The sequence below is a fragment of the Amycolatopsis japonica genome, assembly GCF_000732925.1.
Taxonomy (GTDB): Bacteria; Actinomycetota; Actinomycetes; order Mycobacteriales; family Pseudonocardiaceae; genus Amycolatopsis; species Amycolatopsis japonica.
This window is the reverse complement of record NZ_CP008953.1, coordinates 1,918,785-2,148,835: the sequence shown is the minus strand read 5'-3', so window position 1 is coordinate 2,148,835 and position 230,051 is coordinate 1,918,785. Positions and strand designations below refer to the sequence as shown.

At 69.0% G+C, this 230,051-nt stretch carries 216 protein-coding genes, 1 tRNA gene and 2 pseudogenes (1 of these 219 only partly in view); 101 read left to right on the top strand and 118 right to left on the bottom strand.

Going from position 1 to position 230,051, the window contains the following annotated elements; translation table 11 throughout:
* Window positions 1–102: 102 nt before the first annotated feature.
* From AJAP_RS10465 to AJAP_RS10450, 4 genes are all read right to left on the bottom strand, one after another.
* On the bottom strand, window positions 103–1,347 hold the full coding sequence (locus AJAP_RS10465) for a low temperature requirement protein A (RefSeq protein WP_038510098.1): 1,245 nt from the start codon (window positions 1,345–1,347) through the stop codon (window positions 103–105).
* Window positions 1,348–1,801: 454 nt separating this feature from the next.
* On the bottom strand, window positions 1,802–3,274 hold the full coding sequence (locus tag AJAP_RS10460) for an MFS transporter (RefSeq protein ID WP_038510095.1): 1,473 nt from the start codon (window positions 3,272–3,274) through the stop codon (window positions 1,802–1,804).
* Entirely contained in the window at window positions 3,274–6,858 is a 3,585-nt protein-coding gene (gene dnaE, locus AJAP_RS10455; protein ID WP_038510093.1) for a DNA polymerase III subunit alpha, read from the bottom strand. Before dnaE ends, AJAP_RS10460 begins: the two co-directional genes overlap by 1 nt.
* A gap of 204 nt (window positions 6,859–7,062) precedes the next feature.
* Entirely contained in the window at window positions 7,063–8,148 is a 1,086-nt protein-coding gene (locus AJAP_RS10450; RefSeq protein WP_228694905.1) for a plasmid pRiA4b ORF-3 family protein, read from the bottom strand.
* A gap of 131 nt (window positions 8,149–8,279) precedes the next feature.
* On the opposite strand from AJAP_RS10450, the gene AJAP_RS10445 reads away from it, so the two are divergent.
* The 7 genes from AJAP_RS10445 to AJAP_RS10420 all read left to right on the top strand — a co-directional run bounded on the left by AJAP_RS10445 (window position 8,280) and on the right by AJAP_RS10420 (window position 15,223).
* Entirely contained in the window at window positions 8,280–8,681 is a 402-nt protein-coding gene (locus tag AJAP_RS10445) for a nitroreductase/quinone reductase family protein (protein WP_038510089.1), read from the top strand.
* Between the two features lie 69 nt (window positions 8,682–8,750).
* Window positions 8,751–8,891, top strand: a complete 141-nt coding sequence (locus AJAP_RS44340; RefSeq protein WP_167551709.1) for a hypothetical protein — start codon at window positions 8,751–8,753, stop codon at window positions 8,889–8,891.
* Window positions 8,892–8,989: 98 nt separating this feature from the next.
* A complete protein-coding gene (locus AJAP_RS10440) occupies window positions 8,990–9,661 on the top strand; it encodes a FadR/GntR family transcriptional regulator (RefSeq protein ID WP_038510086.1) in 672 nt (223 codons plus the stop codon).
* A 4-nt stretch (window positions 9,662–9,665) separates the two neighbouring features.
* The gene (locus AJAP_RS10435; protein ID WP_038510083.1) at window positions 9,666–11,105 is read left to right on the top strand and encodes an amino acid permease; all 1,440 of its coding nucleotides are present in this window, start codon (window positions 9,666–9,668) and stop codon (window positions 11,103–11,105) included.
* Window positions 11,102–12,055, top strand: coding sequence for an asparaginase (locus tag AJAP_RS10430; protein WP_038510080.1), 954 nt, complete (start codon window positions 11,102–11,104; stop codon window positions 12,053–12,055). The genes AJAP_RS10435 and AJAP_RS10430 overlap by 4 nt, the downstream gene beginning before the upstream one ends.
* A gap of 10 nt (window positions 12,056–12,065) precedes the next feature.
* Window positions 12,066–13,454 carry an aspartate ammonia-lyase gene (aspA, locus tag AJAP_RS10425; RefSeq protein WP_038510077.1) on the top strand — a complete coding sequence of 463 codons (1,389 nt, stop codon included), beginning with the start codon at window positions 12,066–12,068 and terminating at the stop codon, window positions 13,452–13,454.
* A 146-nt stretch (window positions 13,455–13,600) separates the two neighbouring features.
* The gene (locus AJAP_RS10420; RefSeq protein ID WP_038510074.1) at window positions 13,601–15,223 is read left to right on the top strand and encodes a CocE/NonD family hydrolase; all 1,623 of its coding nucleotides are present in this window, start codon (window positions 13,601–13,603) and stop codon (window positions 15,221–15,223) included.
* An 11-nt stretch (window positions 15,224–15,234) separates the two neighbouring features.
* On the opposite strand, the gene AJAP_RS10415 is transcribed toward AJAP_RS10420, so the two are convergent.
* From AJAP_RS10415 to AJAP_RS10405, 3 genes are read right to left on the bottom strand one after another with little or no spacing between them, the layout of a single operon-like run.
* Entirely contained in the window at window positions 15,235–15,693 is a 459-nt protein-coding gene (locus AJAP_RS10415) for a hypothetical protein (protein WP_038510071.1), read from the bottom strand.
* Window positions 15,690–16,448 (bottom strand): metallophosphoesterase, encoded by a 759-nt coding sequence (locus tag AJAP_RS10410; protein WP_038510068.1) that lies wholly within the window; start codon window positions 16,446–16,448, stop codon window positions 15,690–15,692. Before AJAP_RS10410 ends, AJAP_RS10415 begins: the two co-directional genes overlap by 4 nt.
* A gap of 4 nt (window positions 16,449–16,452) precedes the next feature.
* Complete coding sequence (locus tag AJAP_RS10405) at window positions 16,453–17,082, bottom strand: GntR family transcriptional regulator (RefSeq protein WP_038510065.1); 630 nt, start codon at window positions 17,080–17,082, stop codon at window positions 16,453–16,455.
* A gap of 46 nt (window positions 17,083–17,128) precedes the next feature.
* On the opposite strand from AJAP_RS10405, the gene AJAP_RS10400 reads away from it, so the two are divergent.
* The gene (locus tag AJAP_RS10400) at window positions 17,129–18,307 is read left to right on the top strand and encodes an aminotransferase class V-fold PLP-dependent enzyme (RefSeq protein ID WP_038510063.1); all 1,179 of its coding nucleotides are present in this window, start codon (window positions 17,129–17,131) and stop codon (window positions 18,305–18,307) included.
* Here the strand turns inward: AJAP_RS10400 and AJAP_RS10395 are convergent.
* Window positions 18,304–18,795, bottom strand: coding sequence for a hypothetical protein (locus tag AJAP_RS10395; RefSeq protein ID WP_038510061.1), 492 nt, complete (start codon window positions 18,793–18,795; stop codon window positions 18,304–18,306). The two genes, AJAP_RS10400 and AJAP_RS10395, sit on opposite strands and share 4 nt — an antisense overlap.
* Window positions 18,796–18,858: 63 nt before the next feature.
* Here AJAP_RS10395 and AJAP_RS10390 point away from each other — a divergent pair, with 63 nt between their 5' ends.
* Genes AJAP_RS10390 through AJAP_RS10380 form a run of 3 tightly spaced genes read left to right on the top strand, consistent with a single transcriptional unit; the run spans window position 18,859 to window position 21,421 of the window.
* Window positions 18,859–19,467 carry a TetR/AcrR family transcriptional regulator gene (locus AJAP_RS10390; protein WP_038510059.1) on the top strand — a complete coding sequence of 203 codons (609 nt, stop codon included), beginning with the start codon at window positions 18,859–18,861 and terminating at the stop codon, window positions 19,465–19,467.
* A complete protein-coding gene (locus AJAP_RS10385; RefSeq protein ID WP_038510057.1) occupies window positions 19,464–20,960 on the top strand; it encodes an AMP-binding protein in 1,497 nt (498 codons plus the stop codon). Before AJAP_RS10390 ends, AJAP_RS10385 begins: the two co-directional genes overlap by 4 nt.
* Before the next feature lie 41 nt (window positions 20,961–21,001).
* Window positions 21,002–21,421, top strand: a complete 420-nt coding sequence (locus AJAP_RS10380; RefSeq protein ID WP_038522780.1) for a cupin domain-containing protein — start codon at window positions 21,002–21,004, stop codon at window positions 21,419–21,421.
* Here the strand turns inward: AJAP_RS10380 and AJAP_RS10375 are convergent.
* A complete protein-coding gene (locus AJAP_RS10375; protein ID WP_038510054.1) occupies window positions 21,418–21,936 on the bottom strand; it encodes a MarR family winged helix-turn-helix transcriptional regulator in 519 nt (172 codons plus the stop codon). The genes AJAP_RS10380 and AJAP_RS10375 overlap by 4 nt on opposite strands.
* A gap of 13 nt (window positions 21,937–21,949) precedes the next feature.
* On the opposite strand from AJAP_RS10375, the gene AJAP_RS10370 reads away from it, so the two are divergent.
* A complete protein-coding gene (locus AJAP_RS10370; protein ID WP_038510051.1) occupies window positions 21,950–22,453 on the top strand; it encodes a carboxymuconolactone decarboxylase family protein in 504 nt (167 codons plus the stop codon).
* A gap of 401 nt (window positions 22,454–22,854) precedes the next feature.
* Here the strand turns inward: AJAP_RS10370 and AJAP_RS10365 are convergent, their stop codons facing one another.
* The 4 genes from AJAP_RS10365 to AJAP_RS10350 all read right to left on the bottom strand — a co-directional run bounded on the left by AJAP_RS10365 (window position 22,855) and on the right by AJAP_RS10350 (window position 24,935).
* A complete protein-coding gene (locus AJAP_RS10365) occupies window positions 22,855–23,808 on the bottom strand; it encodes a GNAT family N-acetyltransferase (protein ID WP_038510050.1) in 954 nt (317 codons plus the stop codon).
* 47 nt (window positions 23,809–23,855) lie between these two features.
* A tRNA-Val gene (locus AJAP_RS10360) sits at window positions 23,856–23,927 on the bottom strand.
* A 38-nt stretch (window positions 23,928–23,965) separates the two neighbouring features.
* Entirely contained in the window at window positions 23,966–24,427 is a 462-nt protein-coding gene (locus AJAP_RS10355) for a peroxiredoxin (protein WP_016336116.1), read from the bottom strand.
* Between the two features lie 76 nt (window positions 24,428–24,503).
* The gene (locus AJAP_RS10350; protein WP_016336117.1) at window positions 24,504–24,935 is read right to left on the bottom strand and encodes a DUF3052 domain-containing protein; all 432 of its coding nucleotides are present in this window, start codon (window positions 24,933–24,935) and stop codon (window positions 24,504–24,506) included.
* Window positions 24,936–25,337: 402 nt separating this feature from the next.
* Between AJAP_RS10350 and aceE the strand changes: the two genes are divergently transcribed.
* Both aceE and AJAP_RS10340 read left to right on the top strand, forming a co-directional pair.
* Window positions 25,338–28,133 carry a pyruvate dehydrogenase (acetyl-transferring), homodimeric type gene (gene aceE, locus AJAP_RS10345; protein ID WP_038510048.1) on the top strand — a complete coding sequence of 932 codons (2,796 nt, stop codon included), beginning with the start codon at window positions 25,338–25,340 and terminating at the stop codon, window positions 28,131–28,133.
* Window positions 28,134–28,249: 116 nt separating this feature from the next.
* Window positions 28,250–29,461, top strand: coding sequence for an alpha-hydroxy acid oxidase (locus AJAP_RS10340; RefSeq protein ID WP_038510046.1), 1,212 nt, complete (start codon window positions 28,250–28,252; stop codon window positions 29,459–29,461).
* Here AJAP_RS10340 and AJAP_RS10335 read toward each other — a convergent pair.
* Window positions 29,458–30,096, bottom strand: coding sequence for a nicotinamide mononucleotide transporter family protein (locus AJAP_RS10335; RefSeq protein WP_038510044.1), 639 nt, complete (start codon window positions 30,094–30,096; stop codon window positions 29,458–29,460). The two genes, AJAP_RS10340 and AJAP_RS10335, sit on opposite strands and share 4 nt — an antisense overlap.
* A gap of 202 nt (window positions 30,097–30,298) precedes the next feature.
* Window positions 30,299–31,036 (bottom strand): mechanosensitive ion channel family protein, encoded by a 738-nt coding sequence (locus AJAP_RS10330; RefSeq protein ID WP_038522777.1) that lies wholly within the window; start codon window positions 31,034–31,036, stop codon window positions 30,299–30,301.
* A gap of 332 nt (window positions 31,037–31,368) precedes the next feature.
* Between AJAP_RS10330 and AJAP_RS10325 the strand changes: the two genes are divergently transcribed.
* The 5 genes from AJAP_RS10325 (at window position 31,369) to AJAP_RS10305 (ending at window position 36,628) form a co-directional block, all read left to right on the top strand.
* Window positions 31,369–32,583, top strand: a complete 1,215-nt coding sequence (locus AJAP_RS10325; protein ID WP_038510041.1) for a PucR family transcriptional regulator — start codon at window positions 31,369–31,371, stop codon at window positions 32,581–32,583.
* Between the two features lie 533 nt (window positions 32,584–33,116).
* Window positions 33,117–34,043 (top strand): ACP S-malonyltransferase, encoded by a 927-nt coding sequence (locus AJAP_RS10320; protein ID WP_267284145.1) that lies wholly within the window; start codon window positions 33,117–33,119, stop codon window positions 34,041–34,043.
* Entirely contained in the window at window positions 34,040–35,023 is a 984-nt protein-coding gene (locus tag AJAP_RS10315; protein WP_038510037.1) for a beta-ketoacyl-ACP synthase III, read from the top strand. Before AJAP_RS10320 ends, AJAP_RS10315 begins: the two co-directional genes overlap by 4 nt.
* Before the next feature lie 68 nt (window positions 35,024–35,091).
* Window positions 35,092–35,337: an acyl carrier protein gene (locus AJAP_RS10310; RefSeq protein WP_004559006.1), complete on the top strand. Its 246-nt coding sequence runs from the start codon at window positions 35,092–35,094 to the stop codon at window positions 35,335–35,337.
* A 40-nt stretch (window positions 35,338–35,377) separates the two neighbouring features.
* A complete protein-coding gene (locus tag AJAP_RS10305) occupies window positions 35,378–36,628 on the top strand; it encodes a beta-ketoacyl-[acyl-carrier-protein] synthase family protein (protein ID WP_038510035.1) in 1,251 nt (416 codons plus the stop codon).
* A gap of 69 nt (window positions 36,629–36,697) precedes the next feature.
* On the opposite strand, the gene AJAP_RS10300 is transcribed toward AJAP_RS10305, so the two are convergent.
* The 4 genes from AJAP_RS10300 to AJAP_RS10285 form a co-directional block, all read right to left on the bottom strand.
* A complete protein-coding gene (locus AJAP_RS10300; RefSeq protein WP_174492014.1) occupies window positions 36,698–39,058 on the bottom strand; it encodes a cation-translocating P-type ATPase in 2,361 nt (786 codons plus the stop codon).
* Window positions 39,059–39,122: 64 nt separating this feature from the next.
* Complete coding sequence (locus AJAP_RS10295; RefSeq protein WP_038510033.1) at window positions 39,123–39,716, bottom strand: hypothetical protein; 594 nt, start codon at window positions 39,714–39,716, stop codon at window positions 39,123–39,125.
* A gap of 42 nt (window positions 39,717–39,758) precedes the next feature.
* Entirely contained in the window at window positions 39,759–40,262 is a 504-nt protein-coding gene (locus AJAP_RS10290; RefSeq protein WP_016336127.1) for a DUF3145 domain-containing protein, read from the bottom strand.
* Window positions 40,263–40,574: 312 nt separating this feature from the next.
* Complete coding sequence (locus tag AJAP_RS10285; RefSeq protein WP_038510031.1) at window positions 40,575–42,047, bottom strand: S8 family peptidase; 1,473 nt, start codon at window positions 42,045–42,047, stop codon at window positions 40,575–40,577.
* A 193-nt stretch (window positions 42,048–42,240) separates the two neighbouring features.
* On the opposite strand from AJAP_RS10285, the gene AJAP_RS10280 reads away from it, so the two are divergent.
* A complete protein-coding gene (locus AJAP_RS10280; RefSeq protein WP_038522771.1) occupies window positions 42,241–43,692 on the top strand; it encodes a hypothetical protein in 1,452 nt (483 codons plus the stop codon).
* Here AJAP_RS10280 and AJAP_RS10275 read toward each other — a convergent pair.
* Complete coding sequence (locus tag AJAP_RS10275) at window positions 43,689–45,062, bottom strand: dihydrolipoyl dehydrogenase family protein (RefSeq protein WP_038510028.1); 1,374 nt, start codon at window positions 45,060–45,062, stop codon at window positions 43,689–43,691. The genes AJAP_RS10280 and AJAP_RS10275 overlap by 4 nt on opposite strands.
* 156 nt (window positions 45,063–45,218) lie before the next feature.
* On the opposite strand from AJAP_RS10275, the gene AJAP_RS10270 reads away from it, so the two are divergent.
* Window positions 45,219–45,923 carry an Lsr2 dimerization domain-containing protein gene (locus AJAP_RS10270; RefSeq protein WP_084098094.1) on the top strand — a complete coding sequence of 235 codons (705 nt, stop codon included), beginning with the start codon at window positions 45,219–45,221 and terminating at the stop codon, window positions 45,921–45,923.
* 55 nt (window positions 45,924–45,978) lie between these two features.
* Here the strand turns inward: AJAP_RS10270 and AJAP_RS10265 are convergent, their stop codons facing one another.
* From AJAP_RS10265 to AJAP_RS10245, 5 genes are all read right to left on the bottom strand, one after another.
* Entirely contained in the window at window positions 45,979–46,707 is a 729-nt protein-coding gene (locus AJAP_RS10265; protein ID WP_038510023.1) for a lipoate--protein ligase family protein, read from the bottom strand.
* On the bottom strand, window positions 46,704–48,089 hold the full coding sequence (locus AJAP_RS10260; protein ID WP_038510021.1) for an NAD(P)(+) transhydrogenase (Re/Si-specific) subunit beta: 1,386 nt from the start codon (window positions 48,087–48,089) through the stop codon (window positions 46,704–46,706). Before AJAP_RS10260 ends, AJAP_RS10265 begins: the two co-directional genes overlap by 4 nt.
* On the bottom strand, window positions 48,086–48,385 hold the full coding sequence (locus tag AJAP_RS10255; RefSeq protein ID WP_016336134.1) for an NAD(P) transhydrogenase subunit alpha: 300 nt from the start codon (window positions 48,383–48,385) through the stop codon (window positions 48,086–48,088). The genes AJAP_RS10260 and AJAP_RS10255 overlap by 4 nt, the downstream gene beginning before the upstream one ends.
* Window positions 48,385–49,491: a Re/Si-specific NAD(P)(+) transhydrogenase subunit alpha gene (locus tag AJAP_RS10250; RefSeq protein WP_038510018.1), complete on the bottom strand. Its 1,107-nt coding sequence runs from the start codon at window positions 49,489–49,491 to the stop codon at window positions 48,385–48,387. Before AJAP_RS10250 ends, AJAP_RS10255 begins: the two co-directional genes overlap by 1 nt.
* A gap of 180 nt (window positions 49,492–49,671) precedes the next feature.
* Window positions 49,672–50,328, bottom strand: a complete 657-nt coding sequence (locus AJAP_RS10245; protein WP_016336136.1) for a TetR family transcriptional regulator — start codon at window positions 50,326–50,328, stop codon at window positions 49,672–49,674.
* 89 nt (window positions 50,329–50,417) lie between these two features.
* On the opposite strand from AJAP_RS10245, the gene AJAP_RS10240 reads away from it, so the two are divergent.
* From AJAP_RS10240 to AJAP_RS10220, 5 genes are all read left to right on the top strand, one after another.
* Entirely contained in the window at window positions 50,418–51,509 is a 1,092-nt protein-coding gene (locus AJAP_RS10240) for a ferredoxin reductase (RefSeq protein WP_038510016.1), read from the top strand.
* A 13-nt stretch (window positions 51,510–51,522) separates the two neighbouring features.
* Entirely contained in the window at window positions 51,523–52,638 is a 1,116-nt protein-coding gene (locus AJAP_RS10235; protein WP_038510013.1) for a fatty acid desaturase family protein, read from the top strand.
* Between the two features lie 10 nt (window positions 52,639–52,648).
* Window positions 52,649–52,852, top strand: coding sequence for a hypothetical protein (locus tag AJAP_RS10230; RefSeq protein WP_038510010.1), 204 nt, complete (start codon window positions 52,649–52,651; stop codon window positions 52,850–52,852).
* A gap of 627 nt (window positions 52,853–53,479) precedes the next feature.
* On the top strand, window positions 53,480–54,742 hold the full coding sequence (locus tag AJAP_RS10225) for a sensor histidine kinase (protein ID WP_038510008.1): 1,263 nt from the start codon (window positions 53,480–53,482) through the stop codon (window positions 54,740–54,742).
* Between the two features lie 8 nt (window positions 54,743–54,750).
* On the top strand, window positions 54,751–55,395 hold the full coding sequence (locus AJAP_RS10220) for a response regulator transcription factor (protein ID WP_037342386.1): 645 nt from the start codon (window positions 54,751–54,753) through the stop codon (window positions 55,393–55,395).
* Here AJAP_RS10220 and AJAP_RS10215 read toward each other — a convergent pair.
* Complete coding sequence (locus tag AJAP_RS10215) at window positions 55,392–55,922, bottom strand: GNAT family N-acetyltransferase (protein WP_038510006.1); 531 nt, start codon at window positions 55,920–55,922, stop codon at window positions 55,392–55,394. The genes AJAP_RS10220 and AJAP_RS10215 overlap by 4 nt on opposite strands.
* 31 nt (window positions 55,923–55,953) lie before the next feature.
* Here AJAP_RS10215 and AJAP_RS10210 point away from each other — a divergent pair, with 31 nt between their 5' ends.
* The 3 genes from AJAP_RS10210 to AJAP_RS10200 are packed head-to-tail and all read left to right on the top strand — an operon-like array spanning window position 55,954 to window position 57,753.
* Window positions 55,954–56,517 carry a helix-turn-helix domain-containing protein gene (locus AJAP_RS10210; protein WP_037342384.1) on the top strand — a complete coding sequence of 188 codons (564 nt, stop codon included), beginning with the start codon at window positions 55,954–55,956 and terminating at the stop codon, window positions 56,515–56,517.
* 10 nt (window positions 56,518–56,527) lie between these two features.
* The gene (locus tag AJAP_RS10205) at window positions 56,528–57,337 is read left to right on the top strand and encodes a DUF3626 domain-containing protein (protein WP_174492012.1); all 810 of its coding nucleotides are present in this window, start codon (window positions 56,528–56,530) and stop codon (window positions 57,335–57,337) included.
* 5 nt (window positions 57,338–57,342) lie between these two features.
* Complete coding sequence (locus AJAP_RS10200) at window positions 57,343–57,753, top strand: secondary thiamine-phosphate synthase enzyme YjbQ (RefSeq protein ID WP_037342383.1); 411 nt, start codon at window positions 57,343–57,345, stop codon at window positions 57,751–57,753.
* Here the strand turns inward: AJAP_RS10200 and AJAP_RS10195 are convergent.
* Complete coding sequence (locus AJAP_RS10195; RefSeq protein ID WP_038510003.1) at window positions 57,691–58,689, bottom strand: YhgE/Pip domain-containing protein; 999 nt, start codon at window positions 58,687–58,689, stop codon at window positions 57,691–57,693. The two genes, AJAP_RS10200 and AJAP_RS10195, sit on opposite strands and share 63 nt — an antisense overlap.
* 127 nt (window positions 58,690–58,816) lie before the next feature.
* Here AJAP_RS10195 and AJAP_RS10190 point away from each other — a divergent pair, with 127 nt between their 5' ends.
* The 4 genes from AJAP_RS10190 to AJAP_RS10175 all read left to right on the top strand — a co-directional run bounded on the left by AJAP_RS10190 (window position 58,817) and on the right by AJAP_RS10175 (window position 63,536).
* Entirely contained in the window at window positions 58,817–59,503 is a 687-nt protein-coding gene (locus tag AJAP_RS10190; protein ID WP_083650143.1) for an HAD hydrolase-like protein, read from the top strand.
* A 9-nt stretch (window positions 59,504–59,512) separates the two neighbouring features.
* Window positions 59,513–60,442 (top strand): hypothetical protein, encoded by a 930-nt coding sequence (locus AJAP_RS10185; RefSeq protein WP_038510002.1) that lies wholly within the window; start codon window positions 59,513–59,515, stop codon window positions 60,440–60,442.
* A complete protein-coding gene (locus AJAP_RS10180) occupies window positions 60,439–61,290 on the top strand; it encodes a hypothetical protein (protein ID WP_038510000.1) in 852 nt (283 codons plus the stop codon). Before AJAP_RS10185 ends, AJAP_RS10180 begins: the two co-directional genes overlap by 4 nt.
* A gap of 71 nt (window positions 61,291–61,361) precedes the next feature.
* A complete protein-coding gene (locus AJAP_RS10175) occupies window positions 61,362–63,536 on the top strand; it encodes a bifunctional lysylphosphatidylglycerol flippase/synthetase MprF (protein WP_148311488.1) in 2,175 nt (724 codons plus the stop codon).
* On the opposite strand, the gene AJAP_RS10170 is transcribed toward AJAP_RS10175, so the two are convergent.
* Together AJAP_RS10170 and AJAP_RS10165 are read right to left on the bottom strand one after the other, a co-directional pair.
* On the bottom strand, window positions 63,473–64,399 hold the full coding sequence (locus AJAP_RS10170) for a hypothetical protein (RefSeq protein WP_038509998.1): 927 nt from the start codon (window positions 64,397–64,399) through the stop codon (window positions 63,473–63,475). The genes AJAP_RS10175 and AJAP_RS10170 overlap by 64 nt on opposite strands.
* Entirely contained in the window at window positions 64,399–66,147 is a 1,749-nt protein-coding gene (locus tag AJAP_RS10165) for a proline--tRNA ligase (protein ID WP_038509996.1), read from the bottom strand. Before AJAP_RS10165 ends, AJAP_RS10170 begins: the two co-directional genes overlap by 1 nt.
* A gap of 126 nt (window positions 66,148–66,273) precedes the next feature.
* Between AJAP_RS10165 and AJAP_RS10160 the strand changes: the two genes are divergently transcribed.
* The 3 genes from AJAP_RS10160 (at window position 66,274) to AJAP_RS10150 (ending at window position 68,938) form a co-directional block, all read left to right on the top strand.
* A complete protein-coding gene (locus AJAP_RS10160; RefSeq protein ID WP_038509994.1) occupies window positions 66,274–66,630 on the top strand; it encodes a VOC family protein in 357 nt (118 codons plus the stop codon).
* A gap of 28 nt (window positions 66,631–66,658) precedes the next feature.
* Window positions 66,659–67,564: a 2-hydroxyacid dehydrogenase gene (locus AJAP_RS10155; protein ID WP_038509992.1), complete on the top strand. Its 906-nt coding sequence runs from the start codon at window positions 66,659–66,661 to the stop codon at window positions 67,562–67,564.
* Between the two features lie 285 nt (window positions 67,565–67,849).
* Window positions 67,850–68,938: an IS110 family RNA-guided transposase gene (locus AJAP_RS10150; protein ID WP_228694559.1), complete on the top strand. Its 1,089-nt coding sequence runs from the start codon at window positions 67,850–67,852 to the stop codon at window positions 68,936–68,938.
* A 511-nt stretch (window positions 68,939–69,449) separates the two neighbouring features.
* Here AJAP_RS10150 and AJAP_RS10145 read toward each other — a convergent pair.
* A complete protein-coding gene (locus AJAP_RS10145) occupies window positions 69,450–70,385 on the bottom strand; it encodes a phosphotransferase family protein (RefSeq protein ID WP_038509987.1) in 936 nt (311 codons plus the stop codon).
* Window positions 70,386–70,458: 73 nt separating this feature from the next.
* A complete protein-coding gene (locus AJAP_RS10140; RefSeq protein WP_038509985.1) occupies window positions 70,459–71,427 on the bottom strand; it encodes a GNAT family N-acetyltransferase in 969 nt (322 codons plus the stop codon).
* Window positions 71,428–71,486: 59 nt separating this feature from the next.
* On the opposite strand from AJAP_RS10140, the gene yaaA reads away from it, so the two are divergent.
* Window positions 71,487–72,242: a peroxide stress protein YaaA gene (yaaA, locus tag AJAP_RS10135; protein ID WP_038522760.1), complete on the top strand. Its 756-nt coding sequence runs from the start codon at window positions 71,487–71,489 to the stop codon at window positions 72,240–72,242.
* 87 nt (window positions 72,243–72,329) lie between these two features.
* Entirely contained in the window at window positions 72,330–73,781 is a 1,452-nt protein-coding gene (locus AJAP_RS10130) for a trypsin-like serine protease (RefSeq protein WP_038509983.1), read from the top strand.
* A 60-nt stretch (window positions 73,782–73,841) separates the two neighbouring features.
* Here AJAP_RS10130 and AJAP_RS10125 read toward each other — a convergent pair whose 3' ends face one another.
* The 3 genes from AJAP_RS10125 to AJAP_RS10115 all read right to left on the bottom strand — a co-directional run bounded on the left by AJAP_RS10125 (window position 73,842) and on the right by AJAP_RS10115 (window position 78,148).
* Window positions 73,842–75,365, bottom strand: a complete 1,524-nt coding sequence (locus tag AJAP_RS10125; RefSeq protein ID WP_038509982.1) for a phytoene desaturase family protein — start codon at window positions 75,363–75,365, stop codon at window positions 73,842–73,844.
* A gap of 72 nt (window positions 75,366–75,437) precedes the next feature.
* Window positions 75,438–76,985 (bottom strand): S8 family serine peptidase, encoded by a 1,548-nt coding sequence (locus AJAP_RS10120; protein ID WP_038509980.1) that lies wholly within the window; start codon window positions 76,983–76,985, stop codon window positions 75,438–75,440.
* Window positions 76,985–78,148 (bottom strand): S8 family peptidase, encoded by a 1,164-nt coding sequence (locus AJAP_RS10115; protein ID WP_038509979.1) that lies wholly within the window; start codon window positions 78,146–78,148, stop codon window positions 76,985–76,987. The genes AJAP_RS10120 and AJAP_RS10115 overlap by 1 nt, the downstream gene beginning before the upstream one ends.
* Window positions 78,149–78,418: 270 nt before the next feature.
* Between AJAP_RS10115 and AJAP_RS10110 the strand changes: the two genes are divergently transcribed.
* The 4 genes from AJAP_RS10110 to AJAP_RS10095 all read left to right on the top strand — a co-directional run bounded on the left by AJAP_RS10110 (window position 78,419) and on the right by AJAP_RS10095 (window position 85,682).
* Entirely contained in the window at window positions 78,419–81,283 is a 2,865-nt protein-coding gene (locus AJAP_RS10110) for an ATP-binding protein (RefSeq protein ID WP_051972399.1), read from the top strand.
* 282 nt (window positions 81,284–81,565) lie between these two features.
* Entirely contained in the window at window positions 81,566–82,507 is a 942-nt protein-coding gene (locus AJAP_RS10105; protein WP_037342368.1) for a serine protein kinase RIO, read from the top strand.
* A gap of 345 nt (window positions 82,508–82,852) precedes the next feature.
* On the top strand, window positions 82,853–84,352 hold the full coding sequence (locus AJAP_RS10100; protein ID WP_038509977.1) for a DEAD/DEAH box helicase: 1,500 nt from the start codon (window positions 82,853–82,855) through the stop codon (window positions 84,350–84,352).
* A 142-nt stretch (window positions 84,353–84,494) separates the two neighbouring features.
* A complete protein-coding gene (locus AJAP_RS10095) occupies window positions 84,495–85,682 on the top strand; it encodes an 8-amino-7-oxononanoate synthase (RefSeq protein WP_038509975.1) in 1,188 nt (395 codons plus the stop codon).
* Here the strand turns inward: AJAP_RS10095 and AJAP_RS10090 are convergent.
* A complete protein-coding gene (locus AJAP_RS10090; RefSeq protein WP_038509972.1) occupies window positions 85,648–86,130 on the bottom strand; it encodes a GNAT family N-acetyltransferase in 483 nt (160 codons plus the stop codon). The genes AJAP_RS10095 and AJAP_RS10090 overlap by 35 nt on opposite strands.
* A gap of 33 nt (window positions 86,131–86,163) precedes the next feature.
* Entirely contained in the window at window positions 86,164–86,997 is an 834-nt protein-coding gene (locus tag AJAP_RS10085; protein WP_038522754.1) for a S1 family peptidase, read from the bottom strand.
* A 346-nt stretch (window positions 86,998–87,343) separates the two neighbouring features.
* Between AJAP_RS10085 and AJAP_RS10080 the strand changes: the two genes are divergently transcribed.
* On the top strand, window positions 87,344–88,006 hold the full coding sequence (locus AJAP_RS10080; RefSeq protein ID WP_038509970.1) for a M15 family metallopeptidase: 663 nt from the start codon (window positions 87,344–87,346) through the stop codon (window positions 88,004–88,006).
* A gap of 76 nt (window positions 88,007–88,082) precedes the next feature.
* On the top strand, window positions 88,083–89,477 hold the full coding sequence (locus AJAP_RS10075; protein ID WP_038509968.1) for a mycothione reductase: 1,395 nt from the start codon (window positions 88,083–88,085) through the stop codon (window positions 89,475–89,477).
* 77 nt (window positions 89,478–89,554) lie between these two features.
* Here AJAP_RS10075 and AJAP_RS10070 read toward each other — a convergent pair whose 3' ends face one another.
* Window positions 89,555–90,067 (bottom strand): hypothetical protein, encoded by a 513-nt coding sequence (locus tag AJAP_RS10070; protein WP_228694903.1) that lies wholly within the window; start codon window positions 90,065–90,067, stop codon window positions 89,555–89,557.
* Window positions 90,068–90,122: 55 nt separating this feature from the next.
* On the bottom strand, window positions 90,123–91,370 hold the full coding sequence (locus tag AJAP_RS10065) for a CynX/NimT family MFS transporter (protein ID WP_051972398.1): 1,248 nt from the start codon (window positions 91,368–91,370) through the stop codon (window positions 90,123–90,125).
* A 48-nt stretch (window positions 91,371–91,418) separates the two neighbouring features.
* Between AJAP_RS10065 and AJAP_RS10060 the strand changes: the two genes are divergently transcribed.
* A complete protein-coding gene (locus AJAP_RS10060; RefSeq protein ID WP_038509965.1) occupies window positions 91,419–92,108 on the top strand; it encodes a FadR/GntR family transcriptional regulator in 690 nt (229 codons plus the stop codon).
* A gap of 78 nt (window positions 92,109–92,186) precedes the next feature.
* Here the strand turns inward: AJAP_RS10060 and map are convergent, their stop codons facing one another.
* The 6 genes from map to dxr form a co-directional block, all read right to left on the bottom strand.
* Window positions 92,187–93,044 (bottom strand): type I methionyl aminopeptidase, encoded by an 858-nt coding sequence (gene map / locus AJAP_RS10055; RefSeq protein ID WP_038509962.1) that lies wholly within the window; start codon window positions 93,042–93,044, stop codon window positions 92,187–92,189.
* A gap of 23 nt (window positions 93,045–93,067) precedes the next feature.
* The gene (locus AJAP_RS10050) at window positions 93,068–94,873 is read right to left on the bottom strand and encodes a penicillin-binding transpeptidase domain-containing protein (RefSeq protein ID WP_038509960.1); all 1,806 of its coding nucleotides are present in this window, start codon (window positions 94,871–94,873) and stop codon (window positions 93,068–93,070) included.
* Between the two features lie 49 nt (window positions 94,874–94,922).
* A complete protein-coding gene (locus AJAP_RS10045) occupies window positions 94,923–95,777 on the bottom strand; it encodes a GNAT family N-acetyltransferase (RefSeq protein WP_038509958.1) in 855 nt (284 codons plus the stop codon).
* Between the two features lie 154 nt (window positions 95,778–95,931).
* On the bottom strand, window positions 95,932–97,083 hold the full coding sequence (ispG, locus tag AJAP_RS10040; protein ID WP_073849032.1) for a flavodoxin-dependent (E)-4-hydroxy-3-methylbut-2-enyl-diphosphate synthase: 1,152 nt from the start codon (window positions 97,081–97,083) through the stop codon (window positions 95,932–95,934).
* 118 nt (window positions 97,084–97,201) lie between these two features.
* Window positions 97,202–98,428: a M50 family metallopeptidase gene (locus AJAP_RS10035; protein WP_038509956.1), complete on the bottom strand. Its 1,227-nt coding sequence runs from the start codon at window positions 98,426–98,428 to the stop codon at window positions 97,202–97,204.
* Between the two features lie 3 nt (window positions 98,429–98,431).
* Window positions 98,432–99,637 carry a 1-deoxy-D-xylulose-5-phosphate reductoisomerase gene (dxr, locus tag AJAP_RS10030; RefSeq protein WP_038509954.1) on the bottom strand — a complete coding sequence of 402 codons (1,206 nt, stop codon included), beginning with the start codon at window positions 99,635–99,637 and terminating at the stop codon, window positions 98,432–98,434.
* Between the two features lie 95 nt (window positions 99,638–99,732).
* Between dxr and AJAP_RS10025 the strand changes: the two genes are divergently transcribed.
* Window positions 99,733–100,002, top strand: a complete 270-nt coding sequence (locus AJAP_RS10025) for a DUF2631 domain-containing protein (RefSeq protein ID WP_037342353.1) — start codon at window positions 99,733–99,735, stop codon at window positions 100,000–100,002.
* A 12-nt stretch (window positions 100,003–100,014) separates the two neighbouring features.
* On the opposite strand, the gene AJAP_RS10020 is transcribed toward AJAP_RS10025, so the two are convergent.
* The gene (locus tag AJAP_RS10020; protein WP_038509951.1) at window positions 100,015–100,617 is read right to left on the bottom strand and encodes a hypothetical protein; all 603 of its coding nucleotides are present in this window, start codon (window positions 100,615–100,617) and stop codon (window positions 100,015–100,017) included.
* Window positions 100,618–100,741: 124 nt separating this feature from the next.
* On the opposite strand from AJAP_RS10020, the gene AJAP_RS10015 reads away from it, so the two are divergent.
* Window positions 100,742–101,419, top strand: coding sequence for a peptidylprolyl isomerase (locus AJAP_RS10015; RefSeq protein WP_038509949.1), 678 nt, complete (start codon window positions 100,742–100,744; stop codon window positions 101,417–101,419).
* A gap of 42 nt (window positions 101,420–101,461) precedes the next feature.
* Here the strand turns inward: AJAP_RS10015 and AJAP_RS10010 are convergent, their stop codons facing one another.
* Both AJAP_RS10010 and AJAP_RS10005 read right to left on the bottom strand, forming a co-directional pair.
* Window positions 101,462–101,755 (bottom strand): hypothetical protein, encoded by a 294-nt coding sequence (locus tag AJAP_RS10010; RefSeq protein ID WP_051972397.1) that lies wholly within the window; start codon window positions 101,753–101,755, stop codon window positions 101,462–101,464.
* Window positions 101,752–102,036 (bottom strand): hypothetical protein, encoded by a 285-nt coding sequence (locus tag AJAP_RS10005; RefSeq protein WP_148311487.1) that lies wholly within the window; start codon window positions 102,034–102,036, stop codon window positions 101,752–101,754. The genes AJAP_RS10010 and AJAP_RS10005 overlap by 4 nt, the downstream gene beginning before the upstream one ends.
* Window positions 102,037–102,598: 562 nt before the next feature.
* Here AJAP_RS10005 and AJAP_RS10000 point away from each other — a divergent pair.
* From AJAP_RS10000 to pdxR, 3 genes are all read left to right on the top strand, one after another.
* On the top strand, window positions 102,599–103,687 hold the full coding sequence (locus AJAP_RS10000) for an acyltransferase family protein (protein WP_038509945.1): 1,089 nt from the start codon (window positions 102,599–102,601) through the stop codon (window positions 103,685–103,687).
* 143 nt (window positions 103,688–103,830) lie between these two features.
* Entirely contained in the window at window positions 103,831–107,439 is a 3,609-nt protein-coding gene (metH, locus tag AJAP_RS09995; RefSeq protein WP_038509943.1) for a methionine synthase, read from the top strand.
* Window positions 107,440–107,451: 12 nt separating this feature from the next.
* A complete protein-coding gene (gene pdxR / locus AJAP_RS09990; RefSeq protein WP_038509940.1) occupies window positions 107,452–108,888 on the top strand; it encodes a MocR-like pyridoxine biosynthesis transcription factor PdxR in 1,437 nt (478 codons plus the stop codon).
* 54 nt (window positions 108,889–108,942) lie between these two features.
* Here pdxR and AJAP_RS09985 read toward each other — a convergent pair whose 3' ends face one another.
* Entirely contained in the window at window positions 108,943–109,671 is a 729-nt protein-coding gene (locus tag AJAP_RS09985) for an alpha/beta fold hydrolase (protein WP_038509937.1), read from the bottom strand.
* Between the two features lie 48 nt (window positions 109,672–109,719).
* Between AJAP_RS09985 and AJAP_RS09980 the strand changes: the two are divergent.
* Window positions 109,720–110,969: pseudogene (locus AJAP_RS09980) on the top strand (cytochrome P450).
* A 52-nt stretch (window positions 110,970–111,021) separates the two neighbouring features.
* Here AJAP_RS09980 and AJAP_RS09975 read toward each other — a convergent pair.
* The gene (locus AJAP_RS09975) at window positions 111,022–112,479 is read right to left on the bottom strand and encodes an MFS transporter (protein ID WP_037342345.1); all 1,458 of its coding nucleotides are present in this window, start codon (window positions 112,477–112,479) and stop codon (window positions 111,022–111,024) included.
* An 86-nt stretch (window positions 112,480–112,565) separates the two neighbouring features.
* Between AJAP_RS09975 and AJAP_RS09970 the strand changes: the two genes are divergently transcribed.
* A complete protein-coding gene (locus tag AJAP_RS09970; RefSeq protein WP_038522747.1) occupies window positions 112,566–112,952 on the top strand; it encodes a MarR family winged helix-turn-helix transcriptional regulator in 387 nt (128 codons plus the stop codon).
* Between the two features lie 50 nt (window positions 112,953–113,002).
* Here the strand turns inward: AJAP_RS09970 and AJAP_RS09965 are convergent, their stop codons facing one another.
* Entirely contained in the window at window positions 113,003–113,899 is an 897-nt protein-coding gene (locus AJAP_RS09965; RefSeq protein WP_038509935.1) for an LLM class flavin-dependent oxidoreductase, read from the bottom strand.
* Between the two features lie 108 nt (window positions 113,900–114,007).
* Between AJAP_RS09965 and AJAP_RS09960 the strand changes: the two genes are divergently transcribed.
* From AJAP_RS09960 to AJAP_RS09940, 5 genes are all read left to right on the top strand, one after another.
* Window positions 114,008–114,436, top strand: coding sequence for a hypothetical protein (locus tag AJAP_RS09960; RefSeq protein WP_038522744.1), 429 nt, complete (start codon window positions 114,008–114,010; stop codon window positions 114,434–114,436).
* Entirely contained in the window at window positions 114,430–114,645 is a 216-nt protein-coding gene (locus AJAP_RS09955) for a helix-turn-helix transcriptional regulator (protein WP_037342341.1), read from the top strand. The genes AJAP_RS09960 and AJAP_RS09955 overlap by 7 nt, the downstream gene beginning before the upstream one ends.
* Before the next feature lie 14 nt (window positions 114,646–114,659).
* The gene (locus AJAP_RS09950) at window positions 114,660–115,622 is read left to right on the top strand and encodes an NAD(P)-dependent alcohol dehydrogenase (protein ID WP_038509933.1); all 963 of its coding nucleotides are present in this window, start codon (window positions 114,660–114,662) and stop codon (window positions 115,620–115,622) included.
* A gap of 83 nt (window positions 115,623–115,705) precedes the next feature.
* Window positions 115,706–117,241 carry an alkaline phosphatase D family protein gene (locus AJAP_RS09945; RefSeq protein WP_038509932.1) on the top strand — a complete coding sequence of 512 codons (1,536 nt, stop codon included), beginning with the start codon at window positions 115,706–115,708 and terminating at the stop codon, window positions 117,239–117,241.
* Window positions 117,242–117,403: 162 nt separating this feature from the next.
* On the top strand, window positions 117,404–117,745 hold the full coding sequence (locus AJAP_RS09940; RefSeq protein WP_038509931.1) for a hypothetical protein: 342 nt from the start codon (window positions 117,404–117,406) through the stop codon (window positions 117,743–117,745).
* A gap of 37 nt (window positions 117,746–117,782) precedes the next feature.
* On the opposite strand, the gene AJAP_RS09935 is transcribed toward AJAP_RS09940, so the two are convergent.
* The gene (locus AJAP_RS09935) at window positions 117,783–118,646 is read right to left on the bottom strand and encodes an alpha/beta fold hydrolase (RefSeq protein ID WP_038509929.1); all 864 of its coding nucleotides are present in this window, start codon (window positions 118,644–118,646) and stop codon (window positions 117,783–117,785) included.
* A gap of 29 nt (window positions 118,647–118,675) precedes the next feature.
* Window positions 118,676–119,500, bottom strand: a complete 825-nt coding sequence (locus AJAP_RS09930) for a GAF and ANTAR domain-containing protein (protein ID WP_063777627.1) — start codon at window positions 119,498–119,500, stop codon at window positions 118,676–118,678.
* 339 nt (window positions 119,501–119,839) lie between these two features.
* Between AJAP_RS09930 and AJAP_RS09925 the strand changes: the two genes are divergently transcribed.
* Complete coding sequence (locus tag AJAP_RS09925; RefSeq protein WP_038509927.1) at window positions 119,840–121,273, top strand: PP2C family protein-serine/threonine phosphatase; 1,434 nt, start codon at window positions 119,840–119,842, stop codon at window positions 121,271–121,273.
* A 6-nt stretch (window positions 121,274–121,279) separates the two neighbouring features.
* Here AJAP_RS09925 and AJAP_RS09920 read toward each other — a convergent pair whose 3' ends face one another.
* From AJAP_RS09920 to AJAP_RS09895, 6 genes are all read right to left on the bottom strand, one after another.
* Entirely contained in the window at window positions 121,280–121,834 is a 555-nt protein-coding gene (locus AJAP_RS09920) for an isochorismatase family protein (protein WP_038509924.1), read from the bottom strand.
* Window positions 121,835–121,901: 67 nt separating this feature from the next.
* Window positions 121,902–122,729: a poly(ethylene terephthalate) hydrolase family protein gene (locus AJAP_RS09915; protein WP_038522741.1), complete on the bottom strand. Its 828-nt coding sequence runs from the start codon at window positions 122,727–122,729 to the stop codon at window positions 121,902–121,904.
* A gap of 138 nt (window positions 122,730–122,867) precedes the next feature.
* Window positions 122,868–123,419, bottom strand: coding sequence for a hypothetical protein (locus tag AJAP_RS09910; RefSeq protein ID WP_051972395.1), 552 nt, complete (start codon window positions 123,417–123,419; stop codon window positions 122,868–122,870).
* 80 nt (window positions 123,420–123,499) lie between these two features.
* Entirely contained in the window at window positions 123,500–124,681 is a 1,182-nt protein-coding gene (locus AJAP_RS09905; RefSeq protein WP_038509923.1) for a cysteine desulfurase-like protein, read from the bottom strand.
* Between the two features lie 80 nt (window positions 124,682–124,761).
* Window positions 124,762–126,747, bottom strand: coding sequence for a WD40/YVTN/BNR-like repeat-containing protein (locus tag AJAP_RS09900; protein WP_038509920.1), 1,986 nt, complete (start codon window positions 126,745–126,747; stop codon window positions 124,762–124,764).
* A 116-nt stretch (window positions 126,748–126,863) separates the two neighbouring features.
* Complete coding sequence (locus AJAP_RS09895; protein WP_038509918.1) at window positions 126,864–127,667, bottom strand: sulfite exporter TauE/SafE family protein; 804 nt, start codon at window positions 127,665–127,667, stop codon at window positions 126,864–126,866.
* Between the two features lie 91 nt (window positions 127,668–127,758).
* Between AJAP_RS09895 and AJAP_RS09890 the strand changes: the two genes are divergently transcribed.
* Window positions 127,759–128,532, top strand: a complete 774-nt coding sequence (locus AJAP_RS09890; RefSeq protein ID WP_038509915.1) for an AraC family transcriptional regulator — start codon at window positions 127,759–127,761, stop codon at window positions 128,530–128,532.
* Between the two features lie 142 nt (window positions 128,533–128,674).
* On the opposite strand, the gene AJAP_RS09885 is transcribed toward AJAP_RS09890, so the two are convergent.
* Both AJAP_RS09885 and AJAP_RS09880 read right to left on the bottom strand, forming a co-directional pair.
* Entirely contained in the window at window positions 128,675–129,490 is an 816-nt protein-coding gene (locus tag AJAP_RS09885) for a DUF1206 domain-containing protein (protein ID WP_084098600.1), read from the bottom strand.
* A 92-nt stretch (window positions 129,491–129,582) separates the two neighbouring features.
* The gene (locus tag AJAP_RS09880) at window positions 129,583–129,993 is read right to left on the bottom strand and encodes a hypothetical protein (RefSeq protein ID WP_038509911.1); all 411 of its coding nucleotides are present in this window, start codon (window positions 129,991–129,993) and stop codon (window positions 129,583–129,585) included.
* Between the two features lie 112 nt (window positions 129,994–130,105).
* On the opposite strand from AJAP_RS09880, the gene AJAP_RS09875 reads away from it, so the two are divergent.
* Window positions 130,106–130,681 carry a dihydrofolate reductase family protein gene (locus tag AJAP_RS09875; protein ID WP_038509910.1) on the top strand — a complete coding sequence of 192 codons (576 nt, stop codon included), beginning with the start codon at window positions 130,106–130,108 and terminating at the stop codon, window positions 130,679–130,681.
* Between the two features lie 32 nt (window positions 130,682–130,713).
* Here AJAP_RS09875 and AJAP_RS09870 read toward each other — a convergent pair whose 3' ends face one another.
* Both AJAP_RS09870 and rlmN read right to left on the bottom strand, forming a co-directional pair.
* Window positions 130,714–131,007, bottom strand: coding sequence for a hypothetical protein (locus tag AJAP_RS09870; protein WP_051972394.1), 294 nt, complete (start codon window positions 131,005–131,007; stop codon window positions 130,714–130,716).
* Between the two features lie 32 nt (window positions 131,008–131,039).
* Window positions 131,040–132,146 carry a 23S rRNA (adenine(2503)-C(2))-methyltransferase RlmN gene (gene rlmN, locus AJAP_RS09865; RefSeq protein ID WP_038509905.1) on the bottom strand — a complete coding sequence of 369 codons (1,107 nt, stop codon included), beginning with the start codon at window positions 132,144–132,146 and terminating at the stop codon, window positions 131,040–131,042.
* A 219-nt stretch (window positions 132,147–132,365) separates the two neighbouring features.
* On the opposite strand from rlmN, the gene AJAP_RS45050 reads away from it, so the two are divergent.
* The 5 genes from AJAP_RS45050 (at window position 132,366) to AJAP_RS09845 (ending at window position 137,121) form a co-directional block, all read left to right on the top strand.
* Window positions 132,366–132,500, top strand: a complete 135-nt coding sequence (locus AJAP_RS45050) for a hypothetical protein (protein ID WP_257485210.1) — start codon at window positions 132,366–132,368, stop codon at window positions 132,498–132,500.
* An 87-nt stretch (window positions 132,501–132,587) separates the two neighbouring features.
* Entirely contained in the window at window positions 132,588–134,756 is a 2,169-nt protein-coding gene (locus AJAP_RS09860) for a YcaO-like family protein (protein ID WP_038509903.1), read from the top strand.
* The gene (locus AJAP_RS09855; protein ID WP_038509901.1) at window positions 134,756–135,964 is read left to right on the top strand and encodes an MDR family MFS transporter; all 1,209 of its coding nucleotides are present in this window, start codon (window positions 134,756–134,758) and stop codon (window positions 135,962–135,964) included. Before AJAP_RS09860 ends, AJAP_RS09855 begins: the two co-directional genes overlap by 1 nt.
* The gene (locus tag AJAP_RS09850; RefSeq protein ID WP_038509899.1) at window positions 135,954–136,421 is read left to right on the top strand and encodes a GNAT family N-acetyltransferase; all 468 of its coding nucleotides are present in this window, start codon (window positions 135,954–135,956) and stop codon (window positions 136,419–136,421) included. The genes AJAP_RS09855 and AJAP_RS09850 overlap by 11 nt, the downstream gene beginning before the upstream one ends.
* An 88-nt stretch (window positions 136,422–136,509) precedes the next feature.
* Window positions 136,510–137,121 (top strand): PadR family transcriptional regulator, encoded by a 612-nt coding sequence (locus AJAP_RS09845; RefSeq protein ID WP_038522736.1) that lies wholly within the window; start codon window positions 136,510–136,512, stop codon window positions 137,119–137,121.
* Here the strand turns inward: AJAP_RS09845 and AJAP_RS09840 are convergent.
* Window positions 137,067–137,906 carry a class I SAM-dependent methyltransferase gene (locus AJAP_RS09840; protein WP_038509897.1) on the bottom strand — a complete coding sequence of 280 codons (840 nt, stop codon included), beginning with the start codon at window positions 137,904–137,906 and terminating at the stop codon, window positions 137,067–137,069. The genes AJAP_RS09845 and AJAP_RS09840 overlap by 55 nt on opposite strands.
* Window positions 137,907–138,021: 115 nt before the next feature.
* On the opposite strand from AJAP_RS09840, the gene AJAP_RS09835 reads away from it, so the two are divergent.
* Window positions 138,022–138,867, top strand: a complete 846-nt coding sequence (locus AJAP_RS09835) for a VOC family protein (protein ID WP_038509894.1) — start codon at window positions 138,022–138,024, stop codon at window positions 138,865–138,867.
* A 12-nt stretch (window positions 138,868–138,879) separates the two neighbouring features.
* Here AJAP_RS09835 and AJAP_RS09830 read toward each other — a convergent pair whose 3' ends face one another.
* From AJAP_RS09830 to rpsB, 5 genes are all read right to left on the bottom strand, one after another.
* Window positions 138,880–139,776, bottom strand: coding sequence for a phosphatidate cytidylyltransferase (locus AJAP_RS09830; protein ID WP_037342324.1), 897 nt, complete (start codon window positions 139,774–139,776; stop codon window positions 138,880–138,882).
* Complete coding sequence (frr, locus tag AJAP_RS09825; protein ID WP_038509892.1) at window positions 139,776–140,333, bottom strand: ribosome recycling factor; 558 nt, start codon at window positions 140,331–140,333, stop codon at window positions 139,776–139,778. Before frr ends, AJAP_RS09830 begins: the two co-directional genes overlap by 1 nt.
* Before the next feature lie 51 nt (window positions 140,334–140,384).
* Entirely contained in the window at window positions 140,385–141,128 is a 744-nt protein-coding gene (gene pyrH, locus AJAP_RS09820) for a UMP kinase (protein ID WP_005154669.1), read from the bottom strand.
* 93 nt (window positions 141,129–141,221) lie between these two features.
* A complete protein-coding gene (gene tsf, locus AJAP_RS09815; RefSeq protein ID WP_038509890.1) occupies window positions 141,222–142,046 on the bottom strand; it encodes a translation elongation factor Ts in 825 nt (274 codons plus the stop codon).
* A 92-nt stretch (window positions 142,047–142,138) separates the two neighbouring features.
* Window positions 142,139–142,999, bottom strand: coding sequence for a 30S ribosomal protein S2 (rpsB, locus tag AJAP_RS09810; protein WP_038509888.1), 861 nt, complete (start codon window positions 142,997–142,999; stop codon window positions 142,139–142,141).
* A 382-nt stretch (window positions 143,000–143,381) separates the two neighbouring features.
* Here rpsB and AJAP_RS09805 point away from each other — a divergent pair, with 382 nt between their 5' ends.
* Window positions 143,382–143,987 (top strand): murein hydrolase activator EnvC family protein, encoded by a 606-nt coding sequence (locus AJAP_RS09805; RefSeq protein WP_038509886.1) that lies wholly within the window; start codon window positions 143,382–143,384, stop codon window positions 143,985–143,987.
* Between the two features lie 180 nt (window positions 143,988–144,167).
* On the opposite strand, the gene AJAP_RS09800 is transcribed toward AJAP_RS09805, so the two are convergent.
* From AJAP_RS09800 to AJAP_RS09715, 18 genes are all read right to left on the bottom strand, one after another.
* Window positions 144,168–145,103 (bottom strand): FliA/WhiG family RNA polymerase sigma factor, encoded by a 936-nt coding sequence (locus AJAP_RS09800; RefSeq protein WP_038509885.1) that lies wholly within the window; start codon window positions 145,101–145,103, stop codon window positions 144,168–144,170.
* 20 nt (window positions 145,104–145,123) lie between these two features.
* Window positions 145,124–146,119, bottom strand: a complete 996-nt coding sequence (locus AJAP_RS09795) for a tyrosine recombinase XerC (RefSeq protein ID WP_051972787.1) — start codon at window positions 146,117–146,119, stop codon at window positions 145,124–145,126.
* A 105-nt stretch (window positions 146,120–146,224) separates the two neighbouring features.
* Window positions 146,225–147,364 (bottom strand): DNA-processing protein DprA, encoded by a 1,140-nt coding sequence (dprA, locus tag AJAP_RS09790; protein ID WP_038509881.1) that lies wholly within the window; start codon window positions 147,362–147,364, stop codon window positions 146,225–146,227.
* Complete coding sequence (locus tag AJAP_RS09785; RefSeq protein ID WP_038509879.1) at window positions 147,361–148,872, bottom strand: YifB family Mg chelatase-like AAA ATPase; 1,512 nt, start codon at window positions 148,870–148,872, stop codon at window positions 147,361–147,363. The genes dprA and AJAP_RS09785 overlap by 4 nt, the downstream gene beginning before the upstream one ends.
* Window positions 148,873–149,259, bottom strand: a complete 387-nt coding sequence (locus AJAP_RS09780) for a YraN family protein (protein WP_038509877.1) — start codon at window positions 149,257–149,259, stop codon at window positions 148,873–148,875.
* A 243-nt stretch (window positions 149,260–149,502) separates the two neighbouring features.
* A complete protein-coding gene (locus AJAP_RS09775) occupies window positions 149,503–149,826 on the bottom strand; it encodes a DUF2469 domain-containing protein (protein ID WP_003096226.1) in 324 nt (107 codons plus the stop codon).
* Window positions 149,823–150,602: a ribonuclease HII gene (locus AJAP_RS09770; protein WP_038509873.1), complete on the bottom strand. Its 780-nt coding sequence runs from the start codon at window positions 150,600–150,602 to the stop codon at window positions 149,823–149,825. Before AJAP_RS09770 ends, AJAP_RS09775 begins: the two co-directional genes overlap by 4 nt.
* A 58-nt stretch (window positions 150,603–150,660) precedes the next feature.
* Window positions 150,661–151,590, bottom strand: coding sequence for a signal peptidase I (lepB, locus tag AJAP_RS09765; protein ID WP_038509871.1), 930 nt, complete (start codon window positions 151,588–151,590; stop codon window positions 150,661–150,663).
* A 31-nt stretch (window positions 151,591–151,621) separates the two neighbouring features.
* On the bottom strand, window positions 151,622–151,990 hold the full coding sequence (gene rplS, locus AJAP_RS09760) for a 50S ribosomal protein L19 (RefSeq protein ID WP_005154717.1): 369 nt from the start codon (window positions 151,988–151,990) through the stop codon (window positions 151,622–151,624).
* Between the two features lie 160 nt (window positions 151,991–152,150).
* Window positions 152,151–152,915, bottom strand: a complete 765-nt coding sequence (gene trmD / locus AJAP_RS09755; RefSeq protein WP_038509867.1) for a tRNA (guanosine(37)-N1)-methyltransferase TrmD — start codon at window positions 152,913–152,915, stop codon at window positions 152,151–152,153.
* Window positions 152,915–153,427 carry a ribosome maturation factor RimM gene (rimM, locus tag AJAP_RS09750; RefSeq protein WP_037342315.1) on the bottom strand — a complete coding sequence of 171 codons (513 nt, stop codon included), beginning with the start codon at window positions 153,425–153,427 and terminating at the stop codon, window positions 152,915–152,917. Before rimM ends, trmD begins: the two co-directional genes overlap by 1 nt.
* A gap of 16 nt (window positions 153,428–153,443) precedes the next feature.
* Complete coding sequence (locus AJAP_RS09745) at window positions 153,444–153,683, bottom strand: RNA-binding protein (protein ID WP_003103110.1); 240 nt, start codon at window positions 153,681–153,683, stop codon at window positions 153,444–153,446.
* A complete protein-coding gene (rpsP, locus tag AJAP_RS09740; RefSeq protein ID WP_037342314.1) occupies window positions 153,680–154,126 on the bottom strand; it encodes a 30S ribosomal protein S16 in 447 nt (148 codons plus the stop codon). The genes AJAP_RS09745 and rpsP overlap by 4 nt, the downstream gene beginning before the upstream one ends.
* A gap of 195 nt (window positions 154,127–154,321) precedes the next feature.
* The gene (locus tag AJAP_RS09735) at window positions 154,322–155,140 is read right to left on the bottom strand and encodes a CPBP family intramembrane glutamic endopeptidase (RefSeq protein ID WP_038509862.1); all 819 of its coding nucleotides are present in this window, start codon (window positions 155,138–155,140) and stop codon (window positions 154,322–154,324) included.
* A 57-nt stretch (window positions 155,141–155,197) separates the two neighbouring features.
* Complete coding sequence (locus AJAP_RS09730; RefSeq protein WP_084098597.1) at window positions 155,198–155,947, bottom strand: CPBP family intramembrane glutamic endopeptidase; 750 nt, start codon at window positions 155,945–155,947, stop codon at window positions 155,198–155,200.
* A 45-nt stretch (window positions 155,948–155,992) separates the two neighbouring features.
* Window positions 155,993–157,066 carry an amidohydrolase family protein gene (locus AJAP_RS09725; RefSeq protein WP_038509856.1) on the bottom strand — a complete coding sequence of 358 codons (1,074 nt, stop codon included), beginning with the start codon at window positions 157,064–157,066 and terminating at the stop codon, window positions 155,993–155,995.
* A gap of 3 nt (window positions 157,067–157,069) precedes the next feature.
* A complete protein-coding gene (gene ffh / locus AJAP_RS09720; RefSeq protein ID WP_038509855.1) occupies window positions 157,070–158,608 on the bottom strand; it encodes a signal recognition particle protein in 1,539 nt (512 codons plus the stop codon).
* Between the two features lie 107 nt (window positions 158,609–158,715).
* Entirely contained in the window at window positions 158,716–159,597 is an 882-nt protein-coding gene (locus AJAP_RS09715) for a hypothetical protein (protein ID WP_228694902.1), read from the bottom strand.
* Between the two features lie 211 nt (window positions 159,598–159,808).
* Here AJAP_RS09715 and AJAP_RS09710 point away from each other — a divergent pair, with 211 nt between their 5' ends.
* Genes AJAP_RS09710 through AJAP_RS09695 form a run of 4 tightly spaced genes read left to right on the top strand, consistent with a single transcriptional unit; the run spans window position 159,809 to window position 164,806 of the window.
* Window positions 159,809–162,133, top strand: a complete 2,325-nt coding sequence (locus tag AJAP_RS09710) for a HAMP domain-containing protein (protein WP_038509853.1) — start codon at window positions 159,809–159,811, stop codon at window positions 162,131–162,133.
* Window positions 162,130–163,311, top strand: coding sequence for a poly-gamma-glutamate synthase PgsB (gene pgsB / locus AJAP_RS09705; RefSeq protein ID WP_038509851.1), 1,182 nt, complete (start codon window positions 162,130–162,132; stop codon window positions 163,309–163,311). Before AJAP_RS09710 ends, pgsB begins: the two co-directional genes overlap by 4 nt.
* Window positions 163,311–163,793: a poly-gamma-glutamate biosynthesis protein PgsC/CapC gene (locus tag AJAP_RS09700; RefSeq protein ID WP_038509849.1), complete on the top strand. Its 483-nt coding sequence runs from the start codon at window positions 163,311–163,313 to the stop codon at window positions 163,791–163,793. Before pgsB ends, AJAP_RS09700 begins: the two co-directional genes overlap by 1 nt.
* Before the next feature lie 8 nt (window positions 163,794–163,801).
* On the top strand, window positions 163,802–164,806 hold the full coding sequence (locus AJAP_RS09695; RefSeq protein ID WP_038509848.1) for an NlpC/P60 family protein: 1,005 nt from the start codon (window positions 163,802–163,804) through the stop codon (window positions 164,804–164,806).
* A 246-nt stretch (window positions 164,807–165,052) separates the two neighbouring features.
* Here AJAP_RS09695 and ku read toward each other — a convergent pair whose 3' ends face one another.
* The 5 genes from ku to AJAP_RS09670 all read right to left on the bottom strand — a co-directional run bounded on the left by ku (window position 165,053) and on the right by AJAP_RS09670 (window position 170,455).
* Entirely contained in the window at window positions 165,053–165,892 is an 840-nt protein-coding gene (gene ku / locus AJAP_RS09690; protein ID WP_038509845.1) for a non-homologous end joining protein Ku, read from the bottom strand.
* Window positions 165,893–165,942: 50 nt separating this feature from the next.
* Window positions 165,943–166,314, bottom strand: coding sequence for a hypothetical protein (locus AJAP_RS09685; RefSeq protein ID WP_038509843.1), 372 nt, complete (start codon window positions 166,312–166,314; stop codon window positions 165,943–165,945).
* Window positions 166,315–166,400: 86 nt separating this feature from the next.
* Window positions 166,401–168,716, bottom strand: a complete 2,316-nt coding sequence (locus AJAP_RS09680) for a [protein-PII] uridylyltransferase (RefSeq protein WP_038509841.1) — start codon at window positions 168,714–168,716, stop codon at window positions 166,401–166,403.
* 9 nt (window positions 168,717–168,725) lie between these two features.
* Window positions 168,726–169,064 (bottom strand): P-II family nitrogen regulator, encoded by a 339-nt coding sequence (locus AJAP_RS09675; RefSeq protein WP_038509839.1) that lies wholly within the window; start codon window positions 169,062–169,064, stop codon window positions 168,726–168,728.
* The gene (locus tag AJAP_RS09670) at window positions 169,061–170,455 is read right to left on the bottom strand and encodes an ammonium transporter (RefSeq protein WP_051972393.1); all 1,395 of its coding nucleotides are present in this window, start codon (window positions 170,453–170,455) and stop codon (window positions 169,061–169,063) included. The genes AJAP_RS09675 and AJAP_RS09670 overlap by 4 nt, the downstream gene beginning before the upstream one ends.
* 175 nt (window positions 170,456–170,630) lie before the next feature.
* Here AJAP_RS09670 and AJAP_RS09665 point away from each other — a divergent pair, with 175 nt between their 5' ends.
* Both AJAP_RS09665 and AJAP_RS09660 read left to right on the top strand, forming a co-directional pair.
* Window positions 170,631–171,491: a putative RNA methyltransferase gene (locus AJAP_RS09665; RefSeq protein WP_063777798.1), complete on the top strand. Its 861-nt coding sequence runs from the start codon at window positions 170,631–170,633 to the stop codon at window positions 171,489–171,491.
* Window positions 171,491–172,105 carry a (2Fe-2S)-binding protein gene (locus AJAP_RS09660; protein WP_038509836.1) on the top strand — a complete coding sequence of 205 codons (615 nt, stop codon included), beginning with the start codon at window positions 171,491–171,493 and terminating at the stop codon, window positions 172,103–172,105. Before AJAP_RS09665 ends, AJAP_RS09660 begins: the two co-directional genes overlap by 1 nt.
* Window positions 172,106–172,272: 167 nt before the next feature.
* Here the strand turns inward: AJAP_RS09660 and AJAP_RS09655 are convergent, their stop codons facing one another.
* Entirely contained in the window at window positions 172,273–172,572 is a 300-nt protein-coding gene (locus AJAP_RS09655; protein ID WP_228694901.1) for a helix-turn-helix domain-containing protein, read from the bottom strand.
* 348 nt (window positions 172,573–172,920) lie between these two features.
* On the opposite strand from AJAP_RS09655, the gene AJAP_RS44060 reads away from it, so the two are divergent.
* The 8 genes from AJAP_RS44060 to AJAP_RS44335 are packed head-to-tail and all read left to right on the top strand — an operon-like array spanning window position 172,921 to window position 180,122.
* Window positions 172,921–173,733: a hypothetical protein gene (locus AJAP_RS44060; RefSeq protein ID WP_038509831.1), complete on the top strand. Its 813-nt coding sequence runs from the start codon at window positions 172,921–172,923 to the stop codon at window positions 173,731–173,733.
* The gene (locus AJAP_RS09645) at window positions 173,717–175,060 is read left to right on the top strand and encodes a hypothetical protein (RefSeq protein ID WP_038522728.1); all 1,344 of its coding nucleotides are present in this window, start codon (window positions 173,717–173,719) and stop codon (window positions 175,058–175,060) included. Before AJAP_RS44060 ends, AJAP_RS09645 begins: the two co-directional genes overlap by 17 nt.
* Entirely contained in the window at window positions 175,057–175,521 is a 465-nt protein-coding gene (locus AJAP_RS09640) for a hypothetical protein (RefSeq protein WP_038509828.1), read from the top strand. The genes AJAP_RS09645 and AJAP_RS09640 overlap by 4 nt, the downstream gene beginning before the upstream one ends.
* A complete protein-coding gene (locus tag AJAP_RS09635) occupies window positions 175,518–176,888 on the top strand; it encodes a hypothetical protein (RefSeq protein WP_038522725.1) in 1,371 nt (456 codons plus the stop codon). The genes AJAP_RS09640 and AJAP_RS09635 overlap by 4 nt, the downstream gene beginning before the upstream one ends.
* A gap of 24 nt (window positions 176,889–176,912) precedes the next feature.
* Window positions 176,913–178,094 (top strand): hypothetical protein, encoded by a 1,182-nt coding sequence (locus AJAP_RS09630; RefSeq protein ID WP_038509827.1) that lies wholly within the window; start codon window positions 176,913–176,915, stop codon window positions 178,092–178,094.
* A gap of 54 nt (window positions 178,095–178,148) precedes the next feature.
* Complete coding sequence (locus tag AJAP_RS09625) at window positions 178,149–179,438, top strand: O-acetylhomoserine aminocarboxypropyltransferase/cysteine synthase family protein (protein ID WP_038509824.1); 1,290 nt, start codon at window positions 178,149–178,151, stop codon at window positions 179,436–179,438.
* On the top strand, window positions 179,435–179,911 hold the full coding sequence (locus AJAP_RS09620) for a CoA-binding protein (protein ID WP_038509822.1): 477 nt from the start codon (window positions 179,435–179,437) through the stop codon (window positions 179,909–179,911). Before AJAP_RS09625 ends, AJAP_RS09620 begins: the two co-directional genes overlap by 4 nt.
* A 34-nt stretch (window positions 179,912–179,945) precedes the next feature.
* Complete coding sequence (locus tag AJAP_RS44335; RefSeq protein WP_162836896.1) at window positions 179,946–180,122, top strand: hypothetical protein; 177 nt, start codon at window positions 179,946–179,948, stop codon at window positions 180,120–180,122.
* A gap of 68 nt (window positions 180,123–180,190) precedes the next feature.
* On the opposite strand, the gene alc is transcribed toward AJAP_RS44335, so the two are convergent.
* On the bottom strand, window positions 180,191–181,207 hold the full coding sequence (gene alc, locus AJAP_RS09615; protein ID WP_038509820.1) for an allantoicase: 1,017 nt from the start codon (window positions 181,205–181,207) through the stop codon (window positions 180,191–180,193).
* 1 nt (window position 181,208) lies between these two features.
* Window positions 181,209–182,537: an allantoinase AllB gene (allB, locus tag AJAP_RS09610; RefSeq protein ID WP_038509819.1), complete on the bottom strand. Its 1,329-nt coding sequence runs from the start codon at window positions 182,535–182,537 to the stop codon at window positions 181,209–181,211.
* Window positions 182,538–182,642: 105 nt separating this feature from the next.
* Here allB and AJAP_RS09605 point away from each other — a divergent pair, with 105 nt between their 5' ends.
* From AJAP_RS09605 to pucL, 4 genes are read left to right on the top strand one after another with little or no spacing between them, the layout of a single operon-like run.
* Window positions 182,643–183,119 (top strand): helix-turn-helix domain-containing protein, encoded by a 477-nt coding sequence (locus AJAP_RS09605; RefSeq protein WP_038509817.1) that lies wholly within the window; start codon window positions 182,643–182,645, stop codon window positions 183,117–183,119.
* 58 nt (window positions 183,120–183,177) lie between these two features.
* Entirely contained in the window at window positions 183,178–183,669 is a 492-nt protein-coding gene (gene uraD, locus AJAP_RS09600) for a 2-oxo-4-hydroxy-4-carboxy-5-ureidoimidazoline decarboxylase (protein ID WP_038509815.1), read from the top strand.
* A complete protein-coding gene (uraH, locus tag AJAP_RS09595; protein WP_038509813.1) occupies window positions 183,666–183,983 on the top strand; it encodes a hydroxyisourate hydrolase in 318 nt (105 codons plus the stop codon). The genes uraD and uraH overlap by 4 nt, the downstream gene beginning before the upstream one ends.
* A gap of 6 nt (window positions 183,984–183,989) precedes the next feature.
* Window positions 183,990–184,868 (top strand): factor-independent urate hydroxylase, encoded by an 879-nt coding sequence (pucL, locus tag AJAP_RS09590; RefSeq protein WP_037342290.1) that lies wholly within the window; start codon window positions 183,990–183,992, stop codon window positions 184,866–184,868.
* On the opposite strand, the gene AJAP_RS09585 is transcribed toward pucL, so the two are convergent.
* Window positions 184,865–186,370: an alpha/beta hydrolase gene (locus AJAP_RS09585; RefSeq protein ID WP_038509810.1), complete on the bottom strand. Its 1,506-nt coding sequence runs from the start codon at window positions 186,368–186,370 to the stop codon at window positions 184,865–184,867. The genes pucL and AJAP_RS09585 overlap by 4 nt on opposite strands.
* Before the next feature lie 148 nt (window positions 186,371–186,518).
* Between AJAP_RS09585 and AJAP_RS09580 the strand changes: the two genes are divergently transcribed.
* Complete coding sequence (locus tag AJAP_RS09580) at window positions 186,519–187,094, top strand: LmrA/YxaF family transcription factor (RefSeq protein WP_443111224.1); 576 nt, start codon at window positions 186,519–186,521, stop codon at window positions 187,092–187,094.
* Between the two features lie 102 nt (window positions 187,095–187,196).
* On the top strand, window positions 187,197–187,886 hold the full coding sequence (locus AJAP_RS09575) for a hypothetical protein (RefSeq protein WP_038509809.1): 690 nt from the start codon (window positions 187,197–187,199) through the stop codon (window positions 187,884–187,886).
* A 59-nt stretch (window positions 187,887–187,945) separates the two neighbouring features.
* Here AJAP_RS09575 and AJAP_RS09570 read toward each other — a convergent pair whose 3' ends face one another.
* The 7 genes from AJAP_RS09570 to AJAP_RS09540 form a co-directional block, all read right to left on the bottom strand.
* Window positions 187,946–188,317 (bottom strand): allophanate hydrolase-related protein, encoded by a 372-nt coding sequence (locus tag AJAP_RS09570; RefSeq protein ID WP_038509807.1) that lies wholly within the window; start codon window positions 188,315–188,317, stop codon window positions 187,946–187,948.
* Window positions 188,308–189,750, bottom strand: a complete 1,443-nt coding sequence (locus tag AJAP_RS09565; RefSeq protein WP_016336262.1) for an NCS2 family permease — start codon at window positions 189,748–189,750, stop codon at window positions 188,308–188,310. Before AJAP_RS09565 ends, AJAP_RS09570 begins: the two co-directional genes overlap by 10 nt.
* Before the next feature lie 33 nt (window positions 189,751–189,783).
* The gene (locus AJAP_RS09560; RefSeq protein ID WP_084098088.1) at window positions 189,784–190,278 is read right to left on the bottom strand and encodes a nucleoside deaminase; all 495 of its coding nucleotides are present in this window, start codon (window positions 190,276–190,278) and stop codon (window positions 189,784–189,786) included.
* Window positions 190,279–190,487: 209 nt separating this feature from the next.
* Window positions 190,488–192,770, bottom strand: a complete 2,283-nt coding sequence (gene pucD / locus AJAP_RS09555; protein WP_038509805.1) for a xanthine dehydrogenase subunit D — start codon at window positions 192,768–192,770, stop codon at window positions 190,488–190,490.
* A complete protein-coding gene (locus tag AJAP_RS09550; RefSeq protein WP_038509804.1) occupies window positions 192,767–194,116 on the bottom strand; it encodes an 8-oxoguanine deaminase in 1,350 nt (449 codons plus the stop codon). The genes pucD and AJAP_RS09550 overlap by 4 nt, the downstream gene beginning before the upstream one ends.
* Complete coding sequence (locus tag AJAP_RS09545) at window positions 194,113–194,583, bottom strand: (2Fe-2S)-binding protein (RefSeq protein WP_037342278.1); 471 nt, start codon at window positions 194,581–194,583, stop codon at window positions 194,113–194,115. Before AJAP_RS09545 ends, AJAP_RS09550 begins: the two co-directional genes overlap by 4 nt.
* On the bottom strand, window positions 194,574–195,443 hold the full coding sequence (locus AJAP_RS09540; RefSeq protein ID WP_038509803.1) for an FAD binding domain-containing protein: 870 nt from the start codon (window positions 195,441–195,443) through the stop codon (window positions 194,574–194,576). Before AJAP_RS09540 ends, AJAP_RS09545 begins: the two co-directional genes overlap by 10 nt.
* 136 nt (window positions 195,444–195,579) lie before the next feature.
* On the opposite strand from AJAP_RS09540, the gene AJAP_RS09535 reads away from it, so the two are divergent.
* From AJAP_RS09535 to AJAP_RS44750, 6 genes and pseudogenes are all read left to right on the top strand, one after another.
* Window positions 195,580–197,001, top strand: coding sequence for a PucR family transcriptional regulator (locus tag AJAP_RS09535; protein ID WP_038509801.1), 1,422 nt, complete (start codon window positions 195,580–195,582; stop codon window positions 196,999–197,001).
* A gap of 1 nt (window position 197,002) precedes the next feature.
* Entirely contained in the window at window positions 197,003–197,485 is a 483-nt protein-coding gene (locus AJAP_RS09530) for a MarR family winged helix-turn-helix transcriptional regulator (RefSeq protein WP_038509799.1), read from the top strand.
* 36 nt (window positions 197,486–197,521) lie between these two features.
* Complete coding sequence (locus AJAP_RS09525; RefSeq protein WP_038509797.1) at window positions 197,522–198,127, top strand: DsbA family protein; 606 nt, start codon at window positions 197,522–197,524, stop codon at window positions 198,125–198,127.
* Between the two features lie 9 nt (window positions 198,128–198,136).
* Window positions 198,137–198,610, top strand: a complete 474-nt coding sequence (locus AJAP_RS09520) for a GNAT family N-acetyltransferase (RefSeq protein WP_038509795.1) — start codon at window positions 198,137–198,139, stop codon at window positions 198,608–198,610.
* A gap of 148 nt (window positions 198,611–198,758) precedes the next feature.
* On the top strand, window positions 198,759–200,012 hold the full coding sequence (locus AJAP_RS09515) for an HNH endonuclease signature motif containing protein (protein ID WP_038509794.1): 1,254 nt from the start codon (window positions 198,759–198,761) through the stop codon (window positions 200,010–200,012).
* 487 nt (window positions 200,013–200,499) lie between these two features.
* A pseudogene (locus AJAP_RS44750) lies at window positions 200,500–200,719 on the top strand (ABC transporter ATP-binding protein); the annotation flags it as partial.
* On the opposite strand, the gene AJAP_RS09505 reads toward AJAP_RS44750, so the two are convergent.
* Both AJAP_RS09505 and aceB read right to left on the bottom strand, forming a co-directional pair.
* A complete protein-coding gene (locus AJAP_RS09505) occupies window positions 200,698–201,894 on the bottom strand; it encodes a DUF6986 family protein (protein WP_038509789.1) in 1,197 nt (398 codons plus the stop codon). The pseudogene AJAP_RS44750 and the gene AJAP_RS09505 sit on opposite strands and share 22 nt — an antisense overlap.
* Window positions 201,895–201,898: 4 nt before the next feature.
* Window positions 201,899–203,476: a malate synthase A gene (gene aceB / locus AJAP_RS09500; RefSeq protein WP_038509787.1), complete on the bottom strand. Its 1,578-nt coding sequence runs from the start codon at window positions 203,474–203,476 to the stop codon at window positions 201,899–201,901.
* Window positions 203,477–203,579: 103 nt separating this feature from the next.
* On the opposite strand from aceB, the gene AJAP_RS09495 reads away from it, so the two are divergent.
* On the top strand, window positions 203,580–204,356 hold the full coding sequence (locus AJAP_RS09495; RefSeq protein WP_038509785.1) for an IclR family transcriptional regulator: 777 nt from the start codon (window positions 203,580–203,582) through the stop codon (window positions 204,354–204,356).
* Here AJAP_RS09495 and AJAP_RS09490 read toward each other — a convergent pair.
* Entirely contained in the window at window positions 204,346–205,077 is a 732-nt protein-coding gene (locus AJAP_RS09490; protein WP_038522715.1) for a TetR/AcrR family transcriptional regulator, read from the bottom strand. The two genes, AJAP_RS09495 and AJAP_RS09490, sit on opposite strands and share 11 nt — an antisense overlap.
* 107 nt (window positions 205,078–205,184) lie before the next feature.
* On the opposite strand from AJAP_RS09490, the gene AJAP_RS09485 reads away from it, so the two are divergent.
* The gene (locus AJAP_RS09485) at window positions 205,185–206,681 is read left to right on the top strand and encodes an MFS transporter (RefSeq protein ID WP_038509782.1); all 1,497 of its coding nucleotides are present in this window, start codon (window positions 205,185–205,187) and stop codon (window positions 206,679–206,681) included.
* Window positions 206,682–206,745: 64 nt separating this feature from the next.
* Here AJAP_RS09485 and ftsY read toward each other — a convergent pair whose 3' ends face one another.
* On the bottom strand, window positions 206,746–208,050 hold the full coding sequence (gene ftsY, locus AJAP_RS09480; protein WP_038509780.1) for a signal recognition particle-docking protein FtsY: 1,305 nt from the start codon (window positions 208,048–208,050) through the stop codon (window positions 206,746–206,748).
* A 152-nt stretch (window positions 208,051–208,202) separates the two neighbouring features.
* On the opposite strand from ftsY, the gene AJAP_RS09475 reads away from it, so the two are divergent.
* From AJAP_RS09475 to AJAP_RS09465, 3 genes are all read left to right on the top strand, one after another.
* Window positions 208,203–209,411 (top strand): anhydro-N-acetylmuramic acid kinase, encoded by a 1,209-nt coding sequence (locus AJAP_RS09475; RefSeq protein WP_038509778.1) that lies wholly within the window; start codon window positions 208,203–208,205, stop codon window positions 209,409–209,411.
* 9 nt (window positions 209,412–209,420) lie between these two features.
* Entirely contained in the window at window positions 209,421–211,004 is a 1,584-nt protein-coding gene (locus tag AJAP_RS09470; RefSeq protein WP_038509776.1) for a sodium:solute symporter, read from the top strand.
* A 90-nt stretch (window positions 211,005–211,094) separates the two neighbouring features.
* Complete coding sequence (locus AJAP_RS09465; RefSeq protein ID WP_038509773.1) at window positions 211,095–211,598, top strand: DUF3455 domain-containing protein; 504 nt, start codon at window positions 211,095–211,097, stop codon at window positions 211,596–211,598.
* 3 nt (window positions 211,599–211,601) lie between these two features.
* Here the strand turns inward: AJAP_RS09465 and smc are convergent, their stop codons facing one another.
* Together smc and AJAP_RS42890 are read right to left on the bottom strand one after the other, a co-directional pair.
* Complete coding sequence (gene smc, locus AJAP_RS09460) at window positions 211,602–215,201, bottom strand: chromosome segregation protein SMC (protein WP_038509771.1); 3,600 nt, start codon at window positions 215,199–215,201, stop codon at window positions 211,602–211,604.
* Between the two features lie 88 nt (window positions 215,202–215,289).
* Window positions 215,290–215,577, bottom strand: a complete 288-nt coding sequence (locus tag AJAP_RS42890; protein ID WP_084098086.1) for an acylphosphatase — start codon at window positions 215,575–215,577, stop codon at window positions 215,290–215,292.
* 203 nt (window positions 215,578–215,780) lie between these two features.
* Here AJAP_RS42890 and AJAP_RS44055 point away from each other — a divergent pair, with 203 nt between their 5' ends.
* Complete coding sequence (locus AJAP_RS44055; protein WP_158509792.1) at window positions 215,781–216,377, top strand: hypothetical protein; 597 nt, start codon at window positions 215,781–215,783, stop codon at window positions 216,375–216,377.
* Window positions 216,378–216,451: 74 nt separating this feature from the next.
* Here the strand turns inward: AJAP_RS44055 and AJAP_RS09450 are convergent, their stop codons facing one another.
* From AJAP_RS09450 to kdpF, 6 genes are read right to left on the bottom strand one after another with little or no spacing between them, the layout of a single operon-like run.
* Window positions 216,452–217,153 (bottom strand): response regulator, encoded by a 702-nt coding sequence (locus tag AJAP_RS09450; RefSeq protein ID WP_037342241.1) that lies wholly within the window; start codon window positions 217,151–217,153, stop codon window positions 216,452–216,454.
* On the bottom strand, window positions 217,150–219,735 hold the full coding sequence (locus tag AJAP_RS09445) for a sensor histidine kinase (RefSeq protein WP_051972392.1): 2,586 nt from the start codon (window positions 219,733–219,735) through the stop codon (window positions 217,150–217,152). Before AJAP_RS09445 ends, AJAP_RS09450 begins: the two co-directional genes overlap by 4 nt.
* A 5-nt stretch (window positions 219,736–219,740) precedes the next feature.
* A complete protein-coding gene (locus AJAP_RS09440; RefSeq protein ID WP_038509767.1) occupies window positions 219,741–220,352 on the bottom strand; it encodes a potassium-transporting ATPase subunit C in 612 nt (203 codons plus the stop codon).
* 4 nt (window positions 220,353–220,356) lie between these two features.
* Complete coding sequence (gene kdpB / locus AJAP_RS09435; RefSeq protein WP_038509765.1) at window positions 220,357–222,450, bottom strand: potassium-transporting ATPase subunit KdpB; 2,094 nt, start codon at window positions 222,448–222,450, stop codon at window positions 220,357–220,359.
* A complete protein-coding gene (gene kdpA / locus AJAP_RS09430) occupies window positions 222,447–224,117 on the bottom strand; it encodes a potassium-transporting ATPase subunit KdpA (protein WP_038509763.1) in 1,671 nt (556 codons plus the stop codon). Before kdpA ends, kdpB begins: the two co-directional genes overlap by 4 nt.
* Entirely contained in the window at window positions 224,117–224,218 is a 102-nt protein-coding gene (gene kdpF, locus AJAP_RS09425; RefSeq protein WP_007031325.1) for a K(+)-transporting ATPase subunit F, read from the bottom strand. Before kdpF ends, kdpA begins: the two co-directional genes overlap by 1 nt.
* A gap of 344 nt (window positions 224,219–224,562) precedes the next feature.
* On the opposite strand from kdpF, the gene asnB reads away from it, so the two are divergent.
* Window positions 224,563–226,395, top strand: coding sequence for an asparagine synthase (glutamine-hydrolyzing) (gene asnB, locus AJAP_RS09420; RefSeq protein ID WP_038509760.1), 1,833 nt, complete (start codon window positions 224,563–224,565; stop codon window positions 226,393–226,395).
* A 20-nt stretch (window positions 226,396–226,415) separates the two neighbouring features.
* Here asnB and AJAP_RS09415 read toward each other — a convergent pair whose 3' ends face one another.
* The 4 genes from AJAP_RS09415 to AJAP_RS09400 form a co-directional block, all read right to left on the bottom strand.
* On the bottom strand, window positions 226,416–227,336 hold the full coding sequence (locus tag AJAP_RS09415) for an ABC transporter permease subunit (RefSeq protein ID WP_038509758.1): 921 nt from the start codon (window positions 227,334–227,336) through the stop codon (window positions 226,416–226,418).
* Between the two features lie 203 nt (window positions 227,337–227,539).
* Window positions 227,540–228,328 carry a transporter gene (locus AJAP_RS09410; RefSeq protein WP_038509756.1) on the bottom strand — a complete coding sequence of 263 codons (789 nt, stop codon included), beginning with the start codon at window positions 228,326–228,328 and terminating at the stop codon, window positions 227,540–227,542.
* 9 nt (window positions 228,329–228,337) lie between these two features.
* Window positions 228,338–229,201, bottom strand: coding sequence for an ABC transporter ATP-binding protein (locus tag AJAP_RS09405; RefSeq protein ID WP_038509754.1), 864 nt, complete (start codon window positions 229,199–229,201; stop codon window positions 228,338–228,340).
* The gene (locus tag AJAP_RS09400; protein WP_016336295.1) at window positions 229,198–229,593 is read right to left on the bottom strand and encodes a GntR family transcriptional regulator; all 396 of its coding nucleotides are present in this window, start codon (window positions 229,591–229,593) and stop codon (window positions 229,198–229,200) included. Before AJAP_RS09400 ends, AJAP_RS09405 begins: the two co-directional genes overlap by 4 nt.
* A gap of 416 nt (window positions 229,594–230,009) precedes the next feature.
* Here AJAP_RS09400 and AJAP_RS09395 point away from each other — a divergent pair, with 416 nt between their 5' ends.
* A protein-coding gene (locus AJAP_RS09395; protein ID WP_038509751.1) for an AfsR/SARP family transcriptional regulator crosses the window boundary here: on the top strand, window positions 230,010–230,051 show its 5' portion. Its footprint extends 2,937 nt past the window's final position; the window shows 42 of its 2,979 coding nt (coding positions 1–42); its start codon is at window positions 230,010–230,012; the stop codon falls past the right edge of the window.

Below are 230,051 nucleotides of genomic sequence, written 5' to 3'. Positions count from 1 at the left end.
CACCCACTCTACCACCATCCGGTGGGAGCTTGGTTCGTGTTCCCGGCGGCCGCTCGGTTTCCCTGGCGACGAAGAGAACATTACACGGCCCGAAACCGGCGTTTACAGGGGGGTCCCTTTTTTCGCGCCGACGCTCTGACCTGCGTCGATCTGGTTCTCCCCCGGTACCGGCTCGCCGTGGGTCGCGACGACGGTCAGCACGACGAGGGCGGCGGCGAGCCCCGCGGTGATGTGGATGGGCGCCGGCGTGAAGGACGCGGCGAGTACGAGCACCGCGGTCACCGGGAAGCCGATCGCGATCGGACGGCATTCGTTGGTGGGCCCGATGTGCATGAGCCAGACACTCAACAGGTAGATCGCGACGGGCACGGTCGTCGCCATGGCGGCGGGCAGGGAAGCGACGTGCCCGGTGTGGGTGTCGTAGTCGACCGCCACTTCGAGGCCGGCACCGAGTGCGGCCGCCGAGGCGAAGATCAGGTAGTGCCCGTAGCCCCAGCTCGCGACGGTGAACAGGCTCTTCGCCTTCTCCAGCCGGGCGTGGCCCGGCTGGTCGAAGTACAGCCACCACAACGAGAAGACCAGCACGAGCCCGGCGGCGGCGAGCGAGATCAGGCTGCCGGTGTGCTCGCCCTCGTCCAGCCCTTCCTTGACCGCGGTGGTCGCGCCGAGGATGGATTCACCCAGCACGATGATCGTGAACAGGCCGTAGCGCTCGGCGATGTGATGCGGGTGCCAGCCCGTCCAGCGCTTGCGTTCGGCGATCACCGGGACCGCGAGTTCCGCCAGCAGAAGCAGGAAGAACGACGGCAGCGCCAGCGACTCCGGGAGGCCGAGGCGGACGACCCACAAGATCTGGACGATCGTGATGCCGATGGCGTACCGCAGCGCGGCCGGGCGGCATTCCGGATCGGTCCGCGCGGCACGCAGCCACTGCACGACCATCGCGAGCCGCATCAAGACGTAACCGGCGACGACGATCTTGAAGTCACCATCGAAGGCGGACGAGACACCGGCGGCGACGGTCAGTCCTCCCGCGATCTGCACCAGCGTCACCAGCCGGTACAGGACGTCGTCGGTGTCGAACGACGACGCGAACCAGCTGAAGTTCAGCCAGCCCCACCAGATCGCGAAGAACACCATCCCGAAGCTGAGCACCCCGTGCCCGATGTGGTTCTCGGCGATCGCGTGGTGCAGCCCGGCGGCGGCCTGCGCGACGGCGACCACGAAACACAGGTCGAACAACAGCTCCAGCGGGGTCGCGACCCGGTGCCCTTCACCGGAATCGCGCATGGTCATCGGCCGGTACCAGACCCGCAGCCGATTCCGCCGAACAGAACTCTCCGCCATCGTGCTCCTCGCAATCTCGATCTGCGGAGATCTTCGCAGCCGGATGCGGATGACACACGCGGAGAAACGCGCGGCGGGTGGGTCCGGGCCGGGTGCACCTCCCCAGGCGACCCGGCACGGACCCACCCGCGCGAATGCCTCACCGCGACCCGGCTCGCCAGTGGTGCTGAGCCGGCCGCCGCCGAACGGTCCCCCGCGGACGCCGACGGCTGTCCACCGGCTCGTGACCGTAGGTGTCCATTCCTGAGAACTCCGGACTCACCACGATCGCTCCGGCCGATCGATCCATCCCCGATCGATCGACAGAAATACCACTGTCGGTAGCCGAGTCACAGCGGTGAAGGCTCCGTTAGGTGTACCCGGTTGCTCTGAGTAGCACCAGAGGATGACTGCCTCCGTCACTCGGATGGAGCATCCGATCTTGCCGAACGTAGTCGTCGGCCCGTGCGAAGACTCAACCGCGTTGACTGTCGGCGGCAGCCCGCTCGGCTTCCTCCCGCTCAGTGAGCGAGCGTCGCTTCCTGCGCGCACGGAGTTCGATCACGGCGAGTAAGAGCGCCGAACTCGTCAACGCGGCGGCGCACAGCATCGCCGCGGTCAGCGCCGACGGATAGCCGCCGTTCGCGCCGAGCACCGCGTGGAAGACCGAGGCCAGCACGACGGTGCCGATCGCGGTGCCGATCCGTTGCCCGGTCTGCAACGCTCCTCCGGCCACTCCGGCCATCGACGTCGGGACGCATTCCAGCGTGAGCGTGGTGTTGGGCGAGATGACCATGCCGCCACCGACACCGGCGACGAGCAACGGCAACGCGAACCACCAGCCGGCCGCGGCTCCGGGATCCTGACCGGCGAGGACGGCGACCGTGACCATCCCGGCGATGACCATGACCAGTCCCGCGACGGTCAGCTTGCGGCCCCACTTCGGCACCAGCCTGCCCGCGATCGCCGCCGATACGGCCGAGCCGAGGGCGAAGGAGGTGACGGCGAGCCCGGATTGCAGTGGCGTGTAGCCGAGTCCTTGCTGGAAGAAGATGGCGAAGACCAGCCACATCCCGGTGAATCCGCTGAAGTACAGCGCGCCGACGGCGGCACCCGAGGCGTATCCCGGGGTGCTGGTGAACAGCCGGGTGTCGAGCAGCGGCGGACGACCACGCCGCACCATCGAGCGTTCCCAGCGCACGAACGCGAAGCCGAAGACGACCGCGACGACGAACAGCCACCACAGGCCGCCGAGCCCGCCCTGTTCGGATTCGATCAACGGAAGCAGCACCCCGAGCACGGCGACACCCAGCAGCATGATGCCGACGAAGTCGATCTCACCCCGCAGGCTTCTCGCCGGGGCCTCGGCCTTCGGCAGCCATCTCAAGGCCAGCGCGAACGCCAGGATCCCGATCGGCACGTTCACGTAGAAGACCCAGCGCCAGCCTTCCGGGTCACCGAAGACGGCGAGGATCACGCCGCCGAGCACCGGCCCGACCGCGGTCGAGATCCCTACGGTGGCGCCGAACATGCCGAACGCACGGCCGCGTTCGGCGCCGCGGAACAGGTCCTGGATCATCCCGCTGTTCTGCGGCGTCATCATGCCCGAGGCGAAACCCTGCAGGAGTCGCGCGATGATCAGCGTCGTCTCGTTCGGCGCCGCGCCGGCGAACGTGCTGGTCAGCACGAACGCGGCGAGCGCGAACAGGAACATGCGGCGACGGCCGAGCGCGTCGCCGAGCCTGCCGCCGGACACCAGCACCAGCCCGAAGGCCAGCGCGTAACCCGAAACCACCCACTGGATCCCGCCGCTCGACGCGCCGAGGTCCTTCTGGATCGACGGCAGTGCCGTGTTGACGATGCTGACGTCGAGCAGCCCCATGAACCCGGCGGCGAGGGAGACGGCGAGCGCCTTCCAGCGCCGGGGATCGGGTTCGTAGGTGGTCATCAGGTGCTGGCGGCGATCCCGGGGATGCCCTTGAGCTCACCGATCAGCATCGAGGTCACCTTGACCGGATAGTCGTAGAGCGCGAAGACCGTCTGGTTCTTGCCGACCAGCTTGAGGTGCACCGGGGTCTCGCCCTTGTGCGCCAGCAAGGTCTGCTTCAGCTCGCTGACCACCGACTGGTCGATCTTCTCCGCCGCGGCCAGCAGGACCAGCGGCAGATCGTCGTCGCCGTTGCCGACCTCGGACAGGTCGAGCGGCACGAGACCGCCGCCGAAGATGGACATCTTGTCCTCGCGCCAGTTCACCCGGCCCTTGACCAGGACCGCGTTGTCCTCGATGAGGTCGGCGGAGAACATCGCGTAGGACTTCGGGAAGTACAGCACCTCGAGCGAGGCGTCCATGTCCTCGATGGTGCAGATCGCCCAGGGCTCGCCCTTCTTGTTGACCCGGCGTTCCAGCGAGGTGATCAGCCCGGAGACGACCAGCTCACCTTCCTTCGGCGGGTCGGCGAGGATCGCGGCGATCGGCCTCGGCGCGTGTTTGCGCAGGATGCGTTCGGCGCCGTCCAGCGGATGCGCCGAGACGTACAGGCCGAGCATCTCCCGTTCGTAGGCCAGGAGCTGCTTGCGCGGGTACTCCTCTTCGCCGAACTTCAGATGCGCGAGCGGTGAAGAGGACGCCGCGGCTTCCGCGTCGTCGTCCCCGCCGAACCCGAAGAGGTCGAACTGGCCCATCGCCTCCTGGCGCTTGAGCGGGACCACGGCTTCGACCGCGTCCTCGTGGACCTGGATCATCGAAAGCCGCGTGTTGCCGAGCGAGTCGAACCCGCCCGCCTTGATCAGCGATTCGATGACCCGCTTGTTGCAGGCCACCAGCTCCGACTTGTCGAGGAAATCGGTGAAGGAGGAGTACTTCCCCTTCTCCTCGCGGGTCTTGATGATCGACTCGACGACGTTCGCGCCGACGTTGCGGACGGCACCCATGCCGAAGCGGATGTCCTCCCCGACGGCCGCGAACCTCAGCGCCGACTCGTTGACGTCCGGCGGGAGCACCTTGATCCCGAGGCGGCGGCACTCCGAGAGGTAGACCGCGGACTTGTCCTTGTTGTCACCCACCGAGGTGAGCAGCGCGGCCATGTACTCCGGCGTGAAGTTCGCCTTGAGGTACGCGGTCCAGTAGGAGATCAGGCCGTACGCGGCCGCGTGGCTCTTGTTGAACGCGTAACCGGCGAACGGGAGGATCGTGTCCCAGAGCGCCTTGATCGCCTCCGAGGAGAATCCGCCGGGAACCAGCTCGCTCGACTTCATGCCCTCTTCGAAGCCGACGAACTCCTTCTCGAGGACCTCCGCCTTCTTCTTACCCATGGCGCGGCGGAGCACGTCCGCGCGGCCCATGGAGTACCCGGCCACCTTCTGGCCGATGTGCATGATCTGCTCCTGATAGACGATCAGGCCGTAGGTGTCGGCCAGGATCTCCTTCAGGGGCTCTTCGAGCTCGGGGTGGATCGGTTTGACCTTTTGCCGCGCGTTCTTGCGGTCGGCGTAGTCGTTGTGCGCGTTCATGCCCATCGGGCCGGGGCGGTACAGCGCGCCCACCGCCACGATGTCGTCGAACACCGTCGGCTGCATCCGGCGGAGCAGGTCACGCATCGGCCCGCCGTCCAGCTGGAACACGCCGAGCGTGTCACCGCGGGAGAGCAGCTTGTACGTCTCCGGGTCTTCGACGCCGAGGGTGTCGAGGTCGATGTCGATCCCGCGGTTGGTCTTGATGTTGTCGATCGCGTCACCGATGACGGTGAGGTTCCGCAGGCCGAGGAAGTCCATCTTCAGCAGGCCGATGGCCTCGCACGACGGGTAGTCCCAGCCGGTGATGATCGAACCGTCGTCACGCTGCCACAGCGGGATGGCGTCGGTCAGCGGGTCGCACGACATGATGACCGCACAGGCGTGGACGCCGGCGTTGCGGATCAGGCCTTCGAGGCCGCGGGCGGTCTCGAAGATCGTCTTGCACTCTTCGTCGGTCTCGACGAGGGCGCGAACCTCGGCCGCTTCGCCGTAGCGCTCGTGCTTCGAGTCGACGATGCCCGAGAGCGGGATGTCCTTCGCCATGATCGGCGGCGGGAGCGCCTTCGAGATCCGGTCCGCGATCGCGTACCCCGGCTGGCCGAAGTGGACGCGGGCGGAGTCCTTGATGGCCGCCTTGGTCTTAATGGTGCCGAAGGTGATGACCTGCGCGACCTTGTCGACGCCGTACTTCTCGGTGGCGTAGCGGATCATCTCGCCGCGACGGCGGTCGTCGAAGTCGATGTCGATATCGGGCATCGAGACACGCTCGGGGTTCAGGAACCGCTCGAACAGCAGCTTCTGCGGGATCGGGTCCAGGTTGGTGATACCGAGGACGTACGCGACCAGCGAACCGGCGGCGGAACCACGGCCGGGGCCGACGCGGATGCCGACCTTGCGGGCGTAGTTGATGAGGTCGGCGACGATGAGGAAGTAGGCGGGGAAGCCCTTCCCGATGATGACGTCGAGCTCGATCTCGATGCGCTCGTTGTAGTACGGGTCCGGCACGCCGTCCGGGTACCGCCACTTGAGGCCGCGCGCGACCTCTTCCCGCAGCCAGGTGCCCTGGTCGTAGCCCTCGGGGACCTCGAAGAACGGCAGGCGGTCCTTGTGCGTGTACACGTCCTTGTAGGACTCGACGCGCTCGGCGATCAGCAGCGTCGAGTCGGCGGCGCCGGGGACCTCCTTGTCCCAGTACTCCCGCATGTCGGCGGCCGACTTCAGGTAGTAGCCGTCACCGTCGAACTTGAAGCGGTTCGGGTCGTTCAGCGTCTTGCCCGCCTGCACGCACAGCAGCGCGGAGTGGGTGTCGGCCTGGTCCTTGGTGACGTAGTGCGAGTCGTTGGTGGCCAGCGGTTTGAGGTCGAGCAGCTTCCCGACCTCGAGCAGGCCTTCACGGACCGACCGCTCGATCGGCAGCCCGTGGTCCATCAGCTCGAGGAAGAAGTTGTCGGCGCCGAAGATGTCCTTGTAGTCCGACGCCGCCTGGATCGCCTCGGTGCGCTGCCCCAGCCGGAGCCGCGTCTGCACCTCGCCCGAGGGGCAGCCGGTGGTCGCGATGATGCCGTGGTGGTTCTCCGCGATCAGCTCACGGTCCATCCGGGGCTTGCGGTAGTAGCCCTGCATGCTCGCCAGGGAGGAGAGCTTGAACAGGTTGCGCAGGCCGGTGGAATTCTCGGCGAGCATCGTCATGTGGGTGTAGGCACCACCACCGGAGACGTCACCGCCCTCACCGAACTCGTCGGCGCCGCGCTGGTTCGACTGGCCCCAGAAGACCGGCTTCTTGTGGAAGCGGCTCTCCGGCGCGATGTAGGCCTCGATGCCGATGATCGGCTTGAGGTCGTGTTTGACCGCCTGCTGGTAGAACTCGTCCGCGCCGTACATGTTGCCGTGGTCGGTCATGCCGACCGCGGGCATGCCCAGGCGCGCCGCCTCCTTGAACAAGGGGGCGATCTTCGCCGCACCGTCGAGCATCGAGTACTCGGTGTGCACATGCAGGTGGACGAAGGAATCGTTCGACACCAGCGAAAACCTCCCCTAGGCAGACGGATCCCTGGCTGCTTGACGCGGGCCGGTCCTCCCACCTTATGCGCCGAGGTTCTACGGCGCCCTACGGGGTTGGACGGCCTTCGCGCGCTGCCGAGTCTGCTCGTTCGGCGAGATCAAATCCAGCTGCCTCGCCGGAGCGATCACCACCCGAATGGGCGCGAAGCCCGCCTCGCCGGGTCAGCTCAGCCGGGCCAAGCGTTCGTTGATCACCTCCCTGTCGAACCACTCCGGATCGAAGCCGCGGCCGCCGAGTTCCTCGATCAGGTCTTCGTTGTCTTCGTCGTACGGATCACGCCGTGCCTCCAGCAACATCTCGTAACTCCGCTCGTCCTCGCATTCCGGCGGAGGCGCGGCGCGTTCGCCGCCGAGGCAGCTCGGCGCCTCGGGGAGGCCGACCAGCCGCTCGACGCGGATCCAGTGCCTCCAGCTCTCCGCCTCGTAGACGAGCCGGTGGCCTGGCGAGGTGACGACCTGGCCGAGTGTCACTTCGTCGTCGAAACGATCGCCATCACAGCTCTGCGCGTCGACGCTGAAGCCTCCGTACGGGGTCTCGAACCGGTGATACTCCCGTTCGTCACGGTCGAACGCGGCCGCGAGGATCCGGTGCAGTCCGGCGAGGGTGACGTCGGAGCGGACTTCGACCCTTCGCCAGATCGCGTCGTCCGGCTCGGCCAGGGCGACCGCCAGCCACAGCCCGGTGGCCGGCCCGGGCGAGGGCAGGACGAGCGGCAACGGATCGGCCGACGGTGTGCGCGGCAGCGGATCGTAGCCGGGAAGGCCGAGCCACCGGCGCAGCTGGGCCGCCCGCTCGGGCAGATCGGGCCTCGGATCTCGCCCCACCTTCAAGAGGTCGGGGATCCTCTCCCGAATCCAGGCGACGCTGTCCGCTTTGACGTTCAGCGCCGCTTCGACCTGGCTTCGGAACTCCTCGGGGGTCAGCGGTGCCTCGACCACCTCGAAGCCGTTGCGGAGCACCGCCAGGGCGTCCTCGGGGACGGGATGGAGCTCGATCACGTCGACCTCGCGACCGTTCACCACCACTTCGACGCCCACCGTGCGTTTGCCCGCGGTCAGTGTGGCGGCCAGGACCACCAGGTCCTGATCCGCCTGGCCCTGGACGACACAGCCGGACAGCTCGATCGGCCCGTGGAGCAGCTTCGGCCAGCGCTCCACCCTGGACACGTCCAGGGGCGCACGCGTCGGATGGGAGCGCTGGTGCTTCGGTCTTTTGGCGGGCTTGCGGCCGCGGCTGACGGGGGACACGGGACGAGTATCGCCATCGGCACCGACAGTTTCGGGGTCGTGAGCTGCGCCGATCGGAAAATGCTTGCCGACCTGGGCGTGGATGTGCAGACTGACCAGCCGCCAAGATCAACCGAACGCCCGGAGAGTTGATGATCGACCTGCAGGCCATGAACGAGCGCGTGATCGCGGAGTTCCGCGCGAACGGCCGCCACGGCGACGGTCTCCCGACCTTGCTGCTCACCACCACCGGTGCCCGCACCGGGCGACGGCACGTGACGCCGATGCTGTTCCTGGCCGACGACGACCGCTACATCGTCTTCGCCGCCAACGGGGGCGCGCCCGGGCATCCGGACTGGTACCGCAACCTGGTCTCGGAGCCGTCCGTCGACGTCGAGGCGGACGGAGAGGCCTTCGCCGCTCACGCGATCGAGGTCACCGGAGCGGCGCGGGACCGTCTGTTCGCGAAGCAGGCGAAGGCGTTCCCGAGGCTGGCCGAGCACCAGTCGAAGACCACGCGGCCGTTCCCGGTGATCGCGCTCAGCCGCGTATGACGTCCAGTGGGTCGTGAGTGGCGTTTCGGGTTCTAACCCGAAACGCCACTCACGACCAACGTGACCCCTGTGACGCTGGCCACCTCAACGCTGGAATCCGGTGTCACCACGGAACTCCGCGTCTACGAAGGTGCCCAGCACGGCTTCCCATTCTCGGGCGGATACACCCTCGACGAGGACCTCGCAGGCTGGATCGAGGCGCTCGGCTGATCGCTTGACAAAGCGTTGGACCGACCGCACGATCTCGTCTCATGAACCTGTCTGACAGCCAGACAGCCGGACACGGTGGTCCACGACGCGTCAGCGCGATGGAGGCCGTTCTGGCCCATCTCCGCGGCGCCATCGAGCGTGGCGAGTACCCCGTCGGCCAGAAACTGCCGTCGGAATCCGCGCTCGGCAAGGAGTTCGAAGTCAGCCGCTCGGTCGTCCGCGAAGCCTTGCGGGGACTGCAGGCACTCGGCCTCACCGTGTCCAAAACGGGCAAAGGGACCTTCGTGACCGCCACCGGACCGGTCGAGAACCCCACCTTCGGGACCTACTCGGCCCGCGACCTGTTCGAGGTCCGGCGGCACGTGGAGATCCCCGTCGCCGGATACGCGGCCGTGCGCCGCAGCACCGACGACCTGGACCTGCTCGGCCACCTCGTCGAGCGCATGGATCTCGAAACCGACAACACCGCGTGGGTGGCGCTGGACTCTCTCTTCCACATCACCATCGCGCAGGCCTCCGGCAATCCGGTGTTCGGCAAGGTCATCGAAGAGATCCGGGACGCACTGGCCCGCCAGTCGTCCTTTCTCAACCAATTGGGGGACCGTCGGACCCGCTCGAACACCGAGCACCGTGAGATCGTCACCGCCATCGCCTCCGGATCCGAAGCGGACGCCGTCGCGGCGATGACCTCCCATCTCGAACACGTCGAGAACGCGCTGACCACCATCGTGCGGCCGAGCCTCACGACGCACCAGAACAAGGACGACTGACACCGTGACCGAACAGACCCTCAGCGCGGACGGCAAAGCCGCGCCGGTGCCGGCCGACGCCGGTGACGCCGGCTACGACAAGGCGCTGAAACCCCGCCACGTCAACATGATCGCGATCGGCGGCGCCATCGGCACCGGCCTGTTCCTCGGCGCGGGCGGACGGCTCGCGCAGGCGGGCCCGGCACTCGCGATCGTGTACGCGGTCTGCGGCCTTTTCGCGTTCTTCGTGGTGCGCTCGCTCGGTGAACTCATCCTGTACCGCCCCTCCTCCGGCGCCTTCGTCTCCTACGCCCGGGAATTCATGGGTGAGAAAGGCGCTTTCGTCGCGGGCTGGATGCACTTCCTGAACTGGTCGACGACCGGGATCGCGGATATCACCGCGATCGCGCTGTACGCGCATTTCTGGTCGTTCTTCACCCCGATCCCGCAATGGGTGCTGGCGCTCGTCGCGCTCGCGGTGGTGCTGGCGCTGAACATGGTTTCGGTGAAACTGTTCGGCGAGATGGAGTTCTGGTTCGCCATCATCAAGGTCGCCGCGCTGGTGACGTTCATGGGGATCGGGATCTTCCTGCTGGTCACGCAGCAGCCGATCGACGGCAACACGCCGGGCTTCTCGCTGATCTCCGACCACGGCGGGATCTTCCCGGCCGGGGTGCTGCCGATGGTGCTGATCGTCCAGGGCGTCGTGTTCGCCTACGCCTCGGTCGAGCTGGTCGGCGTCGCCGCCGGCGAGACGGAGAACCCGCGCAAGATCATGCCGAAGGCGATCAACTCGATCATGTGGCGGATCGGGATCTTCTACGTCGGCTCGGTGATCCTGCTGGCGATGCTGATGCCGTGGGACGCCTACTCGAAGCAGGAAAGCCCGTTCGTCACCGTGCTCTCGCACATCGGAGTGCCGCAGGCCGGCAACGTGATGAACCTGGTGGTGCTGACCGCGGCGCTGTCCAGCCTGAACTCGGGCCTCTACTCCACCGGCCGCATCCTCCGGTCGATGTCGCTGGCGGGCTCCGCGCCGAAGTTCACCGGCGTGATGAACAAGAACCACGTGCCCTACGGCGGGATCCTGCTCACCTCGGCGGTTTGCGTGGTCGGTGTCGGCCTGAACGCGGTCGTGCCGAGCCAGGCCTTCGAGATCGTGCTGAACTTCGCCGCCGTCGGCATCCTCGGCACCTGGGCGATCATCGTGCTCTCGCATCTGTTGTTCGTCCGCAAAGCCAAGCTCGGCGAGGTCGAGCGGCCGTCGTACCGGCTGCCGCTCTCGCCCTACACCGAGATCGCGACGCTGATCTTCCTCGCCGCGGTCATCGTGCTGATGGGCTTCGACGAGGTCGGCCGCATCACCCTGTACTGCCTGCCGATCATCGGGCTCGCGCTGGTGGCGGGCTGGTTCGGGGTCCGCAAGCGGATCAACATGGACGTCTTCGAAAAGACGAAGCTGTGACCCCCGAGATCCGCGTGCCCGCGCACGAACCGCTGGTGCACCTCCTCCGCGACGGCATGGTCGAGGGGGTGCACCACGGTTCGGCCGTGGTGCTCGCGCCCGACGGCCGCGTGCTGTTCTCCGCGGGCGACGTCGAGGCGGCGTTCTATCCGCGTTCGGCGGCGAAACCCTTGCAGGCCACGGCGATGGCGCGGCTCGGCGTCGAGCTGAGCCCCGCCGGGTTCGCCGTCGGCGCGGCCAGCCACTCCGGTGAGGAGATCCATCTCGCGGAGGTGCTCAGGACCCTCGACGGCGCCGGGCTCACCGCGGAAGACCTTCGGACGCCGGAAGACCTGCCGTTCGACCCGGTCGAGCGCGACGCTTGGGTCGCTTCGGGACGAAGCGCGTCGAGGCTGGCGCATAACTGTTCCGGCAAACACGCGGCGATGCTCGCCACCTGCCGCCTGCACGGATGGTCCACAAAGGACTATCTGGACGCCGCGCATCCGCTGCAGCGCGCGATCGCGGAATGCGTCGAGGAGCTGACCGGACAGCGGATCCCGAAGGTCGCCGTCGACGGCTGTGGCGCTCCCCTGTTCGCGGTGTCGCTGCGCGGGCTCGCCCGTGCGGTGGGCAAGATCGCCGCGGCGTCGCCGGGAACCCCGGAAGGCCTTGTCGCCGAAGGGATCCGGAAGCATCCGGAACTGGTCGCCGGCACGCGTCGCGACGTCACCGCGCTCATGCGCGCGGTCCCCGGCCTGATCGCCAAGGACGGTTTCGAAGCCGTCCAGGTCGCCGCGCTCCCGGACGGGACGGCGATCGCGATCAAGATCGCCGACGGCGGGGACCGCGCCCGCCGTCCGGTGCTCGCCGCCGCGCTCGCGTTGTGCGGCGTCGATCCGAACGTGCTGGAGCCCACCCCCGGACTGCGCGTGACCGGCGCGCTGGCCGAACTCGACCTCGCCGCCTGAGGAGCCTTCGATGCACCGCGTGGAACACGATCTGCTGGGGGACAAGGAAGTCCCCGCCGACGCCTACTGGGGCGTGCACACCGCACGGGCCAGGGAGAACTTCCCCATCACCGGCACCGCGATCTCCGCGTATCCGCATCTGATCGAGGCGCTCGCCTCGGTCAAGGAGGCCGCCGCCCACGCCAACGCCGACCTGGGGCTTCTGGAGCCGGACGTCGCCGACGCGATCCGCCGGGCGTGCCGTGAGATCCGCGAAGGCGCGCTGCACGACCAGTTCGTCGTCGACGTCATCCAGGGCGGCGCGGGCACCTCGACGAACATGAACGCCAACGAGGTGATCGCGAACCGCGCGCTCGAACTGCTCGGGCTCGAGAAGGGCGATTACGCCCGCGTGCACCCGAACGAGCACGTGAACCTCGGGCAGTCGACCAACGACGCGTACCCGACCGCGGTCAACGTCGCGACGATCATCGCCGTGCGCGAGTTGGCCGAGGCGATGATCGTGCTGGAGCAGGCTTTCGCGGCCAAGGCCGTCGAGTTCCACGATCTGCTGAAGATGGGCCGCACGCAGTTGCAGGACGCCGTCCCGATGACACTGGGGCAGGAATTCGGCACCTACGCGGTCATGCTCGGCGAAGACCGGCTGCGGCTCACCGAGGCGGTGACGCTGCTGCACGAGATCAACCTCGGCGCGACCGCGATCGGCACCGGGCTCAACGCCGCGCCCGGGTACGCCGAAGCCGCCGTCGCGCACCTTCGCGAGATCACCGGCCTGCCCGTCGTGTCCGCCGCGGACCTCATCGAGGCAACGCAGGATTGCGGCGCGTTCGTGCACCTTTCGGGCGTGCTCAAGCGGATCGCGGTGAAACTTTCGAAGAGCTGCAACGATCTTCGGCTGCTCTCCTCAGGGCCGCGGGCGGGGCTCAACGAGATCAACCTGCCACCGGTGCAGGCGGGGTCGTCGATCATGCCCGGCAAGATCAACCCGGTCATCCCCGAGGTGGTCAACCAGGTCGCGTTCGAGGTCATCGGCAACGACGTCGCGGTCACGATGGCGGCCGAGGCCGGGCAGTTGCAGCTCAACGCGTTCGAGCCGCTGATCCTGCACTCGCTCTCGGAGAGCATCACGCATCTGCGGTCGGCCTGCCTGGTGCTGGCGGAACGCTGTGTCTCCGGGATCACCGCGAACGCCGGCGTGATGCGGGGCTACGTCGAGAACTCCATCGGACTGGTGACCGCGTTGAACCCGAGCATCGGGTACGCGGCCGCGACCGAGATCGCCAAGGAGGCCCTGGAGACCGGGCGCGGCGTGGCGGAACTCGTCGTCGAGAAGGGCCTTCTGCCCGCCGAGGAACTGGCGAAACTGCTGAAGCCGGAGACGCTCGCCCGGCTTTCCTGAGACCAGCGGGGCGGTACCGGGCGGTCCGCCCCGCGCCAGTGTCATGAAAGTGGCTTTCAGGACATTTTCCGTCCTGAAAGCCACTTTCCTGACATGCGGGTACGGTCGTAAGCGGAAGGTGATCCTCCGCACGAAAGGCGGCCCGCGTGCTCGACCGACTTCTCGACCGGTACCTCGGCCTCCCACCCGCCGAGGGCCCCGCCCCGTCGGTGACGAAGGCGATCCCCGTCCCGATGCCCGACGGCGTCCGCCTGCTGGCGGATCGCTACGCCGTTCCGGGCGACGAGCCCCGGCCGGTCGTGCTGATCCGCACGCCGTACGGCCGCAAGGGCGTGATGGGCAAGATCTTCGGCGAGACGTTCGCCCGGCACGGGCTGCAGGTGGTCCTCCAGAGCACTCGCGGGACCTTCGGCTCGGGCGGCGAATTCCGGCCGTTCCACCTGGAGAAGGAGGACGGCCTCGCCACCGTCGCCTGGCTGCGTGACCAGCCGTGGTGCGACGGCCGGGTCGCGATGGCCGGCGCGAGCTACCTCGGCCATACGCAATGGGCCGTCGCGCCGTACCTCGACGAGCCACTCGAGGCCCTTTGCCTCGGTGTCACCGCGTCGGAATTCGTCTCGACGTTCTATCCCGGCGGGATCCTCGCGGTCGACAACATGGTGTCGTGGTCGGCGCTGATCGGACGGCAGGAAGGCCGGTTCGCCGGTCTGCCGAATCCCTGGCAGACGAAGAAGACCCGCCGGGCCATGGCACATCTGCCGGTTTCCGGCGCGGACGTCGCGGCCATCGGCAAGCAGGTGCGGTTCCTGCAGGACGTCTCCCGGCACGCCGAACCCGGCGACGATTTCTGGGCGCCGTCGGACCACAGCGCCGAGGTCGCCGCCCTGCGGACACCGGTGAGCATGGTGACCGGCTGGTACGACCTGTTCATCTCCGCCCAGCTGCGCGACTTCAAGGAGCTCGCCGCGGCCGGACGCGAACCGCGGATCACCATCGGACCGTGGGCGCACGGTGAGCCCGCCAGCCTGAAAACCCTGATCACCGACCAGATCGGCTTCCTCTCCGCGCATCTCCTCGGCGATCGCGCGCCCCTGAGGCAGTCGCCCGTGCGCCTGTATCTCCAGGGCTCCGGACGCTGGCTGGACTCCGAAAGCTGGCCGCCGGAATCCGACGCCATCCCGTACTTCCTGCGCCCTGGCGGGCTTTCCGTCGCCGACCCCGTCGAGTCGAAGCCCGGCACGTTCACCTTCGATCCGGCCGATCCCACCCCGACCGTCGGCGGCCCGTTGCTGTCGGGCGTGCAGAAACAACAGGACAACAAGGAAGTCGAAGAGCGGCGGGACGTGCTCCTCTTCACCGGTGACGTGCTGGAGCGCGATCTCGACGTCATCGGCGAGATCTCCGCACTGGTGCACGTCCGGACCGACCTCGGGCACGGCGACGTGTTCGTCCGGCTGTGCGATGTGGACCGTCGCGGTGTCTCCCGCAATGTGACCGACGGCGTCCTCCGCCTGCGCCCCGGCGGTCCGGGGTCCGATGTGGACGGTGTGGTCGCGGCCGAGATCCTGCTCGACCCGACGGCCTACCGGTTCCGGCGCGGCCACCGGCTGCGGGTGCAGGTCGCGGGCGGAGCGTTCCCTCGCTTCGCCCGCAACCACGGCACCGACGAACCGGTGTTCAGCGCGGTGGACGGGAAACCCGCGCGGTTCGAGATCTTCCACGACCCCGCGCACCCGTCCCGGATCACGCTCCCGGTGTTCGCCGGATAGGCCGGAGCGCCTCAGCCACCGGCGAGCTTCTTGATCTCGTAGTCGGGCACGTTCACACCCACGGCGAGGCTCGGGCTCCAATCGATACCGAGCTCTTCGGCGGCACGCTGCGCCTTGATCGCGCCCTTCCGGCCTTCGTAAGTCGACCACGGGTTGAACTTCACGAAGGCCGGCTTCGGATCGGAGGCTTTCCACACCGAGACGAGCACGGTTCTGAGCACCTCGCCCGTGACCACGTACCCGAACGGAACCTCGGCATCGACGATGACACCGGCCGTCAAGCCGTCCTGGTTCTCGCCCACCTCGACCTGGAGGAACTCGGGACGCGCGGCCCGCACCGCGTCGGCGACAGGCCCGACACCGGTCATGGTGGCCGTGGGGGCGGGAGCCTGTTTTTTCTCGGGAATGAACAGTGCGCATCCGCTCAGCAGCAGCGCCAGGGCGGTCACCATCGTGAGCCGTCGGATCACGGCACGACCCGCTGGTGCGTGGTCAGCCTGCCGTCGTCGTGCAGCACGTGGAACAGCAGCGACGGCGGCAGGTCGTAGTCGATGGGACCGCCCTCGCTCCAGTGCCGGAGACCGTTCTCCTCCCACGGGAACAGGATGCTCGACCCGACCGAGGGCGCCGACCGCAGCGGCACGCCGGCGAACGTCGTCGACGCCGCGGTGTGGACGTGCCCGCAGAGCAGGGCGACCACGCGCGGGTGGCGGGAGAGCACTTCCGCCAGCTTGTCCTCGCCGTACTGGCGCATCGCGTCCACCAGCGGCAGGCCGAGCGGGACCGGCGGGTGGTGGAAGGCGATGAAGGCGGGGCCGTCCCCGTCGGCGAGGACGCTGTCCAGCCAGGCCATGGTCTCGTCGTCGAACTGCCCGTCCGGTTTGCCCGGGATACTCGAATCGGCCATGACGAACGTGACGTCGCCGACGGTGTGCGCCACGTTGACCGGGGATTCGTCCGGCGCCTGCCCGAGCAGCCCTTCCCGGAACGGGCCGCGCTTGTCGTGATTGCCGGGGCAGGTGAACAGCGGAGTCTCGGTCTTGAAGAGCTCGGCCGCGCGCCGGTACTCCTCGACGGTGCCGTGGTCGGAGATGTCACCGGTCACGAGGATCGCGTCGACCGGTGTCGCCAAGCCCTCCAGGTACCGCATGACCCGCGCCGTCCGTTCGTCGGCGCGGTCCCCGCCGTCGAGATGGTTGTCGCTCAGATGTGCCGTCACGAACATCGTGTCACCCCATGTCGTCCAGATATGCCAACGTTTTCACCCAGTTCCGCCCGAGCAGCCCGACGGCCGCCTCGACGTCCGCGGCGCGGATCGCCTCGGCGATCCGGTGGTGCTCATCGATACTCTCCCTCGAACGCTCGACGCCACCGAAATAGCGCGCGTCGTAGCGTTTCAACAGCGGCTTCGTCTGCTCCAGCAACCGCAGCAGATGCGGGTTCGTGCAACGCGAGACGAGCAGCGCGTGCCATCGATCATCCAAAGTGGACAGATCGCCCTGCCGCCCGAGTTCCTCGGCCATCTCGTCGGCGATCCGGTCCAGGCCGCCGGTGAGCCCGGCGAGGTCCTGCGGCGAACTCCAGCGCAACGCGAGCGATTCCAGCTCCGCGACGAGCGGGTACAGCTGCCGGGCCTCGTCCGGATCGAACGGCGGCACGAGGAAGCCCCGGTTCGGCGCCGAGACGAGCAGACCACGATCGGCCAGCCCGATCAGCGCTTCACGCAACGGGGTGCGGCTGACGCCCAGCTCGCGGGCGAGGTGCACCTCGTTGATGCGGCTGTCCGCGGCGATCCGGCCGTCGAGCACGCGAGCGGTGATCTCCTCCGCGAGGTCGCGGCGGAGCAGGTTCCTCGTCATCGGTGCAGTATTGCATGCACTTCAGCCGTACTGTATTCAGTTAGGCATGACGGACTTCGATGTGCACCGCGCTCGCACCGAAACCCCTGGTTGTGCGGAGGTGGTCCATCTCAACAACGCCGGATCGTCGCTGCCACCCGCGCGGGTGACCGACACCGTCGTCGACTATCTGCGCGAAGAGGCCCTGATCGGTGGATACGAGCAGGCCGCGGCAACCGTGGAGCGGATGAACGGCGTCTACGCGTCGGCCGCCCGGCTCGTCGGCGCCGACCCCGCCGACATCGCCCTGACTGACAACGCGACCCGATCCTGGCAGGCGGTCTTCTACGCGCTGCCGTTCGCCGCCGGAGACCGGATCCTGACGGCGAAATCCGAGTACGCGAGCAACGTCATCTCCTTCCTGCAGATCGCGAAGCGCACCGGCGCCGTCGTCGAGGTGGTCGACAACGACGAGTCCGGACAACTGGACGTCGAGGACCTCAAGCGCCGCATCGACGGCGATGTCAAGCTGATCGCCGTCTCGCATGTGCCGACCCAGGGCGGGCTGGTGAACCCGGCCGAGGAGATCGGCGCGGTGGCCAGGGCGGCCGGGATCCCGTTCCTGCTGGACGCGTGCCAGAGCGCCGGCCAGATCGACCTCGACGTCGCGCGCCTGAACTGCGACGCGCTCAGCGTGACCGGCCGCAAGTACCTGCGCGGCCCGCGCGGCACCGGATTCCTCTACGCGCACCCGCGACTGCGTGAACGCGTCGAGCCCGCGATGCTCGATCTTCACTCGGCGGCGTGGACGACGCCCGAAAGCTACGAAGTCGATCCGACGGCGAAGATGTTCGAGGTCTGGGAACGCGATCACGCCGCCCTGCACGGTCTCGGCGCGGCGATCGACTACGCCCTCGAATGGGGCATGCCCGCCATCGAAGCCCGCGTCGCCGCGCTCGCGGCGAAACTGCGTGACGCGCTCCGCGAGATCCCCGGCGTCCGTGTCCACGACCAGGGTGTGCGGCAGTGCGGGATCGTCACGTTCAGCGTGGCGAAAACGCCGTCGCAGGACGTGAAACAGCGCCTGGCCGCGGCGAAGATCAACGTCAGCGTCACCGAGGCGACGTCCGCCCAGTTCGACTTCGCCGAGCGCGGACTGCCGCCGCTGGTCCGGTCTTCGGTGCACTACTTCAACACCGAAGACGACATCGCGCTCCTCGTCGGCGAAGTCGGGAAACTGGCCTAACGGCGGGAAAGCAGCGAATCGGACGGCGGGGCGTACGGCAGCCCCGTCGTCTTCGCGCGTTTGGCGATCACCAGCGCCTCCCCCAGCAGGCTGACGCCGATCGACAGCGTCACCGGCCGGGCGTCGGGATGCGCCCCAGCCGTGGTGGCCAGGAACCCGATCCCGAAGTTCACCAGCAGCGAGAGCACCCAGACGCCGAACGTCCAGCCGGTGTAGCGCAGCCACAGCACGCCGTCGCGCTCGAACAGTTTCGTGGTGGTGGCCCGCACCGCGCCGAGACCGCATCCGACCGCGGACCCCAGCGCGAGCCAGAGACCGTCGGTGAAGGTGAAGATCTCCAGTTTGACCAAGCCGTAGACACCGATCCCGAGCAGGATCACCGGCGCCCCGAACACCTCCCGGGCCACCAGCGGCTCGCCGCGCAGCCTGCGCACGATGAGCACGATCACCGCGGCGACCACCAACGCGATCAGCAACCAGGTCCGCATGAACTCCCCCTTTGTAGCATGAATGTGCCAAATAAAATAGCAAGGTCGTGCTATAAAGACAACGTGCCCAAGATCGTCGACCCGGAAGCCCGCCGCCTGGAGATAGCCGAAGCCGTCTTCCGGGTGATCCAGCGGGACGGCCTCGCGCAGGCGTCGCTCAGGAGCGTGGCCGAGGAGGCCGGTCTCGCGATCGGTTCGGTGCGGCATTACTTCGGCGGCCACGACGAGCTGATCGTGTTCGCCATGCGCGCACTCGGCGACCGGCTGGAGGCGCGACTGGCGGGGCACATCCCCGTTCTGCTCGACCCCGCGACACCACGTTCACGGCGACAGGAAGCCACCGAGGCGTTCCTCGGCGAACTGCTTCCGCTCACCGAGCAGACCCGGGCCGAAGCCGACGTCTGGCTGGCGTTCTCGGCCGCCGCGAAGAACCGGCCAGACCTCGCGGAGGAGGCCAAGCGCATGTACGAGGGAGTCCGGTTCCTCGTCCGCCGGGTACTCGAGGGCGCGAACGAAGCGGGCGGTCTGCTCGCCGACGTCGACTTGAACGTCGAGACCGAGCGGCTCGCCGCGCTGCTGGACGGGCTCGCGGTGTCGGCGGGCCGGACTTCACCGGAGCTGATGCGCACGGTGCTCCGGCGGCACCTGGAAACCCTGCGGCGCCCAGGATGAGCACCTTCTACGAAATCGCCGCCCAGGAGCCCGGCCGCGTCGCGGTGATCGACGTCGACGGCCGCGAGACGACCTTCGACGAACTTTCGGCGCGGGCGAATCAGCTGACCCACGCCTTGCGGGCACTCGGTCTCGGTGAGGGCGACGGCGTCGTCGCGATCATCCACAATGGACTCACCTACTACGAGCTCCTGCTGGCGACGTTGCAGGCGGGGATGTATTTCACGCCGGTCAACCACCGGTCCTCACCCGCCGAGATCGCCTACATCGCGGCCAACAGCGGCGCCAAGGTCGCCGTCGCGGACGCGGACATCGCGGCGACGTGCACCGCGGAACTGTCCGGCCTGCACCGGTTTTCGCGCGGCGAGACACCCGGCTGGGCCGAGTACGCGGCTTGGGGAACGGACCTGCCCACGACCACGCCGGAGCGGCGGACCGCCGGCCAGACGATGCTCTACACGTCCGGGACCACGGGGCGCCCCAAAGGCGTCCGGCGCGCCCTTTCCGGGCAACCGCCCGCACTGCACCCGATCCACGCGCACACCCTCGAACGCCTGGACGTCCGGCCGGGGCACGGCGTGCACCTCGTCGCCTGCCCGCTCTACCACGCGGCGCCCGGGATGTTCTCGACCGCGACCCTGCACCTCGGGCACACGCTCGTCCTGATGGACCGGTTCGACGCCGCGGAAACGCTGCGGCTCACCGAAAAGCACCGCGTGACGAGTACGCATCTGGTGCCCACGATGTTCCACCGCCTGCTGCGGCTGCCCGAGGACGTGTGTGCGCGCCACGACCTGTCGAGCCTGACGTCGGTGATCCACGGAGCCGCGCCGTGCCCCCGGGAGGTCAAGGAGCGGATACTCGCCTGGCTCGGCCCGGTGGTCCACGAGTACTACGGCGCCTCCGAGGGGCTGATCACGGCGGTGCACGCGCGCGAATGGCTCGCCGCACCGGGCACTGTCGGCAAGCCATTGGACGGCGTGCGGGTCAAGGTTCTCGACGACGACGGCCGCGAACTCCCCGCGGGCGAAGCCGGGATGCTCTATTTCAGTTCCGCGCACACGAGATTCGACTATCACGGCGATCCGGGCAAGACGGCCGCCGCGCGATCCGGGGAGTTCGTGACCGTCGGGGACGTCGGCTATCTCGACGCCGAGGGGCGGGTGTTCCTGTGCGACCGGCGGACGGATCTCATCCTTTCCGGTGGCGTGAACATCTATCCGGCCGAGATCGAAGCGCGGCTGCTGAGCCATCCCGACGTCGCCGACGTCGCGGTGATCGGCGAGCCTGATCCCGAATGGGGCCAACGCGTCGTCGCCGTCGTGCAGCCGACCGAGGGCGTCACCGGGGATCCCGCGCTGGCGAAACGACTCGAAGAGCACTGCCGGGCCGAGCTCGCCGGGTTCAAAACGCCGCGCCGGTTCGACTTCCGGGACCGGCTGCCGCGGACGGAGAGCGGCAAGATGCTGCGGCGGACACTTCGGGCGGAATGAACGACCCTTTCGGGCAGTGCCGATCGCGGTACCGTTCGCTCATGCGCCTGCGGTCCGTGACCACGCTGCTCGCCACACTCGTCCTCGCGCTCGCCGTCCCCGCGACGGCCGAGGCGACCCCCGGATCCGGGGTGACCGGGACGATCTTCCAGCAGCGGACGGTCGGGAACACCGACTACGTGCTGCGCGAGGTCGTCATCCAACCCGGTGGCTACACCGGCTGGCACTATCACGACGGAAAGCTTTACGCGTACGTGAAAGCAGGCACGCTGACGCACAACTCGGCCGACTGCGGGCTCGACGGCCTGTACCGGAAGGGCGCCGTCTTCACCGAGCCGAGCGACACCGTCCACATCGGACGAAATCTCGGGACGACACCGGTCGTACTGGAGGTGCTCTACGTGCTGCCACACGGGAGCCCGCTCTCGCAGGACGCGCCGAATCCGGGTTGCCCGTTCTAGGGTCCGAACCAGCCGGCGACGTCGAGGCGGAAGCCGTCCGACGGCACCATCGTGCGAAGGTCGGCTTCGAGCGCGCGGACCCTGTCGATGCCCAACGTGTCCGCCCACTCCTTGCGCAACTCGTCGAAGATCGCCGCCGACCGGCCGAGTGAGTCGAACCCGCGGCTGGTGAGCCGCACGACCTTGCGCCGCGCGTCGGCCGGGTCGTCGACGCGCGCGACGTAGCCGAGATGCTCCAGTCTGTCGACGGTCTTGCCCGCCGCCTGTTTGCTGACCCCGAGCCGCCGCCCGATCTCGCTCGCCGTCGCGCCTTCGCGGCCGATCGCCTGCATGGCGAAGCCGTACGCCGGCCGGGCGTCGGGATGTCCCTGCTCGGCGAGCTCGGCGTGCAGCCGGTCGATGATCGAGCGGAAGCCCGCGAACAGCAGGAGCGGCAGCTCGAAGCCGGGAGTTTCGCGAACCCGCTTGCCAGATTCGACAACCTGGTTTACCTTTTCGTCAACCACGTTGACCATCTTAGGGGGAACCTTGTTCACCGATCACACCGTCGAAACCGCGCCCGAAGCCTCGCGTCGCGCCATGGAGGCGACCATCCGGAAGTTCGGCCACCTCCCCACCGCCGTCGCCCGGCAGGCGTCGTCACCCGAACTGCTCGACGGATTCCTGAAACTCAGCGCGAGCTTCGAGCGGACCACGCTCGACCCGCTCGCGCGGGAAACGGTCGTGATGACCGTGGCGACCCGCAACGGTTGCGAGGTCTGCGTCGAGATCCACACCGGCAAGCTGAAGGGACATCACGCGGACGACGACGTCATCGCGGCGCTTCGCTCGCAGCAGCCCGTCCCCGACGAGCGGCTGGAAGGCATCCGGCAGTTCACGTTGGCGGTGCTCGAAACCGCGGGCGCCGTCGACGACGAGACCCTGCGGACCTTCTTCGGGCACGGATACACCGAACGGAACGCCCTCGAAGTCGTCATGGGCATCGGCGCCTACACGATGTCGACGCTGGCGAACCGGCTGATCCGGGCCTAGTCGCTCACCGTGATCGCCCCTCGCGGCCCGGATCACTCCAATGGCCGCCGATCTTGATGTATCTGGGCAGTCCCGACCGTCTCCTGTCTTGTGCAGCCGAAAGTTCGCCACCCGCGGCGCGGCGCACCGGCGGTCTGGCCTGCCGAGGGGGCAGACCAGACCGCCGAAAACCGAAGACGTTCCACAGGTGTTGGGGGTGCGTGAAGGCCTCCTTCCCTCGGCTGAGCCGAGTGAAGGAGGCCTTCACGTGTCTGGGCGCATTTAGTCGACTAACTGCGCTCCGGGGGGGGGCAGGACGCGGCTCAGGTCCGTGAAGGACCCCGAAGTACATGAAGGCCCCCTTCCTTGCGTCTAGCGCAATGAAGGGGGCCTTCACGTACTTGCACGCCTCCCGAGCGCGGTCAGGCTTCGAGCGCCCAGCGCACGTACCGCATCGTCGGCACGAAGCCCGCCTTCTCGAAGACCCCGAACGCCCCCGCCGGATCCGCCGAGTCCACGTTCAAACTCGCGCGGTCGTAGCCCTGCTCGGCGGCGGCCCGCAGCGCGTGCCCCATCAGCGCGCTCGCCACACCCCGCCGCCGGTACTCCCGAAGCGTCCCGATCGCCATGAAGTGCGCGTCGCGGACGCCGGTGGCCTCCGTGTCGGCTTCCCACCACATGGTCACCAGCATTCCGACCGCAGCGCCCGCCTCCCTGAGCAGGAAGCTGGTCTCGGGCTGAAAGGTCTGGTTGGTGATCTTGTTCCGCCAAAGCTCGACAGGCATCGGCACCGCGCCCCAGTAATCCCGGTACGCCGCGTTCCGGACCGCCCGGAAGTCCTCGTCGTTCCGCTCCGACCACGGCTCGACCGTGAACCCGTCGGGGATCGCCGAAGCATCCAACTCCGAGAGCGAGTGCTCCATCCGCTGGAAGTAGCGCACGGGCACGAACCCCCGGGACCGGACGAGTTCGGCCAGCCCGGCGATGCGCTCCGGCCGGTTGACGTCGACCACGAGTTTCGCGGCCGGGTGGTGCAGCGCGTGCACCACCTTCGCCGCCGCCACCCCCGCGTCGACGAGCGCGCCGCCGATCCCCCGCCGGCGGTACGCGGGATGGACTCCCCCGTCGAGGAAGACCCGATGGATCTCCTCCGCGGACGGCTTGAAGCGGATCTTCATGTAGCCGGCCATCACGTCGCCGTCGAAAGCGGCGAGACTCGCCCGTTCCAGGTCCGCGTACGGGTCGACCAGCTCCTGGAGGGTGTCCTCCGCCGTGTAGTTCTCGCCGATCTCGTCGACGGTCTCCATCGCGTTGAGGAGATCGGCCGACGCCTGGGCGTCCTCGGGCCGCAGTGGCCGCCACGTGAGGTCGTGCATCCGGCTCAAGGTAGTCCCGCGCGAGCGGGGTGTCGCCGGGTTTTCGGTGGGCGCAGTAGGGATCGAACCTACGACCGCTCGGGTGTAAACCGAGTGCTCTCCCGCTGAGCTATGCGCCCGGGAGGTGGCACCCGCGCACGGGTGCCACCGTGAAGACTCAGGCCAGCGAGGCCACGGCCTTCTTCCACGCCTGCTGGTCGCGCGCCTCGCCGGGCTGGTTGACCTCGGCGAACCGCACGACGCCGTCCTTGTCGATCAGGAAGGTGCCGCGGGTGGCCAGGCCGGCCGCCTCGTTGAAGACGCCGTAGGCCTTCGCGACCTCGCCGTGCGGCCAGAAGTCCGAAAGCAGCGGGAACTGGTAGCCCTCCTGCTCGGCCCACGCCTTGAGCGAGAACGGGGTGTCCACGGACACGCCGATCACCTGGACGCCCTGGCCGTCGTAGTCCGCGAACTCGTCGCGGAGCTGACACAGCTCGCCGGTGCAGATGCCACTGAACGCGAACGGGTAGAACACGAGCAGGACCGGCTTGTCACCCTTGAAGGACGACAGCGTCACGGACTGCTTGTTGTAGTCGTTGAGCGTGAAGTCCGGGGCTTGCGATCCGACCTCGACGGCCATACCGGCGGTTTCCTCTCAAGAGCGAACAGGGGCCTGCGACGACAACCCTATCGTGTCGATCGCGCGGCTCCTGAAGTCACCGCTTGGTCTTGGACGACTTCGGCGAAACCAGCCGGGTGCCCGCCCACTTGGGGCCGGCACTGATGTTGGCCGTCTGGGCCAGTCCGACCTGCGGCACCGCCTCGGCGATGTCACTCGGCTCGACATGCCCTGGCTGGCCCGTCTTCGGGGTCAGCACCCAGATCACGCCGTTCTCGTTCAGGGGAGTCCGGACCTCGATCAGCGTGTCACCGAGATCACCGTCGTCTTCGCGCCACCACAGCAGCACCACGTCGATGACCTCGTCGGCGTCCTCGTCGAGGATGTCGCCGCCGATCTGTTCCTCGATCGCCGCACGAAGGTCGTCGTCGACGTCCTCGTCCCAGCCGATCTCCTGGACCACCATGTCCGGCTTGATCCCGAGCCTTTCGGCGACGCTGCTCTGATCAGCGTCTCCCGCGGCGACCACTGCTGTCACTCCTCCAACTACGACGGAGCGTGGTGTCGCGTCGGCCTGATCGACCGGGCGGGCACCACACTCGGGTACACGATGCCCGTTAGCGAACACTGGTGAAGCGTTCCGCGCAACCGTCCACACCGGATCTTGAACAACTCGTGTCGCGGCGTACGGACATTCAGCCCACTCTCACGGGGTCAATTCGGGCGCGCCTGGGCACCTCCGAACGGCCTGCTTTAGGGTGGGAGAGAAAACGCGCGCGCGAGTACATGCGCGTGCGAGGCGTGTCGCAATCGGGTCCGCGAACGTTACCGATCAGTAGCGGTGACGCGAACGGAACCGGAGGACGACGATGGACGGCGAACACGCCCGCGTACGAGCACAACCAGCTACCACCTTTCGCAAGGAGACCCCTTGGCCCCGCAGAACGACGGCGCCTCCGGCAAGGAGACCCCGGCACGCGTCCGCGTCATCCGTGACGGATTGGCGGCGCACCTGCCCGACATCGACCCGGAGGAGACCGCCGAATGGCTGGACTCCTTCGACGAGGCGCTGGCCAGGGGTGGTCAGCAGCGCGCCCGGTACCTGATGCTGCGCATCCTCGAGCGGGCCAGGGAGCGCCACGTCGGCGTCCCGGCGCTGACGTCGACGGACTACGTCAACACCATCCCCACCGAGAACGAACCCTGGTTCCCCGGTGACGAGGAGATCGAGCGCCGGTACCGCGCCTACATCCGATGGAACGCCGCGATCATGGTGCACCGCGCGCAGCGTCCCGGCGTCGGCGTCGGTGGGCACATCTCGACCTACGGCTCGTCCGCGGCGCTGTACGAAGTGGGCTTCAACCACTTCTTCCGCGGCAAGGACCACTCGGGCGGCGGCGACCAGATCTTCATCCAGGGCCACGCCTCCCCCGGCATCTACGCCCGCGCGTTCCTCGAGGGCAGGCTGACCGAGAACCAGCTGGACGGCTTCCGCCAGGAGTTCTCGCACGCCGGCGAGGGCGGCGGCCTGCCGTCGTACCCGCACCCGCGGCTGATGCCGGAGTTCTGGGAGAACCCGACCGTGTCCATGGGCCTCGGCCCGATGAACGCGATCTACCAGGCGCGATTCAACCGCTACCTGCGCGACCGCGGCATCAAGGACACCAGCGACCAGCACGTCTGGGCGTTCCTCGGCGACGGCGAGATGGACGAGCCGGAATCGCGCGGCCTCATCCACGTGGCCGCGAGCGAGGGCCTCGACAACCTGACCTTCGTGATCAACTGCAACCTGCAGCGGCTCGACGGCCCGGTGCGCGGCAACGGCAAGATCATCCAGGAGCTGGAGTCGTACTTCCGCGGCGCCGGCTGGAACGTCATCAAGGTCATCTGGGGCCGCGAGTGGGACTCGCTGCTGCACGCGGACCGTGACGGCGCCCTGGTCAACCTGATGAACACCACGCCGGACGGCGATTTCCAGACCTACAAGGCCAACGACGGCGCGTTCGTCCGCGAGCACTTCTTCGGCCGCGACCCGCGGACCAAGGAACTCGTCAAGGACCTCACCGACGCCGACGTCTGGAACCTCAAGCGCGGCGGGCACGACTACCGCAAGGTCTACGCGGCCTACAAGTCGTCGCTGGAGCACCACGGCCAGCCGACGGTGATCCTGGCCCACACCATCAAGGGTTACGGCCTCGGGCCGTCCTTCGAGGGCCGCAACGCCACGCACCAGATGAAGAAGCTCACCCTCGACGACCTCAAGCTGTTCCGGGACGCCCAACGCATCCCGATCAGCGACGAGGAGCTCGAGCGCGACCCGAAGCTGCCGCCGTACTACCACCCTGGCAAGGAATCGGCCGAGATCGAGTACATGATCGGCCGCCGTCGCGCGCTCGGCGGGTTCCTGCCGGAACGCCGCCCGAAGGCCTCGAAGGCCCTCGTGCTGCCCGGCGACAAGGTCTACGAAGGCATCCGCAAGGGCTCGGGCAAGCAGGAGGTCGCCACCACGATGGCGTTCGTCCGGCTCGTCCGCGAGCTGGCGAAGGACTCCGAGATCGGCAAGCGGATCGTCCCGATCATCCCGGACGAGGCGCGCACCTTCGGTCTCGACTCGATGTTCCCGACGGCCAAGATCTACAACCCGCACGGCCAGACGTACACGTCGGTCGACGCGAGCCTGATGCTGGCCTACAAGGAGTCCGAAAAGGGCGTCATCCTGCACGAGGGCATCAACGAGGCGGGCTCGACCGCGTCGTTCACCGCCGTCGGCACCTCGTACGCCACGCACGGCGAGCCGATGATCCCGATCTACATCTTCTACTCGATGTTCGGGTTCCAGCGGACCGGTGACGGCCTCTACGCGGCGGCCGACCAGATGGCCCGCGGGTTCGTGCTCGGCGCCACCGCCGGCCGCACCACGCTGACCGGTGAGGGCCTCCAGCACGCCGACGGGCACTCGCTGCTGCTGGCGGCGACCAACCCGGCCGTCGTGGCCTACGACGCGGCGTGGTCGTTCGAGATCGCCCACATCGTGCGGGACGGTCTTCGCCGGATGTACGGCGAGACCGGGCCGGACGGCAACGGCGAGAACATCTTCTACTACATGACGATCTACAACGAGCCCTACCAGCAGCCCGCCGAGCCCGAGAACCTCGACGTCGACGGCCTGCTCAAGGGTCTCTACAAGTACGCGGACGCCCCGTCGGGCGACGGCCCGGAGGCGCAGATCCTGGTCTCCGGCGTCACCATGCCGGACGCGCTGCGGGCGCAGCAGATGCTGGCCGAGGAGTGGGGCGTACGCGCGGCCGTGTGGTCGGCGACGTCGTGGACCGAGCTGCGGCGCGAGGCCGTCGAGGTCGACCACGACAACCTGCTCCACCCGGGCGACTCCCCGCGTGTGCCGTACATCACGCAGAAGCTGTCCGGCGCGAACGGGCCGGTCGTCGCGGTGTCGGACTGGATGCGGGCCGTGCCGGATCTCATCCGCCCCTGGGTGCCGACCGACATGCTGACGCTGGGCACCGACGGGTTCGGGTTCTCCGACACCCGTCCCGCCGCCCGGCGGAAGTTCCTGGTCGACGCCCAGTCGATCGTGGTCGGCACGCTGAGCGCGCTGGCCAAGCGCGGCGAGATCGACCGGTCGAAGGCGGCGGAGGCGGCGCGCAAGTACCGTCTCGACGACGTCGCCGCCGCGGGTCCGCAGTTGTCGGACTCCGGTAGCGCCTGACGCTGAGATGAAGGGACCTTTCCTTGCAAATTTCGCAAGGAAAGGTCCCTTCATTGCGTCCGGCGGCGGAGCAGCTAGGGTGAGACATCGGATGTTTGCGGAAAGGGTGAGCGAGTGTGACCAAGCGTCGACTGCCGAAGCCGAGTGAGCTGAAGCAGATCCTGCGGCCGAAGCCGATCGTGCTCAACCCGACCGACCGGCGGCTGGCGGGCGCGCACACGATCGCCGATCTGCGGATGCTCGCCCGCAAGCGGACGCCCCGGGCGGCGTTCGACTACACCGACGGCGCCGCGGAGCTGGAAGACAGCCTCCGCCGCGCCCGGCAGGCCTTCCGCAGCGTGGAATTCCACCCGAACGTCCTGCGCGGCGTGTCCGATGTGGACACGAGCAAGGAGATCCTCGGCAAGCGTTCGGAGCTGCCGTTCGCGTTCGCGCCGACCGGGTTCACGCGGATGATGAACCACGAGGGCGAGTCCGCGGTGGCCCGCGTCGCGCAGCGCAACGGCATCCCGATGGGGCTGTCGACGATGGCGACGACGTCCATCGAAGACCTCGCCGCGGCCGCCCCGGAGGCCCGCAAGTGGTTCCAGCTCTACGTCTGGCGCGACCACAAGGCGGGCGAAGATCTGATGAATCGCGCCTGGGCCGCCGGCTTCGACACGCTCATGCTGACGGTGGACACGCCGGTCGCGGGCGCGCGGCTGCGCGACGTCCGCAACGGGCTGACCATCCCGCCCGCGCTCACCCTCAAGACGTTCGTCGACGGCGCGATGCATCCGGCGTGGTGGTTCAACCTGCTGACCACCGAGCCGCTGACCTTCGCGTCGCTGAGCCAGTTCGACGGCACGGTCGCCGAGCTGCTCAACCAGCTCTTCGACCCGACCCTGAACTTCGACGACCTCGACTGGGTCCGCCAGACCTGGCCGGGCAAGCTCGTGGTCAAGGGGATCCAGAACGTCGACGACGCGCGTGACGTGGTCAAGCACGGCGCCGACGCGGTGCTGCTGTCCAACCACGGCGGCCGCCAGCTCGACCGCGCGCCGACGCCGATCGAACTGCTGCCCGCGGTGCTCGACGAGATCCAGGGCGACGCCGAGGTGTGGGTCGACACCGGCATCCTGTCCGGCGGCGACATCGTGGCCGCCATCGCGCGCGGCGCGGACGCGGTGCTCATCGGGCGCGCGTTCCTCTACGGCCTGATGGCCGGGGGCGAGCGCGGCGTTCAGCGGTGCGTGGACATCCTGCGCGCCGAGATGGTCCGGACGATGCAGCTGCTGGGTGTCCGCACCCTCGCCGACCTGAAGCCCTCACACGCCACCATGCGCTAGACCGCGGCCGAGACCCCGGACGGCGCGGTGCTGACCTGCTTCGCCGTCCGGTTCCAGCTCCACCAGCCGTGCACGACCAGCCCGGCGAACACGATGTACACCGCCGCCGAGAAGTACAGGCCCGACGAGAGCTGCAGCGGTACGCCGATCGCGTCGACGACCAGCCACACCAGCCAGAACTCGACGAGACCCGCGCCCTGGGCGGCGAAGGCCACCAGCGTGCCGACGAAGATCGCGGCGTCCGGCCAAGGCGCCCATGAAGCGTCCAGCGCGTCGAGGACCAGCGCCATCACGGTGGTGCCGATCGCGAACGCGCCGGCCATCGCCAGACGCTCGCCGAGACGGCCCTTGCGAACGACGACGCCGTAGACCGGGTCGCTGCGGCGGGACCAGGCCCACCAGCCGTAGATCGAGATGGCGAGGATCGCGATCTGCCTGGTCGCGAGCCCGCCGAGATGCGCGGAGACGTAGACCGAGAACAACAGCACGGTGGCGCCGACCTGGACCGGCCACGTCCACAACGTGCGGCGTTGCGCCAGGAAGACCACGGCGAGCGCGAAGATCTGCCCCGCCAGCTCGGCGAAGGAGATCCATTGTCCGAGCACCGTGACACCGTTGTGCAGCAGGAAGTCCACGTCCGCACCCCTCTCCGTCTACCGCTCCAACATGCTCCGTTCCGGCCCCATTCCCCAGTGAGTGTGAGGTGCGGAACAGGCGGGCGGCTCGAGGGGCGCTGAGGAGACGCGAAAGGGCCCTTCACCGCGTGTTCCGCGGCGATGGGCCCTTCGACTCCACGCGGGCCCGGTGCCTTCCTCGATCACCGGGCCCGCGGGATGCTCAGGAATCTACGCGACCGATGCCCACGGGCGAAGTCGGCGGCTCCGAACGGACCTCCTGCTTGGCGTCACCGGCCTCCAGCTGCCCCTGCAGATTGGCCAGCCAGCCCTGCCAGCGGTCCTGCGCCGGCTTGATCAGGCCGCCGCCGAAGCCGACGACGATCACGCCGCCGATGGTGGCGAGCACGGTGATCAGGACCGGTCCGGTGATCGCGGTCGCGATGTTCACCTGACCGAGCGCGGCGATGATGCCGAACGCCATGATCATCCAGTAGGCGATGGTGCCGAGCAGCCGTCCCGCGGGCCGGGTCGACAGGGCTCCGGTCACCAGGTCGCGGACGACCTTCGCCACGGCTGCCGCGACGATCACCAGCACCAGCGCCACCAGGATCCGCGGCAGGAACGCGATGATGTCGTTGAGCAGCGCGCTGACCGGATTGCTCTCACCGAATACGCCGAACGCGAGCTGCAGCGCGATCAGGAGAATGAAGTAGTACACGAGTTTGACGAGGATCCCGCCCGCGTCGACATTCGCCTGTTTGAGCGTTCCGGTGAGCCCGGTCTTCTCGATGAGCTTGCCGAAACCGATCTTCGACAGAACCAGTCCCAATGCCTTCGACACGGCTTTCGCGATCAACCAGCCGATCAGCAGGATGATCAGGAAACCGATCAATTTCGGCACGAAGGTGGCGACAAGGTTCCATGCTTGTCCCAGACCGTCTTTCAGCTGCTCGCCCACGGCGAACTCCCTCCTCTGCGCATCCGCGCCCAACACCGGTGCGGCTTGCGAGGGATCGTTGATCACGAGCACCGCACCGGCAACTCGGCGACCCACGATCGAGTGAGTGAGCTAGCGGGAAAAGATCGACAAGTCCCATACTTGTCCTACCGGTGGGGACCGGGGAGACGAGGCCGTCCGGCGCAGCGAAAAACGCGAGCGCCGGGCGGCCTCGAGTTTTATGCGGAGACCTTTCGCAATTTCGTCTCCCATTACCGTCCACTTCGGACTCCATGGGCGATCCGCCGCAGGATGAAGGCCACCTTTGCCCTCCGGACTAGGATCGCCTGACCATGGCTGATGCGACTTCCGGGCGGCGTGTCCCCAAGCACCACGGGCTGTCCGCCAAGACCCTCCGGCGGCTCGAGCACGCCTCCGGCCGGCTCGCGAGCGCGAGCGTGGCGGTGATGGAAGAGCGGCTGAGCTGGTTCGCCCGCCTCCCCGCCGATCAGCGCGCGAGCGTCCTGCTGATCACCCAGGCGGGTGCCGCCGGTTTCGTCGACTGGCTCCGCGACGCCAAGGAGGCGCTCTCCCTCACCACCGAGGCCTTCCGCGAAGCACCCGCCGAACTCTCCCGCTGGGTGAGCCTGCGGCAGGCGGTCGGCATGGTGCGGCTGGCGATCGAGGTGTTCGAGGAGCAGCTGCCGGAATTCGCCGCGAACGAGGCCGAACGCGCCGCTCTGATCGAGGGGATCCTGCGCTACGGCAGGGAGATCGCGTTCGCCGCCGCCAACTCCTACGCGGCCGCCGCCGAGGCGCGCGGCGCTTGGGACGCGCGGCTGGAGGCGCTGGTCGTCGACGGCATCGTCCGCGGCGACGCCGAGGAGGCGGTGCTCTCCCGGGCCGCCGCGCTCGGCTGGGATCCGGCCGCGCCCGCCACCGCGCTGGTCGGCACCCCGACGTCGGACGACCCGCCCGCCGTCGTGTTCGAGGTCCGCAGCCGCGCCGCCAGGGTCGGGCGCCCCGTGCTGCTTTCGGTGCAGGGATCCCGGCTGGTCGTGGTGGTCGCCGGTCCCACCGACGGCAGCGTCAAGGACCGCGAGATCCTCGCCAAGCTGTCGGTCGCCTTCGCCGAGGGCCCGGTCGTCGCCGGCCCGACGGTGCCCACCCTCGCCGAAGCGCACCACAGCGCGACCGAAGCGCTCTCCGGCCTGCGCGCCGTCGTCGGGTGGCCCGGCGCGCCCCGGCCCGCGAGATCGATCGACCTGTTGCCCGAACGCGCGTTGTCCGGCGATCCCGAGGCCGAACGCCTGCTCGTGGAGCAGATCGCGCGACCGCTCGAAGAAGCGGGCCCGGCCTTGCTGCGGACGGTGGAGACCTACCTCGACAGCGGCGGCGTCCTGGAGACCTGCGCGCGGACGCTGTTCGTGCATCCGAACACCGTCCGGTACCGGCTGCGGAAGGCGGCGGAACTGACCGGCCGCCACGCCGCCGAATCGCGGGACGCCTGGGTGCTGAAGGTGGCGCTGACCGTCGGGCGGCTGGCCCGCGCCCGCGGCCTCTGGTGACGGCCGTCGTGATCGGGCACCGCACACGCGTGATCGGACACGGAACTCGCGTGATCAGAGACGGAACTCGCGTGATCGGACACCGCACACGTGAGTTCCGCCTCCAATCACGTGAGATCGGCTCCCGATCACGCGAATGACGGCCCCCGGGCTCAAAGCCAGTCTCGTCTCAGGCACCGCGGTCGGGCCGCGTGACCAGAGGGACGACACACGTGACTGAGTGGACGACACACGTGACTGGACGGACGGCGCGGGTGACTGCGTGGACGACACACGGTGGGGCCCCGACCACGAGCGTGCCGTCCGTCTGATCACACGTGCCGTCGCTCGGTCACCGTGGCCCGAGCGTCGAACCGGTTGGTAACTCTGCGCAGTGACGGACTTCATAGGGAAAGCTGGTTGAACCCGACAAGGCTTTTGGGTTAAGCGCGGAGATCAGGAAGACGCTTTTGGAGGGTTCCGACAATTACGTCGGCCGGACTTGGTGAGCGTCGGCATCACGACCATGGTGGCCGAGAGTGTTCTCTAGTGGGGTGACAGTTGCAGTCCTCGCCCCCGGTCAGGGTTCCCAAGCCCCAGGCATGCTCTCCCCTTGGCTCGAGCTCGACGGCGCCCGCGCGCGCGTCGAAGCCTGGTCCGAGCGGGCCGGTCTCGACCTCGTCCGCCTCGGCACCGAAGCGGACGCCGAAGAGATCCAGGACACCGCGATCACGCAGCCGCTGATCGTGGCGCTGTCGCTGCTGGCCTTCGAACACCTTCAGCGTGAGGCTCCCGTCGCCGCGGACGCGCCGGTCGCGGGTCACTCCGTCGGCGAGCTGGCGGCCGCCGCCATCGCCGGCGTGCTCAGCCCCGAAGACGCCGTCGCGCTGGCCGCCGTCCGCGGCGCCGAGATGGCGAAGGCGTGCGCGCTGGAGCCCACGAGCATGGCCGCGGTCATGCTCGGCGACCCGGAGCAGGTCGTCGCGTGGCTCGAGGGCAACGGCCTCGCCGCGGCGAACCGCAACGGCGCCGGCCAGATCGTCGCCTCCGGCGCCGCCGACGCGATCGAGAAGATCGTGGCCGAGCCGCTGGAGGGCACCAAGGTCCGCGCGCTCAAGGTCGCGGGCGCGTTCCACACCTCCTACATGGCACCCGCGCGTGAAGCGCTGGCCGCCCACGCTGCGAAGATCACCCCGGCGGACCCGACGCGTCCGCTGCTGTCGAACGCCGACGGCCAGGTCGTCACCAGCGGGGCCGAGTACCTCGACCGGCTGGTCAAGCAGGTCACGAGCCCGGTTCGCTGGGATCTGACCATGGACGGTCTGGTCACCGCGGGTGTCACCTCGACGCTCGAACTTCCGCCGGCGGGCACGCTGACCGGGCTGGTCAAGCGGCAGCTCAAGGGAACCGTGACCACCACGATCGCTCTGAAGACGCCGGCCGAGCTGGCGAAGCTTCAGGGGCAGGAGGACGCTTCGTGACCGACCGATCCACTTTGCGGCAGGCGCCGGGCGCCGCCGGGACCCGCATCCTCGGTGTCGGGAGCTTCCAGCCCGAGAAGATCGTGACCAACGACGATCTCTCGAAGATCATGGACACCAACGACCAGTGGATCCGCGAGCGGGTCGGCATCATCGAGCGCCGGTTCGCCGAGAAGGACGAGTCGCTGGTCGACATGGCGGTCAAGGCGGGCACCGCCGCGCTGGCGGACGCCGGTGTGGACCCGTCCGAAGTGGACACGGTCATCCTGCCGAACTGCACGATGCCCACCCAGATCCCGAACGCCGCCGCACAGGTGGCCGACCGGATCGGCATCACGCATCCGGCCGCGTTCGACCTCAACGCCGCGTGCGCCGGATTCTGTTACGGCATCGGCGTCGCTTCGGATCTCATCCGGGCGGGCAGCGCGAAGAAGGCGCTCGTCATCGGTGCCGAGAAACTGACCGACCACATCGACCCGGTCGACCGCGCGAACGCGATCATCTTCGCCGACGGCGCCGGTGCGGCGGTGGTCGGCGCGGCCGACACCGCGCAGATCGGCCCGGTCGCCTGGGGCAGCGCGGGCGAGCACGTCGACCTGATCTACATGCGCGACAACAAGTGGATCTACCAGGAGGGCCAGTCGGTCTTCCGCTGGGCGACCACGCAGATCGCGCCGATCGCCTTGCAGGCGCTGGAACTGGCCGGGCTCGAACCGTCCGATGTGGACGTCCTGATCCCGCACCAGGCCAACCTGCGCATCGTCGAAGCCATCGCGAAGAAGCTGCGCGCCAAGGGCGCTCGCGAGGACATGGTCGTCGCCGACGACATCAGGTACTCGGGCAACACCTCGTCCGCGTCGATTCCGCTTGCGCTGGACCACATGCGCAAGGCAGGCACCGTGAAACAGGGCGACGTCGTGCTCGCCGTGGGCTTCGGGGCCGGACTCTCCTACGCGGGCCAGGCCTTCGTCTGCCCGTGATGAATACTTCCCCTGCGGGCACCGTGTCCGCAGGGCAGCCGAAAGCATCACCGAGAAGGGAACAACCAGTGGCAGACAACGCAGAGATCCTCGCCGGCCTCGCCGAGATCGTCGAAGAGGTCGCCGGTGTGGCGCAGGACGACGTGACCGCCGAGAAGTCCTTCGTGGACGACCTCGACATCGACTCGCTGTCCATGGTGGAGATCGCTGTCCAGGCCGAGGACAAGTTCGGCGTCAAGATCCCGGACGACGAGCTGGCGAACCTGAAGACCGTTGGCGACGCGGTGAACTACGTGTCGGCCAACTCCAAGTAAGTCCGACTTCTTGATTGGCGCCGACCTTGGGGAGACTCCAATGAGCAACAACGACGTCGTGATCACCGGGATGGGCGCGACCACGCCACTCGGCGGGGACGTCGCGTCCACGTGGGACGGCCTGCTCGCCGGGGCGAGCGGGATCCGCCGCATCGAAGCCGACTGGGTCGACGAACTCGAGCTGCCGGTGAAGATCGGCGCCATGCTCGCCGTCGACCCGTCCGAGGTCCTGCCGCGGGTTCAGGCCCGGCGGCTGGACCGCTGTGAGCAGGTGGCGCTCATCGCCGCCCGCCAGGCTTGGGCGGACGCGGGCTTCGAGCAGCCGACCGACGAGCATCAGGATGTGGAACCCGAGCGCCTCGGGGTGACCATCGGTACCGGTGTCGGCGGTCCGGTCACCCTGATCTCCCAGAACGACCTTCTGCACAAGCAGGGACTCCGCAAGGTCTCCCCGCTGACCGTGCCGATGCTGATGCCGAACGGCCCCGCCGCTCACGTCGGGATCGACCTGAAGGCACGTGCCGGTGTGCACTCGCCCGCTTCGGCCTGCGCGTCGGGCGCGGAAGGCATCGCCGCCGGCTACGAGATGATCCGCTCGGGCCGGGCAGACGTCGTGGTGGCCGGTGGTGCCGAATCGTGCATCCACCCGATCACCCTCGCCGGTTTCGCCCAGGCGCGGACGGTGTCCACCCGCAACGACGACCCGGCGAAGGCGTCCAGGCCGTTCGACGTGAACCGTGACGGTTTCGTCCTCGGCGAGGGCTCCGGTGTCGTGATCCTGGAGCGGGCGGACCGGGCCAAGGCCCGCAACGCGCGGATCTACGCTCGGCTGAGCGGGTACGGGATCACCTCGGACGCGTACCACATCACGGGCAACCACCCGGAGGGCGTCGGCCAGATCGCCGCCATGCGGCAGGCGATGACGATGGCCGGGGTCTCCCCGGCCGACGTCGGCCACGTCAACGCGCACGCGACCTCGACGGTCGTCGGCGACGTCGGCGAGGCCGCGGCGATCCGCAACGCCGTCGGCGAGCACGTCGTGGTGACCGCTCCCAAGGGCGCGCTCGGCCACCTGGTCGGCGGCGCGGGCGCGGTCGAGGGCATCGCCACGATCCTGGCGATCTACCACGGGCTCATCCCGGCGACACTGAACCTCGAGGACCTGGACCCGAAGGTGCAGCTCGACGTCGTCTCCGGTGAGGCTCGCAAGATGGAGCTGGGCGCGGCGATCAGCAACTCGTTCGGCTTCGGCGGGCACAACACGGCGCTGTTGTTCACCCCGGCGGCCTGACCCAGAAGTACGTGAAGGCCCCCTTCACTGCGCTAGACGCAGTGAAGGGGGCCTTCACGTACTTCTGGGTCAGGCTTCCTGGCGCTTGACCAGATGCCGCCCGGCCCACCAGGCGATCTCCACCAGCACGATCCCCACCCCGGCACAGGCGAAGGCCGACAGCGTGTACGCGCTCACGCTCGGGTCCAGCGCGAAGAACTTCTGCGTGAACGGGATCAGGAACAGCGCGAGGGTCAGCACGACCATCCCGCCGATCAGCAGGATCTTCCACCACCGGTACGGCCGCGCGACGATCCCGAGCACCCACAGCGCGATCGTGATGAGGGTGATCAGGGCCGTCGTCCCCGCCTGGATCTTGTCCAGTTCGGACTGACCGGATCCCTTGTACACCAGCAGATAGCTCACGAAGGTCGCGGTGGCGATGACCAGCCCGGCGGGCACGGCCATCCGCATCACCCGGCCGACGAAACCGGTGCGGGCGCGTTCGTTGTTCGGCGCCAGCGAGAGCACGAAGGCGGGCAGGCCGATCGTGAACCACGCGGTGATCGTGATGTGCCTCGGCAGGAACGGGAACGGCACCTGCGCGATGCCGACCATCAGCGCCAGCAGTACCGAGTAGACCGTCTTGGTGAGGAACAGGTTCGAGACGCGCTCGATGTTGCCGATCACCCGCCGCCCCTCGGCGACGACATGCGGCAGGGTGGCGAACTTGTCGTCCAGCAGCACGATCTGCGCGACCGCGCGGGTGGCCGGGCTGCCTGCGCCCATCGCGACGCCGATGTCCGCGTCCTTCAGCGCGAGGACGTCGTTCACGCCGTCGCCGGTCATCGCGACGGTGTGCCCCTTCGACTGCAGCGCACCGACCATCGCGCGTTTCTGCAGCGGCGTCACGCGGCCGAAGACGGCGCGATCCTCCACGGTGTCGGCCAGCTTTTCGGCGTCTTCCGGCAGCTTTCGCGCGTCGACGGGCTTGTCCGCGCCCGGCAGGTCCAGGGTGCCCGCGACGGCGCCCACCGAGATGGCGTTGTCGCCGGAGATGACCTTGACCGCCACGTCCTGATGCGCGAAGAAGTCCAAAGTGTCCTTCGCGTCGGGGCGGACCTTCTGCTCCAGCACCACGAGCGCGACCGGTTCGATCTCGCCGGGCCCCTCGGCCGCGTCGACGGCCCGTTCGGCACGGCCCAGCAGGAGAACACGCAGACCGCGCGAGCCGATCTTCTCGGCTTCCGCCCGGTGCTCGCCCTCGGGCAGCAGGACGTCGGCCGCGCCGAGCACCCAGTCGCCGTCGCCGCCGAACGACGCGCCGCTCCACTTGCGCGCCGAGGAGAACGGCATCGTCGTGGAAACGCGCCAGCCCGGATCGGTCCGGTACGCCTCGGCGATCGCCTGCAGGCTCGCGTTCGGGCGGGGATCGGCGGCGGCGAGCGCGGCCAGCGCGCCGTCCACCGGATGGCCCGGCGTGATCTCGCGGACCTCGGAAAGCCGCATCGCGTTCTCGGTGAGCGTGCCGGTCTTGTCCGCGCACACCACGTCGACCCGGGCGAGACCTTCGATGGCCGGGAGTTCCTGCACCAGGCACTGGCGCTTGCCCAGCCGGATGACGCCGACCGCCAGCGCGACGCTGGTCATCAGCACCAGACCCTCGGGCACCATCGGCACGAGCGCCGCGACCATGCCGCGCAGCGCGTCCGGCCACGCCTGGTCGCCCGCGAGCTGGTTGTAGATGGTCAGCGCGCCCGCCGGGATCAGCAGGTACGTGATGAACTTGAGAATCTTGTCGATGCCTTGGCGCAGCTCCGACTTCACCAGGGTGAACTTGCTGGCCTCCGCGGCCAGTTTCGCCGCGTAGGACTCGTCGCCGATGATGTCCGCGCGGTAGGTGCCGCTGCCCGCGACGACGAAGCTGCCGGAGAGCACCTTGTCACCGGGTTGCTTGACCACCGGATCGGATTCACCGGTCAGCAGCGACTCGTCGACCTCCAGCGCGTCGGCCGTCAGCGCCGGGCCGTCGACGACGATCTTGTCGCCGGGCCCCAGTTCGACGAGGTCCCCGAGCACGACGTCTTCCGGGGCGATTTCGGCGCTCTGGCCGTCACGGCGGACGGTCGGCTTCGCCTGTCCGACGATCGCGAGCCGTTCCAGGGTCCGTTTCGCCCGGAGCTCCTGGATGATGCCGACCGCGCTGTTGACGATGATCAGTCCGCCGAACAGCCCGTCGATGAAATACCCCGTCGACAGGATGAGCACGAAAAGCACACCGTAGATCGCGTTGATCCGGGTGAAGACGTTCGCGCGGATGATCTCGCCGGTGGTCCGGCTGGTCTTCGTCGAGACCGTGTTGGTCTGGCCCGCGGCCACCCGCTGGGCGACCTCTTCGCTGGTGAGCCCCCTCGAGGCGTCGGTCAGCAGGGCCGGCTGATCTATTGCCATGCCGCGACTCTATTCCGCCCGGCCCACGCCCGCGTCAGCCTCGGGGACCATGTCGCCCCTTACTTCAGCATCTTTCGTGTTCGGGGTTGGTGCCGCCGTCGGTCGTGTCGACGCGCCACGACCCGCTCTCCAGCCGCAGCGGCAGCACCAGCCGCCACCGGATGCATCCCTCGGGCAGGTACACCGGCGCGTCTTCGACGTCCTGCGTGCTGGTGAACGCGACGAGCACCCGGAGCGTGCTCGGCGCGCCCGGCTCGATGCGATAGACGAGGATGCTGCCATCCTTAGTGGACTGGAAGTCCTTCTTCCACTCCGCCGAGGTCTTGCTCTTGGCCCGGTCACGGCTGACCACCGAAGTCCACTTCGGATAGTCACGCTCGTTGATGGAATCGAAATACCCCTGCAGCACCTGGCGGACGCTCTGGTACTGCGGATGCGCGAAGACGTCGGGGGTCACTTCGACGACGGGGGAACCGGGCTGTTGCTCCGGGGCGACCGACGTCGGCGACTCGCTGACGACCGGCTGGGTGGGCTCGGCCTCCGGGCGCGTGTAGAGATCGCGTGCCAGCAACCCGACGCCGACGGTCAAGGAGATCACGACCACGAGGACGGGGATCAGCCACCGCTGGCGAGAGAGGGGGCGAGGCTGGGCGGTCACCCTGAAAGGTTAGCCGCCCGCCTCTTCCGTCTTCACCGGCGTCTACCCGACTTGGTGCAGCCAGGTGACCGGGGCACCGTCACCGGCGTGCCGGTACGGTTCGAGCGCTTCGTCCCAATTGGCGGCGAGGAGCTCGTCGAGCTTGTGCGCCAGCGATTCGCCGGAGCGGACCTTGCTCACCAAGGCGCGCAACTGGTCCTCGCCCACGACGATGTCGCCGTTGGCACTGGTCCTGCCGTGCCACAGGCCGAGGCCCGGAGCGAAACAGAACCTCTCCCCGTCGACCCCCGCACTGGGCTCTTCGGTGACTTCGAACCGGATCATCGGCCACGCCTTGAGCGCGGACGCCAGCTTTCCGCCGGTGCCCGAAGGCGCACGCCAACCACATTCGGCGCGGAGCTGTCCTGGACTGGCGGGCTGCGCCGTCCACTTCAACTCGACTCGGGCACCCAGGGTGCCCGAAATGGCCCACTCGACGTGCGGACACACCGCAGACGGCGACGAGTGGACGTACACCACGCCACGGGTGTTGCCACGGGTGCTCACTGCTGACCTCCGCTACTCGACGAGGGGCGTCTTCCCCTACGACCTCGCGAGCTGCGCTGGTCAGGTGGCTCGTGCCGCCTCCCGGTACGCGTGAGCACATTGTGCACCCCAACTGTGCTGTTTGGCCACATGAACACCACAAGTCGCACCTGATTGGGACGCGAGACTCCTGCGAAGGCCCCCTTCTTTCGGCTGAGCCGAAGAAAAGATCCCTTCACGCGGGTTAACCCGGGGACGGCAATTGTGCCCCCATGCCGTGAAGGCCTCTTTCCCTACGCTGAGGGTAGGGAAGGAGGCCTTCACGGACTTGGCTCAGCCCTGGGCGCCGAGGGACTTCGCCGCGGCGAAGGTGTCCACGAGACCCGTGCCCTTGTCGAAGCTCGACGTGTACGGCCCGGCCGCGACATACGGCGAACCATTGGCGAACTTGTACGCGGTGCCCTTGATCGCGGCCTCGATTTCACCGGGACTCGCGTTCGGCGCGACCTGGAACAGCTGCGCGACGATCCCGGTGATCTGCGGCGCCGCCATCGAGGTCCCGCTGATCACGTTGTAGGTGGCGAGATCCAGGAGCCCCGGGCCGTTCTTGGGCTGCAGGCCCTGCGTGCAGATCGGCTGCGTCGGCCGGCACGACGAGAGGATGTTCTCCCCCGGCGCGGAAACGTCGGGCCAGCTCGCCTGGCTGCTCTTGAGACCACGCGAGGAGAAGTCGGAGACCGTGCCGTCACGGGTTTCGGTCCCCTGATCGTTGAACGACGCCACCGAAAGCACGCCCGGCGTCTGGTCCTGCCCCGGCGGGTTGGAGAGGTTCGCCGAACCGTCGCCGCCGTCGTTCCCGTTCGCCCACACCGTGACGACGCCTTCCGCGGCGAGCGCGCGCTGCAGCTTCACCGTCGCCGAGTTCGGGTCGAAGGCGCCACCGCCGCTGGGACCGTAGGAGTTGTTGGTCACCTTGATCGGCGGGCACACCGACGCCGCGACGCCCGCACCGCACGGCGCCTTGTGGTTCTCCAGCACCCAGTTCAGCGCGGCGTCCGTGCCCAGGACGAGCAGCGCGGCCCCGGTCGAGACCGAGACGATCTTCGAGCCCGGTGCCGAGCCGCCGACCTTGGTGCCGTCGGTCAGCGTCAGCCGGTTGCCGGCGGCGATGCCGGTGACGTGCGTGCCGTGGCCGCCCAGGGAGAGGGTGTCGGTGTCGACGGAGGTCGGGACGTCGACGATGCAGTTCGTCGCCGTGCCGTCGAGGCAGAGGCTCTTGAGGCTGCGCACCACCCGCGTCTTGCCGTCGGCACCCTTGAACGCCGGATGCGTCGGGTCGACCCCGGTGTCGATGATCGCGACGGAGACGCCCTTGCCGTCCACAGGAGCGCCACCGGCGTCCTTGAGCTGAGTCTGGGTCTGCAGGCTCCGCGTCGCCGTGGTGCCTGCGCTGCCGTGCGCCTTGAGTTTCTCGTTGCCTTCGACGTAGGTGACCCCGGCGGCCTTGCGCACCGCGCGCACCTGGTCGGCGGTGCCCCGGACGGCGACGACACCGATCTTCCCGAACGAGGTGATCTTCGTAAGTCCGGCCGAGCGGGCGGCGCGTTCGGCGGTGGCGACGTCGTCGGCGTGCACGAGCGCGGTCACCCCCGCGGTGCCGGTGACGGCCGAAAGGAGGCGGGCGAGTCCGGGGGCGACGGGTGCCGACGGTCCCGCGGCCTGCGCGGGGACCATCCCCGCGACCGGGACGGCGAGCAGGGCGACGACGAGCGCGGCGCGTCGACGCCAGGGTCGAGATACGGCCATTGCGTTTCTCCTGGTGACAGGGGGCAAGGAACTGTCACCTACCAACGAGTACCACCCGGACGGGTGACGGTGCTCACGTGCATTACAACTTTTCGGAGCAACGTCACGGCGCCTACCTGGGACGTGTCTCCGCATTAGTCCGGATGGAGGCGCTAGTTTGTGCAGCGAGACCGACGAGATGGGGAGGGGTTCGGTGCGACTCGTTCGCCTCGCTCAACAGCCGTCCCGGGTGGCCGAGGACGTCCGCGCCGCGCTGGCTTCGCTCGGCCGGGGCAGCAACGTCGTCGGCGGGGTCGCCCTGATCGGCGCCAGCCCGGTCGAGGGACGGCCCGTCGAAGCCGTCGTGGTCATGCCGAAGGGTGTCCTCATCGTCATCGGTGTCGACCTGCCGGACCCGGCCCTGAAACTCGAAGCCCCGCTCGGCGGACCGTGGAAGGCCGACGGCTGGCCGCTGGTCCACGGCGACACCTCGATCAACCCGGCCACGGACGCGCTCTCGCTGTCCGCCGCGTGCACGCACAAGATCGCGGACGTCGCCCCCGGCGCCGGGCCGATCGGCACGATCATCGCCGTCGGCCCCTACGTGGAGACGGTCGACCAGCCGGCCGCGGATCTCGCCGGTTCGGTCCGCGTCCTCTATCCGACGGCGACGACGATGCTCGCCGCGACGGTGTCCCTGGCCACCGCACCCCGGCCCCGCTCGGTCCAGCAGGCGCGGGAACTGATCGCCGCCCTCGCCCCGGACGCGCCGCCGATGCCCGAGGAGATGTTGCTCGGGGAGGGTTTCAGCGCCTACTCCGACGACGAGCCGACGGTGATCCGCGAGAACCCGCTCGTCGCGATCGCGCCGACGGTTCCGGTCCAGCATCCGGGGAAGGGGAAGAGACCGGCGAAACCCGCCGCGCCGCCCGTTCCTCCCGCCAAGCCCGCTCCGCCCGTTCGGCAGGCCGCTCCCGAGAAGCCGGTTCCCCCGGCCCGGCAGACCCCGCCGCCGGCGGCTGCCACTGCTCCCGCACCCGCCGAGCCCGCCCCGAAGTCGCCGCGGCAGTCCAAGACGGTGAAATGGCTTCCGGTCGCCGCGATCGGCCTGCTCATCGTGTTGCTGGTCGCGGCCATCAGCGTGGCTTCCGGCGGCGACGACACCGCGTCCACCCAGACTCCCCCGCCGACCCCGGCGACCAGTCCCCCACCGCCGAGCAGCAGCGCGGTGGAAAACATCCAGTTCACTTCGCGGGCGTCGGCCGCGGACCAGAAATGCGCGTCCCACGCGTACGGCGACGTCCAGTCGAGTCTTCAGCAGACGAGTTGCTCGACGGTGAGAAGGGCCAGCTTCGCCAGTTCCATCGACGGCCGTGCCGCGGCGGTGACGATCGCCGTCGTGGAATTCCCGAACACGGAACAGGCGAACGCGTTCAAGGCCATCGCCGACAATCCGGGCGGCGGCGGCATCCTCGATCTCGCCACCGAGACCAACCAATGGCAGGGCGACGTGCCGGTGTTCGAGGGTGCCGCCTACCAGAGCAGCCTCGACGGGAAATCGGTCCGGTTGATCCAGGTGGTGTGGCTGCCGGGACCGTCCACTCCGGACGATCCCGGCCTCGTGCGCGGCGCGAAGGCCGCGCTCGAACTGCCTGTGAACGGCTAGAGGCCGTACGCCTCCAGCAGGCGCAACCACACTTCACTGATCGTGGGGAACGACGGGACCGCGTGCCACAGCCTCGGCAGCGGGACCTCCCCGACGATCGCGATCGTCGCCGAATGCAGGAGTTCGGCGACGTCCTGCCCGACGAAGGTCGCGCCGACCAGGACGTCGCGTTCGGTGTCGACGACGAGGCGCGCCTTGCCCGCGTAACGGTCCGCGTGCAGTGACGATCCCGCCACCGCGATGTCGATGTCGACGACGCGATGCGGTTTGCCCTCCTCGGGTCCGGCGAGCCCGACCGACGCGACCTCCGGGTCGGTGAAGACGACCTGCGGGATGGCGTGGTGATCGGCCGTGGCGCTGTGCGCGCTCCACGCGGCGGAGTCGACGGGCTTTCCCGCCGCCTGCGCGGCCACCGAGTCACCCGCGGCCCTGGCCGCGTACTTGCCCTGATGGGTCAGCGGCGCCCGGCCGGTGACGTCCCCGACGGCGAACAGCCAGTCACCGTCCACAGCGGACACACGGCCGTTGTCGTCGGTCGTGAGCGGCGCGCCCGCTTCGAGCCCGAGCGTCTCCACACCGAGTCCGTCGGTCGCCGGGCGGCGGCCGGTGGCGACGAGCAGTTCGTCGACGACCAACCGGTCGCCGCCCTTCAACGCCAGTTCCTTACCACCGTCCACAGCGGACACGGAGTCGAGACCGGAGCCGGTGTGCACGGTGACGCCGGCTTCGCGGAGCCCCGCGATCACGGCGTCGCCCGCGAATTCCGGCAGCCGCGGCAAGGGACGCGCCCCCGAGATGATCAAGTGGACTTCGGCGCCGAGCGTGGCGAAGGCCTGCGCCATTTCGACTCCGACGACACCGCCGCCCAATACGCCGAGGCGGCGCGGGACCGCTTCGGCCGAGGTCGCCTCACGCGAACCCCACGGCGAAATCGTGTCCAGCCCGGGGATCGACGGTGTCCGCGGGACACTGCCCGTGGCGACGATCACGGCGTGCCGCGCGGTCAGCTCGTCACCTCCGTCGACCGTGACCTTCCGCTCACCGGTGATCCGGCCGTGCCCGCGGATCGGGACGATCCCGACGCCTTCGGCCCACTTGACCTGTCCGGTGTCGTCTCCCTTGCCGGTGAACCAGTCCCGTCGCGCGAACACCGCCGCCGGGTCGACCGCGTCGCCCACCGGGACACCGGGGACCCGTTTGGCGGCGGCGAGGAGGTTCCCCGGCCGCAGCAGCGCCTTGCTCGGAATGCAGGCCCAGTAAGAACATTCGCCGCCGAAGCGTTCGTGTTCGACGAGCGCGACCTGAAGGCCGCCTCGTGCCGCCCGTTCGGCGGCGACCTCGCCGACCGGGCCGCCTCCGATCACGATCACGTCAAAAGTCTGTGCTGACATGCATTCAGCGCACACCACCGCGCAGCTTCGCGCAACCTGCCGCTATCCTCGTGTCGCTGCGTGAGTCATCAGCCGCGGGTTCAGGTTTCACCGTGCCGGTTACGCAGTAGAACGATCGAGCGCGGGAGGTTTTTCATGGCCAGGAACACTGCTGTGCATTTGCTGGATGATCTGACCGGCGAGGCGGCCGAGGAAACGGTCGCTTTCGGTTTGGACGGAATCGCTTACGACATCGACCTTTCGGCCGACAACGCCACCGCACTCCGGGAAATCCTGCGTGCCTATGTGGAGAACGGCCGCCGGATCGGCGGACGCAAACTGCGGCCGCGGGTCGTGCAGCGCCCCAAGGGCGCGCGCGTGTCGAAGTCGACCCCGAAGACCGCGGCCACCGCGGCGAAGGCCGAGGCGAAGACGGCCGCGAAGCCGGGCCGCAAGCCCGCCGCCAAGGGTGTCGCCGGCCGCAAGCCCGCCGCCGCCAAGAAGGCCGCCACCCCCAAGGCGGAGGCGAAGGCTCCCGCCAAGACCACGGCGAAAGCCACCGCGGCCAAGGCGAAGACGACTCGCGGCGCGGCGGCGAAGACCACGGCGGCCAAGGCTCCGGCCGGCCGCGCGAAGGCCGCGGCCGCGGCGAAGACCCCGGCCAAGACGGCGGCGAAGGCCACCGCCAAGACGACGGCCACGAAGGCCGCTCCGAAGGCCGCCGCCGCGAAGACGACCGCCGCCAAGGCGGCACCTAAGGCCGCGGCCAAGGCTCCGGCGAAGAAGGCCGCCGAGCCGAAGAAGACCACGCGTGCCGCCCGCAAGGTGCCCGCCGTCACTTTCTCGGCCACCGAAAAGTAATTCATCGAAAAAGGCCCTTTCGCGATATTCGCGAAAGGGCCTTTTTTGTTTCAGTTCATTTACGCTGAGCGCCCTCGGCATGCCATTCCGGGTAGTGGTACCGCGTGTGCTGGAGCGAGCGGTGCCACTCCAGCTCCTCGTCCGAGGGCTTCCGGGTGGCGAGTTCACCCAGTTGCGCGGCCGCCGCCACGCGGACGGCGGCCGTGACGTCGGCAACACCTTTACGCAGGCCGTGCTCGGCGAGCGACGCGACGCGGCTCCGGTGGGAGTCGAGCGGACGGGGATCCGCGGGTGCCGAAGTGAGGTACCGGCCGACCCGTTCGGCGGCGGTCGAAACGAGCAGGGTGGAATGCGCGAGCAAGCCCGTTCGCGTCCGGAAGACGGCGAAACCGCACAGCTTCGCGTCACCGACGAACAGACCTCGATCACCGAGCCGCGACGGCAGCCCGAGTTCGGCCACCGTCGCGGTCATCAGTTCCCCGAGTGCTTCGAGCGGTCTGTGCGACGGTCCCGGCAGGACCAACGTGATGTTGAGATTGCCGGGATCGTGGAACACGGTGCCGCCACCGCTGGCCCGGCGCAGCACCGGGACGCCGTCGCTCGCGCAGACATCTGCCTTGACCTCGCGTTCGATCTTCTGCCCCCGCCCCACGACCACACAGTCGGTGTTGCGCCAGATCCACAGGACCGGCGCCTCCGGTGCGGCGCGCAGGAGGGCTTCGTCGAACGCGAGGTTGTCGGCCGGGTCGTCGAACGAGGCGACGACTTCCGAAGGACCGATCACAGTGCTTTGAGTTCCTCCACGATCTCGCCCACCGACGATTTGGCGTCGCCGAAGAGCATGCTGGTCTTCGCATCGTAGAAGAGCTCGTTGTCGATGCCGGCGAAGCCCGAGCTCATCCCGCGTTTGAGCACGATCACCGACCGGCTGTGGTTCACCTTGAGGATCGGCATCCCGTAGATGGGCGAGCCCGGATCGGTCTCCGCGGCCGGGTTCGTGACGTCGTTCGCGCCGATCACCAGCGCGACGTCGGTCTGGGCGAACTCGGAGTTGATCTCGTCCATTTCCTTGAGCTGTTCGTACGGGACGTCGGCCTCGGCGAGGAGCACGTTCATGTGCCCCGGCATCCGGCCCGCCACCGGATGGATGGCGTACGCGACCGTGATCCCCTTGGCCTCCAGCAGTTTCGCCATCTCGCGGACGACGTGCTGCGCCTGCGCGACGGCCATGCCGTATCCGGGCACGACCACGACCTTGTTGGCGTACGCCATCTGGATCGCGGTGTCGGACGCGCTGGTGCTGCGGACCGGCCGGACCTCGCCGGAGCCGCCGCTCGCGACCGCCGTGCCGCCGCCGAACCCGCCGGCGACGATGGCCGGGATCGACCGGTTCATCGCCTTCGCCATCAGGTTCGTCAGGATGGAACCCGAGGCGCCGACGATCATGCCCGCCACGATCAGCGCGGTGTTGTCGAGCGCGAGCCCCATGGCCGCCGCCGACAAACCGGTGAGCGCGTTGAGCAACGAGATGACGACCGGCATGTCCGCGCCGCCGATCGGCAGCACGACCACCACACCGAGGACGCCCGCCGCGACCAGCAGGCCGATCATCAGCAGTTCGGCGTCGCCGCCGCTCGCGATGACGACCGCGAGCACGATCGCGGCGATCAGCACCAGCGCGTTCACCGGCTGCTGCAGTTTGCCCAGGGTGATCGGCCGGCCGGAGATGAGCTCCTGCAGTTTCCCGAACGCGATGTTCGAGCCCCAGAAGGACACCGATCCGACGATCGCGGCGAACAACGACGCGATCGCGACGTACGCCGGCTCGTGCGCGTAGCCCTCGGTGGTGCGGAACTCGACCCACGCGATGAGCGCGACCGCCCCGCCGCCGACGCCGTTGAACAGCGCCACCATCTGCGGCATCGCGGTCATCTTCACCTTGCGCGCGGACGGCACGCCGACGACGACACCGATCGCCACGCCGAGCGCGATGAGCAGCCAGTTGCTCATGCCCGGGGTCAGCAGCGTCGCGATCACCGCGATGGCCATGCCGACGGCGGCGATCCAGTTGCCGCGCACCGCGGTGCGCGGACCGGTCAGCCCCATGAGGCCGTAGATGAACAGTGCGAAGGAAATGATGTAGAGGACGGCGATGAAGGTCGTCACTTGTCACCACCGTCTTCCGGCTTCTTCGCCTTGAACATCGAAAGCATCCGGTCGGTGACGAGGAAGCCGCCGACCACGTTGATCGTGCCGAAGGCGATCGCGATCACCAGCAGGACCTTGTTCAGCACGCCGTCCACCCCGAGGCCGAGCACGATCAGCCCGCCGAGCAGGACGATGCCGTGGATGGCGTTGGTCCCCGACATGAGCGGGGTGTGCAGCGTGTTGGGCACCTTGGAAATGACCGTGAAGCCCACGAATCCGGCGAGTACGAGGATCGCCAAACTGCCGACGAGCATCACTCGCCTCCTTCTTCTTTTCCGGCGACACAGGCCCCGGCGACGATCTCGTCGGAGAAGTCGAGCGCGAGCTTGCCTTCTTTGTCGACGAGCAGTTCCAGCAACTCGGTGACGTTGCGCGCGTAGAGCTCGCTGGAATGCGCGGGCATCTCCGCGGCGAGGTTGAGCGGCGAGCAGATGGTGACGTCGTGCTCGACGACCTCCTCACCCGGCTTCGTCAGCTCGCAGTTACCGCCGGACTCGCCCGCGAGGTCGACCACGACCCCACCGGCGGGCATCCCCTTCACCGCGTCGGCGGTGACGAGGACCGGTGCCTTGCGGCCGGGGACGAGCGCGGTGGTGATCACGGCGTCGAACTTCGTGATCGCCTCGGTGAGCCTGCGTTGCTGCTCGGCTTTTTCCTCGTCGGTCAGCTCGCGGGCGTACCCGCCTTCGCCGACCGCCTCGATGCCGAGGTCGAGGAATTTCGCGCCGAGCGACTTCACCTGCTCGCCGACCTCGGGCCGGACGTCGTACCCGGTGGTCTGCGCGCCAAGCCGTTTCGCCGTCGCCAAGGCCTGCAGCCCCGCGACACCGGCACCGAGCACGAGCACCTTGGCCGGGGGCACCGTTCCGGCGGCGGTGGTGAGCATCGGGAAGAAGCGGGTGAGCTTCTCCGCGGCGAGGAGGACGGCGCGATAGCCCGCGACGCTGCTCTGCGACGACAACGCGTCCATCGCCTGCGCGCGGGAGATCCGTGGGATCGCCTCGACGGCGAAGGCGCGGACGCCCGCCGCTTCGAGCGCGGCGATCCCCTCGGGATCACCCCTCGGATTCAGGAAGCCGATGAGGATGGTGCCCTGTTTGAGCTTCGCGACTTCGGCCGCGCTCGGAGGCGCCACCTTCACCACGATGTCGGCATCCCACGGATCGCCGATCACCGCGCCCGCCTGCTCGAAGGTCTCGTCGGCGAGCAGCGCGCCGGCGCCCGCGCCGGGCTCGACCACCACCCGCAGTCCGCGTCCTGAGACGCGCTCGATGAGTTTCGGTACCAGCGCGATGCGGCGTTCACCTTGTCCGGTTTCCCGGACCACGCCGACCGTGAGCTGCTCGTTCTCTGCCGCCACAGGCGACCTCCTCGCTGGAGAGGACCACACGAACCCGCACTGTTTACCACGTCCGGCCGACAACTTTCCTGGCTGAACGTATCCGGACGGCATCTTTCCGTGACATCACTCATCACGATCGATCCAGCCATCGATCCAGGTGCGCGACGTCATATGCGCGCTATGGCAACGGTTTCCGCATCACGGAACGCTGCGCCAGTTCGGCACGCCCAGGAAGATCAGCCGCAGCCGCCGTTCGGCCGTGCGCACGATCTCGTCGTCACGCGAAGGTGTTTCGAGCAGCTCCAGCACCGTCGTGAGCATGGTCGTCACGATCAGGTCGGCGAGGAGGTGCAGATCTTCGGTGCTCCAGTCGCGGAGGAAGTCGAAACGCGCGAGGTCGACGGCGAGTTCGCTGACGAAGAGCTTGAGTTCGAAGCCGATCGCCTGCCGGACCGGACCGGTGCCGCCATAGCGCTCCCTGGTCAGGAAGTGGAAATGGTCCTCGTGCGCCCGTACGTGCTCACGCAGGATGCGCACCGACGAGCGGATCATGTCGTTGTACGCCGACGGCCTCGTGCGCGCGGAGCGGATCATCGTGCGCAAGGTGCGCATCGACTCCTCGACCAGCGCCACGCCGAGTTCGTCCATCGACGCGAAATGGCGGTAGAACGCCGTCGGCACGATCCCGGCCTGTTTCGCGACCTCCCGCAGGCTGAGCCCGGAGAACCCGCGTTCCGCGACCAGGTCGAGCGCCGCGTCCAGCAGTGCCTGCCGGGTGCGCTGCTTGCGTTCCTGCCGGGAAACGGGCTCGGTTGTCACGACGGACAGCGTAATCGCCTCCGCGCTATCACCCACGTCACATCGCCCTCCTCTCGCGTTGACAAGCGGGATCTTCACCACTTCACTATTCAGTGTACAAGCGTTCACTGAATTTGGGAGAAGTGATGACGGCACTGGTACCGCGCAGGGCCAGGCGGCTGGCCTCGCTGGCCGAGGCCCTGCTCACGCCCCACGGCATGGACCGCTACCTCGAACTCGTCGACCCGATGCTGGTCCGCCGCGAGATCCGCGGCCTGGTCACCGGCGTCCGGCGGCAGACACCCGACACGGTCACGCTGACCGTCCGGCCGAGCCGGGCCTGGCGCGGTCACCTCGCCGGCCAGTACGTGCGGGTGACCGTCGAGATCGACGGCGTCCGCCGCACCCGCTGCTACTCACCCGCCGGTTCGGAGCACGACGGGACACTGGAACTGACCATCAAGGCCGACCCACAGGGCCTGGTCTCGCGACACCTGAACCGCACGGTCACCCTCGGTTCGGTGCTCGGACTGTCCACTGCGGACGGTGAGTTCACCCTTCCTTCGCCGAGGCCGCGGCGGATCCTGCTGCTGAGCGGCGGAAGCGGGATCACGCCCGTCCTGTCGATGCTGCGCACGCTGGCGGCCGAGAAGTACGAGGGCGATCTCGTCTTCCTGCACTACTCCAACGGCGCCGAAGACGCCCTCTACCGCACCGAACTCGCAGACCTCGCCCGCCGCCTGCCCGGCCTGCGGGTGGTACACGCGTTCACTCACGCCAAAACCGGCGGCGACCTGCACGGCTTCTTCTCGAAGGAGCACCTCGCGGAGGCCGCTCCGTGGTACCCCGACGCCGAAACCTTCCTGTGCGGTCCGAAGCCGTTGATGGACTCGGTCCGCGAGGTCTTCGAGGCCGACGGCATCGGTGCACATCTGCACACCGAGGAGTTCGCCCCGCCCGCGCTCACCTTCGACACCGAGAACGCCGAAGGCCAGGTGCGCTTCGCGCGCAGCGGCCGCGAGGTCGCCAACTCCGGGAAACCGTTGCTGGAGCAGGCCGAAGAAGCGGGACTGAGCCCGGAACACGGCTGCCGCATGGGCATCTGCTTCTCGTGCACGCAGATCAAGACCTCCGGTTGCGTGCGCAACGCCAAGACCGGCGAGACCTCCAGCGAAGAGAACGAAGAGATCCAGCTCTGCATCTCCGTCCCGGTCGGGGACGTCGAGATCAACGCTTAGAAAGGAGCAGGCCATGACCGGCTTGCAGGACAAGCTGACCCCTCAGCAGGTCGAGGACTTCGGCCGCGAACTGGACGAGATCCGGCAGCGGATCGTCGCCGACCTCGGCCAGGTGGACGTCGACTACATCCACAACGTCATCAAGACCCAGCGCGCGCTCGAGGTCGCCGGCCGCGGGCTGCTGTTCGCCGGATTCTTCCCGCCCGCCTGGGTCGCCGGTGTCGCCGCGCTTTCGGTGGCGAAGATCCTCGACAACATGGAGATCGGCCACAACGTCATGCACGGCCAGTACGACTGGACGCGCGACCCGGCGCTGAGCTCCCAGCAGTTCGAGTGGGACACCGTCGCGCCTTCGGAGAACTGGCGTCATTCCCACAACTACATCCACCACACCTACACCAACATCCTCGACAAGGACCGCGACATCGGTTACGGCATCCTGCGGATGGACCCGGCGCAGAAGTGGAACCCGTACTACCTGGGCAACCCGGTGTACGCGACGCTGCTCGCGCTGTTCTTCCAATGGGGTGTCATGCTGCACGACCTCGAGGTCGACCGGGTCGCCAAGGGCGAACGCACGTGGGCCGAGAACAAGCCGGTGCTGCGGAAGATCGTGCGCAAGGCCGGGCGTCAGGTCGGCAAGGACTACGTGCTCTTCCCGCTGCTGACAGGTCCGCTCGCGCCGCTGACCTTCCTCGGCAACGCCACCGCGAACCTGACGCGCAACCTGTGGGCGTTCTCGATCATCTTCTGCGGGCACTTCCCCGCCGACGTCGAGAGCTTCACCGAGGAGGAGACCGAGAACGAGTCGCGTGGCCAGTGGTACCTGCGGCAGATCCTCGGCTCGGCGAACATCACCGGCGGCAAGCTGTTCCACGTCATGACCGGGAACCTCTCGCACCAGATCGAGCACCACCTGTTCCCGGACATCCCGGCGCGCCGCTACCCGGAGATCGCGGGCGAGGTGCGGGCGATCTGCGAGAAGTACGGCCTGCCGTACAACACCGGTCCCCTGCACAAGCAGCTGTTCTCGGTGGCCAAGAAGATCGTGAAATTGGCCCTTCCGTGGAACGGTGAGCCCCGCACCCCGGCTACCGTGGAGAGCGACAAGACCCTCCGAGCGGCTTAAGGTGTCTGACATGGTCGGTCAGTTCGAAAGCACCAAGGACGTGGTCCAAGAGGTCACCGAGTCCGCGGCCACCCACATCGGCAACATCGCGACGATCATCACCGGCGCGATCCGGGACATCGCCCGCGAGACCGGCGACTGGCTGACGGACGTCATCGAGATGCGTGAGGCGTCCCAGCGGGCGCAGGCGGACGAGAGCCGCGATTCGGACTAGCCCCAAGGGCGTCTCAGTGCCGCGCGGTCCGTGAAGGACTCCTTGGTGAACCCGTATTCGCTGACCCGCTGGCGTGGCCGGGGCCGAGTGTGGAGGATTCGGGACGTTGTGCGTCCTGAATCCTCCACGGTCGACCCCGTCGGTGAGGGAGGCGGGGCAGTGAAGCTGATGCCGGCTGTCGTCTTGGCCGAGCGGGGAAGATTCCGGCCGTCCAACGTCTAGGATCTTCCCCACTCGATCGTCCGCCCCGGGGCGTGACCGGCACGATCAAGGTTCACGACCAGGACGGCCACCGCGACGATGAAGGAATCGGGACACTCAACGTCCCAATTCCTTCATTGTCATCCCTCGACGACAACCGGACTCTCGCTCCCACGCAGATCGGACGTAAGTACACAAATGAAGGCCTCCTTGAGGGACTCTGGGTCCCGCAAGGAGTCCTTCACGGCTGCTCCGAAAGCCCCAACCAGCCACGACTTCCCGAGTACATGAAGGCCCCCTTCCTTGCGCCTGGCGCAAGGAAGGGGGCCTTCATGTACTCGGGTGGCAAGGGGCTCCGGTATCGAGCCCCGAAGACTAGGGAAACCTGGATGGCCACGTGGCAGATGGCCACGGCAAGCTGAAGCCGTGATCACCCGCCTCGCCCTGCCTGGACGCGTCCTCGGCGCACAGCTGAGCCGCGCGTACTGGGGCGAGCTGGCCTGGGTGATCATCGGCGCGCCGCTGACGCTGGCGTTCGCGGTGCTCGTGGTTCTCGGACTGATCCTCGGGGCGGGCCTGAGCCTGCTGACCATCGGGGTCCCGGTGCTCATCGGCGTCCTGGCGGGCGCGAGACTGATCGGGATCGCCCACGTCGGCCTGGCACGTGCCCTGCTCGGGACGACGGTCACCCCGCCCGCCCGGCCCGAACTGCGCCCAGGTCTCTGGAACGCCGTCAAAGGCAGGCTCGGGGATCCGCTCGGCTGGCGGTCGATCGCCTATCTGGTGATCCGCCTGCCGCTGTCGTTGATCGAGTTCTTCCTGGTCGCGACCCTGTTCGTGTACGCGGTGAGCACGCTGAGCTATCCGCTCTTCTGGTTCACCCTGCACGGCGAGGCGATGCCGACGTTCGACCTGCGCGTCGACACGTGGCCCCTCACGCTGCCGCTCGCCGCCACCGGACTGGCCGTCCTGCTGGCGATGCCGTGGGTGGTCCGCGGTCTCACCGAATTCGACCGGCTGCTGGTGCGCGGCGTCCTCGGCGCCGAGGACCTTTCGAAGCGGGTGCGCGACCTCGAACGCAGCCGCGCGACCGCGGTCGACGACGCGACCCGGCGGCTGCGCCGGATCGAACGCGACCTGCACGACGGCGCGCAAGCGCAGCTGGTCGCGCTGGCGATGAAACTCGGCATCGCGAAGGACGAACTGGCGGGCGACGGCGACATCGAGCAGGTCACCGCCCTGGTCACCGCCGCGCACGCCAACGCGAAACAGGCGCTCGTCGAACTTCGCGACCTCGCCCGCGGCATCCATCCCGCCGCGCTCGACGCCGGACTCGACGTCGCGCTGTCCACTTTGGCCGCGGGCTCGGGCATCGACGCGCGGATCACCGTGGACCTGCCGAGCAGGCCGTCCCCGTCGATCGAGACGATCGCCTACTTCACCGTCGCGGAACTGCTGACGAATGCCGCCAAACACACTTCCTCCGCGATCGAGGTCGACGTGGGTATCGTCGGCGACGACCTGCGGCTCGTGGTGCGCGACGGCGGTGAAGGCGGGGCCCGGCCGGTACGCGGCGGAGGGCTCGCCGGGATCGCCGAGCGGCTCGCGACGGTGGACGGCGGGCTCGACATCGACAGCCCTCCGGGAGGGCCTACGGTGATCAGCGCGGAAATACCATTACGGAAATAGGGGGCGGCGTGCGCGTCGTGATCGCGGAGGATTCGGCCATCCTCCGGGCGGGGCTCGTCGAACTGCTGAACCTTCGGGGGCACGAGGTCGTCGCGGCCGTCGCCGACGGCGACAGCCTGTGCGCGGCGGTACGCGAACATCGGCCGGACGTGTCCATTGTGGATATCCGGATGCCGCCGACGCACACGGACGAGGGACTGCGCGCGTCCATCGCGTTGCGCGCGGAACTGCCGGGGTGCGCGATCCTGCTGTTCTCGCAGTACGTCGAGACGCAGTACGCGACGGAACTCCTCGCCGACCGCGCGGGCGGCGTCGGCTATCTGCTGAAGGACCGCGTCGCGGAGGTGTCGGACTTCCTGGATGCGCTTCGCCGGGTGGCCGAGGGCGAGACGGTGCTCGACCCGGAAGTGGTCAGCCAGCTGTTCACCGCCACCCGGAAGACGGACGCGCTCGCGGGACTGACGCCGCGGGAGCGTGAGGTGCTGGGCCTGATGGCCGAGGGCCGGTCGAACTCGGCCATCGCGGCGGCGTTGTTCCTCTCGGCGGGCTCGGTGGAGAAGTACGTGTCGAGCATCTTCGGGAAGCTGGCGCTGCCCCAGTCCGAAGGGGACAACCGGCGGGTTCTCGCCGTGCTGCGGTACCTGGAGTCCTAGGACGGCTCCACCGGAACCCCGTCCAGCTCAGGTAGGCACAGCTGCACCCAGGTGACATCCCGCCAAGCCCCGTGTTTGTACCCGATCCGCCGGTATGTCCCCACCGGCTCGAAGCCCAGCGCGCGATGCAGCCCGGCGCTCGCGTCGTTCGGCAGCACCATTCCCGCGCAGAAGTTCCGGAAACCGCGCGACGCCAGTTCGTCCAGCAGCGCCTGATAGAGCGCGCGCCCGCCGCCGGTCCTCCGGCGGCCCAGTTCCAGATAGATACTGACCTCGCAAGACCAGCGATACGACGGCCGGCCGCTGAAGGGGCCTCCGTAGGCGTAGCCGACGACGCGACCTTCGTCGTCTTCGAGCACGAGCCAGGCATGTGCTCGCTGCGCCTTGGCGATGCGTTCGGCCATCTCGTCCGGTTTGGGCGGCTCGGTTTCGAACGAGATCACCGTGTCGGTGACATACGGCGCGTAGATCTCCGCGCACGCCGTCGCGTCGGCTTCCGTCGCTTCCCTGATCACCATGGTGACCATAGTAACCGAGGCTGCCACTATAGTGAGCAGCATGTCGGATCCCTTGTCCGCGTCGCTCGCCGCGACGCTCCAGGCCGCGAGGCTCGATCAGAACCTTTCGGCCAACGCCCTCGCCGAGTCGTCGGGCGTGTCCAGGGCGATGATCGGCAAGATCGAACGGGGCGAGGCGCAGCCGACTGCGGTCCTGCTCGGCAGGCTTTCCGCCGCGCTCGGCATGACGTTGTCCGAGCTGATCGCGCGCGCCGAGCACGGTGACCGGCGGCTCGTGCGCGCCGCCGACCAGCCGACCTGGACCGACCCCGACACCGGGTACGTGCGCCGGGCGGTCTCGCCTTCACTCGGCGGGCCGCTGGAGCTGGTCGAGGTCGTGCTGCCCGCGGGCGCCGAAGTCGCCTTCCCCGCCCACACCTACGTGCTGACCCATCACCAGATCTGGGTGCTCGACGGGCATCTGCGGTTCCGCGAGGGCGACGTCGAGCACGAACTCGACGCGGGCGATTGCCTGCAGCTCGGCACTCCGCAGCCCTGCGCCTATGTCAATCCGACCGGGGAACCGGTCCGATATCTGGTCGCGCTCGCCCGCCGGCACGCCTGATACTCGGACGATGCAGTCTCGGGCCCTCGCCTACGTCGCGGCGAAAGCACGCGGCGGGCACGAGGCCGGTTTGCCGGTGACACTGCACTTCCACCCAGATAGATCCACAGTGGACGGACGCCCGCTGCTCGAAGCGATGGCCGAAGACGGGTTCTACCGCAACCAGTTCGAAACGGGGACGAGCAACGGAGGGCTGACCGCGCGGCCCGGCGGAGACCGCTGGCGCTGGGAAAGCCGGATGTTCGGCGGCGCCTACGACGACGCGCCCGCGGCCGAACGCCCGAAGTACGGCGCATTGAACTTCCGTCGGCGCCCGGCCGGCGGCGCACCGAGATTCGGCTCCGCTCACTTCCGCATGGCCGCGCACACCCTCGGCAGGACGACGTTCTGCTATCCGGACAGCGTGCTGAATCCGGCGGATTTCGGCTGCGGCACCAGGGTTTCCGCACTGATCGAGCTGGCGGCCCGTGACGACGCCGACCTTCTCGACGACTACATCGAGGCGCACGTCCACGGTCCCGTCGACCTCGCGAAGGACGTCGAGGCCCTGGTTCTCGACCCGAGCCACCGCGGCACCGACGTCGAAAAGGCTGCTTCACGGCTCGGCTGCCCGGTCGAATGGCATCCGGGTTTCCGCCTGTCCACCGAAGAACTCCAACGACATCCGGCGTACCGCGGCGCCGAATTCGTCGAACTCGGCCTGGCACTGGCCGAAGACGGCCACCTCGATCCGCGCGTCCTCGGCGAAGCCCGGCACCTCGACCCGCAGGCCCTCAAACGCGTCTGGCACTACGTCGCGCGCTTCGGGGCACTACCGTGAAGAGCATGTACTCCACGGAGATCGAGGTGCGCACCGGCAGCGTGGCCGTGGTGCACGACCTGACCAAGGACGCCGAGGCCTTCCTGCGCGACGCGGACGCCGAGGACGGGATCCTGCACGTCTTCGTCCCGCACGCGACGTCCGGGCTGGCGATCCTCGAGACCGGCGCCGGCAGCGACGAAGACCTGCTCACGGCGCTCGACGAGCTGCTCCCCCGCGACGGCCGCTGGCGGCACCAGCACGGCAGTCCCGGTCACGGCCGTGACCACGTCCTGCCCGCACTGCTGCCGCCGTTCGCGACGATCCCCGTGATCGGCGGGGTGATGACGCTGGGCACCTGGCAGTCGGTCTGCCTAGTGGACACCAACCTCGACAACCCGGTCCGGCGCGTCCGCTTCAGCCTGCTGGAGGGCTGACCGGCCCGGCCACAGCGCGAGCACCAGTCCCACCACGAGCAGTCCGGCGAGCACCCACACCCCGGTCGCGACGTCCGGCGCGCCGGGCACGCCCTGCAAGAGGCTCCGGAGCCCTTCCGCCGAGAACCGGAACGGCGTCCAGGACCACAGCACGGCGCGGTACGCGGGGTTCAGCAGTTCCGGCACCTGACCCGCGACGGCGGGCGCGACCAGGTACAGCGGGCCGAGGATCGCCATCGCCCGCACTCCCAGCAACCTCAGCAGTCCGGTCTGCAGGGCGGCGAATCCGGTGGCTGCCAGGAAAAGGAAGCCGAGGACGTCCCAGCCGAGCGGGAGCGCGGAGTCCCACAGTTTCAGGAACCCGGCCAGCACGGCGGTGACCAGCACACCCGCCGAAACGATCTGGGTGAGGCGCGCGGCGGCTCCCGCGTCCCGGCCGATCCGCCGTCCGGCCAGGACCAGCACGGCGCCCGCGATCAGGCAGCCGACCCACGCCAGCGCGCTCAGCGCGAGCGGGGCGACCCGGCCCGCCGCGCTCGCCGGATGCAGTGTTTCGATCTTCGGCGTCCCGCCGAGCGCCTGCGCGGCGCCCGTCAGCGCCTGCTGCGCGATCTGCGTCCCGGACGGGTTCACCGCCCCGGAGAGCACGACCGTCGACGGAAGTTCGAGAACGCCGTAGACCTCCTTGTCCGTCAGCAGTTTCCGGCCTTCCTCGGGTGAGGTCACCCGCCACGAGACCTGCCCTCCGCCATGGGAGGCGATCCCGTTCGCGGCCGCTTGGAGCGGTCCCGGAGGCGCTGCCACGGCGAGAGGCAGACCGTCGGGCGCGACGGTCGCCTGCGCGCCGAAGGTGAGGAAGCCGAGTACGGCGGCGACCAGCGCACCGGCCACCGCGGCTAGTAAGGCGAAGGCCCCGGCGGGGCGACGGTTCGACATGACCGTCCTCCATTTATTCGTCACTTGTTGAATTAGCTGCCAAGGTAAGCCTCGGCCGCCGAGAAGTCAACAGACGTTGAATAAGCTCACCGGTACCGTCGATCGCGTGACTACTCCGCATCGGCTCGTGCTGTGGGACATCGACCAGACCCTCGTGGACCTGCGCGGCGTGGGCGCCGCCTGGTACACGACCGCGCTCGCCGAGGTCGCCGGCGTCGAACTGCGGGCCTTGCCGAATTTCGGCGGCCGCACCGAACGCGCCATCAGCGCGGACATCCTGACGTCGCACGGCGTCGAGCCCACCGAGGAGAACGTGCGCAAGCTGTGGCTCGCACTGATCGCGGTCTCCGAAAGCCACGCCCCGACCCTGTCTTCGAGCGGCAGGGCGCTCCCCGGCGCCAAAGAGGCGCTGAACGCCTTCGCCACGCACGGCGGCATCGTCCAGACACTGGTCACCGGGAATCTGCCGGAGATCTCGGTGCACAAGCTGACCGCGTTCGAGCTGCACGAGCACGTCGACTTCGAGATCGGCGGCTACGGCTCGCTCTCGGCGCACCGGCCCGATCTGGTGCCCGCCGCCGTCGGCCACGCTTCGGCGAAACACGGCACCGAGTTCGCGCCCGAGTCGGTCGTCGTCATCGGCGACACCCCGGACGACGTCCGTGCCGCGCTCGACAACGGCGCCGTCGCGGTGGCCGTGGCGACCGGGCAGTTCAGCGCGGAGGAACTGGCCGACGCGGGCGCGCACACCGTGCTCGGCGACCTGTCCGACCTGGTAGCGGTACGTGCGGCCGTGCTCGGGGGCGCCAACTAAGCTCGGTCCATGGCATACCCAGGCGGCGGCAACGGCTGGCCGGAGCAGCAACCGCAGCAGCCCTATCAGCAGTACCCCCCGCAGCAGGGATACCCGCAGGATCCCCAGCAGCAGTACCAGAGTTACCAGCAACAGGGCTTCCAGCAGTTCCCGCAGCAGTCGTACCAGGGTTTCGCGCCGGAGCCACCGAAGGGCGGCAAGAAGGGCCTGTGGATCGGCCTCGGCGCGCTCGTGCTGGTCGTCGCCGTCGGTGCCACGCTCTTCTTCGTCCTGCGCGACGGCGACGAGCCGCAGCCTCAGGCGGCACCGCCGTCCTCCTCCGCGCCCGCGCCGCCGCCTTCGTCCTCGGCGACGAAACCGCCGTCTTCGAGCAGCGGTGCCCCGAAGGACAACAAAGTGCCCTCGACGACGCCCGGCTGGCAGGGGATCCTGTCGGTCAAGGACAAAGCCGCCTACGACCTGCCCGCGTCGGGCTGGGAGACCGAGCCGGGCCAGATCGTCGGCTACAACGAGGGCGAATTCAAGATGGTCATCCACGAGGCGTCGACGTACAAACTCGGCGCCTGCCCGGAGGTCCGCGGTTCGAACCGCGGTGTCGTCGGCTTCGCCACCGCGGACCAGATCCCGGTCGAGAACGCCGCCCGTGGCGCCGTCCGGCTCTGGACCCAGGCCGCCACCGGCAAGCCCGACGTCCCGCTGCCCGACATCACGCAGGTGGCGATCGCGGGCGGCTCGATCCAGGCGGTCAGCTCGACCGGGACGTTCACGCCGGCCGAAACCGAGGAATGCCGCGCCCCGAGCGTGAAGGTCACCTCGGCCGCGTTCAAATCCGGCGACCAGACCATCTGCTTCGTCATGGCCATGGACCAGGGCACCCCGGACGCGCTGACCGAGGCGGACGCCCAGAAGATCCTCGCGAGTCTGAGGCCTCAGCAATGACCGGCCCCGGTGGGCGCATCGACGAACCTCGGCAGTGGTTCGTCGATCCGCTCACCGGGCAACCGCTCGAAACCGAAACCGAACGGACGAGGCCGCTCCCGGTCGTCCGGGACACCGTCCCCTCGCGCCGTCGCCCGCGCCTCAGGCCGACGCTGGGGATCCTGGGGCTGATCCTCGTCCTCGCCGTCGGCACGACGGCCACCTATCAGGCCAAGACCGCGCCCCCACCGCCATCCGCCCACGATCTCGTCCTGCCCGATCCGGTGCCCGCCACCCGCATCGAGCCCGTGATCGCGGGCTGGCAGCCGGTGCTGTCCGACGATCACCCGCTCGTCTACGACGTCCCGCCTGACTGGAAACTCGAAGAGCCCGACGTCGCCATCGGCTACGAGACCCCGTCCGGTGACCTCGTCACCCTGCAGGGTGTCGCGCGCTACCGGCGCGCTTTCTGCCCCGGCTCCGATCTCTCGGCCCGCGCGATGGCGGGGTTCACCACCATCGACGAGGGCGAGGTCGGCGGACTCGCCCAGGCGGCCGAGGAGACGACGATCCGCTGGGCCGAAGCGGCGTACGGACACGGCCCGAAGACGGAGATCGGCAAGGCCGGGCCGGTGCCCGTCCTGGACGGCGGGACCACCGCCACCGCAGTGACCACCACCGTCGTCCCCGCCCCGGACGGACCGTGCCCGGCGCCTTCCGTCGCGATCACCGCGATCGCCCTCCCGCTGCGCGCGCTGCCCGGATCCGGCCGCTACCACGTCCTTCTGGTACTGGCGGACCAGGGGATCCCCGGTGCGATAGCCAGCGGTGTCGTCCTCAAGATGGGTGAGAGCATCCGTCGCGAGTAGCACTCCCCTAAGGGAAATATGGGTCCCGTGCCGGATGTGTCCGAGCACCTCCCGCCCTTAATTTGAGTTCCATGCCAAAAGGGGGAAGCGGGACGGCCGCGCCGGGCCGGACGCACAAGATCGCCACGGTGCTGAGGCACCGGCTGCCTTTCACCAGCCTCGTCACGCTGACCATGCTCGCGCTCGCCTTGGCCACGGGCGCGCTCTGGTCGGCCGCCGAGGACCGCGCGGTGTATCCGTACATCGCGTATGGGCTGCCGTCGCTCGAAGCAGGCCGGTGGTGGACCTTGTTCACCGGACCGCTGTTCGCGGTCGTCCCGCTGTACTACCTGCCGATGGTGCTCAGCTTCGCGTTGTTCGCCGGATTCGCCGAATGGCGCCTCGGCACGCGCCGGGCGATGGCCGTCGCCATCGGCGGCCAGTTCGTCAGCGTGCTGGTCGCGGTCCAGTTCCTGGCGCTGAGCCGCAATTCCGGCTGGGAATGGGCGGAACGCGTCGCGGGCAGCCTCGACGTCGGATTCTCCGGCGGCGCGCTCGCCGCGGTCGCGGTCGCCAGCGCCACCCTGCGCCCGCCGTGGCGGCTGCGCCTGCGCGCCGGGCTCTGCGTCTACGCCGGGGTCGCGATCATCTTCGTCGGCACACTCGCCGATCTCGTGCACTTCTTCGCCCTCGTCCTCGCGCTGCCGTTCGGGCGGAAGTTCGTCGGTGCCAAGGAATCCTCGCGCGAACGGCGACCGAGCCTGCGCGAGTGGCGGTTCTACGTGATGGCCGGCCTGCTGGTCCTGACGGTCGCCGAACTGGTGATGTCCTTCGTACCGGGCAACGGTCCCTTCGGTTCGTCCGAAGAGCTTTCGCTGTCCACCTGGGAAGTCGTCGTCCTGTGCCTGATCGTGGTGCCGATCATGAACGGCCTGCGCAAGGGCAGCCAGGTCGCCTGGTGGTGCGCGATGATCCTGACCTCGTTCGTCATCCTGCAGGTGATGGTCTACGGCGGGGTGCTCACGCTCGCGGAGATCTTCGGCGAGGACGCCGACCTGATGGATCCGCCGCTGTTCTTCGTGGACAACCTGCTGTGGACGGTCGAATTCGCGCTGCTGGTCTCCTCGCGCGGCGCTTTCCGCGTGCCGTCGCGGAGGAAGCGCCGCCGTCTCGGCCGGATGGGCAACCCCGCGCTGGCCCGCACCCTGCTCAGCCGTCACGGCGGAAGCACGCTTTCGTGGATGACGACCTGGCCGCAGAACTCGTACTTCGTGGCCGCGGACGGCAAGTCCTACCTCGCCTACCGGCGCCACGCCGGAGTGGCCATCGCCCTCGGCGACCCGATCGCCCCGGACGGCGCCGCCGACCGGACGATCGCCGAGTTCATCACGATGTGCGAGAACACCGGCCTCGTACCGTGCCTCTTCTCCGCCACCGGCGACACCATCGCCAAAACCGGGGAACTCGGCTGGAAGCAGGTCCAGGTCGCCGAGGACACCCTGATCGAACTGGACACGCTGGAATTCCGCGGCAAGCGCTGGCAGGACGTGCGGACCGCGCTCAACCGCGCCAAGAAGGACGGCATCGAGTTCCGGCTCGTCCGGCTCGCCGACCAGCCGCGCGCGGTGATCTCGCAGGTCCGCGCGATCTCCGAGGAGTGGATCGGCGACAAGGGCATGCCGGAAATGGGCTTCACCCTCGGCGGTGTCGACGAGGCGATGGATCCCGAGACCCGCGTGGGGCTCGCGGTGGACGCCGACGGCGTGGTCCACGGCGTGACGTCGTGGCTGCCGGTGTACACCGGTGCGGGCGCGATCGGCGGCTGGACGCTCGACGTCATGCGCAAACGCGCCGACGGGTTCCGTCCGTCGATGGAGTTCCTGATCGCGTCGTCTTGCCTGGCCTTCCGAGAAGAAGGCGCGAAGTTCGTTTCGCTGTCCGGCGCTCCCCTGGCGAGCTCGGGCGAACCCGCGCACGCCGTCGAGCGGGTGCTCGACGCGCTCGGCACGATGATGGAGCCGTTCTACGGTTTCCGTTCGCTGCACGCGTTCAAGGCGAAGTTCCAGCCGCGTCACGTGCCGCTGTACCTCGCCTTCCGCGACGAGGCGGATCTGCCGCGGATCGGGATCGCGCTCGGCCGGGCCTACCTGCCGAACACCGGGCTGCTGCGGCTGGCGAAGCTCGCGCGGTCGGGCAAGAAGCCTCAGCGCAGGGTCGAAGGCGGCGGCGTGATGGTCTTGCGGTCGGCCTCCGGGACACCGCGGTAGGTCTTGAGGATCTTCAGGATCAGCTCGCGATCCGCTCCGCCCGGCGCGTCCTGGCCCGAATAGACGGCCAGGGCCGCCGAGGCTTCGCCCAGCTGGGGCGCGATCACGCCGACCAAGGCGCGGTGGGCGCCGCACGCTCCCGGCGGAGTGACGACCTCCGCGAGGACGATGCTCGCGGGAACCTTCTTGCCGGTACCGAGCGTGAACTCGGTGGTCTGGGGCGGTTCCGCGGTGATCTTGGCCGTCAGCGGGCCGTCTTCGGGGTTGTAGGCGCTGACGGCGAGGTCATCGACCGCCTTCTTCGCCGCGGCGGCGGGATCGGCGAGCTTGATGTTCGCCACCCCGCTTCCGCCGAGCCTGCTTCGCTTCTCCTGCGGGCAATAGCCTTCCCCGACGAAGGCGCTGGCGACCATGGTGATGCCCGGGACCTGGGTGCCCTTCTCCCAGCCGTGGATCGTGCCGGGTTTCGGCGTCCAGTTCGGCGGGACGTCGTAGGCGTAGACGCCGTCCTTCCCGGCCACCGACTGCCAGCCTTCGGTCACCGGCGGCGCGATGACCTGAGGCGAAGGCGTGTAGACGATCGGAGCCCGGGGCGTGGGCGCGCTGCTCTCCGACGACCTGTCACCGTTGTTCGCGAGCGCGGCGACCGCGATGACGCCGAGCGTCGCGAAGAAGCCGTACATGGCCCTTCGCCCGCTCCGCGACATCGGCTGCTTCGCGGGCTTCTCCGGCTCCGGCTCAGGGGCCGGGCTCTCGGGAGCGGGCGTGTAGCCGGACGAGTCCGAGGGCTGATAGCCCCCGAACCCGTCCAGCGCCGCGTTGTCCTCGTAGCCCGGGGAATCCCCGCGCTTCTTGCCGAACATTACGAACGGACGAGCTTGACCAAGTGCTCGACGACCGCGTCGACGGCGATCTCTTCGCGGTCGCCGGTGCGACGGTCCTTGACCTCGACGACACCGTTCGCCAGGCCGCGCCCGACGACGAGGATCGTCGGCACACCGACGAGTTCGGCGTCCGCGAACTTCACGCCCGGGGTGGCCTTGCGGTCGTCGAGGACGACCTCGATCCCGGCGGCGTCCAGTTCGGCGGCGAGCTTCTCCGCGCCCGCGGCGACCGTCTCGTCCTTGCCCGCGATGACGACGTGCACGTCGAACGGCGACACCTCGCGCGGCCAGACGATGCCGAGGTCGTCGTGGTTCTGCTCGGCGAGCACGCCGACCAGCCGCGAGACGCCGACGCCGTACGAACCCATGGTGATGCGGATGGGCTTGGAGTCCGGGCCCAGCGCGTCGAGTTCGAACGCGTCCGCGTACTTGCGGCCCAGCTGGAAGATGTGCCCGATCTCGATACCGCGCGCGGCGACCAGGGTGCCCTTGCCGTCGGGCGACGCGTCACCCTCGCGGACCTCGGCGGCCTCGATCGTGCCGTCACCGGTGAAGTCACGGCCCGCGACCAGGTCGACCACGTGGTGGTCGCGCTCGTCGGCGCCGGTGACCCAGGCGGTGCCGTCGACGACGCGCGGGTCGAGCAGGTAGCGGACTCCGTTGTCCTTCAACGCCTTCGGGCCGATGTAGCCCTTGACGAGGAAGGGGTTCTTCGCGAAGTCGGCCTCTTCGAGCAGCTCGAACTCGGCGGGTTCGAGCGACGCTTCGAGGCGCTTCGTGTCGACCTCGCGGTCGCCGGGGAGGCCGATGGCCAGCAGCTCCCACTCCTTCGCGCCCGGCTGGCGGGTCTTCACCAGAACGTTCTTGAGCGTGTCCGCGGCGGTGAAGGTGCGGCCGAGGTCGGCGTTGTTCAAAAACGCGACCAGGGACTCGATGGTCGGGGTGTCCGGCGTGTGGTGGACCTTCGCCTCGGGCAGGCCCTCGATCGGCTTCGCCTCGGGAGCGGGCGTGGTGACCGCTTCGACGTTGGCCGCGTAACCCGATTCGGTGCTGCGGACGTAGGTGTCCTCACCCGTCTCGGCGACGGCGAGGAACTCCTCGGAGGCCGAGCCGCCCATCGCGCCGGAGGTCGCCTTCACGACGACGTACTCGATGCCGAGGCGGTCGAACAGCTTGGTGTAGGCCTGGCGGTGCAGCTCGTACGACTTGCTCAGACCCTCGTCGTCGAGGTCGAAGGAGTAGGAGTCCTTCATGACGAACTCGCGGCCGCGCAGGATTCCGGCGCGAGGGCGTGCCTCGTCGCGGTACTTCGTCTGGATTTGGTACAGGACGACCGGGTAGTCCTTGTACGAGTTGTATTCACCCTTCACGGTGAGCGCGAAGAGCTCTTCGTGCGTCGGGCCGAGGAGGTAATCGGCGCCCTTGCGGTCCTTGAGGCGGAACAGGGCGTCGCCGTACTCGGTCCAACGGCCGGTGGCCTCGTAAGGCTCCTTCGGCAGCAACGCGGGGAACTGGATCTCCTGCGCGCCGATCGCGTTCATCTCGTCGCGGACGACGTTCTCGATCCGGCGCAGCACCCGCAGGCCCAGCGGCAGCCAGGAATAGCCACCCGGGGCCACCCGGCGGACGTAGCCGGCGCGTACCAGGAGCCGGTGGCTCGGTACCTCGGCGTCCGCCGGATCCTCACGCAGGGTGCGAAGGAACAACGACGACATCCTGGTGATCACTTCTGGGCTCCTCGCTGGAATTACGTGCTTAGACGTTCTGCGCAGCGTAGTCACCCCGCCCCGGGCCGGTTCAACCGGTTATCGCGGGCGCCCGGTTTTGTCGGTGGGCGCCGCTAGCGTGCCGCCATGGGTATCGAACTGGGCATGATCACGATCGACTGCGCGGATCCGCGCGGGCTCGCGGCGTTCTGGACGAAGGCGCTGGAGGTCGAGGTGGATCAGGACCACGGCGGCGAGTTCCTGATCCTGCACGCCAAGAAGGAGAACGGGCCGGTGTTCGCCTTCCAGCGCGTGCCGGAGGAGCGGGTGGGCAAGAACCGGGTCCACGTGGACTTCGGGACCGAAGACATGGAGAAGGAGGTGGAGCGTCTGATCGGACTGGGCGCGAAGAAGCTGGACGAGCACGAGATGCCGGGTTTCGCCTGGACGGTGCTGGCCGATCCCGTCGGCAACGAATTCTGCGTCGCGACCCACGAGGGCTGACGGACGTCGCGGTGGTCAGAATGGCGGCATGACGGAGCGAGCCATCCTGCCCTGGTCCGACATCGAGCTGCCCGAAGGGCTGAGCGCGCGGCTCTACGACGGCGTGGGCCCGCTGCCGGACTCGGGCCTCGATGACGTCGAGGTCTACGTGCTGCCGTACGACACCGGCACCGAGCCGATGAAGCTGATCGACCGGCTTCCTTCGCTGAAGCTCGTGCAGTCGTTGTCGGCCGGGGTGGAGAAGCTGATCCCGCTGGTGCCGGCGGGAGTGAAGCTGGCCAATGGCCGCGGCCTGCACGACCTCAGCGTGGCCGAGCACGCGCTGGCGCTGATCCACGCTTCGCAGCGGGATCTGCCGCGGTGGTTCGCGCAGCAGGCGACGGCGTCGTGGGAGCGCGAGCACACGCGCTCCCTGGCCGACAGCCGGGTGCTGCTGGTCGGGTACGGCTCGATCGGCCAGGCCATCGAGCGGCAGCTGGTCGCGGCCGAGGCGATCGTGACCAGGGTGGCGAGCACCGCCCGGCCCGCGGAGCGGGTGCACGGCGTCGGCGAACTGACCGAGCTGCTTCCATCCGCCGACATCGTGGTCCTGATCCTGCCCGAGACGCCCGCGACCATGGGCCTGTTCGGCGCTGCGGAACTCGCCGCGCTGCCGGACGACGCCCTGGTGGTGAACGTCGGGCGCGGCTCAGCGATCGACACCTCAGCGCTCACGGCCGAGACCGTCTCCGGGCGGTTGCGCGCAGCGCTCGACGTCGTCGATCCGGAACCGCTGCCCGCCGGGCATCCGCTGTGGAGTTCGCCGGGCGTGATCATCACGCCGCATATCGCGGGCGGGTCGGCGTCCTTCTACCCGCGCGCGAAACGGCTGGTCGCCGAGCAGTTGCGCCGGTACGTCGCCGGGGACGAGCCGCTGAACCTCGTGAGTGGCTAGTTCCGTCCCGCGGTGCCGCCACCCGCGACCGAGGCGTTGCGAAAGCCACAGTGATGATGATGTGTGTGGATGGAGACCGCGGAGGGTTTGACCCGGAAAGCCACTGACGCCCTGGTTGGGGTTGTCTTGCGAAAGATCTGTGGGCTCTCTGTGGCTCTGTTCATGCACGTGACCAGGCCGGGGGATGTGACTTGATAGGAGCCTGTGCCACCAGGACACCCATCACTGTGTTGTCCATCCCCGCCGGCCCGGTACGTGCCATCCGTCGACCGATCGAGACACGGAATGGCAGAGACCAGGATGACCGATCAGCAGCATGCCGTCGACCTGACCGGGGTGACCGGCGGGGTCGATACCCATAAAGACACCCACACCGCGGCCGCGGTCGACGGGCTCGGCCGGGTGCTGGACACGCGTGTGTTTCCCGCTACCACCGCCGGCTACACCGCGCTGCTGGCCTGGCTGGGCGGGTTCGGCACGGTGACCGCGGTCGGGGTTGAGGGCACAGGCTCCTACGGCGCCGGGCTGGCCCGCCACCTGGCCGCCGAGGGTGTCCGGGTGGTGGAGGTCAACCAACCGGACCGGCATACCCGCCGCCGCAAAGGAAAGACCGACACCCAGGACGCGATCAACGCCGCCCACGCCGTGGTGTCAGGCCGCGCCGACGCGACCCCCAAGGCCGGGACCGGGCCCGCCGCGGCGATCACCGCCCTGCGCGCGGTGCTCAACAGTGCGGTCAAGTCCCGCACCGCGGCCCTCAACCAGCTCGACGCCCTGATCGTCACCGCCCCTGCCGCGCTGCGCGAATCTTTGACCCGGCTCACCGGAAAGGCCCTGATCACCGCCTGCGCCCGGCTACGGCCCTGCTCCGACCTCACCAGCCCCGCCACCGGCACCAAGACCGCGCTGCGCCGTCTCGCACGCCGCATCCAGCACCTCACCACCGAGATCACCGACGCCAAAGCCGACCTGACAGCACTGACCCAGCAAGTCCTGCCCGCCACCACCACCCTGTTCGGCGTCGGCCCCGGCACCGCCTCCCAACTCCTGGCCACCGCCGGGGACAACCCCGACCGGATCGACACCGAAGCCCGGTTCGCGCACCTCTGCGGCACCGCCCCCATCAACGCCAGCAGCGGCCGCACCGACCGCCACCGCCTCAACCGCGGCGGCGACCGCCACGCCAACGCCGCCCTCTACCGCATCGTCATCGTCCGCCTACGCCACTGCCCCCGCACCCGCGCCTACCTCGAACGCCGCACCGCCGAAGGCATTCCCAAACGCCACATCATCCGCTGCCTCAAACGCTACGTCGCCCGCGAAATCCACAAAGCCCTCACCACAGACCTAGCAAACCTCACCAACACCCCTTGACATCAATAGGAGCATCTTTCGCAACGTTGAAGGTTGCGAAAGTGGCTTTCGCAACGTGATCGGTGCCCCGATGCCTCGCCAAATCTGGAGTGGTTAGGCGGACAGAGCGCCACCAACAAGACGCGAAGGGGCCTTTCGCCGCATCGGACGCAGCGAAAGCTCCCTTCAGCCCAGCTGACGACCACGCCACCTTCGCCACCTCTCGTGAGTGTTAATGATGGTTAGAGCGGGTCGGTATTTGTTCATCCACTCCTGAGGAGGGCGAATGTCGAGGGTCGCGCGGGTCTCGGCGTTCCCGTGTGCCGACGATGGAGGAATCGGGACGTTGAGTGTCCCAAATCCTCCGTTGATCAAGGTCATGCCGAGCGGGGAAGATTCCGGACACTGGACGTCCCCGATCCTCCCCACTCGCCGACATCGGCTCCGCCACGGCAGCAGGACGGCGTCAAGCCGGATTGGTGAGCAAGTACAGGTTCACCAGAACCGTCCTCACCACTCACGAGCCGGGCGGCTACTGCCAGTGGGTCCGGTAAGCGAGCCACTCCCGCATCGCCCCCGCGAGGCGGCGTTGCGCCGCGCGCACCCCCGTCGTCGCGGGCGGTTCCGGTAACCGGCAAGCACGTTCGGCGTGCCCGGCCAGTGCGACGCCGAAAGCGGTGACCGCCCAGACCGGGACGCCGGCCAGCACGGGGCGGCGCCGGAGCAGCCGGTCGACGTCGGCGGGCTCGTGCCCGGCATCGAGCAGGTACGGCACGAGCGCGACCAGATCGAGCCAGCCCGCGCCCCTCGCCGGGTAGCGCCAGTTGGTGACGAGCACCCGGCCCGGCCCGGTCCGTACCAAGTATTCGGGCTGGATGTCGTTGTGCAGCAACGTGTCCCCGGCCGACCAGGGATGCCACGACGTCTCCAGCTGGACGAGCCGGTCGAGATTGCGGACGGCCCACGCGTCGAGGTCGTCGGGGCGCTCCTTCGCGAGTTCGTGCCAGCCGCGCAGGAGCGGGCCGAGGTCGTCGAGCGCGTCCGGCACGTCGGGCAGCGGGCACGGCGTGAGCGTGCGCCCGAGCGCGCCGAAGGTGGCCAGTACCGCCGAGAGGTCCGGCGATCCCGGGCGCAGGTTCGGCCTGGTGCCGTCGAAGTCGGCGAACGCGAGCACCAGCCATTCACCGTCCACAAAGGACAACAGCTTCGGCGTGGGCGCCTCCGGGGGAAGCCGTCGCGCGATGGCGGCCTCCGTCCGGTAGCCGCCCGCGCGCGGGCTGCCCGCCGGGATCGCCTTCAGGAAGACCCAGCGATGACCGCGTTCGAGTTCGAGCCGCGCCGAGACACCGCCGTCGAATTCCGGGGTCTGCCACAACGAACGACGGACCATCGACCCGAGCTCACGCTCGACGGCGTCACGCGTCGCCGAGGGGAGGTCGTGCCAGCCGAGGCGTGCGGAAACCGGCAACGCCCTACCACCCCCAGCGATCTCTCCGAGAAGATCGACTGTACCGAAATCCACCCTTTCGGGTGACAACCGGTCAGGTCGGAACAGGTTTCACATACCCGGCCCAGCGCTGGAACTCGCTGAACCCGACACGCTCGTAAACCCCGAGAGCACGGTGACTGTTGTCCTGGTCGACGTTGAGCGAAGCCCGCTGAAAACCCTTGGCCTTGGCCTGGACGAGCGTGTGCCCGAGCAGCGCGCCCGCGATCCCGCGCCCGCGAAGGCTCGCGTCGGTCGCGACGTGGCTGACGTACAGGTCCTTCACGCCCGTGGCGGCCTCGTCCGAGGCGAAGAACGCGCTCAGCACCATCGCGACCACCCTGTCCCGCTCCGGGCTCAGCAGCAGGAACGACAGGTCCGGCTGGAAATCCTTCGCGCCGACCACCAGATGCCGCCACGCTTCCGGCGACTGCTCGGTGCTCCCCCAGTGATCCGCGAAGGTCTCGTTGCGGGACCGCAGCGTGAGGGCCTCGTACTTCTCCTCGTACGCGACGAGCGGGAACTCTTCCGGCAGCGGCTTCGCCGGCGGGATCGAGCCGAGATCGGCCCGCATGTCGACGAACCAGCGGGCGTGCCCGAACCCGGCGCCCACGAGTACCTCGGAGAGCCAGCGTTGCTTGGTGTTGGCCGCGCCGTGCAGTTCCAGCGGCACGTCCGGATGGGACTTCGCGTGGAGCTTCTTGCCCGCTTCCTCGAACCACCCGGTGAGGTGCGCGGCGATCGCTTCGTCGCGATAAGCGGGATGGACGAGCGTCTCGACCCGCATCATGTGCACCGGATCCGCCGCGTCACGCTTGCGGAGCAGACCGTAGGCGACCAGCGTGTCGCCGTCCCAAGCGCTCGTGGACGCGGTCGGCAGGTCGACGGTCGGCGTACCGATCTCTTCGGCGAGATCCTCCGCGCTGTAGTGCTCCTCGATCGGCTCGACACGCTCCGCCTCGGCGAAGGTCTCGGCCAGTCGCGGCATGTCGTCCATGGTCAGCGGGCGCCAGGTCAGGCTCATGCGGACGAGGCTAAGCCCGCGCCTCGGGGTGACGCACTCCATTTAGTTACGCTTCCGTGGTGCTCGTGCTGCTCCCCCCTTCCGAAACCAAGGCCACCGGTGGCACCGGCGGCCCGCTGGACCTCGGCGCACTGTCGTTCCCGGAACTGAACCCGGCCCGCGCGAAGCTGGCCGACGCGCTGGTCGAACTGGCGGACGACGTCCCGGCCAGTGTCGCCGCGCTCGGCATCACGCCACGGCAGACCGACGAGGTCGCCCGCAACGCGGAGCTGTGGACCTCGCCCACGATGCCCGGGCTGCGCCGCTACACCGGGGTCCTCTACGACGCGCTCGACGTGAAGTCCTTCACCAAGGCGACGCTGGCGAAGGCCGAGAAGCGCCTAGCCGTGGCTTCGGCATTGTTCGGGGTGGTCGCGGCGACCGACCCGATCCCCGCGTACCGGCTTTCCGGCGGCAACGCGCTCCCGTCGCTGGGGACCGTCCGCAGCGTGTGGAAGCCGGTGCTCGAACCGGTGCTCCAGGGCATCGACGGTCTCGTCGTCGACCTGCGTTCCGGCCCCTACTCGGCACTGGCGAAGCTCCGCCCGGACGCGGTGACCGTCCGCGTCGTGACCGAGGACGCGAAGGGCAACCGGACCACGGTGAGTCACTTCAACAAGGCGTACAAGGGACGACTGGCCGCGGAGCTGGTGAAGTCCCGCAGCGAACCGTCCACTGTGGAGCAGTTGATGCGAGTGCTGTCGAAGGCGGGCCTCGACGTCGAACGCACCGGTGACCACAGTATCGAGCTGTTGACCGGCGACGGGCCGCATTAGTTCCGTACCCCTACGGGCTTCTTCCTCGGTTGTTCCACCAGGCGCGGATGCGGAAAGTGATTTCCAGCCACCTGGAAAGGAACCACCGTGAACAGAAGAAAACGGCTACTGGGGATCGCCACGGCCACCCTCGGCTGCCTCTCGGTCCTCCTGCCCGCGCCGGCGGCCGCCGCGGACCTGCCCGCGGTCACCCCGACGGACCAAGCGGTCGTCCCCTCCGGACCGCATACGAACTCCATCGGCGGCACGCCGGCCTCGGTCACGGACTATCCGTTCATCATCGCGGGCCTGCGCGAAGGCGGGACGCGACCGCAGGGGCAGACCTGCACCGGCTCGGTCGTCGCGCCGCGCAAGATCCTGATCGCCGCGCACTGCAAGGACGCGGCCGGTGAGAAGTCCTTCCTCTACGGGCTCGACGACCTGAACGCCGGTGGCGGAACGCGGATCGGCGTCGTCAGTTATGAAAAGCACCCGAAGTACGTCAACTTCGACCAGGGCTACGACGTCGCGGTGGTCACCACGGACGCCGACATCCCGGTGCCCGGCGGCCAGTACGCGAAGGTCGCGACGTCGGCCGACACGGACTTGAACAAGCCGGGCAAGTCCGGTCTGGGTCTCGGCTACGGCAAGAAGGACTTCAACGACGACACCCGCAACGTCGAACTGCACAAGTTCACCCTGCCGATCGTGCAGGGCAGCAACTGCAACGGTGTCGGTGCCGGCTTCAAGGAAGCCACGATGATCTGCAGCGGCTACAGCGACGGCCACGTCACCATCCTGCCGGGCGACAGCGGCGGGCCGCTCGTGGTGGACGGCAAGATCGTCGGCGTCGCTTCGTGGAGCCGCAGCGACTTCAAGTGGTACAGCGTCTACGGCAGGCTCAACAACGACATGGGCGACTGGGTCAAGCAGCAGATCGGTGAGCCGCAGAACCCGGAGACGTTCTCGCTCGGGGTGACGCCGTCCTCGCTCAAGGTCGAGCCGGGCAAGTACGTTTCGGCCACGGTGACCAGCAAGCCGGGCAAGAACGGCGCGGAGAAGGTCGATCTCAGCGCTTCGGGGCTGCCGCAAGGCGCGACGGCGACGTTCCAGCCCTCGTCCATCACCTCGGGTGAGTCGGCGAAGGTGAGCATCGAGGTTCCCGCCGGGACGGCCGAAAAGGATTACGCGGTCACGATCTCGGGCAAGGGGGCCACCGACACCGCGACCACGAACCTGACACTGACCGTCGGCGCAGGCGGACCGCAGCCCGGCGACCTCAAGGTGGGCTTGAGCCCGGCCAGCGGGACGGCGCAACCCGGTTTCTTCAGCAACGTCACGGTTTCCGCCACCGGCGGCACGGGCACGATCACGCTGTCGGCGTCCGGGCAAGGACTGCCGTTCGCCCCGTTCTTCAACCCGAAGACGATCTCGAGCGGCGGCAGTTCGACCATGCAGGTGGTCGCGCCCTTCCAACGCGGCACGTATCCGGTGACCGTCACCGCGACGGACTCGGCGGGCAAGAGCGCCACCGCCACCTACACCCTCACCGTCCAGTAGCGGATGTCATGAAAGGGTCGTTCAGGACATATTTCGTCCTGAACGACCCTTTCATGACGTTCAGGATCGGGCCAGCACCGCCATGGCCGCGTTGTGCCCGGGGATACCCGAGACCCCGCCGCCCCGCACGGCCCCGGCGCCGCACACCAGCACCCGCTCATGCGCGGTCTCCACACCCCAGCGACCCACCTGATCGGCATCCGCGGCATAAGGCCACGAAAGATCCCGATGGAAGATGTGTCCCGCGGGCAGCCCCAGTTCGGCTTCGAGATCCAGCGGCGTCTTCGCCTCGACGCACAACCGGCCGTCCGGCGCGCGCAGCACACAGTCCTCGATGGGCTCGGCCAGTACACTGTCCAAAGAGGACAAAGTCGCACGCAACGCCTCGTCGCGCGCGGCGTCGTTGCGGCCCTCGAAGAGCCGGGCGGGCATGTGAAGCCCGAACAACGTGAGCGTCTGGACTCCGGCCGCCTGCTCGGTGGGGCCGAGGATCGACGGATCGGTCAACGAGTGGCAGTAGATCTCGCACGGCGGCAGCGACGGGATCCGGCCCGCGGCGGCCTCGGCGTAGGCCGCCGCCAGCTGCTCGTAGCCCTCGTTGACATGGAACGTCCCGCCGAACGCCTCTCGCGGATCGACACTCGAATCTCGCAGCCGCGGCAGCCGTGAGAGCACCATGTTCACCTTGAGCTGCGCGCCTTCCGGCGCCTCCGGCGGCTCCTCCCCCAGCAGCCGCGCGAGCGTCCGCGGCGCGACGTTCGCCAGTACGTGGCCGCCACGCACCACGAACTCGTCGTCACCGAGCCGATAGCGCACTGAGCCACCCGGGTCGATCGACAGCACCTCGGCGCCGGTCACCAGCCGAGCCCCGGCGGAAGACGCGGCCGACGCGAGCGCCCCGGTCACCGCGCCCATCCCGCCCACCGGCACGTCCCAGTCGCCGGTCTCGTTGCCGATCACGTGGTAGAGCAGACAGAGGTTCTGCCGGAAATCACCGGCCCCGGCGAAAGTGCCGATCAGCGCGTCGGTCAGGACGACGCCGCGGACGGTGTCGTCGCCGAACATCCCGGTGAGCGTTTCCGAGATCGGCCGTTCGAACAACGCGTCCCACGCCCCCGGCTCGATACCCGAGCGCAGCTCCTCCCTGGAGACCAGTGGCTCGGTCAGGGTGGGGAAAGTCCGTTTCGCGACCTGGGACGTCATCGCGTAGAACCGTTGCCACGCCTCGAAGTCCTTTGTGGACCCGGTGAGCGCGGAGAACGACGCCGAAGTCCGGCCGTCGTCGCCCGTGTCGACAAGGAGACCGCCGTCGCCGACCGGCGTGTACGACGACATCCGCCGGCGGCGGAGATCGAGTCCGAGCCCGAGTTCCGCGATGATCTTGCGGGGCAGCAGGCTCACCAGATACGAGTACCGCGACAGCCGGACGTCGACGCCGGGGAACGCCCGGAAGGAGACCGCCGCCCCGCCGACCTCGTCGCGCCGTTCCAGCACCAGCACCGAGCGGCCGGCCCTGGCCAGGTACGCCGCCGCCACCAGGCCGTTGTGCCCGCCGCCGGCGATCACGGCATCGTAGGACTCCATCCAAGACCTCCCAGCGAAAACGACAATGCGCCGCGGCCATCGTGACCGCGGCGCACCGCCGTTCGCAAGGACTCAGAAGGTGATGGAGAAGCCTTCGATCGTCCCGCTGTCGAACCGGTAGACGTCACGGACCCGCAGCTTCCAGGTCCCGTTCGCCGGTTCGGACGAGGCGTTCACCGTGTACGACGTGTGCACGCCGCTCGCCTCGCCGATCCCTCCCGCCTGCTTGAGGCCGAACACCGCACCGCTCGGCCCGATCAGGTCTATCGCCAGGTCACCGGTGTAGGTGTGCGCGATGTCGACCTTGACCGGCAGCGTCGCCGACGCCTTGCCGTCGCAGCCTTCCTGCGTCACCGAACTGGTCACCGCGTCACCCGCGTCCGGAATGGACACCGGTGTCGTGTTGGATTTGGCCCCGCACGTCGGGGTGGGGCCACCGCCGCCGATGAACGACACGTTCAGCAGCTTGTTGACCGTGCCGGACGGCAGCCCCTTGAGCACGCCGTCGGAGGCGTTGTTCACCAGCGCGTCCCGCGTCTGCTGCGCGGTGGCACCGGAATTCGCGGCGAGGTACAGCGCCGCCGCCCCGGCCACGTGCGGCGTGGCCATCGACGTCCCGCTCATGTTCGCCGAACCACCGTTGGACGTGGACAGCGACGTGATGTTGCTGCCAGGGGCGAAGATGTCCACGCACGAACTGTGGTTGGAGAACGAGGACTTGTTGTCACTGCTGTCCGAGGCGCCGACCGTGATCGCCTCGGGGATGCGGGCGGGGCTGACGTTGCAGGCGTTCTGGTTCTCGTTGCCCGCCGCCACCACGTAGACGAAGCCCGCCGCGATGGACTTCTTGATGACGTCGTCGCCGAGCCCGACCTGGTCCATCCGCAGGCTCAGGTTCGCCACCGCCGGTTTGGTGCCGTTCGAGGTCAGCCATTCGGCCGCGTCGACGATGGCGGAGTCCGGGCCGTTGCCCGAGCAGTCGTTGCCCAGCACCTTCAGCCCGACCAGCTTGACCTTCTTGGCCACGCCGTAGGTCTTGCTGCCGATGGTGCCCGCGGTGTGACTGCCGTGCCCGTTGCAGTCCTTTCCGTTGCCGCCCACGAAATCCTTGCCGATGGACGCGCGCCCCTCGTACTCCGGGTTCTCCGGGTTGATCCCGGTGTCGAGGTCGTACGCGGTGACGCCCTCGCCCGTGTTCGGGTAGGTGAAACTCTTGTCCAGCGGCAGGTTCTTCTGGTCGACACGGTCGAGGCCCCAGGTCGGGTTGGTCTGCGTGCCGACGGCACGCGCGGTGCCGTCCTGGTAGACCGCCTTGACCGCCGGATCGGCCGCGAGCCGCCGGGCCTGCTGTTCGGACATGCCCTTGACGGAGAACCCGCGGAGCACGTTCTTGTACGCCGACCGGACCTCGCCGCCGTAGCGGCCGGTCAGCGCGGCCGAGGACTGCTCGACCGCCATGGTGCCGACCTCGTGGAGCACGACGATGTACTGGTCGCCGTAGTGCTGATTCGCCTGCACGACAACGCCTTCCGCCGGAGCGGCGACGGCGTTGCCCGCGGCGAGCGCGGCCAGCGCGGTGGCCGCGACGGCCACCACACCGGCCCGCACGCCGCGGCGCATCAGAGACCCGCCACGTTCAGCAGCTTGTTCGTCGAACCGGAACCCGGGCTCGTCACGACGCCGTTGGTGGCGGCGTTGGCGAGACCGGAGGCCACGGCGGCGGGGGTCGCCGACGGGTTCGACGTCAGGTAGATCGCGGCCGCGCCGGCGACGTGCGGCGTCGCCATCGAGGTACCGCTCATCTGCTGGGTGCCGCCACCGTTGCGCAGGGAGGTGATGCTGGTGCCCGGCGCGAAGATGTCGGTGCAGCTGCCGTAGTTCGAGAACGAGGACCGGCGGTCGTCGCTCTGGGTGGCGTTGACGGTGATGGCCTCACGCACCCGGGCCGGGCTGGTGGAGCAGGCGTCCGTGTTGGAATTCCCGGAGGCCACGGTGTTCGTGATGCCCGCCGCGACCGCGCGGCGCACGGCGGAGTCCACCCCGGAGTCGGCCGGGCCACCGAGGCTCATCGTGAGCACCGACGGGCCCTTCGCGTTCTTCACGACCCAGTCGATCCCGGAGATGATCTGCGAGTACTGGCCGCTGCCCTGGCAGTTCAGGACGCGGACCGAGACGATCTTGGCGCCCTTGGCCACGCCGTAAGTGGCGCTGCCGACCGTGCCTGCGACGTGCGTGCCGTGTCCCTGGCAGTCGCGGGCGTCGCTGTCGTTGTCGATGAAGTCGTACCCGCTGGTCGCGCGGCCGCCGAATTCGGACTGGCGGTAGTCGACCCCGGTGTCGAGGACGTAGACCGTCGCCCCGGAACCGGTGTTCGGGTAGGTGTACTTCTTGTCCAGCGGCAGGTTCTTCTGGTCGATCCGGTCCAGGCCCCAGGTCGGGTTGGTCTGGGTGCCGAGCAGGTGCGCGACCGCGTCCTGCTGGACGAAGTCGACGTTCGGGTCGGCGGCGAGGCGTTTGGCCTGTGCCTCGGTCATCTTCGCCGAGAAGCCGTTCAGCGCGGCGGTGTAGGTCGCCTTCACCTGGCCGCCGTATTTGGCCGCGAGGCCGGCGTCGCCGCTCTTGAGCGAGACGATGTACCCGTCCGTGACGGCCCCCGGCACACCGGCACCGCGGATCTGTCCCTCGGCGGCCGTGGCCGGTCCGGCGAAGGCCACCGTGGCCGCCGCACAGGCCCCGGCCAGCACCGCACCCGCGATCCGGTGACGTCGAAGTTCTCCACGCATTTCCTGAGCTCCGTTCACTCGAACAGGTGGTTCGCGCCGGCGGAGGTCCAGGCCGGCGCCGTGACGTGCAGTCACGCTGGAATCACTTTCGGGTGGCGGGACCTGCGCGAACAAGCGAGGCAATGGTCCGTAGGACTACGTATCTAATGGCGAAATCCCCCGTCCCTACGAAAGTCGGGTGACCGCCCGAGCGGGTTCCGTGATCATCGAAACCGCGCTTAAGCTGCGTTCACTCGAACGGTGTGGTTCGTGAAGCGGGGGTGACCCGGCATGGTGATCGGTGGCTGCCGACGCAGGACGAGTTCGCCGGTACTCGTCGGCCGTGAGGCGGAATTACGCGAGCTCCTCGACGGCGCGTTGCGCTCGCCGTCGGTGATCATGCTCGAAGGCGAAGCGGGGGTGGGCAAGACCCGGCTCGCCACCGAACTGCTGGCCTGCGCCGAACTGGCCGGACGGCCGGTCCTCACCGCGACCTGCCAGCCGCTGCGCGAGCCTTTCCCGTACGGCGTGATCTTCGACGCGCTGAAGGACGTCCGCCCGGCGCGTGAGCTCAGCCCGGTGACCGGTGTCCTCGCGCCTTACCTGCCCGAGCTCGCGGCATTCCTGCCTCAGCCGCCGCCGCGGCCGTCCGATCCGAGGACCGAACGCCACCAGCTCTTCCGCGCCGTCCGGGAACTGCTCGGCTCACTGGGCCCGCACGTCCTGCTCATCGAAGACCTCCACTGGGCGGACGACGGTTCCCGCCGCCTGCTGCGGTTCCTGATGACCGAACCGCCCGCGGGCCTGACGCTCCTGCTCACGTACCGGCGCGAGGAGACTCCCGGCGGCATCCCGCTCGGCAGCGCCTACCGGCCCGCCCCCGGCACCGCGCACGCGCTCGTCACCCTCCGGCCGTTGGACCGCGACGGCGTCCAGGCGCTGGTTTCGGCCCTGCTCGGCGAAGCGAACGTCTCGGCCGAGTTCGCCGCGCGGCTGCACGAGCGGACCGCGGGGATCCCGTTCGTCGTCGAGGAGATCGTGCACGCGATCGGCGGCGTCGAAGGCGCGGTGCACGCCGACGGCGCGACCGCGCGACGTCTGCTCGACACCGTCGAAGTCCCGGCGCTGCTGCGGGAAGCGACGGTCGAACGCCTCATGGCGCTGCCGCCCGCCGCCCGGCGGATCGCCGAGGCCGCCGCCGTCCTCGGCACACCGTCCACTTCGGACCTGCTGGCCGCCGTGGCCGCGCTCACCCCCGAACGCGCCCGCCGCGCGCTGGTCCTCGCGCTCGAACGCAACGTCCTCGTCGAGTCCGGAGAAGGCAGGTACGGCTTCCGGCACGCGTTCGCCCGGCAAGCCGCGTATCTCACCATCCCCGGTCCCGATCGCCAGGAACTGCACCGGCGGGCCGCGCGGCTGCTGCGCGACCGCCTCCCGCAGTCCTTGGTGCGGCTGGCCGAACACTGCCGGAAGGCGGGCGACCGGGCCGGTGCCCTGAAGTACGGCGAAGCCGCCGCGGATCAGGCGTCGACGGTCGGCGATCTCGCCACCGCGACCGATCTGCTCCGCACCCTGCTCGACGAGCCGGGCCTTCAACCGTCCGATGTGGACAGACTCGCGGTCAAGTTCAGCTCGGTGGCGTGCAACGGACTCGCGCAGACCGAAGTCGTCCCGGCGCTGGAGCGGCTGCTCACCGACGGCAGGCTGTCCGGGCGCCTGAGCGGCGAGGTCCGGCTGGGGCTCGGGCTCCTGCTGGTGCGCCAGGCGGGCGGACTGGAGGCGGCGCGGACCGAGATCGAGATCGCCGTCAACGACCTCTCCGACCGGCCCGATCTGGCGGGCCGCGGGATGGGCGTCCTCGCCCAGCCGTGGGTCGGCGCGACCCCGCTGCGGGAGCACCGGCGCTGGATGGACCGGGTGGACGAGCTCATCGAGCGGGCGACCGACCGGCGATTGAAGATCATCCTGCTGGCCAACAACGCGGCGTCACGGCTGCACATCGGGGACACACGCGGCTGGGACATGCTGGACCGGGCGCCCACCACCGTCGGTTCCGCCGACGAACAACGGCATCTGGCGCGGCTGCACTGCAACAGCGCCGACGCCTGCGCCTGGACCGGCCACCACCGGCGGGCCAGGAGCCTGCTGCGCAGCGGGATGCAGCTCGCCGCCGACTGCGGTGCGCCGTACGTCGTCAGCACCGCCCGCGCGACGGCCGTCCACACCGACTGGCTCACCGGGAACTGGGACGGCCTCGCCGAACGGGCGGGCGCGCTGATCGACGAGTACCGCGATCTCCTGCCGGTGACCAGCGAACTGTGCCTGGTGCTGGGCCTGCTCGCCGCCGCGCGCGGCGAATGGGACGAGGCCGCGGCCCGGTTCGCCGGTACCGCGGCGGATCAGCCCGAGAACGCGTTCACCCCGGTCGCGATCGCCGCCCACGCCGGGATGTCGGGCATGCTGCTCGCGCAGGACCTCGGCGAAGCCGCCGTGACGCAGGCCGAGAAGGGACTGGAACTCTTGCGCGCCAAGGGTGTCTGGGCCTGGGGCGCCGATCTGGTCATGGCCGCCGTCGACGCGTATTGCGCCACGGGGCGGGACGCCGAGGCGCAAGCGCTGACGGACGAGTTCGAACGCGAGGTCGGCGACCTCGACGCACCGTCGACCCGGGCCGCGCTCGCCGCGAACCGCGGGCTCGTCGCGGCGTCCCGGGGCGACCACGCGGAGGCGATCGAGGCCTTCGAGCAGGCGCGGACCCGCTTCGAGGCGCTCCCCGCGCCCTATCACGCGGCGCTGATCGCCGAACGGGCCGCGCGCTGCCGCCTGGCCCGCAACGAGGACGTCGCCGAGACGTTCGCGGCGCTCGCCGAGACCTTCGACCACCTCGGCGCCACGCGTGACGCCGCGCGCTGCCGCCACGCCTTCCGGTCCACCGGCGCCGTCGCTCCCTCACGGCGCGGCCGCCGGGGTTACGGCGACGAGCTGTCGCCACGGGAGCGCGATGTCGCCCGCCTGCTGGCCGCCGGGCACACCAACCGGGAGATCGCCGAGGTGCTGTTCCTGTCCCGGCGCACGGTGGAACAGCACGTCGCGAGCGTGCTGCGGAAGCTGAAGGTGCGGTCGCGGAGTGAGCTGGCGGGGCTGCGGTCGGCGTAGCGATCAGCAAGTACATGAAGGCCCCCTTCCTTGCGTCTGGCGCAAGGAAGGGGGCCTTCATGTACTTGGCCGCGACCGGAAATTAAATCGGTTGCGCACGGCCGCGGGGCTCGGGGATGATCGTCCGCGATCCGGCAGGGAGCCGGTGGATGCGACAGGGAGGTGCCTCGTGCTGATGACTGTCCGGGGCCTTGGCCGCCCCCATCCACTCGCCCCTCGCGGCTGAGCGCGGAGCCACGACGCTCGCCCGGTGGGGCATCCCTGATCTAGGAGAACCCACCAGTGCGCAAGCACGATCTCGAAGAGTCTTACGAACAACGTCCTCGCCGTACCCGTCGTGCCCGTTTCGACGACGAACCCGAACCCACCCGAGGCGGACGGCTCACCGAAGCCGAACGCGTCCGCCTCGCCCGGTTGCGGGAGGACGCCTACACCGAGACCGCCATCCCCGACGGCGCCGACCGCTGGAGCACCTGGGGAGAAGCGGAGCAAGGACCGCTGCCGCGCCCGGACTGGGTGATCACCGAACTGGCGGCGGTCGACACCGAACTCGGCATCCTCAAAACCGGCAAGGAGGCGGACGTCCACCTCGTCCGGCGCAACCTGCCCGGCACCGAGGGCACCGTGCTAGCCGCCAAGCGGTACCGCAGCGGCGAGCACCGGCTGTTCCATCGTGACGCCGGCTACCTCGAAGGCAGGCGGATGCGGCGTTCGCGGGAGATGCGGGCGATGGAGTCGCGCAGCAGCTTCGGCCGCAACCTCATCGCCGAACAGTGGGCCGTCGCCGAGTTCGGCGCGCTGAGCAGGCTCTGGTCGGTCGGCGCGCCCGTGCCGTACCCGGTGCAGCGCGACGGCACCGAACTGCTGCTGGAATTCCTCGGCGAGGGCGAGACGGCCGCGCCGCGGCTGGCGCAGGTCCGGCCGGAGCCCGACCAGTTGCGGGAACTGTGGTTCCAGACCTCGGCGATGCTGGAACTGCTGGCGTCGCAGGGGCTCGCGCACGGTGACCTCTCGGCGTACAACCTGCTCGTGCACCGCGAACGGATCATGGTGATCGACCTCCCCCAGGTGGTCGACATCGTGGCCAATCCGGGCGGGCTGGAGTTCCTCGCGCGGGACGTGCGCAACATCGCGACGTGGTTCCACTCGCGGGGGCTGCCGGAGCGGCTCACGGCGGTGCCGGAGCTGATCGAGGAGCTGCAGGAGATCGCGGGCCTCCGCTGACCGTCCACAGTGTCTCGAAGGGGTCTTTCCCGGCAAGATCACGCCGGGAAAGACCCCACCGTGGAGACCCTGCCCACAATCGCTCCCTCCAGTTGGGAGGCCGGATAACGGTCCGGTACAGTAGTGACAGACCGCAACCGGCGGCGTGGATGAGTTGGTGTCCGTCGCCTCCAAAGCCAACCGAATGGCTCGCGGTATCCGTATCAATCCATTGGCGCGCGGTGTCACGCAGACGCGGTGTGCCGGGTTCGTCCCTGTGAACGCCCATCTGTGCACACCATCTTGCCCTGCCTGCGTGCGGGCAGCCCGGGCCTCCTTGCGACGTGCCACGTCCGAGAGGCATTTGTGACAGTCACGTTCAACTCCGGCCACGTCTCACCGTCGGCGCGTCAGCACCGCAAGCCGCGCACCCGCCCCGCGGGTGACGCGATGCTGCGCGAAGACGCCGTCGAGACGGTCAAGGCGAAGACCTGGGCGGAACTCGGCCTTCCCGACCCGCTGCTGCGGGCGCTGGCCGACGCCGGTATCACCACCCCGTTCCCGATCCAGTCGGCGACCATCCCCGACGCGCTCGCCGGTCGCGACGTGCTCGGCCGCGCCCAGACCGGTTCCGGCAAGACCCTGGCCTTCGGCCTCGCGATGCTGACCCGGCTCAACGGCGGCCGTGCCCGGCCGAAGCACCCCCGCGCGCTGATCCTGGTCCCGACCCGCGAGCTGGCCATGCAGGTCGCCGACTCGCTGACCCCGCTGGCCAAGGCCCTCGGCCTGTGGTGCCGCACCGCCGTCGGCGGCATGGCCTTCACCCGCCAGGCCGACGCGCTCTCCCGCGGCGTCGACCTGCTGATCGCCACCCCCGGCCGGCTGTCGGACCACGTCCGCCAGGGCACCGCGTCGCTGTCCGACGTCAACTTCGTCGCGCTCGACGAGGCCGACCAGATGGCCGACATGGGCTTCATGCCGCAGGTTCGCGAGATCCTCGACCTGACCCCGGCCCGCGGCCAGCGCCTACTGTTCTCGGCCACTCTCGACGGTGACGTCGACCGGCTGGTCCGCGCGTACCTGACCGACCCGGTCACGCACTCGGTCGCCCCGTCGACCGCGAGCGTCACCACCATGGACCACCACGTGTTCCAGGTGTCGCACCAGGACAAGCAGGACATCATCACCGAGATCGGCGCCCGTGAGGGCCGCACGATCATGTTCGTCCGCACCAAGCACCACGTGGACCGCCTGACCGAGCGCCTGCGCGAGAAGGGCGTCCACGCGGCCGCCCTGCACGGTGGCAAGACCCAGGGCCAGCGCAACCGCGTCCTCGCGGACTTCAAGGAGGGCTACGCGCCCGTCCTCGTCGCCACGGACGTCGCCGCGCGCGGTATCCACGTCGACGACATCTCGCTGGTGCTGCACGTCGACCCGGCCGCCGACCACAAGGACTACCTGCACCGCGCCGGCCGCACCGCGCGCGCCGGGGCGTCCGGTGTCGTGGTCACGCTGGTCACCCACGACCAGCGCCGCATGGTGCGCCGGATGACCGACCGCGCCGGCGTCCGCGCCGAGCAGACCACGGTCCGCCCGGGCGACGCCGAGCTCGCCCGCATCACCGGTGCGCAGCAGCCCAGCGGCGAGCCGGTCGTCGAGCGTCGTCGTGAGTCCCCGCGTCGCGGCGGTGGCCGCGGCTACGGTGGCGGCGACCGCGGTTACCAGGGTTCGCGCGAGGGTCACGGTCACCGCGAAGGCGGCCGTCCCGGTGGCTTCCGCGGCCGCCCGCGTCGTGGCGAGGGCGGTGGCGGCAACGGCCGTCCGCAGCGTCCGGGCGGACGCCCGCGTCGCAGCTACGACAGCTGACGTGACTGAAGCCGGTCCTTCCGGCGGCTAGTGCCATGAAAGGTCCTTTCCTTGCAAAATTTGCGAGGAAAGGACCTTTCATTGCGTTCGGAGTGGGGACCACCACGTCCATCGGGAAACGGCGGATGGGAGACTGCGGGACGTGACTTCTCCCGGCCCCGCCTCCCAGAACCTCCCGCCCGACCAGGTCTTCGACTGGCTCGACGTGGAGGCTGAGAAGCGGGCCGAGGCCGGGCTGGTGCGCAAGCTGCGCATCCGGCAGGCGCAGGAGCCGGAGCTGGACCTCGCCGGAAACGACTACCTCGGGCTCGCCAGGGACAAGCGCGTCGCCGGTGCGGCGGCCGCGGCCGCGTTGCGGTGGGGCGCGGGGGCGACCGGCTCCCGGCTCGTCTCCGGCACCACCGAGGTCCACGCCGAACTCGAGCACGAACTCGCCCGCTTCTGCGGCACGCAGGCCGCGCTGGTCTTCTCGTCCGGTTTCACCGCGAACCTCGGCGCCGTCACGGCCCTGTCCGGCGCGGATTCCGCGATCGTCACGGACAAGTACATCCACGCCTCGCTGATCGAGGGCTGCCGCCTGTCCCGGTCGGACATCGCCGCCGTCGCGCACAGCGACCCGAACGCCTTCAAGCACGCGCTGGCGACCCGCCGCAAACCGCGCGCCCTCGTCGTCACCGATTCCGTGTTCTCCGTCGACGGTGACATCGCCCCGTTGGAGCAGCTCGCCGGTGTTTGCCGGGAGCACGGCGCGTCGCTGCTCGTCGACGACGCGCACGGTTTCGGCGTCCTCGGCGAGGGCGGCCGCGGCGCCGTCCACGCGGCGGGGCTCTCCGGCGCGCCGGACGTCGTCACCACGATCACGCTGTCGAAATCCCTTGGGGCACAAGGCGGAGCGGTGCTCGGGCCGCGTCGCGTGATCAAACATCTCGTGGACACCGCGCGCAGTTTCATCTTCGACACCGGGCTCGCGCCCGCCAGTGCCGCCGCCGCGCTGGCCGCCCTCACCGCGCTGAAGGCCGAGCCGGAGCTGGCCACCAAGGTCACCGAAGCCGCCGGAAACCTTGCGATGCAACTGAAATCGGCGGGTTTCCGGGTCGGTCTCCCGGACGCCGCGGTGATCTCGGTGCAGGCGCCGTCGCCGGAGGCCGCCGTCGCGTGGGCGGCCGCCTGCGCGGATCAGGGCGTGCGCGTCGGCTGCTTCCGGCCGCCGTCCGTGCCCGACGGCATCTCCCGCCTGCGCCTGACCGCGCGGGCCGACCTCACCGAGGCCGACGTGGACCGCGCGGTCGGGGTGATCACGGCTGCGGCGCCTCCCGGCGCCACATCGTGAGGTGCGGGATCCCGTCTTCCATGAACTCCTCGCCCTCCACCACGAAGCCGTACTTGGCGTAGAACTTCGTCGCGTACGTCTGCGCGTCGAGGACGCACGGCGCGTCCCCGATCCCCGCGAGGGCGGTCTCCATCAGCCGTCCCGCGAGCCCTTTGCCGCGTGAGCGGACGGCCGTGCACACCCGGCCGATGCGGAAGGTGCCGCCGGCGTCCTGCAACACCCGCAGGTACGAGTCGACGGCGACGGAACCGCCGACCCAGAGGTGCCGCGTGCCGGGCAGGAGGTCGCGTCCGTCGATCTCGTGATAGGCGCAGTCCTGCTCGACGACGAACACGTCCACGCGCAGGCGGAGGATGCCGTGCAGCTGCGCGGCGGTGATCTCGTCACCGGCGACGGACAGCGGGAACGACGAGGTCTCGATGATCGGGGTGTCGGTGCTCACGCCCACTTGTTAGCACATCGGGCGTGAAGAAGGCACCGATCAGCCGATCAGGCCCCGGTTCTTCTGCTGGGAGATCTCGTTCGCGAAGTGGGAGACGCGGGTGTAAACACCGGGTTTGCCCGCCTTCGCGCAGCCTTCGCCGAACGACACGATGCCGATCAGCGTGTCCCCCACCATGAGCGGTCCGCCCGAATCGCCCTGGCAGGCGTCGACGCCGCCCTCGTCGTAGCCGGCGCACACCATGTCGCTCGGGTCGTAGCCGGAGTACGCGGTGCGGCAGGTCTTGTCGCTGACCACGGGGACGACCGCGCTGCGCAGGTAGTCCGACCGCGCGCCGCCGTCGGCGACCCGGCCCCAGCCGAGGACCGTCGCCTTCGTGCCTTCCTGGTACAGGTCGGCGTTGCCGTTGTCCGCGACCTTCGCTGGCCGGTACGGCAGCTGACCGCTGACCGTCATCACCGCGATGTCGTCGCCCTTGCCGGGATCGCCGCTGTAGTCGGGGCTGACCCAGATCCGCGAGACCCGCAGCTCGACGCCGTCGCGCGAACGCTTGTCCTCGCGACCCGCCACCACGCGGACGTCGGCGCGTTTGACCGCGACCGCGCAGTGCGCCGCCGTTGCGACCGTCGTGGAGCTGACGATCACCGCGCCGCAGTACTGGTTGCCGCCGCGATCGGCCAAGTAGACCGCGTACGGATACTGCGAGACCGAAGCCTTGCCACCGCCCACGATCCGCGGCTGGGCGGCCTGATCCGGCCCGCTCACCGCGCTGTCGTCCGCCGACGCGCTGTTGACCGCGACCGGCACCATCACCGCCGTCGCGAGGACCGCTCCGACCGCGAGCAGCAGCGTGCGACGTGACTTCTTGGGCATGTTCTTTCCCTTCACCGGGGCGTACGTACGGTCAAACCCTGGGAAGTCATTCGACTCCAGCGCGTACACGAGCGATCGCGAATACCCTAATCGGAGAAAGCCCGATGCGGTGTCACTGAAACGGGTGGAACTGTGCTCACCGAACGCATCTGTCACCCTGGACGTCGTGCGGGCTACGGCGACGGTTCTGGCGGCTACGGCCCTTCTGCTTTCTTCGTGTTCGAGCCCCGCGCCGCCCGGCCCCGTTCCCGCCCCTCCCGCGGAAACCTCTTCGGCGGCAACGACTCCGGCCACGTCGGTCCCGCCGCCCGCACCGGTCTGGCAGGTCGGCGCGAAGCCGCTTCCCTTGCGCCGTGACGGTTTCGGGCAGATCCTCCCGACTCCTCCCGTACTGGCGAACCGTTCCCTGCCGACCGCCGACCTGTTGCCCCCGCCCGCCGGGAACCGGTTCGCGGGCACGGTGAATCCCGTTCCCGCAGGGGTTCTCGCGCGCAGCACGTGGCAGCCCGCCTGCCCGGTCACGGCGGGCGAACTGCGCTATCTCACGTTGTCGTTCTGGGGTTTCGACGGCCGCGCGCACACCGGGGAAATGCTCGTGAACGCGTCGGTCGCGAACGCCGTCGTCACCGTGTTCGGGCGGTTGTTCGCCGCGAAGTTCCCGATCGAGGAAATGCGCGTGACCGCTCCCGCCGAACTCACCGCTCCCCCGACGGGTGACGGGAACAACACCAACGCCTTCGTCTGCCGTCCGGCCCGCGGCCTGACGAACTGGTCTGCGCACGCCTACGGGCTCGCGATCGACGTCGACCCGTTCTGCAACCCGTACACCAAGGGCGACCTGGTCCTGCCCGAACTCGCGTCGGCGTACCTCGACCGGGGAAACCGGCGGCCGGGGATGATCACCGCCGGCGATCCGACGGTGGCCGCCTTCGCCGCGATCGGCTGGACGTGGGGCGGCTCCTGGACGACGCCGACGGACCGGATGCACTTCAGCTCCACCGGCCGCTGAACCGGGAACAACCGGCCGCCGTGACAAGTTGGCTAGAGTCGGAACCATCCCCGCTCCCGCCGCAAAGGAAGACAGCGTGCCCCACTACGACCTGGTGATCGTCGGTACCGGATCGGGCAACTCGATCCTCGACCCGCGTTTCGCGGACTGGAACACGGCGATCGTGGAGAAGGGCACGTTCGGCGGCACCTGCCTGAACGTGGGCTGCATCCCGACGAAGATGTTCGTGCACGCCGCCAACGTCGCGGCCACCCCCGCCACGTCGTCGAAGTTCGGCGTCGACGAGGAGCTGACCGGCGTCCGCTGGCGCGACGTGCGCGACCGGATCTTCGGCCGGATCGACCCGATCGCCGCCGGCGGCCGGGAGTACCGCGTCCAGCACGAGGACAACAAGAACGTCACCGTGTACGAGGGCGAAGGCCGCTTCACCGGGCACAAGGAACTTCGGGTGAGCTACTCCGACGGCCGCCCGGCCGAGACGATCACCGCCGACAAGTTCGTGCTCGCCGCCGGTGGGCGACCGGTGATCCCGGACATCCCCGGCCTCGCCGAGACCGGCTACCACACCTCCGACACGGTGATGCGGCTCGACGAGCTGCCGTCGAGCATCGTGATCCTCGGCGGCGGCTACATCGCGGCCGAGTTCGCGCACGTCTTCGCCTCGTTCGGAGTGGACGTGACCGTGGTCAACCGCTCCGGCGCGCTGCTGCGGTCCGAGGACGACGACGTCAGCGCCCGGTTCACCGAGCTGGCCGCGCAGCGGTTCGACGTCCGGCTCGACCGGAAGACCGTGCGAGCACGCAAGACCGCGTCGGGTGTCGCACTGGACCTCGAAGGCCCGGAGGGCGCCGAAACCGTCGAGGCCGACGTGCTGCTGGTCGCGACCGGACGCACGCCGAACTCCGACCTCCTGGACGTCGCCGCCACCGGCGTGACCACGGGCGAGCGCGGGCACGTCGTGGTCGACGAGTACCAGCAGACCGTGGTCGACGGGATCTACGCGCTCGGCGACATCTCGTCGGTCTTCGAGCTGAAGCACGTCGCGAACCACGAGCAGCGCGTGGTGCAGCACAACCTGTTGCACCCGGACGAGCGGATCGAAGCCGACCACCGGTTCGTCCCGCACGCGGTGTTCACCTCGCCGCAGGTCGCCTCCGTCGGGCTGACCGAACGCGAGGCGCGCGAGCGTGGCGTGTCGTACGTGACGTCGCATCAGGACTACGCCGGCATCGCCTACGGCTGGGCGATGGAGGACACCACCGGCTTCGCGAAGCTGCTCGCCGACCCGGCCACCGGGCAGCTGCTGGGCGCGCACATCATCGGCCCGCAGGCGTCTTCGGTGATCCAGCCGCTGATCCAGGCGATGAGCTTCGGGCTGGACGCGAAGAGCATGGCGCGTGGGCAGTACTGGATCCACCCGGCGATGCCGGAACTGGTCGAGAACGCACTGCTGAACCTGCCCCTGGACTGACCCTCGCCGCATTTAGTCCTCTGAATGCGCTCCCCGGACGCCCGGGTGAGGCGCATTCAGAGGACTAAATGCGCCGGTCAGACGACGCGGCCGCAGGCGCGGGCCCCGTTCCGTGCCGCCAGCTCGCCGACCGCGTTCCCCGTGGTGTCCGAGACGGCCATCAGGGCGGGCGAGCGGGCCCCCTCCCCCGAGAACCGCTCACCCGCCTCGACGTACCGGCGGGTCGCCGCCAAGAACTCCTCCCGCGCCGATGCCGCCCCTCCTGGCACCGTGCGGACCCCCATCGCCCCCTTGAGGACGTCCTTGGCGTCGTCCACCTTCACCGCGACGTAGTGCTGCCACTTGCGCAGCTCCGTCGCGGCCTCCCCCTCCGGATCCGGCCAGTAGCGCTGGATATCGGCGCCACTGTCCTTCCACACCTGCACGCACACCCGGTCGACGGCGCGGTAGAACTCGTGCGGCGAGAGCACCGCGGGCGCCCGCTCCGGCACCACGGCGACGCACACCGCGGCGAAACACGCCAGAGCCGAGCCGTACGCCAGTCCCTCCACCACGCCGACCCCCAGGACCGAGTTTTTGAACAGGTTCAACTCGCTCAGGTTATGGCTCCGCCCCGGGACGGGTCAAGAAGTTTTTTGAACGCGTTCAGACGAAGCGGCGACGACCGGCGAAGGCACCGAAGGTCATCTGAGCGGCGAAGACCACGAGCATCATGATCCAGGGGACGGTCCAGCCGTGGGTGAGGTCGTGAAGCAGCCCGAAGAGGAACGGCCCGACGGCCGCCATCAGGTAGCCGATGCCCTGCGCCATCCCCGACAGCCGCGCGGTGTCCTCGCCGGTGCGAGCCCGCAGCGCGATCACCGTCAGCGCGAGCGAGAAGACGCTCATCCCGAGCCCGATGAGGAGGCACCAGAGCAGCGGCGAAGCGGCGGGCGCGACCATCATGCCGACCATGCCGACGAAGCCGGGAACGCCCAGCCCGACGATCCACGGGCTCTGGCTCTTGTGCCGGGCCGCCATCGGCGCCACCACGAGACTGATCGGGACGGCGATGAGCGAGATCAACCCGAGCAGCAGCCCGGAATCACCCTTGCTCACCCCCGCGTCGATCATCACCTCCGGCAGCCAGCCCATCACGACGTAGGCCAAAAAGGCCTGAGTGCCGAAGAAAAGCGTGACCATCCACGCAAGGGGGCTACGCAGGAGCGATCGCCCGCTACCCTGCTTGCCTGCCTCGGCAACGGGCGCACGTCCCGCACCGCGGGCTGCGAGAATCCAGACGAGGAGTGCGAGCACCGCCAAGACCGACCAGGCGCCGAGACCTTGGCGCCAGCCGCCGAACGCGTTCTCCAAGGGAGGGGTGAGCGCGGACCCCAGGGCGCCCCCGCCCTGCAGAGCGGCGGTGTACACGCCGGTCATCATGCCGACACGTGCCGGGAAGGAGTCCCTGATGACGACCGGGATCAGTACGTTCGCCAAGGCGATTCCCGCCGTGGCGACCAGGGTTCCCCCAAGCACGACGTACGGTCCGTCGATCACGCGCAGCACCAGGCCGACGGCCAGCACCGAAAGCGCGGACGCGATGGCCGCGCCGATGCCGAACCGGCGGGCCAGCAGCGGCGCGGCGAGTCCGGCGGCGGCGAAACAGAGGCCGGGGAGCGTGGTGAGCACGCCGGCCCAGGTCGCCGTGGCGCCGAGGTCGTCGCGCATTTCGCCGAGCATGGGGCCGATACTGGTGATCGCTGGCCGCAGATTGAGGGCCACCAGGATCACCGCGACACCGAGCAGAACGCCGCCGGTGATCACTCCCGGCCGCCACTCCGTTTCGATCGAGCCTTCGAGTTCAAGGCTTTCGTCGAACGGGGCCACGGATTCTCGAGAGTCGACACGCACGTCGGCTAGTATCACATACATAGGATGATTGGATGAAGGGACAACGCTGTGCCATTGGCCACCACGCGCCGTGCCGGCCTGGTCGATCAGGTCATCGAGCAGCTGCGTGACGCCGTCACGCAGGGAGAATGGCCCATCGGTCAGCGGATTCCGACGGAACCTGAGCTGGCCGGGCAACTCGGCGTCGGACGCAACACCGTCCGCGAGGCCGTTCGCGCGCTCGCGCACACGGGGCTGCTCGAGGTCCGCCAGGGCGACGGAACCTACGTGCGGGCGACGAGCGAGGTCTCGGGCGCCATCCGGCGGCTCTGCGGTTCCGAACTGCGCGAGGTGCTGCAGGTGCGGCGCATCCTCGAGGTCGAGGGCGCCCGGCTCGCGGCCGTGTCGCGGACCGAGGAGGAGGTCGTCGAGCTGCGGTCCCTGCTCGAACGCCGCAACGCCGAACTGCGCGACGGCCATTGGGAGGACTTCGCCCGCCTCGACGCGGAATTCCACTTCGCGGTCGTCCAAAGTGGACATAACACCCTGCTGACCGAGATGTACCGCGGGCTCACCGAAGTGATCACGGCCAGCGTGGCCGCCACGTCGAACGTGACGCCGGGGCGCGAGTATCTGCCGGAGATAGGGCATGAAGGCCTCGCCGAGGCCATCGCCGACCGCGACGCCGACCGTGCCGCCAGCGAGGCGTGCGGTTTCCTGGACGAACTCCTGGCCAGGGTGGAGCAGGACGAGAGCTGAAGGGGACTTTCCCCGCATAGGACGCAGCAAAGGGGCCCTTCACCGCATCGCATGCGGTGAAGGGCCCCTTCAGCCCGCCTACGGCAGCGTGAGGATCTCCGCGCCGTCCTCGGTCACCACGAGGGTGTGCTCGAACTGGGCCGTCCACTTCTTGTCCTTGGTGGTGACGGTCCAGTCGTCGGCCCAGATGTCGTAGTCGATGGTGCCGAGGGTGATCATCGGCTCGATCGTGAAGGTCATGCCCTGCTCGATCACCGTCTCGACGGACGGCTCCTCGTAGTGCAGGACGGTCGGCGCGGTGTGGAACGCCGGACCGACACCGTGGCCGGTGAAGTCGCGCACGACCCCGTAGCCGAACCGCTTCGCGTACGCCTCGATGACGCGGCCGATGACGTTGAGCTGCCTGCCGGGGCGGACGGCCTTGATGGCGCGCATGGTCGCCTCGCGCGTGCGCTCGACCAGCAGCCGCGCCTCCTCCGAGACGTCGCCCGCCAGGAACGTCGCGTTGGTGTCGCCGTGGACGCCGCCGATGAACGCGGTGACGTCGATGTTGCAGATGTCGCCGTCCTCGATCACCGTCGAATCCGGGATGCCGTGGCAGATCACCTCGTTGAGCGAGGTGCAGCACGACTTCGGGAACGCGCGGTAGCCGAGTGTCGACGGGTACGCGTGGTTGTCCAGCAGGAACTCGTGGATCACCTTGTCGATGTCGTCGGTGGTCGCACCGGGCTTGACGGCCTTGCCGCCCTCCTCCAGCGCCTGCGCCGCGATCCGGCTCGCGACCCGCATCGCCTCGATCACCTCGGGCGTGCGGACCCCGTTGCCCGTGTCGCGTTTCGGCGCCGGCCGGTCGACGTACTCGGGACGGGCGATGCTGGCGGGGACGACTCGCCTCGGCGTCTGGACGCCGGGCTTCAAGGGGGAGCGAACGGACATGGGTCCAGCCTACGACCTGGCGGCTAACCGAGCCCCGCCAGGAAGCGCTGCGCGGCCTCGACCGCGGGCCTGGACGTCCCCGCGTCGGTCGTCAGCACCGCGAAGGCCAGGTCCCCGGTGTAGCCGACGAACCAGCCGTGCGCGTGCGTGCCGTCGCCGAACTGCGCCGTCCCGGTCTTGCCCCGGACGTCCGGCAACGGCTTGAGCAGTGTCGCCGTGCCGTCGGTGACGACCTCGCGCATCATCCCGCGCAGCGCGTCGAGCACCTCCGGCTTGATCGGTTTGCCGAGCCCGGACGACGTGGTGGCCATCCCCCGCACCAGCGTCGGCAGCGGGACCTTCCCCGACTGGACCGTCGCGGTGGCGACCGCCAGCCCGAACGGGCTCGCCACGACGGTCCCCTGACCGAACCCGTTCTCCGCCCGCTGCGCGACGGTGTTCGCCGGCGGCGACGAACCGGTGATCGTCGTCAGGCCGGGGATCACGAAGTCGGCGCCGACGCCGAGGTCGCGCGCGGCGTCGGTCAGCGCGGCGGGAGGCAGGTCGGTCGAGAGCTTCGCGAACGTCGTGTTGCAGGACTTGGCGAACGCGGTGGAGAGCGGGACGACACCGAGGGCGAACTTGCCCTCGTTCGGCACCGTCCGGTTCTCGAAGGTGGCCGTGCCCGGGCAATCCACCGGGCTGTCCGCCCGCACCGAGCCCGCGGACAGCGCCGCGACGGCGGTGGCCATCTTGAACGTGGAGCCCGGCGGGAAGCGGCCGGTGAGCGCGATCGCGCCCTGCGGATCCGCCGGGGCGTTCTGCGCCACCGCGAGCAGTTCGCCGGTCGACGGCTGGATCGCGACGAGCGCGGACGCCGTCGGGACCGGGGCGAGCGCCCGTTCCGCCGAACCCTGCGCCTTCACGCTGAGCGTGCTGACGACCGCGGGGGCCGGTTTGGGGTGTTCGGAGTGCAGGTCGACGATCTCGCCGCCGCCCGTGTCGAGGGTGACGACGCGCCAGCCCGCCGAGCCCTCCACCTGATCCTCGACGAGCGACCGGACCGCGGGCAGCACCTGCTTGCCGAAGTTCTTGTCGTCCGGCAGCAGCCTTTCCTGCTGGCTGAACCGGACCCCGGGCAGGTCGTAGATCTCGGGCTTCACCTCTTGGTAGCTGTTCGCCCGCAGGCTCACCACCGGATACCCGGAGCCGGGTTTGAGCGTCTTCACGCCGTCGCGGATCGACTGCCCGGTCACCGACGCCTCGAACCGGTTGAGCGCCGCGCCGAGTTTGTCGGTGACGGCCACCAGGTCGCCCGCCTTCGCCGGGTCGAGCACGACGCTGACGACTGTCTGCGGGCGCAGCAACGGCGTCCCGTCGCGGTCCAGCACCGGTGCGAGAGCCGGCGGATCCGCCTTCAGCGCGATGCTCTGCTGCGCGGCCAGCTGCGGGTGCAGGACGGTCGGCAGCCAGCGCACCTTCCAGCCGTCCTGGGTGGAATGGAGCTGCGCGTCGGCCTTGTACGTCCAGACCCGGCCGCGCGGGAGGTTCCAGGTGAGCCGATAGGTCGCCGTCGCGTTGTCCGCGCCGGACGAGTGCCGGACCTCGTCGGCCGCGACCTTGATCGACTCCGGGGAAAGCGCCTTCCGCGTCATCTCCACCGAAGACCGCGCGGCGTCCGGCGAATCGGTGAAGAAGGCAGCGGCGGCGACGTCACCGGAGGCGAGCCCGTCGAGGAAACCCGTGATCGCGTCTTCCGGCCCGGAATCGGCGAAGAGCCCGCACCCGGCGGCCGAGAGGCCCACCACCCCCGCGAGCACGACGACGGCGAGACGACGACCTGCTTGCATGCCCGGATCCTGCCAGTCCGGGCACTGTCCACCCTGGCGCAACGCCGATCTAGAACAGAACCGTCGCGTACTGCCCGACCTGCTGGAAGCCGATCTTGCGGTAGGCGGCGAGCGCGGGGCTGTTGTAGGCGTTGACGTACAGGCTGGCCGTGCGGCCCATCCCGCGGACGAGCCTGGTCACCACGGACGCCGTCCCGGCGGTGCCGAGACCGCCGCCGCGGCGTTCCGGATGCACCCAGACCCCCTGGATCTGGCCGACCGTGGAGGACATCGCGCCGATCTCGGCCTTGAAGACGACCTCGCCGTCTTCGAAGCGCGCGAACGCGCGGCCGCCGGCGATCAGCTCCGCGACGCGGGCGCGATATCCGGCGCCACCGTCACCGTTGCGGGGGTCGACGCCGACCTCCTCGACGAACATGGCGATCGCGGCCGGGAGGTACCGGTCGAGTTCCTCCGGGCGCACCGCGCGGACCAGCGGATCGGCGGCGACGGACGGGATCCCGTCGAGCGCCATCAACGGCTGGTCGTGTCGGACTTCCCTGGCGGGGCCCCATTCCGGCTCGAGTTCGTCCCACAGCCCCAGTACCTGCTCGGCCGGGCCGACGAGCGACGAGCAGCTCCGCTGGCGGCGCAGAGCACGATCGGCGAAGGAACGCAGAGCGGAGGCGTTGCCGCGCAACGGGATCAGATTCGGCCCGGAGAAGCACAGCCCTTGGAGCCTGCCCGCGCGCACCGGACGGGAATCCGCGGCCCAGAGCTCGCCACCGAGCCGCCAGGGGTCGAGACCCGCGGTCTCCACCCTGGCACTGACCATGCAGCTGCCGACCGGGTCTGTGGCGAGCGCGGCACGGACCGCGGGATAGTCCCGATCATCGAGCAGCCGTGCACCTGCAAGCCGCAACACCACTCCAGGGTGCCAGATGAGCGGCGTAAACGGAACGCGAGCTTCACGACACGCTGAGAGAACTTCGGCAGGTCGGGGCCACCGAGTGCTAGGAACGGTCCTTTCCTCGCAAAATTTGCGAGGAAAGGACCGTTCCTAGCGTGGTCTCGACCAGTCAGCCGACGGTGACGGTGGGCTCTCCCTCACCGATCGTCTGGCCCGACTCCTCGGCGATCCGCATTGCCTCTTCGATCAGCGTCTCGACGATGGCGTGCTCCGGCACGGTCTTGATGACCTCGCCCTTCACGAAGATCTGGCCCTTGCCGTTACCCGACGCGACACCGAGGTCGGCCTCGCGCGCTTCGCCGGGACCGTTCACGACGCAGCCCATGACCGCGACGCGCAGCGGGACCTCCATGCCCTCCAGGCCGGCGGTGACCTGCTCGGCGAGCGTGTAGACGTCCACCTGCGCACGGCCGCACGAGGGGCACGAGACGATCTCGAGCTTGCGCTCCTTGAGGTTCAGCGACTGCAGGATCTGGATCCCGACCTTGACCTCTTCCACCGGCGGCGCCGACAGCGAGACGCGGATGGTGTCGCCGATGCCCTGCCGCAGCAGCGCCCCGAACGCGACGGCCGACTTGATGGTGCCCTGGAACGCCGGGCCCGCCTCGGTCACCCCGAGGTGCAGCGGATAGTCGCACTGCTCGGCGAGGATCTCGTACGCGCGCACCATGACCACCGGGTCGTTGTGCTTCACGGAGATCTTCACGTCGTAGAAGTCGTGCTCGGCGAACAGCGACGCCTCCCACAGCGCCGACTCGGCCAGCGCCTCCGGGGTCGCCTTGCCGTACTTGTCCATGATCCGCTTGTCCAGCGAACCCGCGTTGACGCCGATCCGGATGGGGGTGCCGTGATCCTTCGCGGCCTTCGCGATCTCCTTGACCTGGTCGTCGAACTTGCGGATGTTGCCCGGGTTCACCCGGACCGCAGCGCAGCCCGCCTCGATCGCGGCGAAGACGTACTTCGGCTGGAAGTGGATGTCGGCGATCACCGGGATCTGCGACTTCTTCGCGATCGCGGGCAGCGCTTCGGCGTCGTCCGCGGACGGGCACGCGACGCGCACGATGTCACAGCCCGCAGCGGTGAGCTCGGCGATCTGCTGCAGCGTCGCGTTGACGTCGGAAGTGAGCGTGGTGGTCATCGACTGCACCGAAATCGGGTGCTCGCTGCCGACGCCCACCGGCCCGACCTGCAGCTGTCGGGTCTTGCGACGCTCGGAGAGGACGGGAGGAGGAAGCGCTGGCATACCAAGAGCGACAGTCACGCCGTCAAGCGTACCTACCCCGATCGGCGGACATCCACGACGTCAGCCGTCACGGTGAGCAGCATTACCTGGGCAGCCCAATGATGCTGACAGCGCGCTCCGTCGCCGTCCCCCCGCGTCACTGAAACAGCTTGACCGGGTTCACGATGTCGGCGGTGACGGTGAGCAGAGTCACCGCGCCGCCGATGAAGACGAGCACCATCGTGACCGCGGACAGCTTCGTGTAGTCGACCGGTCCGCCCGCCGCCTTGCCGCGCAGTTTCCGGATCCAGTCGCGGACCCGCTCGTACCAGACGACCGCGATATGCCCGCCGTCGAGCGGGAGCAGCGGCAGCAGGTTGAACACGCCGATGAAGAAGTTCAGGCTCGCCAGCAGGAGCACGAAGATCTCCCACAGGCCACGCTCGGCCGCCTCGCCACCGATCCGGCTGGCGCCGACGACGCTGACCGGGGTGTTCGGGTCGCGCTCGCCGCCGAAGATGGAATCCACCACCGCGGGGATCCGCGACGGGAACTCGATCAGCCGCTTGCCGGTCTCCGCGAACATCGTGCCGGTGAAGTCGAGCGTCGCCCCGACCGCGTCGACCGGGCCGTAGGTCGCCACCAGTGTCTTCGGGACCGGCGAAGCGCCGATCATGCCGACTTCCTTGACCGTGGTCTTGTCGGAAAGCAGGCGCTGCACCCGCGGCACGTCAACGGTCAAGTTCACCCGCTGCCCGCCACGCTCGACCACGAACGGCGTCGGGCCACCGGCGACCTGGACGGCCGCGAGCACGTCGGTCCAGGTCGGCGTCGGCTTGCCGGCGACCGACACGATCTTGTCGCCGGATTGGATCCCGGCGGTCTTCGCCGGGGTCGGCGCGCCAGCCGGGCAGGTCGTGTCGTTGAGCTGCTCCAGGGTGGTGGCAGAACGGGCGCAGGCCGTGGCGCTGATCACCGGCTCGGTAGGTGCGTTCGCCGCTTCCGGGTTCGGCAGGCCCATGGTGACGGCCATCAGGTAGAGGATGACGAAACCGAGGATGAAGTGCATCGCCGAGCCCGCCGACATGACGACGGTGCGCTTCCAGGTCTTGAAGCGCCACATCGCGCGCTTCGACTCATCCGGGGTGACCTCGTCGAGCGCGGTCATGCCCGCGATGTCGCAGAACCCGCCGAGCGGGATCCACTTGAGGCCGTACTCGGTCTCACCGCGGCGGAAGGAGAAGACCGTCGGCCCGAAGCCGACGAAGTAGCGCCGGACCTTCATGCCGAAGGCTTTGGCCGCCCACATGTGACCGGCCTCGTGCAGTGCGACGGACAGGCAGATGCCCAGCGCGAACAGCACGATCCCGAGAATGAAGACCACGCGCTACTTCCCCTTACCGATCAGCGCACCGGCACGCGCGCGAGCCCAGCGCTCGGCAGCTAGTACGTCATCCACGTCGCGAGGTTCGCGACGCCATTCGTCGGCGGCTTCCACCACCTGGGCAATAGTGTCCACAATCGAGGTGAAGCCGGTGTTCTGTGCCAGGAAAGCGGCCACCAGCTCCTCGTTCGCCGCGTTGTAGACCGCCGGGACGCAACCGCCCACGGTTCCGGCGTGCCTCGCGAGCTCGACGGCCGGGAACGCCTCGTTGTCCAGCGGCTCGAAAGTCCAGCTCGCGGGCTTGTCCCAGACGCACGCGGCCGCGGCGCCGGGTACGCGATCCGGCCAGTGCAGTGCCAGCGCGATCGGCAGCCGCATGTCGGGCGGGCTGGCCTGGGCGATCGTCGAGCCGTCCACGAAGGTCACCATCGAGTGGATGATCGACTGCGGGTGGACGACCACGTCGATGCGGTCGGTCTCGATGTCGAACAAGAGCTTCGCCTCGATCAGCTCCAGGCCCTTGTTGACCAAAGTGGACGAGTTGATCGTGATGAGCGGGCCCATCGACCAGGTCGGATGCGCCATCGCCTGCTCGACCGTGACGTCGGCCAGTTCCTCGCGCTTGCGCCCGCGGAACGGACCGCCCGAGGCGGTGAGCACCAGCCGGGCGACCTCGGACTCGCGACCGGCGCGCAGGGCCTGCGCGATCGCGGAGTGCTCGGAATCCACCGGGACGAGCTGGCCGGGCTTGGCCGCGGCCAGCACGAGCGGCCCGCCCGCGATCAGCGACTCCTTGTTGGCCAGCGCGAGCGTGGCGCCGGTGGCGAGCGCGCGCAGGGTCGGCGGGAGCCCCTGGGAACCGGGGAGCGCGTTGAGCACGACGTCGACGGGGGTGGCGTCGATCATCTCGACGACCGCGTCGGCCCCGGCGAAGATGCGCGGGAGTTTGAAGTCGCCGCTGGAGTAGCCGCGCTTCTGCGCCTCGGCGTACAGCGCGAGCTGCAGGTCTTCGACGGCCGTCGGCCTGCTGATGGCGACGGCGTCGACCTGGTGCGCCAGGGCCTGGGCGGCCAGCGCGGCGGGGTCGGAGCCGCCCGCGGCGATCCCGGCGACCCGGAACAGCTCCGGGTTGCGGGCCGCGACGTCGAGGGCCTGGGCGCCGACCGATCCGGTCGAACCGAGCACGAGCACACTTCGCGAGGTAGTCATCGGGGCTCATTGTCGCTTGGGGCCCGTCGGGCGCGTGCAGCCAGGTGTGGGATCATTCGCGGGCAAGCGAACCATCGGGTTTTGAGGAGTTGATCGTGGCGAGCAAAGCGGTCGAAAAGCGCGGCCGGGTGGGCGTCGACACCGTCGACCCGCGCGACGAGCCGTCGGCCGAGTGGGGCTGGCACGGTTCCTTCCCGAAGGCGACGCGGATCGCGGGCTGGCTGAGCGCGATCATCCTGCTGGTGATGCTGTACGGCAACCACCACGGCTGGACCGAGAACCTGTGGCTGATCGGCCTGTCGCTGCTGATGATGTTCGGGCTGGTGCTCGACATCCGCAAGCAGCGCACGGCCTGGCGCAAGTAGCTCCTTCACGGCTCAATGGCCCCTGTCCACCTTTGTGGGCAGGGGCCATTCGCCGTTCTGGGCCCACAGCTCGTTGACGATCTTGACCGCGTCGTCCGCCTCGACCCCGTAGCGATGCCGGTACTTCGCCGCCGGCCGCTGGACCGCCGCGGCGACGTCCCCGATGGCGACGTTGTTCCACGAGTCGTTCGGGAAGAACTGCCGCATCACGGCGAGGAACCGGCCGGTCGCCCACACCGGGTCGGTCCGCTGTTCGAAGGATCCCCAGCTCGCGCGCTGCTGGAAGAGCCCGACCGAGTCACCGAGGCCGCCGTCGAGGTTGGCGATACTCGACTCGACGATCACCGTGGCGATCGCGATGGCCGCGGCGCGATCGTTGAGCCCCGATCTCTGCACGGTCTCGACGATCACTCTGGCGCACGAGGTGTTGTACGGGTTCATGTAGCCGCGCATCTTGGTGGCGAGCTGCTGGTTGAGGCTTTGGGCGGAGTCGGTGTCGTCGGCGGACGTGCCCGCCTGGACGCACGGCAGGGCGATGTGTTCGACCTGGTCGGGCCGGATCTCGGTGGGAGGGAGCAGGACGAGAGAGAAGGCGAGGTACGCGGCGGTGAACATGCGGCTCCGTTGGTCGTGAGTGGCGATTCGTGTTCTAACCCGAATCGCCACTCACGACCACCCGGACGGCACCCCCGCGTGAACGGCTACCCGACGACCATCCTTTTGGGTTAGGTTCCCCCTCATGAAGCTGCGCTGGGGTGTCACCGCTGTCGTTTCCGCTCTCGCCGCCGTGTTCCTGCCCGGCGTCGCCACCGCCGCGCCCGTGTCTTCGGCGTCCCTGCCGATCGTGCGCTGCGAATTCACGCCGACGCCCGAAAACCCCGCGGCCCGCCCGGTCCTGCGTCCGCTCCCCTTCGCCCTGACCCGCGGCACCGTCGACGTCACGTTCCGCTTCAACTACGGCCCGGTGACCGTGCGCCTGAACCGCGCCGGCGCCGCCCCGTGCGCCGTCCACAACCTGGCGAGCCTGGCCCTGCAGCGCTTCTACGACCGCAGCCAGTGCTGGCGCCTGACCAACTCGTCGCGCCTCGGCGTCCTGCAGTGCGGCGACATCTACGAAGCCGAAAAGGGCGGGCCGGGCTACAAGTTCCCGGACGAGGTCGACGGCACCGAGACCTACGAACGCGGCACCATCGCCATGGGCAACCAGGGCCCCGGCACCAACGGCAGCGAGTTCTTCATCGTGCACTCGTTCGCGAACATCCCGAAGAACTACTCGGTGATGGGCAAGGTCGTGCGGGGCATGGAGGTGCTGGACCGGATCGTGGCGAACGGGATCATCCCGACGGATCCGAACGGTCCTGCCGATGGACTGCCCGCGAAGCCGGTGAAGATCCAGAAGGCGACCGTCGGGTTCTGATCAAGGGTAGGGATCTCAACCCGCAGAATTCGGCGAGCACGCTCAGGGCTGATGCCGGACGAAGTCGGGAATCCCGTCGGCCGACGCCGGATCCTTGATCGGGTACAGCGTCATCCCTTCCGGAGCGCGGGCACGCGAGATCTGAATGCCGTGCAGACACGCATTGCACCAGAGATGGACCGTGGCGAGACGACTCTCCGGATAGCCGAGATACCTGACTTCCAACCGGTTCTTCTCGCAACGCGGACACGGATGGTGATCGATCCGGTCCGAACCTCCGTCAATGACGGAAATCAGCGTCGAAATCCAGCTGGTTCGCCGGGAATTCCGTTTCACTGCGGACAGCCTCGGAGTTCCCGGACTCCTTCGAGCCCATCCACGCCCGCCAGTTCGATCTTCGCGCTGTGCGGCGAGTCCAGCAGCCCGACCGGCCGTTCGTAACGCAGGATCATGACGATGCGCAGATCGACCTTCGTCGACGTGCCATCCTCGAAGACCGCGGTGGAGAGAAAGTCGCCGACCGAGACCTGCTCACCGAGACACCGGACAACGCATACGGTCTTCCCCCGAGGCCCTTGCTCGATACTTTCGACACCGAGCCTGATCACTGCTGCCATGACCATCCGTACTTTCGGGTGCTGCTGCCGTGGAACCACCATACGGAGTGGTTGTCGGCCGAGCGCAGCTCGATCGAACGCATCACTACCTTTCTCCGACGTCACGGGCGAACGAGTCGAAGTCGTCCCTGTTGATCGACTTCGTAGGCCCCGTCGAGGAAAGGTCCGCCCCGCAATCGGTGGACAGGTCCACAGACCGCACGCAAGGCGAACATCGACCCTCCTCCATCCGATCCGAAAACGACAATCCGCCCTTCGACGACCCCGGCGAGTCGCGTGGGCAGAGCACCGAGCAGTCCCGCGACCACATGTCTCGCCGGATGCACGAAACCATCGTTGCCGATATCCGGCAACGACACTTGATCATTAAGATGGTGATCCGCTTTCAAGAAAAGAGGTCACCATTGTTGATGGTCGACCGTTGCCAAATAACGAAACACGCTGTAACAGTCTTTACTACGCACAGAAAACACACAGCCCCCTCACAGGAACCAGCATTTCACCCTTTAGAGTGACGCATCCGCATCGAGCCCGACTACCGGTGACGTTCCTGGGGGCAAGCATGATGACGCACGAGCAGTACCTGTCCACGAAGAGATTCCCGGCCCTCGACGGGCTGCGCGCGATCGCCGCGCTCCTCGTGGTGGTGTTCCACTACGGAGGACCGTCGTGGGCCATGGCCAACGGCTGGATCGGCGTCCATCTCTTCTTCGTGCTTTCCGGCTTCCTGATCACCACGCTCGCACTGCGTGAAGAAGACCGAAACGGCAGGATCTCGCTCGCGAACTTCTATATCCGTCGCGCGTTTCGCATTCTTCCCGTGTATTTCGCGGTTCTGGGCATCATCGTGGTGTTCACCTATCTGCGCGGCCAGTACACGTCCAGCGGTCTTTCCGGAGCGATGCCGTACTTCCTGACGTTCACCAACGAATTCGCCCACAACGCACCTTTCGGTCAGTCGTGGACGCTGGGTGTCGAGCAGAAGTTCTACCTCGTCTGGCCGTTCCTGGCCTTCGGCATCGCGGCGCTGAGCTTCCCGAAGCGGCTGGGCCTGGCGATCGGCCTGATCGCGCTCATGATCGCCCTGATCCCGGTGATGCCCTACGCCGGCGCTTACTCGCCGATCATCATCGGTTGCGCGCTCGCCATCGGCCTCCACTACCGCAAGGGCTTCGCGGTCCTCCGCGTCTTCACCCATCCCATCGCCTGCTTCGTCCTGCTCGCGACGCTCGTCGTGCTCCAGATCCACATCACCGACATCGAAGCCTTCTTCCAAGACGGCGGCACGATCGGTGGCACCACGTACGCGGTGTTGGTCGCGCTGTTCGTCACGTCGCTGATCCCGCGCGGCCCGATCGCCTGGCTCTTCTCCACCCCTCCGATGCGGTTCATCGGCGAGCGGTCGTATTCCGTCTACCTCCTGCAAGGGGTGGCGGCGACCGTGGTCGCGCTGTCGATTCCCCAGCTGAGCACCCACCGGACGCTGACCGCGCTCGCCGTGACCGTCGTCGCCCTCGTCATCTCCGACGTCCTCTACCGCTGGGTCGAGGTGCCGATGATCGACGTCGGCCGCAAACTGGTCGCCCGGCGCAGGCCCGCGCCGCCCCGTCCCACGATCCGGGAAGCCGAACCCGCCCTGGCCAGCGGCTGAGCAATTCAGGCGAAGCGCCCTTGTGCGGGTCCGGTAGTCTGGTCGCCAAGGTCGAGAGGCGCTGCAACGGACCGCGGGGTCCGCCACGCTCGGCCCCGGACTTCACCGCAAGGGCGCCTCCCACGACATGGGAGGAGCGCTGGATGGAAACGACCGCCCTGCGAAAGCTGCTGAACGAGCGCATCGTGGTGCTCGACGGCGCGTGGGGGTCGATGCTCCAGAACGCCGGCCTCAAGCCAGAGGACTACCGCACCGAGCGGTTCCAGGATCACCCTCGTGACATCACCGGCGACCCCGACCTGCTGAACATCACCCGGCCGGACGTCGTCCTCGACATCCACCGCCAGTATCTGGACGCCGGCGCGGACATCACGACCACGAACACGTTCACCGCCACCACCATCGGCCAGGCGGATTACGGGCTCGAGCATCTCGCGTACGAGATGAACCTCCGCGGCGCCCAGATCGCGCGCGAAGCGGCGGACGCGGCTGGCGGGAAGTTCGTCGCAGGGTCGGTCGGACCGCTGAACGTCACGTTGTCGCTTTCGCCCAAGGTCGAGGACCCGGCGTTCCGCGCGGTGACCTTCGACGAGGTGTACGCCGCGTACGCCGACCAGATCAAGGCGCTCGCCGAGGGCGGCGTCGACCTGCTGCTCATCGAGACGATCTTCGACACCCTCAACTGCAAGGCCGCGATCGCCGCGGCCCGTGACGTCGCACCGCATCTACCGCTGTGGATCTCGGTGACGATCGTCGACCTGAGCGGCCGGACGCTGTCCGGGCAGACGGTCGAGGCCTTCTGGAGCTCCATCGAGCACGCGGATCCACTGCTCGTCGGCGTCAACTGTTCGCTGGGCGCCGAGGAGATGCGCCCGCACATCGCCGAACTGTCCCGCCTCGCGGGCACGTACACGGCCTGTCACCCCAACGCCGGCCTGCCGAACGCGTTCGGCGGATACGACCAGACGCCCGAGGAGACCGGCGGGCTGCTCGGCGACTTCGCCACGGCCGGGATGGTCAACGTCGTCGGCGGCTGCTGCGGCACGACCCCCGCGCACATCAAGGAGATCGCCGACGCCGTCCGGGGGATGACGCCGCGGACCGTCCCGGATCCGAAGGCGCACACCCGGTTCAGCGGGCTCGAGCCGTTCGAGATCGGCAAGGACACCGGGTTCGTCATGATCGGCGAGCGGACCAACGTCACCGGATCCGCCAAGTTCCGCAAGCTGATCGAGGCCGACGACCACCAGGCCGCCGTCGACGTCGCGCTGGAGCAGGTCCGCGGCGGGGCGAACCTGCTGGACGTCAACATGGACGCCGACCTGCTCGACAGCGAAAAGGCGATGACCACGTTCCTGAACCTCATCGCCACCGAACCCGAGGTCGCCCGGCTGCCGATCATGATCGACAGCTCGCGCTGGACGGTCCTCGAGGCCGGGCTGAAATGCGTGCAGGGCAAGGGGGTCGTCAACTCCATCAGCCTCAAGGAGGGCGAGGAGCAGTTCCTCCAGCAGGCCCGCCGCATCCGTGACTACGGCGCCGGCGTGGTCGTGATGGCCTTCGACGAGCAGGGCCAGGCCGACACCGCCGACCGCAAGGTCGAGATCTGCGCCCGCGCCTTCGACCTGCTCACCCAGCAGGCCGGTTTCGTCGCCGAGGACATCATCTTCGACCCGAACGTGCTCGCGGTCGCCACCGGTATCTCCGAGCACAACGGATACGCCAAGGCGTTCATCGACGCGCTGCCGCGGATCAAGGAACGCTGTCCCGGCGTGCACATCAGCGGCGGTATCTCGAACCTCTCGTTCTCCTTCCGCGGCAACAACGTCGTGCGCGAGGCGATGCACTCGGCCTTCCTGCTGCACGCCGTGCGCGCGGGGCTGGACATGGGCATCGTCAACGCCGGGCAGCTCGCGGTCTACGAGGACATCCCCAAGGATCTGCTGGAACTGGTCGAGGACGTGCTCTTCGACCGCCGCGAGGACGCCACCGACAGGCTGGTCACGTTCGCGGAAACGGTCAGTGGCAAGGGAACCCAGCGCACGGTCGACCTCTCCTGGCGTGAGAACACGGTCGAGGCGCGTCTCAGCCACGCGCTGGTGCACGGCATCGTCGACTACATCGAAGAGGACACCGAGGAAGCGCGGCAGAAGCTGCCGAGGCCGCTCGAGGTCATCGAAGGCCCTCTGATGGACGGCATGAAGATCGTCGGCGACCTGTTCGGCTCCGGGAAGATGTTCCTGCCGCAGGTGGTCAAGAGCGCGCGCGTGATGAAGCGATCGGTGGCCTACCTCGAACCGTTCATGGAGGCCGAGAAGGAGAAGGCGCGCCTCGAAGGCCGCGTCGAAACCCGCCAGGGCAACGGAAAGGTCGTACTGGCGACGGTCAAGGGCGACGTGCACGACATCGGCAAGAACATCGTCGGCGTCGTCCTCGGCTGCAACAACTACGAGGTGATCGACCTCGGTGTGATGGTCCCGGCTTCGGTCATCCTCGACACGGCCGTGTCCGAGGGCGCCGACGCCATCGGGCTTTCCGGCCTGATCACGCCGTCGCTGGACGAAATGGTCAACGTCGCCGCCGAAATGGAGCGGCGCGGGCTGAAACTGCCGTTGCTGATCGGCGGTGCGACCACGTCGCGCCAGCACACCGCGGTCCGCATCGCGCCCGCGTACGAACACACGACCGTGCACGTCCTCGACGCCTCCCGCGTCGTCGGCGTCGTCGGCGACCTTCTCGACGCGGATCGCGCCGAAATCCTCGACAAGAAGAACCGCGAGGATCAGGAAGAGCTGCGTGTGCAGCACGCGAACAAGCAGCGCACGCCGTTGCTGACGGTCGAGCAGGCCAGGGCCAACCCGGAGAAGGTCTCCTTCGACGACATCCCGACGCCCGCGTTCACCGGCGTCCGGTACGTCTCGCCGTCGCTCACCGAGCTGCGCGAGATGATCGACTGGACCTTCCTGTTCCTGGCCTGGGAGCTGAAGGGCAAGTACCCGGCGATCCTGGACAACCCGGTGGCGCGCGAGCTGTTCGACGACGCGAACACCCTGCTGGACCAGATCATCGCGGAGGAGCGGTTCCAGGCCAAGGGCGCGTACGCGTTCTGGCCGGCGCACTCCGAGGGCGACGACATCATCCTCGAGTCGGGCCTCAAGTTCCCGATGCTGCGCCAGCAGACCAAGAAACCGCTGGAGCGGCCGAACCGCTGCCTGTCCGACTACATCGCCCCGGCGGGCGCGGGCGATCACCTCGGCGGGTTCGCGGTCACCATCCTCGGCGCCGAGGAGTTCGCGGCCGAGTTCGAGGCGAAGCAGGACGACTATCGCGCCATCATGGTGAAGGCGCTCGCGGACCGGCTCGCCGAGGCGTTCGCCGAGCACCTGCACCTCCAGGCGCGGCGGGACTGGTTCGAACCGGACGCCGATCCGAAGCTGGAAGACCTGCACGCCGAGAAGTTCCGCGGCATCCGCCCGGCGCTGGGTTACCCGGCGAGCCCGGACCACAGCGAGAAGCAGGAGCTGTTCGACCTGCTCGACGCGGGCAGTTTCGGCATGGCCTTGACGGAGTCGTTCGCGATGACGCCGGCGGCGAGCGTCAGCGGGCTGATCTTCGCCCACCCCGCTTCGCGGTACTTCACCGTCGGGCGGCTGGGCAAGGACCAGGTCGAGGACTACGCGGTCCGTCGCGGCCTCGAACTGTCCACTGTGGAGCAGTGGCTCCGCCCGAACCTCGCCTACGATCCCGAATGACACAATGACCGCGTGACTGCCGAGGGCTCGGACTTCCTGCAGCTGGACATCGGGGACGCACCGCCGGGGCGCCGGTCGGACTGGCTGGCGTCGCGGTTGCGGCACGCCATCTCCGACGGCCGCCTGCCGGTCGGCAGCAGGCTGCCCGCGACCAGGGCGCTGGCCGCGGACCTGCGGGTCTCCCGCGGCGTGGTCACCGAGGCCTACCAACGGCTGGTCGAAGACGGCCACGTCGCCGGACGCGGCCGCGCGGGCACAGTGGTCGTCGCGGCACCGGCGAGGACGAAAGAGCAGACGGCACCCGGTCCCCCGGCCGCGGGCACGATCTTCCAGCCCGCTCCCGGGATCGGCGTCTTCGACTCGCTGCGGTCGACCCCGGCGCGGATCGACCTGTCCCCCGGCGTGCCGGATCTGACGGCGTTCCCGCGAACCGCCTGGTTACGCGCGGAACGCACCGTGCTCAACGACCTCTCTGCGGCGGCCTTCGGCTACGGCGACCCGCGGGGCGCGCCCGCGTTGCGGCTGGCCATCGCGCACTGGATCGCCCGCACCCGGGGCATCACCGCCGACGCCGACGACGTGCTGATCGTCGCCGGTGTCGCACAGGGTCTCGGTTTGCTGGCGCAGGTGCTGCGCGACAATGGGATGTCCGAGATCGCCATCGAGGATCCGAGTTCACTGGGCGCGCGGCAGCATCTGCACGACCGGCGGCTCGCGACACCGCCGATCCGGGTCGACGAAGACGGGATCGACGTCGACGAACTCGTCCGCAGCGGCGCGCCCGCCGTGCTGCTCACGCCCGCGCACCAGTTCCCGACCGGTGTCGTGCTCGGCGGGGAACGCCGTCGCGAACTCATGCGCTGGGCCGCGGACGGCGGGCTGATCATCGAGGACGACTACGACGCCGAGCACCGCTACGACCGCCCGCCGGTCCCCGCGCTGCGCTCGATGCTCGCCGAGCAGGTCTGTTACGCGGGCAGCGTGTCGAAGTGGCTCGCGCCCGCGCTCCGGGTCGGTTGGATGCTGGTGCCGCCGCGATACCGGGACGAGGTGGTCGCGGCCAAACGGTTCGCCGACCTCGGCAACGCCGTCCTCCCGCAGCTGGTGCTGGCGCATCTGATGGAATCCGGCGAGATGGAACGGCAGCTGCGGTTCGTGCGCAAGCGGCATCGCCGCCGCCGGGACGCGATGATCGACGCGCTCCGGACGCATCTCCCGGACGCCGTGGTGCACGGCGCAGCCGCCGGGCTGCATCTGACGATCACCTTCGACGGCGAGTTCTCCGATCTCGACTTCGCCGCCTCCGCGCTGGAGCAAGGGGTGAAGGTGCAGCCGCTGTCGTGGCACTGTCAGCGGCCGATGAATCCCGGCCTCGTCCTCGGGTACGGGGCGAGCCCGGCGAGCGACATCGCCGAGGGCATCGCGACCCTCGGCCGCCTTCGACGCTAGCCACCCCCGCGTTTCGTCCTCTGAATGCGGTGGTTCGACGGCGAACTACCGCATTCAGAGGACGAATTGCCCGAGGAAGGCCAGGAGCACGGCCGGGTCTTCGACGTGGGCGTTGTGGCCCAGCCCGGGAAGTTCCACGGAAGCCTCGCTGAGCGCGCGAAGCTGTTCGGGCCGGCTCATGGGGTCGTGCTCGCCGGCGGCGAGGGCGACCGGGCAGCGCGCCGCGCCGAGCAGTCCGGGCATGTCGGGAGCGCCGACGGCGAACGCGCGGGGATCCAGGGCCAACCGCCAGCCGCCTTCGGTTTCGACGATGCCGTCGGGGTCCGCTTCGGCGAGGCCGGTCAAGCCGGCGATCTTGAGGAACGCTCGTTCGGCGTCCTCGCGGGCCGGGAACACCCTGGGCGGTTTCGCCGCCATGTCGGCGGCCTTCGCGAGGTCGGACTCGCTCCAGTCGACCTTGACGCCCACCGCGAGCAACCCGTCGACCTGGAGCCCGAACCACCCGCTGGCCAGCGCGAGCCCGACCACTCCGCCCAGGGAGTGGCCGATCACCAGCAGCGGACCACGTTCCGGGAGCACCTCGGCGACCGCCGCCGCCAACCCGCCGAACGAGTAGTGCGCCGAGTGCGGTGAGGCCCCGTGCCCTGGCAGGTCGGGCGCCAGCCAGCGGTAGCCGGGTTGCAGCATCAGGCCGTCCCAGACCGCGCCCGTCGCGCCGAGACCGTGCAACAGGAGCACTGCGGGGCCTTCGGTTCCGGCGGTGCGCATCTTCAGCTTGTCCACCGGACGGATCTTTCCTCAGTCCCCGGTGCGCGGGCTAGTGTCGACGCCGTGATCACCGATCCGGACGTGTACACGCGGGGCGTGCCGTACGAGCACCTCGCGGCGCTGCGCCGGGAGTCACCGGTCGTGCGCGTGGACGATTTCTGGGCCGTGCTGCGGCATTCGGACGTCAAGCACGTGCTGAAGAACCCGAAGCAGTTCTCGTCGCACCTCGGCGGGACACAGATCCGGGATCCGGCGACCGAGCAGGATCTCGGTTACGTCCAGCGGATGATGCTCAACATGGACCCGCCCGAGCACGCCCGGCTGCGTGGCCTGCTCACGAAGGCGTTCACGCCGCGCGCGGTCGGCAGGCTGACCGAGCGGATCCAGGGCTGGGCCAGGGAGCTGATCGCCGGGGTCCGGGACGACGGCGAGTGCGATTTCGCCACTCTCGCCGCCGATCTCCCGTTGCTGACGCTCGCCGAGGTCTTCGGGATCCCCGAACAGGACCGGCGGCTGATGTACGACTGGAGCAATCGCGTGATCGGCTACCAGGACGCCGATTACGCGGTGAGCGCGACGGTCGACGCGGGTGACGTCACCGATCTCGCGCGGGCGGCGCTGGCGGTGCGGCCGGTTCCGGGACCGGACGGCGCGATGCCCGATCCGCGCACGCGGGCCGGGATGCCGGATCTCTACGCGTACGCCACCGCGCTCGGCGAGTACAAACGCCGGCATCCCGGCGAAGACGTGATGAGCAATCTGATGGGGCACGTGGAAGACGGCGGCCGGGTGTCCATCGCGGAGTTCGAGAACCTGTTCTGGCTGTTTTCCGTGGCAGGCAACGAAACACTGCGCAACGGCATCCCCGGTGGGATGTTGTCGTTGCTGTCGCATCCGGATCAGTACCGGCGGCTGCTGGCCGACCGTTCGCTGCTTCCCGGTGCGGTGGAAGAGATGTTGCGTTTCTGGACGCCGGTCATGCACTTCCGCCGGACCGCGACCGAGGACGTCGTTCTGTCCGATGTGGACATCCGCGCGGGCGAGAAGTGGTCGTCTGGTTCTCCGCCGCGAATCGCGACGAGGCCGTCTTCGCGGACCCGGATCGCTTCGACATCGGCCGCACTCCCAACGATCACCTGACCTTCGGGCACGGTCCGCATTTCTGCCTCGGCGCCCAGCTGGCGCGGGTGCAGCTGCGCGCGATGTTCGAAGCGGTCCTTGATCTGCTCGGCGAGGCCGAACTCGCCGGTGAACCGGTGCGGTTGCGGTCGAACTTCCAGAACGGGCTGAAATCCTTGCCGATCCGCTGGTAGCGAAGGGCCCCTTCCCGCCCCCGAGCGCGGGAAGGGGCACCTCACCCCCTGATCATTCGGCCGCGGCGTACTCCGGCTCGGCGATGGCGGAGCGGGCTTCGGCCTTGCGCAGGCCGACGACTCCGGACAGCGCCACCAGGACACTGATCACGGCGATGCCGGTGACGACGGTCAGCGCGGGCGCCAGACCGTTCAGCAGCGCCGCCGGGCCGGTGGCCCCGCCGGAGTTGCCGGTCAGGACCGCGGTCACCACGGCGAGCCCGATCGCGCCGCCGACCTGGATCGACGTGTTCAGCAGTCCGCCGGCGAGCCCCTGCTCGTCGTCGGAGATGCCGTTGGTCGCCTGGATGTTCAGCGACGAGAACGCCAGCATGAAGCCGATGCCCAGCAGGATCATGCTCGGCAGCACCGAGCCGGCGTAGCTGGAACTCTCGTCGATCCGCAGGAACAGCGCGTACCCGATGACGTGAGCGACGACACCGGCGAGGATCGTGCGCGGCGTGCCGAGCCGGTCGATCAGCGGCTCGATCCGAGGCGAACCGAAGGCCACGATCAGCGCGGCGGGCAGGAATCCGAGCGCGGTCTGCAGCGCGGACCAGTGCAGCACGTTCTGCAGGTACAGCATCACCACGAACTGGAAACCGATGTAGGCGCCGAAGAACGTCGCGCCACCGAGGTTGGCGCGGGCCAGCGGACCCGAACGCAGGATGCCGAGCCGGAGCAGCGGGTGCTTGCTGCGCTTCTCGATGAACACGAAGGTGGCGAGCAGGGCGAGCGCGAGGGCGAACGAGATCAGCGTCCGAGGCGCGGCCCAGCCGATCTCCGGCGCTTCGACCACGGCGAAGACCAGCAGGAGCGAACCGGCGGCACCGGTGATCGCGCCGGGGAAGTCGTAGCCGCCGCCCGTCTGCGGCTCGTAGGACGGGATCAGCTTGATCGCGGCGACCAGTGCGGCGATCGCGATCGGCACCGGCAGCAGGAACGTCCAGCGCCAGCCCACCTCGGTGAGCAGACCGGAGAAGACGAGGCCCGCGGAGTAACCGCTGGCACCGAACACGGCGAAGATGCTGATCGCCCGGTTGCGGGCGGGACCTTCGTGGAAGGTCGTGGTGATGATGGACAACGCGGCCGGTGCGGTGAACGCGGCGGCCAGCCCCTTGATGAAGCGGGTGGCGATCAGCAGCGCGCCGTCGTCGACGAGACCGCCGAGCAGGGAAGCGAGCGCGAAGACCGCGACGGCGACGAGGAAGACCCGGCGCCTGCCGAGCAGGTCGGCGGTGCGGCCGCCGAGGAGCAGCAGGCCGCCGTAGCCGAGCACGTAGGCACTGATGATCCACTGCAGGGCGCCGGTGGAGAGGCCGATGTCGGCCTGGATGGACGGGAGGGCGACGGCGACCATCGACACGTCGAGCGCGTCGAGGCCGACGACAACGGACACAGTGAGCAGGACACCCCAGAGGCGCGCGTCCCACCTTGTCGAGCTGGTGGACAGCTGCACGGAAGAACTCATGATCCGTACAGTACATGCACACGCATCTAATGCAAGTGCATTTAATGACTTTGCATAAAATTCATGTGCATGCTATCTTGGGCCGCGTGAGCGACGTCGCCGAAGAAGACCTGCTGCGGGAGTGGCACGACCTGTCCACCCGGCATGCGGCGGTCTTCGGTCGGCTCGAGTGCCGGCTGCAGGAGCGCCACGGGCTCGGCGTCACCGAGTTCGAAGCCCTCGAACGGCTGGTCACCTGCGTGGTCGGCAAATGCCGCGCGGCCGACCTGACCGAGGTCGTGCACCTGAGCCAGAGCGCCACCTCACGGCTCGTCGCCCGTCTCGAGCGTGAGGGCCTCGTCCAGCGCGCGCTCTGCGAATCCGACCGGCGCGGAATCTTCGTCGTCGTGACCGACGAGGGCCGTCGCCGCTACGAAGAGGCGAAGCCGACACACCGGGCGACCCTCGAAGAGACCCTCACCATCGACGCCTGACGCCGGCGGGTCTCCGCCCCTTTGGCTTGTCCCTCACGAGGCGATCGTGGTCAGCCCCGCGCCAGCTCCTCGCGAACCGCGGGGACGACTTCGTTCCCCCAGCGCCCGAGCGCGCTGTCGGTGGAGGTTCCGTCCTCGACAGGGAAGTAGATGAACCCCGCCGCGCCGTGGTCGCGCACCGCCGAGACCAGTTCCCCGGCCCATTGCTCCGGTGAACCACCGATCCAGCGCCCGTCGTCGTCACGCGGGGACGCCAGCGGGTTTTCCGTTATGCGGCCGGGGAAGTTGTAGATGGTCGCGATCTCGCCGGGGTCCCGGCCCGCGTCGACGGCCGCCTGGTCGATCACCGGACGGGATTCGGCGAACCGGGGGCTGAGCCAGTCCGCGGCGTGCCCCGGGATCCAGCCGTCGGCCAGTTTCCCGGTCACCGCGAGGGATTTGGGCCCGACCGCGCCCGTCCAGACCGGCGGCGCGGCCGCGGCGGCAGGCACCAAGCCGTCGACGGAGTAGAACTCCCCCTCGAACGTCACCGGTGCCCCGCCTCCGGAAAGCGCCTTGACCAGGGTGATCGCCTCGCTCATCGCCCGGACCGCCTCGGCGGGCGTCCGGTGCTCCACTCCGAGCTTGGCGATCTCCCGCCAGAGCCCGCCCGCACCGATCCCGAGCGCGACGCGACCGCCCGAGAGCGCCGAAAGCGACGTGATCGTCCTCGCCAGCATCGGCGCGGGACGGCTCGGCAGGTTGGTGACGTTGACGGCGGCCGTCACGCGCGACGTCCTGCCGAGGATCACACCCAGCGCCGCGTAGGCGTCCAGCCGGTCGGCGAAGTACGGGTGATCGGACAAGCTGACCAGGTCGAGTCCCGCGCGGTCGGCCTGTTCGGCGTGCCGCAGAAGGTCGTCCACTTCGCCGACGCCGGTCTCGAGGCCGAATCCGAACAGTGCCATCACCACTCCTTGAGTTCGTAGTACGCACTATTTGTATCACGAACTAGTTCTCGGTGTCGAAGTAAAGAATCTTTGACATGATGTCCAGAACTCTTTACCTTGGATTTCGTGGCACTGGAAGAGAAACGCGCGTGGATCACCGCGGTGGTCACGATCTGCGCCTACGTGGTGTATCTGATCGTCGTCCTCAGCCGAGCGGGCTCCGGCCCGCTCGTCGACGTTCCTTACGTGGCGACGCTGCTGTGGACGATCGGGGCGGCCATCGCGGCCACGATCGCGCTGAACATCGCCGTGACGATCGCCGCGCCGCGTGACGACGACCGCAAAGACCAGCGAGACCGCGAGATCGGCCGGTTCAGTGACCACATAGGACAGTCGTTCGTCGTGATCGGCGGTGTCGCGGCGCTCGTCATGGCGATGGCGGAACTGGACCACTTCTGGATCGCCAACACCGTCTACCTCGCCTTCGTGTGCTCGTCCCTGCTCGGCTCGCTCGCGAAGATCGCCGCATACCGCGAGGGATTCCAGGCGTGGTGAAACCGACCAAGGTCACGAACTCCATCCGCGCCCTGCGGTTCGCCAAGGGCGAGATGACCCAGGCCGAACTCGCGAACCGGATCGGCGTGACGCGCCAGACGGTCATCGCGATCGAGCAAGGCCGCTACTCGCCGTCGCTGGAGATGGCGTTCCAGATCGCCCGGGCGTTCGGCGTCGGGCTCGACGATGTTTTCCAGTACCCGGACTAGGAAAAGAGGCCGCCATGAAGGCGATCGTCCAGAACGAGTACGGCACCACCGACGTCCTGCAGCCCGCCGACCTGCCCGAACCCGAAGCGGGACCGGACGGTGTGGTCGTGCGAGTCCGGGCGGCGGGGGTCGATCCCGGCGTCTGGCACCTCATGGAAGGCTCGCCGTATCTGGTGCGGCTGATGGGTTTCGGGGTGCGGAGACCGAAGGCCCGCGTTCGCGGGATGGACTTCGCCGGTGTCGTGCACGCCGTCGGCGGCAATGTGACACGATTCCGGCCCGGCGACGAGGTTTTCGGTACCTGTCAAGGATCTTTCGCCGAGTACGCATTGACCACAGTGGACAGTATCGCCCGGAAACCGGAGCGGCTCGGCTTCGACGAAGCGGCCGCCGTCCCCATCTCGGCCTTCACCGCGCTCCAAGCGCTCCGGGACAGGGGCCGGGTCGCGCCCCGGCAGAAGGTCCTGATCATCGGCGCGGGCGGCGGCGTGGGCACCTTCGCGGTGCAGATCGCCAAGGCGTTCGGCGCCGAAGTGGACGGCGTATGCGGCACGGGCAAGGTCGATCTGGTGCGTTCGCTCGGCGCGGCCCGGGTCTTCGACTACACCCGCGAAGACTTCGGCGGCGGCTACGACCTCATCGTCGACACCGCCGGCAACCGGTCGCTGACCTCGTTGCGGAAATCCCTGACTCCGCGAGGCACTCTCGTCCTCGTCGGCGGGGAGACCGAAGGGAAATGGATCGGCGCGGTGGGCCGCACTCTGCGGGCGCTGATGCTCGGGCCGTTCGTGAAGCAGAAGCTCCGCGGCCTGATTTCCACGGAGAACCAGGACGATCTGCAGACGCTGCGCGCGCTCATCGAGGCAGGGAAGGTCACGCCGGTGATCGACCGCGCCTATTCGCTGGCCGAGGCGCCCGAAGCCGTCCGCTACGTGCGGGACGGGCATACGAGCGGCAAGGTCGTCATCACCGTCTGATGTTCTCCCCCGCGTCGGTCTCCGGCCATCTCGACGGTGTTCGGTATCGGTGAGCGATCCGCCGAGCGCCGAGGAGACCACCGATGTCCGTCAACCGCCGGGACCTGTTGCGAGGCGCCGCCACCGCCGGTGCGCTGGGGCTGGCCTGGCCGTTGAGTTCGCGGATGACGGTCGCGCAGGCCGAGGAGGCCGCCGTCGCACTGGGCGCGACCTGGGACGAGGCGCCGTTCACGCTCGGCGTCGCGTCCGGCGACCCGGTCCCGTACGGCGTCGCGCTCTGGACCAGGCTCGCGCCGAAACCGATGGAGTTCGAGCAGCCGCTCGACGACACCGTCGAGGTCGGCTGGGAGGTGGCCACCGACCGCGGGTTCCGCCGCCGCGTGGCGCGTGGGACGACGGCCGCAACCGCCGGGGCCGGACACAGCGTGCACGTGCCGGTGTCCGGGCTGGAGCCGGGCTCGCAGTACTACTACCGCTTCCACGTGCTCGGCAAGGTCAGCCGGATCGGCCGCACCCGCACCGCGCCGGTCGGGCCGGTCCGGCGGGTGCGGTTCGCCTCGGCGAACTGCCAGGCGTTCCACGACGGGTTCTACGCGGCGCACGCCGGGATCGCGCGGGAGGAGCTGGACTTCGTCGTCCACCTCGGCGACTACGTCTACGAGCACGGTCAGGTCGGCGGCAACCCGCTGCGCGACCACGAAGGTCCCGAGGTGCTGACCCTGCCTGCGTACCGGCGGCGCCACGCGCTCTACAAGTCCGACCCCTCGTTGCGGGACGCCCACGCGGCCCACCCCTGGTTCATCACCTGGGACGATCACGAGGTCGTCAACGACTACAGCGGCACCACCCCGTCGTTGCGGGCGCGACGCTCGGCGGCGTATCAGGCCTGGTTCGAGCATATGCCGGTGCGCCCGGACCACCCCTCGACGCCGAGGATCCACCGTCAGCGCCGCTGGGGCGACCTCCTCGACCTGTCCATTTTGGACCTGCGGCAGTACCGCTCGGCGCAGAACCTGCCCGACGGCACGATCCTCGGCGCGGACCAGAAGGCGTGGCTCAAGGACCAGGTGACCGGGGCCGGCGAGGCCTGGCACTGCTGGGTGAACTCGATCATGCTGAGCCAGCTGGCGAAGCCCGGCGGCGGCTACATGTTCACGGACCAGTGGGACGGCTTCCTCGCCGAACGCAAGGAGGTGCTGACCCACGTGGCACAGAGCGGCCTCGAAGACCTCGTGGTGATCACCGGCGACTGGCATTCCGCGTTCGTCGACGACATCCGCCCGGACTTCGCGGATCCCGCCACCCCCGTGATCGGCACGGAGTTCACCGCGCACTCGGTCACCTCCGGCGCCTACTCCCCCGAGTGGAACGCCACGAACGGACCGAAGATGGGCGCGGCCAACCCGCACCTCAAGTACTTCGAAGGCGACCGGTACGGCTACGACGTCTACGAGGTCACCCCGCGCCGCTGGAGCACGCACATGCGGGTGATCGGCGACCGGCGCGACCCGCGTTCCCCGGTGAGCACCCTGACGACGTTCCACGTCGACCGCGGCCGGGCCGGGTCCTATGAGGACCGGTCCACCAGCACGTCTCCGGCACAGTACCGGCGGCGCTAGGCCAAAAGGGGAGCCGGGAACTCAGAAGAGGGGCGGCGACGCCCTTTCGGAGCAGCGCGGTTCACCGCACGCGTTCTCGTTTCACCTGCCCGATGAATTCACGACAATTCTTCCGTGCGGCTAATCTGGCCTTTCCACTGGGAACCAGACGCGGGAGAAACAATGAAGAAGAAAATCGCCGCTTTAGTCATGGCCGCCTTTTCGGCGGCCGGACTCCTGGCCGCCTCGCCGGCCGCCGCGGCGACCGAAGGCCAGTTCCCGCCCTACGGATGCGACAGCAGTCGCTACGGAATCCTCTTCGGCGAGGGCATTTCGATGACCTGCTTCTCGCTGCCGAGACACTCGGAAACGTACCGAGTGGTCGCCCACTGCGCGTCCGGGTCCTCCTTTTGGTACACCGTCGGCCATTGGGTGCCGATCGGTTTCGGCCCGTCGACCGCGGAATGTCACGGCGCACTGCTTTCGAGCGCCTACGTGGCCGGATATCACGTAGACGACTTCTAATATCCGAATGCAACGATGTTGATCTTGACGGCGCCTTTCAGCGTCCGCTCCCGGCTGGTCCCCACCGGCCCACTTCCGCGGTGAGCCACCGATGCAGGGAAAACGCCAGTTCGACCGGCGCGTCGTACTGGATCAGATGCCCGGCATCGGGAATGACGTCCAGAAGGGCACCGGGAATCGCGTCGGCGAGCTGTTCCGCGCGATCCACCGGTATCCACGTGTCGTCCGCGCCCCAGATCACCTTCACCGGCAACTCGAGTTCCGGATAGCGGTCCTGCATCTCGTCGGTGAACCGGACGTCCGCCTCGGCGATCTGCCGGTAGAAGGCGCGTTGCCCCTCCTCGTCCAGCCAAGGCCCGGTCAGGGTGGCCAGTTGCGCGCCGGTGAGACCTCGATGGGAGGCCGTCCCGATGTAGGACTCGAGCGCACCCTTGTGCACCGTCGGGGGCTGCGCCTGGAAGACCTCGGCGTTCTCGGCGACGAGCCGGAAGAACTCCGAACCCCATGGCCGCAGCGCGACGACGTCCACCAGCGCGAGCGAGGCGTACTCCGCACCGTGCAGCAGCTTCGCGCGCAGCGAAACGGCTCCGCCGTAGTCATGGGCGATCACGTGCGGGGCGGCCAGCCCCCAATACGTGAGCAGGTCGGCGAAAAGCTCGCCCTGCGTGCCGAGATCGACGGCGTGGCCGGGATCCTTCGACGAACGACCGTATCCGGGCATGTCCCAGACGTGGACGGCGAACTCCTCGCTGAGCGCTCGCGCGAAAGGCGCCCACAGTTGTGCCGACCACGGTGTCCCGTGGCACAGCACCACCGGGGCGCCTTCGCCGAGGCGTTCCCACGCCACCGAACGGCCACGCCACTCGAACGTCCGCGACAACTCCAGCTCGCCGAATCCCATGATCGCGATGGTAGTGGCGGCCGTCCCGCTCAGTCGGGCAATTGCAGTTCCGTATGCCGTTTGGACAGCATCTCCGCCAGCTCCCGGAGTTTGACGTTCATGTTCTGCGACGTATGCCGCAGCACCTCGAACGCCTCCGCGGCGTCGATCCCGCGCCGTGCCATGAGGATGCCCTTGGCCTGCCCGATCGCGTCCCTGCTGTCGAGCGCCTGCTGGAGCTGCTCCTCCTGGAGCTGCCCGCGCGTGACCGCGTGCGTCGTCGCCAAAGCCAGCGACGCGTGCGTCGCCAGGAGCAGCAGCACGTCGCGGTCGGCCCTGGCGATGCCGTGCGGACGGCGCGAGTAGACGTTCAACGCGCCGGACACCTGCGAACTCGACGCTTCCGGCAGCAAGGCCGTCGACACCAGCGAGTGGAACCCGAGCGCCGCGGCGGCAGGGCCGAAACGCGGCCACCGGGCGTCTTCCGCGAGGTTGTCGCTGAAGGCCGCCGCCGGTCCCGAAACCCGCGCCGCTTCGACACAGGCACCCTCGCCGTACTGATACTGCAGCTGGTCCAGTTCGCCGGCGATCTCGTCGGTCCCCATCGGCGTGTGGAACCCGCCGTCGGGATCGAGGAGGGTGACGCTGACCAGATCCGCACCGGGCACCAGATCACGCGTCGCGAAGACCACCCGTTCGAGTACCGCCGCGATCGAACCGGAATCCAGCAACGCCCTGGTCAGGGAGACGAACTGGTTGACCAGTGGCCCGGCGAGGAGCCGGGCGCCGTTTTCAGAGGTCACCGGCAGTTCGCCGTCGCCGACATCCTCGACGAATCGGTTCTTGTCCCGCTGCCAGTCGATTTCATCGTCCAAAGCCCGCCTCTCCCACTTCTGCACATCGGCGTGATGCACCACGGGAGCCACCGGCGGGAACCGGCGCCGAGCGCGCACCATCAACCGCCGCAACCAACCCGGTTACCGGCGGATCGGCGCTAACTTCTCAACGCTCAGAACCGCTTTCGGAAGCCGACCTTAGCCGAATGCGATCACCCCGCCTACCGCGACCCACGTTCGGCCCGTCGTGGATCGTTTCTTCCTGGCACGCGGTCGACGAACCGATCGGCCACCTGGCGTAACGCGACGTCCTCTCCGCCATGTTTCAGCCAGCGCCGTGGTTGGTACCCAGGCGCCGTATCGCCGAGAACCCCGGGGGTGGTCACTCTGTCCTCGCTCCAGGCCGAGGAGCAGCGACGGATCGTCGCTGCCTGCTTCGCGCGCACCGGGCTCACGATGGAGCAGCTGTGGTTGAGGTACTTCGCGCTCGGCGGTGACGTCAGCGAAGTCGAACTGGAGGCGTTCCTGCAGGGACTGTTCCCCCTGCCCCGGATCCAACGGGACATGGTGGCCCACGCGGTCAACGAGCGCCTCGACGAGATCTCCGGCGCGAGACGGGCGCCGTACAGCCGCGAGCCCAGTGAGGACACCCGCCCCCGCGGTCCGCTGGCCGCGCTGGTGGGACTTCTCGACGGCGCCCACCGGGTCGCCCCGGAGCGGCTGCCCGAGGTCATCGCGGCGGCAGGGCGCGCGCTGGACCTGCGGATAGCCGTCTACCTCGCCGACTACGACCAGCACCGGCTCATCCCGTTTCCCGAGCAGGCGCCCGGCCGGGTACCGCAGGCGATCGAAACCAGCATCGCCGGTCAGGCGTATCGGCAGGCGGACACCGTGCTGGCCGCAGACTCCGCCGGGCCGCGCTTGTGGGCCACGCTGCTGGACGGCGACGAGCGCGTCGGCGTGCTCGAGGTCGAAGCCGGCCCGAACACCGACCTCAACGACCCCTCGTTACGCACTCAATGCCATTGGCTCGCGTCGCTGTCCGGCCACCTCATCGCCGCCGCGATGCGCTACGGCGACGGCCTCGACATGACTCGCCGACGACGGAGGCGCGATCCCACCGCCGAACTGCTCTGGCAGCACCTGCCCCCGTTGACGGCGGCGACGCGCGACGTCGTGGTGGCAGGCGGAGTCGAGCCCGCCTACGACGTTCGCGGCGTCACGTTCGACTACGCCCTTTCCGCAACGACGGCATGGCTGGCGATCTTCGACGCGGGCCGCGACACCGAGTCCTCAGGCCTGGTGGTGTCGGCGGCACTCGCGGCCTACCGGTCCGCCCGCCGTGAGGGCCAGGGCCTGCATGGCCAGGAGAGCGCTGTCGACAAAGCGCTTTCGACGCAGTTCGGTGCCGGCGGGTCAGTTCGCGGGACCCTGGCCGAAGTGGACCTCGCCCACGGGGACGTGCGCCACCTCGAAGCGGGCGGGGAAGCACCGCTCGTGTTCGGCAGCGGGCACGAAAAGTCCACAGTGGACAGTGCGCCGCGATCGCCGTTCGGTGCCGGGACGCCAGGCCGGGTCTCGACCACCCGACTCCAGCCTGGAGATCTCCTCGTCCTGCACACCGAAGGCCTCTCGGAGGCGCGTTCCGCCGACGGCGCACGGTTCTCTCTCGCCGGGAGCCTGGACGCCAACGCCGGACACGTACCGCCCGAGATCGCCCGCCGCGTGCTGCAGGCGGCGAAGTCCCACTGCCACGACACTTTCGCCGGTGACGCCGGTCTGCTACTCGCTCACTGGCCGGGAACGCCGTGAAGCCGCTCAGCCGCTGAAATCGACGTCTTCGCTCATCACCGTCCCTCCCTTTCGGCCCGGCGCGGCCTGATACCGCCAGTACAGGTTCGTGTGCGCGATGACCAGTTCCGGCGCGATTCCGCCCCACTCGGTCTTGTCCACGGTCGTGTGCGCGTCGCCGACCAGCGTCGCGTCGTACCCGCGGACGATGGCGCCGTGCAGCGTCGAACGGATGCAGGCGTCGGTCTCGGCCCCGACGACCACGAGCCGTCCGACACCGCGTTCGGCCAGCACCTTCTCCAGGTCGGTGTCCTCGAACGAGTCACCGTAGGACTTTTCGACGACCGGCTCGGCTTCCTCCTGGTTCAGTTCGCCGACGATGCGCCATTCTTCGCTTCCTCGCACGAGCCCGTCGTCGGAGTGCTGCACCCAGACGACCGGGACGCCTTCCCGCCGTGCCCTGCCGACGAGCCCGCCGATCTTCGCGACCACGGCGTCGCGCTCGTAGCCCTCGTCGACGACGGCGTTCTGGACGTCGACGACGAGGAGCGCGGTGTTCGGCCGGTTGTCGAGAGTGGTCATGACGGGTATCCCTCCAGGTCAGGCTGCTGAGGCAGACCCTAGCCCGGACCACCGACAAGAACGGCGATCAAGCTCCCGGAACGGCCAGCGCCTTCGTGTTGCGCTGGACAGCGGACCACGCGCCGTCCCGGCACAATCCGCAGGACGGGCCGAAGAACTCCGCACGGGCCCGCTCGTCACCGGAAAGCCAGAACCGGAACCACGCCGTGATGGCGCCACGGAACCCGCCTCCGTCGCCGACGGGCGTGAAGTGGGTCGCGCCGCGGAGTTCGCCGTAGATCGCGGGGACCTGGTCCGCGAGGCGGTAGCGCGGGATGACCAGCAGCCCGGGGATGACGATGGTGTCGAACTGGCCGCCGAGGAAGAACGAAGGACCCTTGAGTGCCGTGGCGGAGCCCTGCGGCCCCGGTTCGATCGGGATCGTGGTGGTGACGCGCGCGTCGGCGCCGGCGGCGATCGCTCCGCCGCCGCCCTGGGAATGGCCGGTGGCGCCGATGTGCGCGGTGTCGATCTTCCCCTCATAGCGGCTGCCGGGACGGGAGTTCTCGGCGATCAAGGTCGTGGCACCGGCCAGCATCTCCTGCCCCGAACCGGCGTTCGGGGTGTCGGCCGCCGCGACGACGAAACCGTGGGAGGCCAGATGCCGCAGCAGGCCGTCATAGGTCTTCGGGTTCGCGCCGGTCCCGTTGCCCCACAGGATGACCGGATGCCTCTCCAGCCGCGAAGGCCGGTACACGGTGTGCGCGCTGTCGAGGGCTTCGACGGTCACCGCGTAGGGGCCTGGTTCGCTCCACCGGGTGTCGATACCGGTCGCGGCCGTCGCGGCGGGTGCGAGGCCGACGGTGGCGAGCGCGACCATCCCGGCGATCAGTGTCCGTGCGCGAAGTCTCCCCATGATGGCCACCCGTCCCGTTCCGCCAGGACCCCGTTGCCCACGGCGTTCCTCTCAGGGTGTCGGCCCGGTCACCGTACGTCCATGGGGCCGATCACAAGATCGGGCGGACGAGTCTTGTGATCGGCCCCAAAGCGAGGGTCAGCCGACGAGCTGCCACAGGTAGCTCGGACTCTTCACCGGTGCGACGGCGTTCTTCTTCCAGAGGTACTTCACCTTGCAGGGTGGGACGATGCGGTACTTCTGCACGGTGAAGGAACGGCCTTCCTTGTACTGCTGCAGCCGCAACGTCTTCCCCGCGGGCACGGTCGCGGCGTAGGACCAGGAATCGGCCTTCGAGTAGCTCGCGCCGACGCTCACCGCCAGCGAGACACTCGCCTTCGCGAAGATGACGCCCGCCTCGGCGCTGGTCGTGCCGGTGATGGAGGCGTTGACCGACGAGGTCGTCGTCTTGTTGTAGGTGATCGTGCCCGGCCCGCGCAGGTAGTCACTGCGCAGGTTCGTCTTCATCCAGGCCTTGGCGCCGTTCGAGATCGTGTAGTCGGGCGGATCGTTGACCTCGGGACAGGGCTGGATCGCGAGCGACGAGGGCCCCGCCCCGAGTGCCGCGGGCGCCACGCACAGGGCGCAACCGAGAAGAACAGAAGCGGCCATCGACCGGAAACGCATCGCGAACCTCCCGTTGTCGATCATGACCGAACGGTAATACGGCTCCTGGTGACGGCGTGGAAATCCAACCTGTTCGAGTTACGCCCGACTGTCCACTGTGGTCTTCACCCGAACGTCGAAAGCCCGTCCAGCAACCTGTCGACGTCGTCGACGCTGGTGTACGGTGCCAGCCCGACCCGGAGCGCCGGATCCTCCAGCTTCAAGGCCGCGAAGACTTCGTGGGCGTAGAAGGATCCCGCCGGCGCGACGACGTTCCTTTCGGCGAGATGCCGTTGCGCCTCGCGCTCCCGGCCACCGAGGCCCATCAGCACGGTCGGGGTCCGGTCCGCCGCCTTGCAGTGGACGGTGACGGCGTCGCCCAGCCCCTCCTCCAGCCTGGCGCGCAACGTGCTTTCGTGCTCGTGCAACGAGTTCATCGAATTCGCGAGCCGTTCTCGCCGTGATCCGCCCGCTCCGGGGTCCAGCGCGGCGAGGAAGTCCACCGCCGCCGTGGCACCCGCGAGCATTTCGTAGGGCAGCGTGCCGAATTCGAACCGCTCGGGCACGCTGTCGGGCGACGGCACGAGCTTGTCCGGCTCGACGGTTTCGAGCAGGGCGGGCGACGCGCCGAGCACGCCGCAGTGCGGGCCCAGGAACTTGTACGGCGAGCAGACGAAGAAATCCGCTCCGAGCGCGGGCACGTCGACCAGTTCGTGGGCGGCGTAGTGCACTCCGTCCACGAACACCAGCGCCCCGGCGTCGTGGGCGAGATCGGCGATCCGGCGGATCGGCGGCTTGGTGCCGAGGACGTTCGAGGCCGCCGTGACCGCGACCAGCCTCGTCCGTTCGGTGAGGACGAGGGAATCGAGGTCGAGTTCCGTGGTTTCCGGGTCGATGTCGAGCCAACGGACGGTCATTCCGGCGCGCTCGGCGGCCTGGACCCACGGCCGGACGTTGGCGTCGTGATCGAGACGGCTGACGACGATCTCGTCGCCCTCGCGCCAGCTTTTGGCCAGGTGCCGGGAAAAGTCGTAAGTCAGCTGGGTGGCGCTGCGGCCGTGGACGACGCCTTCGGCAGGCACACCGAGGAAGTCCGCGTAGGCGTCGCGGAAGCCCGAGACGGCGTTCTCCGCGTTGAGTTCGGACGGACTGATCTTGCCCCGGTTCGACAACGGACCGGTCAGCGTACCGGCGATGGCGTCGGCGACGGTCCGGGGTGTCTGGGTACCCGCGGGTCCGTCGAAAAAGGCGGTTCCGTCGGCGAGGGAGGGGAAGTGGAGCCGGAGGGCGGCGACATCGATGGCCATGTCCCCGACTCTGACATCCAGGGAGGCACGCGTAAACGCTTCGTGGCCGGAACTTCCTCCGGCCACGAAGCGTCTCGGACTCAGTACAGCGTCAACCGGTACGCGCCGGACTGCGCGGTCCCGGCGAACAGATACCGGCCGTCCGCGCTGACCGCCAGGGAGAGCACCCTGGAATCGGGCAGCGCGCCGGGCACGGGCGACCAGGTGCGGCCGAAGTCCGTGCTGCGCAGCACGCCGCCGCCGGTCGCGTTGCTCGCGAACCACACCCGGAAGTCGAACGGATGCGGCAGGATCCGGCTGATCTCACGGGGGTCCTCGCCGTCGAAGACCCGGCGGAACGTCTTGCCGCCGTCTTCACTCAGGTGGATGCCCGCGCCGCCGATGAGCACGCGGCCGCCACCCCATCGGCTGATCGAGATCGCACTGACCGGCTGGCTGGTCACGTGGGTCCAGGTCTTGCCGCCGTCGTCCGACCGGGACAGGCCGTCGGAGTCCCCGCCCCAGACCCGGTCCGGATTCCACGGATCACCGGCGAACGCGATGAAGCCGTTGTCGGTCGCGAGCTTCTCCCAGGTCTTCCCGGCATCGTTGCTGCGGTAGAGCACGTAGCCACTGGGAGCGAAGGCCGAGACGAGCACCCGGTTCGGGTCGGCCGGGTGGGCGAAGATCGCCCTGGGGAGGCCTTCCTTCGCCTTAGCCGCGAATTCCCAGGTCCGCCCGCCGTCGCCACTGCGGAGCACGTCGAGCGAGAAACCGTTCCGGGTGACCTGCCAGACGACGTCCGGTCGGCTCGGCGAGACGGACAGACGCGCGTCCTCGTGCAGCCGGTCGGCCGGGTGCGACTGCCAGACCCGATCCGCCGCGGCCACCTTGCCGCGCGGGAGCGGCGTGTTGTAGATCTCCTGCACACCCGCCGCGACGACGCTCTCGCGCAGCAGGTTCCCGGTCGTCACGAGGTCGCGGATGGATTCGCCCGGGACACCGATCTGCTGGTAGCCCCGCTTGCCCTCGTCCGCGTACACGCCTCGATAGAGCGAGGAGATCAGCGTCGTGGCGGGTTTGCCCGGTCCGGCGGGGAGGTCGATCATGTCGCTGACGCCTTCGCCCGCCGCGGGCACCGGTTTGCGGGACCAGGTGCGGCCGAAGTCCGCGCTGACGTCTATGTCGTTATACGTCGACACGTACAGCCGTCCACCGAGGAAACGCGGTTCGCGCAGGGTCTGCTCGCCGGGATCGCGGCGCAGTACCGTCCAGGTCTTGCCGCCGTCGGTGGAGCCGTGCAGTTCGGGGCCGACCGTGACCACGAATCGCTTGCCGTCCGAGGCGACCTGGTTGATCTCGCCGTTGGCCCGGTAGACGAGTTCGGCCTGCGGCTCCTTGCCGCTGACCCCTCGGACCACCCAAAGGGCGTACTCGGGAAGGACTGTCGTGAGGTAGGCGTCGTCGCCGACCAACGTGAGCTTGAGCGCGCCGACCGGCGAGGCGTTGCCCTCACGCGGCCAGGTCCTCGGCACGTCGTTCCAGTGCTCGCCACCGTCGGTGCTGACGCTCAGCGAATCCATGTTCTGCACCACGACGACCCGGCCGGTCGGGTCCGTGGCCATGCCGAACGCGCCGTCGGGGTACCACTCGCGCAGGGTTTCCCAGGTCTGGCCGCGGTCGGTGGTCCGCACCAGCATGCCGCGCCATTCGCCGAGGAAGCCCGCCGGTTTGTTGCCCACCGCGAGCATCCGGTCCGGGTTCGCCGGATCGACGAAGAATCCCTGGATGGAGGTGTCCTGCGGCAGTCCGCGGCGCACACTCCAGGAAGCGCCGCGATCGCCGGAGAGCCACAGGGCGGGCGGGCTCGGCTGCATCATCGCGAGGCCGGCGGGCGAAACGGCGAGCATCCCGCCGACGCTGTTCGGGCCGACCGGTTCCCAGCCGCCGCGCGGCTTCCCGGTCGCGTTGACGTCCGAGGGCGGTGCCTGGGGTTCGGCGGTGGCCACCGACGTCGCCCCGGTGGTGCCGAGAACCGTCAGCAGCCCGAGAACGAACATGCGTTTGGTGATCGATCTCAGTTTCATGCGGGAGATCTTGGCGCAAGATCCGGAAAAGAGATAGAGGATTCGTCGGATCTTTGCCTGGCGATAACCCCTTCCCATCTTCGATACGCCTTGTCAAGACTTGACTTACCGAAAACTCATCGGATGACTATGGCGATCAGCGCGGCGGCGAGCAGGGCGAGGTACGCGATCGCGTGCGCACGGTCCGGGATCCGGCCGACCACGCGTCGCGTCACGGCGATGGTCGGGAGCGATCCGCACAGCAGCGCGCCCGCGGCCACGAGGTCGACGTAGCCGACGTGAGCGCCGCCCGAGGACGCGCCCGTCGCCGCGAAGGCGTAGACGGCTGCGCCGATCACCGCCACGGGCAGGCTCAGCGGGTTCGCGAGCGCGGTCGCGTCGGCCATCGGCAGTCCCTTGCGCCGCATGAGCGGCACGGTGAGGACGCTGCCCCCGACGCCGAGAAAGCTCGCCACGGCACCGATCCCGGTCCCGCCCGCGATGGTGGTGACCCCGCCGAGAGCACGCGGTCCGTCGTCCTCCCGTCTGCTCACGAAACCTTTCCGGGCGACGCTGTCGGCGATGGTCAGCGCGAGGTAGGCGACGAAGAGCCAGCGCAGGACACCCTCGTCGGCCACGGTGGCGGCGAAGGAGCCGAGCACGGCGCCCAAACCGATGAAGGCGACGAGCGGCCACAGATAGTCGCGGCGGAGCCGGCCCGTCCGCAGCTGGGCGAGGGTCGCGCTCCCGGCGTTGACCACCATCACGGCGGTCGACGTGGCCACCGCCACGTGCATCGCATCCTGTGCGTGCTCCGGATCCGCGAGCGCGAAGGCGTAGACGACGGGCACGGTGATGAACCCGCCGCCGAATCCGAAAAGGACGGTGGTGACGCCGCTCAGGCAACCGAACCCGAGGAGCACCGAGATCTCGATCAGCACTCCCTCGACGGTAGGCCCCGGCGGCACGGCGGGCATTCGAAAGGTCGCCAGTTTCTTTCGCGGATCGGACACCCGGCGTAGCCTCGGTGAGGTGCGTGACATCCCCATCGACGAGGTCGACCATCTCGACCGCGCGGTGGTGGCGATCCGCACCGATTACCCACCGGGGCACCGGATCCTCCCGCATCGGCACCGGCGGGCGCAGTTCCTCTACAGCGCGACCGGGTCGATGCGAGTCGAAACGGCCGACGGCACGTGGACCATCCCGACCCGGCGCGCCGTGCTCGTCCCGCCGGAGACCGTCCATCAGGTGTTCACGACGACCGTGAGCACCCGGAGCCTGTACATCGAGCCGAAGGCGGTGCCGTGGTTCCCGCGCCGCTGCCAGGTCGTCGAGGTGTCCGCGCTGCTCCGGGAACTCCTGAACGAGGCCGTCGGCGTGCCGGAGCTGTACACCGCTCGCGGACGAGACGCCGCGGTCATCGGCCTGACCCTGCACGAGATCCGCCGGTCCGCGCCGGTCCGGCTCGACCTCCCGCTGCCGAAGCACGAACGGCTGCGAGCCCAGTGTGAGTCCTTTTTGGACGCTCCGGACATCCACGATCCCGCGAGCGAGTGGGCGAACCGTCTGCACGTGAGCGAACGGACGCTGAACCGGCTCTTCACCGCGGAGACCGGGATGGGTTTCGCCCGCTGGCGGCAACGGGCCTGCGTCCTGCATTCCCTGTCACTGCTGTCGGACGGCCTGCCCATCGCCGCGATCGCCGCCTCGCTCGGCTACGAGAGCCCCGCCGCGTTCTCGACGATGTTCACCCGGCTTCTCGGCACTTCACCGAGGGACTACCGCGCCGCGTCCGCGCTCTGAACCCGGTGTCTCGCCCAGGCGAACAAAGGAGTTCATCGCATGAGCAAGAACGTACTCGTCACCGGCGCCGCACAAGGGAAACCGCCGCCGCCTTGGGTTCCTGGCGGAATCTTCGCCGGATTCCGACTACGCCTGACGGCGCTCATCCACGCTGTGCTCGTGCCGCCCCGACGCAGTACACACCGAAGGCCGCGACCCCGACCGCCACCACGATGAGGAGCACGGTGCCGAACGGCTGGGCGGCCAAGGTCCGCAGGGCGGCGTCGAGCCCGCCGGAACGGGACGGGTCATGCGTCAACGCCGCGTACCCGACCAGTACGGAGACCACACCGAACACGACACCCCTTGCCACGTAACCGATCCTGCCCAGACGCTCCACCCATCGCCGGGTCCCCGACGGGAGCTTCGCGAGGTCGAGGTCCTGCTCGAAGGTCCGGCGTATCCCTTTCACCGCCGAGCCCACCGCGACGCCGAACACGATGACGGCCACCACGGCCACCAGGAACGGGCCGGCGGGCAATCCGAGCAGCCAGGCGGTGAACTCCTGCTGCTTCTGGTCGCCGCTGCCCTGTTCCCCCGCCCCCAAGGCGACCTTGGCCGCGTACACGCCGAGCGAAATCCCCACCAGGCAGCGCACTCCGGACGTCACCCGCTTGACGGTGCGAGTGCGCTGCTTGTCGATCCACGTGTAGCCGACGGCGGCCAGCAACCCCTGCCACAGGCCGTAGGCCACCAGTCCCACCGCCAATACCCACAACAGCACCCCGCCCGCCGGGGTCGAACCGACCTCGGTGATCGCGCCGCGTCCGTCGGCCTCCTGTCCGCCACCGCCGACGGCGACACGCACCGCCAGGTACCCGATGAGCAGGTACACCAGCCCGTAGCAGCCCATGCCGATCCGTCCGAGCACCTGGACGGCCTTGTTGTGGCGCACCTGTCTCGCCTTGGTCGTGGACATCCGGTCCACCTCCTCAGAGTCTCCATCGAGTGTCGCCGCCGACGGTGAAGACCGCCGCGTGACTGGTCCGTCCGGCCCAGCGCGAAGGAGGCCTACGCGGACAGCCAGTCGTCGGTGTCGCGATGCCTGCCGAGCCCCACGGCGTCGAACTCGTCGAAGTGGTCGCCCTTGAGCGCGCCCAGCCGTCGAAGCGCCTGGGAGATCGGGCTGCCGTCGGCCGGGTCGGGTTCGTCTTCGTCGACCTGCAGCGGGCCGAGAACGGTCTCGCCGCCTTCCCACACCTGAGCGAACTGCGTCCCGGCGCCACCGAAGTACTCGGCTTCGACGTACGCCACGGCGCCGTGCTCGGAGCACTCGGCGAGCGGCCCGGTGTCGAATCGCGTCTCGGCCACCGGCATCAGCGACAGGTTCTGTCCGAGCGGCACGAGCCTCGCGCCTTCGAGCGAATCGAGCACTCGGCGCCGTGCGGACTCGGTGACGATGACGGCTCGCAGGCAATACATGCCCGCATCCTGCCAGTTCGCCGTCCCGCGAAGATTTTTCCGCCGACGATGTCTATCCGCGCCGCCCGCGTTCGTAGCCAGGGTGAGAGACGAACTCACCCGAAGGAGCATCATGACCGCGACCTACACGTTCGACGTCTTTTCCAGCCTCGACGGCTACGGCGCCCACACCGGCGATTGGGGCGGTTACTGGGGCAAGCAAGGCCCCGAATTCCTCGAACACCGTCTGGCCCTGTACTCCGAGGAGCAGCGGATGGTCTTCGGCGCCACCACGTTCCGGACGAACATGGAGATGCTCAACGCGGAGATCCCGGACGTCGAGGCGCTGGATCCATGGGTCTCCCGGCTGAAGCACCTGCCGGCGACGGTCGTCTCGACGACCCTGCGGGAGCCGCTCGACTGGCCGGACGCGACCGTCGTGAGCGAGGACGCGGTCGACGTCGTCGCCCGGCTCAAGGAGGAGTCCGAAGTGCCGCTGCGCTCGCACGGCAGCCTGTCGATGAACCGGGCGCTGATGGCCGCCGGCCTGGTGGATCGCGTGCAGGTGACGGTTTTCCCCGTGATCACCGGCAGGACCGGAGCGGACGCGATCTTCCGCGGTGCGGCCGACTTCGACCTCGAACTGCTCGAGAGCCGGACGTTCGACGGGCGTGTCCAGGAGCTCGTCTACCGGCCGACTCCGCACTGACCATCCACAAAGGACGGTCGCGTCGATCCCGCCTACGCGGTGATCGACGCGGCCGGTGCCCCGAGCCAGGGCGCCAGCAGGGCTTCGAGGTCGGCGTCCGACAGCGCGTACGGTCCGCCGTGGAACTCGTGCCACCGCGAAGCGTCCCGCGCCGCCGTGTACTCCACCTCGAACGCCCGCATCAGGACGTACATGAAGGTCACCGAGCTGAACCGCTCACCGAGCAACGTCCTGGCCTCGCGCGCGACACCGGTCGCGCCATGGCCGAGCACGTCCGCGAGCTTCAGCTCCTCCGCAGCCGGGTCCAACAGGCTGGGGGCATACATCACGACAAAATCTCCATCACTGAAAGGAAAACTCAGTTCTCGGCGGCGAGCTGACCGCACGCCGCCGCGATCTCCTGACCACGCGTGTCACGCACCGTGCACGCCACACCGCCCGCGTTCACCAGCCGGACGAACTCCCGCTCCACCGGCTTCGGCGAGGCGTCCCACTTGCTTCCCGGCGTCGGGTTCAGCGGGATCACGTTCACGTGCACCAACTGGCCCAGGTGCTGGCGAAGCCGCTTCGCCAGCAGTTCGGCACGCCAAGGCTGGTCGTTGACGTCCCGGATCAGCGCGTACTCGATCGACACCCGGCGGCCGGAAGTGTCCGCGTAATACCGGGCCGCGGACAGGACCTCGTCCACAGACCAGCGCTCGTTCACCGGCACCAGCGTGTCCCGCAGTTCGTCGTCCGGCGTGTGCAGCGAAACCGCCAGGCGCACCTGCATCTTCTCGTCCGCCAGCTTCCGGATCGCCGGCGCGAGACCCACCGTCGACACGGTCACCGAACGCTGACCGATCCCGAGTCCCTCCGGCGAGGGATCGGTGATCCGCCGGACCGCCGCCACCACCCGCTTGTAGTTCGCGAGCGGCTCGCCCATGCCCATGAAGACGATGTTCGACAGGCGGCCGGGACCGCCGGGCATCTGTCCGTCGCGCATCACGGCGGCGGCGGAGCGGACCTGGTCGACGATCTCCGCGGTCGACAGGTTCCGGTCGAGGCCGCCCTGCCCGGTCGCGCAGAAGGGGCACGCCATGCCGCACCCCGCCTGGCTCGAGATGCACAGGGTCGCGCGGTCCGGGTAGCGCATCAGCACGCTCTCCAGCAGCGTCCCGTCGTGCGCGCGCCACAAGGTCTTGCGGGTGGTCCCGTCATCACAGGCGAGCGCCTTGATCTCGGTGAGCAGCGTCGGCATCAGATCGCCGACGAGCTTCTCCCGCGACGCGGCCGGGATGTCGGTCATCTCCTCCGGGTTCACCGTGAGCCGCGAGAAGTAGTGGTTCGAAAGCTGTTTCGCGCGGAACGGCTTCTCACCCAGCTCGGCGACGGCCGCGGCCCGCTCGGCGGCGGTGAGATCGGCGAGGTGGCGCGGCGGGAGGCCGCGCTTGGGCGCGTCGAAGACGAGAGGGAGGGCAGTCATAGCTCATTCAGTGTCCCACGTCCACCTGCGACGCGCCTCGGCCGCCCTGGATCGCTGTTCCCCAGGTCACGTGAGCCGTGCCCGGACCGACCCATGCGTCGTTCACGCCGGCTCGTGCGGATCGCACGTCAGGAGACGTCCGGAGGTCACGTCCGGCGCCAGACTTGTTCATGTCACGCCACGGAGCGTGACGACCCCGAGTGAACTACAGGAGGAACCATGATCTCGACCTTCGAGCGCCCCGCCGCCGTCGTCGTCCACAACCGCGCCGTGGTCCACAACCGCGCGGTCGTCCACAACCGCGCCGTCGTGCACAACCGCGCGGTCGTGCACAACCGTTCCGCCGCCAAGTAACCGGCCGACCAGCCGCCCGCGCCGCCGCGATCCCGGCCACGGGGATCGCGGCGGCGAGGCGGGAGTCCAGGAAACGATGGGGTTGCCATGGGGTCCGAAGAGGTCAGACCGCGGCTCGACGGGATCGAGATCACCGATCTCGAACCAGAGCTCTGCTTTCTCGTCACCCCCAACGGGGGACAGTTCTACATCGCCGCGCCCACCGGGGAATTCCGCGCCTGGGCGAGCCGTTGCGACGGCACCCGGACTCGCGCCGAACTGCTGGACGGCATGAATCCGGATTACGCGGAAATGATGGACATCCTCGAAGCGGACGGCTGCCTCCGTCCCGACCGGGGCACCGAGGCCGACGACGTCACCACCACCGCGATCGTTCTCACCGGCTCGCCCGTGCTCATCGAGCCGCTGGCGGAGATCCTCGAGGCGGTCGGGTACGCGAGCGTCGAAACGGTCCCTTACTTCCATGACCTGTCCGAAATGGACCTGAACAACACCGTCGTGGTCTCCGCCTTCGATCACCCCGCCTACACCGAATTGATCGCGCTGGACGCGTTGTGCGCCGGAAGCGGGGTGCGCTGGCTTCCGTTGCGCCGCGAACGTGGCCGCGTGATCGCCGGACCCGCGATCGCGCCCGGCGGCATCGATTTCGCCGACGTCGTCGCGCGGCGCCGCTCCGCCGCGCAAGACCCGCGTGTCGTCGAGGCGTTCCTTTCCGCCCCCTCCGGCTCCACCCCGCTTCGGCCCGGCGACGCCCGCTGGGCGCTGACCACCCTCGCCGTCCATCTCGGACGCTGGCTCTCCGGCGGGCGAACCGCCATGACCACCGGCGAGATCGAACTCAACCCTGCGGACCTGACCGAGATCCGCCGCCCGATCCTCCCCGTCCCCGACCGGGCCCGGACCGTTCCCACCGTGACCGATCCCGAGCTGCTGGTGGACGATCAGACCGGGATCGTGACCGGCGTCGGCGAAATCCCGCCCACCCCGGGAATGCCCGCCCGGCTGCGGGTCTGCGCGGTCGACGTCGCGGACATGCGCCGGGTGACGAACTGGCCCAACGACCGTCAGGCCTTCGGCACGTCGTGGTACGACTTCGACCTCGCGCGGCAGTCGGCCATCGGCGAAGCTGTCGAGCGGTACTGCGGAAGCTGGCTCGCTCCGGAGCGCGAAGTGTGCTTCGGCAGCTACAACCAGTTCCTCCGCTACGGCGTACCCGCGGTCGACCCTCGACGGCTGAACCTCTATTCGGCTTCGCAGTACCGGTCGCCGGGTTTCCCGTTCGCGCCGCTCACCCGGGACACGGAGTGTTCGTGGGTGGAAGGCTTCTCCCACACCACCGGCGAACCCGTGTGGATTCCGGCTTTCCTGTTCTCGAACGAACGCCGACCCGGGGAAGCGCATTTCGCCGACCCTCTGATCGCGGGCCTCGCGAGCGGGACCACCGAGGAGCACGCCGTCACGTCCGGCCTCGAAGAGGTTCTCGAGCGCGACACGACCATGCTCTGGTGGGCCAACACACCACGCCTCGGCCGTCTCTCGATCCCGGACGAGATCCGGTCGCTCATCGCCGACGCCACCGACGACTACGAGGTCGCGCTCATCCACCTGGACAACGAGTTCGACGTCCCGGTGATCGCCGCGGCGGTGTTCGACCGGGTGAAGCGCTGGCTGTCGATCGGCTTCGCGGCCCGGCCGGACGCACTGGAGGCCGCCAAGAAGGCGCTCGCCGAAGGCTTCACGCTCCAGCACACCTGCCACGCACTCGACGACGAACGCGAGCTGTCCGGTATGCGCCGGGACCTGCCGCATCTGGGCAACCTCAAACCGCACCGGGCCGATCGGCGCTACCTGGACTCGTATCGCCACGATTTCGCCGATGTCGCGGATCTCCTTTGCCAGCAACAGATCTACCTCGACCCACGGGCCGCGAAGCGAGTGAAGCCCTGGGTCATGGACCTGCCGAGCCGCGACTGGGCCGATCTTCCCGCCCTCGGCGAGCGGCGGCTCAAGGCCTACCAAGCCCGCGTCGAAAGCCGGGGGTTCGAGGTGATCAGCGTCGACCTGACGACCTGTGACGTCGCGGCCGCCGGATTCCACGCCGCGCATACGCTCGTGCCGGGCCTCGTTTCGAACTTCCCCGCCGGATCGCCGTTGTGGGGGAACGGAAGGATCGCCGACGCGGCCGTGGAACTCGGCTGGCGGGACGAACCTCTCGCCGAGCACGAACTCAACGTCTTCCCGCTTCCCCACGCGTGATGGCCACCGCGGACCTGCTCGGTCTCCCCAGCACCCGCGGGCGGTTCCCGCTCATCGCGGCGCAAAGCGTCGACGCGCTCGGGACCGGTCTGTTCCTCCCGTTCGCCGTCGTGTACTTCCACGCGGCCAAGGGCCTTTCGCTGACGGCCGTCGGAGCGGCGCTGTCGATCGCGGCGCTGATCGCGTTGCCGTCGGGGCCGCTCGCGGGACGGCTGATCGACCGGTTCGGACCAGGCCGGATGGTGATCACCGCCAACCTGATCCGGGCGGTGACCTTCACCGGCTACGTCTTCGCCGACGAGGCGTGGCATCTGGTCGTCCTGGCCGCGGTGACCTTCTGGGGCGAGGGCATGTTCTGGCCGTCGACCGGCGCGCTGGTGGCGCAGGTGGCCGACGACGGCCAGCGCGCCCGCTGGTATGCGATGGAACGCGCGCTGCGCAACGTCGGCATCGGGCTCGGCGGGCTCCTCGGCGCGGCGATGGTCGCGTGGGGCGGCACCGCCGGCTACACGGCGATCGTGCTGGTGAACGCCGCTAGTTTCGTCGTCGCCGCGGTTCTGGTCGCGTCGTGGCGCGCCCCGGCGGGCACCCCGCGCGAGACCGAACCGGAGGCCGCTCCCGCCGGCGGCTACCGGAAGGTGTTCGCCGACCGGATCTTTCGCGGCGTTCTCGTGACCGTCTTCGTCTTCGCGTTGTGCGACCTGGCGTTGACCGTCCTGCTGAGCGCCTACGTCCTCGACGGCCTGAAGCTGCCGGCTTGGCAGCCCGGGGTCCTGTTCACGGTCAACACGGTGCTGATCGTGCTCGCGCAGACCGTGGTGTCACGCCGGGTCGAGCGGCGAAGCATGCCGCGCACACTCCGGCTCTCGGCCGCGGTCTGGGCGATCTCGTTCGCCCTGTTCGCGCTGGTACCCACCGGAGAGTCCACGGCGGCGTTCCTCGTGCTCGCCCTCGCGATGATCGTCTTCACCTGCGCCGAACTGCTCCAGGCGCCGACCAGCAGCGCGCTGACCGTCGCGATCGCCCCGGCGCGGCTGCGCGGCCGCTATCTCGGCCTCGAAGAACTCGTGTGGAGCGCGGCGCGGGTGATCGCCCCGGCGATGTTCACCTGGTTGCTGTCGCACGGTCCGGCTCTGCCGTGGCTGGTGCTGATCGGCTTCTGTGGCGTGGCGATCGTGGTGCTGGGCAGACTGAACCGTGCGCTCTGAACTGGACGACGTCTACCGCCGCGTCTATCGCGAACCGCCTTACCTCGAAGGCGAGGACGACGTCGCCCGGTTCGGCGTGCTGTTCGCCGAACACGCCGCGCTCCCCGGGTTCGCCATGACGACGGTGCGCGAAGCCGGAACGATCGGCGGCTTCGCCTACGGGGTCCGGCGAGAAGCCGGCTGGTGGCCTGGCCGTGCGACGGCTCCGGCTCCCTCGTGGCTCGACGGCGAGGAGCTGTTCTACGTATACGAACTGGCGCTCGTCCCCGAGCTCCGTGGCCGCGGACTGGGCCGCGCTCTGCTCGACGACCTGCTGAAAGAGCGACCGGAACGGTTCGCCGTACTCGCCTCACGCGTCGAGGCGCCGGCGCGGCGGCTCTATCACCGTTGGGGATGGCGGAAGGTCGGCGCGTTCGACTCCGGCGGCATCGACCTGCTCGCACTCGCCCTCTCCTGAGACCCAGATCACCGAAGACGGGTTGCCGTACGACTGTTTCCGATATATCGTGAACGAGTCGGAACATTACGAAGAGAGGATTCACATCATGCGACGACGACCTTTCCCTCCAGAACACGGCCGACCCGCCTTCGGGCCCTGGGCTCGCGGCGGCTTCGGCGACTTCCCCCCGGGCCCGGGTGGGCCGGGCCACCGGCACCGGCACGGCCGTCGCGGCGGCCCCGGTGGACGGCGCGGCAAACGCGGTGACGTCCGCGCCGCGATCCTGGCGCTGCTTTCCGAGCAGCCGAGGCACGGCTACGAGATCATCCGTGAGATCGGCGAACGCAGCGGCGGCTTCTGGAAGCCGAGCCCCGGCTCGGTCTACCCGACCCTGCAGATGCTGGCCGACGAAGGCCTGGTGATCAGCAAGGACGAGAACGGCAAGAAGCTGTTCGAGCTCACCGAATCCGGCCGCGCCGCGGCCGAGCAGCAGGACGCCGTCCCGCCGTGGGAGCAGATCGCCCACGACGTCGACCCGGTCGAGGTGAACCTGCGCAAGGCGGGCGCGACCCTGGCCGCGGCGGTCGCGCAGGTCATGCACGCCGGCAGCGAAAGCCAGCAGGCCCGCACCGTCGACGTCCTCAACGAGGCACGCCGGACGATCTACGGCATCCTCGGCGAGGCCGAGGACACCGCCCCGGACGAGGACACGGAGTGATCCGGCACGACGAGGCCGGTGGGCTTGGCGCGCGTATGCACGCGATAGCCCACCGGCAGCGTCACCTGCTTCTCCCCGGTACCTGACGAAACCTCGTTGAGCCGCCGGACCTCCGCGATCGCCTTCGCCGCGACCGGAGCGCTGAACTCGATCTTCAGCACCGCGTCCATCGCGGCGGCGTCTTCGAACAGCCACCGCGTCATCACCTTGCGGCAGTCGAATCCCTGACGCGCGAAGAACTTCTCGACCCCGGGCGGGTCGTAGTGCGGCAGATCCAGCCGCATCCAGCGGCCGTAGGGCTCACTCGTCACGTCGAGATCCACGATCATCATCAGCCCACCCGGGCGCAGCACCCGCTCCGCTTCGCGAAGACCGGGTTCGCAACCGGGGCCGAAGAAGTACGCGGTGCGGGCGTGGACGACGTCGAAAGCCTCGTCCGGCAAGGGAAGCCGCTGCGCACGCCCCTGCCGCACCTCGACGTTCGCCAGCCGCTCCACGCGGTTCCGCGCGTCACGGACGAGCGGCTCATGGGGTTCGACGCCGACCACCGACCGCGCCGTCGCGGCGAACCGCGGCAGGTGGAAACCGTCACCACAGCCGATGTCGAGGACGTCCGCCCCGGACCAATCGCGGGCCCCGGTGAGCACGCGCCAGATCTCGTCGTCGACGTCCTGCGCGCGGTTTTCGACCTCGTAGGCCTTTTGGTAATACCAGATGTTCGGACTCGGCAGCACCTCCTCGCCGCCGCGGCGGGAGGAGGAGAGAGCTCGGGGAAACCAGCGCACGGAAGCTCCAACGAAGGGACGCCGGGCCGGGTTCCGGGGTATCCGGGCCGAAATCTTTGACGGAAACAATGCGGTCAGCGACTAGACTTTACTCCCACCGGTAAGGGAGAACCGCATGTCGCTTGGCTCGGCCGCCCACACTTCCGTCATACCTTCGGGAATCCCGTGCTGGATCGAGCTCGCGTGCAGAGACGAAGCGGCCGCACAAGCCTTCTACAGCGGGCTTTTCGACTGGGAGTTCACCGTCCAGCGTGATCCGGCGACGCCGACCGGCCGGTATTCGATCGCGACGCTGAACGGCGTCCCGACCGGTGGTCTGTACCGCGCGGGCGCGGACGGACCGTCCGGCTGGAGCGTTCACATCTCGGTGTCCCAGGCGGCCGCCGCCGCCGAATGGGTGGACAGTCTCGGTGGCCGGGTCACACTCGGACCGATGGCGATCCCCCATCGCGGCAGCATCGTGCACGCCATCGACGCGTGCGGCGCGCACGTCGTCTTCTGGGAGCCTCCCGCCACCTGGGAGTTCGCGACCGGGGTGCCGAACACCTTCAGCGGCGCGGATCTCAACACCCACGACGGCGCGGCGGCGGATCACTTCTACTGCCGCCTCTTCGACTACACCAGCCACCAGATCGGCGACGGCGCGTCGCTCGACTACGCCGAATGGCTCATCGAGCACGAACCGGTGCTGTACCGGTACGTCATGGGCTCGGAATACCGGCCGGACACTCCCCCGCACTGGATGGTCTACCTCGCCCTCGACCCGGCTCGCGGCGCGGACGCCGCGGCCGGACAGGCGTTGATGCTCGGCGGTGCCGTCGTGGTCCAGCCCTACGACACCCCGTACGGCCGGATGGCGATCCTCGCCGACCCGGACGGTTCGGTCTTCGCCGTGATCGACCACTCCCGGGCCGTCGAGGGCTGGGGTACCGCCGAAGTCGACGATCCCTACGACGACTGAGCCGGGCAGAGGCTAGACGGGGACGAACGCCGAGAGCAGCAACCAGGAGACGACGGCCGAAGGAAGCAAGGAGTCGAGCCGGTCCATCAAGCCGCCGTGTCCCGGCAGCATGTTCCCCATGTCCTTGACGCCGAGGTCGCGTTTGATCAGCGACTCGACGAGATCGCCCAGCGTCGCCGTGCAGACGATCGCCGCGCCGAACAGCACACCCTGCCAGGCGTGGCCGTCGAGCAGGAGGCTCAGGGTCAGCGCGCCGGCGACGACACCGGCCACGAGGGAACCGGCGAAACCTTCCCAGGTCTTCTTCGGGCTGATCGTGGGCGCCATCGGGTGTTTTCCGCCCAGCACACCGGCGATGTAGCCACCGGTGTCCGAGGCGACGACGCCGATCATGAACGCCAGCACCCGGCCCACGCCGTCCTCCGGCGGGACGAGCATGGCGGCGAAGGCACCGAAAAGCGGGATGTACGCGGCGGCGAAGACCGACGCGCTGATGTCGCGCAGATACCCGTCCGCGCCGCCGGGCAACCGCCACAGCAGGCAGACGAGCACCGTCAGCACGAACGCCGTCAGCGCGCCTTCGCGGCCATACGGCCAGGCCAGCCAGATCATCGCCTGACCGCCGACGAGCACCGGGACCAGCGCGATCCGGATGCCCGCCGCGCGCTTCAACGCCCCGGCCAGCTCGATCGTGCCGACCGCGATGGCGATCGCGATGATGCCGATGAACAGAAAGCGCACGGTGAGCAGGGACGTGACGATCGCCGCGCCCAGCAGCAGCCCCACCCCGATCGCGGCGGGCAGGTTACGGCCGGCGCGGGAAACCTTTTGCGCCGGTTCCGGCTTCTCCGCCGGAACCGGTTCCGGGTTCTCCACCCGATCCTCGCGTTCCTCGCTCACCTGGCTCATCAGACCTCGAGTAGCTCGGCTTCCTTGTGTTTCACCAGCTCGTCCACCTTGTGGGTGTAGGTGTCGGTGAGGTTCTGGAGTTCCTTCTCGGCGTGGACGACCTCGTCCTCGCCCGCCTCGCCGTCCTTCTTGATCCGGTCGAGTTCTTCCTTGGCCTTGCGGCGGACGCTGCGGATCGAGACGCGGGCGTCCTCCCCCTTGGACTTGGCGACCTTCACCATCTCCTTGCGGCGCTCTTCGGTAAGCTGCGGGATGACGATGCGGATCACGTTGCCGTCGTTGCTCGGGTTGACGCCGAGGTCCGACTCGCGGATCGCCTTCTCGATGGCGTTGAGCGAGGTCTGGTCGTAAGGCTTGATCAACGCCATCCGGGCTTCGGGGATGTTGACGCCCGCAAGCTGGTTCAGCGGGGTCGGCGCGCCGTAGTAATCGACGACAACGCGCGAGAACATCCCGGGGTGGGCCCGGCCGGTGCGTACCGACGACAGGTCCTCCTTGGCGACGGACACCGCTTTTTCCATCTTCTCCTCGGCGTCGAGGAGGGTCTCGTCGATCACGGCAACTCCCGTTGTTGTGTATGCGTACCGATTACGGAGATCAGAGCAGGACTACGCGGGCACCCCGTCGGCGGGGGTGTCGACCAGGGTGCCGATCCTTTCACCGCTGACCGCACGGGCGATGTTCCCCTCGGTGAGGAGATTGAACACGATGATCGGCATGTTGTTGTCCATGCACAGGCTGAACGCGGTGGCGTCGGCGACCTTGAGGTCCCGTTCCAGCACCTCGCGGTGGCTGATCTCGTGGAACATCTCGGCGGTCGGGTCGCTCTTCGGGTCCGCGGTGTAGACGCCGTCGACGGCCTTCGCCATCAAGACGGCCTCGCAGCCGAGTTCGAGCGCGCGCTGCGCGGCGGCGGTGTCCGTCGAGAAGTACGGCATGCCGACCCCGGCGCCGAAGATGACGACGCGGCCCTTCTCCAGGTGACGCTCGGCGCGGCGCGGGATGTACGGCTCGGCGACCTGCCCCATGGTGATGGCGGTCTGCACCCGGGTGGGCAGGCCTTCCTTCTCCAGGAAGTCCTGCAACGCCAGGCAGTTCATGACGGTGCCGAGCATCGCCATGTAGTCCGCGCGGTCGCGGTCCATGCCGCGCTGCGACAGTTCCGCGCCGCGGAAGTAGTTGCCACCGCCGATCACGACGGCGATCTGCACGCCCGTCCGCGCGACGTCGGCGATCTGCTGGGCGACCGAGTGCACCACATCGGGATCGACCCCGATGGAACCGCCGCCGAACATCTCGCCGCCCAGTTTCAGCAGCACCCGCCGGTATCCGCCTTCGACCCGGACACCCATGTCGCCCTCCCTAATGCTCTGAAACCCGACTGTGCCCCGTCCCCGATGGACGGAGACGGGGCACAGTGGTGGTTCTTGTGTTCCGCGCCTGGATCAGGCCTGGCCGACCTCGAACCGGGCGAACCGGCTCACGGCCACGCCGGCCTCGTCGAGCAGGGCCTTGACGGTCTTCTTGTTGTCCTTGACCGACGGCTGCTCGAGCAGGACGTTGTCCTTGTAGTAGGCGTTGACCTTGCCCTCGATGATCTTGGGCATGGCCTGCTCCGGCTTGCCCTCTTCGCGGGCGGTCGCCTCGGCGACGCGGCGCTCGTTCTCGACGATCTCGGCCGGGACCTCTTCGCGGGTGAGGTACTTCGCCTTGAGCGCGGCGACCTGCATGGCGGCGCCACGAGCGGCCTCGGCGGCGGCTTCGCCCTCACCGGTGTACTCGATGAGCACGCCGACGGCGGGCGGGAGGTCCGCACCGCGACGGTGCAGGTACGTGGTGGTGGTGCCCTCGTAGGCGGCGACACGGCGCAGCTCGAGCTTCTCACCGATACGGGCGGCCAGCTCCTGGACCTGCTCCTCGACGGTCTTGCCGTCGAGCGAGGCGGCCTTCAGCTTCTCGACGTCGCTGGTCTTCTCGGCCTTCGCGACCTCGACGATCTTCGCGGCGAGGGCCTGGAAGTCCTCGTTCTTCGCGACGAAGTCGGTCTCGGAGTCGAGCTCGATCAGCACGCCGCCGTCACCGGCGACGAGGCCCTCGGCGGTGGCGCGCTCGGCGCGCTTGCCGACGTCCTTGGCGCCCTTGATGCGCAGGAACTCGACGGCCTTGTCGAAGTCGCCGTCGTTCTCCTCCAGCGCCTTCTTGCAGTTCATCATGCCGGAGCCGGTCAGCTCCCGGAGACGCTTCACGTCTGCGGCGGTGTAGTTCGCCATCGTGGGTGTGTCCGTCCTTTTTCAGGTACGAGAAAGTCTTTTGGGGAATTCACTCGTGGGGCCGCCCGGAGGCGGCCCCACGAGCGGGTGGATCAGGAGGAGGCGGTGGCCTGCTCGGCCGGGGCCTCGGTCGCGGCGGCGGCTTCCTTGGCGTCCGCAGCGGCGGTCTCGGAGCCGGCGAGCAGCTCCTTCTCCCACTCGGCCAGCGGCTCGTCCGTGGCGACGCCCGCCTCGGGCTTGGCGTCGGCGGAGGAACCGTTGCGGCTGGAGCGGGCCATCAGACCGGCGGCGGCGGCCTCGGCCACGACCTTGGTCAGCAGCGCGGCCGAACGGATCGCGTCGTCGTTACCCGGGATCGGGTAGTCGACCTCGTCCGGGTCGCAGTTGGTGTCCAGGATCGCGACGACCGGGATGTTCAGCTTGCGAGCCTCGCCGACGGCGATGTGCTCCTTCTTCGTGTCGACGATCCACACGATGCTCGGCACCTTGGCCATGTCGCGGATACCGCCGAGGGTCTTCTCGAGCTTGTCCTTCTCACGGGTGAGCGTGAGGATTTCGCGCTTGGTCAGGCCGGCGAAACCACCGGTCTGCTCCTGCGACTCGAGCTCCTTCAGGCGGAGGAGACGCTTGTGCACCGTCTGGAAGTTGGTCAGCATGCCGCCGAGCCAGCGCTGGTTCACGTAGGGCATGCCCACGCGCGAGGCCTCGGAGGCGATGGCTTCCTGAGCCTGCTTCTTCGTGCCGACGAACATGATGGTGCCGCCGTGCGCGACGGTTTCCTTGATGAACTCGTACGCACGGTCGATGTACGTCAGCGTCTGCTGCAGGTCGATGATGTAGATACCGTTGCGCTCGGTGAAGATGTAGCGCTTCATCTTCGGGTTCCACCGACGGGTCTGGTGCCCGAAGTGCACGCCGCTGTCGAGCAGCTGCTTCATGGTGACGACGGCCATTGCCGGAATCAACCTCTTCTGTGTCGTGCGCGCCCGGCTCCGCCGGAACGCGCTTGCTCGGTTCGTCGCTCTCGGCCGGGTGGCCGATCGCCCTGGTGCCGATGCTCGGGCCCGGACCCTGTGGCGAAGTGACCGCAGGGACCGCCGGGCCGTGTGCCCCCGCCTGTCCTGACCCTCCGTGAGGAGATCGGCCATCGGGAGCGCGCACGTGCACGCGAAGTCAGTCCGCTGCCGCGGACCGCGCAAAAGAGTCTACTCCCTGTCGCCACCGGGTACCGCACCGGCAGCCCCTGATGAGAGGGGTTGTCCACAACCGCCTCGGTTATCCACAGATTCCCCCGGCGCGCCCCGCACGCCACGCCGGTCCCCCAGCCTGGAACACATGACCATGACGACCTGTTCCCGCCCTGTCACCAGGCACTCCTTCGCCCTCGACCGCACCGGCGGGAGGCACCGCCGCCCCGGGCGTCCTCGGCGGCTTCCGCGCCTCGCGATCCTCGCGACCCTGCTCGCGATCTTCGCGTCGGTGGCGATGCCGGGAACGGCCAGAGGCGCACCCTCCCCGCAAGGGCGACTCTCGTGGCCGCTCTCGCCGGTACCGAGCGTCACCAGGTACTTCGAGCCGCCCTCGACTCCGTACGGGCCCGGCCATCGGGGCATCGACCTCGCGGCGGCACCGGGCACGAACGTGCTCGCGGCCGCCGAAGGAGTGGTGATGTTCGCCGGGCAGGTGGCGGGCCGCGGCGTGGTGTCGATCGACCACGACGGAGGGCTGCGCACCACCTACCAACCACTCGCCCTGACGGTCACCGCGGGTGATCAGGTCTACCGGGGGCAGATGCTCGGGACGCTCGCGGCGGGCCATCCCGGCTGCCCGGAGCCGGCGTGCCTGCATTTCGGCGTCCGGCGGGGCGAGGAGTACGTCGATCCGCTCGCGTTGATCGGCGAGCCGTCCGAGATCCGGCTCAAACCGTGGGAAGGAGATTGAGTGATCGTTACGGAACGGGCTCGGTCGGCCGAGTGGCGGTGCCGCCACGTGCTCCTTCTCCGCACAATGCCGTGATTCGCGTGTCCTGGCGGCGGACACACGTGATTGGACGGCGCACACGCGTGATTGGGGGGCGAACACGCGTGATTGGAGGCGGGACTCGCCGTGGCGCGTGGGGGCTTAGGCCTGCTCGACCAGTTTGGCGCGCAGCCGCATGACGGCGCGGGTGTGCAGCTGGCTGACCCGTGACTCGGTGACGCCGAGGACCTTGCCGATCTCGGCGAGCGTCAGGCTCTCGAAGTAGTAGAGACCGACCACGATCCGGTCGCGTTCGGTGAGCTGCGCGATCGCCTGCGCCAGCTGGCGGCGGTTGTCCTGGTCGACCAGGACGGCCACCGGGTCGACGGCGCCGTCGTCGGGCAGGGTGTCGACCAGCGAGCCGCTGTCCTTGCCCGCGGCGACGAGGTCTTCCAGCGCGATGACGCTGGTCAGCTGCATCTGCCCGTAGAACTCGCGCAGATCGTCGACGCTGATTTCGAGCTCGGCCGCGAGTTCGGCGTCGGTCGGTGTGCGGTTGAGCCGGGCGCCGAGGCGTTCCAGGGCGCGCTCGGCCTCGCGGGCCTTGCTGCGGACCGCCCTCGGGACCCAGTCCTGGGACCGGAGATCGTCGAGGATCGCGCCCCGGATGCGCTGCATGGCGTAGGTCTCGAACCGCAGCCCTCTGGCGGGTTCGAACTTCTCGATCGCGTCGACCAGGCCGAAGATCCCGGACTGGATCAGGTCACCGACGTCGACGTGGGTCGGCAGCCCGGTGCCGACCCGGCCGGCGACGTACTTGACGAGCGGGGCGTAGTGCAGCACGAGCCGGTCGCGCACGACCTGGTCCGGCGACTCGGTGAACTCCCGCCACAGCGCCTGGATGCCGGCGTCCACCTCGTAGCCGGTCCGTGCTTCGGGTGCGACGGCAGGACCGTCCCCGCCGGGGCGATGTTTCCCGGCGGCTTCGGTGACATGTGGGTCGGCGGTCATCGGACCGCCGTTCTCAGCATGCGACTCAGCGTGGTCTCCGTGCTCGTGCGGATGCGCGTGCGCCGCCGGTCCGGGCCGCCGGGTCACCTGCCGAGTTCTCCCCGGCATCATCGGGCCCGGGGGTGCGCGCGGTCGTGGATCGCCTTCAGCCGATCGACGGTCACATGAGTGTAGAGCTGCGTTGTAGCCAGCGTAGCGTGACCAAGCAGTTCCTGAACGCTTCGAAGATCAGCGCCGCCTTCGAGCAGATGGGTGGCCGCGGAATGCCTCAGGCCGTGCGGCCCCATGTCGTTCGCGCCCGGCACCGAACCGACGGCGTCGTGGACGATCCGCCGGGCCGCCCGCGGGTCGAGCCTGCCGCCCCGCGCCCCCAGGAAGAGCGCCGCTTTCCCCGGCTCCTTCGTTTCGACGGCGAGCTTTCCCCTGCCCTCGTCCAGCCATGCCCGCAAGGCCGTTTCGGCGGGGACGCCGAACGGCACGACACGTTCCTTGCCACCCTTGCCCAGTACGAGCACGACCCGGCGGGAGAAGTCGACGTCGCCCACATCCAGCCCGCACAGTTCCGAGACGCGTACGCCGGTCGCGTAGAGCAGTTCCACGATGGCACTGTCCCTCAAAGCCACCGGGTCGCGCTGTTCGGCACCGGCGGCTGAGAAGCGCATGACGTCACTCGCCTGCTCCGCGCGGAGGACCCCGGGAAGCTTGCGGTGCGCGCGGGGCGCCACCAGGCGTCCGCCCGGATCCGACGCGAGGGCCCCGCCTCGGTGGGCCCAGGCGGTGAAGGTGCGGGCCGCCGCCGCACGCCTCGCCAGCGTCGTCCGGCTGGCCCCTTCTTCGCGTTGCCGGGCGAGCCAGCCGCGCAGTGTGCCGATGTCGAGATCCTCGAACCGGCCGCCGTTCCCGTCGACGAATCCCAGCAGCGACACCACGTCGCCGACGTAGGCACGCACGGTGTGCGCGGAGAGCCCTCGTTCCAGGGAAAGGTGCCGCTCGTAGTCGTCGATCAGCTTCCGGACAGGCTCCGGCAGCGCGGCACGGGCGGCGCGCAGATCGGGTCTGCGGGCGCGTTTCCCCGTGCCGTGGGGACCTTCGGTCGACGGCATGCCGATCACGCTGCGCGATGTACGGCGGATGGTCAAGTATCGCCGCACCCTGTTGCGGTGTCCGTGGTCGGATCGTGCCGGGATGGCGTCTCAGGTGTAGGCCAGTCAGGTCTTGGCGGCTCGTTTTCGCCACCCTGCGTCACTCCTTTCCGCGAAGCCGTCGAGTTCCAGTTCGGGAAGGAGCGAGCGGACGCGCTCCACCGGGATGCCCGACTCGGCCGCGAGTCTTTCCTCGGGTCTCGCCGACCGCGTGGACAGGGCGTCGTGCACGCGCAGCGCCTCCGGACCGAGCCGATCGGTGCGGCGGCGCGGTTTCGACGGTTCCGCCCCCTCCGCCCCGAACCGTCCGGCGGTCTCGAGGATCTCGTCGACCGAGGTCACCAGCGTGGCCTCGCCTTCGCGAATCAGCGCGTGGCAGCCGGCGGACATCCCCGACGAGACCGGGCCCGGCATGGCCATCACGACCTTGCCCAGGGCCCCGGCCGTACTCGCGGTGTTCCGCGCGCCGCTGCGCCTTCCCGCCTCGACCACGACGGTCCCTTCGGTGAGCGCCGCGATGAGCCTGTTCCGGACGAGGAACCGATGCCTCGCGGGCGTGGTCCCCGGCGGGTACTCGCTGACCACCGCGCCGACCTTTCCGATGTTGCGCAACAAGGTCGCGTGCTGCGCCGGGTACTCGACGTCGGCTCCGCAGCCGAGCACGGCGACCGTCGTCCCGTCCGCGCTCAACGCGCCCCGGTGGGCGGCGCCGTCGATGCCGAACGCCGCTCCCGAGAACACCGGGATCCCCCGGCTCGCGAGGTGATAGCCCACTTCGGCCGCGTTGTGCTCGCCGTATCCGGTCGCCGCGCGGGCGCCGACGATCGCGATCGCCTGGTCGACCGCTTCGCCGAGCTTGACCGGGCCGCGGACCCACAACGCCAGCGGAGGCGCCATGCCGGAAACGCCCCTGCCCTGCGCCACGGCCAGCGAAAGCAAGGGCCAGGCAGGCCATTCGTCGTCTTCGGGGATGACGAGCCTGGTCTCGTCGGCCGCGGCGCGCTCCAGATCCCGCTCGGCGTAGTCGTGCGCTCGCCGGGCGGCCGTCTCGTCGCGCACCTTCGGCGGGCAGTCGGCGCGACGCACCCGTTCCGCGGCGACGACAGGGCCGAATTCGCCCACGAAACCGGCCAAAGCGGGTGCTGGAGGCTCGGCCACACGCAGGAGGTACGACCGCGCGAGGCGTTCGGCTTCGAGTTCACTCATCCGGATGACCTCTCCCGGAAGTTCAGCGCCGCCGCGACCTCGTCCGCCTCCGGCTTGTCGGCCCCCTTCAAATCGGCGAGCGTCCAAGCGATGCGAAGGCAGCGGTCGGCGCCGCGCGCGGTGATCGCGCCCCGCTCCAACGCGCGGTCCAGCAGCGCCGTGACCTGCGACGGCAGGGCGAACTCACGGCGCAGCGCGGGACCGGGCACTTCCGCGTTCGTGAGCCAGCCTTGCTCCGCCCAGCGTTTCCCGGCACGCTCGCGTGCCTCCAGCACCCGCTCCCGGACGGCCGCCGACGCCTCGGGCGGCTCGCTCAGATGCGCGCTGAGCGCGGACAGCGGGCGCAGCCGAACCCGCAGATCCACCCGATCGAGTAATGGCCCGGACAGACGGCCCAAGTAGCGCCTTCGCACGGTCGCCGAGCATGTGCAGTCGGCGTCCTTCGCCGGAGCGCAAGGGCAGGGGTTGGTCGCCAAGACCAACTGGAAACGTGCCGGGTACCGCACGGCGCCCTTGACCCTCGCGATCCGCACTTCGCCCTCTTCGAGCACCGTGCGCAGCGACTCCAGCCGCTCCGGGCCGAACTCGCACACCTCGTCGAGGAACAGGATTCCCCGGTGCGCGCGGCTGATCGCGCCGGGCACGGCCAGGCCGCTTCCGCCGCCGATCAGGGCGGGCACGCTGATCGAATGATGCGGCGCGACGAACGGCGGCACGGTGACGAGCGGTTCGGCGCGGGAGAGCGAACCGTCGATCGAATGCACCGCTGTCACCTGCAGCGACTCTTCGGCGGTCAGTCGCGGAAGCAGGCCGGGAAGGCGTTTCGCGAGCATCGTCTTGCCCACCCCTGGCGGGCCGGTCATGAGCAGGTGATGCCCACCGGCCGCGGCAACCTCCAGCGCCCATCGCGCTTCCGGCTGCCCTACGACGTCGGCGAGGTCGGGTACCTGTGGCGGCGCCTGGACGACGGACGGCTCAGGGAGGGTGAGCTCTCCTTCGCCCTTGAGCCAGTCCACGAAGTCGCTCAACCGCGCTACTCCACCGACCTCCAGCCCGTCCACGAGAGCGGCTTCGAACAGCGACTCGGCGGGGACGACGGCCCGTCTGTACCCGGCGTCGCGCGCCGCCAGCAGTCCCGGCAGGACCCCGCGGACCGCCCGTACCCGGCCGTCGAGGGCGAGCTCACCGAGCAGCACGGTGTTCAGCAGTTTCGTCGCGGGGACCGCGCCGGTGGCGGCCATGACCGCCGCCGCGATCCCCAGGTCGTAGCCGGACCCCACCTTCGGGAGATTCGCCGGCGACAGGCCGAGGATCACCCTCTCGTCCGGCCAGGTCCGCCCGGAATTGCGCACGGCGGAACGGACCCTGTCCTTGGCCTCTTTCAGCCCGGTGTCGGGCAGGCCGACCATCGTCACCTTCGGCGATCCGCCGCCGATGTCGGCCTCGATCTCGATCATCCTGCCCTCGACGCCGAGAAGCGCGATCGACCAGGCCTTCGCCAGCGCCATTCAGAACGCCGCCTTGATATGCCGCACCCGGGGCGGGGCGTCGGGCGAGGCGACGATCGCGATGATGTCGTAGCGGACCGGGGCCCAGCGGAGCATGAACTTGCGCTGCCATTGGTAAGCGAGACGGCGGATGCGATCCGCCTTGTCCGGGGTCACCGCCTCGGCCGGGGTGCCGAAACCCAGCCCCGTCCTCGTCTTCACCTCGCAGAAGACGAGGCGTTTCCTGTCGGTCGCGATGAGATCCAGTTCGCCGTCACGACAACGCCAGTTGCGGCTCAGGACGACATAGCCCCTCTTCTCCAGATGCCGGACCGCGAGGTCCTCTCCCCAGCGGCCCAGTTCGATCCGTGGTGCCCCGGCGGGCGGCTGTTCGGCCGTGCTCGTCATCTCGATCCCCCTCAGCGATCGTCACGGTGCGTGTGCGATCAACGCTGCCAGGGTGAGGGGGTGGGGGACAGACCCGATTTCGGCGCCTGTGGACAACCGGGGTGTTGTGGATGGTTCGGCCGCCATGGGGGTTTGCCGGGCGGAATCGTCGGTGGGCTGTGCTATATGGCCCCGGGTAGATACGTGAAGGCCCCCTTCACGGCGTCCAGCGCCGTGAAGGGGGCCTTCACGTACTTAGGGGGCTCAGCCTGAGAACGGTCCGTCTTCCGGCAGCCGGAGATCCGGTTTGTCGAGCTCCTCGACGTTGACGTCCTTGAACGTGATGACCCGGACGTGCTTGACGAACCGGGCGGGCCGGTACATGTCCCAGACCCACGCGTCGGACATGCGGACCTCGAAGTACACCTCGCCGCCGCCGTCGCGCACCTGCACGTCGACGGCGTTGGCCAGATAGAACCGCCGCTCGGTCTCCACCACGTACGAGAACTGGCCGACTATGTCGCGATACTCGCGGTAAAGCGAGAGCTCCATCTCGGTCTCGTACTTCTCGAGATCCTCTGCGCTCATGAAATCCGCGCCCCTCCTCGCGATTTTGCTGCTGTTCCAGCGGCGGAGCGTTCATTGTTACCCACGTACGGGCCGAGGGCACGTATCGGCACGCTCGGGTTTTCCAGTGCCGCGACGGTCAGCACGACCGGGTGAGGCGGTCGCACCCGGTGCGCGGCGGCCGCGGTGGCCACGTTGGCGTACGACCAGCGATGGACCGGACTCGGACCGTGAGTGTCCAGCGCGGCGCCGTGGTCGGTGGTGCTGTACCCCTTGTGCACGTCGAAACCGTAGTGCGGGTGGACGTCGTGCAGGTCGCTCATGATCCGGTCCCTGGTGACCTTCGCCAGCACGGAAGCCGCCGCCACGCACGCGACGGCCTTGTCGCCTTTGATCACCGGGACACTCGGAGCGGGCAGCCCGGACACACGGAATCCGTCGGTCAGGACGTAGCCTGGCGTGTTCCGCAGCGCCGAGACGGCTCGCCGCATGCCTTCGAGGTTCATGACGTGGATGCCGAACAGGTCGACCTCGGCCGCCGGGATGACGATGACCGAGTAGTCGACGGCACGCTGGACGACCCGGTCGTACACCCGGTCGCGGGCCTTGGCCGTGAGCACCTTCGAGTCGGTGAGCTCGGGCAGGCGGGCGGCGTCGCCGGGACGCAGGACGCAGGCGGCCACGACGAGCGGGCCGGCGCAAGCACCGCGCCCTGCCTCGTCGACTCCGGCGACGGGCCCGAGGCCCCGCCGGTCCAGCGCACCCTGCAAACCCCAGAAGAGGTCGCCACGCACCACTGCCCGCGGTGGCCGAAGCGGCTCGGCCGGTGTGAGCGGTACAGGAACTCTCAAGGCCTTACCGCCTCCGGTCGACCGCCTTGCGCACTCCGGCCGACATCCGCCTGCCGAGGAAGAGCACGGGCCACGCCGCGGCGATACCGACTCCCAAGGGGAGCCCCTGCTGCCAGGCCGGGGCGCCGAGCGCCAGCGGCTGAGCGTTCGCCTGCGGGTTGTGGTCCGAAACGCCACCCCAGCGGCCGGGCGGGAGCACGATGACCCGTGCCTTGCCGATGATGTTGTCCACCGGGACGGCACCGTTGACCCCACCGCCACCCTGGATACGGGAGTCGCTGGAGTTGTTGCGGTTGTCGCCCATCACCCAGACGTAGCCGGCGGGCACCTTGACCGGCTCGAACGTCCGCTCGGTGGGGGCCATGCCCTCTTCCCAGTGGACGTACGGCTCGTCGAGTGCCTTGCCGTCGACGACGACGCGGTTGTTGTCGCAGCACTGGACCGTCTGGCCGCCGACCGCGATGATCCGCTTGACGAAGTCGCGCTCGTCCGGCGGCGCGAACCCGATCAGGGAACCCAGCGTGCGGAATCCGGTGACGAAGATGTTGCTGGACTCCGGCGTGTCGATCTCGCCGACCCAGGCGGGCGGGCCCTTGAAGACCACCACGTCGCCAGGGCCGGGATCGGTGAAGTCGTACGTGATCCGGTCGACCAGGATCCGGTCGCCCGTGCATCCCGAGCAGCCGTGCAAAGTGGTCTCCATCGATCCCGAGGGGATCATGTAGACCTTGGCGAGGAACTGCTGGATCAAGATCGTCAGCACGAGCGCGACGACGATCAGGATCGGCAGTTCCTTCCAGAACGACCGCTTCTTGTTGACCTTGCCGAATTTCTTGGAACCGGATCGGCCCCGGCGGGAGGCCCGCGTGGGGCGCTCCTCTTCGGGGCGATCGGGCTCGTCTTCGGAGGTGTTCTGGGACACGGGTTCGACCACGACGCCAGGTTACCTGTAACCGAGTGGCTACCTACTTGGCGGAGGTCGTCTCGCGGTTTTCGCGGCGTTCCTTGATCTTGGCGGCCTTGCCGCGCAGCTCACGGAGGTAGTACAGCTTCGCCCGGCGGACGTCGCCGCGCTTGAAGACCTCGACCTCGGCGATGTTCGGCGAGTGCACCGGGAAGGTGCGCTCCACGCCGATGCCGAACGACACCTTGCGGACCGTGAAGGTCTCGCGGATGCCGCCGCCCTGGCGACGCAGCACGACGCCCTGGAAGATCTGGTTGCGCTCGCGGTTGCCCTCGATGACGCGGACGTGAACCTTGAGCGTGTCGCCCGGTCGGAAGTCCGGGATGTCGGAACGCAGTGACTGCGCGTCCAGCGCGTCCAGGGTGTTCATCGGTGGTCCGTCCTCGTCTTCGTATGGCTTACGTGCAGCTTGGGCGCGCAGTGTCGGGCACTGCGACCTACCCGGGGGCTGATGGCGTTCCGGTGTACGGCGCCGGCTGCGAAGCCGCGCGTCCACTCACGCCAACCTGTCAAGTATTGCAGACCAGGACTCAGGTGCTCGACCCGGCCTGGTCGCTGCCCTCGTCCAACCGGTCGAGGACCTTGAGATCGTGCTTGTCGAGACTACCTTCCGGCAGCAGGCCGATCAGTTCGGGCCTGCGCCGGACGGTGCGTTCCAGCGCCTGGTCGCGGCGCCAGCGGTCGATCAGCGCGTGGTTTCCCGAGCGCAGTACGTCGGGTACGGCCAGGTCGCGCCAAACCTCCGGCCGGGTGTAGCTGGGGCCTTCGAGCAGCCCGTCGGAGAACGAGTCCTCCTCGGCGGAGCGGGAGTTGCCGAGCACCCCGGGCAGCAGCCGGACGACGGCCTCGACCATCACCAGCACCGCCGCCTCGCCGCCGACCAGCACGTAGTCGCCGATGGAGACCTCGTCGACGGGCATCCGCCGGGCGGCGTCGTCGATCACCCGCTGGTCGATGCCCTCGTAGCGGCCGCAGGCGAACACCAGGTGCTCCTCGGCGGCGTACTGGTGGGCCATGGCCTGGGTGAAGGGCCGTCCGGCGGGGGTCGGGACCACGAGGCGGGTGTTCTCGCCGCAGACCTCGTCCAGGGCGGGGCCCCAGATCTGCGGTTTCATCACCATGCCGGGCCCGCCGCCGTACGGGGCGTCGTCGACGGCGCGGTGGACGTCGTGCGTCCAGTTCCGCAGGTCGTGGACGCCGACCTCGATGAGGCCGCGGTCGATCGCGCGCCCGAGCAGCGCGGCGCGGAGCGGATCGAGGTATTCGGGGAAGATCGTGACGACGTCGAGGCGCATCAGGCGTCCAGCAGGCCTTCCGGCGGGTCGAGGACCACGCGGCCGCCCGCGACGTCGACGGCCGGGACGATCGCCTTCACGAACGGCACCAGCACCTCACGTCCGTCGTGCTCGATCGACAGCAGTTCGCCGGCGGGCGAATGCACGATTTCGAGCACCTTGCCGACGACGGTGCCGTCGGCGAGTTCGGCCCGCAGGCCTTCGAGTTCGTGGTCGTAGAACTCGTCGGGGTCTTCGGTCGGCGGCAGCGTCGAGGTGTCGGCGATCAGCAGCGCGCCGCGGAGGGTCTCCGCGACGTCCCTGGTCAGCACCTCTTCGAAACGCACCAGCAGCCGCCCGCTGTGTTCGCGGGCGGCTGCGATGGTGAGGTCTCTGCTGCTGCCGTCACGCAGCTTCGTCGTGACGGCCGAACCGACCGCGAACCGCTGTTCCGGCGAGTCCGTGCGCACGTCCACCGCGAGTTCCCCGCGGATTCCGTGCGCCTTGGCGATACGGCCGACTACGACGTCCATCCCGTTCAGTCCTTGGTCAGCGATCGGTGTCGACGACGTCCACGCGGACGCCGCGGCCACCGATGCCGCCCATGACGGTGCGCAGGGCGGTCGCGGTACGACCGCCCCGGCCGATCACCTTGCCGAGATCGTCGGGGTGCACGTGCACCTCGAGCGTGCGGCCACGGCGAGTGGTCAGCAGCTCGACCCGGACCTCGTCCGGGTTGTCGACGATCCCGCGCACCAGGTGCTCGAGGGAGTCAGCGAGGAAGCTCACGCCTCGGCCTTGTCACCCTCGGCGGCTTCGGCCTTCTCGGCCTCGGCCTTCTTCGGGGCGGACTTCTTCTTCGGCGTGGTGGCTTCGGCGGAGGCCGAGTCACCGGCGGCCGCGAGCGCGGCGTTGAACAGGTCCTGCTTCGACGGCTTCGGCTCGGCGACCTTCAGGGTGCCCTCGGCGCCCGGGAGGCCCTTGAACTTCTGCCAGTCACCGGTGATCTCGAGGATGCGCTGGACCGGCTCGGTCGGCTGGGCACCGACGGACAGCCAGTGCTGGGCCCGCTCGGTGTCGACCTCGATGAAGCTCGGCTCTTCCTTGGGGTGGTACTTGCCGATCGTCTCGATGGCCTTGCCATCACGGCGGGTGCGCGCGTCGGCGACGATGATGCGGTAGTACGGCGCACGGATCTTGCCGAGACGCTGCAGCTTGATCTTGACGGCCACGGGTGTGGGTACTCCTCAGTTCTCTCTGATGCATGTGGAAGGCGCACGCCAGCCGAGTGGGGACACGGCTGCGCACACCCGAAGGGTGAGCTCGGGCGCGGTGAGAGGGTCCGGCCAAAGCAGGCAAGCGAACATTCTGCCAGAGAGCTGTGTGCATGCGTGCACGTGGGTTGCTTGCGTGCATGCACACTGCCGTCAGAACGCGGCTATCCCGAGCGACGCGAGCAGGATGGTCACGGCCGGGAGGAAGTTGTTCACCTGGTGGGCGACCACGCTGCCGAGCAGCCGCCCGGTGAACACCCTGGCCAGCCCGATCGGGATCGCGATCACCAGCAGCAACGTGGTGCGCAGCGGTTCGAGGTGGCTCGCCGCGAAAACCGCCGTGGAGACCAGGAACGCCGCGATCCTCCCCCAGCGTTCGGTGCGCCAGGTCAATCGCTCGACCGCGCCCCACAGGAGGCCGCGGTAGATGATCTCCTCGCAGATCGGCCCGACCAGCCACAGGTAGATGAACATGACGACGGCGGCCGAGACCGACATCCGCCGATCCTCGACGAGTGCGCTGATCGCCGAGGTCGCGTTCTCGTTGCCCACGACCTGCGTCCAGGCCCAGGCGGCGAGCGAGGTGAACCCGAGCCCGAGCACCCCGAGTTTGAGGCCGACCTTGACGTCGGCCCAGCTCCAGCCGATCCGCAGGTCGATGAACGGGCCGTTGCCCCGCAGCCGGGTGATCAGCAGCGCCACGCCCGCCGCGATCATCGTCGGCAGCATGGTGCCGAGCAGCACCATGCGCATCGGCAGGGGCTGACCGGGCTGGACGTCGCCGAGCAGGACGCTGATGAACGCCGCCGACGCCAGCAGGACGGCCTCCACCAGGAGGAAGGCCCCGAATCCCCAGCGATGCGGCGGTGGCGTGTCGGGCGCGGCCACCTCACCTCCGGCAATGACTTCTTCTGGGAGCTCATCCGGCGGCGCGGCCTCGGGGATCGGCTCCCTGGGCTGAGATACGGTCACGCCGATCCTCCGGTGATCGTTCGGTTACTCAAAGACTCTAACCGCCTGGACCGGCGATCACCTCGCCGCGAAGAGCAATACAGCCGGTGGGAGGTTGTTGGCCGCGTGCGCGATCACGGACGCGCTCACCCGGCCGGACAGATAACGGGCCAGACCGATGGCGATGCCCTGGCCGAACAACGCGATCGTGCGCGCGGCCTCCCCGTGCAACTGGGCGAACACCAGCGCGGTGACCAGCAGGATCACCCAGGAAGGCAGGCGATGGAAGCCCATGGCGTTCCACAGCGTGCCGCGGAAGAGCAGTTCTTCGGTGACCGGAGCGGCGAGGACGACGATGACCGCGGCCAGCACCAGCCAGATCGTGTCGCCTTCGGTGGTTCCCGACAGTTCGGTGATCGGTCCGGGCGAGACGTCGGAGAAGGTCCTGTCGTCGCTGTCGGTCCCGTAGACGGCCAGCAGGAGCAGATTGAGGAGGTAGCCGGCGGCGAGCGCGGCGGCTCCGCAGGCGAGCCCGATCCGTACGTCGCGCCACGTGGGTTTGAGCCCGAAGTCCGCGCGAAGCCCCTGTCCCCAGACGTGTGAACCGACCACAGGGCCGAGTCCGAGGACGAGGGTCGGCAGGAACGCGAGGATCAGCAGCGGGCCGACGTCACGGAGTTCGAGCGGGTCGTAGCCGCCGAAGCGGCCCGACATCAGGAAGCTCATGACGAGCGTGACGAGGTGGTATCCGGCGATGCCCGCGAAGAACGCTACGAAACCCCAGTGCGCTCCGAGCACCAGACGCTCGCGAGCCTGCCCGTCGTCCACCACGCCTCCACGCTAAGTGCCGCTTCCGTAACGGACGGAGTCGGGTCAGGCGTAGATCTTGCCACGCAGCACGATATGGCTCGGATGGCGGAGCACCGCGAGATCCTCGCGCGGATCGGACGGGTAAACGAGCAGGTCGGCCGAAGCGCCGTCGACGATTCCCGGTACGCCGAGCCAGTCGCGAGCCGCCCACGAAGCCGAAGCCAGCGCCTGCTCCGCGGACATGCCCGCCTTGTGCAAGGCCTCGATCTCGTCGACGAGCCTTCCGTGCTCGACCATGCCGCCCGCGTCGCTTCCCGCGTACACCTGGACACCGGCCTCGATCGCCGTCGAGACCATCTCCCCCACGCCGGCGTGCAGCGCCCGCATGTGGTCCGCGTACACCGGGTACTTGCCCGCCTTGTCCGCGATGCCGGGGAAGTTCTCGATGTTGATCAGGGTCGGCACGAGCGCGATGCCGCGTTCGGCGAGGACGCCCAGCTGGTCCGCCGAGAGCTCCGTGCCGTGTTCGAGGCAGTCGATCCCCGCGTCGATGAGACCGGGCAACGCGGCTTGGCCGAACACGTGCGCCGTGACCTTGGCGCCCTCGGCGTGTGCGACGGCGATGGCCTCGGCGAGCACGTCGTCGGGCCAGAGCGGCGCGAGATCGCCGATGCCCCGGTCGATCCAGTCGCCGACGAGTTTGACCCAGCCGTCGCCGTCACGGGCCTGTTCGGCGACCGCCTTCGGCAGCTCGGAAGGGTCTTCGAGTTCGATACCGAGCCCGGGGATGTAGCGCTTGCGCAGGGCGAGATGCCGTCCGGCGCGGATGATCCGCGGCAGGTCGGCCCGTTCCTGCAACGGCCGGACGTCGATCGGCAGCCCGCAGTCGCGGATCAGCAGCGTCCCGGCGTCGCGATCGGTGATCGCCTGCTCGGTGGCCTCTTCGAGCGTGGTCGCGCCACCGACCCCGATACCGGGATGGCAATGCGCGTCGACCAGTCCGGGAACGAGAAAGCCTTCCCGGACAACGGTTTCCGCCCCGGCCACCGGTTCGGTGGTGATCCGGCCGCCGGTGACCCACAGCTCACGGTGCTCGCCGTCCGGCAGGACGACCCCCGCCAGGTGCAGCGCCTCCACGGGCTACTTGTCCTTCGGCAGCTTGAACTTCTTCGGGTCGAACCCGGGTACGTCGTTCATGCCGCCGAGCTGCGAAAGGTCGGGCATCCCGCCACCGGGCATCCCGCCGCCCGGGGGCAGCATCGGCATACCGCCGGGAAAGCCGCCGCGGACCTTGGGCTGCGTCGGGCCGCGCCCCTTGCCCTTCTTCCCCTTCTTGCCCTTGCGGTTCTTGCTGCCGCCGCCTCCGCCGCCGAAGCCGAAGCGGCCCGCCATCTGCGCCATCATCTTGCGCGCTTCGAAGAACCGGTTGACCAGGTCGTTGACGTCGCGGACGGCGACACCGGACCCCTTCGAGATCCGCACGCGACGCGAGGCGTTGATGATCTTCGGGTCGGCCCGCTCGGCGGGGGTCATCCCGCGGATGATCGCCTGCAGCTTGTCGAGCTGCTTGTCGTCGACCTGCGCGAGCTGGTCCTTCATCTGACCGGCGCCGGGCAGCATGCCGAGCAGGTTGCCGATCGGGCCCATCTTGCGGACCGCGAGCATCTGCTCGAGGAAGTCTTCGAGGGTGAGCTGGCCGCTGCCGAGCTTGGCCGCGGTCTGCTCGGCCTTCTCCTGGTCGAAGTGCTGCTCGGCCTGCTCGATGAGGCTGAGCACGTCACCCATGCCGAGGATCCGGCTGGCCATCCGGTCCGGGTGGAAGAGGTCGAAGTCTTCGAGCTTCTCGCCGTTGGAGGCGAACAGGATCGGCTGGCCGGTGACCTGGCGGACCGACAGCGCGGCACCACCGCGGGCGTCACCGTCGAGCTTGGTGAGCACGACGCCGGTGAAGCCGACGCCGTCGCGGAAGGCTTCGGCCGTGGTGACCGCGTCCTGACCGATCATCGCGTCGACGACGAACAGCGTCTCGTCCGGAGAAACGGCGTCGCGGATGTCCGCGGCCTGCTTCATCAGCTCTTCGTCGACGCCGAGACGGCCGGCGGTGTCGACCAGGACGATGTCGTGCTGGGCGCGCTTGGCCTCGTCGATGGCGCGGCGGGCGACGTCGACCGGGTCGCCGACGCCGTTGCCGGGCTCGGGCGCGAAGACCGCGACCCCGGCCCGCTCGCCGACGACCTGCAGCTGCGTGACGGCGTTGGGACGCTGGAGGTCACACGCGACCAGCATCGGCGCGTGGCCCTGTTTCTTCAGCCACATCGCGAGCTTGCCCGCGAGCGTCGTCTTACCGGCACCCTGCAGACCCGCGAGCATGATGACCGTCGGCGGGTTCTTCGCGAACGTGAGCCGCCTGGTCTCGCCGCCGAGGATGGTGACGAGTTCCTCGTTGACGATCTTGATGACCTGCTGCGCCGGGTTCAGCGCGCCGTGCACCTCGGCGCCCTTGGCGCGCTCCTTGATCCGGGCGATGAAGTCCTTGACCACAGACAGCGCGACATCCGCCTCGAGCAGCGCGATCCGGATCTCGCGCGCGGTGGCGTCGATGTCGGCGTCGGAGAGCCTGCCCTTGCGAGACAGGGTCTGCAGGGCGGACGTGAGCCGATCGGAGAGGGTGTCGAACACGGGTGTGCACGCTCCAGCTGGGTCGTTGTGGCTCGCCGGTACGAACCGGCGGCTTCCCAGGGTAGTCGGTGTCCGAGGCCGGCGTTGACACGGTTGCGAAGACCCGTTCAGGCTTTGCGAAGGTCGGCTCCGACCAAAGCCCGGATGACGTTCGCGGTGCCGGCTTCCCGGACGGTGCGGCTCATCTCGACATGCAGGAAGACCGTGCCGTCCTTCGCCGCCGCCTTGCCCTGGACGTTCTTCGTCCCTTCCAATGCCCCGCACGACGACGCCCAGGCCCGGCAGACGTCGAGACCGGCGGCTTCGAGCCGATCCGCGGCGCGGTGGGCGGGCGGGCCGGCGACGGTCGCGCCGGACGAGAGCACGATGTCGTCGTCGGGCAGGTTCTGGTCGTCGAAGCCGTGCAGCTGGATCTGCGGCAGCCCCCGTCCGGCGAGGGTGGTGGCGACCACGTGGAACACGGAATCCACCTCGTGCGCGACGTCCGCGCGGCCGTCGTCCGCCTTGCGGTGCGCGCCCGCGATCAGCAGCACCGCGCCCGGCACCTGGCGGAAGTAGTCGAGACCGAACGACTCGGTCCGCAGATCCGACGCGGGATGCGGGACCTCGATGGCCAGCGACGGCGGGGCCGACCGGTCGATCAGGTACATACCCCAGGATCGCTCGGTACCGGATTCGTTCACCGCGACCGTGTAAGGCCGCCCGGTCTGCCGGTCCGTCCCGTCGCGTACCGCGAATCCAAGCTCCCCGAGGCTCGCCGTTCCCTCGGGAGAGGCGTCCAGCAACGCGGCGAAACCGGCCGCGGCCGTCCGGCGTTCACCCGCCCCGGGTGACCGGTAGTCCTGCTCAGCGGAAAGCGACGACGTGAATCCGGCGAGCAGTGAACTCAGGTCGGCCTCCGGGTCGAGAGGGGGTCGCTGTGACTCGTCGTCACCGAGGACCAGCACGAGGGTCAGCACCAAGGCCAGAGCCAGAGCGACACTGGTCACGCTGAGCAACATTCGAGTTCGGCCGATCACCACCTGGACTCTACTGACTGACCCGAATGAGTACCGCCAGGTGCATTTTGCCGACACTCGGCGGAGTTGTAACGTCCTCACTAACACTTTTGATACCTCGGTGTGACCTGATCGGGAACACGTTTCGCTACTGGCCGACGTGCGCCGCGAACCAGCCGATTACCGAAAGACACGAGGGCCAGTGAAGCGGCAGAAGGACCAGCCCGACCCCGCGGCGCGCCTGCGCGACCAGATCCCGGAGGCGGGTTTCCCCCGAGGTGTGGGGGTGGCGTCCGCCACCACCTTCGTCCTCCTTGTGATGATCGCGGCCTTCACCGCCGTCTACCTGTCGACGGCCGGACCGCTCTCACTGCTCCGCGCCGACTCGGGCGGGCAGCTCCCGGACGAGGTCACCGCGGGGCGGCAACGCGCGACCGCCGCCCTCGCCCAATCGTTGGCCACGTCGGCCACCTCGGCGGCGGGGGACCTCCGCGTCGCCACCGATTCCGGCGTCTTCGACAACGGCGGCGACGACGCCGTGCTCGCCCGCCTCGGCAAGACCTACCCGGACTGGCGTGGAATCGCCGTCTTCGATCCCGCCGCGAAACGGGTCGTGGCCACCCACGGCGAGCCGGTCGCGGTCGAAAACCTCCGTGGCGTCGACGTCACGAACCTCACCGTCCGCCCGATCGCCCGGCCCGGCGACAGCCCGCTCGTCCTCACCGCCCTGCCGCTCACCGGCGACCGCGCAGGCAGGCTCCTCGTCGTCTCGACGCCGCTGCGCGGTCTTTCGGCGGAACTCGACAAGGGCCCCGTGCGGCAGATCCGGCTGGTCACCCCGGACGGCGTGCCGCTCTTCTCGTCCGGGAACGAAGTGCCCGCTACCGACCGCGTCGCACAGGATCTGCTCGCCCGCGCCTCCACGGCCGCCGCGGCCGGGGAATCGGGGGTGCTCAGCGGCGCCGCGACGGATTCGGGCGAGCGGCTCGCACCGGTCGTGTCCTACGCCCCGATCACCTCGGACGGCACCGCGGGCAGCCTGGGGCTGGCGGTCGTCACGCTCAGCCGGTTCCCGGTCGAGCCGGCGCCGGCGCGGTGGCCGGGTCTGCTGCCGGCGGCCGCGCTGCTGGTCCTCGCCGTCGCCGGGTTCGTGCTGTTGCGGAGCGCCGTCGTCAAGCCGATCCTCCGTCTGCGCGCCGACGCCCTCGCGGTCGCGGCAGGCTCGCTCGACGAACCGGTGCGGCAATCGAGGATCCGCGAAGTCAACCGGCTGACCCGCGCGGTCGAACGGTACCGGTCGAAACTGGCCAGGCGCAGACCCCGCGACAAGGTGAAGCCGGTGGTCTCCGCGCAGGTGATCGTCGCCGTCGTCACGCTCGCGCTGCTCGGCTGGTCGGTCGCCGTCGCCGCGACCTTGGGCCGCCAGCACGCCACGGTCTCCCCCGCCGTGCTCGGCGAGTACGGCGGCCGCGTCACGCATTCGGCGGAGACCCTGCGCCGCAGCCTCGCCCAGGGGCTCGGCGACCTGCGCTCCGTCGCCCGGCTCGGTTCGGCGGAACGGCCGGACCGGCTGAACGGCATGCTCGAACGGCTCGCCGAGGACGAAAACCGGTTCCGGAGCGTCTACGTCACCGACGAAGAAGGCAACGTAGTTCACCAAGCAGGGCGCGAATCGCTGCGCGATCCCGGGAAGCTGCCCGACGGCTCGGGTATCCACCAGCACAACACCAGCGGCCGGGTTCCCGTGGTGTACGCCTTCGCGCGTCTGCCGGACTCCGGCAAGGTCGTGGTCGGCGAGTACGACATCCCGAGGATGGCGTCGGTGCTCGGCTCGGCGGGTGGTCGCGTACGCGTCGTCGACGAAGGCAAGCGCACCATCGCCGACACCCAGGGCTATCTGGCCTTCTCCGAACTCACCGACTCCGTGCTGGTCAAGAACGTCGCCACCGCGCAGTCCGGCGAGGACGCCCGCGAAAGCACCGATTCGTCGTTGGTGGTCGCGAGCCGCCTCGCCGACGACGGCAGCGTCGCCGACCTGAACTGGGTCGTCGTCGCCGACCAGCCGGTCTCCTCACTCGGTGTCGCGGACAACACCGTCCGGTCGGGGGCCAGGGTCGCCGCGCTCCTCACGGCGGTCGTCGCCCTGATGCTGTTCGCCTGGCATCTGCTGGTCGTCGTCCGGCCATTGCGGCGGGTGGCCGAATCCGCCGTGCCCATCGCGAAGGGCGTCGGGATGGGCGCCGTGGTCTATCCCCACCGCCAGGACGAGATCGGGACCATCGCCTCCTGCGTCGAGATCTGCCGCCAGGCGCTGACCGATGGCAAGACGCGGCTCGGCGAGGTCCGGCGGCCTGCCGGAGCGGCGACCGACGAAACCAAACTGCTCCAGCGGATCGAGGACGAGCCGGTCCGCGGTCACCCCCGGCCGGTCCGGCGGCGCGAACCGCAGCCGCTGAAACCCCGCCCGCAGCCGCGGCGGCACCAGGGAAACCGGCGGCCCGAGCCGGCGGAACGGGGCCGGAAATGACCTTCCTCTACTTCGTGCTTCTCGTGGCGTCGTCGGCGATGCTCGCCGCGGGTATCGCCGAACAGCGCCGCCACTACCGGAACCTGCACAGCATCCCGACCCGGGTGCTGGTCAACGGCATCCGCGGGAAATCGTCTATCACCCGCCTCTGCGCGGGCGCGCTGCGCGGCGGCGGTCTCGTGACGACCGCGAAGACGACCGGCACGGCGGCCAGGTTCATCCATCCCGACGGCAGCGAGGAGCCGGTCTACCGCAAGTTCGGCATCGCCAACGTCGTCGAGCAGATCGGCATCGTCCGCCGTGCCGCCGCGTACCGGCCGGACGCGCTGGTGATCGAGTGCATGGCGGTGATGCCGGATCTCCAGGAGATCAACCAGAGCAAGCTGATCCGGTCCACCATCGGCGTGCTGTGCAACGTCCGGGAGGACCATCTCGCCGAAATGGGCCCGACGCTGGACGACGTGGCGCGGTCACTGAGCCGGTCGATGCCGGTCGGCGGGATCTGCCTCACCGCGGAGAAGGACCGTCTCGCGATCCTCCAGGAGGAGGCCGACAAGCGGGACTGCCGTCTGATCGCCGTCGATCCGGAAAGCGTCACCGACGAGGAGATGCGCGGATTCGGCTGGATCACGTTCAAGGAGAACGTGGCGATCGCGCTGGCCGTCGCCGATCTGCTCAAGGTCAACCGGCGGCTCGCGCTCGAAGGGATGTGGGCCGCCCCGCCCGACCCCGGAGTGCTCCAGGTCCACCGCTATCGCGCCGGGCGGCGCCAGGTGCGCTTCGCGAACGTCTTCGCCGCGAACGATCCCGAATCGACCCTGATGAACATCGATCAGCTTCGCGCGCAGGGGGCGATCGCCGATCCGCTGCACGTGATCATCAACTGCCGCCCCGACCGCGTCGAACGCAACGGGCAGATGGGCGCGCTGATCCCGCGGGTCGCGCCGGAACGGGTGGTGCTGATCGGCGAGCCGACGCGCAGCGCCCGGATCGCGATCCCCGGCGAATGGCAGGACCGCGTCGTCGACCTCGGCGGCTCACGGCCTCCCGAGGAACTGCTGCGCAAGATCATCGGTGGCGTCGACCGGCAAGCGTCGCTGATCGCCATCGGCAACATCCACGGTCAGGGCGAACTGCTCATCGACGAACTCGCGAAACTGGAAACGATCGCCTCCTGATGCTCACCACTTCACTCTCCCCCGAGGTCGCCACCATCGGGCTCGCCATCGGGCTGCTGCTGTCGCTGGTCTGTTACCTGACCACGAACCTGTCCCCCGGCGGCATGATCACCCCTGGCTGGATCGCCTTGACCATCGTCGAGGACTTCCGGCGGGCGGCGATCATCGTGCTGATGACCGCGCTGACCTACGTGGGCACCAAGATCCTGCAGCGGGTGGTGATCCTCTACGGCAAGCGCCTGTTCGCCGCGGTGGTCCTGCTGGGGGTCGTCCTGCAGACCACCCTGCTGCTTGTCCTGCAGGCCGACTTCCCGCTGCTGTTCGTGCACCAGACGCTGGGCTTCGTGGTCCCCGGCCTGGTGGCCTACCAGCTGGTGCGGCAACCGCCGGCGGCGACCGTCCTCGCCACCGGGGGCGTGAGCCTCGCCAGTTACGCGATCCTGATCAGCGGGGTGCTGGTCGGGCTGGTTCCCACGTTGTGAGGACGTCGATGCGCAAAGCGATCCGGATCGGGGTGCTGGTCGCGGTGATCGGCGTGTCCGGGACGGCCGCAGTGTACGTCGCGAAGGAGGAGCCGCGGGACATCACCGCGGTGTCGGCGTCCGCGCCTCCCGGCGGCGACGCGGCGATCGGCGGGTACACCTACGAACGGCTCGAGAACCCCGCCCGGACGGTCGTCCGGGATTCCCTCGGCACCCAGCTGGCGTCCTTCACCGACGGGTCGCGCTCGGTGCTGCTGTCCGGCAAGAGCCGGACCTTCGCCGAACCGAAGTTCACCACGGTCACCGTCACGTCGTCGGCGTGGATCCGGTTCGCGCCCGAGCCGTGGAAAGCGGGTGCCGAGCGTGAGGGGTGGTTCCGCGACTGGTTGCCCAAGGCCCTCGGCGACACGTCACCGGATCTGCTGGCCATAGCCCTGCAGTACTCCGAAGGCGCCCCGCCCCAGACAACCAAGAAGCTTCGCGTAGCCGGTGACGCGTCCTTCGGGCCCGACAGTGCCGAAGGGCGGCTTGAAAAGTCCGACTTCTACGACTATCTCGGCGTCGACTGGGATTTCCCCGACAAACACGAAAAGGCGGAGCGCGCCCGGTTCGGTTCCCTCGACTGCTCGGGCTTCGTACGGATGGTCTACGGCTACCGCGCGGGTTACCCGCTGCTCGGAACCAACACGAAAGGGCCAGGTCTGCCGCGGCGCGCCTGGGCGATGTCGGAGCTCGGGCCGGGCACGACGTTGATCGAGGACGCCAGGGGGCAGGCCACGGACTACGCGGCCCTCCAGCCCGGCGATCTGCTGTTCTTCAACCTGGAGCCGGCGCTCGGGCCCCGGGTTTCGCATACCGGCATCTATCTCGGACTCGACAGTGACGGCAGGCGGCGGGTGCTGTCCAGCCGGAAGGTCGCCAACGGGCCGACCTTCGGCGACGCCGGTGGCACCTCGCTGATCGACGGCGAAGGCACCTACGCGAAGGCGTTCCGCGCGGCCAAGCGGCTCTAGCGCGCAAACAGGGCTCCGGGACCGATCGCCCCTCGCAGACCGGTACCGGAGCCCCTACGGAAGGCTCGCCTCCCCGCGAGCCGACCGTAAGCACACTTGGCGAGCTTCGCGGGACTTGAATTCGCCGGACCCCCAGTACCAGGCGATTCGCTGCCCGCGCTCTCTCCGCGCGATGGCATAACCTTGCCCGGTCACCCTGGGGTCACGGCAGCGTGAAGACCCTCAACTCCCCCTGAGTAGATCTACTCAACTGGTCTTGGCCGACGACGAAGCGCGCTTCGCCCGCGTCCGCGCCTGGCGTGCCTTGTCCGCCGCTTCGTTGGCCTTCTCGACCGGGCCCTGCTGCAAGGCGGCCAGCAGCCGCGTCACACCTTCGGCCTGTTCGGCCGCGGTCGGCTGGAGGACGTCGTCGCCGTCCAGTTTGGCTTGGATGAGCCCTTCGAGCGCCTCACGGTAGCGATCGGTGTACCGGCCGGGCTCGAAATCCCGCGTGAGGTCTTCGATCAGCGAGACCGCGTTCCGCAGTTCCCCGCGCCGCAGATCGACGTCTTCGTGCAGGAACGGGAAGTCCGGCCGCCGGATCTCGTCGGGCCACAGCATCGTCTCGAGCAGGATCACCTGGTCCCGCACCCGCAGCGCGCCCAGCGTCTCGCGTTGCCGCAACGTCACCTTGACGATCGCGATCCGCCCGGACTGCTGCAGCGCCTCGCTCAACAGCACGTACGGCTTCGTGCCCGCCGGCTCCGGTTCCAGGTAGTAGCTGCGCGCGAAGTACATCGGGTCGACCTGGTCGGCCGGGGTGAAGCCGACGACGTCCATCGACTGGGTGGTCGGCGCGAGCAGCGACGCGAAATCACCGGCGGTCAGCAGCACGACGTCGCCGTTGGGGACGGGGTACCCCTTCGCGATCTCGGCCGCGGGCACTTCGGCGCCGTCGACCTCGCAGACCCACTTCACCCGCACCCGGCCGCCGTCCGGCTCGTGCACCTGGTGGAGGGGGATGTTGTGCTCCTCGGTCGCGCTGTACGCCTTCACCGGAATGGCGTAGGTCCCGAATCCGATCGTGCCTTTCCACACCGCGCGCATGGCCCACCTCCGCCTGGTCAGCGTATCCACGCGCCGAAGCGGCGGGACAGCTACAAACGGGTGTCAGGGGCTACTGAATCGCTCACACATTCGAATGACGGACGCGATTCGGCGAGCGCCTCGGCCGAACAGTCGACAGCGGTGGCCGCCGCACGGAGCACTTCGGCGACCACCTCGACGTCGACCATCGGGGCGGTGGCCAGCGCGCCTTCGCCGCCCCCTTCGACCCGGCCCGCCATACCTTCGAGCGCGATGGCCAGCGCCTGCTGGCCGGCGACGAGGTGCCGGACCACTTTGAGCAGCTCGGGCACGGTCGCGGCGGGACCGGACGCGGTGAGCGAGACGGCGAGGTCGTCCGCGCACGCGCGGAGATGGGAGGCGACGACGGTCGGCGGCAGCGTGACACGTTGTGGACCGGGCACGCGCTCACCCCCTCCGGCTCCTTCAGGTCCCGACCGCGCACATCCTGCCACCGCCACCTTCCGTGACCCGCACGACACCCCGAACGTCAGGAAGCTGCCGCCAGCAGCGCCGCTTCGACCTTCGACCGCCACGCCTGGTCGACCCAGCCACTCCGCGGCGCGACGGCGAACGAGTCGACGACGGCACCACCGAGCGTGGCCACCTTCGCCCACCGCACCTCGGCCTCGCACCGGCGCAACGCGCCCGCGACCCGGTACAGCAGCCCGATCCGGTTCGCGGCCCGCAGTTCGACGACGACCGTGTCGCGCCCGCTGGTCTCGTCGTCGAACCAGATCACCTTCGCCCCGGCCGACTGCGCCTCTCCGCCGCCGTAGTCCCGTTCCTTCGCCGCGAGCCGCTGGGTGAGCGGCAAGGTCCCCGCCACCGCCCGCGCGAACTGCTCCCGGAGCAGCGTGACGTCGGGCAGCGAGCCGAATTTCGGTGACGCCGTGAAGACTCCCGCCCGTCCCCCGTCGTGCCCGCGCAGCACCGCCGCGTGGACTTCGAGCGAGTTCAGCGCGAGCACCCCGGCCGCGGGAGCCAGCAGTTCCGCGCGAGCGGGGACCGCGAGCACCACCGTCACCACCTTGCCGGCGGCGGTGATGCGCACCTCGCCGCGGCCGGACGCGACGGCTTCGGCGACGAGCTCCCGTTGTTCGGCGCCCATCGGCTCCGGCGGTACGAAACCCTTGCCGTGCAACGCTTCTTCGCAACCGGACACCAGTTCGGCGAGCAGGCGCGCCTTCCAGTCCGTCCACACGCCCGGCCCGGTGGCCAGCGAATCGGCCGTCGTCAGGGCGTGCAGCAGTTCCAGGAGGACGAGGTTCTCGTCGAGTGTCTTCGTCACCCGCTGGATCGTGGCGGGATCGCTGATGTCCCGCCGCGTCGCGGTATGCGGGAGCAACAGGTGGTGCCGCACCATCGCCGACACCAGTGCCGAATCGGCCGTCGACAACCCGAGCCGGGCCGCCACCTGCGCGCTGATCTTCGCGCCGAGTTCGGAATGGTCCGCGTCGCGGCCCTTGCCGATGTCGTGCAGCAACGCGCCGATCAGCAGCAGATCCGGCCGTGAAACGGTGGTCGTCAGTTTCGACGCCTCGACCGCGGCCCGCACGAGATGCCGGTCGACGGTCCACGAATGCACCGGCGACCTCGGCGGGAGATCCCGCACCGCACCCCATTCGGGGAACAGCCGCGCCCAAAGGCCCGTGCGGTCCAGCGCCTCCACGGCGTCGACGAGTCCCTCGCCCGCGCCGAGCAGTTCCACCAGCGCCTTGAGGGCGTCGGCGGGCCACGGCGCACGCAGTTCGGGCGCGGTGTCGGCGAGTGCCCGCAGGGTCCCGTGCGCGATGGGCTTGCGGATCCGGGCCGACGCCGCGGCGACCCGCAGCAGCAGGGCCGGATCCTTGGCGGGCAAGGCGTCCCGCGCCAGCGCGACCTCGTTGCCGTGCAGGACGACACCCTCGTCGAGCGGCGTCCGCACCGGACGGCGGCCGAACCGTGCCTTCGGTGGCTCCACAGTGGACCGGAGCGCCACGTCGACCGCGTACGCGATCGTCCGCCCGGCACCGGAAAGCTTGCGCGCCAACGTGAACCGATCGCCGAAGCCGAGTTCGCCCGCGACCGTCTCGGCTTCCGGCGCGCTGAGGATGTCCCGCTCCCGGCGCAGTTCCCTGCGCAGTTCCGTCCGGACGTCGAGCAGCAGGCTCTTGGCCGCCAGCAGTTCCTCACCGGGCCTCGCCGTCAGCTGTGCCGCCGCCAGCGCTTCGAGGACGGCGAAGTCGCGAAGCCCGCCTCGGCCGTGCTTGAGATCCGGCTCGGCGGACTGTGCGATCTCGCCGCTTCGGGCCCAGCGCTGACGGACCGCGTCCGACAGGTCGTCCATTCGTTTCCGGGCGGTCCTCCGCCACTGGTCCCGTGCCGCGGCCGCCAGCCTGGCGGTGATCTCCGCGTCCCCGGAGATGTGGCGGATGTCGAGCAGCCCCATCGCGGTCCGCAGATCCTCCGACGCCACTTTCAGCGCCTCACCCGGTGTGCGGACCGAGTGATCGAGGCCGATCTTGGCGTCCCACAACGGGTACCAGATCGCGTCCGCGATCTCGCCGACCCGCGAGTTCCCGTTGTGCAGCAACAACAGATCGAGGTCGGAGAAGGGCACCAGCTCACTGCGCCCCAGGCCGCCGACGGCGGCCAGCGCGACACCGGGTTCAGCGGTGTCGACGCCGGCCGCCGAAGCGCCCTTGCCCAACCAGAATTCGTAGAGGTCGACGCACGCCGCGCGCAACGCGGCCGCGCCCAACCTCCCGTGCCTGCCCTCGAGCAAACGCTCGGTGGCCTTGACCAGTTCACCCCCGTCGGCCATCGTGGGCGCCTATAGGGCGTCCGAGCCGCGCTCGCCGGTACGTACCCGGATGACCGTCTCCACCGGCGTCACCCAGATCTTCCCGTCACCGATCTTGCCGGTGTGGGCGGCCGTGGTGATCGCGTCGAGGACCTTCTCGACGTTGGAATCGTCGGTGACGACCTCGACCCGCAGCTTCGCCACGAAGTCCACGGAGTACTCGGCACCCCGGTAGACCTCGGTGTGGCCCTTCTGCCTGCCGTAGCCCTGTACCTCACTGACCGTCATGCCGAGCACGCCCAGCTGCTCCAGCGAGGAGCGGACGTCGTCGAGCGTGAACGGCTTGACGATCGCGGTGATCAGCTTCATGCCTTGCTCTCCTCGAGTTTCGTGGCCGCTGTTCCGGTGGACGTCTTGACCGGGATGGAGCTCGGCTGGCCGAGGCCGCCGCCCGAACCGGTGAAGTCGTACGCGCTCTCCGCGTGCTGGGCCTCATCGATACCACTGACCTCGTCCTCCGCGCTGACGCGGAAGCCGCCGAGCTTCTTGATCACCCAGCCGATGACGAAGGTCAGCACGAACGAGTAGCCGAGGACCACGGCCGCCGCGAGCGCCTGCTTGCCCAGCTGGCCGAGGCCGCCACCGTAGAAGAGGCCGTCGACGCCGAGCGAGTTGACGCTGGTGGTGCCGAAGAAGCCGATGAGCAGCGTGCCGACGAGACCACCCACGAGGTGGACGCCGACGACGTCGAGGGAGTCGTCGAAACCGAAGCGGAATTTGAGGCTGATCGCCAGGGCGCACAGGGCCCCGGCGATGAGACCGATGGCGATGGCGCCCAGCGGGCTGACGAAACCCGCCGCCGGGGTGATCGCGACGAGACCCGCGACGGCACCGGAAGCGGCGCCGAGGGTGGTCGGCTTGCCGACCTTGATCTGCTCGATGATCAGCCAGCCGAGCACGGCGGCCGCGGTCGCGACGGTGGTGTTGGTGAACGCGACGGCGGCGAGGTCGTTGGCGGCCAGGGCCGAACCGGCGTTGAAGCCGTACCAGCCGAACCACAGCAGCGCGGCGCCCAGGAGCACGAACGGCACGTTGTGCGGACGTCCGGTGCCCTTCGGCCAGCCCTTGCGCTTGCCGAGCACGATCGCGAGCGCGAGACCCGCCGCACCGGCGTTGATGTGGACCGCGGTACCGCCGGCGAAGTCGAGCGCCTTGAGCTGGTTGGCGATCCAGCCGCCGACGGAATCGGCGCTGATGAAGCCGTTGAACGAGAACACCCAGTGCGCGACCGGGAAGTACACGATGGTCACCCACACCGCGACGAACAGCGTCCAGCCCCAGAACTTGGCGCGGTCGGCGATGGCACCGGAGATCAGCGCGGGCGTGATGATCGCGAACATCAGCTGGAACATCACGAAGGCGAACAGCGGCAGCGCGTCCGCGCCGGGCCAGGCGACCTCAGGCGTGGTGCTGGTCGCGGCGGTCGCGAATCCGGCGAGCTTGCCGGAGATGGTCGAGAGACCCGCGAAGTCGAAGTTCCCGAGCAACCCGCCGCCCACGTCGTTGCCGAAGGCCATCGTGAAGCCGTACAGCGTCCAAAGGACACCGACTACGGCGAGCGCGATGAAGTTCATCATCAACATGTTCAGAACGCTCTTCGCGCGGACCATGCCGCCGTAGAAGAACGCCAATCCCGGTGTCATGAGCATGACCAGCGCGGCGCTGATCAACACCCATGCGGTGTCTCCTGCGTTCAGCACAATCTTCCTCCCGTGCCTGGGGTGTACTGCGCAGGAATCTTTGGACCGGGGTGTTTCCTCGGGCGGCGATTCAGGTTTCACCCGCGTGAACTGTCGGTGCGGCGTTGTTACGGCCAGGTTTCCACTGACCTGGTGCGTTCTGTCCGGTTGCGAAACCTCGTGGTCGAATAGGGACATGAACGCGCGTGTATCCGGCCATGACCCTCTGCCACCGGCGATCGTCCGGTCGTTGCGGTGTTCGGTCTGCGGTGACCCGGTCGGGGTAACCGAGCGCACGGTGCGTTGCGATCGAGTCCACTCGTTCGACGTGGCGAAGCAGGGTTACGTCAACCTTCTGCATGCGCGCATCCCGGCGGGCACCGCGGACACGGCGCCGATGGTCGCGGCCCGTGTCGATCTCCTCTCATCGGGCGTTTACCTGCCGCTCGCCGACGCCCTCGCGAAAGTGGCTTCGGAACACATCGAGGACGGGATGGTCATCGACGCCGGCGCGGGCACGGGCTACTACCTCGCGCACGTGCTCGACGCCGTCCCCGCCGCCTACGGGCTGGCGCTCGACGTCTCCGCCGTCGCCTTGCGCCGGGCCGCTCGCGCGCACCCGCGCGCGGGCGCGGCCGTGTGGAATCTCTGGGAGCCGTGGCCTGTGGCGGACTCGAGCGCGTCGCTGATCCTCAACGTCTTCGCGCCGCGCAACGCCCCGCAGTTCCACCGCGTCCTGACCGAGGACGGGCTGCTGGTCGTCGCGACGCCGAACCCCGGTCACCTCCGGGAACTGGGCGACCTGGTGATCTCCGTCGACGGCAGCAAGGACGCGCGGCTGGAGGACACCCTCGGCGAACGCTTCACCCGGGTGGACCGGCACGAGGTCACCCAGCAGGTGGCGTTGGAGCCCGACCGGATCCGTCAGGTGGTGGAGATGGGCCCGAGCGCACATCATCTCCACCGCGACGGCAGGCGTGAACGCCTCGACGCGATCACCGGATCGGTGGACGTCACCACTTCGTTCAGTGTCACGCTGTACCGGCCGGTGTCCTGATGGAGGCACCCGCGACACTGCTCGCCGACGCCGCCTGGGTCAGCGCCCGCATCGGCGGCGCCGCGAAGCTCTACGGCTGCTCACGGCCCGAAGTGCTCGGCACGATCTGGTGGTACTCGCTCTCCTCCGTCCTCGTCGCTCCTTCGGTGGAATCCCTCGTCCGCGGCGAACCCTTGGACCCGTCACTCGACGCCGTCACGATCGACCTCGTCCCGGACGGCCGTTTCACCGGAGCCAGGTCTTCCCGGGCCCTCGACGGCGGCCTGGCCGAACTCGGTGCCGCGTTCGCCGGAACGCTGAGCACCGCGATCGGCACGATTTCGGCTGTCACCAAAGCGAATCCGCGTGCACTGGGCGCGATCGCGACGGATTCCATCGGCAACCGCCTGCTGTGGACCGGCGACACCGAACGGGCGATCGCGCTGGCGGCACCGCTCGTGGCCGCGATCGGGCTCGGGCTGCCGGAGCCGCGGTTCTCCCGGGTCGGGCGGAACACCGTGGTGCGCCGTGCTTCCTGTTGCCTGATCTACGAAGCCGGCAATCCGAAGTGCACCAGTTGCCCTCGGCAGACCCCGGAAGAACGGGATCGGCGACTGCGCGCCGCACTCGGTTAGCGCGCGGTTTCTTTACGGGACAAGGCGAATGTCGGTGAGCAAAGACGTGACTCGCGTGATCGGGGACGTGACTCGCGTGACTGAATGCCGCACTCGCGAGTTCCGCCTCTGATCACGCGAGTTCCGCCTTCGATCACGTGAGTGCGGTCTCGCGTGGGAATCCCGCCTCATCCGGCGGCGAGATTCTCACCGGTCAACGCGGCCACCATCGCCGCCCGCGAGCCGACCCCCAGTTTGGTGAAGATCCGGCGCATATGCGCGGAAACCGTGTTCAGGCTGATTTCCAGTACGCCGGCGATCTGCTTGTTCGTATAGCCGCGACCGACCATGCGCGCCACCTCGTGCTCGCGCGGGCTGAGCAGGTCGTGCGGTTCCGGCGCCACCGGAACGAGCAGGCATCTGACGCCGTGTTCGGTGACGTCGAGCAGCGGTTTCCGCTGTACGGCGCCCCCGTCGTTCAGTTCCATGACACGTCTGACGAGTGATCTCGCCAGCTTTCGTACGGCTTCGTCCTCCGTGACGACCGTCGCCCGCTGCCGCGCGACGTCGTGTAGCGATGGAGCAGGAAATCCCATCACCGGGCTCGTGGACATAGACCGGCCTCCCCCCTCTAGGTCTCCCTCCTTCTCTAGCAAACCCCTCCGACAGGAAAAGCGCATCGTCGGTTTGTGTGACAAGTACGAACTAGTCGATTCATGTCACGCAAGAACGTGTGACTACCGGTGCCCCCGGGTGCGCGGGCAGTGTCGGGTGAGTGCTCACCGACGCACCGCGCCGGCGATCGCGGATTTTCACCGGAGCAGAGGAGAACGGTTATGAGCCGTGGCTATGCGGCAGTGGACGGCGAGCTGGAAGACGAGCTGAGCCGTGAACTCGAGGCCGAGTTCGAAAACGAACTCGAGGACGAACTGGAAGGCGAATTCGAGGACGAGGACGAGTTCGAAGACGAGCTCGGCGGCCTGGCCCGGGAGCTCGAAGACGAGCTGGAGGACGAGGTCTACGGCGAGTACGAGGACGAAGACGAATTCGAGTCCGAGTTCGAGGCCGTCGTCCGCGAACTCGAGGACGAGTTCGAACTGGAATCCGAGGACGAGGACTTCACGCATCCGGCGCGCCGGGTCTATCCCGACGCCGAGATGATGGCGCAACTGGCCTTCCAGGCCGAGAACGCCGAGACCGAGGACGAGGCGGAGGCCTTCCTCGGCGCGCTCGCGCCGCTGGCGTTCCAGGCGGCGAAATGGGCGGCGCCGAAGATCATCAAGCACGGTCCGCAGCTGATCCGCGGCGCGGTCAACCTCGGGCGCAAGCTGTGGCGGAACCCGGCGACCCGCCGCGCCGTCCGGCACATCCCGAAGATCATCGGCCGCACCGCACGCGACGTCGGGCGCCGGTACGCCGACGGCCGTCCGATCAACGCCCGGTACATCACGCGCAGGCTGGTCGGCCACACCGTGAACAGCACGCAGAACGCGCCCGCGAACCGCCGGAACCAGCAGCAGCGCCGCCGCGGCCGTCCCCAGCAGCGCCGCCGTCGTCCCGCCGCCCGCGGCGGGCGCCGGACGCAGTCCCGGGGCCGGGCGGGCGCCGCCCGTCGTGGCAAGGCGCGCGGCCGTGCGCGCCGCCGCTGAGGCACCGCCCGCGGCATCCGGTGAATCGGCCTCGTCCACCGGGTTCCGGCGGGCGAGGCCGTCCGGGGACGACGATCTGACGGCTTGGGTGCTGTCCCAGGCGACCAACGTGGAACGGCATCTGGAGGCGCTGCGGCCGTTCCGCTGGTCGGAGTTCGGTGACCCGGCCACCGGCCCGAGCCGGGCGCATCTCGCGGCGGTCAACCGGACGATGGCGACCTTGCGGAAGCCGTTGTACTCCGCGACCCGTGCGGTTCGCCGTGCCGCGGACGAGGCGGTGGAACGGCCGGCACGCGCCGAACTCGCCCGGCTGCTGCGGGCGAAATCCCGGGCACAGCGCTGGGTCAAGACCACCGAAGGGGTCTGGGACTTCTACCTGGATCTGTTCAACCAGCGGCAAGGCGCGTTCGCCCCGTGGCTGGTGGCGTGCGACCGGGTGGCGCTCGACTGCTATCAGTACGCCTACCTCGGGATCGGGCGCTGGCGGTCGATCCCGACCCCGCCACCGTTCTGCTACCTGCGCACCGGATCCGGCCCGGCCACCTCGCGCCGCGGGATTCCCCTGCGACGGCTGGGGAACAGGCTCAATCCGTTTCCGCTGATCCAGCTTCCGTACCACCGGCTGGTGAACCCGTGGACGCTCGGCGCGGTCCTGCACGAGGTGAGCCACAACCTGCAGAACGACCTCGGCATCGCCAGGGCGATCCCGCTGCAGGTGGCGGCGAGGCTCGTCGAAGCGGGGGTGCCGCGGGAGGTGACCGGCGTCTGGGTCAGGTGGAACCGGGAGACGTTCGCCGATCTGTCCGCGCTGCTGCTGGGTGGCCCGGCGGTCGTCGGTTCGCTGTTCGACGTCATCGGGCGCACCGAACTCGAAACGACGGGATTCACCCCGCGCGCGGTGCACCCGGTGCCGTATCTCCGCGCGAAGATCTCAGTGGAGCTGTTGCGCCGCATGGGTTTCACCCGGCACGCGGAGTCGTACGCGGCGATGTGGCACAAGCTGTACCCGCGGGCGAAGCTGGTGAACGCGCCACCGGCGCTGCTGAGGACGGCGGACAAGGCGATCCCCGTGGTGGTGGACGCGATGTGCTTCACGTCGTTCCCCTCGCTGGGCCACCGTCCCCTGGCGAAGGTGCTGCGGTTCGAAGCCAAAGAACAAGCGATGATCGAAGAAGCCGCCGGCAGGCTGGCCGACGGGGTCTCCCCCGGCGTCGTGCCGGAACGGTTCCTGATCGGCGCGGTCCGGTTCGCGCTCGACGAACGGATGGCCCCGCCGAAACGGCTTTTCGGCTTCTTCATGGAAGAGCTCGGCAGGAGGGCGAGATGACGCTCGACACCGAATTCTCCCGGCTGGGCAAGGAAGTGAACCAGGTGGCCGCGTGCTGGCGGGCCTTGGAGATCAGCGTCGCCGAAGACCGGCCCGCCGGCGTCGGGCTGGCCGCGGCGGATCATCTCGCCGAGGTCGTCCTCGACGGCACCGGAGAGGTCGAGGCGGCCACGCGCGCGACGCAGGGCCCGGTGAGCGCGGAGTCGTTGCACACCACGGCGTCGTCGCTGCTGAACCTGCGGCGGCGCGTGGACGGACAGTGCCGTTCGCATCACGCGGTCTCCGGGCTGCTGCGCGCGGTGCACGGACGGGAACAGGAATGGCGGGGCTGGGCGAAGAGCTTCCACGCCGGGGTGGACCAGTGCGCCGCCGCCTTGTCCTCGGCGGAGGACGTGATGGTGCGGTGCTGGCGTGAAGCAGTGGAACTGGCCGAATTCAAGGGATGTGGGGCGACCCGATGACGATCAACGACGACCGCGGCGCGACGTTGCCGCGCGCACAGGACATCGACAGCGCGTATCCGCTGTCGACCGGGCAGTACCCACCGCAGGCGGCGGCCCCCGGCAAACTCGCCGAACAGACGATCAGCGACATGCTCGGCTGGAAGTGGCGCGAAGGCGACACCAAAGGATTCGTGGCCGCGCTGACCGGCAGTTTCGAACTGAACGAGGTCCAAGGCCGCACCGAGGCGAAATGGACTCCGCGCGGATACGCGATCCAGGCCGACCTCGGCGCCGTCACCGGCGGCCAGGCCTCGCTCGCGGCGAGGGCCAGGAGCGCGGTGAAGGACTCGCTGGCGCTACTCGATTCGCTCCGTCCACTGAGGACGGACGCGGATCCCGAGAACGCGGAGGGTTTCCGCGCGCTCGTCCGGCACGACCTCGAACAGATCCGGCAGGAGCTGGAGAGCCCGCTGATCCGCGTGGCGCGGGTCGATCAGCTCTTCCTGCTGCTGCTCGGCAACGGCGGCCTCGCGGTCGGCGCCGGGGACCGTACACAAGGACACCTCGGCCAGCTGCGGGACGAGTTCGGCCTGGTCTCGGGCAAGGTCAACACGATCGAAGAGGAACGGATCCAGACCTCCTTCATCACGCTGACGGATTGGGTGGTCTCGTTGTTCAGGGGCTGGCAGGACGCACGCGACAAGATCGACCCGTTCTCGCAACCGGCCGGCGGCCAGCCGTTCTTCGGTCCCGCCGTGGTCGCTCTTTCCCGGCTGCTGTCCGCGACCGCGTCGCAGGTCGACGAGGTGGTCGCGATGCTGCGGTCGGTGTTCGTCCAGCAGGAAGACCTCGAAGTGCTCCGCGTCCCCGATCCACAGGGCGGGACCATGTCGCTCGGCGGGCTGCTTCGCTGGATCCGCGAGTTCGCCACCTTCGAGGGCGGCAAGCTGATCGAGTCGGCGGGCAAGGAAGGTGTCGGCACGTCGTTCCTGCAGATCGCGAAGCGGCTGCAGCGGATCGTGGCGAACCTTCCCCGGCAGAGCACCGGCGGTCCGAACGGCGACGTGCCGGGCAACTTCCGCGCGTCGCTTCCCCCGGGATTCTTCAGCTCCCGTGTGCAGCGGGCCATCGACGAACTCGACGACCATCTCCAGGAGGTCGTCCGGATCGCCGAGCCGATCGGGCGGGACGGCTCGCCGTCGTCGTCCGACCCGAATCCGCCCGCGCCGCCCACCCCGCAGCTCACCCCGCCGCCCGGCCGGACGCCGGCGGTGCCCTCGGTCGCCGAACTCCGCGAGGGGCACGGCGCCGGAGAAGGCCAGACACCACCCGAGGCGGAGGAACCGCCGAAACCCCGGACCACGCGCAAGCGGCCCGGGCAGTAGCCGGACCCGTACGGGAGGAAGACGATGGGCACGGAAAAGGAATACCGGGAACTCTTCGACCGGGTCGCGGCCTTGCGCGGCCAGGTCGCCGGGAAGCTCGCGAACGAACTGGGCAGCGATCCGAAACTCGGCGACGCGGTCCTCAAACAGCTGGACGACATGCTCACCGCCGTCGAGGCGGAACAGCGGGGCAAACCGGGGCCGGCGGACGGCGGGATCGCGCAGCTCGTCGGGCTCGGCGACGGTTCGGCCACGGACCTCGGCGCGACGGCGATGCCACCGGGTGTCGACGCCTACGACGAGACCGTCGCCTCGGAACGGGTCATCGCGGTCGGCGATCTGTACTACCTGTACCAGCACGAACGGATCGGCGTGTTCCGCGTGGTGCAGAAACTGCAGGAGCTGTTCCAGGGCGGCGCCATCCGGCTTTCGGACGGCCCCGGCGCGTTCGGCCTGTACCGGTTCGACCGGCGGGACGTCCTGCGCTACACCAGGCGGGATCGCGTCAGCGCGTACCGGCGCGTGCTCGGCTACGGCAAGGGGCTCGGCTCGGCGAACTCGCGGCCGAACACCGATTTCCACCAGCTGTTCACCCAGTTCAGCAACCAGGTCGCCTTGTTCTGGCGGGACAAGCGGATCTCCGACGTCGTCCGCGAACGCGCGTACGACCCGAGTTTCGGCAGTGTGGCGGTCGTCCGGCGCAGCGGTCTCGACCTGCGGAACAACCTGAAGTTCACCTCGTACGGTCACCTGAACGTGCTGCGGGTCGAGGTCATGCAACTGCTGACCGAGGCGTTCAAGATCCTCGGTTCGGAGGACGTGCTGGACCTGTTCGGCGCGGCCAACGCTTGGGACACCGTGGACGAGGTGCTGATCCGCTACTTCGACCAGCGACTGGTGTCCTCGCCGCGCCAACGGATGGCGGTCACCGGACGTCAGGTGCTGCGCTGGCTCGCGGCGCCGCACATCCTCGAGACCACCCGGTCGGAATTCGAGGCGTTGCTGCTCGAAATCGCGGAGCCCGCCGAGGAGTGGCTTACCTCGGCCCAGTCCCTGCGGCTGGCCGACCGGACGAACTCGCGAGAGGTCCTGCCGATCGATCGGCAGCGGCCCGCCGGGGTCGCGGTGTCGCGTGAACCGCGTCCGGTCACCCCGCGCCGGAACGGTCACCGTCCCGGCACCGTGATCACGCTGGACCGCAAGTAGCCACGTGCTGGGAACGATGGCCACGGAGTGGGACGCGAGGTAGCGTCGGGCGCGATGAGTGAACGCACCTGGGGCTTCCGCACCCGCGCCCTGCACGCGGGCGGGACGCCCGATCCGGCGACCGGCGCCCGCGCCGTGCCCATCTACCAGACCACGAGCTTCGTCTTCGAGGACGCGGCCGACGCGGCGAACCTGTTCGCGCTGCAGAAGTACGGCAACATCTACAGCCGCATCGGCAACCCGACGGTCGCGGCCTTCGAGGAACGCTTGGCCAGCCTCGAAGGCGCGATCGGCGGGGTCGCGACCAGCAGCGGCCAGGCGGCGGAGTTCCTGACGTTCTCCGCCCTCGCCGAGGCGGGCGACCACATCGTCTCGGCGGGCGGGCTCTACGGCGGCACGGTCACGCAACTCACCGGGACGCTGCGCCGCTTCGGGATCGAGACGACCTTCGTCAGCGGAGACCGCATCGAGGACTACGCGGCCGCCATCACCGACCGGACGAAGCTGCTTTTCACCGAGGTCATCGGCAATCCCGGCGGCGGGATCGCCGACATCGCCGGGCTGGCGGAGCTCGCGCACGCACACGACATCCCGCTGGTCGTCGACGCCACCTTGGCGACGCCGTACCTGTGCCGCCCGATCGAGCACGGCGCGGACATCGTGCTGCATTCGGCGACGAAGTTCCTCGGCGGGCACGGGACCACCCTGGGCGGGGTGGTCGTCGAGTCCGGGAAGTTCGACTGGGGCAACGGGAAGTTCCCCCGGATGACCGAGACCGTCGAGAGCTACGGCGGCCTGAAGTACTGGGAGAACTTCGGCGAGTACGCCTTCTGCACCCGGCTTCGCGCCGAGCAGTTGCGCGACATCGGCGCCGTTCTCTCGCCGCACTCGGCCTTCCTCCTGCTGCAAGGGGTCGAGACGCTGCCGCAGCGGATGGACGCCCACGTCGCCAACGCGCGGGCCGTCGCGGAGTACCTCGCGAACGACAGCCGGGTGGCGTGGGTGAACTACGCGGGACTGCCGGATCACCCGCACCACGATCGCGCGAAGAAGTACCTGCCCGCCGGGCCTGGCGCCGTGTTCTCCTTCGGCGTCGACGGCGGCCGCACCGCCGGGGAGACGTTCGTGAACTCGGTCGAGCTGCTGTCGCATCTGGCGAACGTCGGGGACGCGCGGACGCTGGTCATCCATCCGGCGTCCACCACCCATCAGCAGCTCTCCGAGGATCAGCTGCGTTCGGCCGGGGTGGGCGCGGACCTGATCCGCCTGTCGGTCGGGCTGGAGGACGTCGACGACATCCTGTGGGATCTCGATCAGGCGCTCGGCAAGGCGGTGGCGGGATGACCTACGACGCCGGCGCGGTCGAGCGGCGCCGCATCCTCTCGCGGACGAGGTCGGTGACCATCGTCGGCGCTTCGAACAATCCCGCGCGGCCGAGCTACTTCGTCGCGACGTACCTGCTGTCCTCCAGCAAGTACGAGGTCAACTTCGTGAACCCGCGGCTGGACGAACTCCTCGGACGGCCGGTGTACCCGTCACTGGCCGACGTGCCCGGCGAGACCGACCTGGTCAGCGTGTTCCGCAAGCACGACGACCTCCCCGGCGTGGCCGAGGAGGTCGTCGAGGCCGGAGCGCGCACGCTCTGGCTTCAGTTGGGCCTGTGGCACGAGCCCGTCGCAGACCTCGCCAAGGAGGCGGGGCTGGACGTGGTGATGAACCGCTGCGTGAAGATCGAGCACGCCCGGTTCGCCGGTGGGCTCCACCTCGCCGGGTTCAACACCGGCGTGATCAGCTCACGTCGCCAGTCCGCCCCCTGACCAGGGCCCGCCCGGCCCGTGAGAGGGTGGCGGCATGGCCAAACCGACGCCGCTGCAGCTCAGGAACATCGTCATGGCACTGCTCATGGCGGGTGCCCTGGTGTGGAACCTGTCCATCGGCGGCGCTTGGTGGCTCACCGCGATCTTCTCGGTCGGTATCGTCCTTTCGCTGTTCTCCGCGTACCTGAACCGGCCCGGCGCCCGTCCCTGACCCCGCATTTCGTCCTCTAAACGCGGTAGTTCTCGATGCCAACTACCGCATTCAGAGGACGAAATGCGTCAGGAGCGAGCCGCCTCGAAACGCGAAGCGACGTCGGCGCGGCCACGCTCCGAAAGCGCGCCGAAGAGACGTAGGCGCGCCATCCCGCCGTCGGGATAGATGTCGAGACGGACTTCGGTCACCTCGGGGCCCTCGGCGAGGGCGAACCGGTGCCGCGTGTCCGGCTGCAACCGCGTCTTGGGCAGCAGCTCGACCCATTCGCCGTCGCCGTCCCGGCCGCTCAGCGCGGCCCAGCCCGGTGCGTTGCCCTTGAGGTTGCTGTTGTCGAACTCGGCGAACCGGACGACGCCCGCGCCGGCGAGGCGCACCGTGACCCAGTCGTTCCCGTCGTCCCGGCGCCGCGCGGTCTCCCAGCCCTCGGCCTGATGCGCGGCGAGTCCCGGCGAGAAGAGGTTGTTGGGCGAGGAATAGAACATGTTGCTGCACCCGGTGACCACCGCGCCGTTCTCCAGCGCGGCGAGGTCGAGCGCGCCGAGGTCGAGCAGGTGCGGATCCGGGATGGGTGTGCCGTGCACCCGCAGCCGGGCCACGCCGCCGTCCGGATGCATGGTCAGCCGGACGTGCGTGTAGCGCTTGCTCCCGCCGATCTCGAAGTAGTTCTCCGTGTGTCCCGCTGCCGCGCCGCGTTTCACCAGCACGTCCCAGTCCGCTTCGGCGACTTCGGCCGCGCTGGGATAGCCGTCGACGGCGCACGCTTCGACCGAGACGAACGGCGGGTAGTTGCCCTTGAAGAACGCGGTGTCCACGATGACACCGGTGATCGCGCCCGCCAGGCCCAGCCGGATCACCGCCTGGTCGTCGCCGGGCTCGCGGTGCCGCCGGGTCTCCCAGCCGTCGTAGACCTGCCCCTTGGGGCCGAAGGTCTCCGTCTGATGCGCGGGCACCCAGGGATTGACCAGGTTCTCCTTCTCGGCGAACAACTCGTCCGTCGCCCACATCACGGTCCCGCCGAACTTACGCGAAGCCAGGTCGGGCAGGGCTGTCCACTCAGGACGGTCGTTCACGGCATCCTCCATCTCAGCAATCACCCCGGGTCAGCAGAACGCCTGCCGGGTCTTCACCGGTGATCTCCTCGCCCCGCAACCACGTGCTCCGGACGACACCGGCCAGCGGCCGTCCGTGGTAGGCGCTGACCGGGTTGCGGTGCTTCAATTTCGCGACGTCGACGACGAAAGCCTCGTCGGGTGCGAACACACTGAAGTCGGCGTCGTAGCCCGGCGCGAGGTGCCCCTTGCGGCGCATCCCTGCCTGCGCTGCCGGATGTTCGGCCATCCAGCGGACGACGTCGGTGAGCGCGAACCCCCGCTGCCGCGCCTGGGTCCAGACGGCGGGCAGGCCGAGCTGCAGGCCGGCGATCCCGCCCCAGGCGAGCCCGAAATCGCCGCTGTCGAAGCGTTTCAGCTCCGGCGTGCACGGCGAATGGTCGGTCACCACGCAGTCGATGACGCCGTCCGCGAGGCCCTTCCACAGCAGTTCGCGGTTCCCGGCCTCGCGGATCGGCGGGCAGCATTTGAACTGCGTGGCGCCGTCGCCGATCTCCTCCGCGGTGAAACTCAGGTAGTGCGGGCAGGTCTCGGCGGTCAGCCGGACGCCGTCGCGCCGCGCGCTCTCGACCATCGGCAGCGCGTCCGAGGACGACAGATGCAGGATGTGCGCGCGGACGCCCGTCTTCCTCGCCAGTTCGATCACCTGCGCGATCGCCACGTTCTCCGCGCCACGCGGCCGCGAGTGCAGGAAGTCTTCGTATTTCTCGCCATGCGGGTCGGGCGCGTGATCGATCGCGTCGGAATCCTCCGCGTGCACGATGATCATGCCGTCGAACGTCCGCAGTTCGGTCATCGCCTCTTCGAGCCCACGCGCGTCCAGCGGCGGGAACTCGTCGACGCCGGAATGCAGCAGGAAGGACTTGAACCCGAAGACGCCCGCCTCGTGCAGGCCGCGCAGGTCCGCGAGATTGCCGGGGATCGCGCCACCCCAGAACCCGACGTCGACGTGCACGCGCCCCTCGGCGGTCTTGCGCTTCACCTCCAGCGACGCGACGTCGACCGTCGGCGGCAGACTGTTCAGCGGCATGTCCACGATCGTGGTGACCCCGCCCGCCGCGGCCGCGCGGGTCGCCGAGGCGAAACCCTCCCATTCGGTGCGGCCCGGGTCGTTGACGTGCACGTGGGTGTCAACGAGCCCCGGCAGCAGCACGACGTCATCACCGAGTTCGAGTACCCGATCGCCGTCCAGACCGGCTCCGGCGGGCTCCACCGCGACGATGCGGCCGCCGTCGACACCGATGGTCGCGGGTACCTCTCCGGCGGCCGTCACTGCTCGGGCGGCGTTGATCACCAAGTCCATCAAAAAGCCTCCAACTTCCACTCAGTGGAATCGAGGTTTCGCACTCCGACATTAACTCCGGCCACCCTGCTCGTCAACGAGCCCAAGCGGCGCTACCTTCGCTTGGTGCAGTTAGAAGCCGAGTTCACCAGCGAACCGTTCCACGGCGAGGGTCCGCCACCCGAACACGCCGTCAAAGCCCGCGACACCGCGGAAGGCGCGGGCCTGTCCGCCGATTTCGGCCCGCTCGGCACCCTCGTCCGCGGCGACGCCGACACCCTCCTCGACGCGCTTCCCGCCATCGCCAGGGCGGCACTGGACGGCGGCGCCACACGCGTCACCCTCCAGCTCCGCCAGGTCGGCGATGACACTGCCGAACCCGCCGTCGAGCTGCACAGCGCCCTCGCCCGCCTCATCGGCGACGTCGAACGCGAACTCGGCGGGAAACTCGACACCCTCGACCGCGCCGCCAAGCAGCGCGCGGTGCGGCTGCTCAAGGAACGCGGCGCGTTCGGCCTCCGCAAGTCGGTGTCGACCGTCGCGGAGGCACTGGGGGTCACGAGGTTCACGGTCTACAACTACCTCAACCGAGACCAAGACTGAAGGGCTGTTTCAACAAAATGTTGACGGCGGCGGAATCGTCGCCGTACCGTCAGTTCCCGTGCCGCTCACCATTCGAGAGTTCAACGAGGCTCCCGCACAGGACGTCCGGCCGGCGCTGACCGCCTGCCTCGACGTCCCGCGCTGGGTGGAAACCCTGCTGGCCAGGCGCCCGTACGCCGACCTCGCCGCGCTACTCGCCGCGTCCGAGGCGCTCACCCCGTTGCGCCCCGAAGAGGTCCGGCGCGCCATGGCGGCCCATCCCCGGATCGGGGAGAAAGCCGGCGGGCAGAGCACCGAAGCGGGCTGGTCGCGCTCCGAACAGTCCGGAGTGGACGGTGACGCGGCGCGCGAGTTCGCCGCGGCCAACGCCGAATACGAAGCGACGTTCGGGCACGTCTTCCTGGTCTGCGCGAGCGGCCGGAGCGGCGCCGAACTGCTGGAAAACCTCCGTTCGAGGCTTTCGAACGACCCTGAGAAGGAACTCGAAGTGGCCGGTCAAGAGCTGGCCAAGATCGCCGCGTTGCGGCTGGAGAAGGCGGTGACGGCATGAGCCTCGTGACCACGCACATCCTCGACACCGCCGCGGGACGGCCCGCCGCGGACGTCGGCGTCCGGCTCGAAACCGGCGCGGGCGATCCCGTCGCCGAAGGCCGGACCGACGCCGACGGCCGGATCCGCGACCTCGGCCCGGACACCCTCGAACCCGGGGTGTACCGGCTGGTCTTCGACACCGGCGCCTATCTCGGCCCGGACTCCTTCTTCCCCGAAGTCACCTTGACCTTCCGCATCGCTGACGGGACCGAGCACCACCACGTGCCGTTGCTGCTGAGCCCGTTCGCCTATTCCACCTATCGAGGGAGCTGATCGCCCGTGGCCATCACCCTGGGCCCCAACCAGTACGGCAAGGCCGAAGTCCGGCTCGTCACCGTTCAGCGCGAAGGCACCGTCCACCACCTCAAGGACCTCACCGTTTCGACGTCGCTTCGCGGCGACCTCGCGGCGACGCACCTCACCGGCGACAACGCCGACGTCGTAGCGACCGACACCCAGAAGAACACCGTCTACGCCTTCGCCAAGGAAGCCCCGGTCGGCGAGATCGAGGACTTCGCGCTGCGGCTCGGACGCCATTTCGTCGGCTCGTTCGAGCACATCACCGGCGCCCGGATCCTGATCGACGAACACGGCTGGAACCGCATCTCCGGCCACGATCACGCGTTCTCCCAGGCGGGCAGCGAAAAGCGGACGACCGCCGTGACCGTCCAGGGTGACCAGGCCTGGGTCGTGTCCGGTTTGGACGATCTCGTGGTGCTCAAGTCGACCGGCTCGGAGTTCCACGGCTTCCCGCGCGACGAGTACACGACGCTGGCCGAGACGAACGACCGGATCCTCGCCACCGCCGTCACCGCGCGCTGGCGCTACCAGGGCGACGGGATCGACTGGGCCACGAGTCACGCGGAGGTCCGGCGGATCCTGTTGGAGACCTTCGCGGACAAGCACAGCCTCTCCCTGCAGCAGACGCTGTACGCAATGGGAGAGGCTGTGCTCAAGGAACGCGAAGAGGTCGCCGAAGTCCGGCTCTCACTGCCGAACAAGCACCACTTCCTGGTGGACCTGTCACCCTTCGGGCTGAAGAACGACAACGAGGTCTTCTACGCCGCCGACCGCCCGTACGGCCTGATCGAGGGTGTCGTCCTCCGCGACGACGCCGAGGACGCGGGCCTGGCCTGGCACACCCTCGCCGCCTTCTAAGGCACCGGCAGCGGCATACCGGGGACGCTCTGGTCGACGGGGACGACCCCGTCGACCAGGTAGGCGTCCACGATCTCGTCCACCTTGGGATTCCCGTCCGCGTAGAGCCCGTGGTCGCCCTCGCCGGTCACGGTCAGCATGCGCGAGTTCGCGAACCCCGCGTGCGCCTTCCTGGCCCCCTCGATCGCCGTGGCCGGGTCGTGCTCGGAATGCACGATCAGCACCGGCGGGGCCCCCTTGCCGTCCATTTTCGGCAGCGGACGCGGCTCCTTGTCCCAGAACAGGCAGACCGACGCGTTCAACGTGCCACCACCCGCCAGGAGCAGACCGCGGTCCAGATTCCGCTGCGAAGCGCGGATCAGCGACTCGCGGGTGCCGGTGAAACGCCCTTCCCCGCAGAGGGTGTTCCAGAACGTGGCGTCCTGCGCGTCGGGGTGGTCACCCGCGGCCTCGACGGCGGCCTTGGCCTCGGCCTTCGCCTGCGGGTTCTCCATCGCGTCCCGGACCTTGACCAGCAGTTCGGCCAGCGCCGGGAAGGTCGCCTTCTTGTAGAGCATGTAGATGATGGCGGTGTCGAGTTCCATCGGCCCGTTCCCGTCCATCGGGTTGCGGGACAAGGCATAGCGGACCCGCTCGTAGGTCTGCCGGACCTCTTCGCCGTTGGTGCCGAAGTGGTACTTGGCGTCGTACCGCGCCATCCACGGCAGGAAGTCCTGCCGCCAGCGCCGTTCGAAACCGACCGGCTGCCGGTCGAACGTCTTCTGCCAGTCCGTGGTGAACTCCGTCGAGGAGTCCAGTACGAATCGCCCGGTCCGCTGCGGGAATTGCTGCGCGTAGTGCGCTCCCAGCCAGGTGCCGCCCGAGTAGCCGACCCAGTTGATCTTCTCCCGGCCGAGCAGCGTCCGGAGCAGATCGAAGTCCCTGATCGTCTGGTGGGTGGTGATCAGCGGCCTGAGTTCGCCGCCGGCGCTCTGACAGGACCTGGCCACGTGTTCGGCGTTGGCCAGGATCTGGTTCAGATTGCGCGGGTCACGGTCGCGCGGATCCAGCTGCCGGATGAGGTCGGCCGCGCCCCGGCAGGTGACGTTGGTGCTCTTGCCGGTCCCCCGCACGTCGATCCCGATGACGTCCTGGTGTTCGCGCAGTTTCTCCTGCCCGCGGAAGGTCACCGGGAACCAGCGCCCGGGACCGCCCGGCCCACCCGGGTTGGTGAGCACCGAGGCGGTCGACGGCCCGGTGGACTTCAGCCTGCTGACCGCGATGGTCAGGTCCTGCCGCTCGTCCGCGCGATCCCAGTCGCGGGGAGTGCGGAACGTCGCGCATTCGAGCCCGCCGATATCGGTGCCCGGCGGCAACGTGACCAGTTCCTCCGCCGCGCAGGGATGCCAATCCAGTTTCTGGCCGGTGTAGTGCGCCGGGACGCCCGCCGAAGCCGTGCCGGCTCCGGCGAGCAACCCGCCCACGATCACCGGGAGCAACCCGACGGCCAGTAGCCGTTTCATGTTCTTCCCCCTTCTTCCTCGGATTCCCAACGGCTCCAGACGCTAGGGCCGGGCACACCACGCGAACATCGACCGCAGGTAGCGCCGGAAGGTGAACCAAGGTCGAAGGGACCACCGGAACTAGATAGAACGCTCTATCATGGAGAGCGTGACTGGAACGCGGGAACGCATCGTGAACGCCGGCGCCGAGCTGCTCCGGCGCAACGGGTACACCGGCACCGGGGTGAAGCAGATCGTCGAGGCGGCGAACGCGCCCTTCGGCTCGCTGTACCACTTCTTCCCCGGTGGCAAGGAACAGCTCGGCGAGGAGGTCATCCGCACTTCGGGGATGATGTACCTCGCGCTGTTCGAGATCTTCTTCGCCGACGAGCCGGACCTGATCCACGGTATCGAGGCCTGCTTCGCCAGCGCCGCCGAGACGCTGAAGGCGACCGACTACGCCGACGCGTGCCCCATCGCCACCGTCGCGCTCGAGGTGGCCAGCACCAACGAAAAGCTGCGGATCGCGACGGCCGACGTGTTCACCGCGTGGATCGAGACCGGGGCCGAGAAGCTCGGCAAGTACGGCCTCGGGCCGGAGTCCGCTCGGCGGCTCACGATCGCTTTGGTGAACAGCCTCGAAGGGGCGTTCGTGTTGAGCCGTTCGCTGCGTAACACCGAAGCGCTGGAGGTCGCGGGGGCGTCGTCCGTGGCCTTCGCGCGCACGCTGCTCCCTGATGCGTGAAGCACCGACGGCGGGCTTCTGAACACAGGGATTTCCCCGCAACGGACAACGGCTTCCGGCCGACCTAGCCGTCGCCAACACCGGAATCCGTTTGGGGAGCCCATGATCATCAGGAAGCTCGTGATCGGCACCATCGCCGCGGCCGCGCTGCTCACCGCGGGCGCGATGCCCGCGACCGCCGCCGAGGTGCAGCCGTCCACCCTCACCGCGACCACCAGCAGCACGAAGATCGACGCCGGGAAGACCGTCACGATCTCCGGGAAGCTCACCAAGGCCGACGCCACGCCGATCGCGGGCGCCGAGGTGGGCATCTCGTTCTGCTTCAACGGCTTCTGCGGTGAGGCGCAGGCCAAGCCGGTCACCGACGCCACCGGTGCCTACAGCGCCACGCTGACCCCGATCCGCACCGGCAACTACCACGCCGACTTCTTCTCCACCGACCCGTCGATCGCGAACTCGCGCGCCGACACCCCGAAGATCGTCGTGCTCCACCCGGTGGCGATCACGTCGTTCGCGGCGGGCCGCGGTGCGGACAAGGCCGTGACCGCCTTCGGCACGATCGAGTTCCCCGGCCGGTACACCGCGAACCCGATCCCGGTCGAGCTCCAGTACTTCTCGTTCAGCACCTACCGCTGGACCACGGCGGCGACGGTCGACGCCACCTGGAACGGCACGACCTGGGCCTTCGCGGCTTCGGCCGAGCACCGCAAGCCCGGCGTATGGCGGGCCTTCTACGCGGGCTCGCCCGAGATGTTCCACTCCGCGGCGAGCGATCTCGTCTTCGTGCTCTGACGTTCCGTGAAGGCCTCCTTGAGGGACTCTGGGTCCCTCAAGGAGGCCTTCACGGACCACTAGCGGGACGCGAGATAGGCCCGCCAATCGCCGACGGAGGAGATGTCGGCCAGTTCGGGTGAGTCCACATAGGACGAACGCAGGACGGTGGCGAGGCAGGCCGCGCCATCCTCCAGTTCGATGACGCCCAGCTCCAATTCCGGCGGTTCGGCCGGGACCAGGTGATCCCGCAGCACCGTGAGCGGCAGGTCGTAGACCTCGCCCACGACGGAAGCGGAGCCGCCCTCGTGCATCGCCGGGAACCGGTCGCCCACGGAGAAGTAGTGGTACTTGGGCGCGGAACGGGCCACGCAGCACAACGGCGCGCCCTGCAGCTGTTCGTGCAGCGGTCCGCCACGCATCCCGCCGCCGTTGAGGAACATCAGAACCACGACATGATCCCTTCGATCCCGAAGTACACCCCGAACACCGCGGCCAGGATCCCGAGGATCCAGCCGATCTCGCGGATCTTGCCCTTGCAGATCTTGATCAGCACGTAGGCGACCAGCCCGGCGCCGATCCCGTTGGTGATCGAGTAGGTGAACGGGATCAGCGCGATCGTCAGGAACACCGGGATCGCGAAATCCAGGTCCCGCCAAGGGATCCGCGCGCATTGCGCCATCATCATCCCGCCGATGACCACCAGTGCGGGCGCCGCGGCCTGCGCCGGGACGATGGCCGCGATCGGCGTCAGGAACAGGGTCGCGGTGAACAACCCGCCGGTGACGATGCTCGCCAGCCCGGTCCTCGCGCCTTCGCCGACGCCTGCCGCCGATTCGAGGAACACGGTGTTCGGCGCCGATCCGGTGACACCGCCCGCCAGCGCGCCCGCGCCGTCGACCAGCAGGATCCGGCCCATCCCTTCGACCTTGCCGTTCTTGACCAGGCCCGCCTCCTCCGAGACCGACGTGATCGTGCCCATCGCATCGAAGAAGCCGGAAAGCACCAGCGTGAACAGGAAGACCGCCGCGGTCACCGCGCCCGCCGAGCCGAATCCGCCGAAGAGATCGATGTCGCCCAGGAGGCTGAAGTCGGGATGCGCCACGACCTGGTCGGGCACCTTGGGTTCGACCAGGCCCCAGCCTTCGACGTGGAAGACGCTGTTGACCAGCACGGCGAGCCCGGTCGCGACCGCGATGCTGATCAGCACCGCGCCCGGCACCCCGCGGCTCACGAGCACGATCATCAGCAGCAGCCCGAGACAGAAGATCGCGATCGGCCAGCCTTCGAGGTGACCGGCGATCCCCATCCGCACCGGCACCGTCGACTGCGCGGAATCCGGCGTCCTGGTCACGAATCCGGCGCTGACCAGGCCGACCAGCGCGATGTAGAGCCCGATCCCGACGGTGATCGCGACCTTGAGCGCCATCGGGATCGCGTTGATGATCCGTTCCCGTACCCCGGAAACGGCCATCAGCACGATGCAGAAGCCTTCGAGGACGACGAGCCCGAAGGCCTGCGCCCACGTCATCGCCGGTGCCATCTGGAAGGCGACGACACCGTTCACGCCGAGGCCCGCCGCGAGCGCCAGCGGCGCGTTGCCGACCAGGCCCATCAGGATCGTGGTGACGCCGGCCGCCAGCGCGGTCGCGGTGGTGATCGCCTCGGTGGTCAGCTTCGCGCCGGTGATGTCGGCCGACGCGCCGAGGATGAGCGGGTTGAGCAACACGATGTAACACATCGCGACGAACGTGGTGATCCCGCCGCGCACCTCGCGGCCGATCGTGCTGCCGCGATGGGAGATCTTGAACCAGCGGTCGAGCCCGGACAGCCGCCTCGGCTCGGACGAGGGCAGGTGGGGACGCTCAGTACCTAATTGGGTCATGCCTACTCCACAACGTTGTGGGGCGGGAAGAGACTAGTAAGCCTTCTTGTCGGGTTTCGACAGCCAGGCCTGGAAAGGCGCGAAGGAGTCCGGAAGGGACAGTTGGCCGACGGGTAGTGACCAGGTCTCGCGCGGGCGGGAAAAGAGGTCGTAGAATTCGCGATCGTCGAAGCCCGCCTCGGCCGCGTCGTGGCGGTCCGCGGCGTAGACGACCTTGCCGACACGCGCCCAGAGCGCGGCGGAAAGGCAGAGCGGACAAGGCTCGCAGGAGGTCACGAGGACGCAGCCGTCGAGTTTGTAGTCGCCGATCGCCTGGCAGGCCGCGCGGATCGCGACCACCTCGGCGTGCGCCGTCGGGTCCAGCGTCGGGGTCACCTGGTTGGTCCCGGTGGCCAGCACCGAACCGTCGCGGACGATCATCGCGCCGAACGGGCCGCCGCCGTTTTCGACGTTCACGGTGGCCAGCTGGACGGCCTCGGCGAGCCATTTCTGCTCGTCGGACTCCGAAATGGACAGACGGGTACCCACGGATGTGCTCCTAGCTCGAAAAAGTACGGATTGTCAGGTGCCGGTCGGCGGAGCTAAAGGTAGATCCGAAAACCGACCAACGCGTGAACCCGCCCCGGCCGAAGGCCCCGCTATCGCGGTGGCAGGGCGCCTTGTCCGCCATCGTGAGGCTAATGACCAGGCGGCGCCCTGCCGACGTCGATCGCGGACGCGGGTTCACCAACAGCCAATCAGGTGCCGGTGAGGTGTTCGGGACGCACCGGGACACGGGGCAGCGCGAGCCCGGTGGCCGCGCGGATGGCCGCGACGATCGCCGGGGTGGACGAGATCGTCGGCGGTTCGCCGACCCCGCGCAGACCATACGGGGCGTTGGGGTCGGGCCGTTCCAGGACGTCGATGTCCATCGGCGGCATGTCCAGCACGGTCGGGATCAGGTAGTCGGTGAACGACGGGTTGCGGATCTTCCCGCCGTCGGTCTGGATCTCCTCCATCACCGCGAGCCCGAGCCCCTGCGCGGAACCGCCCTGGATCTGGCCGAGCACCGCCTGCGGGTTCAGCGCCTTGCCGACGTCCTGCGCGCAGTCGAGCGCGACGACCTTGATCAGGCCGAGTTCGGTGTCGACGTCCACGACCGCGCGGTGTGCCGCGAAGCCGTATTGGACGTGCGCGTTCCCTTGCCCTGTCTCGGGATCGATGGGCGCCGTCGGACGGTGCCGCCATTCGACGGTCTCGTCGAAGACCTCGTCACCGAGTACGTCGGCGAGGTCCGCGAGCACACTGCCGTCGGCCGAGACGACCTTGTTCGCGACGACGTTCAGCTTCCCGTCCGCGGCGAGTTTGCCGGCCAAGTGCTTGTGCAGCCCGGAACGCACCGCGACGCAAGCGGCCTGTACGGCGCCGCCGGTGACGTAACTCTGCCGCGAGGCCGACGTCGAACCGCCGTTGCCGATGTTGGTGTCCATCGGCAGGATCGTCACCTGCTCGATGCCAAGTTCGGTCCGCACGATCTGCTGCATGATCGTCACCAGGCCCTGGCCGACCTCGCAGGCCGCGGTGTGCACGGTCGCCGCGGGTTCGCCGCCGACGAGCTGCAGCCGCACGCGGGCCGTCGAGTAGTCGTCGAAACCCTCGGAGAAGCAGATGTTCTTGATGCCGACCGCGTATCCGACACCCCGGACGACACCTTCGCCGTGCGTGGTGTTGGAGACGCCGCCGGGCATCCTGCGCAGGTCCAGTTCTTCGTGTGCGACGGGCAACGGCTTGGCGCGCAGGCGTTCCAGCAGTTCTGCGACCGGGGCGGCCGAGTCGACGATCTGGCCGGTGGGCATGACACTGCCTTCGGCCATCGCGTTGCGGATCCGGATGTCCACCGGGTCGATGCCGCACGCCTCGGCGAGCTTGTCCATTTGGGACTCGTACGCGAAACCCGCCTGTACCGCGCCGAAACCACGCATCGCACCGCACGGCGGATTGTTGGTGTACACGCCCCAGCAATCGACCGACGCACTGTCCACATTGTACGGACCGACGCCGAGCGTGGCCGCGTTCGCCACCACCGCGCCGGTGGACGACGCGTACGCGCCACCGTCCAGATACAGCTTCGCCTTCACGTAGACGAGCCGGCCGTCCTTGTCCGCGCCGTGCTCGTAGTACATCTTCGCCGGGTGGCGGTGCACGTGGCCGTAGAACGATTCCTCGCGGTTGTAGACCATCTTGACCGGCTTGCCGGTGTGCAGCGCCAGCAAACACGCGTGGACCTGGATCGAAAGGTCCTCACGCCCGCCGAACGCGCCACCGACCCCGCCGAGCGTCAGCCGGACCTTGTCCTTCGGCAGGCCCAGCGCGGCGACGATCTGCTGCTGGTCGACGTGGAGCCATTGCGTGGCGACGTACAGATCGACACCGCCTTCGGTGTCCGGGATCGCCATTCCCGATTCCGGCCCGAGGAAGGCCTGGTCCTGCATGCCGACCTCGTAGACGCCGGACACCACGACGTCGGCCTTCACCGACTGGTCGCCGTGGCGGATCTTGGCATAGCGCACGACGTTTCCGCCGGGGTGCAGCTCGGCGCCCTCACCGGCGGCGGCCTTCTCGGAATCCGTCACCGGTTCCAGGACCTCGTAGGAGACCTTGATCCGTTTCATCGCGCGGCGCGCGGTCTCGGGATGGTCCGCGGCGACGAGCGCGACCGGCTCGCCCTGGTAGCGCACGACGTCGACGGCGAGCACCGGCTGATCCGCGTGCTCCAGGCCGTACTTGTTCACGCCGGGCACGTCTTCGTGCGTCAACACCGCGTATACCCCTTGCACGGCAAGGGCTTCGGTGATGTCAATACCGGTGATCCGCGCATACGGATGCGGGCTGCGCAGCGTCGCACCCCACAACATGTCCTCGTGCCACAGGTCCGAGGAGTAGGCGAACTCGCCGCGCACCTTGACCGTGCCGTCGGGCCGCCGGGGGCTCGACCCCACGCCGTTCTCGGTGGTCTGCTTGGAGACTTCAGTGGTGGTCATACCGTCTCCCTCAGCCGGGCACTGGCCACAGCCAGCTCACGGGCGATCTCGTCTTCGGATTCCTCGCGCAGCGCGCCGCCGTCGACGACGGTCGCGCCGCCGACGAACAGCCGCTCGACCGGCGGAGTGGTGCCGAGCACCAAGGCGGCGACCGGGTCGGTGATCCCGGCGTAGTTCAGGCCGTTCAGGTTCCAGACCGCGAGGTCGGCGAGCTTGCCGACCTCGATCGAGCCCAGGTCCTGCTGCCTGCCGAGGCAGCGCGCACCGCCCATCGTGCCCATCCACAGCGCCTCGCGCGTGGTCAGCCCGCGCGGTCCACCGCGCTGCCGCGCCTGCAACAGCGCCTGGTGCAGTTCCTCGCCGAGGCCGCCGGATTCGTTGGACGCAGCGCCGTCGGCGCCGAGCCCGACCGGCACCCCGGCGTCGAGCAGCTGCCGCACCGGGGCGATCCCGGCGCCGATCCGCCCGTTGGAGGTCGGGCAATGCGCCGCACCGGTGCCGGTGGCGCCCATCCGCCTGATCGCCTCCGGGGCGAGGTGGATCGAGTGCGCGAGCCAGACGTCGTCGGCGAGCCAGCCGAGTTTGTCGGCGTATTCCGCCGGGGTGCAGCCGACTTCGGCGAGGCACTGCTTCTCCTCGTCGACCGTCTCGGCGAGGTGCGTGTGGAGCCGGACCCCCTTGCGGCGCGCCAAATCCGCGGCACCGGTCATCAGCCGCTCGCTCACCGAGAACGGTGAACAAGGACCTGCCGCGATCTGCAGATGTGCGCCGGCGGAGTCGTCGTGGAACCGGTCGATCGCGGCCTCGGTGCCGAGCAGCGCGGCCTCGGTCTCTTCGACGAGGTTGTCCGGTGGCAGCCCGCCCTGGGACTCGCCCCGGTCCATCGAGCCGCGTACGACGTGCAGCCGTACGCCGACGCGAATCCGGGCGGCGGCGAGGGCTTCGACCTGGTCGCCGCCGTCACGCGGGAAGACGTAGTGATGGTCGGCGACCGTGGTGCAGCCGGTGGTCGCGAGCCGGGTGAGCCCGGCCGTGGCCGCCGCGTGCGTGATCTCGGCGTCGAGCCTGCCCCAGATCGGATACAGCGCGACCAGCCATTCGAAGAGCGTGTGGTCGGCGGCGAGACCGCGCGTGGCCCACTGGTAGAGGTGGTGGTGGGTGTTGATCAGACCGGGGGTGACCAGGCAGCCGGAGCCGTCGACGCGTTCGTCGTACTCGCCGTCGGGCGCCTTGCCCGCACCGACCGCCGCGATGCGGTCGTTCTCGATGACGACGTGGCCCGAGGCGTGCTCGGTGCCCGCGCCGTCGACGGTGGCGATCGCGGCGTTCTCGATGACGGTCTTCACGCGGTCTCTCCCCTGGTCGCGGCCAACCGGACGGCGTCGAGGATCTTCTCGTATCCGGTACACCGGCAGAGGTTCCCCGCCAGCGCCTCGCGAATCTCCTCGTCGGCGGGGTTTTCGACCCGGTTGAGCAGATCGTGCGCGGCCACCACGAGGCCGGGGGTGCAGAAGCCACACTGGACGGCACCCGCGTCCACAAAGGACTGCTGGACCCGGTCGAGCTTGTCGCCCTCGGCGAGCCCCTCGACCGTGCGGACCTCGCGGCCCTCGACCTGACCGGCCGCGACCAGGCACGAACACACCGGGACGTCGTCGAGGTAGACCGTGCAGGAACCGCATTCGCCCTGTTCACAGGCGTTCTTGGAGCCCGGGAGACCGAGCCGCTCGCGGAGCACGTACAGCAGGCTTTCGCCCTCCCAGACGTCGTCGGCCTGGCGGGACTCGCCGTTGATCGTCACGTTCACGCGCACTCGCGTTCACCCTTCTGGAAGTCGTTCCACGCCCAGGTCAGCGTCCGCCGCGCCAGGACGGACAACGCGTGCTTGCGGTAGTCGGCGCTGCCGCGGACGTCGTCGATCGGCGACGCCGCCTCCGCCACCAGCTCGCCGAACCGGCGTTTGACCGAATCCGTGAGCGACGCCTTGGTGGACCAGGGAAGTTCGGTGCCGAGGTACTCCTCCGCCGCGGTCGCGCGACGCGGGGTCGGCGCCGCCGAGCCGACCGCCGCGCGGATCTCGCGGGTGTCGAGATGCAGCGCCAGCGCGAACGAGCAGACCGCGATGACCATCGCGTTACGCGTGCCGACCTTCGCGAACTGCTGCGGCCCGACCTCGGCGGGCAGGTGCACCGCGGTGATCAGTTCGTCGGGTTCGAGGGCGTTGCGCTTGACGCCGAGATAGAACTCCTCGGCCGGGATGAGCCGGGTCCCGCGCACCGACGCGGCCTCGACCTCGGCGCCGAGCACGAGCAGCACGGGATGCGTGTCACCGGCGGGCGAAGCGGCGCCGAGGTTGCCGCCGACCGTGCCGCGGTTGCGGATCTGGGGCGAGCCGACGGTGCGGGAAGCCATCGCCAACGCGGGCAGAACTTCACCCAGCTCAGCGATCACCCGGACGTAGGGCACCGAGGCGCCGAGGCGGATCTTGCCGTCGGTCTCGGTCCACTCGGCGAGTTCGGTGACGCGGTTGAGGTCGAGCAGCGCGCCGGGGCGGCGGTGGTCGAAGTTGAGCTCCACCATGACGTCCGTACCGCCCGCGATGGGCACCGCGTCGGGTCGCTCGGCCTTGACGGCGAGCGCCTCGGTCAGCGAGCTGGGGCGCAGGAAATCCACTCTCGGGCTCCTCGGTTCGGCGGCGATCTGTGACGGCTGACTCAGTAGACGCCCTGCGCCCGTATGGCGGCAACGGTGCCGAAGCATGAAATCTCCCCTGCACACGCCGGTCGTTTTGTGCTTTCCTACAAACCTGATGACGACCGTGAAAACTCTGCTGGCGCTGCCAGGCCTGCGCTTGCGCGTGCGCGCCGGGACGGCTCTGCTCGACCGCCCGGTGTCCCGGATCTACGTCACGGAACTACCCGATCCCGGGCGGTACGTGTCGGCGGGCGAACTCGTCCTGAGCGGGTTGCTGTGGTGGCGCGGGCCGGGTGATTCCGAAGCCTTCGTCGCCGCGCTGGCGAAGGCCGGGGCGGCGGCGCTCGCGGCGTCCGGCGCGGATTCCGACGGCATTCCCGACGATCTCGTCGAAGCCTGTACGCGACACGGGATCCCGTTGCTGGAGGTGCCGGCGGACCTGTCGTTCTCGGTCGTCACCGAACGCGTCGTCCTGGCGTTGGCCGCGGCCGCGGAAGGTGCTCGCAAACGTTTGCTTTCAGCGGCGACGGAAGACGCGTCGGTGGAGACGCTGCTGGAGCGGGCGCGCGCCGAGATCGGTCTCCCCTGCTGGGTGGAACCCGCCGGCACGGGGTCGGATCTGGTGCGGCGGTTCGTCGCCGCGGGCGGCCGTTCCCTGGAGGCGGACGACGTCTCGGTCCGGCCGGTCGGAGGCAGACACGCGCTGCCGTGGCTGCTCGCGATCGGCGGCGCGCCGACCGCCGCCCAGGCGGAGATCGCCGAAGAGCTCGCCGGGCTGATCGGGCTCGCGCGCACGCGGGCGGACGAGGTGCGCGCCGTCACCGACAGGGTGCTCGAACCGTTGCTCGCCGCGCTCGACGAAGGAAGCGATCCGCATGCGGCGCTGACCGCGACCGGACTGCGCGGCGATCTGCGGTTCGTCGTCGCGCGCACCGAAGGATCCGAAGCGGCACGCGGCATCCTGACGGAACTCCTGCCATCGGGCGCACTGGTCGGCCCCGCCGGTGAAACCACGTGGGCGGTGGCCGAGGACGACGGCGAGTGGCCGGAAGAGTGGCCCGTCACGGTGACCGCCACACTGTCCACAGTGGAGTCGTTGCTGCCCTGTCGCCGGGTGCTGATCGGGATCAGCGACCGTTCCCCGGTCTCCGTGCTGCGGGGCGCGAAGGAGGTCGCGCGCTACGCGCTGGCCGTGGCGGCGGAACGGCCCGGCACGATCGAGGTCGTCCCCGGCGGCGAGATCGGCATGCACCGGCTGCTGCTGGCGGGTACCCCCGACGACCTGCGGGCGGCGTTGCGGCGCCGGGTGCTGGGCCCGTTGCTGAGCTACGACGCCGAACAGGGCACCGATCTGGTCCACACCCTGCGCGTCTTCCTCGAATGCTCCGGCTCGCCGACGCGGGCCGCGCGGGCGCTGCACGTCCACGTCAACACGTTGCGGTACCGGATCGGGCGCGCGAGCGAACTGCTCGGCACCGATCTGACCGAGTTCACCGAACAGCTCGACGTCTATTTGGCCTTGTCGGCAGGGAGCTGAAATGGGCATCACCACGGCGAAAGAAGCCGCCTACGACCCGCGCGTGCTCGCCTTCGGCCGGATGATGGGCGCGGCGAACCGGCTCGAATACCTGCTCGGCCGCGCGCTGGAGGCCGAATGCGGGATCTCGCACCTGATGTTCGAAGTCCTCCTGATCGTCGGCAGGTCGGGCGCGGCCGGGATGAGCATGCGCGCGATCGCGCAGGAGCAGGTGCTGACCACCGGCGGCGCGACGCGGCTGGTCGACCGGATGACCACGCTCGGCCTGGTCGTGCGGTCCTCGGATTCGCAGGACCGCCGCGTACAACTCGTCCGGCTGACCGCGCAAGGCGAAGAGACGACCGTGCGGGCCGCGCGGGTGCACGTCGAGAACATCCAGCGGCTCTTCCTCGATCCGCTGCCCGCCGACCACCGCGACCGGTTCGCCCAGGACCTGCGGACGCTGAGCCACTCGGCACGTGACGCACTCCCCAAGCTCCGTTAGGAATACCTGACGAGTCAGATATCGTTGAGTCCCGACATGAAGCTCATCTATGTCTTCGACGCGTACTGCGGCTGGTCGTACGGGTTCGCCCGCACCATGGCCGACGTCGCGCACCGGCATCCGGATCTGCCGGTCGAAGTGGTTTCCGGCGGCCTGTTCCTCGGCGGGCGCCGGGTGCCGATCCGGCAGTTCGGCTACGTCCAGGGAGCCAACGCCGAGATCACCCGCCGCACCGGCGCGCCGTTCGGGGAAAGCTACGAACGGCTGATCGCGGACGGCGAGTTCGTCATGGACTCCGAGGCCGCCGCCTGCGGGATGGCGGCGTTGCGCGAGGTCGCGCCGGACCGCGCGGTGCGGCTCGCGGCCCTGCTGCAGGAGGCGTTCTATCTCGACGGCCTGAGCCTTTCCGAGGTCTCGACCTATCGCGTGGTCGCGCAGCGAGCGGGCCTGGACGCGGACGCCGTCGAGGCCGCGCTGGACCGCGTTTCCGCGGCGGACGACTTCCGGCGGGCGCGGGAACTGGGCGTCACCGGCTACCCGACCCTGCTGGCCGACTTGCCCGGGGAACGGATCGTGACCCTGGTCGCCGGGAACGCGAGCGCGGACGAGGTGGAACGGCGGATCGGCGCGCTGGTTTCCTAGACTTCGCGCATGACCCTTCGACCGGCTACATCCGCGGACGCCGACGCCGTCGCGAAGATCTGGTACCACGGCTGGCAGGACGGCCATCTCGGCAACGTGCCCGACGCACTTGTCCGGCTCCGCACCCGCGATTCTTTCTGGACCCGGGCAGCGGAACGCGTCGCCGATACGACCGTCGCCGTGCTGGGCGACGCGGTGGCGGGTTTCGTGATGGTCGTCGGCGATGAGGTCGAACAGGTCTATGTTTCGTCGGACCATCGCGGGAGCGGAGTTGCGGGGGCGCTGCTCGTTGAAGCCGAACGGCTGGTGCGCGCGGGTGGGCATTCCCGCGCTTGGCTCGCGGTGGTGCCGGGGAATGCGCGGGCTCGGCGGTTTTACGAACGGTGCGGATGGGTCGATGAGGGCGAGTTCGACAATCAGGTGGCCGGGCCGGATGGAGTGGTTTCCGCACCCTGCCTGCGCTACGCGAAGCCTCTCGTTTGAATTCCGCATTTAGTCGACTAACTGCGGCACGTGCTCTCTCCGCGTGGTCTCCGCGCCTGACGGCATCACCCTTCAGTGTTGTTAGCGCATTTTGATTGTCGCTTAAAATTACGAACACGTGTTCGATTTATTGGTGTATTATGAAGAAGTGTCCGAGACCTTCCTCCCCGAGTTGCCGCAAGAACTGTGGCGTGCCGGCAAGCTGGAGCTTGCCCATGGCGTGCAGCACGCTTTGCAGGTGATCCGGATCGCGACCGCCTGTCTGGGGCGATTCCTGGCGGAGATCGAAAATCGGGGCGCCAAAGACTTGTACGGGCATGGCAGCACGGCCAGCTGGCTCGCAGATCTGGCGGGGTTGTCTCGGGGTGAGGCGGGTCCGATCGTGAAGCGGGCCATCGCGTTGAACCCGACGCGGGCGTTGGATGGCACGGAGGTTCCGCCTGTCGCTCCCGCGACTGCTGCGGTCGCCGCTCAGGGGTTGGTCGGGGACGAACGGATCGATCAGATCCTGGAGATCTTGAAGAACCTCCCGGCCGACATTTCGGCGGAGGAGCGGGAGGGCGCGGAGCAGATCCTCGCCAATCTCGCCCCGACTGCCGGTCCCCGGCAGCTCGCCAAGGCCGAGGCGAACCTGCAAGGCTTGCTCAACCCCGACGGCAACGAACCCAAAGACCCCGAGCCGAAGGAACCACGGCGGGAAATCACCCTAGAGCGGCGCAAAGACGGCTTCTGGAAACTCACCGGCCTCCTCGATGACGAGACCGGCGCACGCACGGCCGCCGCTCTGGAAGCACACGCCCAGCCACGCCCGGTGGACGAGTTCGGCCAGGCGGATCTGCGGATGAAGTGCGAACGCATGGGAGACGCCTGGGCCGAACTCCTCGACCTGGCCATCGCCTGCCCCGACCAACCCGGCACCAGCGGCTACCGCACCCTCGTCCACGTCACCATCGGGCTTGAGGAACTCAAATCGGGTCTCGGGACCGCCTGTCTCGACTTTGTGGGGACGATGACCGCGCGGGAAGCCCGGCTCGCCGCCTGCGACTGCCTGATGTTGCCGGTCGTGATGAGCGCCTCGGGTGAACCCTTGGACATGGGACGACTGAGACGCTTCGTCACCCCAGGCCAGCGACGTGCGTTGAACATTCGCGACGGTGGCTGCGCCTTCCCCGGCTGCCATCGGAAACCCAAGAATTGCCACGCCCATCACATTGAGCACTGGGCAGACGGCGGTCCGACCGATCTTCGGAATCTCGTGTTGCTTTGCGGTTTCCATCATCGGCTGATTCACCACGGCGACTGGGAAGTACGCATGGCGGCCGATGGCCTACCGGAGTTCATCCCGCCCCAATACCGGGATCCGCTCCGACAACCTCGGCGCAACACCCTGCACCACGTCTGAACCCCGAAGAGCCCGTCGGCCACGCCGGCGACGGGCCCTTCGTCATGCCCGCCGGGCTCCACCGATATCCGGTCGTTCACCAGCCCCGATCACGCACGACTGTGTGGATTTCGGGTCATCCAACGCACCAAAATCCACACAGTCCATCACCACCGGACCGGTCACCACCGAGTAGAGATCCTCAGGGCACGGCCTCGGCGACGAAGCCCTCCCCGCCAAAGGGTCTAAGCCGACTCCAGATAAGCCAAAGCCCACGACCAGAACCGGCCACTGGCGGCCCGGTGCACAGGATCCGATGATGGTCCGGCTCATCATCCGGATCGCCACTTCCCGATCCGCCAGGCGGATCTCCTCGAGACAAGGCTGAGCCGTCTCCACGAAATCGCGCTGGATCGCAACTGATCCTTCACGGCGTACAGCAGTTGGTTCTTGCCGAAAACCGGCGATAGATCGCGCCCACCGACATTCCCGCCTGCTCGGCGACCGCCACGAGAACATCCTGATCCGCGGCATGAGCCGCAAGAAGATGGAGAAACGGGTCGACGACATCGCCGAGTTCACCGGGCTGGGCGACTACTTGCACCTGCCCTTGCGCACTGCTGCGCGAACTGTGCACCACCGCCCTCTGGATGGACGAAGGCCGGATCCGCGCCCGCGGCTCACTGGACGAGATTCTCGCCCGCTATCACGCGGTCCTTCGCGCGTAAGCGTCCAACTCCGCCCGTGAAAACGAAAGCTCCCCCGCATCCACGGCCCCGCAATCCAACCCCCGCAACAAGAAGCTCGCCAGAGCCTGCGCGGTCGCCGGTTCGTCCAGCACCCCACGCCCGGTCTGGTCCGCATAATCCCGCAGCCGGCCCAGCGCAGCCGGGAAACCCTCGCGGAAGAACGCGTACGTGGCGGCGAACCGGGTCGGCAGCTGATGCGGATGCAGGTCCCAGCCCTGATAGAAACCCCGCTCCAGCGAGCGCCGCACCAAGCGCAGGTGTTCGCGCCAAGCCGGGAGGATCGCGTCGCCGACGGGCAGTTTGTTCGTCGAGCCGTCCGAAAGCCGGACGCCGGTGCCCGCGGCCGAAACCTGCATGAGCTGCTTGGCGAAATCGGCGGCCGGGTGTTCCATGCTCTGGTACTCGGCGCTGATCCCGAGCCCGGCGCTGTAGTCGTAGGTGCCGTAGTGCAGGCTGGAACAGCGGCCGCGCGCGGCTTCGATGATCCGCGGGACCGCCACCGTTCCATCGATGTCCACAATGGACTGCGCGGTTTCGATCTGGACCTCGAACCGCAAGGCGCCCTCTGCCAGGCCGTACGCGGATTCGAGACGCTCCATGACGTCCGCCGCCACCTCGACCTGTTCGACGGCGGTCACCTTCGGCAGCGTGACGACGAAACCGTCCGGCAGCGGTCCGCTTTCCAGTAATCCGGCCAGGAAGAGATCGAGCGTGCGGATACCACGGCGGCGGGTCGCGGCTTCGAAGCTCTTGAACCGGATGCCGACGAACGGCGTGCCGCCCGTGACGGCGAGGGTCCGCCCCGCGGCGAGCGCGATGGCGTCCTCTTCGTCGTCGCCGGGCCTGCCGAGGCCGTCCTCGAAGTCGATCCGCAGGTCTTCGATCGGCTCGGTCAGCAGTTTGGTCCGGACCCGGTCGGCGATGTCGGCGTCCAGGCCCAGCTGGTCCGCGTGTTCACCGAAGACCCGCAGGGCCCGCTTGCCCCAATCCGCCACGAGCCGCGTCTTGTACTGCGACGCGGGCACGTACACGGTGTGCACGGGCTGGCGGCCGGGCGGCTCGCCGGGGTACTTGGCCGTGACGCGCGCGTCGGCCTCTGCGAGGCGCGCGTCAGCGGCGGTGTAGACGTCCTCGGTGAGCCGCCCGTTCCCCATTTGTCTACTTGATCCGTTCGTAGGCGGGCAGGGTCAGGAAGTCCGGGAACTCGTCGGCGAGCGCGACCTGCTCGAACAGCTCGACGGCGGGCTCCAGCAGTTCCGGCTTGATCTCGGCGGCGAGTTCGCCGCGGACCTCGGCCAGCACGCCGCGCACCAGTTCGGCGGTGACCTTGTCGCCGGTGTCGAGCTGCGTGCCGTTGCGCACCCACTGCCACACCTGCGAACGCGAGATCTCCGCGGTGGCCGCGTCCTCCATCAGGTTGTGGATGGCCGCCGCGCCGTTCCCGCTCAGCCAGGAGGCGATGTAGCGGATGCCGACGTCGACGGCGGCACGCAGACCGGCCGCGGTGGCGCCACCCGGCGTCGAAGCCGCGTCGAGCAGCTGGTCTGCGGTGACGGACACCTCGTCGCGGGTGCGGTCGAGCTGGTTCGGCTTGTCGCCGAGGACCTTGTCGAACTCCTCGCGGCAGATGTCCACCATGCCGGGGTGCGCGACCCAGGAACCGTCGAAGCCGTCTCCCGCCTCGCGGCTCTTGTCAGCGCGGACCTTGTCGAGCGCCGCGGCGGTGACTTCCGGGTCCTTGCGGTTCGGGATGAACGCGGCCATCCCGCCGATCGCGAACGCGCCGCGCTTGTGGCAGGTGCGCACCAGCAGTTCGGTGTACGCGCGCATGAACGGCGCGGTCATGGTGACCGAGTTGCGGTCCGGCAGGACGAACTTCTCGCCCGCGTCACGGAAGTACTTGATGACGCTGAACAGGTAGTCCCAGCGGCCGGCGTTGAGGCCGGAGGCGTGCTCGCGCAGTTCGTAGAGGATCTCCTCCATCTCGAACGCGGCCGGGATGGTCTCGATCAGCACGGTCGCGCGGACGGTGCCGTGCTCGATGCCGAGCGTCTTCTCCGCGTGGGTGAAGACGTCGTTCCAGAGCCGCGCTTCGAGGTGGCTCTCCATCTTCGGCAGGTAGAAGTACGGGCCCTTGCCGCGGTTGAGCAGCTCCTGCGCGTTGTGGAAGAAGTGCAGGCCGAAGTCGACCAGCGCGCCGACGGCCTGGCGTCCGCCGAAGGAAAGGCCGCGCTCGTCGAGGTGCCAGCCGCGCGGACGGACGACGATGGTCGCGTGCTCGACGTCGTCCTTCAGCGCGTAGCTCTTGCCGCCGCTCTCCAGCGTGATGGTCTCGCGGACCGCGTCGTACAGGTTGACCTGGCCGGAGACGACGTTCGCCCAGTGCGGCGTGTTGGCGTCTTCGAGGTCGGCGAGCCAGACCTTGGCGCCGGAGTTCAGCGCGTTGATGGTCATCTTGCGGTCGGTCGGACCGGTGATCTCGACGCGGCGGTCGCGCAGGGCGGGCGGGGCTTCGGCCACCTGCCAGTCGCCCTCGCGGATCTCCTTGGTCTCGGGCAGGAAGTCCAGCTTGCCGGTGGTCCTGGCCTCCTCGCGGCGCTTGCTCCTGGCCTGCAGCAGCTCGTCGCGGCGGGCGGCGAAGGCCTCGTGCAGGCCGGCGAGGAAGGCGAGCGCCTCCGGCGTGAGGATTTCGTCCCCGCGCTCGACCGGATCGCCGAGCACCTGAGCTTCAGACATGAGTAACACCCCGAGTTCGGAAAGATAACGTCCCTACGGTTTTACATGACGGACTATAGTTTCTGCATAGCGGAACATCAACGCCGACGTAAGGAGTACCACGGTGGCAGCGGAGAAGAACGGGCGCGATGGCGGCGTCCAGTCCCTTCAGCGGGCCTTCGAGCTCCTCGAGCATCTCGCGGACACGGGCGGGGAGGCCAGCCTTTCGGAGCTGGCGACCCTGTCCGGGCTGCCGATGCCGACCATCCACCGGCTGATCAGGACCCTGGTGGATCTGGGCTACGTCCGGCAGAACACCAACCGCCGGTACGCCCTGGGCGCCCGGCTCATCCGGCTGGGTGAGAACGCCAGCATGCAGTTCGGCTCGTGGGCGCGCCCGCTGCTCGCGGAGCTGGTCGACGAGGTGGGCGAGACCGCGAACCTCGCCGTCCTGGAGCGGGACGAGGTCGTGTACGTCGCCCAGGTGCCGTCGAAGCACTCGATGCGGATGTTCACCGAGGTCGGGCGGCGGCTCCTGCCGCACGGCACCGGCGTGGGCAAGGCGATGCTCGCGCATCTGCCGTCCGAAGACGTCACGGCGCTGCTCGCCCGGACGGGGATGCCCTCCTACACCGAGCACACCTTCACCGACCAGGACGCGCTCCTGCTGGAGCTGGCGAAGATCGCCCAACAGGGTTACGCGCTCGACGAAGCGGAGCAGGAACTGGGCGTCCGTTGCGTGGCCGTCGCGGTCCCGGGCGCGCCGGTGCCGGCGGCGGTCTCGGTGTCCGGGCCTTCGGGGCGGCTCACGATGGAGGCCGTCGAGCGGATCGCGCCCGTCGTCCAGCGGATCGCGACCTCGCTCGGCTCGACCCTCTCGAAGGACGGCGTCACCGTTTGAGCCTGGTCTCCAAACCGTCGAGCATCCTGTCCAGCCCGTAGCGGAACTTCTCGTCGCGAAGCCGGACAGGATCGGCTTCGTCCTCTCCCCTGGCCAGCATTTCCCGCTGGTGCGGGTGTTCGCGCGCGGCCTCCTCGACGGCGGGACGCAGACGTTCCGCCCATTCACGCTCACCCTGGCCGCTCTTGGCGACGGTGGTGAGCCACGCCGCCTCCGTCGTCCCCATGCCGATGACGTAGGAGATGACCGCGCTGATCGCCTGGTTCGCCTCGTCGCCGGGGAAGCCCGCGCTCACGAAGACACCCAGCAGCCGCTCGTTGAGCCGCATGACGTTCGGCCCGAGGTACGACAGGCCGACCGAGCCGAGCAGTGAAGCCACCCACGGGTGCCGCAGGATCATCGCGCGGACACTTTCCGCCCCCACGACGGCCGCTTCACGCCACCGCGCCGGATCATCGCCGTCCGGCACGGTGATCTCGCCGTAGACCTCGTCGACGACCAGTTCGATCAGCTCGTCGCGGTTGGCCACGTGCCGGTACAGCGAGGTCGCGCCCGCGTTCAGCGCGGTGCCCAGCCTGCGCATGCTCAGCGCGTCGACACCTTCGACGTCCAGGAGCCGGACGGCCTCGGCGACGATCTGCGCCTGACTCAACGCGGGCTGATCCCGCTTCCGGCGAGGGCGGGTCCACACCGACTGGATCGGCTGTTCATCGACTGACATGCCGCCCACTTTAGCGCACGAAGTACCCCCTTGCGTACGGCGTTTCGTTCTGCGTACAGTGTGCGCATCAGCCGAACAACGTACGCAACACTTCTGGGGGTTTCCCGATGAACGCGCCCATCCGCGATCCACGCCGCTGGTGGATCCTGATCGTCCTTTGCCTGAGCACGCTCGTGCTGGTCGTCGACAACATGGTGCTGACCGTCGCCGTGCCGCCGCTGGCCGAAGATCTCGGCGCGAGCGCCCAGGACACGCAATGGATCCTGGACTCCTACATCCTGGTGTTCGCCGGGCTGCTGCTCACGTCGGGAAGCCTCGGCGACCGGTTCGGGCGCCGGAAGGTGATGATCATCGGCCTCCTCCTGTTCGGGGTGGCCTCACTCGTCGCGGCGTTCGCCACGAACCCGCTCGAACTGATCGCGTCCCGCGCGGTGATGGGTGTCGGCGGCGCGCTGATCATGCCGAGCACCCTGTCGATCCTGATCACCGTCTTCGACGACGAGGAGCGCCGCAAGGCGATGGCGGCGTGGAGCGCGGTCGCGATGATCGGCCTGATCGGCGGCCCGGTGCTGGGCGGCGTGCTGATCGCGTGGTTCTGGTGGGGCGCGGTGTTCCTGATCAACGTGCCGATCGTCGTCATCGCGGTGATCGCCGCGCTCACACTGATGCCCGAATCCCGGGGCCCGTGGCAGAAGCCGGACCCGCTCGGCGCCGTCCTTTCCGCGGCGGGCATGGTCTCGCTGGTCTGGACGATCATCGAGCTGCCCAAGCACGGCCCCGCCGAAGCCGGAACCCTGATCCCGCTGGCGGTCGCGATCGTGTGCCTGACCGGCTTCGTGTTCTGGGAGCGGCACACGCCGTCGCCGATGGTCCCGCTGAAGCTGTTCCGCAAGCGCAACTTCAGCGGCGGCAGCCTGTCGCTCACGCTGGTGCAGATCGGCAACGGCGGTCTGCTGCTGCTCCTGACCCAGTACCTGCAGTTCGTGCTCGGCTACACCCCGACCGAGGCGGGTCTCGCGTTCATCCCGATGGCCGTCGCGTCGCTGCTGTTCAACACCCTCGGTGCCACGCTGGGCCAGAAGATCGGCAACCGGGCGCTGACCACGGCCGGGATGATCGTGATGGCGGGCGGCTTCGGCCTGCTCGCGACGATGTCGGCGAACGAGGGCTTCCTGTTGCCCGCGGCCGCGCTGTTCCTGCTCGGCGCGGGCGGCGGGGTGGCGATGCCGTCGGCGATCGCGGCATTGATGGGCGAGGTCCCGGAGGAGCAGGCCGGCGTCGGCTCCGCGCTCAACGACACCATCCAGCAGCTGGGCGCCGCGCTCGGCATCGCGATCCTGGGCAGCATCGTGTCGAGCCTGTTCACCTCGCACATGCCCGGCGACGCCCCGGCGCAAGCGCGACTTTCGATCGGCGACGCCTTCGCGACCGGTAACGACGGTCTCATCGCCGCGGCCCGTGAGTCGTTCACCTCGGCGATGTCGACGACGTTCCTGGTGAGCGCGGTCGGTGTGCTGGCGGCGGCGGTGGTCGCGTTCCTGGTGATGCGCGACAAGAAGACCGCGCCGGTTTCCCCGGACGAGAACGTCCCTGTCACTGCCTGACGCGCGCTATGAAAGGTCCTTTCCTTGCAAATTTTGCAAGGAAAGGACCTTTCATAGCATCCCGCTAGCTGCTGAGCAGGGCCTCGACGAACGCGCCAGGCTCGAACGGCGCCAGATCGTCCGGCCCCTCACCGAGGCCGACCAGCTTCACCGGCACCCCGAGTTCACGCTGCACCTGGAAGACGATGCCGCCCTTCGCGGTGCCGTCCAGTTTGGTCAGCACGATGCCGGTGACGTCGATGACCTCCGAGAACACGCGGGCCTGCATCAGCCCGTTCTGCCCGGTGGTGGCGTCGAGCACTAGCAGCACCTCGTCGACCTTGGCCTGCTTCTCGACGACTCGCTTGACCTTGCCCAGCTCGTCCATCAGGCCGGTCTTGGTGTGCAGGCGGCCGGCGGTGTCGACCAGGACCGCGTCCACGCCCGCCTCGGTGCCGCGTTTGACGGCGTCGAAGGCGACCGCCGCCGGGTCCGCGCCTTCCTTGCCGCGCACGACCTCGGCGCCCACGCGCTCGGCCCAAGTCTGGAGCTGGTCCGCCGCGGCGGCGCGGAAGGTGTCGGCCGCGCCGAGCACCACGGTGCTCCCCTGCGCGACGAGCACGCGGGCGAGTTTGCCGGTGGTGGTGGTCTTGCCGGTGCCGTTGACCCCGGCGACCAGCACGACGGCGGGCTGTTTCTTCCCGTCGACGGTGTGCGGCAGCGCGCGGACGGCTCGCACCGCGTCGGTCGACAGGGCGGCGGTCAGCACCTCCTGCAAGACCGTGCGCGCCTCCTCCGAGGTCCGCACGGCGCGGCGCTTCAGCTCGTCACGAAGACGTTCGACGATCTCGGTGGTCGTCGCGGCTCCCAGGTCCGCCATGAGCAGCGTGTCCTCGACGTCCTGCCACGAGTCCTCGTCCAGGTCGCCGGCGCCCAGCAGGCCGAGCAGGCTCTGCCCGAACACCGAACGGGATTTGCCCAGCCTGCCGCGCAGCCGCTCCAGGCGTCCGGTGGCCGGTGCGATCTCTTCGGCGGGAGCGGGCTCGGGGGCCACTTCCTCGGCGGGTTCGGGAAGTTCGACGTCGCGCACCGTGCGCTGCGCGGAATCCCGGGGCACCGCCGCGTCGTCCCCGACGGCGGGCTGGCCGTCGGTCTCGGGACGGTCCTCGACCGGGTGCTCCGGCTCTTCGGTCTTCTCGCCACCAGGCGCGAGCGCGATCCCGCCTGTCGCGGTATAACCGCCGCCCTTCGGCTTCTCGACGACGTCGGCAGCCTTGGACTCGTCCAGGCTGATCCGGCGGCGGCGCGCGATGAGCAGCCCGGCCACCAGAACGGCGACCAGGACCACGACGGCAACGACAACGATCCAGAACCAGGGGGTACTCGACACGGCGCCATCCTCGCATCCGCACCCCGCCGCGCTCAGACGCCCCACGGGAAGGAAGCCGATCTTGTCAAGCACCCACTGGATAGGACTCATTTCGGACAAGAAGAAACGGTCTTGCTTGCGCGGTCTCCGGAACGAGGGCTAGACCACTTCGAATGACGGTTCTCTCCGGCACTGGGGTCCGGGTCATCGGGCTCATCTCCGGCACTTCGATCGACGGGATCGACGTGGCGGCCGCCGAACTGCGCGCCGACGGGGACACGGTGGTGCTCTCGCCGCTCGGCCAGCTCGAAGTCCCTTATCCCGAAACGCTCCGCGATGCCTTGCTCGCCGCCCTCCCGCCGAATCCCTGCGACGCCGAGCAGCTCACGAAACTCGACACCCTGGTGGGCCAGGCCTTCGCCGAGGCGGCCGCGCGCGGCGTCGAGGAACTGGCCGGCGGCGAAGCGGACGTCGTCGCCTCCCTGGGGCAGACGGTGTTCCACTGGGTCGAGGACGGCACCGCGCGCGGCACGCTGCAACTGGGGAATCCTGCGTGGATCGCCGAACGCACCGGACTGCCGGTGGTGGCCGATCTGCGCGTCCGCGACGTCGCCGCCGGCGGACACGGCGCGCCGCTCGCCAGCACCATGGACGCGTTGTGGCTCCGGGAAATGGCCGCGCTCGGCCCGGTCGCGGCGCTGAACATCGGCGGGATCGCGAACATCACCGTGGTCCCCGCCGACGGTGCCGTTCTGGCCTACGACACCGGCCCCGGCAACGCCTTGATGGACATCGCCGCGCACCGCGCCACCGGCCGTCGTGCCGACATCGACGGCGCGCTCGCCCTGCGCGGCACCGTCCGGCCCGACCTGCTGGCGAAGCTCCTGCTCGACCCGTATTACGCCGCGGCGCCACCGAAATCCACCGGCAAGGAACTGTTCCACGGCGCGTATCTCGACGCGGCGCTGGACGGGCTCCCGCCGGTCGGCGCGGAAGATCTCCTGGCGACGCTGACCGAACTGACCGCGGTGACGATCGCCGCGGAATGCCGTCGCCACGACATCGCCACGCTGATCATCTCCGGCGGCGGCGCCGACAACCCGGCGCTGATGGCCGCGCTCACCAGGAACCTGCCCGGTACGGCGCTGAAGACCAGTGACGATCACGGGCTGCCGCGCGCGGGCAAAGAGGCATACCTGACCATTCTGCTCGGCTGGCTGACGTGGTCCGGCGTCCCGGGGAACCTCCCGTCGGCGACCGGCGCCCGCGGCCACCGGTTGCTCGGCAGCATCACCCCGGGCGCGGGCCCCCTGCGGCTCCCCGCCCCGCATACCTCAACCGTGACCCGGCTACGGGTAGCGGCGAAGACCGGCGAGCGATAGGAGATATGGATGCGCGCACTTGACCTCGCGATCATCGGGCTTTTCCTGGTCGGCATGCCCCTGCTGGGCGTCTGGATCGGCGGCAAACAGAAATCGGGCTCCGACTACTTCGTCGGTGAAGGCAAGATCTCCTGGTGGGTGGCCTGCCTTTCGGTGGTCTCCGCGGAGACGTCCACCCTCACCGTGCTCTCCGTGCCGACGGTGGCCTACATCGCCACCCCCGGCGACGGCGGGATGACCTACCTCGCACTGGCCATCGGCTACATCGCGGGCCGGATCGTGGTGTCGATGGTGCTGCTGCCGCGTTACGTGGCGGGCAACCTGGTCACCGCGTACGCCTTTCTCGGCAAGCGTTTCGGCAGCGGGCTGCAGGGCACCGCGTCGGTGACCTTCCTGCTCACCCGCACGCTGGCCGACGGCATCCGGCTGTTCGCCACCGCGATCCCGATCAAGGTGGTGATGGCGGCCTACGGCCTGAACGTCTCGTACTGGACCATCGTGGTCGGCCTCGGCATCGCGATGGTGCTCTACAGCTTCTTCGGCGGTGTCCGCGCGGTCGTCTGGGTCGACGCGATCCAGATGCTCTGGTACATCCTCGGCGCGGTCGTGGTGATCTGGGCGATCTCCAGCAGGCTGCCGGACGGCTGGTTCGGCAAGGCCGTGGACGCGAACAAGTTCCAGATCTTCGACTTCTCCTCGAACATGCTCACCGGGCAGTACGCGTTCTTCACCGCTCTGATCGGCGGCGCGGTGCTTTCGATGGCCTCACACGGCTCCGACCAACTGATCGTGCAGCGCCTGCAGTCCACCAACGATCTGCGTGCCGCGCGGAAGGCGTTGGTCGCCAGCGGTTTCGTGGTGTTCCTGCAGTTCGCGCTGTTCCTGTTCATCGGTGTGCTGCTGTGGGCGCTCTACAACGGACTCGCCCCGACCAAGCCGAAGCCGGAAGGCCTCGGGCTGGCCAACAAGGACGAACTGTTCGCGAACTTCATCGTGAACGACCTGCCGAGCGGTCTGTCCGGGTTCGTGATCGCCGGGATCCTCGCCGCCGCACTGAGTTCGTCGCTCGGCGCGCTGGCGTCGTCGACGGTGACCGACGTCTACGAACGGGTGATCGGCCGGGAACTCCCGGAAGCCGACCGGCTGCGGCACGGCCGGATCTGGACGATCGTCTGGGCGGGCGCGCTGATCCTGTGCGCGGGTTTCTTCGCCTCCTCCAACAAGACCTCGGCCGATCCGATCGTCGTGCAGGCGCTCGGCATCACCGGGTACACCTACGGCGCGCTGCTCGGCGCGTTCCTGCTGGGCCTGTTGTTCAAGCGGGCGAGGCAGGCGGACGCGATCGTCGCGTTCGTGTCGACGGTGATCGTGATGGCGTTCATCATCCTGGGCGTCAAGTTCAACAAACCGGACGGCAGCCTGATCGGCGTCGACTTCAGCAAGGCGTCCGGGAACACGGTGGCGCTGGCGTGGCCTTGGTACACGCTGTGCGGCGTGGTGATCACGCTCGTCGTGGGCGGGCTGCTTTCGCTGCGCCACGGGAGCGTGGATCCGCTGGCCGAACCGGACGTGAAGGAGCCCTCGCAAGTGTGACCTGAGTCACACTTCTGAACCGTCTCTCCCTTTCCTCCGTGTCGGCTTCGGGACCCGCCCGAAGACGGCGGGCGAGGAGAGGGAGAGACGATGAAACGAGCAACCGTGGCCATCGCCGTCGGCGCATTGCTGATCGGCGGCGGCACGACCGCGTACGCCGCGACGAGCACCGGCGTGCCGGACGCGATCAAAGTGCCGGAGGGGAACAAGCGCATCGCCACCTATCGGGGCGAAGGCGTCCAGATCTACGGCTGCACCGCGGGGACGTGGGCGCTGATCCAGCCCGCCGCGACGCTGAGCCACCGCGGGCGGACGATCGCGCTGCACAGCAAGGGTCCGGTGTGGACGTCCACTGTGGACGGAAGCACGGTCGGGGCCGCGGCCGTTCCCGGGGCGTCCAACCCGAGACCGAACGCGGTGCCGGAACTGCTGCTGAAGGCGAATCTGAACAGCGGTGACGGGATCTTCGGCAAGGTCACCTACGTCCAGCGGCTCGACACCCGCGGCGGACTCGCTCCGGCGGGCACCTGCGCGAGTGGCACGCAGACGGCCGTCCGGTACTCGGCCGACTACGCCTTCTGGGTCGCGAAGTAACCGCTAGGCGGTGACCGGCTCTTCTTCGGAGGTCCGGAGCCGCTGCGAGATCACCTTGGTGATGCCGTCGCCCTGCATCGAAACGCCGTACAGGGCGTCGGCGATCTCCATGGTCGGCTTCTGGTGGGTGATGATGATCAGCTGCGAAGAGTCCCGCAGCTGCTCCAGCAACCCGATCAGCCGTCGCATGTTGGTGTCGTCGAGCGCGGCCTCGACCTCGTCCATGACGTAGAAGGGCGAAGGCCGGGCGCGGAAGATCGCCACCAGCATGCCGACGGCGACGAGCGACTTCTCGCCACCGGAAAGCAGCGAGAGCCGCTTGACCTTCTTGCCCGGCGGGCGCGCTTCGACGTCGACGCCGGTGGAGAGCAGGTCGTTGGGCTGCGTGAGCACCATGCGCCCCTCGCCACCCGGGAACAGCACGCCGAACACGGTCTCGAACTCGCGCGCGACGTCCTCGTACGCCGACGCGAAGACCTCGAGGATCTTTTCGTCGACCTGCTTGATGACGGCTTCGAGGTCCTTGCGGGTGTCCTTGAGGTCTTCGAGCTGGGTCGAGAGGAACTTGTAGCGTTCCTCCAGCGCCGCGAATTCCTCCAGCGCCAGCGGGTTGACCTTGCCCAGCAGGCTCAGGTCCTTCTCCGCGCGCTTCGCCCGGCGGGCCTGGGTGTCGCGGTCGAACGGCATGGGCGGCGGCGGGGTGACGTCCTCGCCGCGTTCCTTGGCGGCCTCGTACTCGGCCATCTCCCCCGCGCTCGGCGGCACGGGGACGTCCGGACCGTACTCGGAGACGAGGTCCTCGAGGCCGATGCCGAAGTCTTCGGCGATCTTGGTTTCGAGCTGTTCGAGCCGCAGCCGCTGCTCGGCACGCAGCACCTCGTCGCGGTGGACGGCGTCGGTGAGCTTCTCCAGTTCGCCGGTCAGCTCACGGACCTTGCTGCGGACCTGGGTCAGCGCGGTCTCCCGCGACTGCCGCTGCGCCTGCGCCTCGTCCCGCTCGTGGGCGGCGCGCTGCACGGAGACCTCGATGCGCTCCAACGCGATCTCGCCGCCGTTGACCACCGCGTTGGCGATCTCGGCGCCGCGTTTCCTTGCGGCCCTGGACTTTTCGGCCCGTTCGCGGGCCTGCCGCTCGGCGTGCGCGGCCCGGCGGAGCGATTCGGCCTTGCCCTGGATGCTCCGCGCGCGCTCCTCGGCGGTGCGCAGCGCGAGCCGGGACTCCATCTCCTCCTGGCGGACCGTGCCGAGGTCTTCGGCGGCCTGGTCGCGCTCGGCGGTGTCGGGATCCTCGTCGACTTCCTGTTCGGCGACGGCGGCCAGCCGCTCTTCCAGTTCGGCGAGCTGCCGCAGCGCCTCTTCGCGGCTCTGCTCGACCTTGGCACGCTGGTTGCTCAGCCGGTCCATCTCGGCCTGCGCGGCACGCGCGGCCTGCTGCATCCGGTTGAGTCGCTCGGAGGAGCGGGCCTTGCGGACCTTCGCGTCGCCGAGCGCTTCCTTGGCCCTGCCGACCTCTTCACGCCGGGCGGCCTGCCCTGCGCGGGCGCCTTCGAGCTCCGCGGCGGTGCGTTCCAGCGCGCGCTCGGCGGCGTTCAGCCGGTCGCCGGCCTCGTCGACCGCGGCCTGCACCTCGATGACACTCTCGCTGCGAGCCGAACCACCGACCGCCCAGCGCGCGCCGAAGACATCGCCCTCGGGCGTGACCGTGCTGACCTCGGGGTACACCTCGACGAGCCGGCGCGCGGTCTCCAGACCGTCCACAATGGCCACTCGATCGAGCGCGTGCTCGACGGCGGAACGCAACGCGGGCGGCGCCGTGACCACTTCACGCGCCCAGCGCGCGCCCTCGGGCAACGACGGCCAGGCACTGGTGTCCACAGTGGATTCCAGTCCGCCGAGCAGAATGCCCGCGCGACCGGAATCGTTGTCCTTCAAGAACTTCAGCGCGGCGAGCGCGTCGGCGCCGCCGTTGACCGCGACCGCGTCGGCGACCGGGCCGAGCGCCGCGGCCAGCGCGACCTCGTGTCCGGCTTCGACGGTGAGCAGCGCGGCGACCGAGCCGAGCAGGCCCGGCAGTTCGTGCTGTGCGCCGAGCAGCGCGCCGGCGCCGTCCTTGCGCCGCAAGCCCATCGACAGCGCCTCGACGCGCGCCTTCTCCGACGCGATCTCGCGTTCGGCGGCACGCTCGGCCTTGACCAGCTCTTCGACGCGGGCCTTGGCGGCGTTGTTGGCCTCCACCGCGCGATCGTGGTGGGCCTGCAGGTCGAGGTCGTCGGACTCCTCGACACCGCCTTCGGCCTTGGCCTCTTCGAGTTCCTCGACGGCGATCTCCGCACGCTCGGCGGCCTCTTCGAGCGACACGGTGAGCCGGTCGATCTCGTCGGAGGTCGCGCCGTTCTTGCTGCGCAGCGCCTCGACCTGCCCGGTGAGCTTCGCGAGCCCTTCCCGGCGGTCGGCGATCGCGCGGACGGCGGCCATATGCGCGCGCTCGGCGGCCTGGACGAGGTGTTCGAGCTGCTCACGCCGCTGGACGGTCTCCGAAAGCACCAGACGGGCCTCGGCGACGGCCTCGTTGAGCTCCTGCTCCCGCTCGGCGACCTGCTCGGCCTCGGCCAGCAGCTCGTCGGGGTCGCGGCCGGTGCTCGCCTGCTGCACGTCGGACGACAGATGCCGCTGACGCTCCAGCGCGAGCCGCACCGTTCCGCGCAGCCGCTCCGTCAACGCGGACAGCTTGTACCAAGTCTCCTGGGCCGCGGCCAGCTTCGGCGCGTCCTCGGCGAGCGACGCTTCGAGCTCGGCCTCCTCGGCGGCGACGATCTCCAGCGCCTGCTCGACCTCGGCGCGACGCTGGCGGGCGACGCGTTCGTCGGCCTCTTCCTTGGCGATACCCGCGCGCTGGGTGACGAGGTCGTGGGCGAACAGCCGCAGCCGGGCGTCACGCAGTTCGGACTGCACCCACTGCGCCTTGCGGGCGATCTCGGCCTGCTTGCCCAGCGGTTTGAGCTGACGGCGCAGCTCGGTGGTGAGGTCGCCGAGGCGGTCGAGATTGCCCTGCATGTTCGCGAGCTTGCGCAGGGTCTGTTCCTTGCGCTTGCGGTGCTTGAGGACACCGGCGGCCTCTTCGATGAAGGCGCGGCGCTCCTCGGGCTTGGATTCGAGGATCGCCGAAAGCTGACCCTGCCCGACGATGACGTGCATTTCGCGGCCGATACCGGAGTCCGACAGCAGTTCCTGCACGTCCATCAGACGGCAGCGGTCGCCGTTGATCTCGTATTCACTCGCGCCGTCACGGAACATCCGGCGGGTGATGGAGACCTCGGAGTACTCGATCGGCAGCGCGCCGTCGGCGTTGTCGATCGTCAGGGTGACCTCGGCGCGCCCGAGCGGGGCACGGCCGGCGGTCCCGGCGAAGATGACGTCCTCCATCTTGCCGCCGCGAAGGTCCTTCGCGCCCTGGGTGCCCATGACCCAGCGAAGCGCGTCGAGGACGTTCGACTTGCCGGACCCGTTCGGTCCGACGACGCAGGTGATGCCCGGCTCGAAACGCAACGTCGTCGCCGAGGCGAAGGACTTGAAGCCCTTGAGCGTCAGGCTCTTCAGGTGCACGTCGTGCTGACCCCTCTGGCTGCGGGAACCGGTCGTTCAATCGGCCCAGGCTACCTGTGTGCTCACGGTGATCGTGGGACGCGGGGCCTCAGCGCTCCACGAACCCGCGGAGCCCGCCCTTCGCGGGCGACCAGCGTTCGACGACGTGGTCCACACTTCCGGGTGATTCCCCGGAGCGCAAAGCAGCCAAAAGCCGCTCACAGTGTTCACGAACACCCTCCGCTACCACCTCGACACGCCCGTCGGCCAGATTGCCCGCGCTGCCGACCAACCCCAGCTCAAGGGCCCTGCTGCGGGTCCACCAGCGGAAACCGACACCCTGCACCCGCCCGTGCACCCACGCGGTCAACCTGATGTGTGTTACTTCTTCACTCACGACCCCTATCGTGCACCATGTGGATGAACGCGGAGGGTGAACACGACGCTCGCTGTAGTTCGCAGACGGTGAAGCGGCGGTGATAATCTCCGCGCCGGGTCCCCACTTCGGGCTACCTCGCCCGGGTAGCCGAACTCCCCGAAGCCCCCCATCCGAGGAGCCAGCACATGCCCCGTCCCGACGGGTCTGATTCGAGCGCACGCGTGTCCGTGGCACCCCCGCGCGGCGCCACCGGCAAGCTCAACCGCGCAGGCTACGCCGTACTCGGCGTCAGCGGCCTCGTGGTGGCGACGGCCTTCGCCGCGATCGCCGAACTCGCGGGTCCCGGCGTGTCCGCCACCGCGGGCGGCACCGGTATCCCCGGCGGCGGACAGGGCGTCGCCCCCGCCGGCGTCCAGCTGGTGCCGGGTAACGCCGTCCCCGGCGGCCCGATGACCGTCAGCGGCTCGCCGACCCCCGGCGCCCCGTCCAGCTCGACGGCGCCGCCGACCACGGTGACGTCGGTCGGCCCGGACGGCAAAGAGACGACGAGCGTCGTCGCCCCGCCGCCGCCCGCGACGACCCCGGGCGGAGGTGAGCCGACGCGTACGGTGCTGCCGCCGTCGTCGACCACTCCGAAACCCACCACCACGACGCCGAAGCCGACGTCCACCACGACGACACCGCCACCTACGACGACCACCACGACCGGCGAGACCCCGCCGGGTGGCGGCTCCAGCACCAGCGGCGCTCCCAGCGAGTCGTCTCCGGGCCGGTCCAGCACCTCCGGCACCGACACCTCGACGAGCAGCGCCCAGTAGGCCTCACCGCGTGCTATGAAAGGACCTTTCCTTGCAAATTTTGCAAGGAAAGGTCCTTTCATAGCGTTCGGGGGTCACATTTCGAAGCGGTACCCCATCCCCGGTTCCGTCAGCAGGTGCCGCGGCCGCGAGGGTTCCGGCTCCAGTTTCCGCCGCAACTGCGCCAGATACACCCGCAGGTAGTGCGACTCCGTCTCGTACGTCGGCCCCCACACCTCGTGCAGCAGCTGCTTCTGCGCCACCAGACGGCCGCGGTTGCGCACCAGCAGCTCCAGCACACCCCATTCGGTCTTGGTGAGATGCACTTCCTTGCCGTCCCTGCGCACCTTCTTCGCCGCGAGGTCGATCCGGAAGGATCCCGTGTCCACCACGGCGTCCGCACCGTCCACACTGGACGTGGCCGACCGGCGGACGGCGGCGCGGAGCCGCGCGAGCAGTTCGTCCATGCCGAAGGGTTTGGTGACGTAGTCGTCGGCGCCGGCGTCGAGGGCTTGCACCTTGTCGGCCGAGTCGCCGCGGGCGGACAGCACGATGATCGGCACCGTCGTCCAGCCGCGGAGCCCGGCGATGACCTCGGTGCCGTCGAGATCGGGCAGGCCGAGGTCGAGCACGACGACGTCGGGTTTGGTCTCGGCGACGGCCTTCAGCGCGGCCGTCCCGTCGTGCGCGGTGATCACCTTGTAGCCGCGGGCGGACAGGTTGATCCGCAGGGCTCGCACGATCTGCGGTTCGTCGTCGACGACCAGCACGGTCGCCGACGCGTTGTCTGCGCTCATCGCACTCGCTCCTCCTCTTCGTTCTCGAGGCCCTCGTCGTCGAAAGCGAGGAGGCTCTTTTCCGGATCCTGACCAACATATGCGGGCAGCGAGATGACGACGGTGAGCCCGCCGCCCGGCGTGTCCTCCGCCCGGATCCGCCCGCCCATCGCCTCGGTGAACCCCTTGGCGACCGACAGCCCCAGTCCCACGCCGGGCACGCTGTCCCGGTCTCCCCCGAGCCGTTGGAACGGCGCGAAAGCCGAATCCGCGGTGCCCTTCTTGAGCCCGCGCCCATGGTCGACGATACGCAGTTCGACGTGTTCGGAATGCGTGCTGGCCCGCGCCGAGACCGGTTCGCCGGACGCGCCGTGGCGCAGGGCGTTGTCGATCACGTTCGCCACCACCCGTTCCAGCAGACCGGGATCGGCGCACACCGACGGAAGCCTCGAGTCGATCGCGACCACGACCGAATCCGAGTTGTCCACATTGGACAAAGCGTGCGAGACGACCTCGTCGTAGCCCACGGGGCGCAGATGCGGGCGTACGGCACCGGTCGCCAGCCGCGACGAGTCGAGCAGGTTGTCGATCAGCCCGGCGAGCCGGTCCGCCGATTCCTCGATCGCTTCGAGCAGCTCGTCGGTGTCCTCTTCGGACAGTGAGATGTCGGTCGCGCGCAGGCTCCCGATGGACGCCTTGATGGACGTCAGCGGCGTCCGGAGATCGTGTCCCACGGCCGAAAGCAACGCCGTGCGCAGTTCGGTCGCCTCGGCCTTGCGTTCGGCCCGGATGGCCGCCTTCGCCGTCCGCTGCTGCCGCAGGGCCAGCAACGCCTGCCCTGCCACGGCTTCCAGCACTCCCCGGTCCGACGCGGGCAGCGCGCGGCCCCGCAGCGTCAGGTGGACGTCGGCGGTGACGGCGATGTCGGCGTCGGCCTGATCCGGGTCCGCGCAGGGATCCGTGCCGGCGTTCGCCACCCGTTTCCACTTCCCGTCCCGTTTTTCCAGCAGGGTCACCGAAGTCATCCCGAAGTTCTCGCGGACCTTCTCCAGCAGCCGCTCGATCGGGTTGGTGTGGGTGAGCACGGTCCGCGCGTACGACGCCAGCAGCGCCGCCTCGGTCCGCGCCCGCGCGGCCTGCGTCGCGCGCCGGGCCGCGGTGTCGACGACCGCCGCGACGAGGATCGCCACGAGCACCATCGCGACCAGCGTGATCACGTTGCGCGGTTCGTGGACGGTCAGCGTGTACAGCGGCGGGGTGAAGAAGAAGTTCAGCAGCCCGGCCGAGACCACCGCCGCGAGCAGCGCGGGCCCGAGCCCGCCCGCGAGCGCGACCAGCACCGTCGCGAGGACGTAGTCGACCACGTCGGTGGAGAAGTCGAGGTGATCCCGCAGCAGGACACCGACCAGCGTCGCCAACGCGGGCAGCACCAGCGAGAGCGCCCAGCCGGTCAGGCGCCGCGAAGCCGTGAGCGGGCTGCGGTTGAACCGGGCGCGCAGCCGTCCGCCCGCTTGGGCGTGCGTGACCATGTGGACGTCGATCGGGCCGGAGCGCTGGACCACGGCCGCGCCGATGCCTTCGTCGAACAGCCGCGCCACGCGTGACCGGCGTGAGGTCCCGACGACGAGCTGTGTGGCGTTCACCCCCTGCGCGAAGTCGAGCAGCGCGGTCGGCACGTCGTCGCCGACGACGGTGTGGAACGTCGCGCCGACCTCCTCGGCCAGTTTCCGGTACTTGCCGACCGCCGTCGGCCCCATCCCGGCGAGTCCGTCGCCGCGCAGGATGTGCAGCACCTGCAGTTCGGCGCCCGCGCGGTTCGCGATGCGGCTCGCACGGCGGATCAGTGTCTCGCTCTCCGGCCCGCCGGTGATGGACACGACCACCCGTTCGCGGGCTTCCCACGTGTCGGTGATCTTCTGCTCGGCCCGGTACCTCTGCAGCGCGACGTCGACCTGGTCGGCGACCCACAGCAGCGCGAGCTCCCGCAGCGCGGTGAGGTTGCCGGGCCGGAAGTAGTTGCCCAGCGCCGCGTCGATCCGCTCGGCCGGGTACACGTTGCCGTGCGCCAGTCGCCGCCGGAGCGCTTCGGGGGTGATGTCGACCAGCTCCAGCTGCTCGGCCCGCCGCACGACCTCGTCGGGCACCGTCTCCTGCTGGGTGACGCCGGTGATCCGCTCGACGACGTCGTTGAGGCTCTGCAGATGCTGCACGTTGACCGTGGAGAGGACGTCGATCCCGGCGGCGAGCAGTTCGTCGATGTCCTGCCAGCGCTTCTCGTTGCGCGAACCCGGCACGTTGGTGTGCGCGAGTTCGTCGACCACCGCGACCTCGGGGGCGCGGGCGAGCAGGGCGTCGAGATCCATCTCCTCGAACTCGCGGTCCCGGTGCGCGGACCGGCGGCGTGGCACGGTCTCCAGGCCTTCGACGAGCTCCGCGGTCTTCTTCCGGCCATGCGTCTCGACCAGGCCGATGACCACGTCGGTGCCCCGGTCGAGGCGGCGTCGCGCCTCGCCGAGCATCGCGTAGGTCTTGCCGACGCCCGGGGCCGCGCCGAGGTAGATCCTCAGCTCACCCCGGCGCGGCTTGGTCGTGTTCTCGTCCACGTCTGTCAGTGTGCTCCTCCGGCCGCGTCGCGCACGGCCAAGTTGACCTTCAGCACATTGACGCCCGGCACACCGATCCCGGCGCCGCTCGTGTTCTCCGCGACGAGCTGCCGGACCTTCTCCTCGGACAGGCCCGTGTTCCTGGCCACTCGCGGGATCTGGAGGTCGGCGTAGGCGACGCTGATCGCCGGATCCATCCCCGATCCCGACGCCGTCACCGCGTCGGCCGGCACCTGCGACTCCTGGACGCCTTCGCGGGCGGCGATGAGGTTCTTGCGTTCGCCGATCGCGGCGACCAGGTCCTCGTTGTACGGGCCCTTGTTCGACGGACCGGACGACGACGGGTCGCCGGGGCCGAGGACATCCTTCGAGCCCGCGGACGGGCGGTTGTGGAACCACGGATCCTTGGCGGGGTCCGCCGCGACCGGGTCGACGCCGATCAGCGACGAACCGACGGCTTGCCCGTTCTGGGTGATGATCGAGCCCTCGGCGTTGCCTTCGAGGCCGGGGATGCGGGAGACCGCCCACACGCCGAGCGGGTAGACGACACCCAGCAGGACGGTGAAGACGAGCAGGACCCGCAGCCCGGCGAGGGTCTGTTTGAACAACGGTTTCACGAGGTCACCCGATTCCAGGGATGAGACGGACGAGCAGATCGATCAGCCAGATCCCGAGGAACGGGCTGACGATGCCGCCAAGGCCGTAGACCAGCAGGTTCCGGCGCAGCAGCGCCGAGGCCGAGGACGGTTTGTACCGGACGCCGCGCAGGGCGAGCGGGATCAGCCCGACGATGATCAGGGCGTTGAAGATGACCGCCGACAGGATCGCCGACTTCGGCGTCGCGAGCTGCATGACGTTGAGCGCGCCGAGCTGGGCGAAGATGCCGGTGAACATCGCGGGCAGGATCGCGAAGTACTTCGCGAGGTCGTTGGCGACGCTGAAGGTGGTCAGCGCGCCGCGGGTGATCAGCAACTGCTTGCCGATCTCCACGATCTCGATCAGTTTCGTCGGATCGGAGTCGAGGTCCACCATGTTCCCCGCCTCCTTGGCGGCGGAGGTCCCGGTGTTCATCGCGACGCCGACGTCGGACTGCGCGAGCGCGGGCGCGTCGTTGGTGCCGTCGCCGGTCATCGCGACCAGCCGCCCGCCTTCCTGCTCCTTCTTGATCAGCGCCATCTTGTCTTCGGGTTTGGCCTCGGCGAGGTAGTCGTCGACGCCCGCGTCCCGCGCGATGGCCTTGGCGGTGAGCGGGTTGTCCCCGGTGATCATGACGGTCTTGATCCCCATCGAACGAAGCTGGACGAACCGCTCCCTCATCCCGGGTTTGACCACATCGGACAGCCGGATCACGCCGCGCACGAACGCTTTCGCGCCGTCGTACTCCGCGACCACCAGCGGGGTCCCGCCCTGCTGGCTGATCTCGTCGACGACGCTTTCGGTCTCGTCCGGCATCTCTCCGCCGCGTTCGCGGACCCATTCCCGGACGGCCGCGGTGGCACCCTTGCGGACCTGCCGTCCGCCGATGTCGATACCGCTCATCCGGGTCTGCGCGGTGAACTCCACGAAGTCCGCGAGCTTCTCGTCGGCGGACGCGGTCTCCGCGAGCCCGTGCTCCCTCGCGACGAGTTCGACGATGCTGCGGCCCTCCGGCGTGCCGTCGGCGAGGCTGGAGAGCCGGGCCGCCTTGGCGATGTCGTCCACAGTGGACTCGCCGACCGGGATCAGCTCGGTGGCCTTGCGGTTGCCGAAGGTGATCGTGCCGGTCTTGTCCAGCAGCAGTGTCGAAACGTCGCCCGCGGCCTCCACCGCGCGACCGCTGGTGGCGAGGACGTTGCGCTGCACCAGCCGGTCCATGCCCGCGATGCCGATCGCGGACAGCAGCGCGCCGATCGTCGTCGGGATCAGGCAGACCAGCAACGCGGTCAGCACGATCACCGACTGCTGGCTGCCCGAGTAGCCCGCCATCGGCTGCAGCGCCACGACGGCGAGCAGGAAGATGATCGTGAGCGTGGAGAGCAGGATCGTCAGCGCGATCTCGTTCGGCGTCTTCTGCCGGGAAGCGCCCTCCACCAAGGCGATCATGCGGTCCACAAAGGACTCACCGGGTTTGGTGGTGATCTTCACGACGACGCGGTCGGAAAGCACCGTGGTGCCGCCGGTGACCGCGCACCGGTCGCCGCCGGATTCGCGGATGACCGGGGCCGACTCGCCGGTGATGGCCGATTCGTCGACGGTCGCGATGCCCTCGACGACGTCTCCGTCGCCCGGGATGACCTGTCCGGCCTCGACGACCACCAGGTCACCGACACGCAGGTCGGCACCGGGCACGGTCTCCTCGTCGCCGTCCTCGGTGAGACGGCGCGCGACGGTATCCTTCTTGCTGCGCCGCAGGGTTTCCGCCTGCGCCTTGCCCCGGCCCTCCGCGACGGCCTCGGCGAGATTCGCGAACAGGACGGTGAACCACAGCCAGATCGTGATGAGGATGGTGAACACGCTCGGGTCGGTGATCGCGAAGATCGTGGTCAGCGCCGAGCCGATCCACACCACGAACATGACCGGGTTGCCGAGCTGGTGCTTGGGGTTGAGCTTGCGCAGCGCCTCCGGGAGCGAGGTCAGCAGCTGGCGGGGGCTGAAGATCCCCGCGCCGACCCGGCCGGTGTTCTCCACGTGGTGCTGGGAGATCTCCTCCGGGGTCCGTTCTTGAGTCATGGTCATGCCAGTGCCTCTGCTATGGGCCCGAGCGCGAGCGCCGGGATGAAGGTGAGGGCCGCGACGAGCACGATCGTGCCCGCGAGCATCGTGCCGAAGAGCGGCCCGGTGGTGGGCAGCGTGCCGGCGGTCTCCGGAACCTTCCGTTGGGAGGCAAGGGATCCGGCCAGGCACAGTACGGCCAGGATCGGGATGAACCGGCCGAGCAGCATCGCCACCGACAGCGAGGACTGGAACCAGTCGTTCGTCACGGTGAGCCCGCCGAACGCGCTGCCGTTGTTGTTGCCCGCCGAGGCGTAGGCGTAAAGGACTTCGGAAAGGCCGTGCGCGCCCGAGTTCGTCATGGCGGCCGGGGTGTCGGCCAGCATCAGCGCGACACCGGAGCCGAGCAGGACCACGGTCGGCATCGCCAGCATGGAGACGGCCGCGCAGGTGACCTCGCGTTTGCCGAGTTTCTTCCCCAGGTACTCCGGCGTCCGGCCGACCATCAGCCCGGCGAGGAACATCGCGATCACGGCCATCACGAGGATGCCGTACAGACCGGTGCCCACCCCGCCCGGCGAGATCTCGCCCAGCAGCATGTTGAGCAGCGCGCCTCCGCCGCCGAGCCCGCTGTAGCTGTCGTGCGCGCCGTTGACCGCGCCGGTCGACGTGCCGGTGGTGGCGTTGGCGAACAGCGAACTCAGGCCGATGCCGAACCGCTGTTCCTTGCCCTCCAGGTTCGCCCCGGCGGCCAGCGACGCCGGTCCGCTCGCGTTGGCTTCGGACAGCCAGGTGACCGCGAGCATCGCGGTGAACAGCCCGGCCATCACCGAAAGCAGGACGTAGCCCTGCCGCGTGTTGCCGACGAGTTTGCCGAAGGTGCGGGTCAGCGAGACCGGGATGACCAGGATCAGGAAGATCTCGATCAGGTTGGTCCAGGCGTTCGGGTTCTCGAACGGGTGCGCGGAGTTGGCGTTGAAGATGCCGCCGCCGTTGGTGCCGAGTTCCTTGATCGCCTCCTGGCTCGCTGCGGGCGCGAGCGCGATCTTGCTCGTGCTGCCGTCCGGGTTGAGGACGTCGACGCCGCTCTTGAGGCTCTGCACGACGCCGAGCGCGATCAGCGCGATCGCCGCCACGAACGCGATCGGCAGCAGGATCCGGATCGTGCCGCGCGTCAGGTCCACCCAGAAGTTGCCGAGGCGGTCGGTCTTCGAGCGGACGAAGCCGCGGACGACCGCGATGGCGACCGAAAGGCCGACGGCGGCGGAAAGGAAGTTCTGCACGGTCAAGCCGGCCATCTGCACGAAGTGACCCATGGTCGCTTCAGGGCTGTAGGACTGCCAGTTCGTGTTCGTCACGAAGCTGACGGCGGTGTTGAAGGCGACCGCCGGCGAGACCGGTTCCTTGCCGAGGCTCCACGGCAGGATCGCTTGGAGCCGCTGAAGCAGGTACAGGAAGACGACGGAGACGAACGAGAAGCCGATCACGGCGGACGCGTAGGTCTTCCAGTGCTGTTCCGATCCGGGGTTCACCCGGAACAGGCGGTACAGGCCGCGTTCGGCCTTGGTGTGCTTCTCGACAGAAGACACAGTGAAGACGCGCGCCATGTAATCGCCCAGTGGCCGGTAGACCACGGCGAGCGCGACGAGGAGGAGGCCGGCCTGCAGGAGGCCGGCCATCGTGTCTGACATCAGAATTTCTCCGGCCTGACCAGTGCGATGAACAAATAGACGATCAGCCCCAGCGCCAGCAGTCCGCCGACGACGTTGGCCACGGCTCCCGTGCCGGTCACAGCTTTTCCAGACCGCGAAGGGTCAGGGCGAGAACCACGAATACGCCGATCAGGAGCACGGCGTAGAGCAAGTCGGCCACTAGGCACCTCTCAGGACAGGTCACCCCATCGGCGACCAGGACCTCGCAACACTGCGCCAGGTCAGGGCGCTTCCGGCGACGGACTGACGGCCTCTTGATGCCCCGATCGGGTGCCTTTACGACTTCTTGATGCCCGGTGACGTGCCCCACAGACCGTGACGCACTGCGGACGGAGCGTGCAATTCGGGCAGACAAGCGGCGCGAACCGTGTTACACCAGTGTTACGAATAGTTGTATGTGCTAACTAATCACCAGGAGGTAGCGATGTGCGGAATCGCAGGGTGGGTCTCCTATGACACGGATCTGACACAACGTCGCGAGGTCGTCGACGCGATGACCGAGACGATGGCGTGCCGCGGACCGGACGACTCGGGCAACTGGGTCCGGCCGAACGTGGCGCTGGGACACCGGCGGCTGGCGATCATCGATCTGCCGGGCGGCAGGCAGCCGATGGCCGAGGCCGGGCTGGCCGCGATGGTCTACAGCGGTGAGGCGTACAACTTCACCGAGCTGCGCGAGGAACTTCTCAAGCGGGGCCACAAGTTCGAGACCGACAGCGACACCGAGGTCGTGCTCCACGGTTATCTGGAGTGGGGCGACGAGGTCGTCGACCACCTGAACGGCATGTACGCCTTCGCGATCTGGGACGAGCGCGAAGAGAAGCTCGTGATGATCCGCGACCGCATGGGCATCAAGCCGTTCTACTACTACCCGACCCCGGACGGCGTCCTCTTCGGTTCCGAGCCGAAGGCGATCCTCGCGAATCCCTTGGCGCGCAAGGTGGTCGACACCGACGGCCTGCGCGAACTGATGGCCATGACCAAAACCCCGGGCTGGTCGCTGTGGAAGGGCATGCACGAGGTCGGCCCGGGCACGATCGTCACGGTCGACCGCTCCGGGATCCGTACGCGGACGTACTGGAAGCTCGACGCGAAGCAGCACACGGACGATCAGGAGACCACGGTCGAGCGGGTTCGCGAGCTGATGACCGACATCGTGCACCGTCAGCTGATCGCCGACGTGCCCCGTTGCGTCCTGCTCTCGGGCGGGCTCGACTCCAGCGCCGTCACCGGTCTCGCCGCGGCGCGGCTGGCCGAACAGGGCGAGCGGCTGCGCACGTTCTCCGTCGATTTCCAGGGCCAGGAGGAGAACTTCAAACCGGACGAGGTGCGCGACACCCCGGACTCGCCCTTCATCCGCGACGTCGCGCAGCTGGTCGGCTCCGACCACAAGGACGTCGTGCTGAACCCGGCCGAGCTCAGCGACCCGGAGGTGCGCCGCAAGGTGCTGGCCGCGCGGGACATCCCGGCCGGGCTCGGCGACATGGACACGTCGCTGTACCTGCTGTTCAAGGCGATCCGCGCGGAGTCGACGGTGGCGCTGTCCGGCGAATCCGCCGACGAGGTCTTCGGCGGCTACCGCTGGTTCCACGACGAGGCCGCGGTGAACTCGGGGACGTTCCCCTGGCTCGCCTTCCGGATGGGGCTCACCAGTGAGCGCGGCGCCCTCCTGCGCGGTGAGGTCCAGAAGAAGCTGGACCTGCCCGGCTACATCGCCGACCAGTACGCCACCGCCGTCGCGCAGGTCGAGCACCTCGACGGCGAAAGCGAGCAGGACCGCAAGATGCGCACGGTCTGCAACCTGCACCTGAGCCGGTTCGTGCGGATGCTGCTGGACCGCAAGGACCGGGCGTCGATGGCGGTCGGGCTCGAAGTGCGCGTGCCGTTCTGCGACCACCGCCTCGTCGAGTACGTCTACAACACGCCTTGGTCGCTGAAGACGTTCGACGGCAGGGAGAAGAGCCTGCTGCGGCACGCGACCGAACACGTGCTCCCGGCCTCGGTGCGGGACCGGGTCAAGAGCCCGTATCCGTCCACTCAGGACCCCGGCTACGCGGCGGCGTTGCAGCAGCAGGCCAAGGAGGCCCTGACCGAACGGGACAACCCGGTGTTCGAGCTGGTCGACCGCGACTGGCTGCACCGGGTGTCCGAAGTGGACCCGGCGACGATGTCCTCGGCCCAGCGCTCGGGGATCGACCGGGCGCTGGACCTCTACCACTGGTTCGACCTGTACCGGCCCGAACTGCAGCTGGACTGAGGTCTCGGTCCGCCGCCGTCTCAGCGACGGCGGCGGACCGTGCCCCCTGCCGCGACACCCCCGAGCACCGCGGTCGCGGCGAGCAGGATGCCCGCCTCGGTCCACTGGAACCGCCAGAACCGGCCGGCGGGCTGATAGACGGTGAAGTCCCGGTAGCCCGCCGCCTCGACACAGGCGTTCATCCCCTTGCCGCGAGGACATTCGGGCACTTCGTCGAGCAGACGCAGCTCCCGGCCGTCCGGCGCGACCCGGCCCGCCCGCACGATCAATCCGTCCTTTGTGGAGGGATCGACGCCGACCGTCCGGACCGGCTCGGCGTAGTGCGGCCGCAGGAGCATCAGGGTGATCGAGGCCGCGACGAACACCGCGGCCGTGATCGCGATGGCGGGCAAGGTCTTGCGCACCAGCACGCCCGCCGCGGTACCGAGGACGAACGCGAACAACCACCACGCGGCGGGCGCGACGCCGACGGCACCGAAGTACGACGTCTCGTTGAGGGTCTCCGCCTTGCCGGGGAAGATCTCCAGCCACCGGCCGAACATCTGTCCCGAAGCGAGCCCGGCGAGCGCCGCGGCCACCGCGAGGACGCCGAGCTTGGCGGCCAGCCAGCGGCCGCGGCTCACCGACTGCGTCCAGACGAGCTGATACGTGCCGCGTTCGTATTCCTTGGCGAGCAACGGCGCGCCCCAGAAGACACCCGCCAGCAACGGGACGAACGGCAGGATCACGATCAGCGGGTAGATCTTCTGGTAGAGGTCTTCCAGCCCCGCGTCGTAGTCGCGGCAGGGCACGCCGCCGCCGTAGCAGTACGAAGCGATCTTGCCGCTCGCGGAGCCGAGCGCGGCTTGTCCGGACAGGAGCAGGATCCCGCCGATCACGGCGAGGAACCCGAGGGTGACGAGCAGCTGGGTGCGGTGCTGCCGCCAGGTGAGCCAAAGCAACGAGAGTGCCTTTCTAGGAGCGGCGAAGGTCGCGTGTCGTCTGCCTGGACACGCGTGTCGTCCGTCTGATCACGCGTGTCGTCCCTGCAGTCACGCGAAACCGCCCGACCGGCAAGACGCGAAGGGGCCCATCACCGCATCAGACGCAGCGAAAGCCCCCTTCAGCCCAGCTGACGAATACGCCACCTTTGCCTTACCACTTTTTAGGAGCGGCGACGGACGGCGAAGGTCGCGGCGACGGCGAGCAGCAGCGAGAACCCCGTCAGGATCGCGGCTTCGGTCCATTGGAAACGCCAGTACCAGTCGTGCGGCAGGACCTTGAACGCGGTGATCTCCCCGGCGGCGTCCCTGATCATCTCCACGACCCGGCCGACGGGCTCCTTGCCGAGCGGGACGAGTTCGGGTTCCGCGTAGCCGTCACGGACGTTGCTCAGGCCGATCATCAGGCCGACGGCCACCGCGATGGTGACGGCGATGGCGGGCAGGGTCTTGCGGATGAGCCCGCCCGCGGCGGTGCCGAGCACGAACCCGAAGAGCCACCACGCGCCGGGTGCGACGCCGGTCATCGTGAACAGGACCGGGTTGTCGAAGCGGCTGGTGAAGGCGACGTCGCCGCGATCGGTCGGGAAGGCCTCCACCCAGCGCTGCATCATCGCGCCGAACGCGAGCCCGCCGAGAGTGGCGAGGACGGCGAGGAACCCCAGCTTCACGCCCAGCCAGCGGAACCGCGAGATCGACTGGGTCCAGGCGAGTTTCGTCGTGCCGCGCTCGTATTCGGCCGCCACCAGCGGGGCGCCCCAGAAGACACCGATCGCCACCGGGACGACCTGGAGCCAGGAGAGATAGGTGTACAGATCCTTGAAGAGTTTCGCCGGATCCGGGCTGTCCGCGGCGGCGTTCCCGTTGACCAGCAACAGGATCCCGACGGCGACGAGCAGACCGGCCGTGATCAGCAGCTGCATCCGGTGCTGGCGGTAGGTGAGCCAGAACATCGTTCCCCCTTACGCCGAAGCCAGTGTCGGGCGAGGCAGGCTCGCGGATTCGGGCCGCCGCAGGTACGCGAGCACCAGTTCTTCGAGGTTCGCCGGTCGTTCGCTCCACTGTGGACCGAGCGGAATCGGCTCGGTGCGGGCGAACACGGTCGCCTGCCTCCCGGCGCGGGCTTCGTCGACGACCGTGACGCGCTTGGCCAGCGCGTCGGCCTCCTCCACCGGTCCGGTGAGCGTGCGGTGCCCGGCGACGAGTTCGTCGATGTCGCCGCTGACCTGGACGCGGCCGCCGTTGAGGACGATCAGCCAGTCGCACGTGTTCTCCAGGTCGGAGACGACGTGGGACGAGAGCAGCACGGTCATGCCGGTTTCGGCGACCGCCTCCATCAGCCCGCGCATGACCTCGTGACGGGCCAGCGGGTCGAGGTTCGCGAGCGGCTCGTCGAGTACCAGCAGGTCCGGGCGTTTCGCGAGCGCGAGGGTGAGCGCGACCTGCGCTCGCTGCCCGCCGGACAGCTTGCCGACCTTGTGGTTCAAGGCGAGCCCGAGCGAATCGATGCGCTTGAGCGCGAACTCGTCGTCCCAGCCCGGGTTGAGGCGCCTGCCGAACTTGAGCATCTCGGCGATGCTGAAGCCCGGGTACAACGGCTTGTCCTGCGCGAGGAAGGCGGCGGTTCCCTGGATCGAGACCGAGCCGAGGGTCGCGTCGAGCAGCCCGACGGCCAGGTGGAGGAAGGTCGTCTTGCCGGCGCCGTTGGGCCCGACCAGTGCGACGACCCGTCCTTTCGGGACGGAGAGGGAGCAGTCGCGCAGCGCCCACTTGCGGAGATAGCGCTTGGCGAGGCCGGTCGCCTCGAGGACGGGTTTCTCAGTCACGCGGTCCGCTCCCCTCGAAAGCCGTCGACCACCACTGAGGTGAACAGTGCCTCGACGTCTTCCTGATCCAGCCCCGATTCCCGCGCGTCGCGGACCCAAGCCCCCAGGCTTTTCCGCAACCGCGTGCGCTCCGCGAACGAAGCGCCTCCGAGCGTCTTCTGAACGAAGGTGCCGAGGCCCGGCTTCCCTTCGACGAGCCCTTCGCGCTCCAGTTCGCGATAGGCCTTGAGGACGGTGTTGGGGTTGATCGCCAGCTCGGCGACCACCTCCTTCGCCGTCGGCAGCCGGTCCCCCGGCTCCAGCAATCCCAGGCGCAGGGCGTTCTTGACCTGCTGGACGAGCTGGACGTACGTCGCGACGCCCGAGCCCTTGTCCAGGTGGAAGGTGACCACTGGCAACACCCTTTCACTAATTAAGTAGTGAAAGGGTGCAGGCAGACGTCGACGCCTGTCAAGTGATCACGGGGAAAAGACGTGAAGGCCCCCTTGAGGGACTCTGGATCCCTCAAGGGGGCCTTCACGGAAAACCCCAGCCCCAGTCAAGAAGAAGTGCCAGTTCGACGACACGGGGGAAGACGTCGAGCTGGCACTACCCCCAACCCCCACCGCCGTCAGATGGCGGTGCCTGTGCAAGTTGAAGGTGCCCACCGTCGTACCGGAACCGAATGGGGGGTCCTGCCCGTCTGGTTGGTTGGGCACGGTTCCGGCGACGGGTCCTCGGTGGACACCTGGCAAGGATCACGCCGTCCGGATGCAGGGCGCTTGCACTACGCTTGCAGGCTCTGACGAGGGTGAGCGGAGGTGGCCGGGTGGAGTTCCGCGTCCTCGGCGCCGTCGAGGCGTGGGCCGGT

Excerpts from the sequence above, each read along its gene's own strand:
- AJAP_RS10465 (WP_038510098.1), bottom strand. The coding sequence starts at position 1,347 with ATGGCGGAGAGTTCTGTTCGGCGGAATCGGCTGCGGGTCTGGTACCGG.
- AJAP_RS10395 (WP_038510061.1), bottom strand. The coding sequence starts at position 18,795 with ATGCGGACCTGGTTGCTGATCGCGTTGGTGGTCGCCGCGGTGATCGTG.
- AJAP_RS09525 (WP_038509797.1), top strand. The coding sequence starts at position 197,522 with ATGAAGCTCATCTATGTCTTCGACGCGTACTGCGGCTGGTCGTACGGG.
- AJAP_RS10240 (WP_038510016.1), top strand. The coding sequence starts at position 50,418 with ATGACGGCACTGGTACCGCGCAGGGCCAGGCGGCTGGCCTCGCTGGCC.
- AJAP_RS10175 (WP_148311488.1), top strand. The coding sequence starts at position 61,362 with ATGCCAAAAGGGGGAAGCGGGACGGCCGCGCCGGGCCGGACGCACAAG.
- AJAP_RS10180 (WP_038510000.1), top strand. The coding sequence starts at position 60,439 with ATGACCGGCCCCGGTGGGCGCATCGACGAACCTCGGCAGTGGTTCGTC.
- AJAP_RS09535 (WP_038509801.1), top strand. The coding sequence starts at position 195,580 with ATGACGACCGTGAAAACTCTGCTGGCGCTGCCAGGCCTGCGCTTGCGC.
- AJAP_RS10170 (WP_038509998.1), bottom strand. The coding sequence starts at position 64,399 with ATGTTCGGCAAGAAGCGCGGGGATTCCCCGGGCTACGAGGACAACGCG.
- AJAP_RS09785 (WP_038509879.1), bottom strand. The coding sequence starts at position 148,872 with ATGGCGCTGGCGAAGGCCTGGTCGATCGCGCTTCTCGGCGTCGAGGGC.
- kdpA (WP_038509763.1), bottom strand. The coding sequence starts at position 224,117 with ATGTCAGACACGATGGCCGGCCTCCTGCAGGCCGGCCTCCTCCTCGTC.
- AJAP_RS10235 (WP_038510013.1), top strand. The coding sequence starts at position 51,523 with ATGACCGGCTTGCAGGACAAGCTGACCCCTCAGCAGGTCGAGGACTTC.
- AJAP_RS10255 (WP_016336134.1), bottom strand. The coding sequence starts at position 48,385 with ATGCTCGTCGGCAGTTTGGCGATCCTCGTACTCGCCGGATTCGTGGGC.
- AJAP_RS10150 (WP_228694559.1), top strand. The coding sequence starts at position 67,850 with ATGGCAGAGACCAGGATGACCGATCAGCAGCATGCCGTCGACCTGACC.
- AJAP_RS10440 (WP_038510086.1), top strand. The coding sequence starts at position 8,990 with ATGGAGGCCGTTCTGGCCCATCTCCGCGGCGCCATCGAGCGTGGCGAG.
- pgsB (WP_038509851.1), top strand. The coding sequence starts at position 162,130 with ATGACCTTCCTCTACTTCGTGCTTCTCGTGGCGTCGTCGGCGATGCTC.
- AJAP_RS10375 (WP_038510054.1), bottom strand. The coding sequence starts at position 21,936 with ATGGTCAACGTGGTTGACGAAAAGGTAAACCAGGTTGTCGAATCTGGC.
- AJAP_RS09795 (WP_051972787.1), bottom strand. The coding sequence starts at position 146,119 with ATGCCGTCGACCGAAGGTCCCCACGGCACGGGGAAACGCGCCCGCAGA.
- AJAP_RS09900 (WP_038509920.1), bottom strand. The coding sequence starts at position 126,747 with ATGAAACTGAGATCGATCACCAAACGCATGTTCGTTCTCGGGCTGCTG.
- AJAP_RS09935 (WP_038509929.1), bottom strand. The coding sequence starts at position 118,646 with ATGGGATTCGGCGAGCTGGAGTTGTCGCGGACGTTCGAGTGGCGTGGC.
- AJAP_RS09940 (WP_038509931.1), top strand. The coding sequence starts at position 117,404 with ATGAAGAAGAAAATCGCCGCTTTAGTCATGGCCGCCTTTTCGGCGGCC.
- AJAP_RS09490 (WP_038522715.1), bottom strand. The coding sequence starts at position 205,077 with ATGTCAGTCGATGAACAGCCGATCCAGTCGGTGTGGACCCGCCCTCGC.
- AJAP_RS10020 (WP_038509951.1), bottom strand. The coding sequence starts at position 100,617 with ATGTTCACCGCCGCGTACCTCGCCTTCTCTCTCGTCCTGCTCCCTCCC.
- AJAP_RS09805 (WP_038509886.1), top strand. The coding sequence starts at position 143,382 with ATGACCATGACGACCTGTTCCCGCCCTGTCACCAGGCACTCCTTCGCC.
- dxr (WP_038509954.1), bottom strand. The coding sequence starts at position 99,637 with ATGACTACCTCGCGAAGTGTGCTCGTGCTCGGTTCGACCGGATCGGTC.
- AJAP_RS09410 (WP_038509756.1), bottom strand. The coding sequence starts at position 228,328 with ATGTTCTGGCTCACCTACCGCCAGCACCGGATGCAGCTGCTGATCACG.
- AJAP_RS09485 (WP_038509782.1), top strand. The coding sequence starts at position 205,185 with ATGAACGCGCCCATCCGCGATCCACGCCGCTGGTGGATCCTGATCGTC.
- AJAP_RS09835 (WP_038509894.1), top strand. The coding sequence starts at position 138,022 with ATGTCGCTTGGCTCGGCCGCCCACACTTCCGTCATACCTTCGGGAATC.
- AJAP_RS09585 (WP_038509810.1), bottom strand. The coding sequence starts at position 186,370 with ATGAAACGGCTACTGGCCGTCGGGTTGCTCCCGGTGATCGTGGGCGGG.
- AJAP_RS09700 (WP_038509849.1), top strand. The coding sequence starts at position 163,311 with ATGCTCACCACTTCACTCTCCCCCGAGGTCGCCACCATCGGGCTCGCC.
- AJAP_RS09565 (WP_016336262.1), bottom strand. The coding sequence starts at position 189,750 with ATGACCCAATTAGGTACTGAGCGTCCCCACCTGCCCTCGTCCGAGCCG.
- AJAP_RS10005 (WP_148311487.1), bottom strand. The coding sequence starts at position 102,036 with ATGGCAGCAGTGATCAGGCTCGGTGTCGAAAGTATCGAGCAAGGGCCT.
- AJAP_RS09915 (WP_038522741.1), bottom strand. The coding sequence starts at position 122,729 with ATGGGGAGACTTCGCGCACGGACACTGATCGCCGGGATGGTCGCGCTC.
- asnB (WP_038509760.1), top strand. The coding sequence starts at position 224,563 with ATGTGCGGAATCGCAGGGTGGGTCTCCTATGACACGGATCTGACACAA.
- AJAP_RS09520 (WP_038509795.1), top strand. The coding sequence starts at position 198,137 with ATGACCCTTCGACCGGCTACATCCGCGGACGCCGACGCCGTCGCGAAG.
- AJAP_RS45050 (WP_257485210.1), top strand. The coding sequence starts at position 132,366 with ATGATCTCGACCTTCGAGCGCCCCGCCGCCGTCGTCGTCCACAACCGC.
- AJAP_RS09475 (WP_038509778.1), top strand. The coding sequence starts at position 208,203 with ATGACGGTTCTCTCCGGCACTGGGGTCCGGGTCATCGGGCTCATCTCC.
- AJAP_RS09975 (WP_037342345.1), bottom strand. The coding sequence starts at position 112,479 with ATGAGTTCTTCCGTGCAGCTGTCCACCAGCTCGACAAGGTGGGACGCG.
- alc (WP_038509820.1), bottom strand. The coding sequence starts at position 181,207 with ATGGAGGATGCCGTGAACGACCGTCCTGAGTGGACAGCCCTGCCCGAC.
- AJAP_RS09680 (WP_038509841.1), bottom strand. The coding sequence starts at position 168,716 with ATGGCCGACGGGGGTGAACTGGTCAAGGCCACCGAGCGTTTGCTCGAG.
- AJAP_RS09625 (WP_038509824.1), top strand. The coding sequence starts at position 178,149 with ATGAGTGAACGCACCTGGGGCTTCCGCACCCGCGCCCTGCACGCGGGC.
- AJAP_RS09950 (WP_038509933.1), top strand. The coding sequence starts at position 114,660 with ATGAAGGCGATCGTCCAGAACGAGTACGGCACCACCGACGTCCTGCAG.
- rpsB (WP_038509888.1), bottom strand. The coding sequence starts at position 142,999 with ATGGCCGTCGTCACCATGAAGCAGCTGCTCGACAGCGGCGTGCACTTC.
- AJAP_RS10125 (WP_038509982.1), bottom strand. The coding sequence starts at position 75,365 with ATGGAGTCCTACGATGCCGTGATCGCCGGCGGCGGGCACAACGGCCTG.
- AJAP_RS10050 (WP_038509960.1), bottom strand. The coding sequence starts at position 94,873 with ATGCAAGCAGGTCGTCGTCTCGCCGTCGTCGTGCTCGCGGGGGTGGTG.
- AJAP_RS10000 (WP_038509945.1), top strand. The coding sequence starts at position 102,599 with ATGATGACGCACGAGCAGTACCTGTCCACGAAGAGATTCCCGGCCCTC.
- AJAP_RS09855 (WP_038509901.1), top strand. The coding sequence starts at position 134,756 with ATGGCCACCGCGGACCTGCTCGGTCTCCCCAGCACCCGCGGGCGGTTC.
- AJAP_RS10185 (WP_038510002.1), top strand. The coding sequence starts at position 59,513 with ATGGCATACCCAGGCGGCGGCAACGGCTGGCCGGAGCAGCAACCGCAG.
- AJAP_RS10305 (WP_038510035.1), top strand. The coding sequence starts at position 35,378 with ATGAGCAACAACGACGTCGTGATCACCGGGATGGGCGCGACCACGCCA.
- AJAP_RS09830 (WP_037342324.1), bottom strand. The coding sequence starts at position 139,776 with ATGAGCCAGGTGAGCGAGGAACGCGAGGATCGGGTGGAGAACCCGGAA.
- AJAP_RS09630 (WP_038509827.1), top strand. The coding sequence starts at position 176,913 with ATGGGCACGGAAAAGGAATACCGGGAACTCTTCGACCGGGTCGCGGCC.
- AJAP_RS09660 (WP_038509836.1), top strand. The coding sequence starts at position 171,491 with ATGGAGGCACCCGCGACACTGCTCGCCGACGCCGCCTGGGTCAGCGCC.
- AJAP_RS09870 (WP_051972394.1), bottom strand. The coding sequence starts at position 131,007 with ATGTATGCCCCCAGCCTGTTGGACCCGGCTGCGGAGGAGCTGAAGCTC.
- AJAP_RS10160 (WP_038509994.1), top strand. The coding sequence starts at position 66,274 with ATGGGTATCGAACTGGGCATGATCACGATCGACTGCGCGGATCCGCGC.
- AJAP_RS10285 (WP_038510031.1), bottom strand. The coding sequence starts at position 42,047 with ATGGCCGTATCTCGACCCTGGCGTCGACGCGCCGCGCTCGTCGTCGCC.
- AJAP_RS10460 (WP_038510095.1), bottom strand. The coding sequence starts at position 3,274 with ATGACCACCTACGAACCCGATCCCCGGCGCTGGAAGGCGCTCGCCGTC.
- AJAP_RS09965 (WP_038509935.1), bottom strand. The coding sequence starts at position 113,899 with ATGGCACTGTTCGGATTCGGCCTCGAGACCGGCGTCGGCGAAGTGGAC.
- AJAP_RS09845 (WP_038522736.1), top strand. The coding sequence starts at position 136,510 with ATGCGACGACGACCTTTCCCTCCAGAACACGGCCGACCCGCCTTCGGG.
- AJAP_RS09880 (WP_038509911.1), bottom strand. The coding sequence starts at position 129,993 with ATGTATTGCCTGCGAGCCGTCATCGTCACCGAGTCCGCACGGCGCCGA.
- AJAP_RS10325 (WP_038510041.1), top strand. The coding sequence starts at position 31,369 with ATGGCTGATGCGACTTCCGGGCGGCGTGTCCCCAAGCACCACGGGCTG.
- trmD (WP_038509867.1), bottom strand. The coding sequence starts at position 152,915 with ATGCGCCTCGACGTCGTCACGATCTTCCCCGAATACCTCGATCCGCTC.
- AJAP_RS09655 (WP_228694901.1), bottom strand. The coding sequence starts at position 172,572 with ATGGAACTGAACGACGGGGGCGCCGTACAGCGGAAACCGCTGCTCGAC.
- AJAP_RS09875 (WP_038509910.1), top strand. The coding sequence starts at position 130,106 with ATGACCGCGACCTACACGTTCGACGTCTTTTCCAGCCTCGACGGCTAC.
- AJAP_RS10115 (WP_038509979.1), bottom strand. The coding sequence starts at position 78,148 with ATGCGTGGAGAACTTCGACGTCACCGGATCGCGGGTGCGGTGCTGGCC.
- AJAP_RS10110 (WP_051972399.1), top strand. The coding sequence starts at position 78,419 with ATGGTGATCGGTGGCTGCCGACGCAGGACGAGTTCGCCGGTACTCGTC.
- AJAP_RS10120 (WP_038509980.1), bottom strand. The coding sequence starts at position 76,985 with ATGCGCCGCGGCGTGCGGGCCGGTGTGGTGGCCGTCGCGGCCACCGCG.
- AJAP_RS10270 (WP_084098094.1), top strand. The coding sequence starts at position 45,219 with ATGGCCAGGAACACTGCTGTGCATTTGCTGGATGATCTGACCGGCGAG.
- AJAP_RS09575 (WP_038509809.1), top strand. The coding sequence starts at position 187,197 with ATGATCATCAGGAAGCTCGTGATCGGCACCATCGCCGCGGCCGCGCTG.
- AJAP_RS09530 (WP_038509799.1), top strand. The coding sequence starts at position 197,003 with ATGGGCATCACCACGGCGAAAGAAGCCGCCTACGACCCGCGCGTGCTC.
- AJAP_RS09450 (WP_037342241.1), bottom strand. The coding sequence starts at position 217,153 with ATGAGCGCAGACAACGCGTCGGCGACCGTGCTGGTCGTCGACGACGAA.
- AJAP_RS09780 (WP_038509877.1), bottom strand. The coding sequence starts at position 149,259 with ATGACGAGCACGGCCGAACAGCCGCCCGCCGGGGCACCACGGATCGAA.
- AJAP_RS10365 (WP_038510050.1), bottom strand. The coding sequence starts at position 23,808 with ATGCACGACCTCACGTGGCGGCCACTGCGGCCCGAGGACGCCCAGGCG.
- AJAP_RS10015 (WP_038509949.1), top strand. The coding sequence starts at position 100,742 with ATGAAGCTGCGCTGGGGTGTCACCGCTGTCGTTTCCGCTCTCGCCGCC.
- AJAP_RS10215 (WP_038510006.1), bottom strand. The coding sequence starts at position 55,922 with ATGGTCACCATGGTGATCAGGGAAGCGACGGAAGCCGACGCGACGGCG.
- AJAP_RS10410 (WP_038510068.1), bottom strand. The coding sequence starts at position 16,448 with ATGTTCGTGACGGCACATCTGAGCGACAACCATCTCGACGGCGGGGAC.
- aspA (WP_038510077.1), top strand. The coding sequence starts at position 12,066 with ATGCACCGCGTGGAACACGATCTGCTGGGGGACAAGGAAGTCCCCGCC.
- tsf (WP_038509890.1), bottom strand. The coding sequence starts at position 142,046 with ATGGCGAACTACACCGCCGCAGACGTGAAGCGTCTCCGGGAGCTGACC.
- AJAP_RS09470 (WP_038509776.1), top strand. The coding sequence starts at position 209,421 with ATGCGCGCACTTGACCTCGCGATCATCGGGCTTTTCCTGGTCGGCATG.
- AJAP_RS10085 (WP_038522754.1), bottom strand. The coding sequence starts at position 86,997 with ATGCCCAAGAAGTCACGTCGCACGCTGCTGCTCGCGGTCGGAGCGGTC.
- AJAP_RS09945 (WP_038509932.1), top strand. The coding sequence starts at position 115,706 with ATGTCCGTCAACCGCCGGGACCTGTTGCGAGGCGCCGCCACCGCCGGT.
- AJAP_RS10445 (WP_038510089.1), top strand. The coding sequence starts at position 8,280 with ATGATCGACCTGCAGGCCATGAACGAGCGCGTGATCGCGGAGTTCCGC.
- AJAP_RS09695 (WP_038509848.1), top strand. The coding sequence starts at position 163,802 with ATGCGCAAAGCGATCCGGATCGGGGTGCTGGTCGCGGTGATCGGCGTG.
- AJAP_RS44060 (WP_038509831.1), top strand. The coding sequence starts at position 172,921 with ATGAGCCGTGGCTATGCGGCAGTGGACGGCGAGCTGGAAGACGAGCTG.
- AJAP_RS10210 (WP_037342384.1), top strand. The coding sequence starts at position 55,954 with ATGTCGGATCCCTTGTCCGCGTCGCTCGCCGCGACGCTCCAGGCCGCG.
- rimM (WP_037342315.1), bottom strand. The coding sequence starts at position 153,427 with ATGGACGTCGTAGTCGGCCGTATCGCCAAGGCGCACGGAATCCGCGGG.
- AJAP_RS10300 (WP_174492014.1), bottom strand. The coding sequence starts at position 39,058 with ATGGCAATAGATCAGCCGGCCCTGCTGACCGACGCCTCGAGGGGGCTC.
- AJAP_RS09665 (WP_063777798.1), top strand. The coding sequence starts at position 170,631 with ATGAACGCGCGTGTATCCGGCCATGACCCTCTGCCACCGGCGATCGTC.
- AJAP_RS10380 (WP_038522780.1), top strand. The coding sequence starts at position 21,002 with ATGCGCCTGCGGTCCGTGACCACGCTGCTCGCCACACTCGTCCTCGCG.
- AJAP_RS09775 (WP_003096226.1), bottom strand. The coding sequence starts at position 149,826 with ATGAGCGCAGAGGATCTCGAGAAGTACGAGACCGAGATGGAGCTCTCG.
- AJAP_RS09635 (WP_038522725.1), top strand. The coding sequence starts at position 175,518 with ATGACGATCAACGACGACCGCGGCGCGACGTTGCCGCGCGCACAGGAC.
- AJAP_RS09505 (WP_038509789.1), bottom strand. The coding sequence starts at position 201,894 with ATGGGGAACGGGCGGCTCACCGAGGACGTCTACACCGCCGCTGACGCG.
- aceB (WP_038509787.1), bottom strand. The coding sequence starts at position 203,476 with ATGTCTGAAGCTCAGGTGCTCGGCGATCCGGTCGAGCGCGGGGACGAA.
- AJAP_RS10355 (WP_016336116.1), bottom strand. The coding sequence starts at position 24,427 with ATGGCCGTCGAGGTCGGATCGCAAGCCCCGGACTTCACGCTCAACGAC.
- rplS (WP_005154717.1), bottom strand. The coding sequence starts at position 151,990 with ATGAACACCCTGGACGCGCTGGACGCGCAGTCACTGCGTTCCGACATC.
- kdpB (WP_038509765.1), bottom strand. The coding sequence starts at position 222,450 with ATGACCATGACTCAAGAACGGACCCCGGAGGAGATCTCCCAGCACCAC.
- rlmN (WP_038509905.1), bottom strand. The coding sequence starts at position 132,146 with ATGACTGCCCTCCCTCTCGTCTTCGACGCGCCCAAGCGCGGCCTCCCG.
- pyrH (WP_005154669.1), bottom strand. The coding sequence starts at position 141,128 with ATGGGTGTCCGGGTCGAAGGCGGATACCGGCGGGTGCTGCTGAAACTG.
- AJAP_RS10195 (WP_038510003.1), bottom strand. The coding sequence starts at position 58,689 with ATGTCGAACCGTCGCCCCGCCGGGGCCTTCGCCTTACTAGCCGCGGTG.
- AJAP_RS44335 (WP_162836896.1), top strand. The coding sequence starts at position 179,946 with ATGGCCAAACCGACGCCGCTGCAGCTCAGGAACATCGTCATGGCACTG.
- metH (WP_038509943.1), top strand. The coding sequence starts at position 103,831 with ATGGAAACGACCGCCCTGCGAAAGCTGCTGAACGAGCGCATCGTGGTG.
- AJAP_RS10385 (WP_038510057.1), top strand. The coding sequence starts at position 19,464 with ATGAGCACCTTCTACGAAATCGCCGCCCAGGAGCCCGGCCGCGTCGCG.
- AJAP_RS09860 (WP_038509903.1), top strand. The coding sequence starts at position 132,588 with ATGGGGTCCGAAGAGGTCAGACCGCGGCTCGACGGGATCGAGATCACC.
- AJAP_RS09675 (WP_038509839.1), bottom strand. The coding sequence starts at position 169,064 with ATGAAGCTGATCACCGCGATCGTCAAGCCGTTCACGCTCGACGACGTC.
- map (WP_038509962.1), bottom strand. The coding sequence starts at position 93,044 with ATGTCCGTTCGCTCCCCCTTGAAGCCCGGCGTCCAGACGCCGAGGCGA.
- AJAP_RS10230 (WP_038510010.1), top strand. The coding sequence starts at position 52,649 with ATGGTCGGTCAGTTCGAAAGCACCAAGGACGTGGTCCAAGAGGTCACC.
- AJAP_RS09920 (WP_038509924.1), bottom strand. The coding sequence starts at position 121,834 with ATGACCACTCTCGACAACCGGCCGAACACCGCGCTCCTCGTCGTCGAC.
- AJAP_RS09620 (WP_038509822.1), top strand. The coding sequence starts at position 179,435 with ATGACCTACGACGCCGGCGCGGTCGAGCGGCGCCGCATCCTCTCGCGG.
- AJAP_RS09640 (WP_038509828.1), top strand. The coding sequence starts at position 175,057 with ATGACGCTCGACACCGAATTCTCCCGGCTGGGCAAGGAAGTGAACCAG.
- AJAP_RS10400 (WP_038510063.1), top strand. The coding sequence starts at position 17,129 with ATGACGGACTTCGATGTGCACCGCGCTCGCACCGAAACCCCTGGTTGT.
- AJAP_RS09910 (WP_051972395.1), bottom strand. The coding sequence starts at position 123,419 with ATGATCGACAACGGGAGGTTCGCGATGCGTTTCCGGTCGATGGCCGCT.
- ku (WP_038509845.1), bottom strand. The coding sequence starts at position 165,892 with ATGCGCGCGGTGTGGAAAGGCACGATCGGATTCGGGACCTACGCCATT.
- AJAP_RS10140 (WP_038509985.1), bottom strand. The coding sequence starts at position 71,427 with ATGAGCCTGACCTGGCGCCCGCTGACCATGGACGACATGCCGCGACTG.
- AJAP_RS09905 (WP_038509923.1), bottom strand. The coding sequence starts at position 124,681 with ATGGCCATCGATGTCGCCGCCCTCCGGCTCCACTTCCCCTCCCTCGCC.
- AJAP_RS10200 (WP_037342383.1), top strand. The coding sequence starts at position 57,343 with ATGTACTCCACGGAGATCGAGGTGCGCACCGGCAGCGTGGCCGTGGTG.
- uraH (WP_038509813.1), top strand. The coding sequence starts at position 183,666 with ATGAGCCTCGTGACCACGCACATCCTCGACACCGCCGCGGGACGGCCC.
- AJAP_RS09885 (WP_084098600.1), bottom strand. The coding sequence starts at position 129,490 with ATGTCCACGACCAAGGCGAGACAGGTGCGCCACAACAAGGCCGTCCAG.
- AJAP_RS09465 (WP_038509773.1), top strand. The coding sequence starts at position 211,095 with ATGAAACGAGCAACCGTGGCCATCGCCGTCGGCGCATTGCTGATCGGC.
- dprA (WP_038509881.1), bottom strand. The coding sequence starts at position 147,364 with ATGAGTGAACTCGAAGCCGAACGCCTCGCGCGGTCGTACCTCCTGCGT.
- allB (WP_038509819.1), bottom strand. The coding sequence starts at position 182,537 with ATGGACTTGGTGATCAACGCCGCCCGAGCAGTGACGGCCGCCGGAGAG.
- AJAP_RS10155 (WP_038509992.1), top strand. The coding sequence starts at position 66,659 with ATGACGGAGCGAGCCATCCTGCCCTGGTCCGACATCGAGCTGCCCGAA.
- pucD (WP_038509805.1), bottom strand. The coding sequence starts at position 192,770 with ATGACCACCACTGAAGTCTCCAAGCAGACCACCGAGAACGGCGTGGGG.
- AJAP_RS10405 (WP_038510065.1), bottom strand. The coding sequence starts at position 17,082 with ATGACGAGGAACCTGCTCCGCCGCGACCTCGCGGAGGAGATCACCGCT.
- AJAP_RS10205 (WP_174492012.1), top strand. The coding sequence starts at position 56,528 with ATGCAGTCTCGGGCCCTCGCCTACGTCGCGGCGAAAGCACGCGGCGGG.